We start from the raw sequence: 221,706 nt of genomic DNA, 5'->3' as shown, positions 1-221,706 counted from the left end.
GCGTCGGAGGACCATTCGGGGAGCAACGGTCTGCCGGACGGCTTCAGCTACACGATCGCGGATGCGGACGGGACGGAATCGACGGCGAGCCAGGGGATCACGGTGACGGACGGTGTTCCGGTCGCGGTGGACGACACGACGGTCACGGTCGAGGAAGGCGGCGCCGCGATCACGGGCGACGTGATGGCGAACGACGTCGAGGGTCCGGACGGGGCGACGCTGACGAGCTTCGGCTACACCGACGCGAACGGTCAGGCGCAGACGGCCAATGCCGGGTCGACGGTGACGACGGCGAACGGGTCGCTGACGGTGAATGGGGACGGGACGTGGAGCTTCACGCCGAACGCGAGCGTGGACAACACGAACGGGGCCGTTGTCGACGGCTTCAGCTACACGATCACGGACGGCGACGGGGACACGTCGACGGCGGAGCAGGCGATCGAGATCACGGACGGCGGCGATCCGGTCGCGCATGACGACGGCCCGGGGGCCGGCGACGGCGGGGCGAGCGTCGCGGAAGGCAGCAACAGCACGACCGGCAATGTCCTGACGAACGACGAGGGCGGCGCCGACGGCGGGCTGACGGTGACGGGCTTCACCTACACCGACGAGAATGGCGACGAGCAGTCGGCGTCGGCCGGGGATACGGTGAACACGCAATATGGCGAGCTGACCGTCAATGGCGACGGCACCTGGAGCTATACCTCGGACGCCAGCGAGGATCATTCGGGCGGCGATCTGCCGGACAACTTCACCTACACGGTGTCGGACGCCGACGGCTCGACGGACAGCGCGACGCAATACATCACCATCACGGACGGCGTTCCGAGCGCGGTGAACGACGATTTGGGCAGCGTGACCGAGGGCGATGGGACGCTCACCGGAAACCTGATGGCGAATGACAGCGAGGGGCCGGACGGCGCCACGGTCACGTCCTTCACGTACACGGATGCCAACGGTCAGGCTCAGACGGCCAGTGCCGGGTCGACGGTGACGACGCAGTACGGTTCGCTATCGGTCAATGCCAATGGGTCCTACAGCTTCACTGTCGACGCGGCCGTCGATCACAGCGGTGGTGACATGGTGAGCGAGAGCTTCACCTACACGCTGACCGATGCGGATGGGGACGAGAGCACGGCGTCCGCCACGATCGACATCGCCGACTCCGACGATCCGACCGCGGATGCGATCGCGGTCGACGGCACGGGTGTCGAGGATCAGTGGTTCGATGTGAGCGTCGACGCGACGCTGACGGCGGGCGATGGGGCGGCGAACGCCACCATCACGCTCTCGGGCGTGCCGTCCGGTGCGCAACTCAGCGCGGGCGTTGATCAGGGGAATGGCGTCTGGAGTCTCTCCCAGGGCGATCTGGACGGCCTGCAGATGCGGGCGCCGGAGGACTTCTCGGGCGAAATCGACCTGACGCTTTCCGTCACGGCCGAGGATGCCGACGGCGATAGCGCCACCGACAGCGAGAGCTTCACGGTGTTCGTCACGCCGGTCGTGGATCAGATCGATCTGACGACACAGGATGCGACGGCGACCTATAATGTCCCCACCATACCGCAGGGTGACGGGCTGGTCGGTGCGATCTACGACTTCAATCACGGCATCGGCAGTCTTGCCCAGGCCGACGCGGTCATGGATCAGGATCAGCCGTCGGTGTCCTTCACGTCCACGACCATCGACTATAATGGCGGCAGCACGATCCGGCAGTTCCTGGGTGACGACGGCGCGTCGGCGACCGGCAACGCGGATGCGCACGCGGACCAGTTCGTGGTGAACCTCAAGGGCTATGTCTATCTCGAGGCCGGGACGCACGACTTCACCAGCTACACGGATGACGGTTTCCGACTGCGGGTGAATGGCGAGGATGTCGTCACCCACGACATGAACAGCGCGGCGACGACCGAGACCGGCAGCCTGACCGTCTCGCAGGCCGGCTTCTACGAGATCGACGTGACCTACTGGGAGGACGGCGGCGACCAGACGCTGAAGCTGTCGATGGACGGCGAGACGATGGACAGCGACATGCTGTTCACCGAGGCGCCGGCAGGCTTCCCGGTCTTCGGTCCCGGAATCTCGGAGACCGGCACGGACGGCAATGACGTGATCGATGGCACCAGCGGCGACGATACGCTGATCGGCGGGGCCGGCGACGACACGATCGACGGGTCCGACGGTGATGATCATATCGAGGGTGATGGTGGTTCCGGCGACGGGGGCGGGGACGGTACCGTCCAGGTGGCGGAGCCGAGCACGGTCTTCCACAGCTCGTTCGAGCAACTGCCGGGCGACGTGCAGCAGTCGAACCCGTCCTATTTCGCCAATGCCATCGATGGTTGGACGACGACGTCCGATCGCGTCGAGATTTGGACCAACCAGATGGTGCGCGACCTGGGCAATCAGCCCGATGGCAAGACCAGCGCGGCCGACGGCAACAAGTTCATCGAGTTGAACGACGACTCGCAGGACAATTTCGCCGACGCCAACGGTGTCTACCGTGATGTCCAAACCGAGGCGGGACGGATCTACGAGCTGACCTTCAGCTATTCCGGGCGCCCCGGCTATGACGAGACGATCAACCAGTTCGAGGTGTCGGTCGACGGCGATGTGCTGGGTGAATACAGCCACGACATGTCGCAGGAGAACAACCATGACTGGCAGACGGTCACGGTCCGGTTCACCGGCAATGGCGAGACCATGCGGTTGATGTTCGAGGAGACCTCGGACAATGATCAGGACGGCGGTCGCGGCGTGTCGATCGACGACATCACGCTGGTCGATACCGGGCTTGAATATGATGATGGCGCGAGCGGCAGTCACGACGACTTCCTGGTCGGCGGCGCGGGCGATGACGTAATCGACGGCCAGCAGGGCGACGATGTGATCTATGGCGATCGCGCGCAGCCCGGGCAGCTCGCCGCCGGCACCTTCACGGCCGCTGTCATGATCTCGGTCGCGGACAATGATGTCGACGGCTCGGAGGTTCTGTCGGTCACGATCGGCGACGTGCCGGACGGCGCGGTGCTGACCAATTCGGCCGGCGACAGCTTCTCCGGCGCGGATTCCTTCACCCTGACCCCGGATCAGCTAGACGGGTTGCAGATCGAGGTGCCCGGCGGTACCGGAACCTTCGACCTCTCGGTGGACGTCACGTCGATCGATACCGATCCGGATCGCGGCACGACCGATACCGGCACGACATCTGGGTCGCTCACCATCGAGATCCCGGACGATGTCGGCGGCGGTGACGAAGGAAGCTATGACGACACGCTGACCGGCGGTTCCGGCGCGGATACGATCTTCGGCCAGCAGGGGGACGATATCCTCTACGGCGACGATCCGAACGCGCCCGCCGATGGTGGCGACACGGGCGGCGGCACGGGTGGCGGTACGGGTGCCGAGGCGGTCTTCCACTTCAAGATGGAGGACACGCACTGGGGCTCGAACGAGACGGTTACCGATGCGGTCAACGGCTTCACCGGCATCGCCAAGTACAATACCGGCGAGGCTTCCGGCCGGGAGGGCGAGGCCGCGCAGTTCGACGGCAATTGCGATGTCATCGAGGTACCGCACAACGCCGCGATGGAAGTCGAGCAGGGGACCTTCTCGCTCGACTTCATGGCCTGGAACAACGGTACCCTGGCCTCCAAGGACAGCTACGGCTACGACGACGGCGGTCACTTCAACATGGAGGTGAACAACAGTCGCCAGGTCGAGGTACGCATCCAGACCGAGGATGAGAGCTTTACCCTCCACGGTGGGAGCATCAATTACGAGAACTGGTACAACGCAACCGTCACCTGGGACGGCGATACGGTCACCCTCTATGTCAACGGCCAGGCGGTCGACAGCGTGGAGAGCGACTGGAATCCGTCGAACAACCAGAACCCCTGGACCTTTGGCGCCAGCCAATCCTATAGCGGCGATGATCAGGCCAATAACCTGAACAGCTATCTGCAGGGGCGGATAGACAACCCGGCGCTGTTCGACGGCGCGCTCTCGCCGAGCCAGGTGGCGGAGCTCTATCAGGAAGGGGCGAGCGAGTTCATCGACACCATGCCTGCCGGCGGCTCCGGTTCGACCGGCGGCGAGGAAGTCACCCTTCTCGAACATGACTTCGATGACGGCACGGGCGGCTTTACCTACTCGGACAACACCTTCCGGGGGACCAGCCAGGGCTATTACGCCGAGGGCGATGTGAAGAGCGACAAGATCGAGGTCACGCTCGGCGGCCAGAACAACGGTACCGTGAACAACATGTCCGGCGGGTTCTCCAAGACCTTCACGGTCGACGAGGCGACCAGCGATGGGCAGGTGACCTTCCAATACCGCATCGACATGTCGCACGAGTTCGAGCATGACGAATATTCCGAGGTGCTCATCAGCATCGACGGTCAGCTCTACGGCCTGAACGGCAACGACTATGTCGCCCGCCTGTCCGATGGCGGCGATACCGGTTGGCAGACGGTGACGATCGATATCGACGGTCTCCCGGCCGGCGATCACACGATCACGCTGGGCGGTTTCCTGAACAAGAAGACATCCTCGGACGAGAAGGTCGATATCGAGTTCAAGTCGGTCTCGGTTACCGGAACGACGGTGGTGACCGAGACGGGTCAGGATGGCGGTCAGGAGGGCGGCGAGGCCATCGCGCTCGACATCGACGGCATCAATATCGATCCGTCGAGCGTCGCCGCGAACTGGCAGCAATCCGGCGTCTCGCTTTCCGCGCATCGGGTCGATGGCTCCGGTCAATACACGGATGCGGAGTTCTCGACGAAGAACATCACCTTCTCGCTGGATGGCGACAACACGGACAACGGCGCGCTGCACGGGAACTACGCCTACTCGGGAATCTCCGTCGGCGGCGGTCTGGACAGCGGAGAGATCGACACCGGCGATGGCGACGACGATAATGGCGGCGAGGTTCTGCGCCTCGACTTCCAGACGCCGATGCAGCAGGTGACGGTCAAGCTGTCCGCGTTGTTCGACGGCGAGACCCAGCAGTCCGACGATCAATCGCCGTTCGATCATGGCTATCTTGAACAGGCGCGCTGGACCGCTTTCGGCGCGGACGGCGAGGAGTTGAGCGGCGTCATCGACGGCACGGTCAACGGCTTGGCCGAGCACACCATTCAGGCCGACTTCGATATCACGCGGGTGGAACTCTCCGCCGTGGATGATGGTGCGGGGAACTCCGGCAACAACTCCGACTTCCTGCTACAGGGCGTCAGCGGCGTGACCGCCGGGGCCGCCACCTTCGGCGCGGGGGCCAATGACGACTATCTGCATGGCGGGACCGGGAACGATCAGGTCCTCGGCATGGAAGGGAACGACGATGTGCGCGGCGGCGCGGACGACGACATCGTCGCAGGCGGCACCGGCAGCGACTGGATCATGGGCGGCAGCGACCATGGTTCGGCCGACTTCTCGGAAAGCCTGACGGTCACCTTCGACGGCACGAACGCAAGCTACTCCAACGCGGTCGGTTACTATGTGATGGACGATCAGGGGCGTCCGGAAAGCGGCGAGATCATCTGGTCGAACATCCATCAGACGGCCCAGGGCACGACCCATGAGATCGTGCTGGACGGCTTCTCCGCGGATGAGGTCGGCTTCTTCATCATCCCGGACGGCGCGAATCAGAACGGCAATCTCAGTAACGGCTTGTCGGTGACATTCGACCAGAACCAGGATGGTGATTTCGTCGCCGTCACCGATGGCGGCGTCACGTTGAACGGCCAGGACGCGCCGGCCTATTTCTCCGGCTCGGCCGACCTGAACCCGGATGGCGAGGTGCATATCCAGATCAACGAGGACGGGTCGATCGGCTTCGAGGATTTGATCGAGCAGAAGAGCGACCAGGACTTCGACGACGCGGTCTTCGATGTCGCCGGTCCGCATATGACGGTCACCGACTTCCAGGCGGGCGACCAGCTCTGGGGCGGCGAGCAGGGCGGTACCGGCGATGGCGAGCACGACGTGTTCTTCTACGCCAAGGGTGACGGGGTCGATACGATCAACGACTTCGAGATGGGCACCGATCAGCTCTTTATTTCCGGCTATGACGCGGACGATCTTTCGATCGTTCAGGATGGCGACGACACGGTCATCCGGCTGGGCGAAAGCGGCGATGCGATCAAGCTGGTCGGGGTCGACGCGGAAGCCTTCGGCGATGCCAGCAACATGGCGAGCTATGATGCGGACAAGAACACCGACGGTGTGCTCGACGCGGAGGAATTGGTCGACATGCAGCAGGATGTCATGGATGACGGTGGGTCGGCGCCGAAGCCGGACGACGCGGGGATCGTCTTCGTCGCGCCGGTGGAGCCGGGGCTCACCGACACCGGCGGTGGGGAGGAGCCGAGCGTCTAATCCGCCGGCGTTCTTTCCTCGGTGACGTTAAATCGGCGGGCGGCCGGTCCTACAGGATCGGCCGCTCTGTCGTTCGTTCATGCGGGTGCGTTCGTGCGAATGCGGGGCCGTTCGAACATGGTGACGTGAAAGCGGCCCGATGCTTGCATGGGCGTGACTGCCGGGGCATCGTTTCCTTGCGTGCCGATGCTGGCCGACCTGCCGACCCGGGTGGCATGTCTCCTGGGCGCGTCGGGTCGGCTGTGCTAGGATTCCTGCGACTCGGCGCGGTACGCCGGTTTTTCCCACCGCATTGGGCGCGTGAGCATGGCGAACGACGATAGAAACCGCCCCGGAGGGGCCGAGGACGGGGAGGAGGAAGACGACTCCCTCGAAGCGATCGCCGCGCGCGCGATGATGGAGGATTCACCCCGGCGTCCTCCGACCCGTGCGCCCGCCGCTCCCCGCGCGGGGGGCGGAGCGGGCGCGGCGCGGCGCGATGGGAGCGCCGGGCCGTCGGGGACATCCGGTTCTTCCGGTAAATCGCCTCCTTCGCGGGGGCGCCTGGTGGCGGGGGCCGAGGCGGTCGACCATATCCTGGGATCGGGGGCGAAATCGAACTCCGGCGCGCGCCCCCCGAAGCGACCGCCGGAGGAGACCCGCGACACCGGCGGGTCCCGTCAGGGGGGGACCTCACGTCCCACCCAACCGCCCAGGGCCGCGCCCGAGCGTTCCGGCACCGAGAGGCCCAGCCCCTCGGCCGCCGCGGCGGCGAAAACGGGGGCGGGGCGTCGCCCGCCGTCCATCGCCTCGAAACCGCAGGCGGCTGGCCAAGCGTCACCGGACCAGCAGCGCCCGCACCCGGAAGGCCGGTTGGCCCGGCCCGCGAAGAAGGGGGGCGCGCGTGCGGATGCGCCGCGTCCGATTTCCGCGCCGGCGCCGATGCCAAGTGCCCGCGACGCGGAGACGGAGGAGGATACATCCTTCGATTTCGAGATTCCGGCACGCCCTCGCGCGGATGCCGATCCGCGTGAGATGCTCGTCGGCGGAACCTCGGAGCCGTCGGCCGCCGCATCGGGCGCGCGCGCCGATCGGGAGGACCTCGATGGACCCGGCTGGGATACAAGCCCTTTCGAGCCGGAAACGCGTGAATCCGCCGCCACGGACAGCGTCGTTACCGATGGGGGGGAGGACGCGACCGGGGACGGGAGCACGACGCGAGCGCGTCCGGATTCCCTGGACGCGCCGGCGCGGCGCGCGGGCGTGACCCAGGGGCGGCCAACAGAGGAGCGGCCCCGGGACGGCGATCTTCTCGACCCGAGAGAGGCAGAGGGCGCGCCGGCGCGGGAGAAGACCCCGTCGCGCGATCCCGATGCGGGCAGCGGCGAGCGAGACCTCCTTTCCGAACGAAACCTGAAGGAATATCTCGAGGCACTCGGCGCCGGTGCCGCGCGGAACGAGACCCCGCCGGAGGGGCGCGGGCGCGAAGGCGAACGATCCGAAATGCCCAAGGCCGAGGATCGGGCGGTGGACGCGTATGGCGACCGGGAGGATGGCGGCGGGGAAGACGGCGGCGGGGAAGACGGCTCGGGGGATGAGGCGCGCGCCGAGAAAGCCCGGCGCAATTGGCATATCAAACCGAGCCCTGGCACCAAGGACGATCCGCTGCTGGGATCGTTGACGATCCTGTGCACCTTGCTCGACCGGAATATCTCTGCCGAGGGGCTGACCTCCGGCCTGCCGTTGGTCGACGGCATGCTGACGCCGGAATTGTTCGTGCGCGCGGCTCAGCGCGCCGGCGTTTCCGCGCGCCTGGTCCGACGGCCGCTGGACGGCATCGGCAAGCTTGCGCTGCCTTGCGTGCTGTTGCTCGACAATCAGCGCGCCTGCGTTCTGACGCATCTGAAGCGTTCGGAGGGCAAGGCCACCATCATCCTGCCGGAAATGGGCGCGGGCGCCCGCGACGTCGATTACCAGGAACTGGCGCAGGATTATGTCGGCTATGCGCTCTTCGCGCGGCCGGAATTCCAATATGACCAACGGGCGCAGGAAACCCGCATCGCCGATCCCAAGGGCTGGTTCTGGGGCACGATCTTCGGCTCCTGGAAGCTCTATGTCGAGGTGATGATCGCCGCGATCATGATCAACGCCTTCGTGATCGCGAATCCGCTCTTCGTCATGAATGTCTATGACCGCGTGGTGCCGAATTTCGCCGAGGAGACCCTGTGGGTCCTCGCGATCGGCATCCTGATCGTCTATGCCTTCGACTTCCTGTTGAAGCTGCTGCGGGCCTATCTGGTCGATGTGGCGGGGAAGACGGCGGATACGCGCATCGCCTCGCGTCTCTTCCAGCATATGCTGGGGATGAAGATGGCGAACCGGCCGCCATCGGCCGGCGGTCTCGCCAACCAGTTGCGCGAGTTCGAGCATCTGCGCGAGTTCTTCACGTCCTCGACCATGACGTCGCTGATCGATCTGCCCTTCATCTTCCTGTTTCTGGCGATCATCTCGGTGATCGGAACCTGGAAAATCGTGGTCATCCCGGCTTTTATCGTCTTTATCACGGTGATTGTCGGCATGTTGATGCAGATTCCGATGCAGCGCGTGGTGCGCGAGACGCATCGTGAAAGCCAGCAGAAGAACGCCATCCTGATCGAGGCCATCAGCGGCGTCGAGACGATCAAGGCCACGGGGTCCGAGGGGCGCATGCAGCGCGCCTGGGAGACCTTCGTCGACAAGACCGCGCGCTCGGCCATGCTGGCGCATCGATGGTCCAGTCTGGCGATGACCTTTTCCGGCTCGATGATGCAGATGGTGACGGTCGCCGTCGTCGTGGTCGGGGTCTATGAGATCCAGGAAGGCAATATGACGACGGGCGCGCTGGTCGCCTGCACGATCCTGTCGGGTCGCGCCTTGGCCCCGCTCTCCCAAATCGCGGGCATCGCCACCCGGTTTCACCAGTCGCGGCAGGCGCTGCACGCGTTGGACGGCATGATGAAGACGCCGGTGGAGCGCCCGGAAGGACGGTCCTTCGTCACCCGGCCCAGCTTCAACGGCAATATCGAGTTCAAGAACGTCTCCTTCACCTATCCGGAGGCGAAGACCCAGGCGCTGAACGACGTTACCTTCAAGATCGAGGCGGGCGAGAAGATCGGCGTGATCGGCCGCATCGGCTCCGGTAAATCCACGTTGGAGCGGCTGATCCTCGGCCTCTACGACCCGGACGAGGGGTCGGTCCTGGTGGACGGTACCGATACCCGTCAGGTCGATCCGGCGGATCTGCGGCGCGCGATCGGCGTGGTGCCCCAGGACGTCTATCTTTTCTGGGGCACGGTGCGCGAGAATATCGCGCTCGGCGCGCCCTATGCCGACGATCAGACGATTCTGCGCGCCGCGCGGATCGCCGGCGTGGACGAGTTCATCTCGCGCCATCCGCTCGGCCTCGACATGCCGGTGGGCGAGCGCGGGGCGTCGCTCTCCGGCGGTCAGCGTCAGGCGATCTCGGTGGCGCGCGCGCTGTTGCTCGACCCGCCCATGCTGGTGCTGGACGAACCGACGAGCGCGATGGACAATACCACCGAGGCCCGGTTCAAGGCGCGTCTCGGCACCATACTCGCCAACAAGACCTTGATCCTGGTGACGCACCGGGGCTCGCTTCTGAGCTTGGTGGACCGGCTGATCGTCATGGATGGCGGGCGCATCGTGGCCGACGGGCCGAAGGATATCGTGATGGAGGCGCTCAATGCGGGGCGTATCCAGACGGCGCGTACCTGACCGACCGTCGTGGGGCGGGCGGAAACGGACGCGTAACGGATCGGACGAGAGATGACCACCGGACGCTGGGAAGACGAAATCGCCGATATCGAGGAGGGCCGGGGTCCCGGCCGTGGGGCCAGCCGCGTCGCGCATGTCATGCTGTTCGCGGTGGGCGCCTTCTTCGTCACCTTCCTGCTCTGGGCGCATAATGCAACGTTGGAGGAGGTGACACGCGGCGAGGGCAAGATCGTCCCGTCCGGCCAGACCAAGACCGTCCAGCATTTCGAGGGCGGCATCATCACCGAAATCCTGGTCGAGGAAGGCGAGGTCGTGCAGGAGGGCACGGTGTTGATGCGGATCGAGAACCGTTCCGCCGAGGCGCAGCTTTCCGAAAAGCTCAAGGTCTTCCGCAATCTGCGCGCCAAGGCGGTCCGTCTCTCGGCGGAGGCGCAAGGGATGCAAAGTCTCTCCTTCCCCGAGGAATTGCGCCAGACCTCGCCCGAGGTCGTTCGGAACGAGCAATTGCTGTTCGAATCCCGCCGCCAGCAGTTCCAGCAGCAAATCAGCATCCTGGAGGATCAGCGGACCCAGAAACGTCAGGAATTGCAGGAGCTCAACGCCAAGGTCACGCAGGCGAAGGAGGCTCTGTCGCTTGCCCAGCAGGAGGAGGCGCTGACGCGCCCACTGGTGGAACAGGGGGCCTCCTCGCGCATCGAATTGCTGCGGATCGAGCAGAAGCTGCAGGAGCTTCGCAGCGAGATCCAGAGCGTCGAGCTTGCCATTCCGCGCACGCGCAGCGCGATCAGCGAGGCCGAGCGACGGATCGAGGAAAAGCGCACCACCTTCCGCACCGAGGCGCAGCAGGAGCTCAATGAAGTGCGGGTCGAGGCGACGCGCGTGCAGGAGGAGATCGAGGCCGGCGTCGACCGGGCGGAGCGAACCGAGGTGCGCTCGCCGGTGCGCGGCACGGTCAACAAGCTCGTCATCAACACGTTGGGTGGTGTGGTCCGCGCCGGCGACCCAGTGGCGGAGATCGTCCCGCTCGGTGATAATCTGGTGGTCGAGGCACGGATCAAGCCGTCGGATCGCGCGCAACTCTATCGCGGTTTGCCGGCCACGGTGAAGGTCAGCGCCTACGACTATTCCGTCTATGGCGGCCTGGATGCCGAATTGATCGATATCAGCGCCGACACGCTCGTCGACGAGGAGGGCGCCAGCTATTACCGTATCCGTCTGCGCACGACGCAGAACAGCCTGGGCGAGGACAAGCCGATCATTCCCGGCATGACGGCGACCGTCGATATCCTGACCGGGGAGAAGACCGTTCTTCAATATCTCCTGAAGCCGATCATCAAGGCGAAGCAGAACGCGTTGCGCGAAAAATAAGAAGACGCGCGCCTGCCGCGTGTCCAATCAAGGGAAGGGGCGCCGTCTTGCGCGATCCGCTCAATTGCTTCATCGATCCCGACCTCGCGATCGACGGCGCGGCCGAGGGGCCGCTTGCCGGCACGACCTTCGCGATGAAGGATCTTTTCAATATCCAGGGGCGGGTCAGCCATTGCGGTAACCCCGATTGGGGGCGCACGCATCCGCCCGCCAATCGCAATGCGCCGGTGGTCGACCGGTTGCTGTCGGCGGGCGCCGACCTGCGCGGGAAGACGCATACGGACGAGCTCGCCTATTCCATAAACGGCGAGAATCCGCATTACGGCACGCCACAGAATCCGAACGCCATCGGCCGCATTCCGGGCGGGTCGTCCAGCGGATCGGCGTCCGCCGTGGCGGGTGGGCTGGCCGATTTCTCGCTGGGGACGGATACCGGCGGCTCGGTCCGGGTGCCCGCCAGTTTCTGCGGTCTCTTCGGCATTCGGCCGACGCATGGGCGCATCGCCCTGGAAGGGGTGATGCCGCTTGCCCCCAGTTTCGACACGATCGGCTGGTTCGCGCGCGATCCGGCATTGTTCCATCGCGTCGGCAAGGTCTTGATCGAGGACTATGCGCCGGATGAGAGTCGACCGGCGCGCCTGATCGTACCAAGCGATATCTGGGCGCTATGCGATCCCGGCACGAAGGCGGCGCTGGCCCATGCCATGCGGGCCTTGGAAGGGCGTTTCGGCGCGCCGGAGGAGGTTCTTCTCGCCCCGGATGGCCTGAAGCCCTGGTTCATGCCCTTCCGGATCGCGCAAGGTTGGGAAATCCATCGCGCGCACAAGGATTGGATCGCCGAATTCAACCCGCGCTTCGGACCCGGCGTGGCGGAGCGCATGGAGTGGATCGCGACGTTGAGCGACGCCGACCGGGCGGAGGCAGAGAGGGTTCGCGCCCAGGTGCGTGCGCGCTTCGTGGAGCTTCTGACGGGCGATAGCCTGATCGTCATTCCGACCGCGCCCGGTCCCGCCCCGGAGGTGGGTCGGAGCGCGGAGGCATTGGAGAGTTTCCGCTATCGCGTGCTTCAGAACTCCGGCATGACGCCGCTTTCCGGCAATCCGCAGGTCAGCCTGCCGGTCGGCCGGTTGGAGGGCATGCCCGTCGGCCTGTCCCTGATTGCCGCACATGGGCGCGACGAATGGCTGCTGCATCTGGCGGAAAGCCTGTGCGGCGAGGCCCATTCCGGGCTGGCGGAGATCGCGTAGGGAGGGTTGGAATGGGGCGGTGAAGAGGGGGGTGCCCCTTCCCGGCCCTATTCCTCGTACTGAATCAGCGATTCGAAGGGCACGCCCAATTCGTCCCGGCCGCCCAGCCCGGTCAGTTCGATGATGCAGGCCGCGCCGGCGACCTCGCCGCCGACCTTGCGGACCAGATCGACGGAGGCCGCCATCGTCCCGCCGGTCGCCATCAGGTCGTCCAGGATGACGACACGCTCGCCCGGGGTGATCGCATCCGCCTGGATTTCCACGGTGTCGGTGCCGTATTCCAGTTCATAGACATAGCTGACGGTCTCGCCCGGCAACTTGCCGCGCTTGCGAACCATGGTGAAACCGAGCCCCAGTTCGAGCGCCAGCGGCGCGGCGGTCAGGAAGCCGCGCGATTCGATGCCGACCAGCTTCTGCGGCTTCCAGGGGCGGACCTTCTCCGCCAATTGCTCCACGCAGGCGCGCCACGCCGCATTGTGCGCGAGCAGCGTCGAGATATCGTAGAACAGGATGCCCGGCTTCGGGAAATCCGGGATCGTGCGGATATGTTGCTTGAGGTCCATGAGCGCGTCTAATCTTCCGATCGTTTCAGGGTAAAGCCGGAGCGTAGCGAGTGTCGCGGCGTGCGGCAACGGCGCTCCCTTACCATGACCCGCGCGCGACCGGCGCGCGGGTGGGTGACAGGACAGGGGCCGGATCGCCGGCCGGGCGAGGGCGCTCAGTGGCGGAGTCCGATAGCATGACCGAGGAGAGCGCGGGCTGGGTTGAGCCCGCGCCGGATGGTGCGGCGTTTCTTCGGGCGCGCGGACAGTGGACGATCGCGCGAAGCGGCGCGATCGAGCGCCATCTCGCGCGGATGGACGGGATGCCGCCCGGTGACATGAGTGTCGATCTCTCCGGCATCGCGCGGCTGGACACGGCGGGGGCGTGGCTGCTGTTCCGACTGATCGCGCGGTTGCGCGCCGAGGGTCGTCAGATCGAGGTGACGGGCGTGCGCGACGCGCATCGCCCCTTGATCGAGATTGTCGCTCGAATCCATGCCGACGGGCCGAAGGGGGGCCATACCGAAAGGGTGGGCCCGTTCGCCTGGCTCGAAGGGCTTGGTCGCGGGCTTTTCGATGCGCTCGATCACGGCAAGCAACTGTTGAATTTCCATGGCATGGTGACGATCGTCTTCCTGCGCACCTTGCTCGATCCGCGCCGGTTGCGTCCCAAGGCGTTGGTGACGCAGATCGAGATCACGGGCCTGAACGCCTTGCCGATCGTGGGGCTGCTCTCCTTCCTGATCGGGGTGGTGCTGGCCTATCTGATGTCGGATCAACTGACGCAGTTCGGGGCGGAGGTCTATACGGTCAATCTCCTCGGTCTCTCGATCACGCGGGAGATCGGGGTGCTGCTCACCGCGATCATGATCGCCGGGCGCTCCGGCTCCGCCTTCACCGCCCAGATCGGCACCATGAAAGTGACGGAGGAGATCGACGCCATGGGTACGCTCGGCCTCGACCCGATCGAGGTTCTGGTGATTCCGCGCGTGCTGGCGCTGATGCTGACCTTGCCGATCCTGACCATCTGGTCGGATGTCGCGGGCATCCTGGGCGGGGCGGTGATGACGATGGTGGCGCTCGATCTGACGCCGGCGCGTTTTCTCTCGCAATTGAAGGAGGCGATCGATCTGGGCGACGTCCTGGTCGGCCTCGTCAAGGCGCCGGTGCATGCCTATATCATCGCCATGGTCGGCTGCTACGAGGGACTGCGTGTCCGGCGCACGGCGGAAAGCGTGGGGCGGCAAACGACGCTCTCCGTCGTCGAGTCCATCTTTCTGGTGATCGTGGCGACGGCGGCCTTCGCCATTCTTTTCTCCGTCCTTGGGATCTAGGCGATGGCGGTTCACGACGCTCCGGCCGCCCCCATTCGCGCGGCGGACGGTGACGGGATGACCGATCCCGTCATCCGGATCGAGGGGCTGCGCACCCAATTCGGTGCCCAGGTCATTCATGACGACCTCGACCTGGACGTTTACCGCGGCGAGGTGTTGGGCGTCGTCGGCGGCTCCGGCAGCGGCAAGTCGGTGCTGCTGCGCGAGATTGTCGGCCTGCAGCGGCCCACCGCCGGGCGAATCGACTTGCTGGGCCAGGATGTCTGGGCCATCGGCGCGCGCGGGCGCCGCGCGCTGAATACGCGCGCGGGCGTGTTGTTCCAGGACGGCGCGCTGTTCTCCTCCCTGACGGTGGCGGAGAACATCCAGGTCGGCATGCGCGAGCATCTCGACCTCGCGCCCCGGCTGATGGATGAATTGGCGGCGCTTAAGATCGCTATGGTCGGTCTGCCGCCGGATGCGGGGGAGAAGCTGCCCTCCGAACTGTCGGGCGGCATGCGCAAGCGCGCCGGCCTGGCACGCGCCCTGGCTCTCGATCCGGAGATAGTGTTCCTGGACGAGCCGACGGCGGGACTGGACCCGATCGGCGCGGCGCGATTCGATGAATTGATCGCCTCGCTGCAGGGGTCGCTCGGCCTAACTGTCTTCATGGTGACGCATGATCTCGACAGTCTCGCCACGGTCTGCGATCGAATAGCGGCCTTGGTGGACAAACAAGTTCGCGTGGCTACCATGGCGGAACACATGAAGGATGATCATCCGTGGCTGAAGGAATATTTCCACGGGCCCCGGGCACGCGCGATCGGCGGCGCCGGCGCATGACCTCTCCTCGCATGGACGATCGGCGGCGCGGCCGCTCGGCGGGTCGCGCCGGGAAGCAAGGGTGAGGCGCGATGGAGACGCGGGCAAGCTATATCCTGGTCGGGGCGTTCGTGCTCGCATTCCTGGTGGCGGCACTGGCGGGCATCGTCTGGTTGGCGGGCGTCGATCTGGACGACGAACAGGTCGCCTACGATATTTTCTTCGAGGGGTCGGTTTCCGGTTTGAAACCGGGTAATCCGGTGCGCTATCGCGGCATTCCGGTTGGGATCGTCACCGACATGCGGATCAATCCCGACAATGTGGAGGAGGTGCGGGTCACGATCGAGGTGCCGGAGGATACGCCGATCAAGCAGGACGCGACCGCCAGCCTGGAGTTCCAGGGCATAACAGGCGTCGCCTATGTGCAGATCGCCGGCGGGTCGAACGATGCGCCCGCCCTGACCGCCGGGCCGGGTGAGCGTCATCCGACGATTCCCTCCGCCCCTTCCCAGATCCAGGAGGTGATCGACCGGGCGCCGGAACTCCTCAACCGTTTCATCGGGCTGGTCGATCAGGCGCGCGGGATCATGAATGATCGCAACCGCAGGAACCTGGAGGAGACGCTGGCCAATCTCGCGACCTTCACCGGCGCGCTTGCCGATTCGTCCGACGATATCCAAGCGACGCTGGCGGAGACCGCCGGCACCCTCGCCCAAATTCGCCGCACCACGGCGGAAGCCGAGACGCTGATCGCCAATTTCTCGAAGCGAAGCGACGGCATCGCCGACTCCCTGCAAAAGACCCTGGCCAACGCCGACCGCATGACCCGGGAGGCAGCCGATTTGATCGAGGCGGCCCGCCCGGTCGTGAATGAGACGGGGCGGACCATGGAGAGCGTCGGCCGCATCGCGCGGGATATCGAGCCGCATGCCGGTCCGATCGCCGACGAGACGGAACGCGCGGTGCGCGATGTCCGCGCCATAACGGCCGATCTCAAGGGTGCGGCCGACAATATCGCCACGGCGGCTGACCAGGCGGCCGCCTTGATCGCGGATGCGCGTGAGCCGGTGAACACCTTCACCAATACCGGCCTTTATGAATTCACCCAACTCGTGGTGGAGATGCGGGCGCTCGTCACCTCGCTCGCGCGGATATCCACGGAGATCGAACGCGATCCGGCACGCTTCCTCTTCGGTGACAAGACGCAAGGTTTCGAGGCGAAATGACAGAAACGACCGGCCCCCTCTCATCGCCTTCCCCGGCCCCGCGCCGGCCCGATCGGCGCCGGGCCGTCAAGCTCGTGGGGCTTGGCGCCCTATTCCCGCTGGCGGCGGCCTGCGCGGTGGAATTGCCGGGCAGCGGCGAGCCCCCCCGAATCTATGTACTGACGCCGAAGAATACCTTTCCCGACGACCTGCCCAACGCCGATTGGCAATTGCTGGTGGAAGCGCCCACGGCGCCGGCGGGTCTCGCGTCGAGCCGGATCGTGTTGCGCCGGAAGCTGGTCGAGATCAATTATTTCGCCCGTGCCGCCTGGACGGACAGCGCGCCGGCGATGCTCCAGACCCTGTTGATCGAAAGCTTCGAGAATAGCGGCCGGATCGTCTCCGTCGGCCGTCAGGTGATCGGCCTGCGCGCGGATTTCATCCTGAAGACCGATCTGCGCGAGTTCCAGGCGGAATACATGACGGAGGACGGAACCGCGCTGCCCGAGGGCACGCCGCCCTTCGTGCGGGTGCGGTTGAACGGTAAGCTGGTCCAGATGCCCCGGCGGGAGATTGTCGCTTCGGAGACCTGGGAATTCCGGATACAGGCGGCTTCGAGCGAGATGGAGGCGATCATCAACGCCTTCGACGAGGCCTATGGCAGCATCCTGAAGCGGATGGTCACCTGGACTCTCCGCCGCGGCGAGGAGATCATGACGGCCGGTGGCGCCGACGGTTGAGCCGAGAGTCCGGCGTCCGCGCGACGCCCTTCATCCCTCCGATGGAGCTTTCCCTGATGAGTCATGTCCTGCATCGCAATTCCAAGACCGTGCCCCCGACGGCGGCGCGCGGCGATGGCTGCTATATCGTCGACAGCGACGGCAAGCGCTATCTGGACGCGAGTGGCGGGGCGGCGGTCAGTTGCCTCGGCCATTCGCACCCGAAGGTCGTGCAGGCGATCAAGGATCAGGTCGACCGGATCGCCTTCGCGCATACCGGCTTCTTCACCAACGAGCCGCTGGAACGGTTGGCCGACCACTTGGCTGCCCGCGCGCCGGCGGGGATCGATTATGTCTATCCCGTATCCGGCGGGTCGGAGGCGGTGGAGGCCGCGCTGAAGCTCGCCCATCAATATTGGGTGGAGAAGGGCCGAACATCGAAGCGATGGTTCATCGCCCGGCGCCAGAGCTATCACGGCAACACGCTGGGCGCGCTCGCCGTTGGCGGCAATATGTGGCGGCGTGATCAATTCGCCTCGATCTTGATCGATTCGCAGCATATCGCCCCATGCTATCCCTATCGCGACAAGCGCGACGACGAGAGCCTGCATGCCTATGGTCAGCGCGCGGCGAATGAATTGGAAACCCGGATCGAGGAACTGGGCGCGGAGAACGTCATCGCCTTCGTCGCCGAGCCGGTGGTGGGGGCGACCGCCGGCGCGCTCGTCCCGCCGGATGGTTATTTCAAGCGCATCCGGGAGATTTGCGACCGGCACGGCATTTTGCTGATCCTCGACGAGGTGATGTGCGGCATGGGCCGGACGGGCACGCTCTTCGCCTGCGAGCAGGACGGTATCGCCCCCGATATCCTGGCGATCGCGAAGGGGCTGGGGGCCGGCTATCAACCGATCGGCGCGGCGCTCTGCTCCACGGAAATATATAAGGCGATTCGCGACGGTTCCGGCTTCTTCCAGCACGGCCATACCTATATCGGTCACCCCACGGCCTGCGCCGCCGCGCTCGCGGTCCAGCAGGTGATCGAGGAGGAGGATCTGCTCGCCAATGTCCGCTCCAAGGGCGAATTGTTGCGCGAACGTCTGGAGGCGCGCTTCGGGAACGACCCGCATGTCGGGGAGATCCGGGGCCGGGGGCTGTTTCTGGGCATCGAACTCGTCGCCGATCGGGGAACGAAGGAGCCGCTCGACCCGGCGCATCAGATCCACGCCCGGATCAAGCGCCAGGCCATGGCGCGGGGCCTGATGTGTTATCCGATGGGGGGCACGATCGACGGCCGGCGGGGTAATCATGTCCTGCTGGCGCCGCCCTTCATCATCGAGGACGCGCATGTCGAGGAGATTGTCGAGAAGCTGGGCGGCGCCGTCGACGCGGCCAAGGCCGAGGTTGGGCTATGAGTGGCGAGGTCGCCGCGTCCGGCGCCGACGGTGATCGGGATCCACTGATCATCGCGGTGGCGCCGAACGGCGCGCGAAGGACCAAGCGCGATCATCCCGCCCTGCCGATCACGCCGGCGGAATTGGCGGAGGAGGCGGCGCGCTGCCGGGCGGCGGGGGCGTCGATGATCCATCTGCATGTGCGCGACGCGGAAGACGGGCACAGCCTGGACCCCGGCCGCTATCGCGAGGCGACTGCGGCGATTCGCGCACGGGTCGGCGACGATATGGTGATCCAGGTGACGACGGAGGCGGCGGGCCGTTTCGCCCCGGCGGAGCAGATGGCCGCGATGCGTGATCTGCGGCCGGAGGCGATGTCGATCGCCATGCGCGAATTGCTGCCGGAGGGCGGAGATGTCGAGGCAGGCGCCGATTTCCTGGCGGAGATGCGCGCGGGCGGTACCTTGCTGCAATATATCCTTTATGACGCCGAGGATGCGCGGCGGTTCGCCTCGCTTCGGGCCTCGGGTCGCTTGCCGGGGGGGCGGGCCAGCGTGCTCTATGTCCTTGGGCGGTATCGTGCGGACAGTCGATCGGTTCCACGCGATCTGTTGTCTTTCCTGAATGCGGTGGCGGACGACCCGTCGGTCCTCTGGTCGGTTTGCGCCTTCGGGCCGTTGGAGGCCGGATGTTGCCTGACGGCGGCGGGCCTCGGGGGGCATGTTCGGGTCGGGTTCGAGAACAACCTGCTGCTGGCCGATGGCGGTCGTGCGCCCGATAATGCGGCACTCGTGACCCAGATCGCGGACGCGGCCCCCCTCATGGGGCGGCAGGTCGCGGGGGCGGCGCACGCGCGCGCGCTGATGGCGGCGTGACGTGACGGGTGGAGCGTAAGGATTCATTGTCGGGCCGGCGCGGTCCGTGAGGGGAGAATGACGGTGCGAGCTATATTTGGGGGGCGTCCGATCGTTGCGGGCGTCGCGTTCGGTGTCGCCGCCTTGGTGCTCTCGATATTGGGTGCGCCGGCACCATCTCTGGCGCAGGAGGGGGAGGAATCCAGCCTTTCCACGCCGAGCGCCGGCGTGACGGCGGCGCCGGTGATCGGTGGCGGCGTGCCCTTCGGCCTCTATTTTCCGTTGGCAGGCGCGATTTGCACCATGATCGACGCGGCCGAGCCGGCCGCCTCGGACGTGAATGACGATGGCGAGGAAGGCGCGGATTTACCCGTTGGCGCCGGTCAGTGCACCGTCGCGCCGATGGCGGACAGCGCCCGTGCGATCGAGGCTCTGCAGGCCGCGACCGTCGATCTCGCCCTGGTGCAGAGCGACTGGCTTGTTCACGCGGTGGAGGGGTCCAGCCGCTTCGGCGCGGCCGGCCCGGCGGAGGGGCTTCGCACCGTGGCGGCTCTTCATGGCGAGGGGCTCGTCCTTCTCGTGCGATCGGACGGCGAGATTCGCGCGCCGTCCGATTTGGCGGGTGCCCGGGTCAGCAGGGGGCCGGCGGATAGCTACCGCTCGCTTCTTACCTACGCGCTTTTGGAGGCGGTCGATCTCGATACGAGCGACCTCGCCCTGATCGGGGAGGAGGAGGTCCGCCCCGGCGTCGAGAAGCTCTGCCGGGGGGAAACCGACGCTGTGGCGGCGGTCACCGCCATGCCGGATAGTATCGCGGCGGCCGCGCCGCCCGGCTGCGACGTCGATTTCCTGACGATCCCCGAGGATATCGCCGAGCGCGCGAGTGATAATATGCCGGGGGTCGAGCCCCTGCCGCTGCCCCGGGAAGCCGCGGCAGGGGCCGACGTGAAGGAGCGCTTGACGAGTTTCGGTCTAACCGCGGTCTTGACGACGATGGTGGATGCCAACCCCACCACGATCGCGCGCGCGGTTCGTGCCTTGATCGCCGGGGCGCCGGCCCTGGCCGCACGGCATCCGGCCTTGGCTTCCATCGCGCCGGAACGTCTGTCAGGCGCGGATAGGTTCGGGCCGCTTCATCCCGCCGCCGCCTCGGTCTATGGCAAATAATCGTGTCGGTGCGGGTCGAGCGCCCTGCGGTTGACGGCATTGCGGCACCGGGGCATAGTTTTTACGTGGCTTTCTTTTAGGGACACGAAAAACCAACGGAAGCCATTGGATTCGTTTCAGAAAACAGGATCGCAGAGTGCGGTCCCGGACAATCTGACAGGTGAATCCGAAACAACGATAACACGTGTAAGGTTAACGCGTGTAAGAACGAAGAGCAGGGTTGGTCCGGCCTGCCGATCCACCAATGGTTGGCGGTCTGGAAATCAGGGGAATCGAGCACGACGGAACGAAAGCCGGCGGCGCGGGAACGATTGATCCCAAGCGGATAGGATCACGGGGTAATCGCTTGGCCCCGGTTCGCCGTCCGTGTCCTGGCGCCGTGCCGGACGATCGCCTCGCGAGTCTCGAAACCGCTTTCGACCAATCCGGCCGCGGGCCCACCGCGCTGTCCTCGGCACCATCATGGGGGGCATGCGATGCGGTGGAATGGAATAGGGCCGGGCTCCACCAGTTGGGCTCGCCCTGGAAACCGGCCGGGCGACCGGCCGGCAGACAAGCAAGGGAGTACAGGCATGTTGATTCGGAAACTGGGTGCCGCCGCGGCGGCCGTGGCGGGCATGGCGATGCTGTCCGCGCCGGCATCGGCGGAGACCTTCATCACCATTGGCACGGGCGGCCAGACGGGCGTCTATTATCAGGTCGGTGGCGCGGTCTGTAAGCTGGTGAACCGCGGCACGGCGGAGCACGACATCAAGTGCACGCACACCACCGGCGGCTCCGTGGACAACATCAACGGCATCCGCAACGGCGACCTCGATTTCGGTGTCGCGCAGTCGGACTGGCAGTATCATGCCTATAACGGCACCCGCGACGATGTCTTTCCGGACGGCGCGTTCGAGGAACTGCGCGCGGTTTTCTCCGTCCATCCGGAGCCGTTCACCGTCGTCGCCCGCGCCGACAGCGGCATCACGACCTTCGAGGATCTGAAGGGCAAGCGCGTCAATGTCGGCAATCCCGGCTCCGGCCAGCGCGCCACGATGGAAGTCGTGATGGACAAGATGGGTTGGACGATGGACGATTTCGCGCTCGCGTCCGAGCTGAAGTCGGCCGAGCAGTCCGCCGCGCTTTGCGACAACAAGATCGACGCGTTCGTCTTCGTCGTCGGCCATCCGGCCGGCTCGATCGAGGAGGCGGCGACCACCTGCGACGTCACCTTCGCGACCGTGAAGAACGACGCGATCGACGAACTCGTCGCGAACAATCCCTTCTATGCCTATGCCACGATCCCGGCGGGCATGTATCGCGGTCAGGACGAGGACGTGACCGTCTTCGGTGTCGGCGCGACCTTCGTATCCTCGACCAATACGTCGGACGACGTGGTCTATGAGGTCGTCAAGGCGGTCTTCGAGAACTTCGACCGGTTCCGCCGGCTGCACCCGGCCTTCGCGAACCTGCAGAAGGACAAGATGATCAAGGACAACCTGTCCGCGCCGCTGCATGAGGGCGCGAAGAAGTATTATCAGGAAGCGGGCCTGATGTAATTTCAGGGCACTGTCCGGAGCGGGCCGGCGTCTTCTCTCTTGGAGGGAGGCCGGCCCGGTTTCCGGACCTTCGGCCCCAGGTTCGGCTCCAGGCTTTGCCCTAGGTCTTGGCTGGCCCCGGCTTCCTTGGGGGAGCATTTTCGGGCTCTCCGGCCCCGGCCCGGCCGCGATGGTTTTCTTTCCATATAGGTCTCTCTTTCTTTTCGTCATTTTTTCCGGGTTGGCGGTACGGTGTCGGTGGAACGTCGGTGGGGAGGCGTCAGGGACATCGCGACCGATGGGCGGATCGGCGCCCGCGCGCACAGGGGATGGCAGCGATGAGTGATCAGACGCAGAACAGTGCCGACGGCAGCGGCGGGGATAAGCGCGACGATATCGACGATCTCGTCGCTTCCGTCGATACGGGCGGGCGCGCGCCGGACAACAGGATGATCGGACTGTTCCTGGCCGTCGTCGCCTTCGTCTGGTCCGCGTTTCAGCTATGGTACGCCTCGCCGGTTCCCTATGCGATCGGCATCGGCGTCTTCAACACGACCGAGGCGCGGGCCATCCATCTCGCCTTCGCGCTGTTCCTCGGCTATCTGTTCTATCCGGCGTTGAAGCGCAGCCCGCGCGACCGGATACCGGTTCAGGATTGGGTCCTCGCCATCGTCGCGGCGTCGACGGCGCTTTATCTCTATGTCTTCTACGAGGAACTCTCGAACCGTCCGAACAACTTGATCACCCAGGATGTGGTGATCGCCTGCATCGGCGCCGTGCTGTTGCTGGAGGCGACGCGCCGCGCGCTCGGCCCGCCGTTGATGATCGTGGCGATCGTCTTCCTGGGCTATACCTTCCTCGGTCCCTATGCGCCGGGAATCCTGGCCTGGAAGGGGACGAGCTTCCAGTCGGTCGCCTATCACCAATGGATCTCGACCGAGGGTGTGTTCGGCATCGCGCTCGGCGTGTCGACCGATATGGTGTTCCTGTTCGTTCTGTTCGGGGCGCTGCTGGAAGGGGCCGGGGCCGGAAACTACTTCATCAAGGTCGCCTTCGCGCTGATGGGGCACCTGCGCGGCGGGCCGGCCAAGGCGGCGGTGGTGGCGTCGGCCTCGACGGGGCTGATCTCGGGTTCCTCGATCGCCAATGTCGTGACCACCGGCACCTTCACCATTCCGATGATGAAACGCGTCGGCTTCACCTCCGAGAAGGCGGGCGCGGTGGAGGTGGCCTCCTCCGTCAACGGCCAACTCATGCCGCCCGTGATGGGGGCAGCCGCCTTCCTGATGGTCGAATATACCGACACGCCCTATGTGGAGGTGGTGAAGCACGCCTTCCTGCCGGCGGTCATCAGCTATATCGCGCTCGTCTACATCGTCCATCTGGAGGCGGTGAAGCAGAAGATGAAGGCGCTGCCCCGGTCGACCGATCCGAAGCCGGCGCGCTGGGCATTGCTCTCGCCGCTGCTTACGATCGGCGTGTTCGGCGGAATCGCGGGCGGGCTGTTCGCGATCTCAGAGCTTTGGCTCGCGCTGGACAGCAGCGCGGCGCGCCTTGCGGCGGTCGCGATCGCCTTCGCCGCTCAGGCCGGGGTTTATCTCGCCTTCCGGTCCGCCGCGCCGGAGGATGTCCGGAAGAATGCCATCTCGACCGGACTCGTCGTGTTGATCAATATGGTGATCGGGGCGTTTGGTCTTTTCTTCCTCCTCGACCTGATCCGGGCCGGCTTTGGCGACATGACGCCCTATGTCGTGGCGCTGTTGATCCTCGCGACCTATGTCGGGCTGGTCGCCTTCTGCGCGCGCTATCCCGACCTGGAAATGGACGACCCGAACAGTCCGGTGGTGAAGCTTCCGTTGCCGGGGCCGACGATCAAGTCGGGATTGCATTTCCTTCTGCCGGTCGTGCTGCTGATTTGGTGCCTGATGGTGGAACGGCTCTCGCCCAGCCTCTCGGCCTTTTGGGCAACCGCCTTCATGATCCTGATCCTGCTCACGCAGCGTTGGCTTTTCGCTCTTTTCCGGAAGGAGAGCCGCTCGGGGAGACTCCGCCTCGGAATATCCGAATTCGCGCAATCGATGATCGCGGGCGCGCGTAACATGATCGGTATCGGGATCGCCACCGCGACCGCCGGGATCATCGTGGGCGCGGTCTCGCAGACGGGGGTCGGGCTGGTTCTGGCGGAGCTGGTCGAAATCCTCTCGATGGGGAATATACTGCTGATCCTGCTGCTGACGGCGGTTCTCAGCCTGATCCTCGGCATGGGGTTGCCGACGACGGCGAACTATATCGTCGTTTCCTCGTTGCTGGCCCCCGTGATCGTGCAGTTGGGACAGCAGAACGGATTGATCGTGCCGTTGATCGCGGTCCATCTGTTCGTTTTCTATTTCGGCATCATGGCGGATGTGACGCCGCCGGTCGGTCTCGCCTCCTTCGCCGCGGCCGCCGTATCGGGCGGCGATCCGATCAGGACCGGCTTCGTCGCCTTCTTCTATTCGCTGCGCACGGCCTTGCTGCCGTTCCTGTTCATCTTCAACACCCAGCTTCTGTTGATGGAGGTCGGTTTCGCCGAGGCGGTGCTTGTCTTCATCGTGGCGACGGCGGCGATGTTGGTCTTCACGGCGGCGATGCAGGGGTTCTTCCTGACCCGCTCGCGCCTCTATGAGACGCTGGCCCTTCTGCTGGTCGCCTTCACTCTCTTCCGGCCGGGCTTCTGGATGGATTTGGTGGTCGCGCCTTATGATTGGCGGGAGCCCACGGCGCTTGTCGAATCCCTGGGCGAAGCCCCTGTCGGGGCGGAGATCCGCGCGCGCGTGGACGGCCTCAACGACTATGGGGAACCGATCACCTTCAGCGCCAACATTCCCGTGATGGAAGGGGCGACGGGCGAGGAACGCCTGGAGGCCTTCGGTCTGCTGCTGTTCGAGGATGGTGGCGAGATTATCGTCGATGGCACGGACTATAACTCACCCGCCGACGAGGCCGGTTTCGATTTCGATCAGGTCATCACGGAAATCGGCGTGCCGGCCGCGCAACCGCCGAAGGAGTTGATGTGGATCCCGGGCCTTCTGCTCCTGCTTGTCGTGGCCTGGGCCCAGCGCCGTCGCGGCGCGCGGGAGGCGGCGGAAAGCGGCGGCGGTCAGACGGCGTGATGAAATCGCGCCGCGCGCGACGGGCGCCATAGGGGAAGGAACAGCGGCCCATGTATAGCAATATTCTCCTCGCGATCGATTTGGGGCACGAGGATAGCTGGGCGAAGTCCCTGCCGACGGCGGTGGAATACGCGCAGAAATTCGGATCGAGCCTGCATCTGATCAGCGTCGTGCCGGATTTCGGCATGTCGATCGTCGGTGGGTATTTTCCGGAGGGCTATGAAAAGAGGGCGCTGGAGGCTGCGGGGGGAAAGCTCGCATCCTTCGTCTCGGATCATGTGCCCGAAGGTGTCGACGTGCACCCCCATATCGCGCACGGTCGCAGTTACGACGAAATCCTGTCCGCCGCGAAGAAGCTTGCCGCGGATCTGATCGTCATTGGCTCGCACCAGCCGGGGACGGAAACCTATTTTCTGGGGTCGACCGCCTCGCGCGTCGTGCGGTTCGCGACCTGCTCGGTTCTCGTCGTGCGGGACTGACCGGAAACTTCGGACGCGATATATCGGTAGGATCGGCCGCCGACCGCTTGGCCAGGCGGGGCGGGTCCGTGAATTCGGTTCAGTTCAATTCCTCGGGCGAGATCAGGAGATCCTCGCCTTCCGGTGCCTCGGGAACGGGCGGCGGCCCCGAAAGCACATCCTGTTCGCCGGCCCTGTCCTGGCTGGGGCTTTGCGTTTGGGGGGCTGTCTGCTCGTTATCGAGGACGTCGCGGCTGGTCTCGGGGGCCTGGTCCTGCGGTTGTGGCGCCAGCAGATCGGTCGATGGACGCTCTTGCGGTGCGGGCGTCTCCGGGGCGTTCCTCTCCGGCTGAAGCGTGGGGTCGGATGTGGGGCTCGGTTCTTCTTCCCTCATCCGGCCCTCGTCCAGGGTGGCCGACGGCGCGCTCTCGATCGTCGGCGCGCTTTGCAGGACGTCGCTCTCCGACGGGGCGGACGGCGCGGGCGTATCCTCCCGCGTTTCCGTTGGCTGCGTGGGGGGCATGCCCAAATCGGATGCGGGCGCCGATTCCACGGGCGGATCGCTCGGCTGTAAGGGCGAATTGGGATCCAACGGTGCTTCGGAATCGGGCGAGGCGCCGGCGTCGAGCGGTGCGCTCGAATCAAGAGCCGCATTCGGCTCAACCGGCTCCGCATCGGCGCCGGGATCGAGTGGGGCGCCGGGGTCGAGTGGGGCGCTGGGGTCGAGCGGCGCCCCGGGATCCAATGGCGCGTTTGGATCGAGCGACGCGCCCGGATCGAGGGGGGCGCTTGGGTCCAAATCCGCATTGGGATCGAGTTCCCCGGGCGCCCCTTCAGTATCCGGCCCGGCCCCGAGGGGCGATGCCGTCCCGGTGGGCTGCTCCGGCGCCTCGATCGTCTCAGGCACCGTGCCCCCGTTCAGAAGCGCGAGGAAGAAGCGATCGCTCTCCTTGGCCGCGCATCCCGAACAGACCGTCAGTTGCGCACCGCCATAGCCGTTGGTCGCCCCGGTTATCGTGCCGTCCGGCTCGATCACGGTGTAGCGGTAATTGCCGAGCGGCCCGGTGAAGGCCTGCCCCATCTTCTCGATCAGGGTGAGCGGTCCGGGCTCCAGGACCCCGTCCGGTCCGACCGTGAAGGAGGGCGCGGCCAGGATGGAGCCGACCTGCATGTCGCGGTCGAGGAAGAGGGTCATGTCGCGCCGCAGGGCCCGGTCGTTCGCATGAATTTGGACGTAACGGCCGTCCAGCAGTTCGGCCACGTAAGGGGCCTCGACGGGCATCGGAAAATCCGGATAGATCCGGGCGAGCGCATGACCGGACTGGCTGTAGGCCGCGTGCAGGCGGGGTGCCATGCAGTCATAGGCGGCCCGCGCCTCGGCCGGGGTCAGGCTGCGTTCGGCGACCGTGATCGGCTCCGACGAGGGGGGGGGCATCGGCGCCCGCGCGACTTTCTCGGCCGGGTCTTCCCCGATTGGCGGGGTGGGGGTCGACTGTTCCTCCGCGCCCATCTCGCCGAGGCGAACCGGCCCGCCGCTCGATGCCGGATCACGGTCCTCGCCCGGGTCCTTCCCATTCGCCTCCGCCTCTGCCGTCGCCGCGGCTTCCTCCTCGATCGGAAGGAGGATTTCCTCATCGAGCGCGGTGGTGGCCGGGTCCGTCGGATCCGGCAGGGGCGCGGTCACCGCGCCTTCGGCGATCTTGCGGCGAAGTTCCCGGCTTCGTTCCGCCGATTGCACCAAGCGCGAAACGACGCATTCCGGTCCGCGGCTGACGATACGCGGATCGTCGGAATCGCTCGCGCCACGGATATCGGGCGGGGCGGCTACCGTCTCGGTCCCATCGACCGTGGTCTCGGCCTCTGTCGAGAGGTTCTCGGTTGTCGGGGATGTTTCGGCGGGCGGTTCGGCGTTCGCCATGCCGCTTGCGGTATCTGAAGCGCGCGTGTCCATATGCTGACAAGCCGACAGCGCGGCCATCGCCGTGCCGGCCATCAACATCGCGAGCCAGATCCGTCCCCTCCCCATCGGTATCCTCGACCGCCGGTGCATCGCACTCTCGAGTTTCGCGCGCCAACATTTCGCGCAATTCTAAAATTGTTAGGGCGATTCGGGGGCGCGTTCCAAGTCCCTAATGAGGGAATTGATCGCCTTTACCTTTGGGCGCGGCGTGGCGCCCGCCCAATCCCGCGATGGCCAGCATCAGCCATCCGGCGATCAGGCAGAGTCCGCCAATCGGCGCGATTATGCCGAGGATGCCCGGACCACCGAACGCGAGGAGATAGAGCGCGCCCGGGAAAAGAATCGCGCCGAGCGTGAAGAGCACGCCGGCCGCGAGCGCGACCCGCCCCCGCGCGAGGCCAGGCGCGACGAAGCCGGAGACGAAGAGCGCGACCGCGTGCGGAAGTTGGTACTGCGCGCCGAGCGCGGCCCGGTGCGCGGCCTCCGGTCCGAAGGTTTCCGCCATTCCATGGGCGGCATAAGCCCCCATCGCGACGGCGACGGCCCCAAGAAGACCCGCCAGGGTTATGAGAAGGCGTGACGGTTCCATCATGACGCTTGTCTATCATGCGTCCCCGGCGGCGTCTTGCCCCAAGGGCACCGAGCATGCACGAAAAAGCCCGCGAAATTGTCGCGGGCTTCTATCCCTCCCTCTCTTTTGCGGGCAAGAGACGAGGGAGGTGTCGAAAACAAGACGTCAGGCGAATTGATCGACCAATTGACCAAGGGTTCGCGTGGTCTCCGACTGGTTGTTCTGATTGCCGTTGACCTCGGTCGTCGTGTCCTCTTGGCGGGCGACCTGATTGGTTTCGTTGGTCGCGCGCGCGCCCTCCGCGCTCAAATTGCCGGCGCCGGGTTCGACCGGCCGGTCGACGGGAGCGCCCGCGTCATTCGCCGCCAGCGCCTGTTGCGCGCCATCGCTCAGGCTGACGGTATCCTCCGCCAACTCCTGCTGACCGCCGGGAGACGTTTCCTGATCGGTATCGGCCGGGGCGGTGTCCGCCGCGGTGTCGTCGAGGGCGGGAACCTCCGTCCGGTCCTGAACGGGACGGGTCGCCTCTTCCTCGAACCGGCGGGACGCGGATGCATCGTCCGCCCGGATATCCTCCGCCGCGCTACGCGTCGGACTGTATCCGAAGGCGCCCGATCCGCCGCCAATGCCCGCGATGTCAGCCATCGTCGTTATCCTCCGTCCACGGGTAGAGCCCCGCGTCCGCTCCTCATGCTGCGGGATGCAGCCACAGTATCCCGTGGCTCTCGCGATCCCCGCATGGGAAATATAGGCGTGTCCCGGTGAAAATGCAAGAAATCCGCCCGGCCCGCCGGTCATGCCGTCGGGTTCATGCGGGGACGCTCAATCGCCCGCCTTCGGGTCGAGCGCGTCCTGCAACCCGTCGCCGAGGAAATTGAAGGCGATCACGGTCGCGAAGATCATCAGGCCGGGCCAGACCGCCAGATGCGGCTCGGACCAGACGAGATCCTGGGCGTTGGTCAGCATGTTGCCCCAACTGGCCGTCGGTGGCTGGATGCCGAGGCCGAGGAAGCTCAACACGCTTTCCAACAGGATGATGTTCCCGATGGAAAGCGTCGTCGCGACCACGACGACGGCAAGCGCGTTGGGCAGGATATGCCGTCGCATGATGCGGCCCGGCCGCGCGCCGAGCGCGCGCGCCGCCGTCACGTAATCCCGCGTCTTGAGGCTCAATGTCTCCGCGCGCACGAGGCGGGCGACGGTCGGCCAGCCGACGGCGGCGATGATGGCGATCAGCCGCGCGAGATCGGCCGTCTCGCTGCCCGCGCTCTCCGCCGTCAGGCCCAGTTTCGAGAGATCGACCGCCGCCAGCACGATCAACAGGGGCAGGATGGGCAGTGCGATCACCCCGTCGGTGACGCGCATCAGGATCGCGTCGACCCGCCCGCCGTGGAACCCGGCGAGCAATCCGATCATCGTGCCGATCGCGGCCGAGAAGACCGCCGCCGTCAATCCCACCGCGAGCGAGACCCGCCCGCCATGGAGCAGCCGGGTGAACAGATCGCGCCCCACCTCGTCCGTGCCGAGGAGGGAGGCGCCGCCCGGCGGCGCGAAACGGTTGAAGAGATCGACCGCGAAAGGATCGACCCCCAGACTGCGGGCGATCAGCGGCGCCGCCACGGCGCCGAATGTCATCAGCAGGAGAAAGATAAGACTGCCGACCGCCAGGCGGTGACGCAGGAAGCGGCGCACCACGCGCCGGTGCCGGCCCGGGCCGTATGAAGAGAGGCCGTGCCCGGTGGGGGAAGGGTGGTCGATTTGCATGTCCGTACTCATGCCGTGCTTCCGCCCCCGGTGCCGTCGCTGGCGGTCTGGAAGCTGATGCGGGGGTCGAGCCCGGCATAGAGCAGGTCGGCCAGGATATTGCCGGCGAGCGTGAAGCCCGTCGCCGTCAACAGCCCGACCAGCGCCAGATTATAGTCATTGCCCAGCGTCGCCTCGTAGATCGTGCGGCCCATGCCGGACCAGCTGAACATGGTCTCCGTGATCAGCGCGCCGGAGAACAGCGTGCCGAAACTGAGCGCCACCACCGTGATCAGCGGCAGCAGCGCGTGACGCAGCGCGTGTCCGATCAGGATGCGCGCGCGCGAAAGTCCCTTGGCCCGGGCGGTACGGATGTGATCGGCGCGCAACGCCTGTATCATCGCCCCGCGCATGAAGCGGGTGAAACCGCCGATCGAGGCCAGAGTCAGCGTCACGACGGGAAGGAACAGATGGCGCAGCCGCTCCAGCAGCCCGGCACCGGCCTCCCCCATGCCACCGGCGGGGATGGCCTGGAAGGGAACCGCGACCAGCAGGATCAGGATCAGCGCGAGCCAGAAGGGCGGCACGGAAATCCCGGCGAAGCAGATCATGTTGATCCCGTAATCGACCCTGGAATAGGGCCGCGCCGCCGCCCAGACACCCAGCGGTATGGCGATCATGACCGTGAGCGCGAGGCTCGTCCCCAGCAGAACCGTCGTCCAGCCGAGGCGCGGCAGCAGGATATCCCCCACCGGCTGTTGATAGAGCCGCGAATAGCCGAAATCGCCCTGCAGCGCCGCCCAGAGCCAGGTACCGTAGCGCTCCAGCAGGGGACGGTCGAGGCCGTAAAGCGCCTTGAGGCGCTGGGCGTCGGCGGCGGTGAAGTCCGGGTTGGCCGAGATCATCAGGTCGATCGGGTCGCCCGGCATCAGCCCGATCAGCCCATAGACCAGGAAGGACATGACGAGGAGTACCAGCAGGCATTCCAGCAGGCGGGTGGCCGTATAGCTCAACATGGCGCGCGCCCTTCAGGCCGGGAGGTGGCGGAGCGACCGCGCCGCGACGTCCCGACGCGCACCGCCGCCCTCACTCCGCGAGCCGCCATTCCTCGACCCACAGGGTGGAGGGGAACTGATGGCCGGTCGGGGTCAACCCCTCCAGGTTCTTCGGCAGAAGGTAGCTGTTGGCGCGGAAATAAAGCGGAATCGCCGGCAGGTCCGTGGCATAGAGGGTCTGAAGCTCCCGCCAGAGCCGGGCCTGCGTCTCCGGCGCGCACTCGGTCTCCAGCCCCTCCAGGATACGGTCCATCTCCGGATTGGCGTAGCCGGTATAGTTCTGGCCGATGAAGCTGTTTTCCTCGCTCGGAATTTGGTCGGAATGAAGCGTCGTGCGCGGGATCGATTCCGGCGCGGAAAGCCAGGCGAAGAGCGCCACCCCGTCGAAGCGCCGCTTGCTCACCGTCTGCTCGAAGAATACGCGGGGTGGTTCGTTTCGGATCGCGACATCCGCGCCGATGGCATCCCATTGCGCCTGCAATACCTGCTGGACCTGCTCGCGCGATTTATTGCCCGCGGTCGTCATCAGGGTGAAGGAAAGACGCTCGCCGTTTTTCGTCCGCACGCCGTCCGGGCCGATGGTCCAGCCGGCTTCCTCCAGTTTCGCGGCGGCCGCCTCCGGATCGTAGGCGTATTTCGGTAGATCCGCGTAGTACACGGAATCCAGCGGATTGACGTTGCTGTTCGCGACCGGCTGCTTGCCGCCGAACAGACGATCGCTGATCGCCTGCCGGTCGATCGCCTGGATCAGGGCTTGGCGCACCGGCCGTTCCTTCAACGCCGGGTGATCCTGGATGACGTCCAGATGCTCGTAGAACAGGCCCGGATTGTAGAGGATTTGGAAATCCTCCCCGAAGCTTTCCTCGAAGGCCAGCGCCTGATCGATCGCGATGCCGAGTTCGCCCGCGATCATGTCGATATCGCCGGAGCGCAAGTTTGCCGTCAGCGCCGCCGTGTTCTCGATCGTGCGCACGACGATCTCGTCGAAGTAAGGGGATTCGCCCCACCAATTCGGATTGCGTTCCAGCACGATCCGCTGGCCGGTGACGATGTCCTTCACCCGGTAGGGGCCGTACCACAGGGCGGGATTGGTCGGGTCCGTCTGGTAGGCCGTTCGTTGGCGGTAGTCGCCGGGCGCGCCGGATTCGAAGATCGGCCGTTCGATATGGGCGGGCAGGAGGTTCAGGTCGCTCAACCCCTGAAAGTCGCAGGTCCGCTTGTTGATGTGGAGCGTGAAGCGACGGTCGTCATGGACCTCGACCCGGTCGATGCGGCGATAGAGTTCATAGGCGTCGAAGCCCGTTTCCCGGTCATGGCCGACCCGCCAGGCGAAGGCGACGTCCGCCGTCGTGATCGGTGTGCCGTCGCCCCAGACCATGCCCGGCTTTAGGCTATAGGTGACCGCCATGCCGGGTGCGCCGTCCTCCGCCGTCTCGTCGGTGACGGTGCCGTCCTCATAGGTCGGCAGGCCGGTGCAGAGCAGGCAGGTCAGATTCCAATCCGGGTCGTAGGCCGTGATCGGCCGCCGCGCCAATCCGGCCACGTAACTCTTCGCCAGCATGGAATCGAAACTGGGATGGAGCGTCGAGGGGAATTGCGAGATGCCTATGACCAGCCGCTCCTTCGAGGCGGCGTCGGCCGGTGTCGGCAACCCGACGAGGGCGAGCATCAAGAGCGCTGCGAGCGAGGCGGGAAGCTTCATGGGCGGATCGTCTCCTTTTCCCCGACGATGGAGGCGAAGAAAGGGTAACACCCGCGCGCAAGGGGGCAAGCGCCGCGCGCGTCGGGCGCGGGCGGCGCGCCCGCTCAGCCCTCCTCGCCTCCATGCGCCCTGGACCAGCCCTTCGGGTCGTTCAGGAAGGCCTCGACCGCCAACATCGCGCCTTCGTCGAAATAGCCGGAGGCGCGCGCCGTGCCCAGCACATCCCACCAGGTGGCGAGCGCGTGGAGGGTGACGCCCTCCTTCGCGAGGTCCGAGACGCTTTCCGGAAAGATGCCGTAATGGAAAACGACGAAGCAGTGGGCGCATTCCGCGCCCGCGTCCCGGATGCCCTGGACGAAGGAGAGCTTCGAGCCGCCGTCGGTCGCCAGATCCTCCACCAGCAGCGCCCGCTGTCCCTCGCGCAGATCCCCCTCGATCCGCGCGTCGCGGCCGAACCCCTTCGGCTTCTTGCGGACATAGGCCATCGGCAGCATCAACCGTTCGGCGAGCCACGCGGCATAGGGGATGCCCGCGGTCTCGCCACCGGCGACGACGTCGAGGCTCTCGAACCCGACCGCTTCCTCGATCCGGGCGGCGGCCATATCCATCAGGCGGCGGCGCGCGCGGGGGAAGGCGATCAACCGCCGGCAATCGATATAGACCGGGCTCTTGCGGCCGCTGGTCAGCGTGAAGGGATCCTCCGGGCGGAATAGCACGGAGCGGGTTTCGATCAGGATGCCGGCCGCGATTTGGGCCGTGCTGGGGGGCGTGCTTGAGGTGGTCTGGTTCTCTGTCATGGCTGGAAAGGGTCCGGTTTCAGTCCTCGGGATCGGTCTTCGCCGCCGGCAGGCGGAACAGGCGGCCGGCCATCAACGCCTGTGCCGTCTTGGCGAAGACGATTAGCGTGACCAGCGTGGTCAGGGCCAATGCCGCGATGGCGATCGCGTCCGCCGCCCAATGCGCGTGACGGTCGCCGTGAAGCGTTGCCGCGACCGTGAAGGCGGCGAGCGGAAAGGGATAGGACCAGGCGGTCAACCCGAAGGGCAGGCGCAGGAAGGCGGGTGCCTGGACCAGCAGCAGCACCGCCACGAATAGCGCGAGACCGTAGAGCATCGTCCCGAAGCCCCCGATCGCGCCCAGTACCGCGCCGTTCGTCAGGACCTGATAGGCGACCGCGGCGAGCGCCGGCGGGGCCAGCAATATCGCCATGGTGGGACGCAGGCCATGCGCCAGCGGCGCCTCGAACATCAGGCGATAGAACAGGATGCCCTGCAACATCAGCCAGAGCACGAGGCCGACCGCGAAGATCATCCAGCCGATCTGCTCATATCCCGGCGGCACGGCGATCGCGGCCAGGAGGTTCCCGGCGATGGGCAGGAACCAGACCGGCGTGGCGTCGCGCATGTGGAACTCATGGCGCATCCAGCCGACGGTCAGCGCCATGGTGATGGCCAACGTGACCGGCGCGCCGAGGGCCCACAATATCTCGGCCACCTCAGGCCCATGCGGCCGGGCGGCGGCCGCCATCAGCAGCAACCCCATGCCGGCGGCCGCGAAATAGCTGCCCCGGATGGGGTCGATGAAATCCGCGATCACCGCGTCGGGGTGGCGCAGGGCCTTAAGGCCGTAGAGCGCCAAAACGGCGATGTAGAAGCCGGCGGCGAAACCGAGGAACAACTCCCCGACGGCGGGGGTGAAGGAGAAGCTTTCCGCCGCTTCCCGCCAGGCGATGCCGAGCCCGCCGATCCCCAGCACGCTGAGGAAGATATGCACCGGGAAATGCCGGGTGGACGGGGCGCCGGGCGCGGGCAGCTTCTTGCTCCGCGTGGTGTCGCCATTCTTCGGCTCGCCGATCGTTTCGCCGGTCGTCGCGGCAGGAGATTTCTTCTCGGCTTTCCGGGGGGAGGCTTTTCTCGGCGAGGATTTCTTGGCGGTCTTCGAGGAGGGCTTTTTGGAGGCGGCTTTCTTGCCCCCGCTCTTTTTTCCCGATGCGGTCCGGCCCGATGTGGTCCGGGTGGGAGTCTTCTTCGCCGGGGCGGCACGGACGGGCGCCCCGCGGGCTGCGTCCTCCCCGGGCGCGGCGTCGGTCTGCGCGTCTGTCGGCCGGTCGTCGCCCACTGGCGCGATCCCCTCGTTCAATTCATCGTGTGAAGCGGCGCATAGCTGCCATCGTCCCGCCGCTCGCCGAGGAGGTCATCGATCATCGGGTGATCGATCGGGGAATCGTCCGGGTCGCGCTCCAAATGCCGTTCCGCGACATAGGTCATCGCCTCCTCGGCATCGACCAGGACATGGTACCATGGACGGTCCTTGGGCGGGTGGCTGCGGGCCATCTCCGCGTACCACTCCTCCGTGCCCTGGAAGACCGGATCCACATCGACGATCACGCCACGATACTCGAAGCGGCGGTGGCGCACGATCTCGCCGGGGATATATTTGGCACTATGCAACATCGCAGGCCCGTATTCGTTCGGTCCGAGGGTGAGGATGAAATCCCGCGAGCGACGGGTCCCGAGGAAGAATGACCAAGGGCGCCCCGGGTGCGTCGGATGCGGCCCAAACCGGGCCATCATCATCGCTCCCCCCACTCATAGCGTCCGACGCCGGTTAATGCAAAAGCTGGCTGCATCGCTCGCGCGTGCCGCCAGGGCCCTCCATGGGGCTGGGAGGCCCCGGTGTCCGATACGAATTCCCTTGCCGTGCATCCCGGGACCGCCCTAGCGTTCCAAGCGGGACAGGGCCATTTCGAGGGGATGCCGGTCATGGCAAGCGGTCTTTCCAATCATTTTCTAAGGGCGTCGGTCATATATGCGATATTCGGCATGGGATTGGGCATTCACATGGCGGCCAGTCATGATCATTCACAGATGCCGACCCATGCGCATCTGATGCTGTTCGGCTGGGTCGGGATGACGCTCTACGCCGCTATCTACCGGCTTTGGCCGGCGATGGGGGCGGGGCCATTGGCGCGGATTCACGCGGCCGTCGCCCATCTTGCGCTGATCGGGCTGACGGCCGGACTTTACTTCATCTATGGCGGCAATATTCCGGTGGGAGAGCCTCTCGCGACCGTCGCCTCGTTGGCACTGCTGGCCAATATGGGGCTTTTCGCCTGGATCGTCTTTCGGGGGACGGGGCGGGCGGCGGCCGTGTCGTGAAGGCCGGTCTTTGCCGCGGCGGAACACATTCCATGCCGCGGTAGGGACTGGAATCCGGAGCGTCGAGGTCATAGCGTCCGACCATGACAGAGACCGCGCCGCCGAAACCACTTCCGCCCTCTCCGCCGGGCGACGACCCCAGGGCCACGCTCAAGGGCGTGGCCTTGATGTGCCTCGCCGTCTTCCTCTTCATCATGTTGGAGATGACCGCCAAGGCCTCGGCCGAATACATGCCCGTGGCGCAGACGGTCTGGGCGCGCTATTTCTCGCATCTCGCCCTGATGACGTTGTTCCTGGCACCGCGCTACGGCATGCGCCTGATCGCCACCCGCCGGCCGGGTTTGCAGATCGTGCGCTCGTTGCTGCTGCTCTTGATCACGGGCTGCACCTTCTTCTCGTTGCGTCACCTTCAGATGGCGGAGGTAACGACGATCGGTTTCGCCGCGCCGTTCTTCGTCGCCGCGCTTTCCGTGCCGCTCTTGGGCGAGAAGGTCGGGGTGCATCGGTGGAGCGCGATCGCGCTCGGATTCATCGGGGTCGCGATCGCCATGCGCCCGGGGCTGGGTGTCTTTCATTGGGCGGCGCTGGTGGTGCTCGGCGCGGCGCTCGCCAATGCCTTCTATCTGATCGCGACGCGCAAGGCGAAGGACGAGGATCCGGTCGTCTCGATCTATTTCACCAGTTTCGCCGGCGCGCTGGTGATGAGCGCGGTCGTTCCCTTCTTCTGGGTGACGCCGTCGGAGCCGATCGGCTGGGTCATCATGGTGGCGCTCGGCATTTTCGGCGGGCTCGGCCATTTCATGCTGATTCTCGGCCATACGATGGCGCCGGCCTCGCTGTTGGCGCCCTTCTACTACACCCAACTCGCCTTCTCCGTCGGGGTCGGCTACGCGGTGTTCGGCGACGTGCCGGACGGCTTCACGATCGCCGGGGCGCTGATCGTGCTGGCGAGCGGCCTCTATCTCATCTACCGCGAACGCAAGAAGGCGCGCGCGTAGACGGAATCTTTACCGATTCCATGCTCTAAGCTCCAGGTGCGAGGGTGCCGCCCGGCTTCGGCGCGCGCGTCCATGTTTACAGGGAGCCCGGGGCCGATGTCCGAAACGCTACTCATCCTGTTCGCCATCGGCAGCCTGGGACTGTTGGGGCTCGCCGCCTTCCTCGCCTGGGGGTATGTGCTGTGGCGCGATCTGCGGGCGGCGCGGCTCGCCCGCCTTCGGGTCAGGCCCTGATGTCGCCCCGTCCCGCCAGCATCGTGGTGTAGAGCGCCAGCGTCTCGGCCACGATCCGATCGGTGGCGAAGCGCGTCTCCGCCATGCGCCGGGCCGCGGCGCCCATGCGCGCGCGCAACGCCGGGTCGGCCGCGAGGCGTTGCAGGGCATCGGCCAGCGGCTCGACCGCGCGGGCGGGAACGCGCAGACCCGTCTCTCCCTCGACGCAGATTTCTCGGCAGCCGGGCACGTCGGTCGCGACGATCGGACGCCCGCAGGCCGCCGCTTCCAGCAGCGATTTCGGCAACCCCTCCCGATAGCTCGGCAGGACCGCGATATGGCTGGCGGCATAGGCGCCCGCGATATCCGCCGTGCGGCCCAGGCTCTCGACCAGCCCCTCGCGCGTCCAGGCTTGAAGCTGCTCCGGGTCGATCGCCGCCGGATTGGCGTCGCCGGGGCCGACGAGGCGGATCGTCAGCGGGACGCCGCGCCGGCGCAGCAGGCGGGCGGCCTCGACCAGTTCCCCGATCCCCTTATCCCACAACATCCGCGACAGGCAGAGCGCGACCGGCGGGTGCCCGTCATCGACCGCCGGTTCCGGCGCGGGGCGCAACGCGTCGACATCGACGCCGGAGCCCCGGATCGTCGCGATGCGCCTGTCCGGCACGCCCAGATGCGCGCGGAACAGGTCGCGGTCGTCGTCGTTCTGGACGATGACGCGGACCCGCCGGCCGCGATTGGCGAGGCGCATGGCCGCCCGGATCGCGGGCCGCAGCAGCCGCGCCTTGATCCCTTGCGAGATGAAGAGGAACCCCATTCCCGCCATGGCGTTGACGATATGCGGCACGCCCGCGAGATAGCCGGCGAGCGTGCCGTAGAGCGTCGGCTTCATCGCCACGTGATGGACGATATCGGGCGCATGCCGGCGATAGCAGGCATGGATCGCGCGGATCGTCGCGAGATCGCGCAGCGGGTCGAGGCCGCTTCTGTCGAAGGGGATGGGGACGACGGTGAAGCCTTCCGCCTCCAACCGCGCGCGGGCATCGTTGATCCGCGTCGCCACGACGACGCGCGCGCCCGCGTCCCGCGCCGCCCGGGCGAGCGGCAGGCGGTGGGACAGGAAATACCAATCCTCCGTCACCAGGAAGAGGATCGTGCGCCCGTCCAGCGGTTGGCTCGATGCCGTCCCCGCCGTCATCGGTCGAGCCACCGTTCCGCCCAGGATTCCAGCATCAGGATATTCCACAAGGCTTCCGCCCGTCCCTGGCCGGTGCCTTTCAGATGGTCGGCCCAGGCGGCCCGCACGGGCGCCGGGTCGACAAGGCCGCGTTGCTTCAGCCGTCGTTCGCTCAACAACTCCTCCGCCCACTCCCGCAAGGGATCGCGCAGCCATTCACCGAGCGGAATGGCGAAGCCGGCTTTCGGCCGCTCCACCAGATGCTGGGGGACATAGCGATAGAGAATCCGGCGCAACGGCCATTTCCCGATACCGCCCTTCATCCGGACGGAGGTCGGCATGCGCCAGGCGAGTTCCACGACCCGATGGTCGAGCAGCGGCACCCGCGCCTCCAGACCGACCGCCATGCTGGCGCGGTCCACCTTGGTCAGGATGTCGTCCGGCAGATAGCCGAGTGTATCATAGGCCGCCGCCCGCGCGGCCGGGTCCAGCCCCCGCGGCAGGGTCGTGGGCGGAAGCTCTCCCGGTTCGCCCTCGGGCACGAGGCCGTCCTCGGCGCGCCAATGGCTGATCAGGTCGAGATAGCGGTGATCGGTGTCGGGTTGCGCCAGCGCGCGGGCGAGCTTCAGCGCCTTGTCGGCAGCCTGACGGGGGCGCTTACTCTTGGGCAGCAGGCTGGCCAGACGCTCCACCCCGCCGGTGCCCAGCGCCTCGATCGCGCGCGCGGTCAGTCGGCGGAAGCCCGCCGGCAGATGGTCGAGCCGCGCCAGCCGGGCGAGCGCCAGATGCCGGTTATAACCAAGGAAGGCCTCGTCACCGCCATCGCCGCTGAGGGCGACCGTCACCTGTTCGCGGGCGAGCTTGCTGACGAGATAGGTGGGCAGTGCGGAGGAATCCGCGAAGGGCTCGTCATACCAGTCCGGCAGGTCGGGAATCAGATCGCGCGCGATGCGCGGGGCGAGATAAAGCTCCGTGTGGTCGGTCCGCAGATGGGCCGCCACCTGCTTGGCATGCGCCGCTTCGTCGAAGCCCTGATTGTCGAAGCCGATCGTGAAGGTCTTGATCGGTCGGCCCGACGCCTCGGCCATCAGGGCGACGACCGTCGAACTGTCGATCCCGCCGGAGAGCAGGGCCCCCAGCGGCACGTCGGCGACCATGCGGCAGGAGACGGCCTCGCGCAGACGCGCATGGAGCCGCTCCACGGCCTCCTGCGGGTCGTGGAGGTCGCGAGGCCCGTCTATCGCATCCTCCAGCCGCCAATAGCGTCCGCCGGTTCGGGTGCCGTCCCCCGCATCGATCCGCAACCAATGGCCCGCGCCCAATTTCTCCACGCCGCGATAGATCGTGCGCGGGGCGGGAACCCTGTTGAATTGGAGATAGCGTCCCACCGCCTTCCGGTCGACTTCCGGCCGCCAGTCGGGATGGGCGGCCAGCGCCTTCAACTCCGACCCCCACAGAATCAGATCGCCCTGACGGCCGTGGTAAAGCGGCTTGATCCCGAGCCGATCGCGAAACAGCCAGAGTTGACGCTCCCGGCTGTCCCAAAGGGCGATAGCGAACATGCCGACCAGCTTCTCGACCGTGGCGAGCGGGCCGTGCCGGGCGACATGCTCCAGCATCACCTCGGTATCCGAATGGCCGCGAAAGCGGACACCTGTCGATTCGAGATCGGCCCGCAGGGCTTTGTAGTTATAGATTTCGCCATTGTAGGAGACGGTCCATCGCCCGTCGGCGGAGGTCATCGGCTGGTGACCGGCTTCGCTGAGGTCGATAATCGCCAATCGGCGGAATCCCAGCGCGAGGCCCGCATCCTCGGCGATGAACCGTCCGGAATCGTCCGGTCCCCGATGGGTGAGCGCCCGCGACATCGCCTCCACCCGCGCGGCCATGGCCTCGCGGGCGGTCGATCGGGTAAGGTCGAGGAAGCCGGCCAATCCACACATGATGGCGGACATTAGCCGCGACGGGAGTGGACGTCACGCGGTTGCGGGATTGGTGATCGCCTCGGAGCTAACGTCGATAAAGAACGGCGCGACCAGCCCCACCCCAACCCTTCCCCTCCCCCTCGTTCGGAAGAGGGGACGTGCGCCTAATGCAATTGACAATCACTCTCAATTTCAGTAGCGATATCCGCCTAGGGGATTCACCGAAGGGGGAGGCCACGTGTCGGGAGCGCGTGGTTCATCACGGAAAGACGAACGAGGGAGCCAACGACCAATGAAATCGACATTCCTGAATGGCGCCGCGATCGCGGTCGCGGCCTTCTTGACGGCCGGTGCGGTCGCGCCGGCGCAGGCCGAGGGCGAGATCAATCTCTATAGCTCACGCCACTACGACACGGACGAGCGACTCTATTCCGAGTTCGAGGAAGAAACGGGGATCAAGATCAACCGCATCGAGGGTGATGCCGATCAGTTGATCGAGCGTATCCGGGCCGAGGGCGAGAACAGCCCGGCCGACGTGCTGCTGACCGTCGATGCGGGTCGTATCTGGCGCGCGGAGGAGGAAGGTCTCTTCCAGCCGGTCGAATCGGACTTCCTGCATGCGCGCATTCCCGCGCATCTGCGTCACCCGGACGACCTCTGGTTCGGCTTCTCGCAGCGCGCGCGGATCATTTTCTACGACAAGACGCGTTTGGATCATGGGCAGGTCGCGACCTATGAGTCGCTCGCCGATCCGTCGCTGGAGGGAATGGTCTGCACGCGCTCCAGCGGCAATATCTATATGTTGTCCCTGATGGCCGCGATGATCGAGCATCACGGCGCGGACGAGGCCAAGGCCTGGGCCGAGGGCATGTGGAACAACCGCGCGCGCGAACCGGAAGGCGGCGATACCGATCAGCTTCGCGGCATCGCGTCCGGCCAGTGCGGCGTGGCCGTGGCCAATACCTATTACTTCGCCCGCGCGCTCGGCGGCGGGGTGAAGGGCCTCGGCGAGGAGGAGATCGCCAAGATCGGCTGGGTCTTCCCGAACCAGAACAGCACCGGCGCGCATGTGAACATCTCCGGCGCGGGCGTCGTGAAGAGCGCGCCGAACCGCGAGAACGCGATTCGGTTCCTGGAATATCTCGCCTCCGACGAGGCGCAGGAATATTTCTCCGCCGGCAACAACGAATATCCGGCGGTACCGGGCGTCGCGCTGAGCGAGAATGTCGCGAAGCTCGGCCTGTTCCGGCAGGACACCCTCAATCTAGAAGCGCTGGGCCGCAATCAGAACGAGGCCCAGATGCTCTATGACGAGGTCGGCTACAAGTAAGCCGCGCGGACACGCGAACGCCCCGGGCGATAACGGGGCGTGGCCGCTCGGATCGACCGAAACCCTTTCAGGCTGTTGGGGTCTGAAGCAAACTGACCCGCCCGGCACCGTCGGGCGGGTCCTTTCTTTTCCGGATGATTTTTCCGCGTGCCGGCATTGCGTCGGATTCCCAGCCAAGGAAAAATGAGGGCGGGAAAGGCGCGGAGGGAATGATGGATCGGTTCAACGGGGCCAGGCTTCGATTGACGCTCGTGGAGATCGACCCGGCGCCGTGGCGGGAGATCGTGGTCCGAACGTCGATGACGCTCGCCCGGTTGCATGAGGCCATCCAGGCCGTGTTCTGTTGGTATGATTATCATCTCTGGGCGTTCGAGGTCGGGGACAAGCACTATGGTCCCGAGATGGAGGATGCCGACCCGCCGGTCCTGTCGGCCCGTAATGCACGGCTTCGGACGCTGATCGCGCGCGGTGTCGAGAATTTCCACTATGTCTACGATTTCGGGGATTACTGGCGCGTCGAGATCCAATTGCTCGACACCCTGCATGTCGAGGATGCGGAGCGCCTGCCCCGCTTCCTGGGCGGCGCGCACGCGGCGCCGCCGGAGGATATCGGGGGGCCGCCCGGCTATGCGCATTTTCTCGAGGTCCTGAACGATCCCAAGCATCCGGACCGGGAAGATTACGCGCAACTTTTCGAGATGGCCTTGGGGGGCGACTTCGATCCGCGCGATATCCAGGAGGATGTGATCGGGGGGCTGCTCTCGCGCGTCGCCCGGAAGAAGCCCGCGGCACCCAAGCGGCGGGGGGAATGGCGGTTCCGAAACGACCCCGGCGGATAGGTCGGAGGTTATTCGGCCGGGTCGGCGAGGGCGTCGGGCCGGCGAGGGGCACCGCGCTTGCGTCGATATTTCGCGGACGCGCCCGGCCGGGCGCGGGCGATGCGACGGCTCAACAGCACGATCGGCAAGAGGCCGACCAGCACGATCATCAGCGACGGTGCCGCCGATTGCGTCAGACGCTCGTCGGAGGCCAGATTGTGCGCCGTGATGGCCAGGGTGTTGAAATCAAAGGGCCGCAGGATCAGCGTTGCCGGCAATTCCTTCATGACATCGACGAAGACGATCAGCGCGGCCGTCAGCAGGCTGGTCGAGAGGATCGGGGCATGCACCTGGCGCAGCGTGCGAAGCGGACCCCGGCCCAGCGTGCGCGCGGCATCGTCCATGTTCGGCGTCACCTTGGCGAGCCCCGCCTCCACCGTCTGCAGGGCGACCGCCATGAAGCGCACGAGATAGGCATAGATCAGACCGATCAGGCCGCCGGTGAAGATCAGGCCGGTCGAGAGGCCGAATGTATCGCGCATCCACCCGTCCAGGGCATTGTCGAAGGCGCCGAGCGGAATCAGCAGACCGACCGCGATGACCGACCCGGGAATCGCGTAGCCGAGCCCCGAGAAGCGCACCGCCCCGCGCGCCAGACGCGAGCGGTCGAGGCGGTTGGCATAGGCCAGGATCACCGCCGTCAGCACGGCCGTCACCGCCGCCAGCAGGGCGAGCGAGGCACTGTTCCAGACGAGTTCCGCCGTGCGCGCCTCGAACAGATTGCCGGCCTTGATCGTCATCGCGACCATCAACCCGCCCGGTATCAGGAAGCCGAGCGCGATGGGTATCGCGCAGGCCGCCATCGCGCCGACCGCGCGCCAGCCCTTGAGCGTATAGCCGGGCAGGATCTTGTAGGCACCCGTCGATTGGAATCCGCGCTTGCCGCGGCTCAGTCGTTCCACCGTCAGCAGCAGCGCGACGAAACCCAGCAGCATGCTGGCGAGCTGCGCCGCCGCCACGGGGTCGCCATAGGAGTAGTAGGCCCGATAAATGCCGGTCGTGAAGGTCTGCACGCCGAAATGACGCACGGTGCCGAAATCGGCCAATGTCTCCATCAGCGCCAACGCGACGCCGGTGACGATCGCCGGCCGGGCGAGCGGCAGGGCGATACGCCGGAAGGCCGCGAAGGCGCTGCATCCCAATGTGCGCGCCGCCTCGAAGACGCCGACCGACTGTTCCAGGAAGGCCGCCCGGGCCAGCAGGTAGACATAAGGATAGAGCGTCAGCGTGAAGAGGATGATCGCGCCGGGAAGCGAGCGGATATTTGGGAACCACCCTTCGCGGGGGCCCCATCCCATGAATTCGCGCACCGCCGTCTGAACCGGGCCGGAATGCTGCAGGAAATCGGAATAGACATAGGCCAGGATATAGGCGGGCGCGGCCAGCGGCAGGATCAGCGCCCATTCGAGGATCAACCGTCCCGGGAACCGGCACATCGTGACCAGCCAGGCGCAACCGACACCGATCACCGCCGTGCCGGCCGGCACGCCGATCATCATCCAGACCGTGTTCGCGATGTAGCGGGGCAGCAGGCTTTCCGCCAGATGTCCCATCAGATCCGTTTCCTGGAACAGGAAGGCCGCCACCGTCAGGATCGGCAGGGAAATGATGGCCGCGATGGTCAGCGCCGCCAGCCCGATCGATCCGGGTCGCCAGCGCCGTGCGCGCCGGCCGGCCGGACGGGCACTTGGCTCTGTTCGGGAATTCACGCCCGGGTCGGCGCCTGGGGCCGCAGCGTTGCTCTCGCCCGGGGCCGCGGGCGAGGGGGCGGTCGGCACCGGACCAAAGGCCGGGTCGCTCTCGCGAGCGGGGTCGTTCATCCTGCGCGCGCTCCTGTCCGTCGCGCGATCGGGCCATCATGGCCGCGCGCGCGACGGATCAGGAGATACACCCTGTATCCACGGTTAGAAAGGCCTCCAGGACAAGCGGCGACAAGCGGCGCGTATCGCGCGTCGGCCTCCCTCAATCCACGATGGAGACGGCATCGTTCGCCGCCATGATCCCGCGTATGTCGGGGAGCGCCGTGCGGGCGTCCCGGTCGGCGGTCGCGGGCCCTTCGGTCCGCTCCGGGCCGACCGGCGCCGGTTGGGTGAGTGCCGTCTGGTCGGGGGTGGATTTATGCTCGCCCGTGCAACCGGCGAGCGCCTCGAACGACAGGCCGACGATGAGGGCGCTGCTGATCAGGGCGGCGGAAAGCAGGAGACGGATACGCAATCTGGTGATCGGAAACCGGGACATGACGTAACCCTCCAATTCATTAGGGAACCTGAAGGGTATCACGGGTGCTGTGACATGGCTGTGATGAATCGCACGCCCTCACGATTCCGTGAGACTCTATTCCGCCGCGCTGCCCAGCATGAGGGGCCGGTTTGCTCGAATTATCGCCTTTATTTCATGGATGTAGGCTTGGCCTCTGGCCGAATAATCGGCAAGACCATCGGCCATCGCGCCGTCTTTCGGCGTCATGTCGGCGGCGCGCGCGCGTTGGCGTGTCTGCCTCAGGAGGCGATAGGCACCGCCGGTGTTCAGGTTGCGCAGATAGGCCCGGACGGAGGCATTGATGCTGTCGAAGCGCGCGACCTCATGCGTGTCCTCGGCGTCGCGCGCTTCGGGGACGAGGCCGCAGCCTTCGCTAAAGCACCATTGACCGAAGAGATTTTGTCCCTCCTGGGCGAAGCGGGATCGGCCCCAGTTGGATTCATTGGCCGCCTGGGCCAGCGCCAGGGTGAGAGGCACCGTGTCGACGCGGGCGAGGAGCGACGGCCAATCGGCCGCGTCCGCGTCGTCCGCGTTCCAATCCTCGATCCCGTAGCGCGCGGCCAGTTCGGCTGCCGCCCCGCCGCTCTCTCCCGCGTCGCGCGCGGCCAGGATGGTGGCGCGCTGTTCGGCGACCCGGGCGTTCTCCGCCACGATGATGGGGCGCAGCCGGTCGAAGAATCGGCGCTTGCGCTCCTCCACCGGCAGGGCCTCGTCGGTCAGGAAAATCTCGGCCTGGAGATAGCCGACGCCTCCCGTCGCGCGCGTCTCGTGCAGCCGGTTTCCGACGAGCGCGGAGCCGACGAGGATGAGAAGCATGACGACGATCAGGGCCGGCCGGCGCCGTGCCCAAGGGACCAATGGGGCCAGGATACGTGCTCTATCGCGCCAAGGGGCTGTCATAACCGGCCACGTGGCAGGGCAGGTCGACTTGGACCTCGTAATAGTCCGACTTCTCGCCGAGGAAGATATGGCCCGCGGTCGAAAGGCCCGTCGGCGGGTCCAGCGTGCCCGCCATGATGCTGATCCGCGGGCCCGGCACGCCGCCGTCCGTCAGTCGGTAGAACAAGCTGGAGCCGCAGGTCGCGCAGAAACCGCGTTCCGCGAAATCGGTGGAGCGGTACCAGCGCAGCCCCTCGTCCGCCTCGAAATGCAGGTGATCGACCGCGCAATTGGTGGCGTTCACGAAATGGCCGCTCGTCCGCCGGCATTGCTCGCAATGGCAACCGACCGTGGGACGCAACGGCCCCTCCACCCGGAATCGCACCGCACCGCACAGACACCCACCGCTGGCGCTGGTGACGCCGCTATCGCTCAAATCCATCGCATTCGTTCCCGTGGTTCTTCCATCCGTATAACAAGGAAAAGGCCGCGCCATCGTGGGACGGCGCGGCCCGGATGAAAAGTGGCCAGTTGTCTCCGGCCCCGTCGGACCGATACCGATGGTGCGTCAGGCGCGCTTGCCGAAGCGCTCCTCGGCGAGCCGGTCGGCGGCGACATGCGTCGGAACCTTCGCCTTGGCGGCGCGGTCGTAGATCTCGGCCAGGGTGTCGGCGATTTCCCCGACATGGGCGAAGGCGCGCTGTTTATCGTAGTTCGGCCCTTCATGGTAGATGTGGATCACGCCACCGGCGTTGATGACATAATCCGGCGCATAGAGGATGCCGCGGTCGGCCAACGCCTGCCCATGACGGTCGGCGGCCAGTTGGTTGTTGGCCGAACCGGCGACGATCTTCGCCTTGAGGGCGCCAACCGTCTCGTCGTTGATCACGGCGCCGAGCGCGCAGGGCGCGAAGACATCGACATCCTCCGCATGGATGGCGTCGCGCGCGACGACCTTCGCGCCGAGTTCGTTGCGTGCCTTGGCGATGGCGTTCTCGTTGAGGTCGGCGACGACGAGGTCGGCCCCCGCCTCGCGCAATTGATGGGCGAGGTCGTAGCCGACATGGCCGAGCCCCTGCACCGCCACGCGGATACCCTCCAGATCGCTGCGGCCCAGACGTTCCTTCACCGATGCCTTGATACCGGCGAAACAGCCATAGGCCGTGGCGGGCGAGGGGTCGAACCCCTTGCCCTTGACGCCGCGCACATGGTCGGTCGCCTTGTCGATCTCGACCATGTCCTCGGGCGTCGTGCCGACATCCTCGGCGACGATATAGCGGCCGTTCAGGCGCTCCACCGCGACGCCCATCGCCTCCATCATGGCGGGGGTCTTGTCGGATACCGCGTCGGCGATGATCACCGACTTGCCGCCGCCCCAGGGCAGGTTGGCCAGCGCGTTCTTGTAGGTCATGCCGCGCGACAGGCGCAGCACATCGGCGATCGCCGCCTCCTCGCTGTCGTAAGCCCACATCCGGCACCCGCCCAAGGCCGGGCCGCGATTGGTGTTGTGGATCGCGATGATCGCCTTCAGGCCGGTCGTTGCGTCGGAGGCGAAGACCACCTGTTCGTGGTCGTCGAAATGCTCGCTGGTGAACAGGGTCATGATACTCGAAGCCTCCATGGCGGCGTGGGGCGGGGATCTCGCCAGCCCGTTCCGGGCGCGCATCGGTTTCGGTGCGCGGCATCCTCGCGTGAAAGAATATTACTCCCATATAGGGACTAGTCGGGGGAGCCGTGAAGAGGGAAAATCGCTTCGCCCCAACTTCGCAGCAAAGCGCGCGCCGCGCCCCCCGCTTCCGAAATCTTGCTGCGCCGGCAGCCGCCATCCGGTAATCGAGGAACCGTCACGAGGCGAGGCGACGGGAGGCGTGCATGGCCGCGGTGCGGCGGATTCTGATCGATTGCGATCCGGGACTGGACGATGCGGCCGCGATTTTGATGGCCCTCGGTGCGCGGGCGGTGCTGGATCTCGTCGCGCTCACGACGGTCGCCGGCAATGTCGGGTTGGCGGCGGTGACGCGCAATGCCTCGGGGCTGCTGGCGCTTGCCGGGCGCACGGACGTGCCGCTTCATGCCGGATGCCCGCGTGCCCTGGTCGGCGGGACGCTTCGGGCGCAGCATGTTCATGGCGAAGGCGGGATCGGTGGTGTCGATCTGCCGGTGGGCGTGTCGGCGCGGTCGGAACACGCGGTCGATGCCATCCGCCGCATCGCCCGGGAAAGCGGGCCCAAGGGGCTGACCCTGGTGCCGATCGGTCCGCTGACCAATATCGCCTGCGCCCTCGTGATGGCGCCGGACATCGCCGATTGCCTGTCGGAGATCGTGGTGATGGGCGGGGCCGCGCGCGTCGGCGGGAACGTGACCCCGGTGGCGGAGTTCAATTTCGCGGCCGATCCGCATGCCGCGCGCATCGTGCTGGAAAGCGGGGTGCCGGTCGTCGTGATGCCGCTCGACGTCACGCGCCAGGCGGTCGTGACGGAAGCCCGGATCGATGCCCTGCGCACGCTCGCCACGCCAGTTGGGGAGACACTCGCCGCCATGCTCGCCGCCTATCGTGGGCGCACGGGACGCGCTGTGTTGCACGACCCCTGCACCATCGCCTATCTCCTGGCGCCCGATCTGTTCCGGGGGGAGGGTGTCGCGGCCACGGTCGATACGGCTTCCGACGTTTCGATGGGGCGCCTCGTCGCGGACTGGAACGGCCAAACGGGACGCGACCCCACCGTCACGATCATGAGCGACCTCGACGCGGACGGATTCTACGATCTTCTGGTCGCGCAGATTCGGGCTTTATCCTAGGACAGGGCCGACTACACCACGCCCAGCCGTTGGGCGACGAAGTCCAGGCGGTCCTGCCCCCAGAAAGGCTCGCCCGCCACATCGTACCAGGGCACGCCGAAGCAGCCGGCGGCGAGCGCCTCCTCGCAAAGGGCGGCCAGGCGATTGTCGGCCTCCATGCTTTCGCTTTCCGTCACCAGCGCCTCGCCGTCATGGCCGAGTTCCGTCGCGATGGCGACGAGCGTCGCGCGGTCGGCGATGTTCTCCTCGCGTTGCCAGACGCCGCTCATGATCCGCTCCGAAAGCGCGCCGACATCGAGCCCATGGGCGAGCGCGACGGCGGCGAGCCGGCCGGCGGGCCGGTCGTCGGCGGGAAAGTACTTTGGCTCCACATTGAGCGAGAGGCCGAGCCGCTCCGGCCAGCGCTTCAGTTCCGCCATGCGATAGGCGCGCCGCTCCGGAGGGCGCTTGGCGAGCGGCAGGCCGCCCGTCTTCGGGAAAATTTCCGCCACCGAAACCGGTCGGAACAGCACCGTCGCGCCGGCATCCGCCGCCATCGCGATAAGGCGTCGATGGCCCAGGAAGCTCCAGGGCGAGACGTGGCTGTAATAATAGGTGACGGTTCCGCTCATGGTTCCTCGTCTCCTTCCGCTCGGGGGGTGTCTGTTTCCTCGCAAAGCGCCAGGACGGCGGCGGCGAGGCCGGTGGTCTCGGCATCGGCCCGGCCATCGATCCGGGCTGGGCGGTAGCGGCGCTGGAAGGCCTCGACCAGATGTTCCGCCTCGCGATCATATCCGATACCGGCCAGGATGTCCGGCAGGCTACCGCCGGCTTCGACCGGTCCGTCGGGCCACAGGCCGATTCCGTGCGCGGCCAGCCGGGGCCAGGGAAACAACTCCCCCGGGTCGCGCTTGCGCGCCGGGGCCACGTCGGAATGGCCGAGGATATTGCGCGGGCGTATCGGATGGCGCGTCAGCAGGTCGTGCGCCAGTGCGATAAGGCTGTCGATCTGCGCGTCCGGAAAGGGGCGGTAGCCGAGACGGTGTCCCGGGTTCTGCAATTCGATTCCGATGGAGCGGGAATTGACGTCCCGTATGCCGCGCCAATAGGCGAGACCGGCGTGCCAGGCCCGTTCGGCCTCCGCCACCAATTGATGGATCGTCCCGTCCTCGTCGATCAGGTAATGGGCGCTGACTTGAGCGCTGGGATCGCACAGCCGGTCGAGCGAGACGGTCGCGTTTTCCATGTCCGTGTAATGCAGGACCAGCATGTCGACCGCCGCCTGCCGACCGTCCGCATCGGGCCGGCGGGGGCCGAAATTCGGGCTCGGCCGCGCCTGGATGGGCGGGGCGCCGTCCGTCATGGGCATATCCCGGCGCGGTGATCGGTCACAGTCCGCGTTCCTTGCGGATGCGTTCGTAGGCGGCGTTGATCGCGGCCAGCTTCTCGTTCGCCACCGCGACGAACTCCTCCGGCATGCCCTTGGCGATCATCTTGTCGGGGTGGTTCTCCACGACGAGGCGGCGGTGGGCGCGCTTGATCTCCTCCGCGCTCGCCTCCTTCGAGACGCCGAGCGTCTGATAGGGGTCCGCCATGTCGCCGTCGAGGCGGAGTTGCGTCACCCGCTCGAACCGCGCGTCGTCGAAGCCGAAGATATCGGCAACCTGCTTCAGGAACTCAAGCTCCTGCGGATGCAGTTTCTGGTCGGCCTTGGCGATATAGGCGAGGCACCAGAGCAGTTCCTCCAGCACTTCCGGCGCGCCCTTGAACATGCCCGCGACCTGCCGGGCATAGGGCTCGAACCCGCGGGCGTCCTTGCGCGCCTGATTGAAGACGCGCGCGACATTGTCCATCTCGTCCTGCGGGACCTTGAAGACGTCCTTGAAGGCGCGGATTTCGTCCTGGGTGACATGGCCGTCGGCCTTGGCCATCTTGGCGCCGAGGACGATGACGGCGATGGTGAAGCCGATCGATTTCCGGGCCCGTTCGGGGTCGGCTTCTTGTTCGTCGCGCTCGCCATAATAGCGATCGACGAAATGACCGCCGACCGCGCCGATCAGCATCCCGATCGGCCCGCCGATGGCGAGGCCCGCGGCCCCGCCGACGATCTTGCCCCAGATGCTCATCGATTGCCCGTCGCTCGCGCCAACTCTTCCCACCCTGAATTGCCGAGATGTATCCGATCCAATGGCCGAAGGCCAGCGGCGTGGGCCGTGATCCCGTGATTACTCGGACAGGGCGCCGGCGCGCCGGTCGGGCGGTGGGCCGATCCGCCCGATGCCGGGCAGTTTCAGGTTCATATCGTCCGGGTCGACGCCGAAGGTCATGCCCGCGATATTGATCTCCAACCCCTCGCGCAGCGCCGCCGTGACGCCGAGCAAGCCGAAGAGGGAAACCTGCACGCCCGTTCCGCTTACCGATTGGCCGACGATCCCGGTCGCCGGGCGATAATCCTTGCCGATCGCGGTTGGCGGCAGGTCGAGTTCGAGCGCCGGAATACCGCGCGCGACCCAGGCCGTGAAGGTGTTGCTGTTGGGGCCGGGCCAGACGTGATAGGTGCGCGCGTGCGGATAGGCGTCGACCCTTTCCTCGATCAGGGGAATCGCCGCCTCGGCCTCCGGCCCCTCAAGATGCGCGATCAGTTGGGGCGGATTGCCGTACCATTCCCGATCCGGCGGCCCGGTGCGGGTGACGACCGAATTACCGCCATGGCGCGCCCGCCAGCCGAGCACATGATAGCTGCGGTAATCGTCCGCGCCGGCCGGTTTCACCGCGATCCAGCTATGCACGCCGAAGGCGCCGCGCCAGCCATAGGCGCGCGCGGCATAGACCTGGACAACGGCCCCGGGCGTTTCCACCGGGTCCGGGGCGAGGCCCATGATCTCGCGCGAGGCACTGCGCCAATCCGATCCTGCCGCGCCGCTGCTCGCCAACATCGTGAGCGGTCCCGCCAGCAGCAGGATCAAGAGCAGCCCCAGCGCGAGGATGCCGCGCACCATTGCATTCCAGAATTTCGTCATGCCCTGGATGATGGGGGTTGGCGGCGCGAAAGGAAAGAGTGTGACAGCAGGAAATCGACGCGATGCGGCCGGAATGTCCGTGTCGCGCCGGTTCCGCGTGCCGTCCGGCGTTCTATCCGTCCCGGTCGACCAATTGAACGGAGCGTACGACGGTTTCCGCCTGGCCGGGCGTCAGACCGTCGCCGACGGCGGCGCAGTAATAGCCGACGACACGCCGCAACACCTCCTCCGGATTGGTGCCGATCCCTTGCTGGAACAGGACGCAGAGCTGGCCGCCCGCCTCGAACCGTTGCCAGTTCACCGAGCCGAGCGCATTGCGGGACACATAGAGCTTATCGAAGGAAACGGTCTTAATGTAGAGGTCGGGCCAGAGTTCGATCGATTCCCGGATGTCCTGCGGCATGTCGATCTCGCGCCCGTTGGTGCGCGAGCGCACGATGATCGAGGCGTTGACGCCGCCTTCGTCCGCCGTGCGCCAGATGCGCCGGCGTTCGAACACCTGCTCATCCTCGTTGATGCGGGTGAAGAGGAGGCTGGACGCATCCGAAAGCGTTGGCAGGTTGTAGCGCATGACGGTGTTCGCCGGCACGCGCGGGTCGCTCTCCGGGACGGCCGTGAAGGCGTAGGGCTCCGGCGCCAGCGCGTCCAGCCCGACATCTTCCAATCCCGGGGGCTGGAGGCCGATCCGGTCGCAGGCCCCCATCACCGCCCCCATGGCGACGAGGACGCCGATCAGCGCGAACGCGGTCGTCTGCCGCTTCACCATGGCCGCCCGGTATCCCATATCGTTCTCACTGCGTTCGGTTGCGATTCATTGCGATTCATACGGTGTCCGGAGGGGTGGCGGTTGCCAGCGCCTCCCGACTCGCGCGATGACTGAATCATCAGCATCGCGCGGGCGCGCTCCAGAATAAAGGCTGGAGCCAGCGCCGGGATCAAGCCTCAATGCTGGCCGCCATGTCCGCGGCCGTGAGGCGTGCCGGGAAACCGCGGCCGAAAGGCGCGGCATGGACATGATCCGGGCGCATGCCGGGTATAATAGTGACAGGGGGACGCCGACGATCATGAGCGAGGGGGTGGCCGATCCGATGATGGGGAGCGCAGACGGCGAACGCGACGCGGGCGGGATATCCGCGCGGACGAGCGACATGGGCGGTAAGGACGACCGTGACGCGACGGAGCCGGAAGACCGGGCTCATGTGCTGGTCGTCGGCAACCAGAAGGGCGGTTCCGGCAAATCGACGACGGCGATGCATGTGGCCGCGTCCCTGATGGCCGAGGGCGCGCGGGTCGCCTGTCTCGACCTCGACGCGGAGCAGGGGACGCTGACCCGCTATATCGCGAACCGCCGCGCCTATTGCGAGGCCCGGAAACTGCGTCTTCCCATGCCCGCCTTCGAGGCGGTGAAGGCCGCCGCGTCCGACAGCCGGGGCGCGGCCGAGACCGAGGAACGGGAGACCGTCGCGGAAGTGGTGGCGCGCTTGTCGCGAAGCGCCGATTTCCTGGTGATCGACACGCCCGGCTCCGACAACAGCCTGAGCCGGATCGGGCATTCCTATGCCGATACGCTGATCACGCCGTTGAACGACAGTTTCGTCGATCTCGATGTGCTGGCGACGATCGACCCGGAAAGCTACGAGGTCCGGCACCCGAGCAAATATGCCGAAATGGTCTTCCGGGTTAAGATGGAGAAGGCCCGGCGCGAGGGCGGCAACCGGACCTTCGACTGGGTTGTCATGCGCAATCGCCTGGGGCAGCTCGACAGCAAGAACCAACGCGCCATGGATTACGCGCTGGACCGGCTGGCGGGGCGCATACGCTTTCGCACGGCGCGCGGCTTCTCGGAACGCGTGATCTTCCGTGAGTTGTTCCTGAAGGGGTTGACCCTGCTCGATCTCAAGGATCCGGGGTCGGACGTGAAGATGAACATGTCGCACCTCGCCGCCCGGCAGGAGGTGCGCGATCTGATGCGCGAGATCGGATTGGTTAATACGGCCGAGTAACGGTGGGGCGGAACGGAGCGAGGGCGACGGGGTGACGAGACCGCCCCGCCGCGCCATATTGGCCGGTATGACGAGAACGCCGGACAAGAGTCGCGGGACCCGCGTGCCGGAAAGCACGGAGGAAGCGGTCGACGCCTTCCTCGCGACCGCGCGCCGTGCCCCGCCGGCCCACACCGGCGGGGGTGGGACGCGGGGGCGGTTGATCTTCGCCCTCGACGCGACGATGAGCCGCGAACCAACCTGGGACCGTGCCTGCCAAATCCAGGGCGAGATGTTCGAGGCGACGCGGACCATCGGCGGCCTCGACGTGCAACTGGTCTTCTATCGTGGGCTGGGGGAGTGCAAGGCGGGTAAATGGCAACCCGACGCGCGGGGGCTCGCCCGGCTTATGAGCGGGGTGCGATGCCGCGGCGGCCGCACGCAGATCGGCCGGCTGATGAGTCATGCGGCGAAGGAGGCCGGGCGTTCCGCCAAGGACGGCCGCCGGGTCGGTGCCATGGTCTTCGTCGGCGACGCGTTCGAGGAGGACATCGACGCTGTTTGTGACAAGTCCGGCCACCTTGCCCTGCAAGGCGTGCCGGTTTTCCTGTTCCAGGAAGGGCGGGACCCGGTGGCGGAAAAGGCGTTTCGCGAGATCGCGCGGCTGACCGGCGGAGCGTGGTGCCCGTTCGATCTGGGCGCGCCGGACCAGTTGAAACGCCTGCTTTCCGCCGTCGCGGTCTATGCCGCCGGCGGATTGACCGCGCTTGAGGATTATTCCAGCGGGTCGGGCGGGGGCGAGGCCCGGCTGATCGCGGACCGGCTGAGCGGACGGCGATGAGCTACCTTCTCCTTGGCGCCGGTCTGCTGCTGCTCGGCTATCTGGTCTTCAATTGGGCGACCACGGCACACCCCCGCCGGATTCTTGAATCGGGAAAGTGGGTGTTCGCTGGTCTCGGACTCGCGATCCTGCTGCTCTTGCTCGTCACCGGGCGGTTCTCGCTGATTTGGGCCGCGTTGATCGGGGTGCTGCCCTGGGTCAACCGGCTTCTCATGCTGCGCAATGTCTTCGCTGGCCTGAAGGGCATGGGCGCCGGCTTCAAGGGGGGCGGGCGAAAGGGCGGGGGGCGGTCCAGCGTCTCGACCCGCTTTTTCGAGATGACCCTGGATCATGATAGCGGGGAGATGGATGGGGACGTCCGCGAGGGGCGCTTCGTCGGGCGCCGCCTGAGCGACCTGGACGAGGGGGAACGCCTCGATCTGGCGCGCGAGGTGGCGGCTGCCGACGCGCAGTCGATGCGGGTGCTGGAAACCTATCTGGACCGGACCCATGGACCCGACTGGCGTCGCCAGTTCGGGGGCGATGACGGCGACCGCGCGGGTCGCTACCAGGGTGGCTTCGGCGGGGGCGGCTTCGGTGGGGGCGAGGGACCGGGGCGCGGCCCCTCGGACGGATCGGATGCCGGAGGGTCGGGAGAAGGGGTGCCCGGGGCGATGAGCCGGGCGGAAGCCCTCGGTATCCTCGGTCTCTCCGACGGCGCGAGCGAAAGCGATATCCGCGCGGCCCATCGCCGGCTGATGAAGTTGGTTCATCCGGATGTCGGTGGGTCGGATGCCCTGGCCCGGCGGGTCAACGAGGCGAAGCGCGTTCTGCTTGGAAAATAGGCACTTGGCGGGGGGTTGGTGCGGTGCGAAGGATTCTTCCAGAAGCGGATTGCAATTGCGTCGCAATGACAATAGGTTTGCCCGATCGAATTCAAAGCGAAGAGGCACGTCGTGAAATTTGTCGCGAAGATCCTGGGCATGCTGCTTCTCACTCTTGGCGTGGCGCATGCTCAGGGAGCATCGGTCTCGGTGGATCTGAACAAACTCGAATCGCGGGAGGGGGCCTGCCGGGCCTATCTGGTGTTCGAGAACGCCACGGATGTCGCGTTCCAGAGTCTCAAGCTGGATCTGGTTCTCTTCGATACCGATGGCGTGGTCGCCAAGCGTCTGGCGGTGGAGGCCGCGCCGCTCGCCGCGGGAAAGACCAGCCTCTCCGTCTTCGACATGGCTGGCGTGGGCTGCGGGCAGGCGGGTCGGTTGCTGTTGAATGGCGTGACCGCTTGCGCCGACGCGAGCGGGGAACTGGAAGGGTGTCTCGACATGTTGGCGCCGAGCGCGCGGGGCGAGGTGTCCTTTATCAAGTAGGCGACGCGCGGGGCGTCCGGGTTTCCATGGGATGAATCCCGGGCGGCGACCCCGATTAAAGTGCTTTCAAGGAGTAGGTAGGCGTGGACGAAACGATCGAGAACGGCGCCGAGGGCGCGGCGTCTGCCGGCGACGCCGTGTCCGGGATGAACGGTGCGGCCGATGGCATGGTGGATGGTGCCGTGGCGGGCGATCCGGGCATGTTGGCGCGCGCCCAGGAGCTGCTGGCCGCTGGCGGGCCGGTGGTGGCGATTCTTCTGTTCATGTCGGTGATCGCAGTGGCGATCGCCCTGGTCAAGGTGATGCAGTTCCGCGCGGCGCGGGTCGGCGACCGACGCGCGGCGCGCGATGCGCTGGTCTTGTGGCGGCACGGGCGCCGGGGCGAGGCCTTCGCGCGGGCGGAGCATTCGCGCAATCCGGCCGCGCAGGCGGTGTGGCGCGCTATGATCGGGCTGCATCGCGGCTTGCCGGAAGCGATGGTCCGCGAGGAGGTCATGCGCTATGGCGCTTCGGCGCTCGAGGCCTTGCGCGCCTGGTTCCGCCCGCTCGAAGTGATCGCCTCGCTCGCCCCTCTGCTCGGATTGTTCGGCACGGTGTTGGGAATGATCTCGGCGTTCCAGCAGTTGGAGGCCGCGGGCAATCAGGTCAACCCGGCGATCCTGTCGGGTGGTATCTGGGAGGCCTTGCTGACGACCGCCGCGGGTCTGGCCGTCGCCATCCCGACGGTCGTGCTGCTCAATTGGCTGGAGCGCCGGGTCGATCGGCTGGCGCATGAGATGGACGATCTCGTCACCCGGGTCTTCACCGAGGATCTGACGGATTCAATCGGCGCCGTCGATTTCGGCGCGGTGGAAAAGGACGCGCGCGATGCGTCGGCAGGCTACCGTACCGCCAAGGCTGGTTGAACGGGGGCGCCCGCGGCGCGCGCTGATAAGCCTGACGCCGCTGATCGACGTCGTCTTCATCCTGCTGGTGTTCTTCATGCTCGCTTCGAGCTTCCTCGATTGGCGCTCGATCTCGCTCGAAACGCCGCGCGCGTCGAGCGGTGGGGGCGCGATGGAAGGGGCCGTTCTGCTGGAAATCCGGGCGGACGATGTGCGTCTTTCCGGCCAATCCACCACGCTGGACGGTGCGATCGCGGCCTTGCGGCAGCGACTCGCGGAGCGGCCGGACCTGCGGGCCTTCCTGCGGCCCGACGATGGGGTGTCGCTGCAACGGACGATCGAGGTCCTGGACAGGGTCGATGCGCTCGGCCTGCGGGAGATGTCGTTGGTCGGCGCGCCCGGTCGATAAGGAAGAAGGCATGCATTTCGACACGCCGAAGCCGCGCAACGACGATGAGCGGATCCTGCCGCTGATCAATGTCGTCTTTCTGCTGTTGATCTTCTTCATGCTGGCGGGCGCGCTCACCTCGACCGATCCGTTCGAGGTGGAGGCGCCGCGCTCGGCCAGCGAAAGCCGGCCGGCCGATCACGATATGCTCATCCATATAGGCTCCGACGGTGCGCTCGCGCTCGATGGAGAGCGCGTCGCGCGCGAGGCAATGCTGTCGGCGATCGGCACGCGCCTTTCCGACGCGCCTGAAACCCGCGTGAAGGTCAAGGCCGATGGCGGTCTCGCCGCCCGCGAGGCCATCGCGGTGATGCAGGATTTGCGCGGTGTCGGTGTGAAGCGGGTCGATCTGCTGACCGTGCGGGAGGGGGAGTGATGGTGCGGATCGGTCCGGCCCGTTGGGTAACCGCGCTCGTGCTCGCCCTGGTCCTGCATGTTGTCACGGTCGTGGCGATCCTGTGGGAGCCCGCCCAATCCGGCGCGCAGCATGCCGGCGTCGCCGGTGTCGAGGTTGGGCTCGGCCCCTCCGGCGGGGCGGCTGGTGGTCCGGTCGCCGCCGCCGCGCCGGCGGAAGCCCAGCCCGTGGAGGCCGAGACGGCGGAGCAGGCCGAGCCCACGCCGCCAGAGACCGAAATGGCGGAGGCCGAGCCGGTCGAGGCGGTCGAACCGCCGCCGCCCGAACAGACCGCCCCGGAGGAGCCGGAACCGGTCGAGGCCGAACCTGTCGTGCCGGAACCCGCGGAACCCGAGCCGATCGAACAGGTCGAGCCCGTCGAGCCCGTGCCGCCGGAAACCGAGGTGGTCGAGACGACCGAAGCGCCGACCCCCCGGATGAAGCCGCCCGAGCCGCAACCGGTCGAGCCGCCGACCCAGGTCGCGGAAGCCCCGGCGGCGCAGCAGGTCGAGGCCGCCGAGACCGAGACGACGGAGGCCCCGTCCGAAACCGCCTCGACCGAAGGGGCGGCGGGCAAGGCCGGGAACAAGGCGGCGCCCGATGCCGGCAGCGGCGACGGTTCCGCCAGTGGCGGCACGCCGGGCGCGGCGCGTGACTATCTCTCCGCGCTTCAGGCTTGGCTGGAGCGGCATAAGGAATATCCCCGTCGCGCCCAGCGCCGTCGCCAGGAGGGGGAGGCGTTGCTGTATTTCTCCATGGACCGTGACGGCCGTGTCCTCGATTACCGGGTGCAACGCAGTTCCGGTCACGAGGTGCTGGATCACGAGGTGGTGGCGATGATCGAACGCGCGCAGCCCCTGCCGGCCATGCCCGACGAGATGGGGCAGGATCGGCTCGAACTCGTCGTGCCGGTGCGATTCTTCCTGCCCTGACGGTTCCTTTATCCAGACCGATGGCGCGCGCGGGCTGGATCACGCCCCGCGATGCGGGGGGAGGGCGTATTCGCACGGTGGTGAATCGCGCGTCCATTCACGTGCCGTTAACGACTGGCGATGCATCTTCGCGCCGCATCCAAGGAGGATCGTGAAGATGTCCACTTTCATGCGCCGCCCGCCCTATTTCGACCGGCTGAGCGAGGCTCGGGCCGATCTTCGTGACCTGTGCCGCACATGCGATCGCACGACACCGGATCGACGTGACACGGCCTCTTGCCCGCACCATGCGTCCTGTGCCGTCTCTCGTTGCGTCGCCCGGTTGGAGGAGGCCATCGCCGGGGCGAAATCTGCGCGCCCCATCTCCGTGCCCGATATGGGCTATGCCGCTTCTTGTCCGCTGGCGACGGGGGGATCGTTCACTCCATTTGCCTTCGGCTCGATCGATCGGCGGGCCGTCGCGGGCGAGCGGGATTAGAGCCCGATGATATCATATCATCAGGCTCTAGCGCCAATAGGCGGCCGGCGTGCGGACGGCCACCGCGACCGCGCCGGCGAAGCTGGAGACACCGAACCGCTTGGCGATCTGCTTGTGGCGTTTCTCCAGCATCCGGGGCGAGATGCCGAGAGCGTTGGCCTGTTCCTCCGCCGTTAGTCCCGGGTGCTCGATCTGTATGCGCAGAACGTCGCGCATGGCATCCGAAAGTGGAATCAACTGACGGGGAATACGGACCAGAATATCCGAATCCATCAGAAACCTGTCGAGTTGGGAGGCAAGGCAACGCAGTGCCGCCGCCTGGCCCGCGATCATCGCGCGCGCCCGGCCGTCCCGCGGAAAGCCGAGCACGGTGATCGTTCGGGTCGTGGCCAAGCCCCCCGGCACCACTAAACCGTCCGCGACACCGAACGCCCGCCACACCCGTTCGGCCGCCTTCGCCCCTCCGCCCGCGCCGAGCGCGGCACGAGCCTGATCGAAGGCGAAGAGTTGCCAATTGGCGCGCACCGCCTGGGCGACGGCGCATTCCTGGTCGGCATCCGTACCGTAATAGTGGGCGAAGAAACCGGCCGGAAAGCGGTCCCAGGTCGCCACGGTGTCCGGCTCGTAGCGTTGCCAGAAGAGGAACGGAATTCCTGACGCAAGAAGCGCATGATGCAACGCCTCCACGTCGTGGGCCGCGGCGACTTCCGCCAACAGACCGCTCGCGCCCTTGCTTCCCATGCGATTCGCCGGTCCTTCGGTCGGCATTCAGGCGGCCTCCCGCTCCAGCGGCGCGGAGAGGTGGAGCGCGGCCTTCTCGCGCCAGGCGTAGAAGAAATCCGCCTCGCGCCCGCCGGCTTCGTCGGAGGTCGAGCCGAGGCGGGAGAAGCGCGCCTCGATACGTTGATAGCGCACGCCGTTATAGACCACCGGCGGCGCGTCGACGCGGCGGAACCCGAAGCGTTCCCAGAAACGGAGCAGACGGTCGTCCGCCACCTCGCCGATGACCCGCTCCACCTGCTTGAAGCGGGTGTAGTCGGCGGCGGCCTCGGCCAGTGCGCGCAGCACCTTCATGGCGAGCTTGCCGCTCGGCACGCTTGCGAAGCGCTGCCATGTGGCGACGCCGCCATCGCCGCTGGACAGGATGCGCACGCGTATCGTGCCAACCGGCACGCCTCTTTCCAGGGCCAGGAGGTGCGTGGCCCCGCTCATGTCGTTGCCGTCGAATTCCTCCGCGTAAGGTTCTCCCTCGCGGCCCAGGAACGCGGCCGACCTGACCGCGAAGCACTGCATCAACTCGTCCATCGTGGTGACGAGACGAATCTCCAGCCCGTGATATGTCGTGCCGGTGATCTTGCCGGTATGCATGGCCAATGACCCCTTTCCGTCCATCCGTTGCGGCCGTCGATCCGGGGGCGTTCCCGAACCGCGTTCCCGATCGTGTCCCCGATCGTATTCCCCCGGGGGGACGCGGCTGGCGCGCGACCGGGGGCTCGGGGCGCGCATGCCGGTCCGCGCGGAGCCGGGTCGGCCGCGACCCCAACCTATAGTTTACGCAAGCGCGCGCGAAATTCTAATTTAACGTTGCGCCATGCGGCAAAGCGGTTACACTAAATCTAATATATGCCGTGGGTTCGATGCCCGTCCGGCATGCCGCTCCGGGGATGGTCCCGGCATGGCGGTCTTCCAAGAGAAAACAGGATTGTCCCGCTTCGGTTGCGTTTTCGCGGACCGGCGGCGGCGGTCAGCTATCGAGGAATGAGCCATGCCGGATCGAATTGACGCCCATGTCGGCCGCCAGCTCCGCGCGGTGCGTGAGGCCCGCGGTTTCAGCCAAGTGCAACTCGGCCAGGCGGTCGGGCTCAGCAACCAGCAGATTCAGAAGTACGAGAACGGCGCGAACAGGATCGGTGCCAGCCGGCTGTGGCAGTTCGCGACGCTTCTGAACGTCAATATCGAAACCTTCTATGCCGGGCTGGATACCGAGGACGTCAATTCACCCGCATCGGATATCGCCCGCAGCGCGGCGCGCGAACGGCGATTGCGCGGCATAGCGCTCGACCTGGAACGGATCGAGAGCGAGGCACTGCGCGACCAGATTCACTCCCTTATCCTCGCGGCGCAGGGGCGCGGGGAGGGAGCGCCGAAGCCTTCCGATGACGACGACGGGAGCGGTGCCGTGAATAACCGCCGCGACGCGGCCTAGACCGACCGGCGTCGTGAGAAACGATATGATCGGTTTCGTCCTTGCCATGAAGGGTCGCGTGTCCCGGATACCGTCCGTGGATAATTTCCGACGAGGATAATCGTGGCGGCGCAGCGAATCGTATATCCCTTCGAGGGATAAGAGGATGGGCGCGTCGCGCGCCCGAAAGGCTGGAGTTTCGCCCACGCAATGTCGATCGTTCGCCAATTGTTGGTGATCGGTGTCCTGGCCCTTTTGGGATACGGGCTTTGGAACATCGACGACCCCGCCCTGCGTCAGATGATCGGAGTTGAACCGCCGGCCGGCAATGGCGGTTCCGCGACGCCGATCACGCCGGAGGCGGAAGGGGTCCCGGTGGTCGTCGCGCCGGTCGTGCGTGTCCGCGCGGATACGGTTATCGAGGCCGTGGGGAGTGGACGCGCGCAACAATCCGTGACGCTTTATCCGCAGGTCGGTGGCGAGGTGTCGGAGGTTCTGTTCGAGGCCGGCGACCATGTCGAGGCCGGCGCGCCGCTAATGCGGCTGGACGACCGGCGCGAGCAACTCGCGCTCGACCTCGCGCTCGTCGCCGTGCGCGATGCCCGACAGACCCTGGAACGGTTCAAGCGTGCGGTGCGCACCGGCGCCGTTTCGGAAAGCGAGGTGGACACGGCGCAAACGACGCTGGACCGCGCGGAGTTGGAGCGTGATCAGGCCGAGGTGGCTTTGGAGGATCGAACCTTGCGCGCGCCCTTCGACGGCGTGATCGGGATCGCCCAGGTCGAACCCGGCGACCGGGTGACGACCGATACCGAGATCGCGAGCTTCGACGATCGCTCCAGCCTGTTGGTGGATTTCGAGGTGCCGGAAGGGTTTTTGACCCGATTGTCGCTGGGGCAGCCGGTTCGCGCCCGAACCTGGAGCTTGGCCGACCAAGTGTTGGCCGGAAAGATCAGTGCCATCGACGCGCGCGTCGATTCGGTCTCGCGCACCGTGCGTGTGCGTGCGCGCCTCCCCAATGACGAGGACATCCTGCGCCCCGGCATGGCCTTTGCCGTTTCAATCGACATGGCGGGGGAGGAGCGGGCCGCCGTCCCCGAGGTCGCGGTCCTCTGGGGGCGCGACGGCGCCTATATCTGGCGCGTGGATGCGGAAGGCCGGGCCGAGAAACTCTTCATCACGGTGAAATCCCGCAGGCGCGGCCGCGTTCTGATCGAGGGAGGACTTCGGGCTGGCGACGAGGTTGTCTTCGAAGGGGTTCAGCGGATGCGCGAAGGGGTGAAGCTCAGCATCACCGACCGGCGTGAGCCGGCCCCGCTCGACGGAACCGCCGGGGCGGGAAGCGGGCCGAGCTGATGGCGGGCGAGGGCGAAAGCGCCGGAACGGAACCCTCCGGCGATGGAGGCGGCCAGGACAGCCCCGGCCGCTCCTTGCGCGCGGGCGTTTCCGGTCGGTTGCTCAGCGGAGTGCCGGCACTCTCGATCCGCCGTCCTGTCCTGGTCGTCGTCGCCAATCTATTGATCGTGATCGCCGGGCTGGCCGCCATATTGGGGGTCGAGGTGCGGGAGCTTCCGGATATCGACCGGCCGACCATCTCGATCCGGGCGGTGTGGGACGGCGCCGCGCCGGAGACGATGGACTCCGAAGTCACCAGCGTGATCGAGGGGGCGGCCGCCCGCGTTCCCGGCGTCCGCTCGATCGAGAGTTCGAGCGAGGAGAACAACGCGCGCATTCGCGTCGAGTTCAATCCGGGGGTCGATCTGACAGAGGCCGCGAACGACCTGCGCGAGGCGGTCGCCGGCGTGGAGCGGGAACTGCCGGACGGGGTCGAGGATCTTACCGTGGTCAAGGCGGACGCGGATGCGGAGCCGATCATCCGCCTCGCCGTCGTCAGCGACAGCCTGAGCGAGGCGGAGTTGACCGAACTGGCCGACGAGGAGATCGCGACAGACTTGTCGAGCGTGGCCGGAGTCGCGGAAGTTCGTCTTTTCGGTGATCGTGAGCAGGTTCTGCGCGTCGTCGTCGATCCCTTGAAGCTTGCCGGCTACGGGCTGACGGTCGATCAATTGGCCGCCGTCCTGGACCGCGCCAATTTCGACGTACCCGCCGGCAGCTACAAATCCGACGATCAGATGCTGATCGTGCGCGCCGACGCCTCGATCTGGCAGACCGAGAAGATCGAGAACCTGATCGTGCGCGATCACCTCCGGCTGGGGGACGTGGCGGAAATCTTCTACGGTCCAGCGGACGCGACCTCCTATGTGCAGGTGGACGGCCAGCGCGTCATCGGCCTGGGGGTGGTGCGTCAGGCGCAGTCCAACACGGTGGCCATCTCGGATGGGATCGCGCGCGCGGTGGATCGGATGAACGCCCGGCTGAAACAGGCGCGGATCGTCATGGTCTCCGACGACGCCGTCTTCATCCGCAGCGCGATCAAGGAGGTTCTCGTCACCCTCGGCCTGGCGGTGGTGATCGTGATCGCGGTGATCTATCTTTTCATGGGGTCGATCCGGCCGACCCTTATTCCGGCGGCGACGATTCCGGTCGCGCTGATCGGCACGGTGGCGGCGATCTGGCTCGTCGGCTTCTCCATCAATATCCTGACACTGCTCGCCCTGGTGTTGGCGACGGGGCTCATCGTCGATGATTCCATCGTCGTTCTGGAGAATATCCAACGTCGCCGCGCCCAGGGACTCGCTCCCTTCGCGGCCGCGGCTGCCGGCACGCGCCAAGTCTTCTTCGCCGTCCTGGCGACGACGGCCACCTTGATATCGGTTTTCGTGCCGATCTCCTTCCTGCCGGGCACGGCCGGCCGCCTCTTCACGGAGTTCGGCTTCGTTCTCGCGATCGCGGTGGTGCTTTCCTCCGTGGTGGCGCTCACGCTCTGTCCGATGCTGGCCGCGCGCCTGCCCGATACCCGCGACCGGCCGGACGATCGCCGCACGGCGCAAGGCAGCGGCTTGGGCGCGATCGGCAAGCCCGTCGCCGATCTCTTCGCGCGCATGATCGATTGGGCGCTCAAGGCACCTCTGATCGTGGTCGCCATCGCGCTGGCGGCGGCGGTCGCCTCCGCGGTCCTGATCCGGGATATCGATCAGGAACTCGTCCCGGTGGAGGATCGTGGCGTTGTCCTGGTCTGGATGAGCGGGCCGGACGGTGTCGGCCTCGAATACATGGCCCGTCAGGTCGAGAAGGTGGAGGAGGCGCTGCGGCCGCTGCGCGCCGACGGCACCGTGCAAACGATCTTCAGCATCGTCGGCCGGTACGACATGCACCGCGCCTATACCGTCGCGCCGCTGCAACCCTGGGAGATGCGTACCCGCTCGCAGCAGGAGATCGGCGACAGCCTGCGCCGGCAACTGGCCGGGATTCCGGGGGCCAATGTCCGTATCTTCTCGCCCAACAGCCTGGGGCTTGGCGGGGGGACCGGGGGCTTGGAAATCGCGCTTCTCGGCAATGACTATCAGGAACTGGCGGACGCGGGCGACGCGATGATGGCCGCCATGCAGGAGCGGTTCCCGGGCAAGATGGACGATATTCGTCTATCGTATCAGGCGACCCAGCCGGAACTCTCCCTTGAGATAGACCGGCGACGAGCATCCGATCTGGGCATCCCGATCGAGGGGATATCGACCACGCTGCGGGCCATGGTCGATGGCTACGAGGTGACGGACCTTACCGTGCGCGACGAATCCGTCCCGGTCATGCTGCAATCGATGGCCGGTACGATCGACGGGCCGGAGGATTTGCGCAATCTGTTCGTCGCCACCGAGGATGGCCGGATGATTCCGCTGGTTTCCCTGGTCTCGGTCAGCGAATCCGGCGTCGCGACGGAACTCGACCGTAATGCCCAGAAGCGCGCGGTGGAGATTGATGCCGCGCTTCTACCCGGTTACGAATTGAGCGATGCGATCCCGGATATCGAGGCGCTCGGCGACGAGGTGCTGCCGCAGGGCATAACGCTTCGATTGCTTGGCGAGGCTGAGACGCTGGAGCAGACGTCGATCGACGTCGCGGTCACCTTCGGCGTCGCGATTCTGGTGGTGCTGTTGGTTCTGGCCGCGCAGTTCGAGAGCTTCAATTCCGCGCTGGTGATCATCCTGACCGTGCCCTTCGGGGTTTCCGCGGCGATCTTCGCGCTGTTCCTGACCGGAACAAGCCTCAATATCTATAGCCAGATCGGCCTTATCATGCTGGTGGGCTTGATGGCGAAGAACGGAATCCTGGTGGTCGAGTTCGCCGACCAACTGCGCGATCAGGGCTATTCCGTGCGCGCGGCGGTGCGCAACGCGGCGATCGTGCGCTTGCGCCCGGTCATGATGACAATGCTGTCGACCGTGATCGGCGGTCTGCCCTTGATCCTGGGCGCGGGGGCGGGCGCGGAGGCGCGCGGGGCGATCGGCTGGGTGGTTTTCGGTGGGCTCGGCCTCGCCACGCTCTACACGCTCTTCCTGGCGCCGGTGATCTATCTCGGCCTCGCCCGCTTCGTGAAGCCGCGCGCCCATGGTGGAGAGCGTCTGGCGCGTGAGATAGAGGAGGCCGGCGACGCGGTCGAACGTGACAGCGACGTCTCGCAGGATAGTTCTTCGTCGGACGGTCGCGCGCCGTCGGGGGCGGCATGAGTATGAGGGCCGGGCGAGGCCTTCGCACCGGGGTTGTCTTGCCGCTGTGCTTCCTGCTCGGCGGGTGCCTGGCCTGGGTGGATAAGTTGGGCGAGACCGTCGGTCCCGATTACGTGCCGCCCGAGAATACCGACCTGCCGGCGGACTATGCCGGGCCCGCGCCCGAACCCCTGCCAGAGCAAGCCAGGTCGGAGGAAGGGCTCGTCGAGGACGAGGAGACCGCCGGGCGCGAGAATAGGGGCAGGACCATCGGGGTCTCGCGCGACTGGTGGCGGGCCTTCGGTGATCCGCTGATGACCGACCTCATCGACCGGGCGCTCGCCGACAATCCGGTGGTGCGTCAGGCGGACAGCCGCGTCATCGAAGCGCGCGCTTTCGTGCGTGCCGCGCGGGCGGGGGAGGAGCCGACACTGGACCTCGACGCCGATGCCGGGGTCGAGGGGCGGCGAACCTATGCCGATCCGGAATCCGCGGAAAGCCGGACGCTCGGCGGCGTGGCCGGCCTTTCGGCCGTTTTCGATTGGACGCTGGATTTGTTCGGCGCGGTGGAACGCGAGACCCAGGCCGCCGAGGCCGACCTGCGCCGCTTGGAGGCGGAACGCGGCGATATCGCGCTTGCCACCGCCGCGGACGTGGCGCGCCGCTATACCGATGTGCGCGCGTCCCAGATACGCCTTTCGCTCGCCGATCAGGCGATAGAGCTTCAGCAGGAATCGCTCGGCTTGGTCGAGGGGCGGGTCGATAGCGGCCTCGCCTCGCAACTGGATTTGACGCGCGCGCGCGCGGAACTCGCAGCCTTCCAGGCGGACCGCGCGCCGGTACGCGGTGAGTTGCGCGCCAACCTGGCGGCCCTGGCCGTGCTGACCGGGGCACCGCCGGGCGATCTGCCGCCGGCGGTGGAGCGCGAGGGCGCCCTGCCGATGCTGGGGGTGGGACCGGACTATGGCGTGCCGCTCGACATGGTGCGCCGGCGCCCGGACATCGCCGCGGCCGAGCAGGCGATTGTCGCCGCGACGGCGGAGATCGGCGTGGCCGAGGCCGCGCTCTACCCGGCCTTCCGCCTGCCGGGGGAAATCGGGATCGATCTGAGCGATATCGCCACCGGCGAGTTGGTGACGTCGATCGTCGGCTCGCTTTTCCTGGCGATCGACGCGCCGCTGGCCGATGGCGGATTGCGCGAGGCGGAGTTGGAGGCAGCGAGGGCACGCGCGCAGGAGGCGGTGCATGCCTATCGCGAAACCTTGTTGGCGGCCTTGGAGGAGGTGGAGACGGCGCTGGAGACCCTGGCGGCCGCGCGCCAGCAGGTAATCTCGCTCGAAGAGGCGACGGTCGCGAGCCGGCAAGCCTTCCAGCAGGCACAGGATCGTTATCGCGAGGGATTGGCCAGCTATCTGGATGTGCTGGATGCCCAGCGGGTGCTGGTCGATCGTCGGCTGGCGTTGACCGAGGCGCGCGCGGAGATGACGCGTCAAGCCATCACCCTCTATCAGGCGACGGGCCTGGGCGTGCCGAGACGCCCCGACGAGGCACGGGATGGTGAAGAGGCGGCCAACCGGATCTGAGCGACCGGTCGACGGTCAGTCCCCGGTCCGGTCGTCGGTGTTCTCGCCGTTCTCGCTTTCGTCATCCATGGAGCGGCGCGACACGCCGAGAAAACTCTCGATCTTCCGCCTGCGGTCGGGGCCGAAATAATCCCCGATGCGAACGAACGGCCGGGGATGCTCGATCACGGCATGGATACGGGAATAAAGATCGATCGGTGTCACGGGCTTGGCCAGGAACTCGCTGATGCCCGCGTCGCGCGCGGCCTCGATGCGGTGCTTCTCGGTGTGCGCGGTCAGCATGATGATCGGCAGGAAGGGATCGGGGCTTTCCGTGTCGGTGCGTAGCCGTCGCGTGAATTCCAGCCCGTCCACCGGTTGCATGACCCAATCCAGGATCACGATATCCACCGGATTGACCTTCAACGCGCCGAAGGCATCGTGGCCGTCCGTGCATTCATGCACGTCGCGGATGCCGAAGCTTTGCAGGATACCCCGGATGAGGAAGCGCATATGGTGATTATCGTCCACCACCAGGACGCTCAGTCGTCGAAGGTCCAGAGCCATGCGATCCTCCCATATCGCAGAAACGATAATGCGCGTAAGGGGCCTGCCCGCCCCTGGGACGCGCTTTGCCGTTTAGCCGATGCAGGCTGCCAGAAGGTCGCGTAGATTGTCGCGGTCGAGCGGAATAGGATTGCCGCCGCAACTTGGATCATGGCTCGCCATTTCCGCCAGCTTGTCCAGTTCGTCGGCATTGGCGCCGAGCGCGGACAGCGTGCGTGGGATCGAGAAGCTGTCGTTGAAATCCTGCACGAAGGCCTGAAAGCCCTCGAACCCGCCCGGAATGTTCAGATAGGCGGCCGCGGTATCGAAGCGCTCCCGGATCGCCGGGGCGTTGAAGGCCAGGACCGCCGGCATGCAGATGGCGTTGGTCGTGCCGTGATGGGTGTTGAAGACCGCCCCGATCGGATGGCTGATCGCGTGGATCGCGCCGAGGCCCTTGGCGAAGGCGGTGGCGCCCATGGCGGCGGCGCTCATCATATGGGCGCGCGCCTCGATATCCGCGCCGTCGGCATAGGCGCGCGGCAGGTAATCCTTCACGAGGCGCATGCCCTCCAGCGCGATTCCCTGGCTCATCGGATGATAATGCGGGCTGGAGAAGGCTTCCACGCAATGCGCGAAGGCGTCGAGGCCGGTTCCCGCCGTGATCGCCGGTGGCATGCCGACGGTCAGCTCCGGGTCGCAGATCACGACGCTGGGCATGATCCGGGGGTGGAAGATGATCTTCTTCTCATGCGTCTCGCTGTTGGTCAGGACACCGGCGCGGCCGACTTCCGATCCCGTGCCGGCCGTCGTCGGGACCGCGACGATGGGGGCGATCCGGCTGGCGTCCGCGCGGGTCCACCAGTCGCCGATATCCTCGAAATCCCAGACGGGGCGGGCTTGGCCGGCCATGAAGGCGACCAGCTTGCCGAGATCCAGGCCGGACCCGCCGCCGAAGGCGATCACCCCGTCATGCCCGCCATCCTTGTAGGTGGCGATACCGGCGGCGAGGTTCTTTTCCGTCGGGTTCGAATCGACGTCCGCGAAGAGCGCGCGGCCCAAGCCCGCGCCGTCCAGCACGTCGAGCGCCGTTGCCGTGACCGGCAGGCTGGCAAGCCCCCGGTCGGTGATGAGAAGCGGGCGCTCGATCCCGGCCTGCGCGCAGGCTTCCGGCAGTTCGGCCACCCGGCCGGCGCCGAACTTGATGGCGGTGGGGTAGGACCAATTGCCGGTAAGCGTCATGCTCTACTCTCCTCGTTCACGGCGGGTATCGTCCGGTGATGGCCGGATCGCGACGGTCTTTGATTGGCACTAACGAGGGTGATTTCCAAGCCCAAAGCACGGTGAGACCGCTTCCGCCCCGTTGATCCGCCAGGTGGGCTACACGATGATCGGGCAATGATCGCGTTCGGCCGGCGAGGAGGGAATGGGTGAGTGAGATTCTGTTGATACGCCACGGTCAGGCATCCTTCGGGACGGCGGATTACGACCGTCTGTCGCCGCTGGGGCATGAGCAGGCGGGTGCCCTCGGCGCGGCGCTCGCCCGCCACGGTCTGGTGCCGGACGCGCTGTTCATCGGGACGCAACGGCGGCATCGGGAGACGTTGGAGGGGCTGGCGCCCGCGCTCGGCCTCGATCCGGCGCGCGCGGAGAACCTTCCCGGGCTGGATGAATTCGATACGGATGGGCTGATGGCCGCGCATTTCGCGAAGACCGGGGCGCCGGAGGGGCTGAACCGTGACCGGCGCGCGCATTTCCGCGCGCTGCGCGATAGCGTCCAGGCATGGCAGCGCGACGCCATCGCCGACCCGCCGGAGCGTTGGTCGGACTTCGAGGCGCGCGTGCGCGCGGCCTTGGAACGCCTCGCGGGGTGCGGGGCGGGGCGGGTTCTCGCCGTCAGTTCGGGCGGGCCGATCGCGCGTATCGTGACGGAGGTTCTGGAGGCACCGGCCGCTCAGATGATACGCCTGCAACTGCAAACCCGGAACTGCGCCGTGACCCGTCTCGTCGTCGGACGAAGCGGTCTTTATCTCCTTGGTTTCAACGAATTGCCGCATGTGACGGCGGTGGGGGACGACCGGCTCGTCACCTATAGCTGACGACCGCGGGGGAGCGCGCTTGCTGGACAAGCGGGGCGTCGCGCTGTACCCGAGAGCGGCTTCAAATCGCATCCGGGAGGGAAGGATATGCGGAAATTCCGGCCGGAAGGCCGTTCGTCATGACGGGCCCCGTCGATCCCGATCTGGTCGAGGACCCCTATGCCTTCCAACGTCATGTTGGCTTCCACATGACCGGCTGGGAGAAGGATTTCGCGCGGTTCGAATTGCCGCTCGCCCCGCATCTGATGAACCGATACGGGATTCCCCATGGCGGGGTCTATGCCCTGTTGCTCGATACGGTCATGGGCTATGCCGGGTGCTATACGGGCGATCCTGATCGGCGGCAATTGGCCATGACCCTGTCGCTGACAACCAATTTCCTGGGGCGTCCGACCGACGATCTTTTGATTGCCGAGGGACGCCGGACCGGCGGGGGGCGTTCCACCTTCTTCTCGGAAGGCACGGTGACGGATGGTGCCGGCACGGTGGTGGCCACCGCGACCGGCACCTTCCGCTATCGCAAGGGCGCGTAGCGCGCCCTCACCCCTCGTTCATGTCGGCGAAACGGTGGCCTTCCTCCGCCATTCGGCGCAGCAGGTCGGGCACCCGCCAGAAGTGCGCGTCCTCCCCGGCATAGCTCTCGATCCGCCGGACCAACTCCGCCGCGCCGACGGTATCGGCGTGATGCATCGGCCCGCCCCGGAAGCGTGGGAAGCCGTAGCCGAACAGCAGCACCGCGTCGATATCGATCGGGCGTAGGGCGATTCCGTCCTCCAGCACACGCGTGGCCTCCGCGATCATGGCGGTGGTGAAGCGGGCGACGATCTCCTCCTCGGTGAAGGTGCGCGGGCTTATGCCTGCTTTCCCGCGCTCATCCCGGATGATTTCCGCGACATCGGTATTGGGAGTCGGCTTCCCGCCCTCGGGGTGGAGGTAATAGCCGCGCCCGGTCTTGCGCCCGAACCAGCCCTGCTCGCAGATGCGGTCGGCGATGGGGACGTAACGCTCATCCGCCGGGCGGGTCGGGGCCTGGCGCTTGCGGGCGGCCCATCCGATATCGAGCCCCGCCATGTCCGAGACCGCGAAGGGCCCCATCGCCATGCCGAAGCCGGTCAAGGCGCGGTCGACCTCCTCCGGCATGGCGCCGTCCATCACCAGATAGTCCGCCGCCTTGCGGTAATGCGCCAGGATGCGGTTGCCGATGAAACCGTCGCAGACCCCGGCGCGTACCGCGACCTTGCGCAGCTTCTTGGCCAGCGCGAAGCCGGTGGCGACGACCTCCGCCGCCGTCCGCTGCGCCACCACGACCTCCAGAAGGCGCATGATATGGGCGGGCGAGAAGAAGTGGAGCCCGATCACATCCGCCGGCCGGCCGGTCACCGCCGCGATCTCGTCGATGTCGAGATAGGAGGTATTGGTCGCCAGCATCGCGCCCGGCTTCGCGACGCGGTCGAGGGTGGTGAAGATCTCCCGCTTCACCGCCATATCCTCGAACGCGGCCTCGATCACCAGATCGGCGGTCGAGAGCGCCTCCATGTCCGTGGTCGGCGTCAGCGCGCCGGCGAGGATCGCGGCGCGCTTCTCCTCGCTCAGCTTGCCGCGCTCGACCGCGGCGGCGAGATTGCCCTCGATCGTCGCGCGGCCCCGGTCCAGCGCCTCTTGGTCGCGCTCCACCAGCGTGACCGGCAGCCCGGCCAGCAGCAGGGCCGTCGCGATGCCCGCGCCCATGGTCCCGGCGCCGATCACCCCGGTCGACGCGATGGCGCGCGGCTCCGCCCCCTTCTCCGGGATGCGGGCGACGGCGCGTTCGGCGAAGAAGGCGTGGATCAGCCCGGCGCGTTGCGGGCTTTCCATGCATTCAAGGAACAACGCGCGTTCGCGCTTCACCCCCTCGGCGAAGGGGCGGGTGCTGGCGGCGACCGCCTCGACGCATTTATGTGGGGAGAAAAGACGCGGTTGCGTACGCTTCAGCGTCTCCGCCATCTCCTCGACGGCCGCGTCGTCCGGCGTGACGGAAAGCTCGGATGTCCGGCGTGTCGGCAGGCTGCCGGCCAACGCTTTCTTCGCCATCGCGAGCGCGATGTCGCGCGGCTCTCCCTCTTCTATCCGGTCCAGGAGGCCGAGATCCTTCGCCTCCCCCGCCGGGACATGCCGGCCGCTGGTGATCATGTCGAGCGCGGCACGGATGCCGGCAAGGCGCGGTGCGCGCTGGGTGCCGCCGGCGCCGGGCAGGATTCCCAGATTGACTTCCGGCAGGCCGATTTTCGTGCCCGGCAAGGCGATGCGGGCATGCGCCGCCAGCGCGATTTCCAGCCCGCCGCCGAGCGCGGTGCCGTGCAGCACGGCGATCACCGGCTTCTCCGTCCCTTCGATCGTGGCGCAGACCTCGGGCAGGGAGGGATCGCGCGGCGGCTTGCCGAATTCCTTGATGTCCGCGCCGGCGATGAAGGTACGGCCCTTGGCGTAGAGGGCGATCGCCTTCACCGCCGGATCGGCGGCGAGGCGTTCGAAGGCGGCCTTCAACCCCTCCCGCACGGCTTGGGACGAGGCGTTGACCGGCGGATTGTCGATGGCGACGAGCGCGATGTCGTCCACCATTTCGATGGAGATCGGGGACGGGGTGTTCTGGGTGCTGTTATCGGTCATGGGAACTTTCGGTTGATCCTGGGACAGAAACGGCCCGCCAGCGAAGGCGGAACGGGCATAGACATACCCCCACGAGGCCGCGCTGGTAAGCCCCGTGCGTTCGATGGGCCGCCGCCCTACCGCGTCGGGGAAAAGCGGGGCATAGTGCATGCCGTCCCTTGCACTGTCGTCAGGTCTTGCTTCATGGTTTCCCCGGTTCCGGGTCCGATGCTCAATCTGCCGCCCTTGAAGGCGTTGCTCGCCTTTCATGCGGTGGCGACCCATGCGCGTCTGGCGGATGCGGCGCGACGGCTGGGCGTCACGGAATCGGCGGTCAGTCACCGTATCCGGCAACTGGAACGCACGCTGGGCATCAATCTGTTCGATCGCGCGTCGGGGCGGTTGGAGCTGACGCCCACCGGGCGGCGGTATCTGGAGCGGGTCGAGCCCGCGCTCCTTCAACTGCACGAGGCGACGGAGGCCCTGATGCCCCAGACCGACCGGTCGGAGGTGCGGCTGACCCTGCCGGCCTCGCTCGCCGTCGTCTGGCTGATTCCACGCCTCGCCGGATTCGAGGCGGCGCATCCCGGGATCGACGTGCAACTCGTCACCACGACGCGGGTCATGGATCTCGCGCGCGAGCAGATCGACCTCGCCATCCGCTATGGCCGGGGGAACTGGCCGCGCGTCGCCGCGCGCTTCCTGTTCGACGATCTGGCGACGCCGGTGGCGGCCCCCGGCTATCTGTCCGGGGAGTCGGCCGTCGCGGAAGCCTTCGCCACCGCCCGCCTGATCACGACCCGGAGCATTCCCGGGGAATGGGAGGAATGGGCCAAGGCGCGGGGACTGCCCCCGCCCCGGATGGAGGAGGCGCTGGCCCTCGATACCGTGGAGCAGGCGATCCAGGTGGCGGAGGCCGGGCACGGCCTCGCCATGGGGCGGGCGCCCTATATCCGCCCACGCCTCGACAGCGGTGCGCTGGTGGCGCCCTTCGGCGGGGTCGGGCCGACGGGGGCGGCCTATTATCTCTGCACGCCGGAGGCCGGCACGCCGCGCGCGCCGGCGCGCCGGCTGATGCGCTGGCTGGAAGCGGAGGCGGGGCGCTACGCGGAGGAGCACGCGGGGCCGGGCGTCGGCTTTTGACTTGAATTTTCTTCAAGTCGATTTGAAGCCTTCTCGTTGGTTATGGGGGCGGAGCCTCCCCATTCTCCTGGCCATGGCAAGGGCGCATCCGCGTCGGCCGATGAACCAGGAGATAGGCCATGACCAAGACCATCGACAGCCACGATCTGGTGAAATTCGACGGGCGCGGCGTTCGTCCGCACGGCGACGTGATCGCGCCGCTCGCCTTCATCACGCCGCAGGAAAGGAAGCCGTCCTTCCAGAGCCAGGCCTATACCGGCGGCGTGCCGCGCTATGATTTCGCGATGGAGGATCATTCGGTCCGCATCGCCGATCTTCGGCCCAACGCGGACCGCTTCTCGCTCGACCGGCAGGGCTTCGCCTTCCGCACGGCCCCGACGCGGGTCGCCGACCTCTGGGACGACGAGGCCGTCGCCGGCCCCTACACGGAGGAGACGAAGCGTCTGCTGCGCCGGGAATTGGGGGCCGAAGAGGTCTTCGTCTTCGATATCACCCGGCGGTCGGACGATGGCTCCGGCGCCACCAACCCCGACGGGCGGCGTGGCCCGGCGACGCGCATCCATGTCGATTACACGGAATCGAGCGGCCCGCGCCGGGTGCGCGACGTGGTCGGCTATGCCAATTTCGATCGCCTGATCGCCGCCGGCGCGCGGGTGGTGCAGGTCAATCTCTGGCGCCCGATCGCGGGGCCGGTGGCGCGCGCGCCGCTGGCGCTCGCCGATGCCTCGACGGTCCGGCCGGAAAGCCTGATCGCGACCGACCAGATATTCCCCGACCGGGTGGGGGAGATCTATCACCTGACCCACGATCCGGCGCAGCGCTGGTACTACGCCCCGGCCATGACGCGGGACGAGCTGTTGCTGATCAAGGGCTGGGACAGCCTGAAGGACGGCCGCGCGCGCTTCACGCCGCACAGCGCCTTCACCCTGCCGAACCAGGACCCGGCCGCGCCCGCGCGTCAAAGCATCGAGGTGCGCGCCTTCGTCGTGATCCGCTGACGGGCGGAAGAAAACGGGACGGAAATGATCGCGGTGCGGGAAGGATCGGGCGCGTCCTTGCCGCACCGCACCATTCGTGATGCCGATGAGGTCATCGAAAGAACCGATTTGATCGGACGCGCGATCATGCTGCATGAACCGGGTCAGGCCATTGCATGGGTGGCCGACGAGGACCCGGAGACGCCCAATGAACGCTCACCAAGAGAGCGAGAGCGACGAGGTCGAAGCCCTCGTCGTCGATATGTGCCGTCAACATGACAACGCGCCCGCCGCGTTGCTTGAAATTCTGCACGACATTCAGGACGCGGTCGGCCACGTGCCGCAAAGCAGTCTGGCCGCGATCGCCGACGCGCTGAACCTGTCGCGCGCGGAAGTGCACGGTGTCGTCAGCTTCTATCACGATTTTCGCGCCGCGCCCGCCGGGACGGTGACGGTGAAGGTCTGCCGGGCGGAAGCCTGTCAGTCGATGGGCGCGCTGACGCTGATCGAGGATCTGTGCCGTCGTCACGGCGTGACTCTGGGCGAGACCAGCGCCGACAAGGGCCTGACGATCGAGCCGATCTATTGTCTCGGCAATTGCGCGCTGTCGCCGGCCGCCCTGGTGAACGGCAAGCCGGTCGGCCGCGCCGACGTGGAGCGGGTCGACGGTGCGATCCGGGAGGCGCGGTCATGAGCGCTCCCCTGACGATCTATGTTCCGCGAGACTCCGCCGCGCTTTCCGTCGGCGCCGACGCCACCGCCGCCGCGATCGGGCGGGAGGCGGCCGCGCGCGGGATCGATATCAAGATCATTCGTAACGGCTCGCGCGGGATGTTCTGGCTGGAGCCGTTGGTCGAGGTCGCGCGCGACGGCGTGCGTCATGCCTTCGGACCCGTCGCCGCCGCCGATGTCGGTGCGTTGTTCGACGCCGGGTTTCCCGGGGCGGGGAATGGACACCCGCTTTCCCTCGGCCCGACGGAGGAACTCGACTATCTCGCCAATCAGGAACGTCTGACCTTCGCGCGCGTCGGCGTGATCGATCCCCTGGATCTTGCCGAGTACGAGGCGCTGGGCGGTCTCGAGGGGCTGCGGCGCGCGGCCGCGATGAAGGGAGCGGAGATCGTCGAGGCGGTGACCGCCTCCGGTCTGCGTGGACGCGGCGGCGCCGGTTTCCCGACCGGCATCAAGTGGAAGACCGTCGGGGAGCAGCCCGAGGGGCGCAAATATGTCTGCTGCAATGCCGACGAGGGCGATTCCGGAACCTTCGCCGACCGCATGCTGATGGAGGGCGATCCCTTCATGCTGCTGGAAGGCATGGCGATCGCCGGCTTCGCGGTCGGCGCGCAGGAAGGCTATGTCTATATCCGGTCCGAATATCCGCATGCTATCGCCACCATGCGCGAGGCCGTTCGCCTGTGGGAGGATGCCGGTCTTCTGGGGGACGATGCCGCCGGGTCCGGCCGGCCGTTCCGCATCTTCATCCGGCGCGGCGCCGGTGCCTATATCTGCGGCGAGGAAAGCTCGATGCTGGAAAGCCTCGAGGGGCGGCGCGGCACCGTGCGGTCCAAGCCGCCGATCCCGGCGATAGCGGGGCTGCATGGCCGGCCGACGGTGGTGAACAACGTCCTCTCGCTCGCCACCGTGCCGGTGATCCTGGCGAAGGGCGCGGATTTCTATAAGGACTACGGCCAGGGCAAGTCGCTCGGCACGCAGCCCTTCCAGCTCGCCGGCAATATCAAGCGGGGCGGCTTGGTCGAGAAGGCCTTCGGCGTCAGCCTGCGCACCCTGGTGGAGGATTTCGGCGGCGGCACCGCGACGGGCCGGCCGTTCCGCGCGGCGCAGCTCGGCGGGCCGCTCGGCGCCTATGTCGGTATCGGCCATCTCGACGTGCCGATGACCTACGAGGCGCTGGCGGAGGCCGACGCGATGCTGGGCCATGGCGGCGTCGTGCTGTTCGACGAGACCGTCGACATGGCCGGCATGGCCCGCTTCGCCTTCGAGTTCTGCCAGATCGAGAGTTGCGGCAAGTGCACCCCCTGCCGGATCGGGGCGGTGCGCGGGAAGGAGACCGTCGAGAAGATCCTGCGCGGCGAGGATGTCGCGCGGAACATCGCGCTGGTCGAGGATCTGTGCGACGTGATGACGGACGGCTCGCTCTGCGCCATGGGTGGCCTGACCCCCATGCCGGTGCTGAGCGCGATCCGTCTTTTCCCCGAGGATTTCGATAAGGGCCGCGTCGCCGCGGCCGCCGAATAGAGCGATAGGAGCGCCATCATGGCCCGCCTTCAGGAAATCGATTACGGCACGCCCAAGCGCGAGACGGACAAGACCGTCACGCTGACGATCGACGGCCAGAGCGTGGAGGTGCCGGAAGGAACCTCCATCATGCGCGCCGCCGCCGAGGTCGGCCAGCAGGTGCCGAAGCTCTGCGCCACCGACATGCTGGACTCCTGGGGGTCCTGCCGGATGTGCCTTGTGGAGGTCGAGGGCGTGCGCGGGACGCCGGCCTCCTGCACCACGCCGGCGCGCGACGGCATGGTGGTTCGCACCCAGACCCAGCGCCTGGAGAAGATCCGGCGCGGGGTGATGGAACTCTATATCTCCGACCATCCGCTCGATTGCCTGACCTGTTCGGCCAATGGCGATTGCGAGTTGCAGGACACGGCGGGAGAGGTCGGCCTGCGCGACGTGCGCTATGGCTTCGGTGGCGAGAAGCATTTCGGCGAGGCGGCGGAGGCCAAGGACACCTCCAACCCCTATTTCAGCTTCGATCCGGAGAAGTGCATCGTCTGCTCGCGCTGCGTGCGCGCATGCGAGCAGGTGCAGGGCACCTTCGCGCTGACCATCGACGGGCGGGGCTTCGATTCGAAGGTGTCCGCCGGCACGGCCGCGGATGATTTCTTCGGCTCCGAATGCGTCTCCTGCGGCGCCTGCGTGCAGGCCTGCCCGACGGCGACCCTGACGGAGAAGACGGTCGAGGCGCATGGCACGCCGAACCGCACGGTGCTGACCACCTGTGCCTATTGCGGCGTGGGCTGTTCCTTCAAGGCCGAGATGCAGGGCGACCAGGTCGTGCGCATGACCCCCTATAAGGACGGCGGCGCGAACGAGGGGCATTCCTGTGTGAAGGGCCGGTTCGCCTGGGGCTATGCCTCGCACAAGGACCGCATCACCACGCCCATGGTGCGCGACAGGATCACCGATCCCTGGCGCAAGGTCGACTGGGACGAGGCGATCCAGTTCGCCGCCGATCGCTTCAAGGCTATCCAGGAGAAGCACGGCCGTGCCTCGATCGGGGGCATCACCTCCTCGCGCTGCACGAACGAGGAGGTCTATGTCGTCCAGAAGATGATCCGGGCCGCCTTCGGCAACAACAATGTCGATACCTGCGCGCGGGTCTGCCATTCGCCCACGGGCTACGGGCTGAAGACGACGCTCGGCACGTCGGCCGGCACGCAGAATTTCAAGTCGGTCGAGAAGGCGGATGTGATCCTGGTGATCGGTGCCAATCCGACGGACGGGCACCCGGTCTTCGCCTCGCGCATGAAGAAGCGGCTGCGCCAGGGCGCGAAGCTGATCGTCGCCGATCCGCGCCGCATCGACTTGGTGCGGACCCCGCATGTGGAGGCGTCCCAGCATCTGCAACTTCGCCCGGGCACGAACGTGGCGCTGATGAACGCGCTGGCCCATGTCGTCGTGACCGAGGATCTGGTGGACGAGGCATTCGTAGCCGAGCGCTGCGATAGCGAGGAGTTCGGCCGCTGGCGCGCCTTCGTCGCCGAGGAGCGCAACGCCCCCGAGGCCCTGTCGGAGAGCATCGGCGTGGCGGCGGAGACGATCCGCGCGGCCGCGCGCCTCTATGCCACCGGCGGGAACGCGGCGATCTATTACGGCCTCGGCGTGACGGAGCACAGCCAGGGCTCCACCATGGTCATGGCGATGGCCAATCTGGCCATGGCGACCGGCAATTTCGGGCGCGAGGGCGTGGGCGTCAATCCGCTGCGCGGTCAGAACAACGTGCAGGGCTCGTGCGACATGGGCTCCTTCCCGCACGAACTGCCGGGCTATCGCCATGTCTCGGACGATGCCGTTCGCGGCGCCTTCGAGGCGGATTGGGGCGTCACGCTCTCCAACGAGCCGGGCCGGCGCATCCCCAACATGTTCGCCGACGCCATCGACGGCGGCTTCCGGGGCATGTTCGTCCAGGGCGAGGATATCGCCCAGTCCGATCCGAACACGCGGCACGTCACCGCCGCGCTGGAGGCGCTGGAATGCCTCGTCGTCCAGGACCTGTTCCTGAACGAGACGGCGGCCTTCGCCCACGTCTTCCTGCCGGGCACCTCCTTCCTGGAGAAGGATGGCACCTTCACCAACGCGGAACGCCGCATCAACCGCGTGCGGCCGGTGATGCCGCCGAAGAGCGGGCTGTCGGAATCGGAGGCGGTCTGCCGCCTTGCCCGCGCCATGGGCTATCCGATGACCTACGACCATCCGTCCCGGATCATGGATGAGATCGCGCGCCTGACCCCGACCTTCGCCGGGGTGAGCTTCGAGCGGCTGGACCGCGAGGGCTCGCTGCAATGGCCGGTCACGGAGAAGGCGCCGAACGGCACGCCGACCATGCATATCGGCGGCTTCGTGCGCGGCAAGGGCCGCTTCATGATCACCGAGTACGTGCCCACCCAGGAGCGCGCGAATCGTAGCTTCCCGCTTATCCTGACGACGGGCCGCATCCTCAGCCAGTACAATGTCGGCGCCCAGACCCGGCGCACGGAGAATTCCCGCTGGCACGAGGCCGACCGGCTGGAGATCCACCCCTTCGACGCGGAGGAGCGTGGCATCGCCGATGGCGAGATGGTCTCGATCCAGAGCCGGATGGGCGCGATCACCCTGCAGGCGGAAATCTCCGAACGCATGCCGCAGGGTGTCGTCTACACCACCTTCCACCATCCGTCCTCGGGCGCGAACGTGATCACCACGGAATATTCCGATTGGGCGACGAATTGCCCGGAATACAAGGTGACGGCGGTGCAGGTGGCGCGCTCCAATAGGCCGTCCGAATGGCAACTCGAACATGAGGAAGTGCGCCGCACCCACTATCGGCGCTCGATGGAGCCCGCGGAATGAGCGAGACGATCCAGGACCTGACCCGGATGGCGAACCAGATCGCCGACTTCTTCAGGGCTTATCCGGAAGCGGAGGCTCTCGACGGGATCGCCGGACATATCCGCGATTTCTGGACCCGGCCGATGCGGGATAGGCTGGATGCCCATATCGCGGCCGGCGGGGAGGGGCTCGACCCCTTCGTGATCAAGGCGCTGTCACCTGCCTCCCAGGACGCCTAGCACCCGGCGATCGCGCTTCATTGAGTCCAGACTCTAGAGCATGATGATATGATGAAGGCCGGTGGCGGATGCGCTTCCGGTCTTCATTATATTTGGCGGGAGCGGTTTCCGTAGGAGAAGGATGAGGTGAAAGTAAATACCATGGATAATAAAAATAAGAGAAAATTTTTATTAAAATAATATCGATTTATTGAGCTGTATCGAGTCCGATTTCTTGTAGTTATTCGCGGGATTGCTTCTTCTGGATATGTGGCTAGAAGTGAGCATCCGGATTCCTATATCGTACCAACGGCATCTATGAGGGCTTATTTCACGCGGCTCGGACTCTTGGAGAGGCCCGACCGCGATGGCGCATGCATTTAGGGGGGCATGGCGGGCGACAAGGCCTCCCGTCCGGCAAGGCTACATGACCGGAGTGTCGTTGTTGCGACTTCAGGAGAAACGGTGCCCCATCCCGAAGGGATGTCGAACCAAAACTGGAGCGCCAGTTCGACTTCAGGAGAAACGGTGCGGACAGCATGAGTCGAATGGAACATGACGCAGCCCATGGCGCGGTGAACGCTGGTGACGGAACGCGGGTTCTCGTCATCGACGACGACGCGGCGTTCACGGCCTCGGTCGCCGAATCCCTCGAGCCCAGCGGGTTCGAGTTGGACGACGTGACGAACGGCGAGGCGGGTATCGAAAAACTGCGCGCGGAGCCCTTCGATCTCATTCTCCTCGATGTGCGCACACCCGGCGTGAATGGTTTCGAGTTTCTGGATTGGTTGCGCAATACCGAAGCCGATTATCGCGACCTGCCGGTCATCATGATCTCGGATCTGGCGCAGGGGAGCTACAAGGATGCGGCAACCAAGATCGGTGCCGATCGCTATTTGGTGAAGCCGATCGACTTCGACGAGCTGCGGATCACGGCGGAATCCTTGATCGAGCACCGCCGGGAACGCGCGCGCCGGGCCGAAAGCGGGATCGGCGAAAAACTGAAACGAATTCTCTCATCCAAGACGGCCGCTTCGGCGGGGCTTATCCGGGTGGTCGACCTGCAGGAATTCAGGACCGATTTCGGGGAGGACTTCGAACGCCTCGAAAGCCGCATCGCCGCGATCGCCGAACGTGTCCTGGCCGATGCGCTGGGGGAGGGAGAGAGTTACGCCCGGCACGGAACGGACGGTTTCGTGGTGCTTTTCAAGGATCGCTCGCTTCATGCGGCCAATGACCGGACGCTCTCCATCGCGGATTCGGTGCGCGCCGCGGTTCTGGGCGAGTTGGGGATGAACGTCGCGGTGCATCGGGAAGTCCTGCGCCCGGCGGATCTGCGGAACGAGGATGGGAGTGTCAGTCTCGACCTCGTGGATCGCGCCTTCGAGATGGAGGACCGGCGGGGTAAGCGCCCCGCGCGCGGGGCGTGGTATGAGCGCCAGATCTCGCTCGTCTTCCAGCCGATCTGGCTGCCGGCGGATAAGGAAATCGCCTATCAACTCTGCGGAGCCAAGCGGGAGACAGATTACGGAACCTTCACCGGCCGTTACATCCTGCATGGACGCGCGAAGGACCCGGCCGTCGCGGATGTGGACCTATGGCGCGCGGAGATGCTCGTCGGTGCGTTGAAGAACCCCACGAACAGTCGGCGCGATTTGGCGCCCGTGATCTTCCCGGTCCATGCGAGCAGCCTCGTCGGGGAGAACGCCAGGCGCCTTCGTGACGTTCTGGATGCGATCCCGGACAGCGCGCCCGCCATTTATGCGGATATCCTGGATTTTCCGATTTCCCGAACGGCCCAGGCATCCATCGCCATTCTTCGCCGGTCGAAGGAAATCTTCGACGATGCCATCGTCCGTCTGGAGCCGACCGACCGACATGCTGCCGTGTTGCGCGGTGCCGGTCTTTCGACCCTGAGTCTCAATCTGGAGCGCGATCTGGGCGTGTCGAATTTCCTCAGCGACAGGGCGAAATTGCGCATGCTGGGGCGGATCGTGGCGGAATATCACGAGGCCGGCTTTTCCCTCATGTTGTTCGGTGTCGAGACGCTCGTCCATGTGCAGGGCGTTCTCAGGACAGGGGTAAAGGCGGTCGCGGGTGCGCCCATCGGCCCGCCGCAACGCCCACCGTTGGAACGATCCAGACTCGAAAGCCAACAGGTGCTCGGCCGGTGATGACAGCAAATGCCGGGGATACGCCCGCGCGCGGGATTGCATTGAGTTTTTCCCGACTGCATAGTGGTTGCGACTCGTTATCAAGAAACTTCGGGTGCCGGCGTCGTGTGCGTCGCATGGTTTCCGCCCACGCCCCGATCGCGCACTGCGCATAGCATAGATACAGCCTGGATCATGCCGACGAGCCGGTACGACAGTTCGGCGACGCAGCAAGGCGCCGCCCCCGATTTCGGAACGACATTCGCCGACGCGTCGGTATTGGTGGTCGATGACGAGGAGGGGATGCGGAATTTTATCGTCCGCACGCTTGCCCCGCGCTGTAAGAAGGTAGTCGAGGCATCGGACGCGGAAGAGGCATCGCGTGCCCTGGAATCCAGGCATTTCGATATTGTCGTCATCGATAATATCATGCCGAAGCAAACCGGCGTCGAATGGCTGCAGGAACAGCGCCAGGACGGGTTCTTTCCCGAGGCGATCCTGATCACCGCCTTCGCCGACTTGGAGACCGCGATCGAGGCCATCCGGGCGGGCGCGGCCGATTTCGTGCTGAAGCCGTTCCGGTCGAGTCAGTTGCTGAACGCGGTGGCCCGCTGCCTCGATAGGCTGCGGCTCAGCCGCGAAAACTTCGTCCTGAATTACCAGCTCAAATCCTCCGACAACGCCGAACGGGCGCGCGCCCGCCTGATCGGCACCTCGTCCAGAATCGGTCGCATCCGGGATACCATCGCGCGGGTCGCGCCGATGCCGACCTCGGTGCTGTTCACCGGTGAATCCGGAACCGGCAAGGAGATCGCCGCCCGTCTTATCCACGATCTGTCCGATCGGACGGAACGCCCCTTCGTGCCCGTCAACTGCGCCGCCATTCCGGCGGAGGTGATCGAGAGCGAGTTGTTCGGCCATGTCAAAGGAGCCTTCACCGGCGCGGACAGCGTGCGCCAGGGGCTTTTCTTCTATGCTCAAGGGGGCACGCTGTTCCTGGACGAGATCGGGGAGCTTCCGCTCCCGCTGCAAAGCAAGCTGCTGCGGGTGCTGGAAGACAAGCGTGTCCGGCCGCTCGGCGCGGAGCGTGAGGTGCCGGTGGACGTGCGTCTGGTCTTCGCGACCAACACCGACCTGGATACCGCCGTCAGCGAGGGGCGGTTCCGGGAGGATCTCTATTATCGCATCAATGTCGTGCAGATCGCCATGCCGCCGCTGCGTGATCGCATCGATGATGTCGAGGAACTCGCCGATCTGTTCATGCGCAAGATATCGAGCGAGATCGGCGTGCCGCCGATTTCCGTCGACGATGCCATCCGGGCCCGGTTTCGGGCCTATGATTGGCCGGGCAATGTCCGGGAGCTGCGCAATCTGATCGAACGGTCCCTGATCCAAGGCCGGTTCCCGGCGGATTGGGGCTTCGGCGACGCCGGTGAGGTGGAGGCGGAACCGACGACCCTGGAGGCGATCGAGCAGCGGCATATCCGCAAGGTCCTCGAATCCGTCGGCGGTAACCGCGCGGCGGCGGCGCGGCGCCTCGGAATCTCGCGCAAGACGATCGACCGGAAATGCGCCGCCTGGGACGCCGAATGACGGGCGCCGGGGGGGCGGGGGAACGCACGAAGCGCAAAAGGCCGGGCGCGCGCCCAAAGCTGTCGTTGCGCTATCGGTTGATCGCGCTGGCTCTCCTGCCGATGTTGGTGGTCGCGCCGATCCTGATCGGTGGGACCATGTATCGATGGTGGGGCAAGTTCGATTCCTTGCTGATCACCAAGGTCAATGGCGATCTTACGATCGCGCATCAATATCTCGCGCAGTTGGTGGAGGATACCGGGGGGCGAATTCAGGCGCTCGGCGATTCCGCGCAGTTCGCCCGACTGCTCGATCAGGGTGATCCGGCCGCTCTGGAAGCGTGGTTGGCCCGGAGTCGCGAGGCGTTGGGGCTCGATTTCCTCTATCTGCGCGCGCCGGGCGGTGGGCTTCGCGCGGCCTCACCCGCCGGCATGCGCCTCCACGGGCCGGGCGAATGGCCGATCGTAGAGGAGGCCCGGCGATCCGGGGTGGCGACCGCGATCGACTTGTTCACGGGCGAACAGCTTGCGGCCATCGATGACGGGCTCGCGCGCCGGGCGCGTGTCGAACTGGTTCCGACCAAGGCGGCGGTCCCGACCGACCGCACCGCCGAGACCCGGGGAATGGTCATTCATGCGGCGGCGGCCCCTGGAGTGGGAGAGGCCGGGGAGCTGGAGCAGCCGCCGCCCGGTACGCTGGTCGGCGGGCTCTTGCTCAACCGGAATCTCGGCTTCATCGATACGATCAATGCCCTCGTCTATCGTCAGGCGAGCCTTCCGGAGGGTAGTGAAGGTACCGCGACGCTGTTCCTGGACGATGTGCGGGTGAGCACGAATGTCCGGCTCTTCACCAAGGACAGGGCCCTGGGAACACGGGTGTCGGCGGAAGTGCGCCAGCACGTGCTGGGAAAGGGGCGGGTCTGGCTGGACCGGGCGTTCGTGGTGAATGATTGGTACATCTCCGCTTACGAGCCGATCGTGGATAGTCATGGCGACCGGATCGGCATGTTGTATGTCGGCTTCCTGGAAACACCGTTCCGCACGGCGAAGAATGGGACGGTCCTCGCGGTCGTGGTGGCCTTCCTGCTGGCCACCGCGGTCACCGTGCCGGTCTTCTTGCGCTGGGCGCGGAACATCTTCAAGCCGCTGGAACGGATGAATGCGACCATCGCCAAGGTGGATGAAGGCGATCTGGGCGCGCGAACCGGCGCCTCCAGGGGCGAGGACGAGATCGCGCGGGTGTCGGGTCATCTCGACGATCTATTGGACCGCTTGCAGGAGCGCGACCGCGAATTGCGCGATTGGGCGGAGGAACTGAACGTCCGGGTCGAGGAACGAACGCGGGAATTGCGGGAGGCGAACGCGCGGTTGGAGGCCGCGACCCAGCAGTTGGTCATGTCGGAGAAATTGGCGGCGATCGGCGAGATCACGGCCGGCGTGGCGCACGAGATCAACAATCCGATCGCGGTGATCCAGGGGAATCTGGATGTCGCGCGCGAACAGATCGGCGCCGAGGCCAATGCGACGGCCCGCAACGAATTTCGCCTGATCGATCAGCAGATCCATCGAATCCAGATCATCGTCACCAAGCTGCTGCGTTTCGCCCGGCCGGAGGAATATGCCGGCTATGCGGAAAGCCAGTCACCGGCGGAGGTGATCGACGATTGCCTGCCGCTGGTGGCCCATCTGATGGAGAAAGCGGATATCGAGGTCGTCCGTGACGACCGTGCGGCGCGGCGGGTGGTGATGAACCGTGTCGAACTGCAGCAGGTGCTGATCAATCTGATGAGTAACGCCATACAGGCCATGCCGGAAGGCGGGGCGCTGTATTTGCGCAGCTTCGACCGCGACCGCGACCGCGACCGCGACCGCGAAACGGGGGTGGTGGTTGAGGTCCGGGATACCGGCCGCGGTATCGCGCCCGACATGCTGACCCGTATATTCGATCCCTTCTTCACGACGAAGGGCCGGGATGGGACGGGCCTCGGTCTTTCGATCAGTCAGACGCTGATCGGCCGGGCGGGCGGGCGGATCGACGCCGTCAGCGCGCCGGGGGAAGGAACGACCTTCACGATCTGGCTGCCGGCCGCGTGACGGCGCGAGAGAACTGGACATTTTGTCCAATTCCGCTTCGCGCGATCTATGCAAATTGTCCATTTTTTGAAAATAGAAATTTTATAACTAGTTGATAAATATATATAATATTCCTGGCACTCCTCTTGCTGTTACCCGCTTCACAAGAAGCCATGCGACCGCCGGTCGACAAGGCTCGTGAGGGAGGAAGCAAGCACGGCCGTCCGGGAACGTCCTTAAGCCAGGGCGTCCATGGGGTGGCGGTAGCTCCGCATGGAGACCGCCGGTCATCTCGCCGAATTGGAAGGTCCGTCCGCTTGCCCACCTCCCCGCCAATGAACAGCGGCAATGCCGTGAGTGGAGGAAAGGCAAGTCATGACAACGGAATCCCGGAAGAGGGGCGGGATGTTCTCTTTCCTGATGAAGGAGAACATCGTCGCTGGGGACGGTTTTAACCGCTGGAAGGTGCCGCCCGCATCGATCGCGATCCATTTGTGCATCGGATCGGTCTATGCCTGGAGTATTTTCAATCCGGCCCTGGTGAAGGAATTCGGCGTGGTAACCAGCGCCGCGGGCGATTGGGATCTCTCCAGCGTCGTTTGGATTTTCTCGGTCTCGATCGTCTGTCTCGGTCTGGCGGCGGCCTTCGCCGGCAAGTGGCTCGAGGATGTCGGCCCGCGTTGCGTCGGCGTCACGGCGGCCCTGCTGTGGGGCGGTGGCTTCATGATCGGCGCCTTTGGGATCGTCACGCACCAACTCTGGTTGGTTTATCTGGGCTATGGCGTGCTCGGCGGGTTCGGCCTCGGGCTCGGTTACGTCTCGCCGGTATCGACCCTGATCCGTTGGTTCCCGGACCGGCGTGGCATGGCGACCGGCATGGCGATCATGGGCTTCGGCGGCGGCGCGATGATCGCCACGCCCTTGAAGACATGGCTGCTCGGTCTGTTCTCCGAGGCGCCGACCTATCTCGGCGCGGCGGGCGCCGTGGAACTCGTCACCGAGAACGGCCGGCGTTTCGCGGAAACCGCCAGCGGCAAGGTCGAGGTCGTCGTCGCAACCGCCAAGGAAGCCGCCAACCTGCCCATTCCGGGCGAGGCGGGCGTCTATGTCGTCGGCACCGGCGATACCGGCGCGGCCGGCGCGTTCCTGACGCTCGGCATCGTCTATCTGATCGTGATGATGATCGCGGCCTTCTCCTACCGCGTGCCGCAGAAGGGTTGGAAACCCGCGGGCTGGACCCCGCCGGCCGAGGATGCCTCGAAGCGCCGGATGATCACCACCAATCACGTCCATATCGACCAGGCGCTCAAGACGCCGCAGTTCTGGCAACTCTGGGTCATGCTGTGCTTCAACGTGACGGCGGGCATCGGGGTGATCGGCGTCGCCAAGACGATGATGACGGAGATTTTCGGTTCCACCCTGCCGGGGGTCGTCGATGCGACCTTCGCCGGAACCTACGTGTTGATGATCTCGGTCTTCAACATGTGCGGCCGGTTCTTCTGGGCGTCGATGTCGGACTATATCGGGCGGAAGAACACCTATCACTGCTTCTTCGTGCTGGGGACGATCCTCTATCTGTCGATTCCCTTCGCGGCCTCGCAAGTCAGCGCCAACCCGGCGGTCATGTGGCTGTTGATGTTCTATGCCGCGACGATGGTGATCTTCACCATGTATGGCGGCGGCTTCGCCACCATCCCCGCCTATCTGGCTGATGTGTTCGGCACCATGCATGTCGGCGGTATCCATGGGCGTTTGTTGACGGCCTGGTCGACGGCGGGCGTGCTTGGCCCCTTTGCCATCACCTATCTACGGGAACGGTCGATCCAGAACGCCATCGCCGATCTGGCGCCGAAGATCGATCCGGCGGCTTTTCAGGAGAAGTTCGGGGCGCCGATCGCGCAGCTGCAGGCATTGGTGGACGCCAACACCGTGACCGTCGGCCGGTTGATGGAAATCGCGCCCGAGGGCACGGTCGACCCGACGCCCAGCCTGTATAACAGCACGATGTACGCCATGGCGGCCCTGCTGGTCGTCGCGTTCTTCGCTAATCTGTTCCTGCGGCCGGTGGCGGATCGTCACCATGTCGAGAACACGCATCCCGAGGCCCAGCCGGCCGAGTGATCGCGTCTTGACGACGGGGGCGGCGTCTCGACGCGGCGCCGCCCCCGCTTTTTTCCCCGATCCGTCACGGTTTCCGAGGCGCCGCGCGCGGGCCGATGGCCGTCATCCCCCCGCGACCGACGCCGTGAGCGCGCACGGCGCATCCCACCGCCCGATTATGCTTCCTGCTGTCCCAGACGGGCCTGCGGCCCCAAATCAGGGATGAAGGGTGCGTTCCGGTCTCCGGACGCTCCCGCCATCGTTCGTCGGGCAAAGAGGTCTCGACCATGGATATAAGACAGTTGCAATATCTGGTCGCCTTGGCGCGGGAACGGCATTTCACGCGGGCGGCTCAGGCCTGCAACGTGACCCAGCCGACACTGTCCGGCCGGGTCCGCCAACTCGAACAGGATCTGGGCGTCGCCATCGTCAAGCGCGGCCAGCGCTTCGAGGGACTGACGCCGGAGGGCGAACGTATCCTGAAATGGGCGCACGCGATCCTTGAGAACCAGTCGGCCATGACCCAGGAACTGGCCGCGATGAAGGGGGCGTTGGCCGGCCGGGCGGTGTTGGGTGTTATCCCGTCGGCCTTGCCCTCGATCTCGATCCTGACGGAGGCGGTCCGCACGCGCTTTCCCGGGATCACCTTCACGATCCTTTCCCAAACCTCGCGGGAGATATTGCGCAGTATCGACGATTTCTCGATCGATGTCGGCGTCAGCTATTTGGATAACGAGCCGATCGGGCGCGTGCTGACCGCGCCGCTTTATAAGGAGCGCTTTCGGTTGTTCGTGCGCGCCGACCATCCGCTGGCCGAGCGGGAGTCGGTCACATGGACGGAAGCGGCGGCCCATCCGCTGGCCCTGTTGACGCCGGATATGCAAAACCGGCGCATCGTCGACGGCATCTTCGCGCGCTTGAATTGTCCGCCGGCCCCGGAGATAGAGTCCAATTCGGTCGTCACCCTCTATTCCCATATCCGAATCCACGGGATCGCCAGCATTCTGCCGGAACATTTCCTGCTGGTGCTCGACAAGGCGCAGAGCATCCGTACCGTGCGGCTGGTGGAGCCGACCGTCGAGCATGATATCGGGCTCGTGGCCTATGATCGCGACCCGCCGCCGCCCGTGACCGCCTCCTTGTTCGAGGTCGCGCGGACCTTCGAACTGCCGGCACCTTTCGCGGAACGCCTTACCTGATCCCGCAAGACTCTCACGATCCGAGGAACGGGGCGAGGGCCGGATCAAAGATATTCCTCCATCAACGTGCCGTGGGCCTTTAGCTTCTCGTCGATCATGAGAAGTAGGTCGCGCGCCGGCTTGCCGAGCGGCCTTTCCGCGCTGTGGAAAACGGCGATCTCATAGGTGATGGGGATTCTCAGCCGCCGGATACGCAGCCCCAGATGCTCGCAGCTTTGCGCCGACCAATAATCGACGATGGAAACACCGAGGCCGTTCGCCACAAGCGCGCAGATGGTGCTGAAATATTCCGCCTCCACGATCTTGTTGAAGGTGGCGCCGGCTTCCACGACCGCGCTTCTGATGCGGTGTCCGACGGCACGGCTCAGCGTCATGCATACGAAAGGCAACCCCGATAGCTCCCGGACATCGAGCATGTCCCGATCCTCGGCCAGGGGGTGCCCCTCCGGCAGGATGGCCACGCATTCGATGGCATAGCGGCGTTTTTGGACCCCGACGAGATCGACCGGCACCTCCGCCAGCCCGATATCGACGGAATTCGCCTCGAAGACACTGCGTACCTCCTCGGAGGTTCGGTTGATCATCCGGACGTCGATATAGGGGCGTGCCAGACAGAAACGCGCCAGGATGTCCGGCAGGATCGCCGTCGATCCGCTCGGATGGGCGGCGATGACGAGCGTGCCGGTCTCGTGCGACCTTATCCGCTCCGCCGAGATATGCAGCCGGTCGATCATGCCGAGGGCATGTTTCACCTCCTCGTAGAACGCCTTGCCTTCCGCGGAGGGTTTGAGTCGTCCGCCCTCGCGGTCGAAGAGCCGGAAGCCTACGATCGATTCAAGCCGGTTCAACTGCGCGCTGACGGCGGGTTGCGTCACGCCGAGTATCTTGGCCGCGCCCGTCACGGAGCGGTTTTCCATCACGGCGCGGAACGCCTCCAGAAGCTTCACGTCCATGGTCATAACGAATCCTTATTGACTCTCGTTGAAAACGGAACATACAGTTCTGAACGACAACAAAACACCGGAATAGTCGACTTAAAGTTCATAAAAATAATTACTGGGAGTGCGGGTTGGCATGTCGACTTCCCTTGGTTGACCGTCATTTGGCAATTGGGAGACGAAAAATGGGAGTGCGTAAGTTTGTAACGGCGATGCTGGCCACCGCAAGCATCGCGGCGGGCGGCGTCGCCCAGGCGGACGATACCGTCACACTGGGATTCACGGCCGCGCTATCCGGTGATTTCGCGGCTTTCGGCGAGAACATGCGTCGTGGCGCGGAACTCGCCATCGAGCAATTGAACGCCGACGGCACGGGCCCGACGTTCGAGCTCTTTCCGGTCGACGACCGGGGCGAGGCGCGGGAGGGCGTGTTGATCGCCCAGCGTTTCTGCTCGGACGAGGATGTCGACGTCGTGCTCGGGTATTCGTTCAGTTCGATCGCCCTGGCGGCGGTGCCGGTCTATGACCAGTGCGGCCTGCCGGTGCTGGCCTCCGCCGTCACGAGTCCCGATCTGTCGGGGGCGAGCCCTTATTTCCGACGGAATATCCTGACGGATGCCGTGCAAGGGGCGATGATGGGGACGTTCGCGGTCGAGACACTGGGCGATAAGCGGATTTATGTGATTCACCAGCAAGACGACTACGGCATAGGCGTCGCGAATGCCTTCACCGAGGCGGCCGAGGCGGCGGGTGCCGAGATTCTCGGCACCGAGAACTACCTGCTCGGCGCGAAGGACTTCAAGACGCAGATATCGCGCATCCGTTCGGCCGATCCCGATGCGCTCTTCATCGGCGGTTTCTACAGCGAGGCCGCCAAGATCGCTTCCCAGGCCCAGTCGCTGGGTGTCGATGTTCAACTTCTGGGGACCGACGGCTCCCTCAATCCCGAGTTGGTCTCGCTCGGCGGCGAGGCGGTCGAGGGCATGATCGTCTACGGCATGTTCGATCCTTCGGTCGCGACCGAGGATACGGCCGCTTTCATCGAGGGGTACGAGGCCGCGCACGGCATGGCCCCGAACGCGTTCTCGGCGCTCGGTTACGATGCGGTCATGACGGTCGCGGAGGCGGTTCGCATCGCGACGGAGGCAGGCGATCTCACGCGGGAGTCGTTGAATACGGCCTTCGGCGAGATCGACGGCTTTCCGGGCGTAACCGGGCCCACGACCTTCGACGCGCAGGGCGATCGGGCCGGGTCGCTCTATTTCCTGCAGGTTCGTGACGGCGCCTTCGCTCTCGCGGAATAGAAGCCACCGGGCCGGCGTGCCCGCCATCGTCACCCCCCGCGACCCTTTCGCGGGGCAGGCGGGCGCGCCGGCGCTCCGGTTCTTCTCCTCCCCCTCCATTCGAACCGCACGGGGCGCAGGGTCATGGATTTCTTCGGCCAGTTGCTGGTCAATGCGATCATGCTGGGCGCGATCTATTCGCTGGCCGCGATCGCCTATAGCTTGGTCTACGGCGTGGTCCAGCTGGTGAATTTCGCCTTCGGCGAACTCTTCATGTTGGGCGCCTTCATCTGCATCAGCCTCATGCTTCCTTCCGTTAGGCTTTTCGGTCTCGAGGCCCCGATGCCGGCGCTTCCGTTCCTCCTCGCGGCGCCCGTGTCGATCGCGGTCGTCGCGGCGATCGGCGTGGTCGTGGAGCGGCTGGCCTATAAACCGCTGCGCAATGCACCTCGATTGGCGCCCCTGATCGCGGCGATCGCGGTCTCCGTCCTGCTGCAATCCCTGGCGCAGAGCGTCTGGGGGGCCGAGGAGTTGAGCTTTCCCAGCTTCGCCTTGAGCGATCTGCCCCCGATCATTCTGTTCGATTCGATCTACGTGTCGGTGATGGAGATCGTGGTGCTGATCACGGCGCTGGTCTCGATGCTCGGCCTGACTCTCTTCGTGCGGCGCACCCGGATGGGGCGGGCCATGACCGCCGCGGCGGAGGATCGCGAGGCGGCCTATCTGGTCGGTATCCCGGTGAACCGGGTCATCGCGCTGGCCTTCCTGATCGGGTCCGGGTTCGCGGCGCTCGCCGGGGTACTCTATGCGCAGGCCTATGGGTTCGCGCATCCGACCATGGGCTTCCTGCCGGGACTGAAGGCGTTGACCGCCGCGGTGCTGGGCGGGATCGGCTCCATCCCGGGCGCGGCGCTGGGCGGGATGGTCTTGGCGGTGATCGAGACCTTCGGCGCGGGCTATCTGCCGAACGGCTCCGCCTATCGCGACGCCATCAGCTTCGCGATCCTGATCCTGTTGCTGATGTTCCGGCCGCAGGGGCTGCTCGGCCGCCCCGAATTGAACGACATGCCGGCCGGTAGTCTGGTCGGCATGTTGGGGCAATATGCGCGGGCCGGCGGCGTCGGGCGGCTGTTCGCGCCGATCGACCGGCTTTTCGAGCGGATGGGGGCGGGCAGTCTCGTGCTCAACGTGGCGTTGTTTTGCACCGCCCTGGCGCTCGCCTTCATCATCACCAACGATTTCTGGCTGCGCATCCTGATCTTCGTGGTGACCTACGGCTTGCTGGCAAGCGGTCTGAACATTGTTGTCGGCTTCACGGGGTTGCTCGATTTGGGGTTCGTCGCCTTTTGGGCCGTCGGGTCCTATTTCACCTCGATCCTTTTCATCCTGGTGCTGAAGAACCAGTTCGGCGTCGCGCCGACGGATATCTGGTGGCTCTTCTATGTGAATCTGATCGCGGGCGGCGTGCTCGCGGCGGGGGCGGGCATGCTCCTCGGCTATCCGACCTTGCGGCTGCGTGGCGATTATCTCGCGATCATGACGCTCGGCTTCGGAGAGATCGTTCGTATCGTCGCCACGAACTGGATCGATCTGACGCGCGGGCCGATGGGGATACGCGGTATTCCGACGCCGTCGCTCTTCGGTTACCCGTTGAACGATCCCCGGCATCTCTATCTGGTCGGGGTGCTGCTCGCCGCGGCGTTGCTGTTCCTCCTGTCCCGGGTCGTGCGCTCCTATGTCGGGCGGGCCTGGGTCGCGATCCGCGAGAATGAATCCGCCGCCGAGGCGATGGGCGTGCATACCGCGCGCTACAAGCTCTATGCCTATGCGTCGGGCGGTTTCTTCGGTGGCGTCGTTGGTGTCTTCTTCGCTCACTCCCAGCAATATATCAGTCCGCTCAGCTTTACGCTGTTCGAGAACATCCTGATTCTCATGCTGGTCGTGCTCGGCGGCCTGGGCACCTTCATCGGCCCGTTCGTGGGCGCGCTGTTCTGGATCGTGTTCCTGCAGGTCGCGCAGGGCTTCAGCTTGTTCCAGGCGATGCCGGAACTTCGCTACGCGTTGCTCGGCGCGCTGCTGGTCGCGTTGATGGTTTTCCGACCGCAGGGACTGTCGGCGCGCGCCCGTGTTCCCCTATCGATCGAGAAGTGACATGAGGCCGTTGCTTTCCATACAGGACCTGACCATCGTCTATGGCGGTCTCGTCGCTCTCGGCTCGGTCAGCTTCGACGTCGACGAGCGGGCAATCCACGGGGTGATCGGCCCGAACGGCGCGGGGAAGTCCACCCTCGTCAATGCGTTGACCGGGTTCGCGCCGATCTCCTCCGGAACCGTGACCCTGGCCGACCGCCATATCGGGGGGATCCCCGCCCATGCCGCGGCCGCGGCCGGGATCGCCCGGACCTTCCAGAATATCCGGCTGTTCGCCGGTATGACGGTGCTGGAGAACACGCTGGTCGGGGCGCACCGGCACTTCCGGGCACGTTTGCCGCATCTTCTGCTCCGGGCCGCGACGGCGCGCGGCGAGGAGAAGCGATGGCGCGAGCGGGCCATGGGCGAGCTCGACTTCGTCGGCCTGACGGGTCAGGCGCAGGCGAGCGCCGGCGCGCTTTCCTATGGACATCAGCGTCGGTTGGAAATCGCGCGCGCCCTATTGCTGGAACCGGCGCTGTTGTTGCTGGACGAGCCGATGGCCGGAATGAACGCCGCCGAGAAGGAGGAGATCGAAACCCTCATCCGGAAGGTCCGCGAACGCGGCGTGACGGTCCTGATCATCGAGCACGACATGCAGGTCATGCGCCGTCTTTGCGAGAGGGTGACCGTCCTCCATCACGGCCGGCGTCTGGCCGATGGCGCGACGGCGGAGGTTTTCGCCGAGACGGCCGTGCAGGAAGCCTATCTGGGGAGGTCATCGTGACGGCGGAAGCGGAAGCGATACTGCGGGTCGATGATCTGACGGTGGATTACGGTTTGATCCGGGCGGTCAACGGCGTGAGCTTCGAGGTCGCGCAGGGCGCGATCGTCAGCCTGGTCGGAAGCAATGGGGCGGGCAAGACGACGACGATGAAGGCCTTGTCGGGTCTGGTCCCGCGCGCGGGTGGGGCGGTCCGTTTCGCGGGCGCGCCCCTCGACGGGGTCACGCCCGACGGCCGGGTCGCGCGGGGCCTTGCCCATGTGCCGGAAGGGCGGCGCGTCTTCCCGCGCATGACCGTCCGCGAGAACCTGCTCCTCGGGGCCTATCTGCGCGGACGCGATCCGGGGGTCGTGGAGGATCTGGACAGGGTCTGCGAGATGTTCCCGATCCTGGCTGCCCGCCGCCAACAATTGGCCGGGACGCTTTCGGGGGGCGAGCAACAGATGCTGGCCATCGCGCGCGCCCTGATGAGCCGCCCCAAGCTTCTGCTGATGGACGAGCCGAGCATGGGTCTCGCCCCGCAGATGGTCGATCTGATTCTGGAGAAGATCGTCGAGATCAGGGCGTCGGGGGCGACCGTGTTGCTGGTCGAGCAGAACGCGGTCGAGGCCATTCGGCTGTCCGATGTCGTCTATGTGCTGCGTCTGGGCGCGGTGATTCACCGAAGCGCGGGGCGTGACATGGACGAGTCCCTGCTGAAGGCGCTCTACCTTGGACACGACATATAAAAGGGATGGAAACGGAAGATGACGAGTGACGACCCCGTATTGAATCCGGCGGGAACCTTCATGGGCGTTCCCGCCGCCGGGTCGGTTCGCGCCGGGCAAGCCGCGATCATCGGCATGCCCTTCGATTGCGGGACGCATCCGACCCGCATTGGTGCCCGTCAGGGGCCGGCGGCGATCCGGGCGCAGTCCGGCTTGCTGCGCCCCTTCTATCCCCCGCTGTCCGATAGCGACGTGCTGCGGGAACTATCGGTGGTCGATATCGGCGACGTACGTGTCTCCAGCGGCGATGTCGAAGGGGCCTTCCCGCAGATCGAACGCGCGATCGATGCCGTGGTCGGCGTGGGCGCCTATCCGGTGACGATGGGTGGCGACGGTGCCGTCACCCTGCCGCAACTTCGCGGCGTGCATCGTCACCATTCCGATCTGGTGGTGCTGCATATCGATGCGCACACCGATAGCTATGATACGCCGGGCTACAATACGGGCAGCACCTTCACGCGCGCGGCGGAGGAGAGGGTCGTCGACCCCACGGGGTCCTTCCACATCGGCGCGCGCGGCTCCCTGCCCGCGCCCGGCGTATACGCGTACACGCGTTCCCTCGGCTACAATCTCGTGCCTGGCGAGGAACTCCGACGCCGGGGGGAGGAAGCGGTGCTGTCGCAGGTTCGCGAAACCGTGGCCGGGCGGCCGGTCTATCTTTGTTTCGACATGGATTATATCGACCCCTCCGCCGCGCCTGGCGTCGCCACCCCGACTTGGGGCGGGCCGGACGCGGAAGCCGCCTTGCGGCTGCTGCACGGTCTGGCCGGACTGAATCTCGTCGCCGTCGACGTCAATACGGTCAGTCCCCCGCATGATGTGGGCGGCATGACCGCGTGCCTCGCCGCCCATGTCATGCTCGCCTCGCTGCATTTGGTCGCGCTCGGCCGGCATGACTCCTAAAGGGAAGATACCTGCAATGCCGAAGATACTGATCACTCATAACCGTGACCTGCTGCGTAACTTCTACAGCCATGAGGCCGTGGAGCAGCTTCGCGCCTTCGCCGACGTTCGGCTCAACGAGTCCGACGACCCGCTCGCCGGGGACCGGCTGGTGGAGGCCGCGCGCGACGTCGATATCGTGATCTCCGACCGGTTGGTGCCGGGGACGCCGGAGCTGTTCCGCGCGCTGCCCGAACTGGCGGTTTTCATGCGGTGCGCGGTGGATTGTCGGAACATCGACGTCGAGGCCGCCTCGGAGGCCGGAACTCTCGTGGTCGGGTGCAGCTCCGGCTACAACGAGGCGGTGGCGGAGGCCGCGCTCGGTCTCGTCCTGATGCTCGGCCGTCGTCTTCATATCGGTGACCGGCTTTACAAGCAGGGGCAGGCGCGCCAGCCCATGGTGCTGGGCCGGCAACTCGCCGGTGCGTCCATCGGCATCATCGGCTTCGGCAATATCGGGCGGCGGATCGGCGATCTGGCCATCGCGTTCGGCATGAAGGTTAGGGCCTTCGATCCTTATCTGCGCATCGTCAACGGCTGCGTCGAGCAGACCGGCTTCGAGGAGACCCTGCAAGCCGACTTCGTGGTGTGCGCCGCCTATGCCACACCGGAAACCGAGGGCATGATGAACCGCGAAGCCTTCGCCAAGATGCGGGCCGATGCGTATTTCGTGAACATATCGCGCGGGGTTCTGGTGGACGAGGACGCGTTGCGCGATGCGCTGGCGCGGGGTGTCATCGCTGGTGCCGGTCTCGATGTCGGGCTGGGGCATGACGAGCAGCCGAGCGCCGATATCGCGGCCATGCCGAACGTCGTGGCCGTGCCGCATGTCGCCGGTCTGACGCGCGAGGCGAGCGATTATCAGGCGTTCGAAACCGTTCGCCAGATCAAGGAGCTGATGGCGGGCAAGCTTCCCAAGCTTGCCTTCAATGCCCATCGGGCGACCCGTCTCGACCGGCTGAGGAGCGCGTGATGGGGGCCGCCTCCCTTCTGCCGGCCGATCCGCCGCGTACGCCCCTGCCGCCCGGCGCCTGCGATTGCCATATGCATGCCTATGGCGATCCCGCGCGCTATCCGGTTCCCGAGGACGCGCCCTTCCGCCCGGTCGAGGGGGGATCGATCGATGCCTATCTCGCCCTGCGCGAGCGCCTGGGGCTGACCCGGGCGGTGGTCGTTCAACCCTCGGCCTATGGGTTCGATAATCGATGCACGATGGACGCCGTCGCGCGTCTCGGGCCGGATGGGCGTGCCGTCGTGGTGGTGGATGAGTCCGCCTCCGACGCGGAGTTGGCGGCGCTGACGGCGCAAGGCGCGCGCGGGCTGCGCTTCTTCATGCTGCCGGGCGGCGCGCTGGGTTGGGAGAAGCTGGCCCCCATGGCCGCGCGCATCGCCGAGCATGGCTGGCATATCCAGATGCAAATGGATGGCCGGTTCCTCGAGGAACGGGAAGCGGACCTCGCCCATCTCCCCTGTCCGCTGGTGATCGACCATAACGGCAAGTTCCTGAAGCCCGTCGGGCTCGATCACCCGGGATTGAAGGCCCTGCGCCGGCTGCTCGACGGCGGGCGGACGTGGGTCAAGACCTCCGGCGTCTACGAAACGTCGCTGGAGGGGGCGCCGCGCTATTCCGATACGGCCGCGATCGCCCGTCATCTGATCGCCGATTATCCGGAACGTTGTGTCTGGGCGACCAACTGGCCGCACCCGTCGGTCCCGGGATCGCCGCCCGACGATGCGCTGCTGTCCGATCTCTTCGCGCAATGGTGCGGGTCGGAGGCGGTGCGTGCGCGCATCCTGGTCGAGAATCCGGCCATCCTCTACGGTTTCGAATGAGGGAAGGGAATATCCCATGACATCGCAATTACCGGAAAGTCTCGCCCTCCAAATGGGCTTGGATATCCCGGATTTCGACCGCGACGGATATTATGGCGCGGATTACGGGACCATGAAGCCCTATCACCGGGTCGGGCGGTTGCTGTTCCTCTCCGGCCATGTCGGGCAGGTCGGCACGACCGTGCTCCATCCCGGCCGGCTGGGCGAGGGGGTCACGATCGAACAGGGCTACGCGGCCGCGCGGCAAACCGGGCTCAACGTGCTGGGCGGCATTCGCCAGGCGGTCGGTTCCCTCGACCGGGTGCGGGGTATCGTCCGCAGCCTCTGCTTCGTCGTCTGTACGCCGGACTTCACGGAGGTCCATCGGGTATCGAGCGGGATGTCCGACCTTTTCGTCGAGGTCTTCGGGCGCGAGCGCGGTCTTGGCGGGCGTGCCACCATCGGCATTACCGCGCTGGCCAATGGGAATTGCTTCGAGACTTGCGTCACGGTCGAGGTCGAGGACTGACGACGCGGACCCGTTCGTGGGAGCGATCATGGGGATATCCACGATGTCGAACAGTTTCGATCCGAAGGCCGCCCTCGCCGAGGTGCGTGCCGGGCGGGCCGCGCCCGCGGCCCTCTATACCGCGCCCGAGGTCTTCGCGCGCGAACGCGATCATATCCTGCTGAAGGACTGGTTCTTCCTCTGCCGGGAGGACATGTTGGCGGCGCCGGGTGATTTCCGGACCTTCGAGACACCGGGCGGCTCGGTCGTCCTGGTGCGCGGGGCGGATGGCGTGCTGCGCGGTTTCGCGAACCATTGCCGCCATAGGGGGGCGCAACTGCTGGAAGGCGAGGGGAATTGCGGCAGCCGGATCGTCTGCCCTTATCATGCCTGGACCTATAAGGCGGACGGGGCCCTGGCGGGTGCTCCCGGTATGGCGGACGTCGCGGGCTTCGAGCGGTCCGACCATGGGCTGACACCGCTTACGACCGAGAACTGGGCGGGCTTCGTCTTCGCGACCTTCAACGCGGCGCCGCGCCCGCTTTCGGTGCAATTGGGCGATGCGCCGGCGCGCTTTGCCTCGCACAAGCCGGACCGGCTGCGCGCCACATGGCGCAAGGTGATGGAACCGCGCTGCAATTGGAAATTGCTGCTCGAGAACGCGATGGAGACGTACCATACCGGCGTCGTCCATCGGAAGACGATCGGCGCGCAGACCCAGCGCGCCATCCCCACGGTTGGGGATTGGTTGTGCATGCAGGTGTTGAGCGACCGTTCCATCGGCTCCCTGCCGGGCGACGAGCCGCCCTTTCCATCGATCCCGGATCTGGACGAGTCGGCACGGCAAGGCGCTTATTTCTCGGTGTTTCTGCCTGCGGTGCAATTCGTCTGGGCGCAGGATTGCATGTGGTGGCTCAATGTCACGCCCTTGGCCGTCGACCGGTCGCGGTTGGAGATCGGTGGATGTTTCCCGGTCGATGTGCTCGACGATCCCGATTTCGAGGAGAAGGCCAAGGTTTATTACGCGCGCTGGGAGGCCGTGGCCTGGGAGGATGTGGGTATCCTCGAACGTCAGCAACAGGCGATGACCTCCGTGCTTTATCGTCCGGGACCGCTGTCGCCGCGCGACGATATGGTCCAGGCCTTGAGCGCCTGGGCGCTCTCGCGACTCGCCTGCCGATAAGCAGCCGGGCGTTCGCGCCAATCAGGGTCCGATCCCATCCGATGAAACGATGCCCGGCCGCCGATATGCGGCCGGGATGCGTGTGCCGGCGGCTCAACCCATGATTTTCGTGACAACGAAAAAATACCATTATGCGGAACACTGTTTTATTTTCTTGATCCATCGAAAAAGATGGGCATTCTGCGCCGACAAGGTTTCCAACGATGTCGGGAAGTGTCGTGACCATCGAAAAGTTGCTCAATCCGAAGAGCATAGCGCTCGTCGGCGTGTCCACGAAGAATGCCACCTTCCAGGTTGGGGCGCGCGCGGTTTTTGATCATCTGCGCCTGCATGGCTATCAGGGGCGGCTCGATATCGTGACGCGCGAACCGGCCACCATCGACGGTATCGACAGCGTTACCGACCTCTCTCGATTGACGCATGCGCCGGACTGCGTGTTGATCTCCGTCCCGGCGGCCGATGTCCATTCGGTCGTGGAGAAGGGCTTGGCCCTCGGATCGCGCGCCTTCGTGGTGTTGACGGGCGGTTTCTCCGAATCCGGAGAGGACGGCACGCGCGAGCAGGCGCGGATCGCACGTCTGGTGCGCGCGCACGATGCCGTCATGCTGGGGCCGAACACCACGGGCTACGTCAATTTCGCGAACCGGATCGCGTTGAGTTCCACCAGCCGGGTCAGCGCGGAACTCGCGCCGGTCGGCGATGTCGGCCTGGTCGTGCAGAGCGGCGCGCTGGGCAGTGGGCTGCTGGAGGAATCGGTGCGCAATGGCATCGGTCTCAGTCATCTGATCTCGACCGGGAACGAGGCGGTGACCAGTCTGGTCGACTGCATCGATCACCTCATCGACGATCCGGCGGCCAAGGTCATCGCGCTCTATGTCGAAAGTTTCCGCGAGGCGGATCGGATGATCGCCGTGTCGCGCCGCGCGCGCGAGGCGGGGAAGCCCATCGTCGTCTACAAGGCCGGACGGTCCGATGTCGGCCGTCGCGCGGCGGCGGGCCATACCGGCGCCCTGGTCGGCACGCGCGATGCCTATGCGGCGGCCGTGCGCCAACTCGGCTGGATCGACGTCACGGCGATCGAGGATCTGTTGCCGATCGCGAATTACGCCGCGCGCTCCGGCGCGGCGCGGACCATGGCGGTGATCTCGATCTCCGGCGGCTATGGCGGATGCGTCGCCGATGCGCTGGCCGAGGGGGGGCACGTCACATTGCCCGCGCCGTCCGCGCGGACGGTGGCGCGGATGCGCGATCACGTTCCCGCTTTCCTCAGCGCCAGCAATCCGATCGATGTCGGCGGCACCCCGTTTCGGACGGCCGAGGGCTATGCGGAATGCCTCGACGCCCTGGCCGACGATCCGGCGATCGACGGGGTCGTCATCGCGAACACGCCCATCGTTCCCGCCTGGGCGGCGCGGGTATCGGACGCGGCCGCGCGAACCCGGGCGCGGACGGGCAAGCCCGTCTCGGTCATTTGGCCCTCGGAGATATTCAATGGCGAGGCTCTGGCGGCGCTGCGCGCGGACAAGGTGCCGGTGTTCGGCCGGGTGGACAGCTTCGCCACCGCCGTCGCCGGCGTCGCCACGGCGTCGGAGAGTCGTATCGCCCCCTCCCGGCTGCTGCGCGAGGGGCGGGAGGCGGGCTGGAGCACGGCCGGATCGCGCGCCGAGGAGGCCGGCCGGGCGCTCGACGAATCGCGCAGCAAGACGATGCTGAAGTCCCTGGGTGTCCGGTTCCCGACCGAGCGTTTCGTGGAAGGACGCGATGTGGAGGCTGTTCTGCGCGCGGCGGCGGATGTCGGCTATCCGGTCACGTTGAAAGGCATCGCGGCGGGCGTGGTGCATAAATCGGAATTCGGTCTCGTGGCGGTCGGTGTGCCGGATGCGGACGGCCTGAGCGCGCATATCGCCGCCATGACGGAGAGCGCGGACAAGCACGGGCTCGATTTCCAGGGTTTTCTCCTGGGGGAGACGGTCCGGCCGGGCGCCGAGGTCATCGTCGGCCTCGGCCTCGATCCGGAGTTCGGGCCGATGCTGACCTTCGGCGCCGGCGGCATCCTGACCGAGATCATGCAGGATGCCGCCGTCCGGCTCTTGCCCATGGATGCCGGGGAGTTGCGCGCGATGATCGAGGCGTGCCGCATCGGCAAGGTGTTGAACGGCGCGCGCGGCAAGGCCGCGTTGGATGTCGACGCGTTGGTCGCGTTCCTGGAGACCCTGGCCGGTCTTGCCCCTCGGCTCGGCCGGGATTTCGCCGGTGTCGAGATCAATCCCGTCGGTGTCGGCGCGGCGGGCGAGGGCGTGTGGGCGTTGGACGCGACGGTGTTCGCCTATGGGGAGGGGACGTGATGTCGTCCGGTCGAAAGGAAAAGCTGGTCGCGCCCGGAATGTTGCGGGACCTGATCACGGCGTGGCTGGGCGACGGCGATCTGCTGGCGTTGGGCGGCCTTTTCAAGCAGGGGCGGCCTTGCGCCCTGGTGCGCGAGGTGATCCGTGGCGGCCGGCGTGATTTGAAGCTCGTCTCCTCGCCGGGGTCCGGTTTCGACGTGGATGTCATGATCGCGGCCGGTTGCGTGGCGGAGACCTTCCTGCCGGCGGTCACGCTGGAAACCAGGATGTGCCCCGCCTTTCGCGGTGCGGTGGAGGCGGGCACCGTACGCGCCCATTGCGTCGACGCGCTGTCCGTGGTGGGCGGGCTGATGGCCGCCGCCCATGGCGTGCCCTTCCAGCCGGTGGTCGCCTGGAAGGGGTCCGACGTGCCCCGCAACAATCCGCTGGCGGCCGAGATCACATGCCCCTTCACCGGCGAGGCCCTGTTCGCGACCCGCGCGATCCGCCCGAAGCTCGCCCTGCTGCATGCCCAGGAAGGCGACCGCTACGGCAATATCCGCCATCTTTCGACGATGACCTATGCCGATCAGATGATGGCGCGGGCGTCGGAACGCGTGATCGTCAGTGTCGACCGCTTGGTTTCGACGGAGGATATCGTCGCCCGCCCACGGGAAACGACGATCCCCTGCACCTATGTCGATGCGGTGGTCGAGATACCCCATGGCGCGCATCCGACCGGAAGTTTCCCACTCTACAGTATCGACGAAGCGCATATCGAGGGCTACGCCGACGTGGCCGAGGCCGCGCGCCGTGCCGGGCGGGACGGCGGCGGGGATGCGGGCGACGGCCTCGCCGACTATCTGACGCGCGTCGTCCGCGCGCCCGCGACGCAAGCCGACTATCTCGAGGCGATCGGTGGCAAGGCGCGTCTCACGGCGCTGGAGCAGGAGGCCGCGAGCCTATGACCGATACACGCTGTACCCCGGCGGAACTTCAGGCCTTCGTTCTCTCCCGCGAGCTCAAGGACGGGGAGATGGGGGCTGCCGGCGCGTCGGCCGCGATTCCGATGGCGGCCATCATGTTGGCCCGGCACATGCACGCGCCGGACATCCAGATCGCGGGCGAGATGTTCGTCAATCCGCGGCCGAGGCAGCTTTGGGACTCGATGCTCGACGACCGCGCGCTCGGCGCCTGCGAGGCGGCGGAAACCTTCCTGGAACTGTTCGGCCATTCGCATCGCGGATTGGATTTCTTCTTTCATAACGGAATGCAGATCGACCGTTTCGGCAATATCAACCTGCACTTCATCGGCGGGTCGATCGACCGCCCGCGCATGCGCGGGCCCGGGGCGGCGAACATCTCCTATGCCGGAACGTCGCGGCGGTTCTATATCTGCACGCACGCGCATTCGCCGCGAACCTTCGTGCCGCGTGTCGATTTCATCACCTCGCCCGGTTATCTCGACGGCCCCGAAAGCTTCCACGCGGCGGGGCTGAAGGGCGGGCCGGCCCTGTGCGTGACGCCCCTGGCGGTCATGGATTTCGATCCGGATAGTCTGACCATGCGGTTGAAGTCGGTCCATCCGTGGAGTTCGGTGGAGGAAGTCGTCGCCAAGACCGGCTTTGAACTCGGCCTGCCCGACCGCGTGCCCGTGACCGACCTGCCGGATGCCGGGACGCTCGACCTACTCCGCGGGAAGGTGGATACGGCCGGTCTATTGCGCCGCTGACCGGACGCGGCGGGGCTGGGCCTGGGGAAGGCCGGACGAATGCGGGTTCAGGGCGTGTGCGTGTCGTCGCGGAAGTCGCCATCCTGGAGATGTCGCTCGATCTCCCGCGTCATCTCGACCAGCCGCTGGCCGATCTCCCGTTGCCGGGCGGCGTTCAGGTGCCGGGCCGGCGCCCCGCAGGCGAGCGCGTAGACCGGCGACCCCCCCGGAAAGACCAGCGGTGCCGCGACGCCGTTGATATCGGTGAACCAGCTTGCCTGGGCGGAGGTATAGCCTTGCGCCGCGACCTCCCGGCGGCCGGTCTCGATATTGGCCTTGATCTCCTCCCAATGCTTGGCATGGCGTTCGCGCAGCAGGGTGTAGAGGTAGGTCAACTCGGCTTCCGGCAGGGGGGCGATCAAGGCGTGGCCGGTCGCCGTCCCGGCGAGCGGAATGCGCGAGCCGACCTCGAGGCGGAGGGTCATCAGCGTCTTCGTGCTGTGCGAGACCTCCAGTTCGATGACGTCGAGCCGGTCGCGCGCGGCGAGTGAGGCATGCACGTTGAAGCTGTCCGCCAGTTCCGCCAGATAGGGCCGGACCAGGTCGCCCAGGCTGAAGGGTTCGCGCGCGGCGAAACCAAGGCCGAGGATCGAGGTGCCGAGGCGATATTGCCGTCGCCGCGTCGAGTAATGCAGATAGCCGAGCGACTTCAGGGTCTGCAGCAGGCGCGACGTGGTCGGCTTCGGCAGATCGACCCGCTCGGCCACCTCCATCCCGTTCATCCAGACCTGTTCGGAGGCGCCGAACGCCTCCAGCACCAGGAGGCCCCGGCCCAGCGCGTTCACGAAGTCGCGGTCCTTGGCGACGATTCCGCTTTGCCGGCGGCGGCGTACGCGCGTGCGCGGCGGCTCGTCCTCGCCGCCGGCCTCGCTCGGGTGCCCCTTGTTCGATTGGTTGGTCCTGTCCCCCTTCATCGTCATTCGTTCCAGAAGGTGGCGCCGACTTGATCCATGCGTCGGCTGATCTCGCTCGACACTGTCAGCAACTCCGGTCCCAGGGTCTCGTGGAACTTCGTGCGATCCATGCCCAGGCGCCGCGCGCCGCAATTCAGCGCCAGGATCGTGTCGCCCTGGTCGAGCCAGACGGGCGCGCCGACGGCGAATATCTCCCGCCGCCACGAGCCGAAGGAGACGGAAAAGCCGCGTTCCTCCACGGCCGCGAGTTCCGTGCGAAGCTCGTCCTCGACGCTGTCCGCGTCCTCGCCGGCCTCGGCCCTTATCGCCGCGATGCACTCGCGGCGGCGTTCGTCATCGAGCGCCCAGAGATAGGCCCGCCCCATCGCGGTCCTGGCCATCGGCACGAGATAGCCGACGCGCAATCGCATCGTCACCGTCTCCGGCCCGGAGCAATAGTGGAGATAGATCATGCGGGTACCGTCGCCGATGCCGAGCGCGACCGACATCTCATGCTTGTCGGCGAGCGCCTGCATCAGCGGCTCGGCCACCCGACGCACCGGCAGGCTGCGCAACAGCGCATGGCCCAGATGGGTGACCTTGTCGCCCAGATGGTACTGGCCGTGCGGGCCGACCTGCCGCAAGTACCCCATCTGCGCCAGCGTGTAGGACAGCCGCGCGACGGTCGCCTTGGCGAGACCCGTTCGGGTGGCGATCTCCTTATTGCCGAGCGGCGCGTCGATCGCATGGAAGGCACGCAGGACCGCCAGGCCGCGCGTTAGCGAAACCACCTCGGTCGATTCCGACGTCTCCTTGCTATCCTTTGGGCGATCCTTCGCGGGATTCGCCGGGGTATTCGCTGCTGGCATGCGGGGGAATCCTCGATGAACAATCCGGCGGGTGGTCCGGTCCCGTCGGTTGTTATCGGCCTTTCCAGACCGGTTGGCGTTTCTCGGCGAAGGCGCGGGGCCCCTCCTGCGCATCCTCGCTCGCATAGACAGGTTCGTATATCTGTTGTGCGTGCTCAAGACCGGCCGCGCAACCGACATCCATCGTCTTCAGGATCGATTGCTTGCCGGCCATGACGGAAAGGGGCGCGTTGTCACGGATGGTTTCCGCAAGGACGCGTGCGCGTGCGCGAACCGCCTCCAGGTCCGGCTCGACATGGTTGACGAAGCCCAGCGCGTGAAGCCGCTCGATCGGTTGAAGGTCGCCGGTCAGGACCATTTCCATCAGCATCGGCTGGGGCAATTGCCACAATAGCGGCATGGCCCAGGGCGAACCCCGCCCCCGTTTCGTCTCCGTGATGCCGCCCCGGGTCCCGGACAGCCCGACCCGAATGTCGGCGTTGAGGGAAAGCATGAAGCCGCCGGCCGCGAAATGTCCGGTCATGGCGGCGATGATCGGCACGCGAACCGCGCGCATGCGTTGGTGGAAAGGGTCGCGCAGGAGGGTGAGGACGTCCACGCCGCGCGATTGTCGCAACTCGCTCGCCTCCTTCAGGTCCATGCCCGCGCAGAAGGTGCCGCAGGCGGCCGCCGTCAGGATCACCACGCGGATATCGTCGCGCGCGTCGACCGTTTCCCACAGATCGTGGAGTCGCTCGGCCGCGGCGACGGACAGGGCGTTGCGCCGTTCCGGCCGGTTCAGGGTTATCTCCGCGATGCCGTCCGCCACGTCGAACAGGACGATATCGTTCGCTTCCATGCGATCCACTCCCTATCGGAAATCCGGGTCTCCTTAACGATACGGACAGTAGCAGGCTTCGAGGAAAAATCACAATGCGGAATTCTATTCCAAAAAATGCTTGAGTCCTTCCGTGACCTCATGCAATGGTTCCGGCGCTGGAAAACGAAAACACTGTCGTCGCGTTCGCGTGCCGTCCGTTGCGGATGATCTGGGCGGATGATCGGGGTGGCGGACGTGAATACGGGTGGCGGGTGTCTCGCGGCGCCCGATACGAATAAGACAGCCAAGCAACCGATTGCGATCAGCTACGGGAGGAAACAGGTGCTCAAGAAACTAGGCTATACGATCTCCGGGGCGGCGCTTTTGCTCGCGGCCGGCACGTTCAACGCGGCCAACGCGGATTCGAAGACGCTGGCGCTCGGCTCCACGAACGCGACGTCCAGTCACTATCAGATCGCCGTCGGCATGGCGCAGGCGATCGAGGCCAATAACGACGACATGACCGTTTCGGTGATCGAGACGGGGGCCAGCGTCGACAATGTGCGCCGTTTGACCCGTGGCGAAATCGATCTCGGCCTGGTCGCGGGCGACGTTTTCGTTCAGGCGCGCAACGGGCTCGGCCAGTTCGAGGGCAAGGCGGTCGACGATCTCGTCGCGCTCTACCCTTATTCCGACTCGGTCATCAACGTCGCGGTGCGCGAGGATTCGGGCATCACCACGCTGTCCGAACTCGACGGCAAGGCGTTCGCGCCGGGCATTCGCGGCAGCGGCGGCGAATTGCTGATGACGCAGAGTCTCGCCCTCTTCGGGGTGGAGCCCGACTATATCTACGGCACGATCACCGATGCGATCGAGGCGGTCCGGAACGAGCAGATCGTCGGCTACAGCAAGTACGCGGCCGCCAACCGGGTGGACGCGACGCTTCAGGAACTGCTGACCTCGGTGGATATGCGTATCCTCGGCTTCTCCCCGGAGGAGCAGAAGATGGTGAAGGAAAACATCCCCGGCGTCGGCTTCACCACCCTGCCGGCGGACTTCATCGAAGGAAATCCGGAGGTCGTTACCCCGTCCGTGCCGATCGTCTACGCGACCCGTCTCTCCCTGATGGACGAGGACACCGCGCGTAAGATCGCCCAGGCGATCGATCAGAAGAAGCAAATCCTGATCGACGTGTGGCCGCAGCTCAAGGACTACGATTTCCGCCAGTCGATCCTGTCGACCCGCGATATCGGCATTGCCGTCCATCCGGGGGCGATGTCCTATTGGGAAGCGGCGCAGTAAGCGCGCCCAAGCGTCGATGAACCGACCGCCCGGCCTTTGCAACGGGCCGGGCGGTCGGCCATCGCATCCTACCCGCGTTGTCCCGCGAACAAGCATAGTGCCAGGGTATCGATATGGCGGAGAACCTGCCTGAGCGCCGTCTCCATTCCGGCATCGACCGCGTGCTTCGGCTGATCCTGGTCGCATACGCCGTCTTCCAGACCTATACCGCCTTCTTCGGCTCCCTGGAGCCTTTGATTCAGCGCGGCATCTTCCTGGGGCTTGGCCTCGGGTCGATCTTCCTGATCATCCGGTTGCGCGCCGGGGACGGGAAACACCCGCTGCTCGCGGATCTGGCCAGCATCATGCTGGCGCTGGCCGGCTATTACGTATGTTTCCACGTCGCGCTCGGCGCCACGCGGCTTTCGGACTTCATGGTCGACTTGACCTGGTGGGACCGGCTTCTCGGCATGGCGGCCGTCGTGATCGTGCTGGAGGCCGCGCGCCGGACGATCGGCTGGTTCCTGCCGCTGCTGGCCCTGCTCGGCATCATCTATTACCTGTTCGGTCATCAGGTGATCGACGGGACGTGGCAGCCGCCGCCGGTCTCGCTGTTGACCTTCATCGAGACCTATTACGCCTCGACCGAGACCATCTTCGGCTACATGGTCGATATGGGCACGCGGGTGATCGCGATCTTCATCATCCTCGGCGCGCTGCTGCTCAGCACCGGCGCGACGGAAATCTTCATCAAGCTCGCCACCATCATCGCCGGGCGCAGCTATGGCGGCCAGGCCAAGGTCTGCACCGTGTCCTCGGCGCTGTTCGGCACGGTCACGGGCTCGGCCGTCGCCAATGTCATGGCCATGGGGCCGGTCACTATTCCGACCATGCGCCGCGCGGGCTATCGCGGCAGTTTCGCCGCCGCGATCGAGGCCGTCTCCTCCGCCGGGGGGCAGATCATGCCGCCGGTCATGGGCGCGGGCGCCTTCATCATGGCCGAAATCCTGAATATCCCGTATTCCCAGGTCATGACGGCCGCCATTATTCCGGCGCTGCTCTATTTCACCGTGCTGTGGTTCAGCGTCGGGATGAGCGCGCGGCGCCTCGACATCCGTCCCCTGGCGGCGAGCGAGATGCCCCATTGGCGCGAACTGGTCGATCCCTATACCGCGCTGCCGATGTATCTGCCGGTGGTCAGCCTGATCGCCCTGCTGGCGATGGATTACACGCCGACGCTCGCCGGGTCGGTCGCCGTTTTCGTGCTGCTGGGGACGCTGCTGGTCGTCCGGACCGTGCGATGCCTGCTTCAGGAAGGGCCGCGCGGCTTGATCGGGACCTACCGCACGCTTCTCGGTGAAATCCTGGAAGGGCTTTACGACGGCGGCAAGGCGATCGCCATGGTGGCCGTCCTTCTGGCCTGCGCCGCGATCGTGGTGAAGGTGCTGACGGCGACCGGCGCGGGCGTGAAGATATCCGGCTTCATCCTCTCTCTGTCGGGCGAGAATCTGGTGTTGGTGCTGATCCTGACGGCGGTTCTGGCGATCCTGCTGGGCATGGACGTGCCGACCACGGCCTCCTATATCCTCGCCTCCGCGGTCGCGGGACCGATCCTGATCAATCTGGGGATAGAGCCGCTGAACGCCCATCTCTTCATCTTCTATTTCGCGATCATGTCGGCGATAACGCCACCGGTCTGCGCCAGCGTCTACGCGGCGGCGACGATCGCGGGGGAGAATTTCTGGAAGGTCGCGGGGCACGCGGTCGTGATGGCGATCGCGCTCTATCTGATTCCCTTCCTCTTCATCTTCCGCACGGGCGTCCTGATGGAGGGGACGGCGTTCGACGTGATTTACGATACGGCCGCGACCTGTCTGGCCGTGGTGTCGATCACCTGCGCCTCGGCCGGTTATCTGCTCGGCCGGGCGACATGGCCGATGCGCATCATGCTCTATGTCGGGGGCGGGATGCTGTTCTATCCGGCGATCTGGACGGATGCGGCCGGCGTCATCGTCTTCGCGGCCGTCGCCGCGATGAGTTGGCTGCGTGGATCGACGGCGCGGCACGCCGAAGTCGCCACCAATGAGGACGCCGAGGGGAATGCCAGGGGGGACGCGCGATAGCGCGACGGGTTCGGTCCGAACTCGTGAAACCCTGAGAGCGAACCCGGATAGGATCGGAAAGAGTCAGCCCCGGATATGCGCGGCGCGTTCCCGCCGGGCAAGCCACCAGCCGAAGGGCCTCGGCCAGAGCGCATAGCCCTTCGTCCCCATCAGCGCCGTGGCGGCATCATTCGCCCAATTCGGGTTCACCAGCATCTGCCGGCCGATCGCGACCAGATCGGCGCGGCCGTCGCGGACGATGTCCTCGGCCTGACGCGGGGCGGTGATCAGACCGACCGTCATGGTGGGTACCGCCACCGTCTTGCGCAGTCTCTCGGCGAAGGGCACCTGGAAACCCGGCACGCGCGGCAGCAGCATCTCCTTCCGGGGTAAAGTCATTCCGCCGGAGGAGCAGTCGATCAGATCGACGCCCGCCGCCTTCAAACGGCGTGCGAGATATTCCGACTCCTCGATCGTCCAGCCGATATCGACCCCGTCGACGGCCGATATCCGGCAGGCGAGCGGCTTATGCTCCGGCCAGGCGGCCCGCACGGCCTCGACCACGGCCAAGGGAAAACGAAGACGGTTGTCGAGGGGGCCGCCATGCTCGTCCGTTCGGCCGTTGGAGAGTGGGGACAGGAAGCTGTGCAGCAGATAGCCGTGCGCCATATGAATCTCGACCATGTCGACCCCGGCGCGGTCGGCGCGGCGCGCCGCGTCCCGGTAGGCGTCGATCAGGCGCGCCATGTCCGTCTCGTCCAGCGGTGCCGGCGCATGCCCGCCCGCGCTGGCCGGGCGGTCGTCGGGGCCGTGCACGATCTGCCCGGGCGCGAGCGGGACGGGCGCGAACCCGTCCCAAGGCGGGGCGGTGCCGGCCTTTCGCCCCGCATGCTGAAGCTGCAGGCCGACCGCCGCGCCGCCGGCATGGATGGTCTCCACCAGGGCGGCGAGGGCCGCTTCCTGATCGTCGCTCCATAGGCCCAGGTCGAAGGCGGTGGAACGCCCGTCGGGCGTGACGGCCGTCGCCTCCACCATCACCAACCCCGCCCCGCCGAGCGCGAAGCGGCCCAGATGGACCCGGTGCCAGGCACCGGCCAGCGCGTCCGGCGCGGAATATGTCTGCATCGGCGAAACGGCGACGCGGTTGCGCAGCGTCAGGTCGCGCAGCCGGAACGGCTCGAACAGGGCGGGCGTCATCAAATACGCATCGCCTTGCTGATAATCGCGCGCTGGATCTGCGAGGTGCCGCCGCCGATGGTGCATTGCATGCCTTCGCGGAAATAGCGTTCCATATCCGCCTCCGGCAGCATCGAATGCCCGCCGAGGATCTGCATGCCGTTGCGCGAGACGGTCTGCAGCGTTTCCGAGGCGAACAGCTTCGCCATCGCGACCTCCTTGGTGCAGGGATCGTGGCGCGCGGCCATCTCCGCGGCGCGATAGACCATCAGCCGGGCGGCATCGACCTGGGTCTGCATGTCCGCCAGCATGTGCCGGATGACCTGGAAGTCGAAGATGGGGCGGTCGAACTGGCTGCGCTCATGGGCATAACGCAGCGCGTCGTCGACGGCCGTCTGCGCGTTGCCGACATAGGCGGCGGCGACCGCGATGCGTTCCAGTTCCAGATGGTCGGTGATGATCTCCCAGCCCTGACCCTCGGCGCCCAGCAGGTTCGCGGCCGGCACCCGGGCATCGTCGACGAAGATTTCCGTCGTGCCGGTGGATCGCCGCGCGAGGGTCGGCAGCTTGCGGATATCCAGCCCCTCGGTGTCGTTGGGCACCAGCAGGACGGACAGGCCCTTGTGCTTCGGCGCGTCGGGATCGGTGCGTACCAGCATCGCGATCTTCACGTCGCGCGCCGCCGCGCCGCTGCACCACAGCTTCTGACCCTTGATGACGTATGAATCGCCGTCGCGGCGCGCGCGGGTACGGGTGGCGGCCGCGTCGGAGCCCGCGCTCGGCTCCGAGATCGAGATCGAGAAACGGATCGCGCCGCTCATGAAGGGTTCCAGATAGGCTTCCTTCTGCGCGTCCGTGCCGAACTTGACGATATTCATCGCCGTGAAGGTCGGCACCAGGACGGAGGTCGCGAAGTCGAAGCCGAACTTGCCCAGCCCCTCGCACATCAGCGCGTAATCGAAGATGTCGCCGCCGAAACCGCCATGATCCTCCGGGATGAGAAGGCGCAGCCAGCCCTCGGCCGCGATCCGCTCATAGGCCTCGTAGGGATAGGCGCGCTCCATGTCGTGCTCGCGAATATATTCGCGCGTGATCTCGTTCTCCATGAAGCGGTCGACGGTCTCGCGCCAGGTTTTCTGTTCGCTGGTGAGGAAGTTCATGATTCCGGGAACTCCATGCTTGAGAAGGGATCGGACCCCGTCGGGGCCAGCCGTTGGCCGCGGATCAGAAGGCTGAATTCGCAGCGCAGGATCGTTTCGTGCCGTTGATTGACGCCCAGCAACTCGCTGACCGCGACGCCGGCTCCGTCCTTCTTCGCCCGAAGATCGATGATCTTCGTGCGCGCCCAAACCGTGTCGCCGATGAAGCTCGGTTTCAGGAAGCGCAGACGGTCGACGCCGTAGAAGGCCTCGACCACGGTCGAATCGAACGGGATCAATGCATTGACGATGGCGAAGACAAGCGAACCCTGGACCAGGCGCTGGCCATAGAGCGCCGATTTCGCGAATTCCGTATTGGCGTGGATCTCCAGCCAGTTGCCGGTGAGCATGCAGAAATTCACGACATCGGTTTCCGTCAGGGTCCGGCCGCGGGAGGTCTTGACCTGGCCGACCTCCAGCTCCGGGAAGGGGTGATCGATCATGAGGGCTCCGTCATTCGATACGGGGTTCGAGGGGTTATCGGCCGGTCCAGCGTGGTGCGCGCTTTTCCGCGAAGGCGCGCGCGCCTTCGCTGGCATCCGCGCTGGCATAGACGGGCCGGTGGATTTCGGCCGCGCGCGCCAGACCGGCGGCGCATCCGAGATCCATGCCGGCGGCGAGGCTGGCCTTGGCCGCGCGCACGGACAGCGGCGCATTGGCGGCGATCCGTTCCGCGATTGCCCGGGCGCGGGCTCGGACGGCATCGGCATCCGGCTCCAGATGATTGATGAAGCCATGGCGTGCCAACCGCTCCATCGAAACGGGGTTCCCGGTCATCGTCATCTCCGCCAGGATCGGTTGAGGCACCATCCAGAGAAGCGGGACGGCCCAGCCGGTGCCGCGCCCGAACCGCGCTTCCGAGATCGCCATCCGCGCGCCGGCCACGCCGACGCGAATATCCGCGCCCATGGCCAGCAGGACGCCGGCGCCGTGGCAGTCGCCCGATAGGGCGCAGACGATGGGTTTCGCGACCGCGCGCATGCGGTTCTGGAATGGATCGGTCATCCGGGCCAACGGATCGTCGCCGGCGGCGCGCAGCGCATGCATTTCCTTCAAATCCATGCCCGCGCAGAAGGCGTCGCATTCGGCCGCGTCGAGTAGAATGACCCGCACCGCCTCATCGGCATCGAGGTCTTCCCAGAGCGCGGTCAGCCGATTGGCCATGTCGATGGAAATGGCGTTCAGACGGTGGGGCCGGTCCAGGGTGACCCGCGCGAGCCCTTCCGCGATCTGGACGCGCACGGGCGGTGCGTCGTCCTTATCCCCTTCGGGCTGCATGGCTTGGCGGTCCTCCTGCCTTCGGCGGCGCCGGTTTCGCATGCGTGCGCGGTCCGGTGTCCGATGCGCTGAAGAGTATGGAAGGGCCGCCGAAGCGTCAAACAAATTTCCATCTTGCGGAACATGGTTCCGAAATAGTAATCATGCCGACGGTGGACGCGCGGGCCGGCGCGACGCTCGATGGAACAGGAAAGGCATGGTGCAGGATATGGGTGGACAGGTACGGATCGGGGCCGGCTCCGGCTTCTGGGGCGACGCGCTCGACCCCGCGGTCGAATTGCTGGAGCGTGGCAATCTCGACTACATGTCGATGGATTATCTGGCGGAACTGACGATGGCGCTCCTCCAGCGCCAGAAGCTGAAGGACCCGCAAAAGGGCTATATCCCCGATCTGCCCACCCATATGCGCGCGCTGTTGCCGTTGGCGAATGCCTCGGGAACGCGGCTCGTCTGCAACGGGGGCGGGGCCAATCCGCGCGCGGCGGCGGAGCGTATCCGCGAACTTGCCCGCGAACTCGGCCTCGGCGGCATGCGCATCGCGGTGGTGGAAGGCGATGATCTTCTCGGCGCGCTCGACGATATGCTCGGCTCCGGCGCGGCGTTCGAGAACATGGATACCGGCGAAACCAATCTGGCCGGCATCCGTAACCGCATCGTCGCGGCCAATGCCTACACCGACAGTTCGGCCATCCAGGCGGCGCTCGCCGAGGGGGCGGACGTCGTGATCGCGGGCCGCGTATCGGACAACGCCCTCTATGTCGGCCCGCTCATGCATGAGTTCGGCTGGCGCTACGAGGATGCCTATACCGACCGGATCGCCGCCGCGATCACCATCGGCCATGTGGTCGAATGCGCGGCCGCGACGACGGGAGGCATGTCCTCGCGGTTCGACGAGATGCCGGATATGGGCCGGGTCGGTTTCCCGATCGTGGAGTTCGACGCGGACGGCACGGCCGTCGTGACCAAGCTGGAGGGCACCGGCGGGCGCGTCGACGCCTTCACGGTCAAGGAGCATCTGACGTATGAGATCGGCGACCCGAAACAATATCTGATGCCCGACGGTATCGCCGACTTCACGACCGTTCGGATCGAGGAGGTGGGCAAGGACCGCGTGCGACTGTCCAACATGACCGGCCATCCGCGTCCCGAACGTCTGAAGCTCGTCATCGGCTACGAGGACGGATGGGTCGGGGAAGGCATGCTGTTCTTCCCCTGGCCCTATGCCTTGGAGCGCGCGGAAAAGGCGCGGGAAACCCTGCTTCAGCGCTTCGAGCGGCTGGGCCTCAAGGCCGATCAGATGCATTTCGATCTGGTCGGCGTCGATATGCTGCACGGCCCGGCCTCGCCCCGGCCGGACTACGACCCATCGGAGGTCGGTCTGCGCGTGGCGGTCCATACCGAGGATCGCGCCGAGGCGGAGAAGGTGCGCCGCGCCTGTTCGCAACTCTGGATCATGGGGCCGGGCGGCACCTCCTTCGGGGCGCCTCAGAAGGCCCGGCCCGTCTTCGGCCTGTGGCCCACCCTGGTGTCCCGCGACCTCGTGCGTCAAACGACCGATATTCTGGAGGCTTGACCCGTGCCGTTACTTCGCGACATCGCTTATGTTCGTTCCGGTGACAAGGGCGACGTGATTTCCGTCGGCGTCATCGCCAAATCTCCCGAGGACTATCCCACCCTGCTGCGCAGCGTCACCCCGGCGGCCGTCAAGGCGTTGATGGGCGATTGGGTGAAGGGCGAGGTCGAGGTCCATCCGATGGATAATATCGAGGCGGTCGTCGTCCTCATGCGCAACGCGCTGGGCGGCGGGGCGACCCGGACCTTGCGTCTCGACCAGACCGGCAAGGCGCTCGGCAACGGGCTGCTGCGTCTTACCGTCGTCGAGGAGGGGGCGGGAGCCTAGCGATGGCCACCCACCCCTCGCACGCGCCGGACGGCACGGCACCGACGGAAGCGACGGACACGCCGCCCGGGGGCTATGAACGTCACCGCGCACCCGTTCGCGCGGCCCGCGCCGTGGCGCTTGCCGGCGGGTCGGAAAAGGCGCTGGCGCGTCACCGCGCGCGGGGCAAGCTGACCGCGCGGGAGCGTATCTCCCACCTGCTGGACCCCGGCACGCCTTTCCTGGAGGTCGGGCAACTCGCTGCCCACGACATCTATGAGGAACCTGTTCCTTCCGCCGGGATCGTGACCGGGATCGGCATGGTCGAGAGGCGGCTGGTCATGGTCGTCGCCAATGACGCCACCGTGAAGGGCGGCACCTACTATCCCCTCACCGTGGCGAAGCAGGTCCGCGCGCAGCAGATCGCGCGGGAGAACGGTCTGCCCACCCTCTATCTGGTGGATTCCGGTGGCGCCTTCCTGCCGATGCAGCAGGATCTTTTCCCCGGCGAGCATCATTTCGGCCGCATCTTCCGGAATATCGCGGAGATGTCGGCCCTGGGCCTGCCGCAGATCGCGGCGGTCATGGGAGCCTGTACCGCCGGCGGTGCCTATGTGCCCGCCATGGCGGACGAGACCGTCATCGTCGAGGGAAACGGCACGATCTATCTCGGCGGGCCGCAATTGGTCCGCGCCGCCACGGGGGAGGTCGTGGACGCCCAGGAATTGGGCGGGGCGGCGGTCCATACCGGCCAATCGGCCGTGGCCGATCATCTGGCGCGCGACGATTTGCATGCGCTGTCCCTGGTGCGGGCGATCGTGGCGCGCGGGCCGGCGCGCCCCTTGCCGCCGCCGCCCCTGGCCCCTCTGGCGCCGCTTCGCGCGGCTTCCGAAATCGCCGATCTGATCCCGGTGGATAGCCGCCAGCGCATGCCCGCGCGCGCTATCCTGGAACGCCTGATCGACGCCGGCCGGTTGGACGAGTACCGGGCCCGCTACGGCACGACGGTGATCTGCGGCACGGCGGCCGTCGGCGGCTATCCGGTGGGACTCGTGATGAATGACGGCGTGCTCTTCTCGGAGAGCGCGCAGAAGGCCGCGAACTTCATCGAACTCTGCTGCCAGCGCGAGATTCCCCTGCTTTTCCTGCATGATATCAGCGGCTTCATGGTCGGACGGGATTACGAGGCCGGGGGCATCGCGCGCCACGGGGCGAAGATGGTGAACGCCGTCGCCACCGCCCGCGTTCCCAAATTCAGCCTGTTGATCGGGGGCAGTTACGGGGCCGGAAATTACGCCATGTGTGGCCGCGCCTTCGGGCCGCGCCTGATGGCGATGTGGCCGAACGCGCGGACGTCCGTCATGGGCGGCGCGCAGGCGGCGACCGTCCTGGGCCTGGTGCGCGAGGAACAGATGCGCAAGGCGGGTCAGGATTTCACCGACGCCGACCGCCGCGCGATGGAGGCGCCCGTCCTGGCCGCCTATGAGCGCGAGAGCCATCCGGTCAACGCCGCCGCGCGGCTGTGGGTCGACGCGGTCGTCGATCCGGCGGACACGCGCGATTGGCTGACCCTGTCGCTCGCCATGGCGGCGGGCTCGCCGAAGGAGGAGACGCGCTTCGGCGTGTTCCGGATGTAGGCCATGTTTCGACGTATCCTGATCGCCAATCGGGGCGAGATCGCCCGCCGCGTCGCACGTACCTGCCGGCGTCTCGGCATCGACTATGTCGCCGTTTATTCGGAAGCGGATCGTGACGCCCCGCATCTGGACGGTGCAATCGCCAGCATTCCGATCGGACCGGCGGCGGCCGCGCAGTCCTATCTCGACGCGGAGAAGCTGATCACCGTCGCCCGCGATACCGGCTGCGAGGCGGTGCATCCCGGCTATGGGTTCCTGTCGGAGAACGCCGCCTTCGCGGCGGCGGTGGAGGCAGCCGGGCTTACCTTCATCGGCCCGACGCCCAAGACCATCGCCGACATGGGAGACAAGGCGACCGCCAAGCGCCTGATGGCGGCGGCCGGGGTTCCCACGGTCCCCGGATCGGAAGGCGCGAGCGACGATCCCGTGGAGATCGAGGCGGCGCTGGCCGAGGTCGGCTTTCCCGCGCTGCTCAAGCCGGTCGCCGGTGGCGGGGGCAAGGGCATGGCCGTCATCCGCTCCGGCGACGGACGCGCGGCCATCGATTCCGCCATCCGAACCGCGCGGTCCGGTTTCGGCGATGGGCGCCTTCTGGTCGAACGCTATGTGACGGCGCCCCGCCATGTGGAGGTGCAGGTCTTCGGCGATGGGACGGGGGAGGTCGTCCATCTTCACGAGCGCGAGTGCTCCCTCCAGCGACGGCACCAGAAGGTGGTGGAGGAGGCGCCGGCCGCCTTCCTGTCGGACGATCTGCGGGCCCGCCTGCTGGATGCGGCGACGCGGGGCGCCCGCGCCATCGCCTATCGCAATGCGGGGACGTTCGAATTCATCGTCGGCGCGGATGGCGCCTTCTTCTTCCTGGAGGTGAATACCCGCCTTCAGGTCGAACACCCGGTGACGGAGGAAATCACCGGACTTGATCTGGTCGAGTGGCAATTGCGCATCGCGGCGGGAGAGGGGCTGCCGCGCACGCAGGCGGCCATCCAGGCAAGCGGTCATGCCATCGAATGCCGCCTTTATGCCGAGGACCCGGCGGCGGCGTTCCGCCCGGCCCCGGGGACCGTCGCCGCGCTGCGCTGGCCGGAGGGCGTTCGGGTGGAAAGCGCGATACGCGCCGGCGGCAGCGTGCCGCCGGACTACGACCCGATGATCGCGAAGCTGATCGTCCATGGCGCGGATCGCGACGCGGCGCTCGCGCGGATGCGCGCGGCCTTGGCGGAAACCGCGATCCTGGGATTGACGACCAATCACGGTTTCCTCGCCCGTCTGCTCGCCGATCCGGTGGTTCAGGCGGATGGCGCGGACACCGGTTTCGTGGATGAGGCGCTGCCGCGCCTCGTCGAGATGCCGGACGCGCATGACATTCTGGCCGTCGCGGCGGCGGCGCTCGCCTGTCCGGTCGTGGGGGAGGGGCCCAACTCGCCCTGGCATGGTCCCGGCCTTGGGGATATCGGGGGGGATCTCGGGGGGGGGCGCGGGGCGCTGGACCCGGTGGCGCCCATGGGGCGGGTCGGGTTCGTCATGGACGGAAAATGGCGGATCGCGCGGTTTCGCGCGATCGATGCCGGATATGCCGTCATCGATGTTGGTGGCGAGGATGGCGGGGCCGGGGCCGGGGCCGTGCGGCTGCGAAGCGTGACGATGCATCGGGACGGCGATCTGGTGCGGGGCATGCTCGCCGGTCGTTCCTGGGTCGCGGCCGTCGGGGCCGAGGCGATCGAGATCGCCATCGCCGGCACGCGCGCCCGGGTGGAGCGCGCGCTGGAAGCGCTCGACGGGGCGGCGGGCGGTGATGGGGCCGTTGCCTCGGAGATGCCGGGCGTCGTCGTGGCGCTGCGGGTGGCGGTCGGCGATATCGTGGCGCGCGGCGATACGCTCGCCATCGTCGAGGCGATGAAGTTCGAGACCCCGATCGCCGCGCCGCGCGATGGCATTGTCGCGGAAATCGACTGCGCGGTCGGCACCTCGGTGCGCGCCGGGCAGATCCTCATCCAAATCGGGGAGGCGGGTGAGGCGGCCGGCGCCTGACGCGCGGGTCCTCGCGGAAGCAAGGAAAGGCAGAGGCTTGGCACTGGATACGGAAACCCTGACCCATCTGATCGATACGGTTCGCCGGTTCGTCGATGAACGCTTGATTCCCATCGAACCCCGGGTCGAGGAGGAGAACGCGATCCCGCCGGAGATCGTGCGGGAGATGCGCGATCTGGGGCTTTTCGGCCTGTCGATCCCGGAGGCGCATGGCGGCCTCGGCCTATCGATGGCGGAGGAGGTGGAGATTGCCTTCGCCCTTGGCCGGGCCTCGCCCTGTTTCCGATCGTTGATCGGAACCAATAACGGCATCGGCTCCCAAGGCATCATCATCGATGGGACGTCGGAGCAGAAGACGGAGTGGCTGCCGCGCCTCGCCTCGGGCGAGGTGATCGGCTCCTTCGCCCTGACCGAACCGGATGTCGGCTCCGACGCCGCCGCCGTCGCGCTCTCCGCCAGGCCGGAGGGGGACTCCTATGTGCTGAACGGGACCAAGCGCTATATCACGAACGCGCCGATCGCCGGTCTCTTCACGGTGATGGCGCGGACCGATCCGTCGGTTCGCGGGGCGAAGGGGGTGTCGGCCTTCCTCGTCCCGGCGGGAACGCCCGGCCTGACCGTCGGCAAGCCCGACCGGAAGATGGGGCAGCGCGGTACCTTGACCGCCGACGTGATGTTCGATGATTGCCGCGTGCCGGCCTCCGCCGTCATCGGCGGCGTCGCGGGGCGGGGCTTCGCGACGGCGATGAAGGTGCTGGATCGCGGGCGCCTTCATATCGCGGCGATCTGTTGCGCGGCCGCCTCGCGGTTGCTCGACGAATCGCTCGCCTATGCCCGGGAGCGTAAGCAGTTCGGCCAGCCGATCGCGGAATTCCAGTTGATCCAGGCCATGCTGGCGGAAAGCCGGACCGAACTTTATGCCGGGACGTCCATGGTGCGGGACGCGGCGCGCAAGCGCGACGCGGGCCAGGCCGTCACGCTGGAATCGAGTTGCTGCAAGCTGTTCTGCTCGGAAATGGTGGGCCGCGTGGCGGACCGTGCCGTCCAGATACACGGCGGCGCCGGCTATATGGCCGACTATCCGGTCGAGCGCTTCTATCGCGATGTGCGGCTGTTCCGGCTCTATGAGGGGACCTCGCAGATCCAGCAGTTGATCATCGCCCGCGAGATGTTGAAGGAGACCTGATACCATGGCCGAAGCCTATCTCTGCGACGCGATCCGCACGCCCATCGGTCGCTATGGCGGGGCGCTTGCCCCGGTGCGGGCGGACGACCTGTGCGCCGTCCCGATCAAGGCGCTGATGGCGCGCAACCCATCCGTCGATTGGCGGGCGGTGGACGACGCGATCTTTGGCTGCGCCAATCAGGCGGGGGAGGACAACCGCAATGTCGCGCGCATGGCGAGCCTGCTGGCGGGCCTGCCGACGGAGGTGCCGGGGGCGACGCTGAACCGTCTGTGCGGCTCCGGCATGGATGCGATCGGCATGGCGGCGCGCGCGATCCGCGCGGGCGACGGCGATCTGTACCTCGCCGGCGGGGTGGAAAGCATGAGCCGTGCCCCCTTCGTCATGGGCAAGGCGGACCAGCCCTTCTCCCGCAAGGCGGAGATATTCGACACCACGATCGGCTGGCGCTTCGTCAATAAATTGATGAAGGACCAGTACGGCATCGATTCCATGCCGGAGACGGCGGAGAATGTCGCCATGGACTATGGGATCGACCGCGCGGATCAGGATGCCTTCGCGCTGCGCAGCCAGCAGCGCACCGCCCGCGCCATGGAATCGGGGCGTCTGGCGGAGGAGATCGTCCCCGTCGAGATTCCCCGGCGCAAGGGCGACCCCGTGACCGTCGACACCGACGAGCACCCTCGGCCCGAAACCACGCTTGAGGCGCTGGCCAAATTGCCGACGCCCTTCCGGCGGGACGGCAGCGTGACGGCGGGCAATGCCTCCGGCGTCAATGACGGGGCGGCCGCCGTCCTGATCGCCTCGGAGGCGGCGGCGAAGGCCCATGGCCTCACCCCCCGCGCGCGTATCCTGGGCATGGCGACGGCCGGCGTTCCGCCGCGCATCATGGGAATCGGCCCGGCGCCGGCCAGCGCGAAGCTGCTTGCCCGTCTCGGCATGACGATCGACCGGATGGACGTGATCGAGCTCAACGAGGCCTTCGCCGCCCAGGGTCTGGCCGTGCTGCGCGAACTGGGCGTGCCGGACGATGCCGATCACGTGAATCCGAATGGCGGGGCGATCGCGCTCGGCCATCCGTTGGGGATGTCGGGTGCGCGATTGCTGACCACGGCCCTGATCGAGTTGGAGAAGCGCGCGGCGCGCCATGCCCTGTGCACCATGTGCATCGGTGTCGGCCAGGGCATCGCCATGGTGATTGAACGGGTTTGAGGCGGGTTCACGCCGGAATTGCCCTTAATCCCATGAAGGGTAATTGATTTTGGGTCTGAGCGTCGTTTTCCTTCGTTTGTTTTAACCATAGCACATGTCGATAGTCTTCGCGCGCCCGTATCCCGGGCGTTGGTTGCGGAGACAGTCGAGATGGAAGCTGATTATATTATCGTGGGGGCGGGGTCCGCGGGCAGCGTTCTGGCGAACCGGCTGAGCGAGACGCCGGGGACCCGCGTCCTGGTGGTCGAGGCGGGCGGACAGGACCGGTCGTTTTGGATTTCCATGCCCATCGGCTATGGCCGCCTGTTCCACGACCCGGTGGTGAACTGGCGCTACGAGGCGGAGCCGGATCCCGGGCTCGGCGGGCGGCGGGCTTATTGGCCGCGCGGGCGGGTCCTGGGCGGCTCCAGCTCCATCAACGCCATGGTGTGCATTCGCGGCCGGGCGGAGGATTTCGCGGACTGGGTGTCCGCGACCGGCGAGGCGGGCTGGGGCGCCGGGCCGATGGCGGAGGCCTTTCGGGCGCTGACGCGCCCGGGACACGGATCGGACGGTCTGCCGCTTACCCGGATCGACGATATGGCGCATCCCCTGACGGGTACGTTCGTCGAGGCTTGCCGGGAAATCGGTCTGCCCCCCAATCCGGATTTCAACGGCGAGACCCAGGAAGGGGTCGGCTTCTACCGGATCAATACCCGCCACGGGAAGCGGGTATCGGCCTCCGAAGCCTTCCTCCGCCCCGTGATGCATCGGCCGAACCTGGAGGTCATGCTGCATGCCCGCGTGCGGGCCTTGCGGTTCGACGGCGCGCGCTGCATCGGCCTGGAGGTCGAACGCGACGGCGAGCGCATCCCGCTGACCGCCCGGCGGGAGGTCATCGTCGCGGCCGGGGCGATCGAATCCCCGAAGCTTTTGCAATTGTCCGGTATCGGGAACGGCGAGGATCTCGCCGCTCTGGATATTCCCGTACGCGTACATAACCCGCATGTCGGCGCCAACCTTCAGGACCATGTCGGCCTGAACTACTATTACCGGTCGACGGTGCCGACATTGAACCAGGAACTGGCGCCGCTCCTTCGGCGTCTTTGGAACGGCGCGCGCTATCTGCTGCGGCATAGAGGGCCGCTGGCGATGTCGGTCAATCAGGGGGGCGCGTTCTTCCGGACATCCCCGGACCGTGCGCTTCCGAACATGCAACTCTATCTGCAACTGATCACGACGCTGAAGGCCCGGGATCTGAACCGGCCGTTGCTGACACCGGACCCCTATCCCGCCTTCGCCCTGGGGCTGTCGAACACCCGGCCGAGAAGCCGGGGCATGATCGGGCTTGCGAGCGCCGATCCGATGGCGCCGCCCCTGATCCGGCCGAACGTCTATGCGGCCGAGGAGGATTTGGTGGAGATGTTGGAGGCCGTCCGCTTCATCCGCCGCCTGGCCGGCACCAAGGCCTTCTCCGGTGTCATCGCGGAGGAACTTCTGCCCGGGCCGGGCGTCGTCACGGAAGGGGAGTTGATCGAGGATATCCGGCGCCGTACGGGCACCGTGTTCCACCCGTGCGGGACCTGCGCGATGGGACGCGACCCGGACGGCAGCGTCCTGGCGCCGGACTTGCGCGTGCGGGGCGTGGAGGGGCTACGGGTCGCCGATGCCGCCGCCTTTCCCAATATCGTCAGCGGCAATCTGAACCTGCCCGTGATGATGCTGGCGGCGCGGGCGGCGGAGATCATTCGGCGGGGGTGACCCGGGGGCACCCGATGTCCTCAATCCGTCTCGCGCGCGGCCTTGATCTGGGTGGTTAACCAGGATTTGAAGACGACCGCCTCGGGCTTCGTCTCCTTCTGGCTTTCCGGCGTCAGCAGGTAATGCGCCTCCTTCAAGGGCAGCGCGAAGTCGAAGGGGGCGGCGACCGGCAATGTCTTCGCCGCCTCCACGACATGGGAGCGCAGGACGATCGCCGCCCCCGCCCCGTTGGCCACCAGTGTCAAGGCGGTCAGCGAATTATCGACGCGCATGGAACGCCCGATCGTCGGCGCCGCGAGGCCCAGGGTCTCGAACGCCTTCTTCCAGTGATCCTCATAGCCGATGACGTGGATCAGCGGGCTGTTCGCGACGGCGTCGCGAAGCCGGTCCGGATCGTAGCCGCAGGATTCGGCGATCGAGCGCTGCACGACGACGACGGAATGGTCGTACATGATCCGCTCCGCCGCATAGCCGGGCCAGTTCCCGGAGCCGAACCGGATATCGAAATCGGTGGAATCGTTCAGCGCGGCATCCAGCCAGACCAGCGAATAAAGCTGTACCGGCACATTCGGGTACTGGTTCCTGAAATCAGCCAGACGCGGCGCCAGGAACAGCGTGACGAACGACAAGGGCGCGCTGACCGTAAGGGCCGATCCGGCCCCCAGGCCGAAGAGCTTCATCGTCGTCGCCGACAATTGCTCCAAGGAATCGCGTACGCCCGGCAGATAGGCCGCCCCCATGCCGGTGAGGCGTACGCCCCGGGCCCGCCGCTCGAACAGCGGATGGCCAACCTGTTGTTCCAGCGAGCGGATCTGGTGACTGATCGCGGTGGAGGTCAGGTTCAACTCACGCGCGGCGGCCGCGAAGCTATTATGCCGGGCGCTGGCCTCGAAGGCCCTGATCCAATTCAGGGGGGGGAGTCGGAAGCTCATTTTAGGCCCAATTTTTCTTTGGTCTTAGTGCCATAAAACTTCACTTGTTTTGGCCATTCAAGTGGCAAATCCTTATCGTCATGAAAAATCGAACAATGGCCGGTTCCGATGGCCGGCTTCCGCGCCATTGGCGCGGACCTGGGAGGCGCGTTCATGAAGGTCAGGTCGCTGGAGAGTTTCTGTACCCAATTTATCGGCTTCCTGCGGGTGACCGACGAGGCCGGCAATCAGGGCTGGGGTCAGTTCTCCACCTATAATTCGGATATCACCGCGGCCGTTTTCCATCGTCAGGTCGCCCCCTATGTCCTGGGCCGGGACACGGACGATCTGGAGGATCTGATCGCGACGATCCCGGAGCGCGAGCACAAATTTCCAGGCTCCTATCTGAAGCGCGCGCTGGGCGGTCTCGACACGGCGGTCTGGGATCTGCGCGGGAAGGTCGCGGGCCTGCCCGTGGCGACCCTGCTGGGCGGCGCGCCGGGGCGGGTTCGGGCCTATGCGTCCTCCATGCGCCGCGACATCACGCCGGAGGAGGAGGGCGCGCGCTTCGCCCGCCTGCGCGACGATTTCGGGTTCGACGCCTTCAAGTTCCGTGTCGCGAAGGAATGCGGGCGCGATACCGATGTCTATCCCGGGCGCAGCGAGGCGATGGCCCCCGCGATTCGCCGGGTGCTCGGCGACGATGCCGCGCTTCTGGCCGACGGCAATAGCGGCCTCTCCCCGACGCGGGCGATCGAGCTGGGGAAGGTGCTTCAGGACAATGGCGTCCAGCATTTCGAGGAACCCTGCCCCTATTGGGAATTGGACCAGACCTGGCAGGTCACGGAGGCCCTCGATCTCGACGTGACGGGAGGCGAGCAGGATTGCGAGTTCCTCGTCTGGAAGGAGATCGTCGGGCGCGGGACCGTCGACGTGGCCCAGCCCGATATCCTCTATCTGGGCGGCATGTGCCGGACCCTGGAGGTCTGCCGGATGGCGGCGGCGGCCGATATGCCGGTCACCCCGCACGCCGCGAACCTGGGGCTGGTGACGCTGTTCACCATGCATCTGCTGCGGGCGATCCCGAATGCGGGGAAATATCTGGAATTCTCGATCGAGGGGCCGGACTTCTATCCCTGGCAATATGGCGTGCTGCGCAACGACCCCTACCGGATCGTGGACGGCCATGCGGAGGTGACGGACGCACCCGGGTGGGGCGTCGAGGTGGAGCCGGAATGGCTGGCCCGGTCCGCCTATCAAATCAGTGAGTTGCCGAAATGACCGCGACGACCGACGCCTACGCCGCCCGCTATTTCGAGACCGGCACGTTGGAGGATATTCCGTCCGGCCACTTCATCGACGGGGCGGAGTACCCGTCCGTGGAGGGCGGCATGATGGAGATCGCCGATCCCGGCCTGGGGCGGGTCTTCACCGCCGTATCGGCCGGCGACGCGGCGGATGTCGATCGCGCGGTGCGCTCCGCCGCATGGGCCTTCGACGAATGGCGGCGCATGCCGGCCTTCCAGCGGGGACGCATCCTGGGCGCGATGGCGACCAAGATCCGCGAGAACAGGGATCTGCTGGCGGTGCTGGAGGTTCTGAATGTCGGCAAGACCCTGGCCGAGGCGACCGCCAAGGTGGAGACGGCCGCGCGGACCTTCGAATATTATGCCGGCGTGTGCGACAAGCTGCAGGGCGACAGCCTGCCCATCGGCTTCGAGCAGATCGGCTTCAGCATGCTGGAGCCGGTCGGTGTCGTCGCGCAGATCATTCCCTGGAACTATCCGATGTCGACCTTCGCCCGGGGCGTCGCGCCGGCACTGGCAGCGGGGTGCTGCGTCGTGGCGAAGCCGGCGGAGACGACGCCGCACACGGCCCTGATCTTCGCGCGGCTGTTGGTGGAGGCCGGTCTGCCGCCGGGCGTCTGCAATGTCGTGCTGGGGGAAGGGGCGTCGGTCGGCGCCGCGCTGTCCGCCCATCCCGATGTGGCGCATGTGACCTTCACGGGCTCCCCGGTCACGGGAACGCGCGTCATGCAGGCGGCGGCGGATCACTTCGCCAGTGTCACGATGGAACTGGGTGGCAAGTCCCCGGTCATCGCGCTGGCTGACTGCGATATCGCGAAGACGGCGGACGGCGTGATCGGGGCGATCTTCGAGAATGCCGGACAGATATGTTCCGCCGGGTCGCGCCTCGTCGTGGAGCGCGCCATCCATGCCGACCTCGTCGCGGCGGTGGTCGATCGCGCGCGCGCGATTACCGTGGGCCACGGCCTGCGTGGCAACAGGATGGGCGCGATCAATTCCCGGCGCCAGATGGACCGCATCCTGGAATTCATCGATACCGCGCGGGCGGGCGGTGACAGAATCCTGTGCGGCGGGGAAGCCGTCGCCGACCCGAAAGGCGGCGATGGCTGGTTCGTCGCGCCGACGGTGATCGACGACCTGCCGCCGGACTCGCCATGCGTTCAGGAGGAGATATTCGGCCCCGTCCTGTCCGTCCAGGTGGTCGACGGGCCGGCGGACGCGCTGCGGGCGGCCAATGGAACGCGCTATGGCCTGATGGCGGGCATCTATACCCGGGATGTCTCCGCCGCCTTGGCGATCGCGCGCGATCTGAAATGCGGTCAGGTGACCATCAACGACTATTGGGGCGGCGGGGTCGAGGTTCCGTTCGGCGGTGTGGGCCATTCCGGCTTCGGACGGGAAAAGGGGCTCGTCGCGCTGCTATCCTATTTGCGGACCAAGAGCATCGTTGCTCGGGTTCCGGCGTCCCTCTCCTGAAAAGCGCGGAAATCATTCAATGGCCTCCATAGAAATTCGTAATGTCACCAAGAAGTTCGGCGATCTGACGGTCGTCGACGATGTCAGCATGTCGATCGACGACGGCGAGCTCATGGTGTTCGTCGGCCCGTCCGGTTGCGGCAAGTCGACCACCCTGCGCATGGTCGCGGGTCTGGAGACCACGACCGCCGGAACGATCATGATCGGCGATCGCGATGTGACGCGCCTTGATCCCAAGGACCGCAATATCGCGATGGTGTTCCAGAACTACGCGCTCTACGCCCATAAAAGCGTCTACGGGAATCTGGCCTTCGGCCTGCGCATGCGGGGCGCGTCGAAGGCGGAGATCGACAAGCGCGTCCGCGAGGCGGCCGCGACGCTCGGCATCGACGACCTTCTGGAGCGTCGGCCGAAGCAGCTTTCCGGCGGGCAGCGTCAGCGCGTCGCCCTCGGCCGCGCCCTGGTCCGCGACCCGGACGCCTTTCTGCTGGACGAGCCGCTGAGCAACCTGGACGCCAAGCTGCGGGTGCGGATGCGCGAGGAGATCGGCAGTCTCCACTCCCGCATCGGGACCAGCATGATCTATGTGACGCATGATCAGGTCGAGGCGATGACGCTCGGCAACCGGATCGCGGTCATGAAGGATGGCCGGTTGCAGCAGGTCGGCGCGCCCCTCGAAGTCTATGACAATCCCGCGAACCAGTTCGTGGCGAGCTTCATCGGATCGCCCGAGATGAATCAGGTCGACGCCCGGCTGGAGGCGGCGGGAAGCGGACTGCGCCTCATGGGCGACGGTTTCGCGATCGACCTTTCGACGGCCCGGAGCGCGGGGTTGAGCGCGGGCGCCGATGTCGTCCTGGGCCTTCGCCCGGAGCATCTGGAGGTGCTGCCGGACGGGGCGGAAGATGGGGTGGAGTTCCGCATGCGGGTCGACCTCGTCGAGCCGATGGGTGCGCAGACCCTGTTGCTTTGCCGCGAGGGCGGGACATCCCTGCGCGTGCTGATTTCCCGGAACGACGGAATATCGCGCGGAGACCGCGTCGCGATGCGACTCGGCGACGGGCGCTATCACCTGTTCGACGCCGCGTCGGGAACGACGCTGAAGTCGATCGGGACCAAGGTGATCTGAACAACAAACTTGGGTAACAGCAGGAGGAGGAAATCATGGTGAAGAAGAGTCCGTTGGATCCGACCGGGCAAGGTTTCCGCGTGAACGGAAGCCCCTCCAGACGATCCGTCATCAAGGGGGTGGGGGCCGCGGCCGCCGTCGCGCCCTTCGCGCTTTCCGCGCCGGCCGTGCTGGCGGCGGACAAGACGGTCCGTTTCCTGAACGCGGAGCCGAGCGTCGACAGCGTGCGCGCGATGCGCTTCGCCGCCGCCCAGTACGAGAAGGAAACCGGGATCAAGGTCCAGATGGACAGCGTTCCCGGCGGCAAGGCCTTCGAGAAGCTGCAGGCCTCGATCCAATCCGGGCGCCCCTACGATATCGCGACCCTGAGCTTCGTCGGCGACGTGCTGCTGCTCGCCAACGAGAAGAAGATCGTCCCGCTGAACTCGATCATCTCGAAATATGATTGGGGGCCGCGCATCCTGTTTCCGATGCAGGGCGACAATTACTGGTACCCGTACGACTACAATCTGTGCTGGATCAACTACCGCAAGGATCTGTACGCGGCCAAGTCGCTGCGGGAGCCCGGCAACTGGGACGGCATGATGGGCAATCTGGCCGCCCTGACCGGCGATGGCGAGAACCAGCTACGCCACGGCATCGTCCATCCGATCGGCAGCAACGGCGCGGCCAACTACACCGCCTTCGGCTATATGTGGGCGAATGGGGTGAAGCTGTTCGACGATGATTGGAACGTCGTGCTCGATTCCCCCGATATCCTGCCGAAGGCGGCGGAATATCTCGATTTCATGGCGGACCTTACCCAGTACATGCCGCCCTCGCCGATGCAGTCCGACTGGGCCAATCTGGTGGGCGACTTCCAGGGGGGAATCATCTCCCACACGCCCGGAACCGGCCGGTTGATCGATCAGATGGGACTGACCATGCCGGAGAAGGCGAAGCAGGTTTCGTCCTTCCTCTTCCCGTCGAAGGATGGGAAGAAATTCGCGGTGAACCATGGTTATGACGGCTGGGTCGTCCTGGATACCGCGATGACGGACGAGGCGCTGAAGTTCCTCGAATGGTTCTCCGACGAGCATCTGATCAACTTCCTACACTCCTCGCCGGTGCATTATCAGCCGACGCGCCTGGATATCTACGAGGACCCGCGCTGGACGTCGCATCCGGCGTTCGAGACCTTCGCGGACATCCTCGCGATGCAGAAGCGGGTGCTCAACGACCCGGATGTCATCATCCGGTCGATCGATACCGAGGGGCCGGAACCCGATGTACGTGCCGGCAAGGTGTTCCGTTCCTATGCGTTGCCGGAGATGATTCAGGATCGCGTCCTGAACGGTACGTCCGCCACCGACAGCGTACGTACGGCCGCCGAGAAGATCAGGAAAATCATCGCGGCCTGATGCGGGAATAGAGGCGGCCGAAGGGGGGTGAAATCCCTTCGGCCGTCCTCTCCCAAATGCGGTTCCCGCGCCGGCCGGGTCGGAAGTGGAAGTCAAGCGGATGCCCAGCGATCGCATCATCTATATCATCTTCTTTCTCGCCTTGGGCCTCACCGCCCTGTTGGTCCTCTATCCCGCCTATTACGCGCTGGAGCTGAGTTTCCAGCACCGGGAATCGCTGATCTCCGAACCCGAATGGGTCTGGTTCCAGAACTATGCCCGCGTGCTGGCCATGCCGGATTTCTGGGCGGCGCTCGGCCGGGGGGTGATCTTCGCCGGGTTGACGATCCTGCTTCAGATCGTGCTCGGGATCGGATTCGCCCTGCTGCTGGCGCGGGAGTTCCCGGGCATGCCGGTGATCCGTGGGATCGCGGTCCTGCCCTATCTATTGCCGACCGTCGTCGTGGCGCTGACCTTCCGATGGATGCTGGACGGGTCCGTCGGGATATTCAGCAAGGCGGCGCAGCTTCTGGGCTACGACTATCTGCCCTGGGGCGACGACCCCTATATGGCGATGATCACGGTGATCCTGATCAGTGTCTGGATTTGGACACCCTTCGTCACCCTGACCTGCCTGGCGGGGCTGCAATCCATCCCGGAGGACATCTACGAGGCGGCGCGCATCGACGGCGCCGGACCCTGGCAGCGCTTCTGGCACATCACCTTGCCGCAGTTGCGCTCCGTGCTGCTGGTCGTGTTGCTGCTGCGCGCGATCTGGATGTTCAACAAGTTCGATATCGTCTGGCTGATGACACGCGGCGGCCCGCAGCAGGCGACCGAGCAATTGCCGATCTTCTCCTACAGACAGGCGTTCGAGATGTACGACGTCGGCGCCGGGGCGGCCGTATCGGCGATCTCCTTCGTGATCCTGTCCGTGCTGATCCTGATCTATTTCCGCCTGTTTCCCCTGGACCGGAAGGATTGAGCGTCCATGCGCGCGAATTTCCCCAAACTGGGCTCGAAGCTGGGCTATGGCGCGCTGCTGGCGCTGACGGTCATCTATTCGGTCTTTCCGATCTATTGGATGATTAACACCAGTTTCCGTGAGCCCTCGACCATCTATACCGCGATCGAGTTCTTTCCGTCGGCCTTCACGTGGGAGAACTTCTCGACCCTGCTCGAACTGACCGACTATCCGACCTGGTTCGCGAATTCGGTGATCGTCGCGCTGGGGACCGTCGCGGTGACGATCGTGCTCTCGGTTCTGATCGCCTATGCGGTGACGCGACTTCAGTTCCGCGGCAAGACCCTCGTGATCGGGACGATGCTCTACGCCTATATGTTCCCGCCGCTGTTGCTGGCGATTCCGCTGGCGACCCTTTTCGTGCGGATCGGCCTGTCCGATACGCTGCTGTCGCTGGTGATATCGCACACGACATTGGCGCTTCCGCTCGGCGTCTGGCTGCTCTGGGGCTTTTTCAAGCAGATACCCCACGATGTGGAGGAGGCGGCGATGGTGGATGGTTGCTCGCGTCTTCGCGCCTTCGTCCTGGTCGTCCTGCCGCTGACCCTGCCGGGGATCGTCACGGTGGCGATCTTCGCCTTCCTGCTGTCCTGGACCGACTATGTCTTCGCCCTGGTCATGGTCAGTAGCGACGTCAACAAGACCCTGCCGGTCGGCCTGGATACGATGGTCGGCCTCTATGAACTGCGTTGGGGCGAGTTGATGGCCGGATCGACCCTGATCGCGCTGCCGCTCTTCGTCATGTTCACGTTCCTGAGCCGGTTCTTCATACGCGGGCTCGCAGCGGGTGCCGTCAAGGGATGATCCCGATCATAGGCTATGCGGACGAACTCGGCGCGCGCCCGGGCGAGGTCCTGGGATTCAAGGTCAGTTCCACGGCGGCGGAGCCCTATGAGGTTCAGCTTGTCCGGATCATCTGCGCCGATCCCAATCCGGACGGGCCCGGTATCCGGCATGAGGAGGTCGCGGCGTCGTGCAACGGGCGCTACCCGTCGCGCTTCCAGAGCTTCGTTCCGGGCTCCCATGCCGAGGCGCCGCTACCGGCCGGTACGCGGCTGGAGCGGCTCACCCTGGAAGCGACCGTCATGCCGGGCCTGGTCGATCGGGACCGGCAAACGATAATCGCGATCGGCGATCCGGCGACCGGGTTTTCCCTGGACCTGTCGGTGGACCGGGCGGGGCCGGCTCTCTCCGTCGCCACCGCCGGCGGCGATGGGGGGCTGACGCTGGGGATGCCGCTGCGGCCGATGCGTTGGTACCGGATCGCGGGCTTCGTCGATTTCGTCTCCGGGCGCGCGGAACTGGTGGCCGAATGCCTGGGGCGGGACACGGGCGGTGGAGGGGCCGCCGGGGCGGTTCCGGGCGGCGCGGTGCCGTGCCTTTCGGACGGGGCCCGCGCGCGGATCGCGGCGGGCAATGTCGGCGGCCCACCCGCCCGGCATTTCAATGGTCGGATCGAGGCGCCGTCGCTCACCCTCGGCGGGGAGGGGGCCGGAGCGGTGGGCGCGGAGAGGGTTGGCGAGTGTCTCGCCGCCTGGGACTTCTCGCGCGGGATCGATACGGACCGCATCCGGGATACCGGCCCCCATGGGCTGCATGGTCGGCTCGTCAATATGCCGACGCGGGGCGTGCGCGGCTCCCGCTGGACCGGGCGCGAGATGGCCTGGCCCCACGCGCCGGAGGATTATGCCGCGATCCATTTCCACGAGGATGATTGCCACGATTGCGGCTGGGCGGACGATTTCACCTTCGCGATCCCCGAGGATTTTCGAAGCGGCGTCTACGCCATGCGGCTTCGATGCGCCGGGGCGGAGGATTTCATTCCCTTCTTCGTGGCCGCGCCGAAGGGGCGCCCGCGCTCCGACCTCTGCGTCGTCATCCCCACCTTCACCTATGTCATGTACGGGAATAACGGCCGCTATGACTACGGGCCCGCGATCGAGAAGCGCATGGCGGACTGGGGCGCCTATCCCTACAACCCCGACCGGTATCGGCAGTTCGGCCAGTCGAGCTATAATCTGCACCCGGACGGCACCGGCATATCGCTCTGTTCCTGGCGCCGGCCGCTCCTGAATCTGCGATCGGGCTACCTTACGCTTCTGGCGCCGAATTGCGGCTCAGGCCTGCGCCATTATCAGGCGGACAGCCATCTTTGGGCATGGCTGGAGGCCAAGGGGCTGGATTTCGACGTGGTGACGGACCACCAGCTTCATGCCGACGGGGCGGCGGCGCTTCGTCCCTATCGCGCGGTGCTGACCTGCACGCACCCGGAGTATCACACGGAAGGCAGCCTCGACGCCTTCCAGGGCTATGTCGAATCCGGCGGGCGGCTCTGCTATCTGGGCGGCAATGGGTTCTATTGGCGCATCGCGGTTTCCGACACGATCCCCGGCATCGCGGAGGTCCGTCGGGCGGAAGGCGGCATCCGAACCTGGGCGGCGGAGCCGGGGGAGTATTATCAGGCGCTGGATGGGGGCTATGGCGGGCTTTGGCGCCGCAACGGACGCCCGCCGCAGGCGCTCGCGGGGGTGGGGTTCTCGGCCCAGGGAACCTTCCTCGGTTCCTATTACCGCCGTCTGGCGGAGTCCTACCGGCCCGACCTTTCCTGGATATTCGACGGCATCGATGGGGATATCCTGGGCGACGCCGGGCTGTCCGGGTCGGGCGCGGCCGGGTACGAGCTGGATCGCCTCGACCCGCATCTCGGCTCGCCCGACAATGCCGTGGTCCTGGCCCGCTCGGAAGCGCACGCGCCGACCTATGTCGTGGCGCCGGAGGAGATCCTGACCCATGTCAGCACGACTACCGGCGAGCCGCCGGATCGGCTGATCCATGCCGACATGGTCTATTTCGACACGCCGTCGGGCGGGGCCGTCTTCTCGGTCGGCTCGATCACCTTCTGCGGCAGCCTGCCGGTCGACGACTTCGGCAATCCGGTCTCCCGCTTGCTGGAGAATGTGGTGACCGGGTTCCTGGCCGGGAAGGGGGGTGAGCCTCCCCGCTCATAACCGGTGCGCCGGGCGCTGTCGGGCCCGGATTCGGCTTATTGATAATGTTGTTGGATGGGGAAGCCACGCAGGAACCGGGCGAGGTTCTGGACGCGCTGGTACGAGATCAGCGGAAGATTGCCCTGGATGGCCGCCACGATATCGCCGAGTTCAAGCTGATAGGCGTCGTCGCGGAAGATATCGATCGCCGCGGGCGCCCCGTGATACGTCCCCGTTCCGAAGGTGATGCCGATATAGACGAACCGGTTCCACCGCGTCGGACCGTCGGTCACGGCATGGATATGTGGATATTCCAGGGGGCCGCGTCTGCTGTCGGTGTCGATATCGTCCAGATCGTCGTCGCACCGGATATAGAAATTCGTATCGTTTCCACGCAGCATGCTCTCTCCGAGCGCGCCAATTCTTGGTCCCGGCATGGGCACCCCCCATGGAAGCCAGCGAAATCGCCGTTTGAATAAGCCTCATGGTGTCATGATTGCGCGGGTTTCGTCCACAACCATGGCATTACCGGGATCATGTTCTAAAGGAGCGCGGAACCGTGTCAGGCCGGCACCATGTTCTCTCGCTTGAGGCCAAGAGACGGCAACGGGCGAGGCCTTATTCCCCCATGTTTTCGGTCTGTCGTTCGCCGTCGCGACTGATCAATCCCATGCCGGGGATCGACGAGACACGCCGCCCGTGACGCATCCCTTCGAAGCTCGCGCGCTTGTTGTTGCAGGCCTGATAGGCGTATCCGACCATCAGGGCGGCGGCCCGGCCGCTTTGCCCCGCGATCAATGCCTCGACAAGCTGTTCGCGCGTTTCGAAGGTGCTTCGGATGCGCGCGTAGCTGTAGTCTTCCGAAGAAAGATCGAAGACGACGCTATAGGGCGCCACCAGCGGTATCCGGGAGAGCTGCTCGATCGTCGCGCGAATAGCGAAGCTACCCGACGCGGTGACGAGGAGCCCGTGAAAGGACGCGACCAGATCCATCCAGGCGAGCCGGGATTCGACCTCCGCGAAGCCGCTGGCGAGGACGCGCTCCATCTGACGAAGGAGATCCTCGAACGTCGCCCGATCGGAATCGGAAAGACCGTTCTCGCAGATGTAGCGCGCCGCGATCGCCTCCAACTCCCCCCGCACGATGAGTGCGTCCGAGACTTCCTCCAATGTGAAGGCGCGTGTCCGGAACCCCCGGTTCGGGGTGTGCACGACAAGCCCCTCGAGCTCCAGCGCGCTTAGCGCCAGGCGCACGACGGTGCGTGATACGCCGAGCGTATCGGCCAGCGGAACCTCGCGCATTTTCTCGTCGCCGCCATAGGCCCCGCTCAGGATCGCCTCGCGCAGGGCCTGGGTCGCCTTTTCGACCTGGGTCGCCTTTTCGACGGTGCCTGCCATTATCGGGCCTCCAATTACCTGAAGTATCTACGCGCGCGCCGTTCCCTTACCCGAACCAGCGCAACAGCAGGAGCGAGATGTCGGGGAACATGACAAGCGTCAGGAGAACGAGAATGTTGCACAGGATGAACGGGGTGACCCCGGAATAGATCTGGCGCAAGGATATCGCGGGGTTCATCGACTGCAGCAGCATGACGTTCATGCCGATCGGTGGAGTGATCATGCCGAGTTCGATGATCGCGACATTGATGATGCCCCACCAGATCGGATTGTAGCCGAGTTCGATGATCAGAGGCAGCACGAAAGGAAGCGTGATGAGCATCGCCGAAACGGTCTCGAATATGCTTCCCAGGACCAGATATCCGAGGAGCAGCAGGAGCACGATCGCCACCGGCGCCAGATCCGTCGCCTTGAGGGCGTCGACAAAGGCTTCCGAGACGCCGGAAAGGGTCACGAAATAGGAGAAGACCGACGCGCCTATGACGATGAGGTAGATCGAGGCGGTCGATTGCGCGGCCTCAAGGATCGCTTGCCAGAAATCGGACATGCTCATCCGGCGTCGCACGATGGCGATCAGCAGGGCCGCTACCGCGCCAACGGCGGCGCCCTCGTTCACGGTGAAGACCCCGCCGTAGATGCCGCCGAGAACGATCAGCACCAATAACGCAGCCGCCCAGGCGCGACGCAGGGCGTGAAGACGCTGTCCCCAGGTTGCGCGCTCGGAACTTGGGCCCCAATCGGGCTTCAGGCGCACGACGATCGCGATCGTCGCCAGCATCGCCGTCACCGTGAGCAATATCGGCAGGATCGACGCGACGAAGACGTCGAGGATGAACTGCTTCGCTAGAACCGCGTAGATCACCATGATGATCGACGGCGGCACGATCGCGCCGAGATTGCCGCCGGCGGCGATGACGCCGCTCGAGAATGAGGCGCGGTAACCGTGGGAGAGCATCTCGGGCAGGGCGGTTCGCCCGAAGGTGGCCGTCGTCGCGAGCGACGAGCCGCACACCGCGCCGAAGCCGGCGCAGCCGGCGATCGTGGCGTAGGCGAGCCCGCCGCGCCGATGGCCGAGAGTGGCCTGGGCTAGATTGTATATCTCGGTCGACATCTTTCCTCCCGCGGCGAAACTGCCCATCAGAAGAAAAAGCGGTACGACGGCCAAATCCGTGCTGGAAAGATTGGCGACGGCTTCCGTCGCCAGCAGCGAGACAGCCGGCCCCCAACCGATCAGGGCCGTGACGCCGACGACGCCGGCGATGGCCATCGCGATGCCGATTTGCACGTGGAGTAGGATCAGGACGAACATGCCCGCGATCCCGAGCGCGGCAACGATTGTCGCATCCATAACGAGGAGTCCCCTCGACTGTGGTCAGAATTCCGTCGCGGAATCCGCGCCGGCTGAATCTCGACCGTCTTTCGCCGTCCGGAGCGTTTCCGAGACGACCAGAAGCTCGACCAGGACGGCAAGCGCTAGAATCACGGCGACGACCCACCAGAATGGCGCCGTCGGCCAATGAGACAGCCAAGTCGCGCTGTTCATCTCGGCCTGTTGCCGTGCGTAGCGCACGAGTTGCCAGACGATGCCGGAGAGCACGGCCAAAGTCGCGACGTGTGAGAACAGCTCCAGCGCGAGCCGCCCTTTATGCCGGAACGCCTTGCCCAGAACCCGAACCGCCACGCCCCGCTTGCCCCAAAGCGCCATCGGCACGGTGGCGGAAACGGAGACGGCCGTGATCAATCCGCCGAATTCGGAAACAGCATCGATCGGCGCATTGAACAGCCACCGCATGAGGACGTCGAGTACGGTCATGCCGGCGAGCGACAGGAAACATAACAGGCCCGCGAAGGCGCACCCCTTGGCGATCAGTTCGGCGGCGCGGTCAGCTTTCATGGTCTCTACGCGGCTCCTCGGAATGGCTGAGACGAGCCGCGTGGAAGCGACGGGATGGGCTAATGCACCGTTCCCGCCGCGTCCACGCGCCATTGCAGGTTAGCGTCCGGCCCGGATGTCGACCAGGATACGCTCCAGAGCGGAACGGAGCTCGGCGCCCTTATCATGCCGCTCGACCCAGGCATCGCTCACATTGCCGAGTTCGGCCCGCCAAGCGTCGAGCGCTTCCCCGTCCGGCTCCGTGACGACATGTTCGTCGCTTTCCGCGGTCTCGGCGTAGATCCGCTCGGATTCCGTATCGAAGACTTTGCCGAATGCGCGGGAGAAACTCTCCCCGCTAACCTCCAGGATCGCCTGCTGGGCCGCCTCGGGCAGTGCCTCGAAGCGTTCCTTGGACATGGCGACCATGATCGGAACGGCGCCCATCGGGACCAGCAGGTGGTGATCGGTCACGTCGATGATTCGGAAATCATTCAGCCCGATCCATTCGGCGAGCGTGCCGTCGATCACGCCGCGGCTGATCGATTCCGCGGCCTGGGTGACCGGCAACCCGACCGGTGTCGCATTGAGTTGCTCAAGAATGGCGTTGTCGACCTGGCCCGCCGAACGGATCTTCAAGCCCTTCACATCCTCCAGCGTCACCATCTCGGTCGAGGTGTGGAGATTGTAGGGGCCGGTCGTGAAAAGGCCGAGCGGCTGAAGATCCTCATAGCCGCGCAGGAGGCCTTCCTCGTAGAGCCGCCAATAGGACACGCTTCCTTCCAACGAGCTCTCGACCTGAAAGGGAAGGTTCAGCACTTCGTTGTCGGGGTATTTCCCCTGGGTGTAGGCCGGGATCATCCACGCGATGTCCGCCACGCCGTTGCGCAAGAGATCCAGCTGGACGGCCGGGCTCTTGCCCAAGGCGCCGCCCGGAAAGAGCTTGACGTCGATGGCGCCGTCCGACGCTTCCTCGACACGCTCGGCCCACGGGGCGAGCACATCTTTGTAGCTGATCGCCTGCGGTGGCAGAAAGATCGAGAATTTCAGCTCGACCGGATCCTCGGCCCGCGCGGCCGGAGCATGAAAAATCGCCGCGCAAACGCACAGCGCCGCCAATCCTCGCAGTTTTCCCAACATTGTCTTCCTCCCTTGGTGGTCATTTTCGTTTGGCGCGCCGGCCCGTCCTCCAGGCGACATCGCCGCCGGCGGAGGCCATGACGCTCTTTGGCGCCCATCACCGCATTTCTTTATAATGCATACAATATTGAGCATCATCAACGGAAAACTTCGACATATGGGCTTGTGGAACTGAATTAATGTATGCATTATGCTGACAACAAGACAAAGTGGTCGCTCCAAGTGGGGCGGGATGGGAGATGTGCGCATGAATGTGCTCGTGACCGGGGGCACCGGAATCATTGGCGTCAACGTGGTCCGGCAGCTCATCGAGCGCGGGGATCTCGTGACGGTTTTCGACCGCAAGACGGATTCCGGCTTCTTGCGCGATCTGGTGAATGACTACGCGCATGTCCCGGGCGATTTGCTCGACCTTCCCTGGCTGATCGAAACCATCCAGGAGCACCGGATCGATCGGATCGTCCATCTGGGCGCCGTGATGGCGCCACATCACGCGACCCATCCCCACATGATGTCGAAAATCAATTTGGAAGGGACGCTTAACGTCTTCGAGGCCGCGAAGCTGTGCGGAGTGCCGAGGGTTATCTTTGGAAGTACCCGCGGTGTGATCGCCAGAACCGACGGCACCGAATACGGCCATCCGAGTTACAAACCCGTGCCGGCGAGTTTCTCCGGCCCGCGCCTGCCGCTCACCATTCTGAAGCACGCCGCGGAAGAACTCGGCTTATGCTACGCGCGCAACGGCTTTTTCGAGTTCTGCGCCATCCGCTTCGCGGACTTCTACGGCGCGGAACGCGTGATCAAGCCGGAACGTAGCCAAGCGAACGTCTTCAATGATGTCATTCTGGCGGCCTGCCGCGGGCAATCGATGTCGCTCGCTGGGGGGGATCAGATGTTCGATCCGATCTATATTCGCGATTGCGGCGCCGGCGTGGTGGCTGCCTGCACGGTGGAAACGTTGCCGGCCAAGGTCTACCAACTTGGCGGGGGGCGGGGCGTTCGCTTCGCCGACGCGGTCGAGACCGTGCGAGGCATTTTCCCGAAGGCGCGGATCGAACTGGAAGGCGGGTTCAACTTCGCGCGCGCCGAGAAGGATCCGAACTATTGCGTCCTCGATATCGAGGATGCGCGCCGGGATCTGGGCTTCGAGCCCACCTTCGACCTGGCTGCGGGGCTGAAGGATTTCGTGGCCGTTCTGCAGCGTTTCGAGACGACGGGCGCGCAGCCCGGAAAATCCGCGATCGCGTGACCCGCTGAGACGAGGACCTTTACCCATGTCCGACTACATTATTTCCGCCGATGCCGGGGGAACCTTCCTAGACCTCGTCCTGGTCGACCGGAAGGGGGGGATAGCCGTCGGGAAATCCCTGCATACGCCGGAGATGCCGGAAGTCGGCATCATGCGCGCCGTCTCGATAGCGGCCGAATCCATGAATCTCGCGGCCGAGGATGTGCTTAGGAATTGCCGGCTCGTCTTTCACGGCACGACTGTCACGACCAACGGCATGATCGAACGCACCGGCGTCCGCACCGGCCTGATTTGTACCCGTGGGTTCGAGGACACGTTGCGGATCGGGCGGGTGAAGGCCCGGACCGAAGGTTTGGATCAGTACCAGATTACTCGATATACGGAGAATGAGCCGCCTGTCCCGATCGTCGCCGGCACCGACATCGTCGGTGTTGCCGAGCGCATGGATGCAAGCGGCCGGGTCGTGCTGCCCCTGGATGTCGATGCGTTGATCGAGGCCGTCGCCACCCTTCGCGAGCGGGGCGTCGGCGCGGTCGTCGTTTCCTTCCTGCACGCCTATGCCAACCGGGCTCACGAATACGAGGCGCGCGACGCGATCGCCGCGGCGTTCCCGGACCTGCACGTGGTCGCCGCGGCCGATGTCGCCTCGGTCCTGGGTGAGTACGAGCGGACCAATACCGCCGTCGTCAACGCGCACCTCAATCCCCTGCTGGCACGCCATCTTTCCAATCTGGACGGGGCGCTCGAGGCGAATGGCTACAGCGGGCCGGTATTGATCATGCAGTCGATCGGCGGGGTGGGGCCGTCGACCAAGATCCGGGAACAGTCGGTGACGACACTGCTCTCGGGGCCGGTCGGCGGGATCGTGGGGGCTCAGCAGATCGGCACGCTGATCGGCGAGCGCAACATCATCACCACCGACATGGGCGGGACCAGCTTCGACGTCGGCGTGGTCGTCGACGGCGAGCCGATGCGCTCGGCTCAGACGGTCATCCACCGTCAGATTCTTACCGTGCCGGCGGTCGATATCGAGACAATCGGCGCCGGCGGCGGCAGCGCCGTCTGGCTGGATCAGAACCGTAACATCAAGGTCGGCCCGCGCAGCGTCGGCTCGAATCCCGGGCCTGCCTGCTACGGGCTGGGTGGACGGGAGCCGACGGTCACCGACGCGGATGTCGTCCTCGGCTTCATCGACCCGGACTCGTTCGGCTTCACGCATGCCGGCGCCGGACGTGCGCACGCGGAACGCGCGATGGCGGAGACGATCGGCGATCCGCTCGGTCTCGCGCCCGAGGAAGCCGCCGACGCGGTGCTGCAGATCGTCAACAACCACATGGCCGATTTGATCCGCAAGGTGACCGTGGAAAAGGGACACGATCCCAGGGATTTCGTTATCCTTGCCTATGGTGGCAGCGGTCCGGCGCATTGTACCGCCTACGGCGCGGAGATCGGGGCGAAGAAGATCGTGATCCCGCCTTACGCGTCCGTGTTTTCCGCGTACGGCATCGCGCAGGCCGACATCAAATTCTCGGTCGCGGGTTCGGTTCTGCAGACGGTGATGCAGGAGCAGCCCGTTCCGGCGGAGACGATCGAGGCGATCAACGCCACGCTCGCCCGGCTTGCCGCGGAGGCCCGCGCGCAGATCGACGCGGCCTTCTCCGGCGACGGACAGGACCCTCGGCTCATGCTGTCGCTCGACACACACTATGTTGGGCAGATGACCGATATCGCCGTCCCGGTCGAGGCGCCGCTGCCGCTCGGCGAAGCCGACATCCGCAAGCTGATCGAGGCCTTCCGCGCGATGTACGACATGAACTACGGCGCCGGCGCCAGTTCGCCGGGCTCTCCGGTCGAGTTCGTCAGCGCGCGGGCCGATTTGCTGGTGCCGCTCGACGCCAAGTTCACGCCGCCGCGCGCCGAGAAGGCGGGGGCGGACCCCGGCGCGGCGCGCACCGGCAGCCGACGGGTCTATTGGGGCCGCGGCGAAGGCTGGCGGGAGACCGACATATTCGCCGCGCGCGACATGATGGCGGGCAATGTCGTGCCTGGTCCGGCGCTCATCGAGCTGTTCCATTCGACCGTGCCTATCTATCGCGGTCAGTCCGCTTCCAAGGATGCGTTCGGCAATTTGATCGTCGAAATCGAGCCGGTCCGGCAGACGGGAGAGAACTAATGCAAGCGCAGCCCTCGCATATCGAAGACGCGGGTGAGGCGGTGTTCGAGCCGCGCGCCGATCGCGTCACCTACGAAATTCTCAAGCACCGGCTCTGGCAAATCAACGAGGAGCAGGCGACCACGATCCGCCGGGTCTCGGGGTCGCCGATCGCCTCCGAGGTGCAGGACTATAATGTCGGCATCGCCACCGCAGACGGCCAACTCGTCGCCTGCGGCATGTCGGTTCTCGCCCATGTCACGGCGCTTTCACATGTGATCCGCAATTGCCTCAAGGTGGTGGGGGCGCCGCGTATCAGGCCTGGTGACATGTACATCACCAACGATCCCTGGATGGGGGCCGTGCATCAGAATGACGTGGCCCTTGTCGCGCCGATCCATCGTGACGGAACCCTGGTCGCCTGGGCCAGTTCGGTCATTCATCACGCCGATGTCGGCGGACCGGCCCCGGGGAGCTGGAATCTCGACGCCTACGACGCGTTCCAGGAAGCGCCGCGCTACCGCTTCCTGCGCATCGTCGAGAATGGCGAGATCGCGAACGAGATCATGGCGACGATGATGACCAATTCGCGCACGCCCAGTCTCGCGGAGCTGGATCTCCGTGCCCAGGTGGCGGCGGCGGGTGTCGTCCTCAGGCGCATGGACGAACTCTATGACAAATACGGCGCCGAGACCGTGTCGAGCGTGATGGAGGATTGCCTGAGCGACACGGAAATCCTGCTCCGCCGACGCGTACGGGAAATCCCCGACGGGGTCTGGCGCGCGGAGGAACATGTCGACCATGACGGGCACGAGGATACGCTCTCGACCGTTCGGCTGACCTTGCGCAAGCAGGGCGATCGGCTCGCCTTCGATTTCACCGAGAGCGACCCGCAGGCGCGCGGCCTGATCAATTGCACGCGCTCCACGCTCGAATCGGCACCGCTCAGCGCCGTTCTCACTCATCTTTGCGATGGCATGGCGTGGAACGAGGGGGCGCTTCGGTTGCTCGATATCGAGAGCAAGAGCGGCACGGTCGTCGATTGCGCCTATCCCGCTCCGGTCGCGTCCGGTGTCATCAACGCCGGCTGGGCGGCTTTGAACGCCTCCGCGGCCGCGGTGGCGCGGATGATGCTGCGGGCCGAAAACTGCCGCGACAAGGCGATGGCCGGCTGGGCGGGCGCGCCTTACGGCGTCAATGTATTCGGCATGCGCGAGGACGGCCGGTCGTTCGGCACCATGCTTGGCCTCTCCGGCTTGCAGGGTGGCGGGGCCAGAAGCTTCGGCGACGGCTACGACACGGCCGGCTATCTGCATTCGCCGCGATGCGGCGCGATGAATGTCGAAACCGCGGAGGCGCGCTATCCGATCCTGCATCTTTTCCGGCGCCTGGCACGGGATTCCGGAGGGCCGGGCCGCCATCGCGGCGGCCGGGGTGTCGAGATGGCCTTCGCCACACACGGTGCTTCCGCGGCCGAAATCATCGTGACGAGCTTTGGAAATGATCACTCCGGATCGCCCGGGATCGCCGGCGGCCTGCCCGGTGCCGGTGCCGCCGGCGCGGTGATCCGCACGGAAGGCACGATCGCGGAGCTGTGCGCGCGCTGCACGGACCGCGATGCGCTGCTTCATGCGGGGGAGGCCGAAACGTTGCCGGCGAAGGCGCGGGTCGATCTCAAGCCCGGCGAGGTGTTCGTCGCCGTGACCCACGGCGGCGGCGGGTTCGGGGACCCCTTCGACCGCGCGCCCGAGGCCGTCGCCCACGATGTCGAGGTGGGTGCCGTCGACCGGCTTTGGGCGGAACGGCTATATGGTGTCCGGCTGGCGGGCGACGGTACCGTCGATCGCGGGGCCACCGATGCCCTACGGGCGCAAACGCGGTGGAGCGAGCAGGACGGTATCGAAGCCGCGACCCTCGACCGGACGGCCTTGGTCGAGGCGCCGACCTGTCCGGACTGCGCCACCACGCTGTCGCCGGAGGAAACCGGAGCCGGGCCGAAGTTTTCCGTCGCGCCGCTAGGCGCCGCGGGCCCGCTCGTATCCGCGCGATGGGGCGGAGAGTGCCCGCGTTTCCGGCTGGTGACGGCCTATTGTCCGAATTGCTCGCATAGCATCGAGTCCCTTCAAGTCAGGGTGGAGGGATAGTGGCCATGCGCGTTCTCGTTACCGGCGGTCTTGGCGTCAATGGGGCATGGGTCTCGCGGGAGCTGGTGGACCAGGGTCACGATGTGATCGTCGCCGACAACCGGTTGGACCTGTCACTGCTCGGCGAGCGGTATGCCGCGCAGCTACGGCTGGAAGAGGTCGATATTTGCTCGCAAGAAGATGTCGAGCGGCTTTTCGCGGAACCTGGAATCGATTGCGTCGTCCACATGGCCGCCGCCGTCGGTCATGAGGATAAGGACCCCGCGCCCGCGCGTACCTTCCGGATCAATGCGGAAGCGAGCGTGACCTTGATGGAGAAGGCGGCCGCGGCCGGGGTGAAGCGCTTCGTCTTCGCCTCATCCCGCGCTGTCTATGGCGGTCTCGACGGGGATCATGCGCATCCGACCTATAGGCCCGTCAAGGAGACGACCCAGACCCGCCCGGAATCGACCTACGACCTGTGCAAAGTGGTTAGCGAGGAGTTCGGCAAAGCCTTCGCCGCGGCAACGCCCATGGAATTCGCCGCGCTGCGCTTCGCCACGATTTTCGGGCCGGGTAAGCTCATGCGCCACGGACGCTTCGGTGCCCTAAGCCGGCTTATCGAGGCGCCCTATCGGGGTGAACCCGTCGAAATCGCCCACGGTGGCGACCAGTCGGACGATCTTATCTATGCCGAGGAGGCGGCTCGCGGCGTGGTGGCCGCGGTCGTCGCTCCGACACTCGCGCATGACGTCTACAACATCGCGACGGGCCGATCCTATACGTTGGGGGACATGGCCGACGCCGTGCGGCGCTTCTTTCCGGATGCGCGCATCTCGATCGGCGATGGTCTGAACTACCTCGGCACGTCCACGAACTATTCCGGGGTTCTGGATGCCAGTCGCGCCCGTCGGGATCTGGGCTTCGAGGCGGATGCGGATCTCGTGTCCGTCGTCGGCCGTTATTACCAGCGGCTCAGGGAGCTGGACTCCCTGAAGAAAGGGGGGCAAGCCCCTCCCTACCTTTCCGCCTGACACGGCTCTCCAATCTTCCCGCTCTTCGCCAGATCCTCATATCGATCTTGGGCTGGATCGTGCCTGAAACGCCTATTGTCGGCGGCGCGTTCTGGGGGCATCCCGTCGGGTGGGGTGGAAAGGCGGCGCCGGGCGCTGCTGTGGCTTTCGTCCTCCGACCCGCTGGCCAGACGCATCGCGCGCCGAGTGTGGGGATCCCTCGGCCCCGGGGCCTCCTTGAAGCCCTGGCAGCTTGTCCTCGGTGAAGGAGGTCGGGGTTTTTAAGCGGCTGCCCGTGACGGTGCGCGCCCATGGTCTCCCCCACCATGCCGCCGGTCGGCGCATGGTGCGGGCACGCGGTCGTCGCGATAGCGGGACCGCGCCTCAGACGATGTCCATGCTATGGGAGATGTTCTTGACGATCATGTAATTCTCCAATCCCTCCGTGCCGCCTTCGCGGCCGTACCCGCTGGACTTCACGCCACCGAAAGGCGTTTCGGGAAGCGATGCCTCCAGGGTGTTGATCGACAGATTGCCGGCCTCGACCTCGTCGGTCATCCGGTCGGCATAGTCGGCACGGTTGGTGAAGCCGTATGCGGCGAGGCCGAAGGGAACCGCGTTGGCTCTCTCGATGGCTTCGTCCAGCGAGGCGACGGGATTGATCACGGCCAGTGGGCCGAAGGGCTCCTCCCGCATCACCCGGGCATCATCGGGCACATTGGCCAGAACGGTCGGCTCGAAGAAATATCCCACATTGCCGATACGGCTTCCCCCGGTGCGAAGGTCCGCGCCCTTGGCGCGGGCGTCCTCGACCAGTTCCGCAAGCGCGGGAACCCGGCGCTCGTTGGCGAGCGGCCCCATCTCGACGCCCGGTTCGGCGCCATTGCCGACAGTGGTCGCGGCCGCGCGCTTCACGAAGGTTTCCAGGAACGGTTCGAACAGGCTTTCGTGAACGAAGAAGCGGGTGGGGGAGGTGCATACCTGTCCGGCATTCCGGTACTTTCGCACGGCTCCGCTGACCGCCGCCCTTTTCGCGTCCGTGTCCTCGCACACGATGACCGGCGCGTGGCCACCAAGTTCCATCAGGACCCGGGTCATATGGTTGGACGCCAACGTCGTCAGATGACGGCCGACGGCGGTCGATCCGGTGAAGGCCACCAGACGCACCGGTTCCTGACGGATCAGATGGTCGGATATATCGGCGGGGGTTCCGAAGACCAGGTTCAGGACCCCGGCCGGAAGGCCCGCGTCGTGAAAGGCCTTGGCGATGTGCAAGGCGCCGGCGGGGGTCTCCTCGGCGGCCTTCAGGATGATCGAGCAGCCCGAGGCCAGCGCGCCCGCGATCTTGCGCGCCGGCTGGCTCATCGGGAAGTTCCAGGGCGACAGGCCGAGCACCACGCCGATCGGCTGATGATGAACGATATAGCGTATGCCCCGGGCCGACGGGATCACGCGGCCATAGGTCCGGACCGCTTCGCCCGCGTCCCATTCGAAGAACTCGCAGCCGCGGATGACTTCGAGCCGCGCCTGCGCCAACGGCTTGCCGTGCTCGGCGGTGATGGCCCGCGCAATATCCTCCTGGCGCTCACGCATCAGCGCCGACGCTTTCAGGATGATGTCGGCGCGGTCGCGCGGCGCGGTGCGGCTCCAGATCCGGAAACCGTCCTGCGCGGCCGTCAGCGCATCGTCGAGATCGGATGTCTCCGCATGCGGCAATCGGCCGATCTCTTCCTCCGTCGCGGGGTTCAGCACCGGCAGATCGGTCGCGGTCTTCCGCCATTCTCCGCCGATGTAGAGATGCAAGTCCGGATAGCTGCTCATTCAGCCCTCGCTCGGTCAACTGTGTCGGGCGAAGGGTCCCCCGACCCCGGCATCCCTTCAAGGGAATTGAGGAAATGCTGCTATCCGATTGCCTGATATCAGGCCGGGACGGTACTTGATTGGATATCCTGCACCGCTTGCTTCAAGGCGTCGCGGAAAGCCGCCCCGGCGGGAGAGAGGCTTTGCTCGCCGCGATGGGAAACCCCCACCGGCCCGGCGCCGAAGGGGACCTCCCAGTCGATCCGCGCGAGAAGGCCCTTTTCGATGTCCAGGGAGGCGACATGCGCCGGCATGAGCCCGACGAAGTCATGCATGCGCATCAAGGATCGGTTGGCGAGATAGGAGACGGACTCGATCGCGACCGTCGGCACGTACTGTCCTTGAAGGACGAAGAACTGATCGGTTTGCCGGCGCAGCGTCGTTTCGACGGGCGGCAGAATCCATCCGTGCGATGTAAGTTCCTCGAACGTCACCCCGGCGCGTTCGGCGAGCGGATGTTGAGGGCCCGCCACGGCCAGTATCCGTTCGTCGAAGAACTTTTCCTGGACGATCTTCGCGCGGTGCCTATGGCTCGGCAGGCGCCCGACGATCATGTCGATTTCGCCCGACAGAAGCGCGGGCATTAGCACCTCGTTGGTTCCCTCGACGATCTTGATGGCAACCTTCGGGCGGTCCTTCAGGACCTGTTCGATAGCGACGGGAAGAAGGGTCGGGGATGCAGCCAGGAGCGTGCCGACGACGACCCGGCCGCTATTGCCCTCGCTCAGATCGTCGAGTTCCTGCGCCGCGTTCGAGACCTGCGTGAAGATCAGTTTTCCGTGCCGAATCAGCGTATCGCCGAATACGGTCGGCACCACGCCGCGATTCGTGCGCTCGAACAGCTTCACCTCGAAATCGAATTCGAGGTCCTGGATCATCTTGGTCGCGGCGGGTTGGGATACGCCAAGGTCGCGGGCGGCGTTTTGAATGCTGCCATGTTTCCCCACGGCCACCAGAAGCCGAAGTTGGCGCAGCTTCAGGCGGGTCAGGGCGCGTTCGACGATCCGCGTGTGACAGGTTGCCATGGCTCCGCCTCAGATCGTTATCGGCGCCCGCTCCCGCTCGACCGCCGCGATCACGCTCATGGCGGCCAGGGCGGAACTGCGCGGGTTGTCGGGAAGCGCCCGGCCCTCGATCCGAAAGGAGAAGGTCCCGAAGCGCCCTTCGGCATGAATTTCATGGATATTGGCCGTCGATGCCGGATCGGCGATCAGTTCCGTCCGCGTGTCGTCGAAACCGGCGCCGGCCAATGCGACCGCGGCCGCGACATTGGCGTTCTTGGGGTAGCGCAATGCCGCTTCACGCGCCGACCCCGCGAAATGCGTGGTGGCCTCGTTCAACGCATCGAGGTCCAGGTGCTCCTCGGCCGGAGAGCCCTTCCACCCGGAAGGCGGCTTGCGGCCGATATAGGTGACACGATCCAGCCCGCCGACGCGTGCCGCTTGCAGGGAGTCCAAGGCCCCTATGGCGCCGCTTGCCAGGCGAAGCCGCGCCTGGCCCGCCTCGGCGGCGGCCCGAAGCCTGTCGTGAAGCGCCTGATCCGCCAGGGCGCCGAGCGATACCGTGACGAGATCGATGCCCCTTTCCAGGATGGCCGGGCCATGCTCCGAAAGCGCGGCATGGCCCGCGCAATCGATCATCAGGGTCGTATCGTCCGGCAAGTCCGCGACGGTGTCGACATGGAGGGGGCCGTCCCGGGGCGGCTCGCCCATGCGGTTCGCCCGCACGAGAACCGTTCGAGGCCCGATACCCCGCGCCGTGAGAGTGTCCGAGACATAGCGCCCGATAGCGCCTCGACCGATGATACCGATAACCACTTTCCACCTCCGCTTAACCCTAACGTATCTGAAACTCAGGGAGGCTCGATATAGAAAACTTCGATATCCATTTCTTCCCAAAAGGATTGGTTCGTGGGGGGCGCCCGGCCCTTATTCACGGTAAGGGCGGGTTCGGTACCCGCGCATGGTCGGTTCCAGATCAGGGAGGCGAGGAATGAAATACGCCAAGCACGAAGCCAAAGCCCATGCCCGGGAGACGATGCGCGGCATTTGGGCCGCCGCCCTGAACCCGTTCGACGAAAGCCTGGTCCTAGACGAGGCGGGACTGCGCCGGAATATTCGGCACTGGATCGACGACCTGGAGATTCGGGGTCTGTTCATCGCGGGGAAGCAGGGCGAGTTCTGGTCCATGTCCCTCGAGGAGCGCAAGCGCAACATGACCGTCGCGGTCGAGGAGTGCGGCGACAAGGCCGGCACGATCATGTCGATCTCGGACCAGAATGTGGACACCGTTCTGGACCTTGGGCTGCATGCGCAGGAATGCGGCGCCGATTACGTGGTCGTCCATGCGCCGATGTTGAGCTTCTGCCACGATCGGGACGAGGTGCTCTATAATTATTACAAATATCTCTGCGACCGGCTGGATATCGGCATCGCCATGTGGAGCCACCCGGACAGCGGCTATTTGATGGAGCCGGAGACCTGCGCCCGGATCGCGGAGTTGCCGAACATCATGGCGATCAAATACTCCGTCCCCCGGGAGATGTATGCGCGGCTGACGAAGCTCGTCGGCGACAAGATCCTGGTCTCGACCTCCAGGGAGGACGATTGGCTCGACAATATCGAGGAGTTGGGCTGGCAACTCTATCTTTGCTCGTCACCGCCTTATCAGCTTCAGACCCGCAATGACCGGCGGATGCATGAATATACCGAACTGGCCTTTGCCGGGCGGTTCGATCAGGCGCGCCGGGTGCGCGACAGTCTCGATCCCGTGCGTCAGGCGATCAGCACGACGAAACCGGGGGGCAAGCCCACCGCGCACGGTAAGTACTGGCAGGAATTGCTGGGGCAAGTCGGCGGCCGCGTAAGGCATCCGATGCTGGAGTTGACCGATGCCGAGAAGGCCGCGACGAAGGCGGCGTTCGAAGGGTGCGGCCTGAAGATCTGACCGCGGGCGGCCCCTGGCAGAAGGAAGGCCGTGCATCGTTGCGCGGGCGCAACTTGGCGTTCTGCCCGGTGGCGGCGCCCGCTATCAGAATTCGGGATATCGGAATTCCCAGAATCAAATACTTCTTTCTGTCAATTTCGCCTAGCCTCGGTTGAGATGTGCGAGGTTTCGGCGCGCGGGAGGCCGTCGACCGATCGGGAGGGAGCCATGGCCGGTCATCCGACTTTGAAGCCGTTCAATTTCAAGAAGTGGGTCGAGGAGAATGCCGACCAGCTTCGCCCGCCGGTGGGAAATAAGCTGCTGCACAAGGAAGGCGACATGATCGTCATGGTCGTCGGCGGCCCCAACACGCGCGTCGATTTTCACGACGATCCGGTCGAGGAGTGGTTCTTCCAACAGAAGGGCGACATGATGCTCAAGATCGCGGACGGCGGGAAGGTCTACGACGTCCCGGTCCGCGAGGGCGAGGTCTTCATGCTGCCGCCTCATGTGCGCCATGCGCCGCAGCGGCCGCAGGAAGGATCGGTCGGGATCGTCGTCGAGGCCCCGCGCCAGCCGGGAATGGTGGAGGGGTTCGAATGGTATTGCTTCGAGTGCGAGGCGCGCGTCCACCGCGCGGAGGTCGCGCTCGACGGTCCCGATGGGATCGTGACCGAATTGCCCAAGGTTTTCGACGCCTTCCACAACAGCACCGAGGCGCGCACGTGCCCGAATTGCGGCGCGCTACATCCGGGCAAGGGCAAGCCGCCGGACGGTTGGGTGCGGCTTTGATACGGTTATGGAGAACAGGGAGAACGGCATGAAACGTATCGGGAAGCTTCTGGGGGGCATGGCGGTCGCGTCGATGGCCGTGTTGTCCGTCACGTCGGCCGCGTCGGCGAAGGATTTCCGGCTGGGGTTGATTACCCCGCCCCCGCATATTTGGACCAAGGCCGCGGAGGCCTTCGGCGCGGAGTTGAGCGAAGCCAGCGGCGGCGAGCATTCGGTGACCGTTTTTCCGGCGCGCCAGCTCGGCAACGAGGCGCAAATGCTGCAGCAATTGCAGAGCGGCGCCCTCGACATGGCTTTCATGACGGTGGCGGAAGTGTCGAACCGCGCGAAGGACTTCGGGGCCTTCTACGCGCCGTTCCTCGCGGACGACGTCGCGCATGCGGGCCGTATCCTGCGCAGTGAAACGGCGACGGGCCTGCTGGACCAGCTTCCCGCCAAGGTCGGCGTGGTCGGCACGGGTTTCGGCATGGCCGGCCTGCGTCAGATCGTCAGCCGCGTGGCGATCGACTCGGCCGACGATCTGTCCGGGCTGAAGCTTCGGATCACGCCGTTCGAGCCGATCCTCGACTTCTATAACGCGTTGGGCGCGGCGCCGACCCCCATGCCGCTTCCGGACGTCTATGACGCCCTGGCCAACGGTCAGGTGGACGCGATCGACATGGACGCGGAATTGATCTGGGTGCTCAAATACTACGAGCACGCGGATACGATCGTCCAATCCGATCATATGATGTTCCCGATGGTCGGGCTGGTCTCGGCCAAGGTTTGGGCGGGACTGTCGGAGGAGGATCGCGCGCGGATCGGCACGTTGATGGCCAAGCATGTCGACGGCACCATCGACAGCTATATCGCCAAGGAACAGGGTTGGCTCGACCAGATCAAGGAAACCGGCAAGACCTATAAGGAGGTCGATCGCACCTTCTTCGGCGACGCGGTCGCTGAATGGGACGGTATCTGGTCGGAGAAATCCTCGGTACTGGACGCGCTGCGCGAGGTCGCCGAGGATACGGCGAACCAGTAATGCCATCGGCGGCGCCGGGCGCGTGACGGACGCGCGCCCGGCGCGTTCTCGGAAGGTCGGGTATGGTCGGGCGCATTTCCGCGGCATGGGCACGGATCGAACTGGCCCTGGCGGCCCTCCTCGCCGTTTCCATTACCGTGCTCATCCTGCTCAATGTGGTCACCCGGGCGGTCGGTTCGGCGCTATATTGGGTGGATGAACTGGCGATCTACGCCATGGCGTGGATGACCTTTCTCGGCGCGTCGGCGGGATTGCATTACGGGCATGCGGTCGCGGTGACGGTGGTGACGGACGCGCTTCCCACCCCCTTCGCGAAGCTCGCGGCCAAGCTGGTCGATCTTCTCGTGCTGATCTTCGCGCTGTTCATGCTGTGGTTCTGCTGGCGGTGGTTCTCGCCGTTGGAACTGGCCCGGCACGGGTTCGATACCGGGGCGTTCCAGGGCGCGACCTTCAACTTCATCTATGCCGAGCCGACGACGACGCTGGGTATCCGGAAAATCTGGGTTTGGGGCGTCATGTGGGTGTTCGCGTTCGGCGTCACGCTGCACGGCCTCGCCAATCTGCTTGGCGGGCGGGGAACCGATCCCGAGGTAAGCGCATGACGCCGCTGATTTTCGCCTTCAAGCTTCTGATCGGGGTTCCGGTCGCGCTGGTCCTGGCGCTTTCCGCGATCTGGTACATCTGGGAAAGCGATAACGCGGTCCTCTATGACAGCTTCGCCCAGAAGATGTTCTCCGGGTTGGAAAATTACGGCCTGCTCGCCATTCCCCTCTTCATGTTGACCGGGGAAATGATGAACGAAGGCGGCATGACGAGGCGCCTCATCAATGCCGCGCGGGTCTTTGTCGGTGGGTTCAGGGGGGGACTCGCCTATATCAACCTTCTGGCCAACATGTTCATGGCGGCGATCATCGGGTCCGCCAACGCGCAGATTTCCGTCATGGCGCGCGCGATGACGCCCGAGATGGAGAAGGAAGGCTATGACAAGGGCTTCGCCGCCGCGATCACGGCGGCGGGCGGGTTGCTCGCGCCGGTCATTCCGCCGTCCATGCTGTTCGTCATCTTCGGCGTCCTGGCCCAGGTTCCGATCGGCGAGATGTTCCTGGCCGGCATTCTGCCCGGCTTGCTGCTGGTGGCCGCCTTCGCGGTGGTGATCTTCTCGATCGGCGTTTTCCAGGGCTTTCCCCAAGGGCGCTGGTTCACGCGGGCGGAGGCCTTGTCCGCCCTTTTATATTGCTTGCCGGCGATGCTTATCCCGACCGCGATCATCGGCGGCATCCTGTTCGGTATCGCCACGCCGACGGAATCCGCGGCCATCGCTTCCCTGATCGCGTTCCTTGTCGGATGGCTGGTCTATGGCGAGCTCGACCCGCGTGCGTTGTTCGGCTTGTTCAAGCGAACCGCCGTCAATGCATCGACGATCATCTTCATGATCGCCGCCGCAAATGTCTTCGGTTGGGTGATCATCTACGAGGCCGTGCCGCAGAAGTTGGCCGCGCTGCTCTCGACGATCACCAGCGATCCGTTCCTGTTCCTGCTGATCGTCAATCTCGTGCTGCTTGTCGTTGGAATGCTGATCGACGGTATCGCTGCGGTCATCCTGTTCACGCCGATCCTGCTTCCCATCGCGATGAACGATTTCGGCATCAGCCCCTATCAGTTCGGCGTGGTGATTTGCCTGAACCTCGTCTTGGGCCTGCTGACGCCGCCGGTCGGCGTGGGGCTCTATATCGCCTCGTCGATGAGCGGGGCGAAGCCCGGCACGATCCTGCGCTCTCTCTGGCCGTTCCTGATCGCGGTGGCGGTCGTGCTCGTCCTGTTGAGCCGCTATCCCGCCATCACGACGTCCTTGATCTGAAATCCGGGCGGCATTGGAAAAGACGTTGGGCGTCCCCTTGGTTATCAGCTATCTGGATATCGAAATTCCCAGAAACAAATATTTCTTGTATTCAATTTCCCCTAGCCTTCTCCGATGGGCGCGGTTCCCGGAGGGCGTGCCGGACCGCCCAACGGCTTGGAGGAAGAATGGCCGGGCATCCGACTTTCGACGTCTGGGAACTCGTTGAAAGCAGCACCGGCCGGGCGCGTCCGCCATCCGGTATCCGGGCGGGCTCCCATTCGAACGGGCCTCGGCCGTCTTTAGCGGGCTCGTCGGGCGGGTCCGTAAAGGAAACAAATACACTCAAAGGAACAGGAGGGTTCGATCATGAAATCCAGGATTGGGATAAAGTGGGCAGGCGGCGCGGCGCGCGGCCTCGCGAAAGGCGCGGCCTTCGGGGCGTTCGCCTTGGCGGCCGTCGTCGGCGTGCGGCCGGCGCAGGCCGCGGAGCTGCCGGATACCGTCTATATCGCGGCCGGTCAGTCGGGATCGCTGCAGCATACGATCGCCTCGGCGGTTGCGAAGGTGCTTACTGACAATCTCGAGGCCGATTTCGTCGTGCGTCCCTATTCGGGGACGACCGCGTTCTTCCCCGTCCTGGATAGCGGCGAGGTCGAATTCGGGCTCGCGCCCAGTGTCGACTTCGCGCTCAGCTATCGGGGCCCCGATCGTCTGAAGATTGGCGACCGGAATCCCTATCCGCAGACGCCGGGCCTGCGTCTTGTCGCATCCGGCGCCAATTTGATCGCCGGGATGTTGGTCCGCAAGGACAGTGAAATGAAGACGGTGGCGGACTTGGCCGACGCGCAGCTTGGCGGGTCCTACCCGGCGCATTTGGGCGCGTACATCAATTCATACGCCCATCTTCTGAATGCGGGTTTGACCTGGGACGACGTCAAGGTGACGCCGGTCGCCGGGTTGAACCAGGGCTTGGACGCGTTGGCCAACGGCCGCGTCGACGGTGCCGTCTATGGCGTGGGCGCCCCGCGCGTGCGTGAGGTCGATGCCGCCGTCGGCGTGCGCTTCCTGCCCGACGATTGCAGCGCCGAGGCGAAGAAGCGGGTGACCGATGCCATCCCGGGATACGGTTTCATCACCCTTCCCGAGGGGCGGCTTCCCGGTATCGTCGAGGACACCTGCATCACGGCCTATCCGCTTTATCTCGTCGCCGCATCCTCCATGTCCGACGACATGGTGGAGATCGTGGCCAAGACGCTTTACGAGAATGCCGATAAGCTGGCCGAGTTCCATCCGGTTCTGCGTGGCTGGAAGCAGGCGACCACGGTTCGTTCCGATGCCACGCTTCCCTATCATGAGGGCGCGAAGAACGCCTATATCGCGCTGGATGCCTGGAACGACGAGATGGATGCGGTACAGGCCGAGCTGAGCGAATAATCCGTTTGGATTTGTGGGTGCCGACCATCGGCCGCGGCGCATGCGAGGCGGCGCCGCGGCCGATGCGTTTCGTGATACGGAGCAGGGTGAACGATGCAGCAGCAGTCACAGACGCAACAGCCGGAGAGCGGACTGGACAGGCGGTTCCGTTCCTTGCGCGGCGCCGAAGGCGCGGTGGCGAGCGGGTTGCTAATTCTGCTGGTCGCCATGGGCGTGGCCTGGGCGGCGGAGCTTCAATACTATCTTCCCTTTCCCGTGTTTCGTGAGCAGTTCCTGGGCGCGTTCCTCGGCGCGACCTTCGCCGTTACCTTCCTGACGTGCCGGCGCACGAAGACCGAGACCGCCGACAAGGTTCCGTTCGTGGATTGGCTGCTGTCGCTCGGCGGTGTCGCGGTCGGCGGATATATCGCGCTGTGGTATCCCGATGTCGCCTATTCCCTCTCGTCGCTTTCCCCCGAAAGATATTTGCTGGGCTTCCTCGCGATCCTCCTGACGCTTGAGGCGACGCGGCGGCTGTTGGGCTGGACGTTGATCTGGCTCGCGCTCGCCGTGTGCGTCTATGCATTCGCCGCCAGTTACCTCCCCGGCTTCCTGAACGGCCGGGGCAGCAGCCCGGAACGGATCGCGACCTATGTCTTCCTGGATTCGAACGGTATCCTGGGCGTGACGCTATCGGTGACGGCGACTGTCGTCGTCTCCTTCATCCTGTTCGGGCAGGTGTTGTTCGGGATCAAGGGCGACCGGTTCTTCACCGATATCGCCTTGTCGCTTCTGGGGCGCTATCGGGGCGGTACGGCCAAGGTCGCCGTCCTGTCGTCCAGCCTGTTCGGGACCGTATCCGGCAGCGCGGTTTCCAACGTCGTCGTCAGCGGCAGCCTGACCATCCCGATGATGAAGCGCAGCGGGTATCGCGGTGAATCCGCCGCCGCGATCGAGGCGGTCACCTCCACCGGCGGTCAGATCATGCCGCCCGTCATGGGGGTCGCGGCCTTTATCATTGCCGAGTATCTGGGCGTCCCATATCTCGATATCGTCGTGGCGGCCGCTCTCCCCGCGTTGCTGTATTATCTTTCCCTTCTGCTTCAGGTCGACCTGGAGGCCGCGCGCGATAATCTGACCGGCTTCTCCAAGGACGCGCTGCCGAAGCTGCGCGGCGTCATGAATCGGGGGTGGATCTATCTCCTGCCGATCGTCGTGTTGATCTATACGCTGCTGATCGCGCGTTGGCCGGCGGGCAAGGCCGGGGTGGCGGCGGCCGGCGTGGCGCTGCTCGCCGGATTCATCTTCCGGGATACGCGCATGACGCCCGGCGCGATCCTGACATGTCTCAGAACCTCCGGCCGTATCATGCTATCACTCGTGATCATGAGCATCCTGGCCGGTATCGTGATTGGCGGCCTGCAGCTCTCCGGCCTCACATTCAAGTTCTCCTTGATGTTGAGCGAGGCCGGAGGCGGCCAGCTTCTGCTCATGCTGATCCTGACGGCGGGGGCATGCATCGTGCTGGGCTTGGGGATGCCCACGACGGTTATCTACGTCATGCTCGCGGTTCTGATCGCGCCGGCGTTGGTTCAGCTCGGCGTCGAGCCCATGGCGGCGCATTTCTTCATCTTCTATTTCGGCATGTTGTCGATGATCACGCCGCCCGTATGCATCGCGACCTATACCGCGGCCTCCATCGCGGACGCGGATTTCTGGAAATCCGGCCTGTTGGGAATGCGCTTCGGGATCGTCGCGTACATCGTTCCGTTCATCTTCGTCTATCACCCGGAATTGCTGATGCAGGGGGCGCCGGCGGATATCGTGCTGGCGGCCGTCACGACGATGATCGCGGTCGGGCTCCTGGCGGTCGGATGCGTCGGGTATCTGTTCCGCCGGACCGGACTCGCCGAACGGCTCGGTTTCCTCCTATCCAGCCTTCTCCTGCTGTTGCCGCCGGACGGTCAGACCTTGATCCTGACCAATGTGGCGGGGCTTTGCCTCGGCGCGGCGTTGAGCGTGATGAACTATCTCGGCGCGCGCCGCGCCGGAGTGGGGGACCGGCCGTGATCGACGGGCACGTCATCCTGCATGGCGGGGTGATCCGGACCTTGGACGAGAGCGGACCGGATGTCGTCTCGGCCATGGAGGTTCGCGATGGGCGTATCCTTTCGCTTGGCCCTCTCGATTCCCTTCCGGGCGCTTATGATCCGCGGGTCGCGCGGGTGGACCTGCAAGGCCGGTGCGTGACGCCGGGCCTTACCGACGGGCACGCGCATATGGACCGCGAAGGGTTGAAGGCGGCCATGCCGTCCCTGCATGGAGCCACCTCCATCGTGGAGGTTCAGCATCGCGTCGCCGCCGCCGCGCGCGGGGCGGCGCCCGGCGCGTGGGTGGTGATGGGGCCGTTGGGTGCTGGTCCGGCCTATGCCGGTGACCCGGCCAAGGGCTTGGCCGAAGGCCGGTTGCCGACGCGCGACGATCTGGATGCGGCCTGTCCCGACACCGCCGTCTATATCCGTGCGCCGTGGGGGTATTGGCGTCCGGCCGGTGATGGCACCCCCCTGATATCGATCGCCAACAGCGCGGCGTTGCGGGCCATGGGGCTGGCGGATTCGGTGCGCGACCTTCCGGCCGGCGTGGCGTTGGAATGCGATGCGCGCGGCCGACCGACCGGCGTATTCAAGGAACCGGGGCCGGTGTCCGCCGTTGAAATGACGCTGTTGCCGGGGGCGAGCCGCTTCACGGCCGGTCAGCGCGCGGATGCCCTGGGCCCTTCGATGCGGGCCTATCTGCGGGGCGGGGCCACCGCGGTGTTCGAGGGGCACGGCGCCTCACCGGAATTGCTCGCGCTTTATCGCGACGCGCGGGAGGCGGAACGTCTCGACCTGCGGGTTCGATTGGCCGTCGGGCCGGCCTGGGGCGATACCCCGCCGGGGGATATCGGGGCGGCGATGGACGCGTGGTATTCCTGGGCCCGGGGACGGGGGCTCGGCGACGATATGATGCGCGCGGCGGGCTTCTACGCCCAGGCGGGAAAGCCGTCGCCCGATCTTTGCCGACAGTGCGGTTATACCGGATGGGCGGGATATACCTTCGAATCCACGATGCCACGCTCGCTGTTCCGTGAATTCGTTCTGGAGGGCGCCAGGCAGGGCTTCCGGCTCTGCACCCTGTTCGCGGAGGATCTGGACCTGTTCCGCGAGGCCGACCATATCCGCCCCATCGGCGATCTGCGTTGGGTGGTGGGGCATGTCGGTATCCTGGATCGGGAAAAGATCGCCAAGATGCGCGATCTGGGGATCGTCGCGACATTGCACACGAACCGCTCCATCGCCGATATCGGCCCGCGCGAGGCGGCGCGGTTGGGCGTGGATGAGGCGTGGCGCATCGCGCCCGCGCGCGCGCTGATGGAAGCGGGCGTGCCGTTCGCGCTGTCCAGCGACAATCACCCCGTCGGCCTGTTCGGACCATTCGCCCATTGCGTGACCCGAAAGGCGCACCCGGAGGCGGAGACGATCGCCGCCGATCAGGCCCTGAGCCGCGAGGAGGCCCTGCGCGCCGCCGCCGTGGGGGGGGCCTTCCTGACATTCGACGAAGCGCGGCGCGGGCGGCTGAAGCCTGGCGCCTGGGCGGATATGGTCGTGCTGTCCGACGATCCCATACGGTGCGAGGAGGCGGCGCTCTGGGATATTCGCGCGGAGGCCGCGCTCGTCGGGGGCAGGGTGGTTCTGGACGAGGGGGGATTGTTCTCGCCCACGCTTACCGGTTCCGACGCGCGGAGCGAAGGGGCGCCGGCATCGAACCACCCCTCGGAGGCGGTTTTCCTGCACTATGATCAAGCGGGGCTGGACCGGGCCTACGATCAGATGGCCTGGGCCGGGAACGCCAAGGACATCATCCGCTGGTATGACGAGGCGACACGGGCCGCCCGTGAAAGCGAACGGGTCACCCTGGACCTCGCCTATGGGGGCGATCCGTTGGAGCGGCTTGATGTCTATTCCGGCCGGGGCGACGCCCCGTTGAAACCGGCGGTGATCTATATCCATGGCGGCGCCTGGAAGCTATTGAGCAAGGACGAGTCCGGGTGGATGGCACCGGCGTTCGCCGATCTGGGTATATCGACGGTGGCGGTGAATTTCGGGCGGCGACCGGATAGCACGTTGCCCCGAATGATCGAACGTGTCCGGGAAGCGTGCCTTTGGGTAAGGGATAACGCGGCCGAACTCGGCCTCGATCCGGACCGGCTGATGCTGGTCGGGCATTCCTCCGGCGCCCATGTCGCCGGCGCGGCACTGACGGCGGACTGGCGGGCGACCTATGGCCGGGATGCTCCGGTGGCGGGGGCCTTGCTGGCGAGCGGCGGTTACGACCTTACCCCCGTGATGTTAAGCGCGCGGGGTCGCTATCTGGACCTGGGGCCGGCCGATATCGATGCCTGCGGTGCGGCGACCGGCGCCGAGCGTATCCGTTGCCCTGTCCGCCTCGCCGTCGGCACGGAGGAATCGCCCGAGTTCCTGCGCCAGACCCAGGCCTATCACGCGGCCCTGCGGGCCCGTGGCGTCGCCGCGAGTCTGGTCCACGGCGCCGGTCTCAACCATTTCGAGATCAGCCAGACACTCGCCGAGCCCGGCGGTCTGCTCTTGGAAGAAATACGCCTACTATTCGAGGGTTCGTCATTAGGAAAATAATTATTCTATATATGCTTAATTATTATGGAGAAATTTTTACTTTATATTCCGTCAATAAGAAGATCGACCCATGAATAATTATAGAAAATTATCGACACTTTCCCGGTTATGCCGCCATGCACAGGATGAATGCTCTGGAAACGGATCAAGCCGCGAGAGGGCGGGAGAACAAAGTGGATTGGTTTCCGCCACGGTTTCGCGCGAATATGATGCCCATATATAGTATAAATAAGGATGGGAGGTCAGCAGGTGCGGATCATCGCCGCCAGTCAATTTCTAATATTTTCCCTCACCCTGATGATGACCCTGGTCAGCAAAAATGGTTCTGCCGGGAGTCAGTCCAATTTGGAGTTTTACGATTGGGTTCGGCATAACGTCGAGACGAACCAATACTTCAATACCAATCGTCTTATATGGTCGGACGAGATTGACGTTTTCCTGGATCGGAATATTACACACCATGATCCGCTATATCTTGGAATGACGGGAGAAAATGATGCCCAGAATTTTGAGTATCATTTGCGATCCGTACTCGGTGGGGCGCCCGACGATATCGATATAACCGACCAATCGACGATTTTTTTTAGCGCCTGCCGGTCTCATAGTTGCGATGAAAAAGGATTCGTCTGGATCGACAGCGCGCGAGATCGTCAAATTTTCGGGATCGTTTCGTTCTTCTTTAACTCTGATTTCTTTAATCGAGAAGGCTATCTAGTCATTCACACTGATGACTATTCTTCATTTGAAGAAACCCCTGGCTCATTCAAAAATAGGTTAAATGATTGGCGGAAGGAGAAGAAACTTGAGCCAATGAGTATTGTATTCTTGAAGTGATACCAACGCTACAAGGCCGGCCCGACATCTCTCATGCACGCGAAAGCGCGCACCATGTCGATGGCGGTCTTTATTCCGGAATCATTATAATAACTCTGCGATAACGGTATTATATTAAATATAGTAAATAATATTATTTATTTAACTAAAAATAAATAATCAAAAATATTGTTAGTATTTATAATATAATATTTTTGTGATTATTGCCTAAGATATTATGAAGTTTTGTGAGAATGCTATCCTACGCATTAGGCCAAGTCGCGTTGACGCTGATCCACGAAGGATTCCCATGGGGGTGCAAATCTGATTCACCATGACAAACGATGGAGGTTTGTCATGGCGCCGCCGATTGCGGTTCATAAATCCGTCTCCTCTCGGGTGACGGACTCTATCTCAAAATGGAGGAGAAAAGGGGGCGCAGGTCACCATATTCGACAACGCCGTGCTCAAGGATGTCGCCGCTCGTGACGGATCGTTTGGAGCAGCAGCGGGAATCCTCTCATCATGCTCTAGCCGCCACGAAATCTCAGGCGCCCAAGGCTTCTATCTTGGAGAGCAACTCCCTGGCCGCGGCGAGGGAACGCATGCTGACTTCGGCCATTTGCGGCAGCACCATCCATTCGAGCACCCATGCCGCCCCAGAGCGCTCCTGCTCGTGAACCAAGGCTTGGTGCATCGCCCCAACCTGCGTCGCGTTGAACCGTGCCAACGTGACGAGGAGTTCCGCTAGAATGGGGTTGTTCTTGTGGGGCATGGCGGAGGACCGCCCGCCTGCCGAAAGCTTCAGTTCATCGCCCCGCGCCTGGGCCATCAAGCACAGATCCTGCCCCATTTTTCCCGAGGCGCCCGATATAGCGGATAGAAGGTCCGCGAACTCAACGACTCCTGCTCGATCGGCATGCCATGCACGACCAGGATCAGGGAGACCGAGGCGCCGGGACATCGCCGCCGCCACGGCGCTCGCCTTGCCGTCCAAGACATTTCGATCGCCGACCGCTCCGCCGAACTGGAGACGAACGGCGCGCGTGCGTACGCCGTCGATCCGATCCGCGCACGCCGCGAACGACCCGCGCCAGACGGACACCCGATCGGCGACGGTTATTGGCTTCGCCGCTTGCATACGTGTCTTGGCCATCAAGTGCCGGCCGCCAAATCGCGCGATGACGCCATCAAGGTCCCGATCAAGCGCACTTGTACGAGTTTGGAGGCGATCAAGCGTTGCGCCGATGGTGAGAGCAAGCGCGGTGTCGATTACGTCCTGCGAGGTAGCTCCTCGGTGAACGCAGCCCTCCAGCGGGCCAACGTGCATTCTTAACTGCCGCACCAACTCAGGAACGGGAAGGCCGTCGCGGGCTGTCTCGCGCGCAATGGCCTCGACATCCGGCTCGAAGGTCTCAATCGCCATCGCGGCCTTTTCGGCGTCGTCGTCGGAGATCACGCCCGCGTCCCCCAGAGAACGCGACCACGCGGCCTCAAAGAGCAGCATTAATTTGATCTGACGCTCAGCCGACCAAATCTCCGACGCTTCAGAATCGTCAAAGAGATCGCCGAGATAGGAATGTCCGAAGACTGACGGCATCAGATTTTCCCATATGCATCCATGACGATGCGGGCCACTGTCCTCGGCGCCTCGATGGACGGGATGTGTCCAACGCCCTCAATGCATCGATAGTCTGAACCAGGGATAAGCTCGGATAGCTCTTTCAGAAGGTCGGGCGGCGTCGCGAGGTCCTCGCTTCCAGAGATACAAATGGATGGCGCGTTGATTGCTCCGACAGCGCTCCGAAGATCGGTGTCCCTGATGGCGGCGCAGACATCCACGTAACCCTCCACCGTCGTTCGGCACAGCATATTTCGGTAACCAGCGACCTGTAGACGCGAATTCTGAAGGAAAGAGCGAGAAAACCAACGCTCTAGCACGGCGTCAGCGATCGGCCCGATTCCCTTGGCGCGGGCAGCTTCAATACGAGAGTTCCACACTTCGTCAGAGCCGATTTTCGCACCGGTGTTGCTCAGCACAAGTCCACGTATGAGATCGGGGTTAGATAGAGCGAATTGCTGGGCTATGAGGCCGCCTACTGAGACGCCGCAGATGAGCGAGGGGCCGAACCCAACCACCTCCATGACCGACGACACGTCGTCCGCGAGGATCGGGATGCTGCAGGGACCGATATCCGAGAGCCCATGCCCGCGCTTATCCAACCGGAGCACGGGAATGTCATCAGGGAGATAATCAAGGACGTCGTCCCAGATCCTCAGATCTGTTCCCAGCGAATTGAGAAAGACGATTGGACAACGGTTCGTATCTCCGTCCCGCGTCGAGTAGTGAAGGGTGGTGCCGTTAGCATTACAGAACTGCATATCTCTTATCCCCGGTAGGACTTGCCGAGAGTGGCATAAGGGGCAGCGCCCGGCCGCCAAGTGGATGACCGGTTGAGGTGCCGCCGGCTCCTCAACAGGCCTCAAGCGCGACTGAGATTCCCTGGCCAACGCCGATGCACATCGTGCAAAGGGCCCGCTTTCCCTTGCCTTCGGAAAGCATGCGCGCGGCGGTTCCCACGAGCCGCGCACCGGAGGCGCCGAGCGGATGCCCGAGAGCGATGGCGCCGCCGTTCGGATTCACGACGTCGCTGAAGTCCGGAAGGCCCAGGTCGCGGGTCACCGCCAAGGCCTGGGCGGCGAACGCTTCATTGAGTTCGATGATATCAAAGCTTCCGATGGTCAACCCCAACCGTTCCATAAGCTTCCGACTAGCGGGAGCTGGGCCGAAGCCCATGATCCGAGGCGGCACACCAGCGGTCGCCATGCCGACCAGCTTCGCCATCGGCTTCAGATTTTGCTCCTCGACTGCACTCGGTCTGGCGAGCAGAAGCGCCGCGGCGCCATCGTTCACGCCAGAGGCGTTACCCGCGGTGACGGATCCGTTCTCCCGGAAAGGGGCCGGCAACTTGGCGAGCGCTTCGACGGTCGTCCCAGGGCGCGGATGCTCATCTCCGGAAACGACGATAGGGTCGCCGCGACGTTTGGGAATCGTGACCGAAGTGATTTCACCGCTCCGCCATTCCTTCGCCTTCTCCGCGCGCTCCTGCGAGGTTGCCGCGAATAGGTCCTGATCCTCACGGGAGATATTGAAATCCTCGGCGACATTCTCCGCCGTCTCCGGCATACTGTCCGTACCGCATTGCGCCTTCATCAGCGGGTTCACGAAGCGCCAACCGATGGTCGTGTCCTCGATGGACGCTTTCCGTGAGAACGGCGTATCCGCTTTCGGCATGACGAACGGCGCGCGGCTCATCGACTCCACTCCACCGGCGATCGCCAGGTCGCCTTGACCGGTCGCAATCATTCGAGCGGCGGAGCCAACGGCGTCCATTCCGGAACCGCAAAGTCGATTGATCGTGGCGCCTGGGACAGAGTCGGGAAGACCGGCGAGAAGCGAGGACATCCGAGCGACGTTGCGATTGTCCTCACCCGCCTGATTGGCGCATCCGAAGAGTACCTCGTCGATACGCTCAGGGTCGAGCGAGCCATTACGTTCCAGCAGAACCCGGATCGGGACCGCACCGAGATCGTCGGCCCGCACAGGAGAAAGCGCGCCGCCGTAACGGCCGAAGGGCGTGCGCACGTAGTCGCAAATGTAGACGTCAAGCATGGTCGAGCACCGGGGCGTTCAGGCCAGCGACATCACCGTCGATATGCAACTTCGCGCCGGTCATCGCCTGAAGGTCATCGAGGGATATGTCGGGTAGCTTCTCCCGGAGCAGGAAGCGGCCATCCTCGATATCGACGAGGGCGTGGCTGGTGTAGACGCGCGTCACACACCCCAGCCCGGTGAGCGGGAAGGTGCATTCCTCGACCAGCTTCGGCTTTCCATCCTTCGTGCAATGCGTCGTGATTACGGCGAGGCGCTTCGCGCCATGAACGAGGTCCATCGCGCCGCCCACCGCCGGTACGGCCCTCGAGCCAGCGCGCCAGTTGGCGAGATCGCCATTCTGCGCCACCTGATAGGCGCCGAGAATTGCGACATCCAGGTGACCGCCACGAACCATCGCGAAGCTGTCCGCATGATGGAAGAAGCTGGCGCCCGGCTTCAGCGTGATCGCTTTTTTCCCGGCGTTGATCATATCCCAGTCCTCCTCCCCAGGTTCGGGCGCCGGTCCGAAGCCGAGAACGCCGTTCTCCGTGTGGTAGGTGACGTGACGCCCCTCCACTTCATAGGAAGCGACCATCTCCGGAAATCCGATACCGAGATTGACGTATGCGCCATCTTCGATGTCTTGCGCTGCGCGCCAGGCGATCTGCGCGTTATTCAATCCATCAGTCATACGTAGCTCTCTCCAGCTCGGATAAGGACCTCTTCCTGCTGAGGCTTTTGCACTTCGACCAGGGCGTCGACAAAGATACCGGGCGTCACCACCGTCTCGGGATCAATCCCACCCGGCTCGACGAAGGAGCTGACCTGAACGATCGTCCGGTCGGCCGCCATGCACATCAACGGGCTAAAGTTACGGGCGGCGAGGCGGTACGTCAGATTGCCGTAGCTGTCGCCAACTTCGGCCTTGATGAGGGCGAAGTCGGCTTTCAGCCACCGCTCCTGGACATAGTTTTTACCGTCGAAGGTAGCCGTCGGCTTACCCTCGGCCAGCTCGGTGCCGTAGGATGTCGGCGTGTAGAAAGCCGGAATGCCCGCGCCGCCGGCTCGAATTCGCTCCGCCAACGTGCCTTGCGGGACGAGTTCAAGTTCGATCTCTCCCGCCTGATACTTTTCCGTGAAGGCGCGCGGATCCGATGAGCGCGGGAAGGAGCAGATGATTTTCCGCGCCATCCCGATGTCGATCATCGCCGCGATACCGATGCGACCGTTACCCGCGTTGTTATTGATGAGGGTAAGATCCTTCGGACTGCCCGTCTCGCGGAAGCGATCGATCATCGCGTGTATCAACTCGATAGGGTTACCCGAGCCGCCAAAGCCCCCAATCATGATCGTCGCGCCGTCGGGGATGTCCGCGACAGCATCGGCGATGCTGGCAATTTTCTTGTTCATGCGATTGTCCAACTCATTCAGGAGGAGAAGAAGCGACGGCTGTAGGGCCATGCCCTACATGTCGAAGAAGACGGTCTCGCCTTCGCCCTGGAGCCGAATATCGAACTCGTAGCGACCCTCGGCCTGCTTCTGGGCCAACAAGGTTTCAACGCGGTGCTTGTGCTCGATTCGACCAAGGACGGGGTCGGCCGAGTTGTCCTCGTCGTTGAAGTAAATACGGGTCTGCAGCCCGGTGTTAATCCCGCGTGCAACGATCCAGATCGCGATATGCGGAGCCTGGATCCGGCCGTCCCGCATGGAGACGCGCCCCGGCTTGACGGTCTTCAGCGTCCATTTGCCGTCTTCGGGGTCGGCGCACACCCGCGCCCAGCCCGTGACGTTCGGATCCGCACCATCCTGACCCGCATAGAGCCCCTGCGAGTCCGCCTGCCAGACCTCGAAGAGAGCGTCCCGCATCACACCGCCGGCGCCGTCGATAATGCGGCCGGAAATTTCGATGATCTGGCCTTTGGCGCCGTCGGAGACCGTGGACTGTCCCAGTTCGGTGGCATAGACCCCTTCGAGACCGGCATAGGTCGGGACCGTCCCGATATGAACGAACGGACCCGCGGTCTGAGACGGAGACTCTTGCAGCGTATTGAGTTTTTGGACCATCTCACATGCCCTCGGGTTTATTCTCAAAGAACGTCTGACGCCGACCGCGCAGCACGATGTCGAACTTGTAGGCCAAGAAGTCATGAGGCTTCGAATGGCTGAAGTCCAAGGGGGCGACAAGACGGTCGATATGCGAGCGATCCTTGACAGTCGCGACGATCGGACAATGGCGAATCAAGGGATCCCCCTCGAAGTACATTTGCGTGATCAAGCGCTGACCGAACCCACTCCCGAAGACCGAGAAATGAATATGCATCGGCCGCCAGTCGTTCCCGCGGTTCGGCCAGGGATAGGCGCCGGGCCGAATGGTGAGGAACTGGTACCGCCCCTCCTCGTCCGTGATCGTCCGTCCGCAGCCGCCGAAGTTAGGATCAAGCGGCGCGAAATAGGTATCCTTGATATGTCGATAGCGGCCGCCCGCATTCGCTTGCCAAATTTCGACAAGCGTGTTGCGAACCGGCCGGGCGTTCTCGTCGAGGACGTGACCGTGAACGAGGATGCGCTCGCCCACGGCAGGGCTTTCCCCCCGGGTGAAATTGAGGATCAGATTGCTGTCTAGAGGACCGAGCAGATCGTGACCGAAGACGGGTCCGGTCTCCTCGGTCGGCGTGCTCTCCATCGCAAGGAGCGCGTACTTTGGCGAGCGGGTCACACTGGTCTTGTAGTCAGGGTCGAACGGAACCGGGTGAACCGTTCTGTCGCGCGGGATCAGCGGGGCGCTCCCACCTTTAGGCAGTGCGGCGGTCATTGCTGTTCGTTCTCCATTTCCGCATAGGTTTCCTTGGCAAGCTTCAAAGCGTGGTTAGCCCGAGGAACCCCAGCGTAGATCGCAACGTGCTGGAAGGCTTCCTGTACATCTTTCTTCGTCGCCCCGGTCCTAGCGGTTGCTCGAATGTGCATCGGGATCTCATCGAAGTTTCCAAGCGCGGCCAGCAAGGCGAGGGTCAGCATCGAGCGCTCTCGAGGTGTTATCCCGTCGGACGCCCAAACTGTTCCCCAGGCCCCCTCGGTGATGAGTGTTTGGAAGGGCTCATCAAACTCGGTCTTCTTCGCTTCGGCGCGATCGACGTGCGCATCTCCCAGAACGGATCTGCGCACGTCCATCCCTGCGCTGAAGCGTGTGTTCGAATTAGGCGCTTTACTCATGCCACCGTCTCATTCGTTGAGCGACGCTTCGCCTCCTCCGCGAAGCGTCTGGAGTACATGTACGTGCCAATCAGGAGAACCGCCGAGACCGCCATTCCGATGAGCGCGACGACGGTGAACGGGGTGACCGCCATAACTCCACATGCCACCAAGGCGAGCTTGATAGGCCATGCGACGGCGCTTCCGCCTGGGAATTTTGCCCACTCAAAGGTAACGGCGATACCGCAGACCGCTGATATGCTGCCGAGAATCGCCATGACGACTTCGTACGCGTCGCCCTGGCCAAGGATGGCCGGATTCCAGATGAACACGAACGGGATCAGGAAGCCGATAACAGCCAATCGAACGGCGCTGAGCGCGATGACGATTGGGTCTTCGTCCGCTATTGCCGCCGCTGCCAGTGCCGCCACGGCGATTGGCGGCGTGAGTGCGGACAGGATCGCGTAGTACAGCAAGAACATGTGGCTCTCGAGGATCGGGTAGCCAAGCTTGGCTAGAGCCGGACCGACGAGCACCGCGGCGAGGATGTAGGCCGACGGCGTCGGCATTCCGAGGCCCAGGATGATCGTGACCACCGCAGCAATGATAAGGGTCAGAACGACGGCGCCTCCGGACAGTTCCAGGATGACGTTCGCGGCCTTCATGCCCAAGCCGGTCATCGACAGGCCGCCAATGACAAGGCCCGCAGCCGCGCAGGCGCCCGCGACCGGCAGGATGCGAAGGGTCGTCTCCGCCAAGCCTTCGAGAATATCGCGCGGCGACATCCTCGTGCGGGCCGTAAGCATGCTCGAAACCACGACCGCCAAGGCGCCGACGCCGGCGGTGATGACCGGCGAGAAGCCAGCGACCAGAACGCCGATGATCAGCGCGATCGGGATAAGATACGGCCACCCTTCCTTGAGGGTTTGAGATAAAGGCTGAACCTCATCCTCGTAAGGCCGCAGGTCGTAGCGAACGGACCGGAGGTGTACCTGAAGGAAGACGCCCAGGTAGTAGAGAAGGGCCGGTATCACTGCCGCCAATACGATGTCTCGATATGGGGTCCCTGTATACTCCGCCAGGATGAACGCTGCGGACCCCATGATGGGGGGCATCATGCTCCCGCCTGTGGAGGCCGCGACTTCGACGGCGCCGGAAAAGCGCTTCGTGTATCCCAGGCGCTGCATGATGGGGATTGTGATCGAGCCGGTGGCGACGACGTCGGAGGTCGGGCTTCCGGACATCGTACCGTACAGACCCGAGGAAATGATGGCGACCTTTGCAGGTCCGCCTGGGCTTCTCCCGGTTAGCGAGGCAGCGAGATTGAAAAAGAAGTCGCCGCCTCCAGCCTTGGCCAGGAGGGTTCCGAAGAGGACGAACAGGAAGACATAGCTCGCGACCACTTGGATCGGCACGCCGAAGACGCCGTCCGTGGTGAATACAAGGATGTCCAACAGGTAATTGAAGTCGGAAATGCCGTGCCCGAACGGAGGGGGCAGGAGATAACCGAACTGATTATAAAGCAAAAACGCGCCGACAACGCCCGTCAGGCCGAGACCGGTCGTCCGTCGGGTAGCTTCCAGAGTGAGCAACAACAACGAGGTGCCGAAAAAGAACTGCGGAGGTGTAAACGGATCCAAAAGAGTGATCCGGTCTGAGATTGCCTGGGCGTTAATGAAGAAGTAAACGCCAGCCGCCAGGCTGAGCCCGGACAGAGCCCAATCCACGATCGTCGGTTTGTTGGACGCCCTCGGAGAGTGCCCGATCACGATGAACATGATCGTGTAGATGCTCGAGACGAAAAGAATGCCGAGCACCAGGGGGTCAGAGATGACGAAAATATTCGCGTAAATGACCCAACATGCGAAGGCCGCGGCCACCACGTTAAGGAGGGTTTGCGGCGCACCCCGAAAGGTGCGCCGCCGACCCGTTGCTAGGAGGTTAATCCTCATTTAAGCAACCCTGCTTCCTTGTACGCGCGCTCAGCGCCCGGATGGAACGGCAGAACCGTCTGGCTCACCATCAGATCCGGATCCAGCTGCTGCATCGCCTTGTGGACGCTGCGGATTTCGTTGATGTTTTCGACGAACGCCTTGCCCAGCGTGTAGGCGGTCTCGTCAGCCATGCTTTCGGTCGTGACGACCATCGCGCCAAGAGCCATCGTCTGCACGGCCTCGGGCTGCTTGGAGTAGCTGTTTGCCGGGATGGTGTAGGCCGAGGTGCCGAACGCCTCGTTCGTCGCCTCGATGACGTTCTGCGGAATCTGCAGCAGGACGACATCGACGTTCTCATCGATCGCACGGAAGGACGAGTGGCCGATGAAGATGCCGTTTGTCGCCATATCGATGCGACGATCCTGCATCAGATCACCCTGCTCGTTAGCGCCCGCGCGAACGAAACTGCCGTCGTTACCGGTCAGCGTCGCTTCGTCGAGCCCCGCCTCGGCGAGCATGAACAGCGCGACGTTGCCAGTAATGTTGCCCGAGCGGTTGATGCCGATCGAGATCGGCGCGCCCGAGGTCGCGATGTCATCCAGGCTGTCGATGTTGTACTCCTCGGCGATGTCGCGCCGCAGGAAGAAGTGCATCGGGGCCCAGTTATACATGTAGCCGATGGCCATCATGTTCGTGATCGGGGTCTGGAACGGCTCCTCTCCGTTGAGCGCCAGCTTGACCTCGGCATCGTGAACCATGCCGAGATCCGTGCGGTTGGCGCCAAGCAGACCGATATTGGCGAAGCCGCCGCCGGTGGCCTGGTACGTAATGACCGAGTCCGAGTCCGCAGCCTTCACAGCCCGGTCCATGCCCGCGCCTAGAAGAGACCACAGGCCGCCCGGGTTACCTCCGGACAGCGTCAGGTTGACGGGCTCGGCGTTGGCTGCGCCAACCGAGATGCCGATGCTGGCCGCAGCCGCAAGGGCGATTGCCTTGAGTTTCATGAAACGGTTTCCTTCCTCACTGTTTATTGGGGTCATGTTGTTTCGGAACGATCGTGACCGTTTTCTGCTCGGTGTACGCGAGCAACTCCTCTAGGCATTCTTCGCGGCCTATTCCGGAGTTCTTCACGCCGCCGAACGGTGCGCCGAGATAGTGGTCACTCGAATCATTCACCCAGACATACCCAGCCTGGATCAGATCCGTCAGGCGCATTGCCGTGTTGAGGTCTTCGGTCCAAACGGACGCGGTAAGTCCCACGTCTAATCCATTGACGACGTCGAGCATTTCGCTCTCATCGCGCCAGGAAAGGACCGAGAGCACCGGCCCAAAGACTTCTTCACGCGCAATCTTCATGTACGGCTTCACGCCACTGAAGAGCGTCGGCCGCACGAAAAACCCATCCGAAGGGACGCCTTGCGGGTCCCCACCGGCTGCGAGCACGGCACCTTCAGAAAGCGCCTGCTCAATGTACTTAGTGACCTTCTGGTACTGGGCCTTCGTCGAGAGACAGCCCATTTCGGTGTTCTCGTCAGTCGGGTCGCCCAATTGGATATCGGAGAACGCTTTCGCGATTCCCTCGACGACACGGTCGTGGAGGCTTTCGTGAACGAGAATTCGGCTCGTAGACCCGCACGACTGGCCCGCGGTCCAGCCAAGGTTCATTCCCTTCACAGCTCCAGCGATCGCTGCATCGACATCCGCGTCTTCGCAGATAACGAGCGCGTTCTTTCCGCCGAGCTCAAGCTGCGTGCGCTTGAGCGTATCGGCGCCTCCGCGCAGGACGGCCTTGCCGGTGTTGACGCTTCCGATCAAACCAACGGCCGAAATCCCTTCATGACCGCAAATGGCAGCGCCCAGTTCAGCGCCGCCGGTCAGGACCGACAGCAAGCCTTTCGGGAACAGATCTTCGATGAGAGCCGCCATCCGCAGAGCGGATAGAGGCGTTTCGTCGGACGGCTTCACAATGACCGCATTACCCGCGGCCAAGGGGGCGGCCATCTTCGCGGCGGCGAACATGAGCGGATGATTGAAGGCGACCAAGCGTGCGACGACGCCTACGGGGTCGCGCCGGACATATGTGATTTTTCCGTCGCGCTGGGGGATCGTTTCCCCCTTCGCTTCCGCAGCCACACCGGCAAAATAGTCGATAAGCGTCGCGCCCAGCGCGACATCGAACTTCATGCCTTTTAGAGGGTTGCCGCAATCAAGGGCGTCGATGAGCGCCAGTTCATCGGCGTTTTCTCGAAGCCGGTTAGCCGCCTGACGAAGCGTAGCTCCACGAGCGCCCGGCCCTGCACGCCACCAAGCGCGGTGAGCGTCTCGCCCCGCCTTGACCGCGTCGCCCAGTTCCTGTCTGCCCGCATCCTTGATTGTCGCGAGTAGGGAGCCGTCGTAAGGCGCTTTGATCTGACGCTCCGGCCCGGAGCCTTCGCGCCAAATACCCGCGACGAATTGTTCGGTTTTCAAGTTTGGCAGACGTGTAGCGTCTGCGCGCTCGGCGCTCTCGGGCATCTCCCTCTCCCATAACGATCGCCCAGTGGGCGCGCGCCTTTTCGGCGCTTCTTATTCGTAGTGGAATCTTATGCGGCGTCGACGGCCGCCCCTCCCAAGGGGCGGCCGTCGAACCGGTCTATTCGGCGGCTTCAGCGGTCTTTTCGTCGTCAAGCGTCCGCCAATCCACTTCCTTCGGATACACACCCTCCTTGGAAGAGATCGAGGTGTGCGGCACACGCGGTTCGGTCGTCCCGATAGCGGGGTCGCCGTCCGCCACCTTCTGAGCGGCTTCGCTCATCAGCTTGCGGAACTCGACGATCGCCAGATCGGACGATCCGAGGAAATCGGTGGAGCGATCGACGCGGGCGCCCATCGAGACCCACATCACCAGATCTTGATTGGGAATGCCCTCGACGCCGGTGAAGTCGCCAAGCTTCATCGCCTGACGGTCCTGGAGGAAGTTGTTCTCCAGACAACGCACCGGCACCCAGCGGTCATCGACGTCGATGCCTTTCTGGGTATGGGTGAATTTCCGCCACTGCTCCGTCGCGGGGCACTTCTCGCCGCCCCACGCAATGAAGTGGAAATGGCTGGTCTCGTTATCGATCGGGACGATGACCGTCGCGACGTTGTAGTTGTTGTTCGGTGGGATCAGCGCGGTAAACGGCGCGATATACTCCGTAATCCGAAGATAATTCTGCCGCGCAGCCTGCTTGATCGGCTTACGGATCGCGGCGTAGTGGAAGCCGTAGGACGTCCGTTCGGTTTGCATTCGAGGCGACTTGTCGGTGGACGGGCGGTACCAGGAATTATCATCCGCCCCGGCGCCCGGAACCTTGGCCGGAACCATGTCCGACGAATGCAGCGACGAGGAATGAGCGCTATCGATCTGGCCTTCCATGATCTGCGCCCAGTTCGCCGGAATCCGCATCTTCAGAATCGAAACGGGGGTATCGTCGTCGGGAGAAAAGGCAGGGCGGTGGAACTCCGGAGCCTCGCTTTCAGTATCCAGCCAGGCCCAAACGAAGCCGCCGCATTCGCGCACCGGATAGGACTGGTTCTTAACCTTGCCCATCATCTTCTCGGCTTCCGGCTCGGACGCCATGCCGACGCAGTTGCCCTCAACGTCGAACTTCCAGCCATGGTACAGGCAACGAAGACCACAATCTTCATTGCGCCCGAACACCAGTGACGCTTTCCGATGCGGGCAAAGCTCGTTCAGGAGGCCCAGGCGACCTTCGGTGTCACGGAAGCAGACATAGCGCCGGCCGAGAGCCTCGACCAAAAGCGGCGTACCATCGGGCTCAGTGACTTCCTCCGACAGGCAGACCGGAACCCAGTGCTGGCGCATCAGCTTGGCCATGGGCGCATCATCTTCGACGAGCGTGAGAAGATCGTTTTCTTCCCTGGAAAGCATCGTTCTCTCCCGCAGCTTTTTTATCGCTAGGATTTGGGCCTCTTGACGAAAGCTTAGAGGTCTAATAGATCACCCATCTAGTTCAGTTGTCAACACGGCGCAAGGGGAAGCTCGTGGAAACGCTCAACACGCGCATTGAAATGACGGTGGCAGAGCGCAAGCAGCTCACGCCGGAGATCGTTGAATTCACTCTGAAACCGACGTCCGGCGACGAGCTTCCTCCCTTCACCCCGGGCGCTCACATCACGGTCGAAACGCCGGGCGGCGCCATGCGGCGATACTCGCTGATGAATGACGGAACGGCCCCGGAGGAGTACGTCATCGCGGTCAAGCGTGAGCCGCATTCGCGTGGCGGCTCCGTTTCGATGCATGATGACCTGAGCGAAGGCAGCACACTCAACGTCGAGGTTCCGGAAAACGACTTCGAGCTCGTTGACACGCCCAAGTACATCCTGATCGCAGGCGGGATCGGCATTACCCCGATCCTGGGCATGGCCCGTCACCTCAATTCAGTGGGCAAACCCTTCCAGCTCGTCTACTGCACCCGCTCCGCCGAAGAGACGGCCTATTTGGACGAGGTTTCCTCGTTCAAGAATGCGGTCGTCCATCACGACAACGGGGACATCGACGAGGCCTATGATTTCTGGGACATGATGGAGAAGCCGGGGACCGAACATATTTACTGCTGCGGCCCCGCCGGTCTCATGGAAGAGATCAAGGCGCTGACCGGGCATTGGTCTGAAGGGCGTGTTCACTTCGAGGAGTTCAACGCCGTCGACGTCGTCCGGGACGACGATGTGAGCTTCAACGTGACCCTGAAATCAAGCGGCCAAACGATCAAGGTGCCAGAAGATCGCTCGATCCTTGAGGCCCTGCGCGATGCTGGCGTGGCAACCGTTAGCTCCTGTGAGAGCGGCACCTGCGGCACCTGCAAGTGTGTTCTGGTCGAGGGCGAAGTCGATCATCGCGACCATGTCCTCATGGACGAAGAGAAAGCCGGTCACATCATGATCTGCGTCTCGCGCGCCAAGAGCGGGGATCTTACCATTGATCTCTGACCCGATCCGGCTCGGAGTCGCCGGGCTCGGGCGGGGTTTCATGCTGACCCTGCCGAGCATCCTGGCGGACAGTCATGCAAGGTTGGTCGCGTGCTCCGCGCCGCGAGAGGAATCGCGCGCCGCCTTCCGGGAGCAATTCGGCGGCAACGCCTACAGCTCAATTGAAGATCTGGCGTCAGACCTTGACGTGGAAGCCGTCTACATCGCGACGCCGCATCAAATGCATCGCGAGCACGCGGAGATCCTGGCCGCAGGCGGCAAGCACATCCTCGTGGAGAAACCGCTGGCGATTTCGATGGCGGATGCGGACGCGATCGTCGCGGCAACCGAACGGGCGGGCGTCACCCTGATCACCGGGCCGAGCCACAGCTTCGACCAGCCGATCGTCGCCGCGCGTAGGCTGATCGACGAAGGAAAGTTCGGTCGGGTTCGCATGGTGCATGCGTTCAACTACACGGATTTTCTCTACCGTCCCCGTCGCCCTGAGGAACTGGTCACCGAGCAAGGAGGCGGCGTCGTCTTCAGCCAAGCCGTCCATCAAGTCGACGTGGTGCGCCTTCTCATGGGTGGCAAAGCTATTTCAGTCACCGCGGCGACCGGCGGTTGGGACGAGAAGCGACCTACCGAGGGCGCGTATGCGGCCCTCATCACCTTCGATGGCGGCCGCTTCGCCAATCTCGTCTACTCCGGGTACGCGCACTACGACAGCGATGTTCTCCAGGACAATGTCGGCGAGTTGGGTACGGAGAAAGATCCCAAGAACTATGGGGCGGCCAGGCGTGCGCTGGCGACGGTTTCATCTCCTGAAGAGGAAGCCGCGCTGAAGTCAAGGCGCACCTTCGGCGCCGTTGAGACTCCTCCGGCGGCTCCTTACCCGGAGCACTTCGGACCGGTCATCGTGAGCTGCGATCGCGCTGACCTTCGGATCACCGCGAAGGCCGTCGAGATCTGGGGCGACATCGACCGCGAGACGATCAAGATAAATGCGGACCCGGCTCCGAGAGCGGAGGTTCTTGAGGCGCTTTACCACTCGATCCGAAACAAGAAGCATCCTCCGCAGACGGGCGCGTGGGGTGCGGTCAGCCTGGAAATCTGTCACGCGATCCTGGAGAGCGCGCGAACCCAAACGCACGTCATGCTTCGGCAGTAATAATAAAACTCGGGAGGAATATGAGATGGGAAAACTTCAGCTTTCGATCGCCATGGGCGACTACGATCGCACACGGCCGATCCATGACGGACGGGTTCAGATCGACGGCGTCGACCCGGTCACCATGCTGCTCACGCCCGAGGAGATGTTCTTTCGCGCGTTTCGGCATGAGGCCTTCGACGTCAGTGAGATTTCGTTTTCGTCGTACTGCGTGAAGCACTCGAAGGGGGAGAGCCCCTACGTGGCTATTCCGGTTTTCCTGTCTCGAGCCTTCCGACATTCGTCCGTCTACATCCGCACGGACAAAGGCATCAATTCGCCCGAGGATCTTAAGGGACGACGCATCGGTATCGCCGAATGGCAACTGACTGCGAACGTCTGGGTACGCGGCATCCTTCAAGGCTATGGCGTTAAGCAGTCCGAGATCAACTGGGTTCGGGGCGGTATGCACACGTCCGGCCGTCCGGAGAAAATTCCGGTGAAAGTGCCGGATGATGTGACGATCGAACCGGCGCCGGAAGGTGCCACTCTCGACCAGATGCTTCGAGATGGCGAGATCGACGGGTTCATCGGGCCACGGTCGCTGCGGTGCTTCGACGAGGGGTATCCGAACGTGGGACGCCTATTCGCCGATGGCATGACTGCAGCCTCTGAGCACTACGAGCGCACCGGAATTTTCCCGATCATGCATCTCTTGGGTATCAAGCGGGAAATCGCCGATGCAAACCCTTGGTTGCCTGGCGCGCTGCTGAAGGCTTTCACCAAGTCCAAGGCAATGGCGCAGGAAGCCCTGCAAGACACCTCGGCCACGAAGGTGACGATGCCGTTCGTCGAGGACACTCTGACGATGGCGCGGCGGCTAATCGGGCCGGAGATTTGGACCTATGGCGTGCCGGGGAACGAGAAGGTTTTGGAGACCTTCCTGGATCTGCACCATCGGCAGGGCCTGTCCGAGCGTAAGCTGAGCGTCGACGAGATATTCCACCCGGCGACGTACGAGGCCTACAGCCTGTGAATCAGGAATCGCCGAAGTTGGAGCGAGTGGCTGGCACCTTCAGGCCTCGCGCTTCGGCTTCGGCCTCATCCTTCTCTAGGTTCTCCAAGATGGTAATGAGGTTGGTGCGAAGCACTTCTCTCTGCTCTTCGGGGATTCCAGCGAGCGCCGCTTCGTTGGCATCCACCGCCAGCGGCTCCAACTCTTTTTGGAGCTTGCGGCCCTTGTCGGTCATGAAGGTGAACTGGCGGCGGCCGTCATTTTGGACTTTGCGGCGCCGGATCAAGTCGAGCTTCTCCATCTTGGTCAGCGCGGTATGGGTCGTCGGCGCAGTAAGATTAGCCGCTTCGCTCAACTGGCTTAACGTCAATCCCTCCCGCTTCCAAAGAATGCGGAGGAATACCCACTGTCCGAAGGTGATCTTGTGCTGCGCCAAGCGGCGCGCGAGCGATCGATTGAACCCGCGTGCGCACAGTCTCACGAGGTGGGCGATACGTTCATCCTGGTACGATAACACGTCGCTCACCTCTTTTTGCGCCTGAGGTTCAGGTCGCCCCTTGGTCGTCGTATCGATGGAGCTTGAATAGACTGAGTTCATCCTTCTTGCCCACGGTCTATGCGCGATCACCACAACAAATGGTGTCTGGAAGGTACCGACACACAATAGCGGAGGACGCTGGCATTGGGAAACCCAAGCAAACACGATCACGCTGAAAAACCAATCCCGAGCGCCGACGATGGCGTGTGGGGCAGCGACGCTATGGCCGAAATGCTTCGGCGGCTCGATGTCGACTATGTGGCGCTAAACCCTGGCTCCAGCTTCCGCGGCTTGCACGACAGCCTCGTCAACCAATTGGGCAATGAGAAGCCCAAAATGCTGCTGTGCCTGCACGAGGAGCACGCGGTGTCCATCGCACATGGATGGGCAAAGGTTACAGGCCAACCGATGGGCGTCATCCTGCATGCGAATGTGGGGCTTATGCACGGCGCCATGGCGATCTATAATGCGTGGTGTGATCGGGTTCCAATGGTGATCCTGGGCGCCACCGGCCCTGTCGCGGCGAATAAGCGGCGGCCCTGGATCGACTGGATTCATACTTCCCGTGACCAAGCTTCGATTATTCGACCATACGTCAAATGGGACGACCAACCGGCCACGATTACGGCCTCCCTGGAGTCCATGGCGCGCGCCGCGTCCGTGACGAGGACGGCCCCGCATGCGCCGACATATGTTTGTTTCGACGTCAGCGTTCAGGAAGAGCAACTTGCCGGAATGCCGGAGCTGCCAGACCCGCGGCTCTATCCGGCCCCCGAGGCGCCAACGCCGTCGACTGGACAAACGCAGCAACTGATAGAGCGCCTGAAGGTCGCGGAGCGACCCGTCTTCATGTACGGCCGCATGGGGCGCTCGACGGAAGGCTGGGATGCGCAGGTCGCGTTGGCCGAGCACTTCGGGGCGCGTGTCGTCACGGACATAAAGACCGGCGCCGTCTTCCCGACGCAGCACCCGCTTCATGTCGGCCCCCCATCCTTCTTCCTCACCGCCCCTCAGATGAAAGCTCTCAAGGACGCAGATCTGATTGTCGCCTTCGATTGGGTGGACGGCGCGGGGGCACTTCGACAGTGCGAGACCGACGCCAGCGTCGTGAACGTCTCAATCGATCATCACTTGGCGAACGCGTGGTCCTTCGACCATACGGGTCCGGTTCGCGCCGACATTCATATCGCGACGACCGCCGATGCTTGCGTCAGAGCGCTTGCAGATGAACTCAGCTTGGACATCGACGAAAAGGTTAAGGCCGCGCCCATCGAGGCGGATGGGCCGCTCGATACAAGCGCGGTGTCGATTTCCATGAGTGGGTTCGTATCGGCACTCAAGACGGGTCTCTCCGGCGAGTTGGTCACGTTGGTGCGCCTACCGCTTGGTTGGGACGCCAGTTCTTGGCACTTCAATCATCCGATGGATTACCTCGGCTATGACGGGGGCGCAGGAATCGGGTCCGGTCCGGGCATGCTCGTCGGCGCGGCGCTCGCCCTTCAGGGGTCGGAACGCATTCCAGTGGCCGTGCTTGGAGACGGCGACACGATGATGGGCGTCTCCGCACTATGGACCGCCGCCCGATACCGCGTCCCGATACTGGTGATCGTCTGCAACAACCGCTCGTTCTATAACGACGAGATACATCAGGAGAAAGTCGCGATCGCGCGCAATCGGCCTGTCGAGAACAAATGGATCGGTCAGGCGATAACCGGACCCGATCTGGACTTCGCTCAGATGGCGGAAGCTCAGGGCCTGACCGGAATAGGTCCCGTCACCTCTGTTGGAGAGCTCGCGGAAACGGTTCGTGACGGTGTTCAGAAAGTCAAAGACGGCGCGTGCGTGGTGATCGATGCGCGGGTCGAGGCGGAATACGCGTCCTCGATGTCCAAGGGCATGACCGAGGAAGGTTAATTGCCGCGCTAAGCGGGCGGATGCCCGCTTTAACAAGCTGCTCCACACGCATTGCTCCAATGATGCAAAGGCAGCCAATGGGAGACGAATGAATGAGCACGCCTATCGGAATGTTGATCGCCGCTTTCTGCGGCATGTGCTTGGCGTTGCAGGCGCCAGTGAACGCATCGATGTCCAAGACGCTGGGAAGCCCCGTCCTCGCCGCGACGATATCGATCGGCATCAGCTTCCTTCTAATGGCGGCGGTCTGGCTCACCTGGGATCGCGGCGGAAGTGTCGCGCAAATCAAGGCGCTTCCATGGTGGGCTTTCCTGGGCGCCGTTTTCGGCGCGATCTTCGTTGTTGGCAGCATCATGGTGGCCCCTGTGACCGGGATCGCGCTGCTGTTCGTCTGCGTAATCGCCGGTCAGTTGATCGGGGCCAGCGTCGCCGACCACTTCGGCGCGTTCGGACTGCCGGTCGAGCAAATCAGCCTGACTAAAGCTCTCGGCCTGCTGATGGTGCTCGGCGGCGCGTATTTGGTTCAACGCGTTTAGACGAAGCCATTTCTGCGGAATCGCTGTTCAACATTGGCCTGCCGGTCTTCGCGACCGTCGCGACAGGCTATCTCTGCGGCAAACGAAATATCCGCGGTGAAGAGAGCCGCGCGCTCCTAACGGCGTTCGTCTATTGGGTCGCGCGCCCGCGACCGATGGAGGGCTTCCCTGGCACCACCGCGCGGTGGCTTGTCGGTATCGGCGGGTGTGGGGCTGCATCCGGATGCCGCCGTCGCGTCCGTCATTCCTCGAAATATTTCCGTCTGTGGCGCAGGTCTTCGTCGGCGCTCAGGGTGCGATCGCCGGTTACCGGGCGATAGCGTGAAATCGACAGGTTCGTGTTGATGCGGCCCGCGTCCGCCGGCAAGGGACGGCTGCGCGGCGCCTGCAGTCGGGTGCCGGGAAGCACCGCCTCCGTGGCGGTCGTGGCGCGGCCGATGGTGGCGTGGGCGCCGATCGACGCGTTCGGCGCCACTGTCGCACCGGTCTCCACGCGCGCGCCGGCGGCGATCGACGCGCCGTGGCCGATCGTCGCCGACGGCCCGATCCAGGCCCCCGCCGCCAGGTCGGCGCCGTGGGCGACGGCGCATAGGGCGTCGATCATGACACCGGGGCCCACGGAGACGCGGGATTGGATCTTCGCGCGCTCCATAACGACGGCTGTTTCGGACAGGGTGACGCCGGCCGATATCCAGGCGCTGGGATCGACATAGCCGACGCGCGCGATCTCCCGAGCCCGCAGGCGGTTCGCGAGATCCGACGCCACATCGTGACCCAAGAGGATGATTGCCCGATCGGCACCGGCGCCGACGGCGGCGTCGACCGCGTCTTGCAACGCCCCCGGTCGCGGGCTATCGCCGTCACGATGGAGGCGATGGCGGGCCTCCTCGGGAAGGGAAAGGACGTCCACGATGCGCGAAGCCACGCCGTCGGTGTCCGGACAGAATATGAGGAAGGGACGGGACCGGGCCATCGGGTTCCTTCTCATCCAAGTCACGCGGCGAAGGCGAATGCCATGATCGGCTCGAGTATCGCGCCCTCGGATGGCAAGTCAACGGCGCCGGGCAGGGCCGTGATCGTCGGAACCGGGTACCTCGCCCGGGTCATCGCCGACTCCTTCGCGGACGATCACGGGGATGACGGCGTCCTCGGTTTCGTGGCGTTACCGTCGCCGCTCGATTGGGCCGCGCCGGGCACGACACCGTCCGGGGAGCCGTCCTTGCACGGGCGTCCCGTCTTCGGCGTGGCGGAGGCGCTCGCGCGTTGGGGCGGCGGCGGCGCGCGCATCCTGATCGGATCGGACGATCGTGCCGGGGTGCCGATCCCCACCTGGCGGCGCACCGTCTTCCATGCGCTGCGCGCGCGCGGGCTGAGGGCGGGCGGGTTCGTCCACAGCGCGGCCTGGGTTCTTGGCGGCACGACGATCGATCCGAGCGCGATTATTCTTGCCGATGCCTATGTCGAGCCGCTCGTGACGGTCGGTCGAAACGCCGTTCTCGAAGGCAATGCCTTCGTCAGTCAGCATTCGAGCGTCGGTGCCCACTGCCACCTGGAAACATCGGCGTTGGTCGCCGGGCAGGTGACCATCCACGCCGAGGTGACGGTCGGCACCAACGCGACCCTGCGCAGCGGCGTGACCCTGTGTCGCGGATCCCATGTGGGGTGCGGCGCGATCGTCCAGCGGGACCTTCATCCCTTCGAGACGGTCGCGGTGCGGCCCCCGTCCCGACCATTCGGGCCATCCGCGCCGTAGAGCGCGGCGGCCGGGCCGTAAACCGACGCGTCCCTGCAGTCCCGCGCGATCAGGGCACCGCTTCCGATCAGGCAGTGGGCGCCGACCGACCGCGCGGTGGCGACCACGCCCTTAGGGCCGATGAAACTATTGCGTCCGACGCGGGCGGATCGCTCCACGACGGATCCGCCGGCCAGGAAGCAGTGGGCCCCGACCTCGGCGCCTTCATCGACGAGAACGCGGTTCCACAGAAACGCGTTGTCGTCCAGCACCGCGCCGGCGCGAACGATATTATCCTCGAACAGGATCACGTTCCGGCCCAACCGCGCGCGGTCGGAGACCCGTGACGAAGGGTGAACGTATCCCGGCATCTCGTATCCGGCCTCGATGACGCGCTCGAAAATCCGTTGGCGCTCCCGGTTCATGGCGGCGTAGCGCAAGGGCGCGACGATATCGAACGCGCCCGGCGGAAACCGGCCTAGAATGTCCTCGAACGCGTACACCGGATAGCCACGGAATTCACGAGCGATCATGTAGGCGCGGTCCACGGTGAAGCCCACGAGCAGCGCCCGGTCCCGAGGGTCGGCCAGCTCCAGCAACAACCGGCTGAGCGCGCTTGTCCCGAAGACGAGGAAGGGTCGTTTCATGCCGCGTCGGCTCGGTTCGCGGCGCCGGCCTTGGCGAGCAGATCCAGGAAACCCCGGCCGGTCCGCGCCAGTTTCCGGGGCTCGTCGATCGTCGCGTCGGCCCGCGCCTCGTCCAGTCGGACCCGCTGGCGGGCGAGGAGATCATCGCGCGCATGCCGGTCCGCCATCAGGGCCAGAAGGCCCTGCCGGTAGGCCTCCGCGCCGTCGAACGCCGTATCGGCGAGAAACAGTCGGACGCCGTCGCTCAACGGGGTGGCCCGCGCGACCACCGGGCATCCGTGCGTGATGGCCCGCATCTGGCCCCCGGCCCCACCCGTCAACGCATCCGGCACGACCAGCGCGTACAGTCCGGAGAGTGCCCGGTTGAGCCGCTCGATGGGGGGGACATGATAGACTGGGTGGCCCGCGTCCCGGAGAGATATCGCGGCCGGCGGCATGCTGCGCGTGACGACGCACCAGACGAAGTCCGGATGGGCGTCGAGAACCCGGCGCATCATCGCGGCGAACGCATGATCGATCGCATGGGCGGCGTTCCAGCCGACCGTTCCCAGGATCCGCTTGCCCTCAGGAACGCCCGCCCGGAGAAACGGCTCCATGATCGGGCTCTCGGCCGGGGAAAGGCGCGGCTTCGGCATGAAATGATGGTGCTCGACAAGCCGCTTCGCCAAGGCGTCCAGGCCGTCGAAGCCGGCGCGAGCCTGCTCGGCCCCTTTGATCAGGATGGTACGCGACCCCATCTCGCCGGGCCAGTAGGAGGATGTGGCGACGGCATGGACCGGCACGGGCCACTGTTTCTGCGATGCCGCGAACGACCGTGGCGCGCCGATCTTGAGGATCACGTCCGGCGCGAAGGCCCCGATCGCCTCCACCGTGTCCCGCAGCACGTCCAGTCGCGGCTTTTCGAGGCTGGGGCGCCACGTGCGGACATGGGGAAGGAACGCCGCGTCGAAGGGACCGGAACGCACCGGATCGGGGTTGAAACGGCCCTGGTCGGCCGCGAGGTTTCGATCCGCGGTTTCGAAGACCTGGACGGTCGCGCCGGCGGCGCGAAGGAGAGCGGCGTAGTTCAGCGCCATGCGCGTCGGACCGTGGCCGCGCGCGTCGGACACCGCGTCGGTGATGATGGCGCACCGTTCGATTTCACCGCCGGTGCGGACCTCGGCGTCGCGCCGCGCCAAGGGTTTCGGCGCCCCTTCCGCCCATGCTTTCGCCAACAGGGCATCGTAGCAGTCGTGCACGGACGCGAAGATCCACGCCTTTTCACCGACCATGCGCTGCTCGACCGTCATGAGGGTCCGCTGGAAGAGCGCATGACCTTCCGCGAAGGTCTCGGCGCGCGCGATCCGCGCGAACAGATCGGCTGCGGCTTCCGGCTTTTCGCGCAAGGTCGTCGCGCAGAAGACGTCCAGATAAAGATGCAACGGCAATGCCGGCGACATCGCCACCGGCTCCAAGTTCGCGACCAGCTTTCGACGCATCGCATCGGGTAACTCCGGCAAGAGGTCCCAAAGCCACTGCCACAGACCCTCGAGCCGGTCCGGCGTCAGGTTGTCGAGCCCGAAGATATGCTCGATCGTCAGCGTCTCGGGCGACAACGAGACGCCCCTGGCCTTCGCCACGGTCAACACGAACTGCCCCAGTACCGCCTGCGCCCGTGTCACCTGCCCGGTCGAGCAAAGGTTAAGAATAGTATTTCGGCATCGGCTGGCCTCCGCCGCTTCCATTGCAACCGAACTCCCGTTGGCCCATTGATTTTCAAAATTGCAGCCGGCAGTCTCGAACACAAGAAGATCGACGCCTTGAGTTCTCCGCGCGCCCCAGAATAATACGCTTCGCAGTCCGAGGAGAAGCCACGTGACGGACAGCCGGCGGCCCGATCAGACCTTGGCGGCGACCGGGCAGGAGCGGACCGGGGAGAGGCGGGCGGTGCAGGGGGGGACGGTCGAAGCACATCGTTCGACCCTGATCGCGTCGGTATTCGACGGTGACTTCGACGGGGCGTCCGCGGCACTGGACGCGCTGGCGGCGGTCGCGCGGGCGTCCGGTACGGCGGCGGACGGTCGACAGCTCGAAGCCTGCACCTTGTTCCTGCGGGACCAGCGGCGGGCGGCGGCGCGCAAGGAGGCCTACGGCGAGTTCTTCATCGACAGCCGGCGCGGCGGCCGCTGGAGCCCGGGGCGGCGCAGCAACCTGGAATATTTCGCGCGCGAGGATCGGTGCAAGGACCTTTTTTCCGAGGCGTACGAGCTGGCGCGGACCATCGAACGCTACAGCTTCAATCCCGGCGCGGCGCAAGCCCTCCTGGCGACCCTGTCGCGCCATGTGGACCGGATATCGACGGCCGCCCACGCGCAAACGCCGCCCCTTCTGATCCTGTCCGATTCGCACTCCCGCTACTTCGAATGGTTGGTCTACGACGCGCTCGTTCCGCAAACGGTCGCCGGCGTGTGCTCCGTCTCCCAAGCGAATCTCTACGGCCTGTTCGCGCCCTCGCGCACGGTTCCCACGCGGGCCCGCTTCCATGAGGCTCTCGACGCGTTTCCGGCGTCCACGACCGTGGTGCTCCACATCGGCGAGGTCGATTGCCGCGCCATCTTCTGGAACCTGAAGCACCGAGTTCGAATCGGTCGCGAACATTTTCTCGACACCCTGACGCGGAACCTGGACCGCTTGTTGGACGAGATCCAGGCGAAGGCGCCGCGGGTCGTCCTGACCTGCCCAATCCATCCGCACTACAGGACCAGACCCGACGATCCCGACAACCCGGCGGACGCGTTGGCCTCGGTCGACGGCGCGGACGTCCTCGCGCTCACCGTGGCGCTCGGCGAGCGCATGGCGGCGGTGGCGGAGGCCCGTGGTCTACCCTTCGTGTCGATCAACGAGACGGTGGCCGATTTCGGCGGGGGGCTCGACAATCCCTTCTATCGCGTCGTCCCGACCAGCACCAAGCGCACGCATCACTTCCATCCCCCCAAGGTGGCGGGTTTCTGGAGCCGTGCCTTGGCGCCCCATCTCGGGTGAGCGACTTGGTCCTTGATGGGCATCCGCGTCGCCCCCTATAGTTCGCGCCCTCCATTAAGCGCGCATAGCCCCACAAATCGGTCGTGAGCATCGTGATGCAGGCAGAATTCGAGGCCCATGTTTTCCCGCATTTCCCGAAGCTGCGCGGTGCCGATTGGGACGCGAACCTCTTCGAGGCGGACCTCCTGACTTCCATCCAGTTCATCAGTCTCGTCACCTGCATCGAAGAGGCGTGGGGGATCGAGATCGACGACGACGAGATCACGGCCGAGAATTTTTCGTCCCTTTCCCGGATCGCGGCTTTTCTCGAGTCGCGGCGCCCCGGGTAGTCGTCGGTTCCATGGCACGCTCCCTCCTGCGGACCCACGACGGTGTCGAAGAATTCGACGAACATCTGCTGCACGGAACCTTCCGCGCGATCATCGAGTCCCACCTCGACAGCGAAGCGCCCTATCTGCGCTACTACGAACAGGCCGACCTCAAGCGCGACCTGACCTTCGGTGCGTTCAGCCGTGCCGTGCGGCATGTGGCGAAACGGCTGGCCGACCGATACGGCGTCGCCGCGGGCTCCACGGTTCCGGTCATCGGCGGGAACCGCCCGGAGACGCTTCTGGTCTATGCCGCCACGCTCTATCTCGACGCCGCGATCGTGCCGATCAATCCGGCCGAGAACGCGGAGTTCATCCGCTTCGTGATCGACGACGTCGCGCCCACCGTGATTCTTCACGACCCCGGCTTTTCGCTGCCTTCCGAGGCCGCCTCGTTGGCCTGCGAGGCGCTCGGCCCGTCATTGTGGGCGTCGGATGACAGCCGGGAGAGCATCGAGGCCTGGGCCGCCGACCTGCCGGCGGCGGACCGACGCGGCCTGGCGACGATCATCTACACGTCCGGGACGACCGGCCGTTCCAAGGGCGTGCGGCAAACCCAAGGCAACTGGCTGATCAACGCCGAGGCCTCTCGTCGCCTCCACGCGATGGACGATGGCCACGTCCAGATGTGCGTGCTGCCCGTGTTCCACGTAAACGGCTTCGGATACTCCTTCATCGGTTGCTTGTACGCGGGTGCCAGGCTGGTTCTCAATCGCACGCTCTACCCGTTGGGTTACTGGCGGATCGTGCGTGACGAGCAGGTGACCCATCTGAGCTGCGTGCCGAGCGTGCTCGAAGTGCTGACCCGGTCCCTCCGACGCCCGCTGAAGGATCCGCCGCCATCGGTCAGATACGCGACCAGCGGGGCGGCTCCGTTGTCGCAGCGGCTCGTGCGACGCTTCATCGAACAGACGGGCTATCGGGTCGTCCAGGTCTACGGCATGTCGGAGGCAACGAACTTCGATCTTACGCAAGAGACCGACCTGAGCGACGCGGACTACGATCAGGTCATGTTCGGGCGTGAGCGAACGAGCGCCGGCACGCCGGTATTCGGCATGGATCTGGCCATCCTGCGGGCCGACGGCACCCTTGCCGAGGAAGGCGAGACCGGCGAAGTCGTCATGCGCGGCTGGGCGGTCGCAGAAGGTTATCACAACTTTCCCGAAGGGACGGCCGAGGTGTTTCGCGCCGATTGGCTGCACTCGGGCGACTTGGGATATTATCAGTGGCTCCGGGACAGGAAGTATTTCTATCTGGTCGGCCGGTTGAAGGAGATGGCGAAACGCTACGGGGAATCGATCTCGCTGATCGATATCGATCAACGCCTCGCGGATGAGCCGGGGTTCGAGGACGCGGTCGCCGTCGCGTTCCCGAACGATGCGGCGGGCGAGGAGATCGGCCTCTATCTGGTGCCCAACGAGCGCACGCCGGACGACGCGGAGGCCATGCACCGGCTTCGCGCCGTGTTCCCCGCGCATCGTCGCCCGAAGATCATCATGCGCGGCGAGGTGGTCCCGAAGACCTCCACCGGCAAGATCAAGCGCCGTTCCCTGAGCGGTCTGTTCGACGCCCATCGGACCACGGTGTTCACCGAATGACGGCGCGCGCGGTCATCCTGCTCGGCGCCGGGAATCAGGGCCGCGTTGCCCTGGATTTGCTGCGCGATGCCGACGTCGCCGTCCTCGGGTTCCTGGACGACACGAAGGCGGAAGGCGCCCGGATCGACGGCGTGCCCGTTCTCGGGCCCTTCGCGCAGGCATTGGCGTCGGATTGGCGCGCGCGGGCGCGTTTTCTGCTGGCATTCGGCAGTCCGTCGGAGCGCGAGTCCTGGGGCGAGGCGCTGCGCCGAAGCGGCGCCACGCTCTTCAGCCTCGTTCACCCCACGGCGCGCGTGGCGCGGACGGCGACGCTGGGCGAAGGGGTCTTTCTCAGCGCCTACAGCGTCGTGTTCCCGAATGCGACGGTCGGCGACTTCACCATGATCAACAATCACTGCAGCATCGGCCACGACTGCCGGATCGGCGTGGCCAACCTGTTCGGCCCGGGCGTGCATCTGGCGGGCAACGTCACCACGGGCGCCCGCTGCGCATTCGGTGCCGGCAGCGTGGTCCAGCCGTGCCGGACGCTGGGTCGGGACGTCCGGGTAGCGGGCGGAGCCCTGGTGCACGAGTCCGTTGGGGATCGCGTGACCCTGGTCGGCAATCCGGCGCGCCGGGTTCTCGAAGCCGGGTCGCCGGGGGATGCCGCGGCCGACCGGGCCCCTTGAGACGGGTGCCCCCGTCCTTCCTCGTTTACGCGGTCGTCCAATCCGCTAGAGTGGGACGCGGGGCATCGGTCTCGCGGGCGCGGCGGCGCCGTCGAGGTTTTAGAGTTTGGCTGGAACACCGGAAGCGATGCGTACCAACCTAATGGTGACCGGGGTCGCGGGGTTCGTCGGCTGCCACCTTGCTCACGCCGCGATCGACCAGGGGTTCCGGGTCGTGGGCATCGATTCCTTCGCCTATTCGGGGCTGCGCGAGAATCTGGTGGACCTGGCCGGGCGCGAGCGCTTCGATTTCGAAGAGGCCGACATCCGCGACGGGGCGGCGATGCGCCGGATCCTCGATCGCCGCCGGCCGGACATCGTGCTGAACCTGGCGGCTCAGACCCATGTCGATCACTCGAACCGGGACGGTACGCCTTTCTTCGACGTCAATGTCACGGGTTGCGCCACGTTGCTTGAAGCCTTCCGGTCCCATCTGGCGGCGGCGGGCGGGCCGACGCGCGCATCGCTCTTCATCCAGGTGTCCACGGACGAGGTGTTCGGCCCCCGATCGCCGGAAGAGCCGGCGGACACGGAGGCGGCCTATCGTCCGACCTCGCCCTATGCGGCATCGAAGGCCGGGGCGGATCTGGCCGTCCTGTCGATGCACCGCACCCATGGGCTGCCGGTCGCGATCACCTACTGCACGAACAATTTCGGACCGCGCCAGTTCCCCGAGAAGCTGATTCCGCTCGTCGTCGCCCGCGCGCTGGACGGAGAGCGCATCCCGATCTATGGCGACGGCGGCCAGCGCCGCGATTGGCTGCATGTCGCCGATCACTGCGCCGGGCTCCTGGCGGTGGCGGGGCGCGGCCGGCCGGGCGACCGGTATCTGTTCGCCGGCGGCAATACGCTCGACAATCTGAGCGTCGTCCGCATGATTTGCGACCATCTCGACGCGACGTCCCCGCGCCCGGACGGCCGACCCTATCGCGATCAAATCCGGCACGTCGCGGACAGGGCCGGCCACGATCCGTGCTATGCGCTGGACGACTCCGATACGCGTCGGCGGCTCGGGTGGTCGGCGCGGGCGGACTTCGCGGCCGCGCTGGCGGAGACCGTCGACTGGTACGTCGCCAATCCGGATTGGCGGCGCATCGCGGCGGCCCGGCAGGTCGGCCCGGCCGCGCGCGATGCGCGCCGCCTTCGCGGGACCGCGCCATGAGGCGCGGCGTCCTTCTCGCCGGTGGTCTCGGCACGCGTCTTCTTCCCGCGACCGCCGTCGTCAACAAACACCTGCTGCCGGTTCACAATAAGCCGATGATCTATTACCCGCTTTCCGTTCTGATGCTGGCCGGCATTCGGGAAATCCTGATCATCTCGACCCCGCGGGCACTGCCTCTCTTTCGGGACCTCTTGGGCGACGGAGGATCGTTGGGCGTCCGCATCGCGTACAAGGCCCAGCCGGAGCCGCGCGGAATCGCGGAGGCGATGATCCTGGCCGAAGACTTCCTCGATGGGGCGCCGAGCATGCTGATGCTGGGCGACAACCTTCTCTATGCGGAGGGGCTGCCCCGTGTTCTGCGCACGCGTTCGGCCGCGTGCGAGGGCGCGTGCCTCTTCGCCTATCCGGTCCGCGATCCCGAACGGTTCGGCGTTGTCTCGCTGGACGGCGCCGGTCGGGTTCGCGCGTTCGAGGAGAAGCCGGCGGCGCCGCGTTCCAACCTGGCCGCGATCGGCCTTTATCTCTTCGATCCGGATGCCCCGGCGCGCGCGGCGGCGTTGACCCCATCCGCGCGCGGCGAACTGGAGATCACCGATCTGGCGCGCGGCTACCTCGACGAGGGGCGGTTGGACGTCGAATGCTTCGGACGCGGCGTGGCGTGGCTGGATATGGGGACGCCGGCGTCGATCTCGGAGGCGTCCGAGTTCGTGCGCACGATCGAGGATCGGCAGGGCCTGCTGATCTGCGCGCCCGAAGAGATCGCCTGGCGGAACGGCTGGATCGACGATGCGGCCTTCGCCGAGCTCGCCGATCGCTTGGCGGCCTCGCCCTATGGGGCCTATCTGCGCAAGCTGCTGCGTGCCGATCCGATGGACCGTGGATCGTGACCGACCCGCTGGCATTGGCGCGAGCGCGCGGCGATGGGCCGGCCCTGACGGTCGGCGCGCCGGTCATCCCCGATCGGCGGGGCCTCGCGGCCTATCTCGACCGCGCCCTCGATAGCGGGCGCCTCAGCAATTTCGGACCGCTGGCCTCCCGGTTGGAGGAACGCCTGGCCGAGCGGCTCGACGTCCCCTACGTGTTGTCCTGCGCCAGCGGCACGACGGCGTTGATGATCGCGCTCCGCGTGTTCGGCGTGTCCGGTCCGACCGTCGTGCCATCCTTTACTTTCGCGGCGACCGCGGGCGCGCTGGACTGGGCCGGCGCATCGGCGCGGTTCTGCGATGTCGAGCCGGCGTGCTTGACCTTGTGCCCGATCGCATCCGAGGCGGCCCTCGCGGACGGCGCCCGCGCGCTCGTCCCCGTGCACACCTATGGCGGCGCCTGCGATGTCGCGGCGCTGCGGGACCTCGCCGCGCGCTATCGCAAGCCGCTCATCTACGATGCCGCCCATGCATTCGGCGCCCGGTTTCAGGGGAAGGCCGTCGCCGCCTACGGCGACGCGGCCGCGATCAGCCTGCATGCGACGAAGCCATTTCATACCGTGGAAGGCGGAGCCTTGCTGGTGCACGACCAGGGCGCGCTCGAGGAGGCGCGCCGGTTGGCGAATTTCGGGCTCGACCCCAGGCGCGGAGGGACGGCGCGCCGGCCTTTGGGACTGAACGGGAAGATGAGCGAAATCCATGCCGCCTTCGGCCTCGCCCTGCTGGACGAATACGACACGCTCCACGAGCGGCGCCGGGCCGTGATGGCGCGCTATCGCGCGCGGCTTCCGGCCTGCTGGTTTCTGCCGGCGTCCGCGCGGGGCAGCGGGTCCGATGCCTATGTCGCCATCGCGGTGCCCGACGGCGTGGCCCGGGATGATGTCGTCGAAAGCGCCCGGCGCGAGGGGATCGGGCTGCGCGCTTATTTCGCGCCGCCCCTGCACGAGATAGACCCGGATGCCGACCAAGCCGCTTTTCCGGTGAGCCGGGGCGCGGCCGATCGAGTGATTTGCCTGCCCATTCACCCGGACTTCACGACCGCCCAGATAGACCGGGTCGCGGACGTGGTGCTGCGCGTCTGCGACGCGCCGCGCGCCAACTGAAACGGAGGCGGTTTCCGGCGCCACCTCGGATCTCTATCATCCGGCGGTGATGGGCGCGCCATAGGATCGTTTCGCCGTGGACCAGGGAGTCGGATGAAGAGCCGTGGAGATCGTAGCGGAAACCTCGGGCCCGATCGCGGGAAAGCTTCCGATCTATTTCGGGCCGCCGGATCAAACGGCCATCGTCGCCTATTCGGACCGGGGCAGCGAAACCTACGACGATCCGGATAATCTGTCGTCGCTTTACGGCGAGGCGTCCAGGCGGTTTCTGGAGACCCTGACCTTCCGGCAGGAGGATCGTTTCGTGCTGGATCTGGGCTGCGGCACCGGATTCGGGTTCGACGTGATCGGCGCGCGGTTCGAACCGGAAGACATGGTGGGGATCGGTGTCGATCCGGCGGCGGGGATGCTTGCCCGGGCGCGGACCAAGTACAAGGGCATGTCGCGCTTCCGGTTCGTTTCCGGCGAAGCGGAAGCCATTCCGTTGCCTGAACGCTCGGTGGACCGCGTCATCTCGACGCTGGCGATGCATTGGGTTCAGGATATGCCCGCGGCCGCTGCCGAGGTTCGGCGGGTCATGCGTCCGGACGGCATGGCGGATCTGTTCCTGATCGCCAATGAAGACGGGTTCGTGTTCAAGCGCGCGGTCCTCGCCGCGATGCGCAAGCATGTGGGATTCGCGCAGATCATCCGGGCCGCCGGCGTCGTCCAGAGACTGAGGGCCGAGCAGTTGAAGACGATCTTCGAGACGGCCTTCGACGGTTTTTACGTGACGGTCGAGGAGCAGCGGGAGGAGATTTCCGCCCCGATCGATGAGCATATGAGCTGGTGGCGCGCACGCTCTATGCCGGTGGTCGCCACGGTGCCCGACCTCGACGCCTTCGAGGCAAGCTTGCGCGCCGAATTGGAGGCGCTCGCCGTCGATGGCCACGTCACCTTCGACGCGGCCTTCCTGCGCGTGCGGATCGTGCCATCCACCCAACCTTCGACGATGTAGAGACGGTCATGGTCGATAGCCGCTCCGACGCCCTCCCCACCATTGACCGCCGAACTGCGATGGCGCGCGTGAAGGCGCTTATCGAGGATCAGAATCGCATCGTGATCGACGCGCCCGAGGATTCCCTCGAAATCGACAGTTTCACGATTATCCTGATCATCACTTATGCGGAGGAAAGCCTCGGTATTCGACTGGATATCGACAGGCTGGATTTCGAAAATTTTGAAAGTCTCGAGCGGATCGAGGACGCTCTTTTCTCTGGAGATTATTCCGTTGCGGAAAAGGGGTGTAACGATTGAACCTCGACATCGAGCCGTCGGGATCGATGCTGGCTGATCTGCTCCCAAAACCGTCCGGAAGTGACTGAGCGCTTCATGGTCGAAGGCCGCGGCGGCCTCCACGCCCGCTCCTCCCTGCCTAACAGGCTTCACAGAGCAGACATCGCATCGCGTTGCGCAGGCTTAGGTTCCCCCAGGTCGCCGGCAAAAAGAAAGAGAGGGCTCGGCCGAACCGGAAGCCCTCTCCACATCTTGCAGGATCTTACGATCCTTTACCGTAGCTGTTCTCCAAAGCAGCTGGTTGCAGCATACGCCCGGCACAACGCAAAATGCAACCAAACAATGCATGGAGGATGTCATGGGCGATATCGGGTGGGGTATAGACGTCGGCGTCGGCAGTCTATCGCTGGCGGTGGTCGAGTTGGATGCGCGGGGGGCCCCGATCGGCCTGCTGGATGGGGCGGCGGAGATCTTCCCCGCCTCGGCCGGCGCGGCGGAGCGGCGCGGGCATCAATCCATGCGCACGCAGACCCAGCGACGCAGCGCGCGATTGCGTATGCTCAAGGGGCGGCTCGCGGCGTTGCTCGATTTGCCGGAAGGCTTCGACGCTCCAACTCCCAAAGTGCCTGGGGAGGAGCGCGGCGCGGAGACGAGCCGCGTCGTGCTCAGAGCGCGCGGACTGCGCGAGCCGCTGGCGCCCGTCGATCTCGCCCGCGCGATCCTGCATATCGCCAAGAACCGCGGCCAGCGCCTGACCCGCGCGATGGGCGGTAAGGATAGCGCTTCGGCCGAGGACAAGGCCGCCCGGAAGGAAGCGGCGGAAGCCCAAGGCCGCGCGCAACGGACGACCGATCTATTGCGGGCATTGGGGGATGAGCACGGCATGAGCCGCCCCGCCCATCCGGCGGAGCTGCTCCAGCGCGACGCGGAGGCCGGCAAGCCGACGCGACTGCGCAAGGACCGTCCCGACGCCCCCGTCTTCACCCGCCAAATGGTGGAAGCGGAGTTCGACGCCCTTCTCGCGACGCAGGTCGCAGCGCCGGCTCGCCGCGCGATCCTGACGCCGGATGTCGTCGAGGATCTACGAGCGGCGGTCTTCCATGAAGCGAAGGGGAAGCGGCCGGCGGTCGGCAAGTGCCGGTTTCGTAAGCCGGGGCCCGACGGCGCGATCGAGGATCGCCTGCCCATAGGCTCCGACCTATTCCAAACCAAGCGGATCTACGAGGAGGTGAACAATCTGCGTCTGATCGATCCACTCACCGGCGCGGCCCGGCCGCTTAATTTGGCGGAGCGGGACACTGTCGTCGCAGCCGCCCTGGCGGGCCGCGACATCTCGGGCGGAACCGTCCGCACACTCTTGGGTTTGGGCCGCGGTCGCGATGCTTGGCAGACCAGCCTGGACGTCGCCGAGACGGGCCGGAAAGCCGCCGCCAAGATCAAAGGTCACCAGATCGCCGCCGCCTTCAAGAAAGCCGACGCGCTCAATCTGTGGGAGACCATGGCGGAGGAGGAGCGCGGTGCCGTCGCCGATCTGCTGCGTGAGGAGGAGGATTTCGAGCGCGTGCTCGCCGGTCTCATCGCGCGCGACCTCGCCTCGGAGGCGGCGCGCTCAGTCGCCAATGCGCCGATCGCGGCTGGACGCAGCGCCGCCGGCCCGACGGCGACGCGCCTGATCCTCGAACAGCTCAAGGCCGACGTCATCAGCGCCTACGAGGCGACCCGGCGCGCGAATCTGAAGGACCCGAGCCTCGACATCCCTCGCTTCGACCGACTGCCCTACTACGGGACTGTCCTGACGGACTCATGCGTCGGCGCGACGTACAAGGGCCACGATCCGCTGGAGATGCAATTCGGGCGCATCCCGAACCCTGTCGTCCATCAGGCGCTGAACCGGCTGCGCCGGATGGGCAACGCTTTCCTGAAGCGTTACGGCAAGCCAACGCGTATCTGCATCGAACTGGCGCGCGATCTGAACAAGAGTGCCGACGAGCGCGAGGAGGACGAGCGCCGCGCCGCCGCCAACGCGCGCAAGAACGACGCCTATATCCTTCGCCTTTTGGAGGGCGCGGCCCAGCCCAAGCGCCGGCTCAGCCGCGACGACCGGCTAAAGATCAAGCTGCATCGGCTGCAGAACGGACGCTGCCTTTACACCGGACAGGAGTTGTCGGTCGCCCAACTGTTCGACGGCACGACCGCGATCGACCACATCCTGCCGCGGGCCGACACGCTCGACGACGGGCTCGCCAACCTCGCGCTTTCCACCAGACGGGCGAACGACCACAAGGGAAAGCGCACGCCGTACAGCGCCTTCTCCGGCGGGTATCTGGGACATGACTACGCGCAAATCCTGGAGCAGGCGAAAGCCCGCGGTCCAGGCGTCTTCTGGCGCTTCCAGCCCGACGCGATGGATCGCTTCAAGGATCGCGCCGACTTCCGAGAACGCTTCCTGGTCGACACCCGTTATATCGGCAAGGTGGCACGCCGCTACCTGACGACGGTCTGCGCCGACCCCAACGGCGTCGTCTGCGTCAACGGCCGGCTGACCGCGCTGTTGCGCCGCCATTGGGGCCTGGACGGACTGATTCGGGAGGTCATGACGGAGGACGGCGCCTTACCTGCGGATCCCGCGCCGGGCGCCCCCGTCGAAGAAGCCGCGCCAACGGTCGCCGATCAGATCGCGCATCGGCGCGAGCGCGAGAAGAAGCTGCGCTTCGACCATCGCCACCATCTGCTGGACGCCGTCGTCGCCGGCTGTACCACGCGCTGGGACGTCCAGCGCATCCACACGATCGCGGGCCGCTTCGACCGTGCACCCGACCACGCTGAATTGAAGGAGGTGATCGAGGCCTACTTGGATGAGTTCCAAGGCGCGGGCCTGCCCTGGCACTCGGACTTCCGCGCGGCGGTGAAAGCGCTGCTGACGAATGATCCGGCGCGCTATGGCGGCGACGCACGCCCCGCCTCCCGCGTGCTGCGAAAGCCGGACCATAATCCCCGCGGCAAGTTGCACGCGGCCTCCAACTACGGGGCGATCTGCCGCGATCCCGGCGATCCGAACATTTTCGTCGTCACCCAGCACAAGAGCATAAGCGACCTGGCCGCCGCGACCGACCCGGCCAAGGCCTTGGCTGGGCTCGACGACATGGGGCGGGCCAAGGCGATCCTGCGCGCCGCCGTCGAGATCGGCGCACCGCGCTGGTGGGGCGGCGATGATCCGCTGGCGAGCCTCGCCAATCTGCACCGCGACCTCGCGGGGTTACGCGAGGCCATCCTTGCACGCGCCGAGAGCGTGCCGGAGAGCGTCGGCAAATCAGAACGCGAGCGGCTGAAATGGGCAATCGAGGAAGAGGCCGAAAAGAGCCGCCGGCGCCGCTACACCAAAGTCTCCGTGATGGCGGCCCGCATCCTGAAGCCCGGCCCAACGCCCGACGCTCGCCCGCTGCTGCTGGCTCCGACCAAGACGGACGGCAGCAACCACTGTCTCGACATTGTACGGGACACGGATGGCGCGGTCGCCATGCGGGTGCTCGCGCGCCTCGACGCCAACCAGCCGGGCGGCCTGGAGCCGAGGCCGGGGGAGACGCCGCTGATGCGCCTTCATGCCGACGATCTGGTCGAGATGCTGGACGGCGACGGGACCGAGGCCCGCCGTCGTCTCTACCGGCTTGTCTCGCTCTCCGACGGGGATCTGGAATTCCTGCCGGTCGAGGAAGCGCGGCCGGTGAAGCAGACACCGCCGGGCGTGCGGACCCGGATCGCCAGCCTGAAGGCCCTGCGCGCGCGCAAGCCGGCGCAGGTGGTTCTCGACACCACCGGACGGGTGCGCTGGCGCTCGCCCGCGTTGAACTGAGCCGCAGCGGAGAAACCCGATGTGGCGCATCCTCGATATCGCGCAGCCGGGCCGCACCCTTTCGCTGGAGCGTGAGGCCGTGAAAGTCTCCACCGACGGGGCGGAGATCGCGCGCATCCCAATCCGCGATGTGGCGGCCTTGCTGGTCCATGGGCGTGGGACCATGCTGACGCTCAACCTCGCCGACGCGCTGGCCACGGCCGGGGCCCCGGTGGTGCTGTGCGGGGCCAATCACGCCGCCTCGTCGGTCCTATTGCCGGTGGCGGGACATTTCGAGCATGCCGGGCGCCTGCACGCCCAGGCGGCGGCCAGCCTACCGATGCGCAAGCGCCTGTGGGCGGAGTTGGTCCGCGAGAAAGTCCGCGCCCAGGCGGGGGCGTTGGGTGGGGGTGTCGGAGCGGACGCAGCGCGCCTCGCCAAGCTCGCCCAGAGCGTACGCAGCGGCGACCCGCAGAATATCGAGGCACAGGCCGCGCGGCTTTATTGGCCACGGCTGATGGGGGCCGACTTCCGCCGTGACCGCGAGGCGGAGGGGCCGAACGCCGCCCTCAACTACGGCTATGCGGTGCTCCGCGCGGCGATGAGCCGTCAGGTCGTTGCCTCCGGCCTGTCGCCGGCGCTTGGCCTGCATCATCGTTCGCGGCTCAATCCCTTCCAACTTGTGGACGACCTGATGGAACCGTTCCGGCCGTTGGTCGACCGCACCGTCGCCGACGCGCCGGAACGCTTCGGCGAGGCGCTGACGCCGGAGGCGAAGGCGACGCTTGCCAGCGTCGTAGACCTGCCGCTCGAGGCGGATGAGGGTCTCATTCCCGCGACCCGCGCGATGGAACGTCTGTGCGCGTCGCTCTGCGCCGTCTTTCAGGGCGAAGGGAAACGGCTGTGGCGTCCCCGCAGTTGGCGCGCGGCGCGCCATGGCGCCTTTGATTTCAGCGGCGACGCGCCCGGCGGAGGCGGGGCGGATGCGTGAGGACCTGCGCCGCGTGATCCGCAAGCAGTTCGGTGGCGGAACCGTCGCGGCGGACCTACTGACCTCGGGGTATCGGGCCATGTGGACGATCGTCTGTTTCGACCTGCCGGTGGGCAGCAAGGCGGAGCGGCGCAACGCGACGCGCTTTCGCAAATTCCTGCTCGACCAGGGCTTCACCATGAAGCAGTGGTCGGTCTATCATCGCTATCATCCGACCCGCGATCAGGCCGAGGCCGCGGCCGAGCGCGTGGGCACCGCCGTCCCCAGCCTGGGATCGGTGTCTATCTATTTCATCACGGATAAACAGTATGGGCAGACCCGCAATTATGAAGGCGCTTACCGGGCCGAAACGGAAGAAAAACCGGACCAGCTCACGCTTTTGTAGCGCCGCCGACCCGGCTATTCATCAACGACCCGGGCAGAAAACAACGCCCGATCAACGCCTTGCCAGAAACCTACCGTAGCACAGGCTGCTTTGGAGAACAGCTACGGCACTCGTCGGAAAGCCCGCGCATCGGAACCGACCGTAGCACAGGCTGCTTTGGAGAACAGCTACGGCGCGAACGACAAGGAAGTGCGCGCCTACGCGACCGTAGCACAGGCTGCTTTGGAGAACAGCTACGGCGCAGAGCGGGGGACGATTGATAGGTCATTCACCGTAGCACAGGCTGCTTTGGAGAACAGCTACGGCACGAAGGTCTCGCTGTCGAAGTCCAGCCTGACCGTAGCACAGGCTGCTTTGGAGAACAGCTACGGCCTCCCGGGGAGCACCCCATCCACGGACGTTACCGTAGCACAGGCTGCTTTGGAGAACAGCTACGGCAGCCGCGACGCGCGGCTGCGCGCGGGCGACACCGTAGCACAGGCTGCTTTGGAGAACAGCTACGGCGGTCGACCGGCTGGAACTGATCCGCTTCGGACCGTAGCACAGGCTGCTTTGGAGAACAGCTACGGCTTCTGCCGCGCGCGGATGTATATGTGCCGCACCGTAGCACAGGCTGCTTTGGAGAACAGCTACGGCTAAGATGTCTCCGTCTGTTTGTGTATCACTACCGTAGCACAGGCTGCTTTGGAGAACAGCTACGGCTTGTCGCAGGCGTTGACATCGCGGGCGAACACCGTAGCACAGGCTGCTTTGGAGAACAGCTACGGCGAGCGGCGCGGCCGCGACGCGGGCCGGCTGACCGTAGCACAGGCTGCTTTGGAGAACAGCTACGGCATCCGACCGGCGTCCATTTCCAGTCGCTTACCGTAGCACAGGCTGCTTTGGAGAACAGCTACGGCTGCTTTGGAGAACAGCTACGGCGTTCGATGGTCATGATTGCCGACGACCAGCACCGTAGCACAGGCTGCTTTGGAGAACAGCTACGGCAGAGTCACCGCTGCTACACAGCCGATCCGAAGCTCGTGCCGCAATTGAAAGTACGTGTCCCCATTCGTCGCTGGACGCCGTTCCGCAGATCTTCGTTGCTTACCTTATGCTTACTTAAAAACAAAAAACGGCTTAGCATGTTATGGCCTAAGCCGTTGATTTAATGGTTGCGGGGGTAGGATTTGAACCTACGACCTTCAGGTTATGAGCCTTATGAAAATCAAAGCGTGCTAAGTTATGCGTTCTTTTTTGCCACGTTATGAGTTTTCCTGGACCTAGAACCGCCCCGAAGGGAATGGTGGGCATCAGTGAACCCGCATCGAACCTCCCACCGGGCGAACAGGACGATCTGAGCGCTCTCTTTGAAACGCTGGCGGATTGGGAACATCAGCTTCAAAAGCTTGCGCCGGAAGACCGGGCCTTCATTGAAAACGAAATGGAGGAGCCGACACCATGAGCTCCTCCCCTTCGAAAACATTCCACGCCGCCGCCCGCAGCAAGGCGGATCGGCCCGCGCCGTTCTCCATCCGCCTGAGCGCCGATGAACGCGCCTATCTGGAGCGCAAGGCCGGGAACCGTCCGCTGGGTCGCTATATCCGCGCCAAGCTGCTGGGTGACGCGGAAACGCGCCGGAAGGCCGCCCGCGTTCCTGCCATCGACTACGCCATGCTCGGCCAGGTCTTGGGGGTTCTCGGTAAATCGGAGCTGGCCACGCATTTGTGCCTGCTGGCCGCCGCTGCTGAGGCCGGGCGGCTGGAGCTGGCGGAACAGGATCGCGCCGCCCTCAAGGATGCCTGCGAAGACGTCCGCGAAGTGCGGGCGCTGCTGGTGGCGGCCCTCGGCCTCAAGTCAGGCGGTGGCTCATGATCCTTGTCGGCAATCCCAGAGGCGGTGCGCGCAATCTCGCCCGGCACCTGATGAAGACCGAAAACGAGCGTGTCGAGGTGGCGGAGCTGCGCGGCTTCGTGGCGGGTGATCTCGATGGCGCTTTTCAGGAAAGCTATGCGATCAGCCGGGGCACCAAGTGTAGGCAGTTTCTTTTTTCGCTGAGCCTCAATCCGCCCAAAGAGGCACAGGTAAGCGAGGAGGACTTCTCGCAGGCGATTGACCGGGTGGAAACCAAGCTCGGCCTCACGGGCCAGCCCCGCGCTATCGTCTACCATGAAAAGCGCGGCGATGACGGGGAAGTGCGCCGCCATGCGCACGCGGTGTGGAGCCGTATCGATGTACAGGAGATGAAGGTGATCCCGCTGCCGCACTCCAAGCGCAAGATGCAGGATATCTCCCGCGATCTCTATCTGGAGCATGGCTGGACAATGCCGCGCGGTCTGGCTGTGAGCGGTCAGCGCGATCCGCGCAACTTTACCCTCGCGGAATGGCAGCAGGCCCGGCGCATCAAGGAAGATCCGCGCGAAATCAAAGCGGCGTTTCAAGATGCGTGGGCGATCTCTGATTCCAAGGCCGCTTTTACTCATGCGCTGCAAGAGCGCGGCTACTGGCTGGCGCAAGGGGATCGGCGCAGCCATGTGGCCGTGGATCGGCACGGGGAAGTCCACAACATCGCAAAACGCGTTGGCGTGAAAACCAAGGAAGTACGCCAACGCCTCGGCGATGAAACCGCGCTCCCTACCGTTGCGGACACCAAACGCGAAATTGCCTCAGCCATGCAGGCCAAGATGGAAGAGTTTCAGCGCGAGGTTGCCGATAAGGAAGAGCGTGAGCGTAAAGAGGCCGAAGCCAAACGGAAGGCTCTCAAAGAGCGCCAAGACAAACAGCGCCGCGCACACCGGGAAACGGAACAGCGCCGTCAGCAGGCTGAAGAGAAAGAGCGGCAGGCCCGCCTGCGCGGTGGTCTGCTCGGCCTATGGGACAGGATCAGGGGTGAGCGCAAACGCACACTGGAGCGCAACGCACAGGAAGCGGAGACCGCCCGTCAGCGGGACAAAGCCCAGCGGGATAGCATAACGGCTACGCAGCTCGCCCAGCGCCGTGAGGTGGTGAAGGAACGAACGCAGCAGCGGGAAGAGAACAAAGCCGTGACGCGCGATCTCACCGAAGACGCCAAGGTTTTCCGGAAGATGGAAACGGAGACCGATCAGGAACGCGAAGCCCGCCGCGAAGCCTTCAAGGAAAAGCGGCGAAGCCAACAGCGTCCACGGCGTCGCCGACAACAAAATGAACCGGGTCTTGATAGATAGGACTGCATGGAAAACAGCCCGAAATGTCTCTATAGTGACAATTTATTCGAGTGCTGATATGAAGAGATTACATATGCAAAGAAAACCAAAAAGCAAACAGAAGCTCGTTGTCCAAAGTGCTACGGCTCTTGCTATTGCGACGTTGGCAATTCCAAGCCTTCAATTTCTGGTGGGGGACAACGTGCTCTTTCGAATCACGGAGCAATGGGTCAGAGAATCTCCGCCAATCAGTCAGGCTTCTCCCGAAAATGTCACTGTTATTGAGTACCGTCGGGGTAACGGTGGTTACAGGACGCTTGGCAATGTCGCAGAGAAGGCTTCGGCATTAGGTTTTCGGACGATTCGATGGGCCAGCAAGGGCATGCTTGGCAATATAGAGAAAGGTTGGGGCGTATCGCCTTCAACCTACAACACTACGGCTGGAGCTATTTACTATCCACGCGCATTGAAAGCTGAAGCGCAATTGGTTCAGCGAACGCTCACACGTGGTAACCACGCTCTCGCACAAACCATCCCCCTTGTGGAAGCGCGAATGCCCGAAGCCGCAGTGTTCCTAGGCCCTGAAACGGTGGCTCACGCCGCAATACTAGTCTATGCGCCAGATTAATTGGACCGCTTATACAAGCAGAGAGACCACGCCCACTCCCAATATCTCCAGCGCAGCAACCGCTGCGAACAGATACGGCAATAGGTAACCAGAGAAGTTCGATGTTCGCAGCGTGACGTGAGCTATCGCGAGCCCGAAATAGTACCAGTAGCGTTGCCGGAATCGGACGCGCGATTCTTGATCACCGTCTCTTTGGGGAACCAAGCGGAACTCGACCTCAGGGCCACGTGCGCCCATGCAGCGAGCCTCTTTGTAACGAGGATCGTTATCAACATGTACCTTTCTTGTGTACACCTCGCACTTTTGCTCGGCCCACTCCCGACAAGCCCAAATGAAGGTTTGAATACCATTCACCTCTCTGCATGCGGTGTAGTACCGCCATACGAAGTATATGAAGGCCAGTGTAAGGGCGAATGAGATAACCTCTGGACGACCGATTTCGGTTTGGTTGCCGAGAATGTTGATGCGTTCAATCTCTAGGCTTGCCGCTTCATAGAAGGTCACAAAAAGAGAAACGACGATTAGATTTCGGCGCTGCTTATAGAAAAATGCATGCCGATCATATCCCTCGTTTATCTGCAATTTCGGCTGACCGCATGTTCTGATGGTAGCTCTGCGAGCCTATCGCGAGCGCTCGCCACGGCCCATATTCCTAGGCCGATTCTCTCGCTCTTCCTTAAATTTTCTGGCCCTTTCCCGATGGTCGTCCGGCACATGGCGCGCGAGGTCACGCGCATCGTGCAGAATGCGGCTAACGGCTACCTCGTTCTCCTGCGGGACGAAGTAGAGCACGAAATGGCGCGGTGACTTCACATCGGAAGGCGCACGCTTACGGCTCAACGACGTGTGAAAGCTTCGGATGCTCTCACCGATTTCCGGGCGCTCTATGCTGCCGGGGCGGTATGGATCTTCGCGGATGTCTTTGAGGGCTTGGCGAAGGACAGCATCATAGGCATCAGCCGCGTCGCGGCCATGCGTCTCGATGGTGTAGTCTCTGATTTCTGAAAGGTCGCGACGGGCGGGTGTGGTAAGTTTGAGGGAGTATGACTCGTCCATCCTATCGTGCCCGGTCTACCTCTTCGGCGATCTCCTCAAACACCCGGTCAATCTCCGCATCGCTTTCGAGTGCTGTAAAATCACCGCGCAGGTAAGCATCTTCGCCTTCCTTGAAGGCTGCCCGCAGCGCCTCAATCTTCGCGGCGTCCTCGGATTCCTGCCGCTCCAAAAGCCGGAGCGCCGCGCGCACCACCTCACTGGCGTTCTTGTAACGCCCGGAGGCCAGCGCATTCTCAACGTACTGGGCGTAGTGGTCGGTCAAATTGATGTTACGGGTCGGCATGACAAAACTCCTCGAATCTACTTCTCCATGATGACACGATCTGCTTAAATTGTCAAAAATTGCCAATATCGTTCAATTGCCTACAAAGTCAAAAAGAAGGGTGTAGGACTACACCCCTGACCCTCTGGCGAAGAGTGGGGGTAGCAAGGGCAAGGAGGCTCCGAACGAGGCTCCGCGCCGTAAGGCGTGGATACGTTGGGATGCCTTGCCCGCGCGAGGGGCGAGGCCCCTTAGGAATTGGCGCGAGGGATCGAAGCCGAATGGCCAAGACCGCCGCGCGGGCTTGGTTCACGAGAGCCCGGCCCGAAGGCGCACCAAGAAGGCAGCGATAAAATTTGACAAAACGTAAAGTGTCACATTACACTTTACGCGCTGAGTGATGCTCCTCACAGGGCCAATATATTGAAAGGAACAGGGTATGAGCGATTCGAGCCCGCCGATTCATCCCGGCCCCTACATTAAAAAAAGTGTTATTCCTCAGAATGTTAATATTAGCGAGGCGGCAAAGATTTTAGGGGTCTCTCGGCCAGCGCTATCAAATTTTTTAAATGGAAAGACATCACTGTCGTCTCGGATGGCAATGCGCATCGAAAAAGCTTTTGGAGCTAAAAAGGACAGCCTGCTGGCGATGCAGCAGGCATATGACGCTCACGAGAATGGTCAGAAGGAGAGGCAAATTGTCGTAAGGAGCTATGCCCCCTCGTTCCTCGACATTAGAGCGATGAACCTTGCGACATGGCCGGAGAGAATTGATGCACGACCTCTGCTTCCAGCCTTCTTGCGGCGATTGGTGCATACGACTGGCGCGACGATCACGGAAGCTGACTTTCCCGCGTATGACCTCTCTCAGCGCCATGGTTGGGATGGTCACGTAGTATGCCAATCGCCGAATCCGTGGGTGCCTGGCGGCGTCTCTGGATGGGAGTTTGGTTGTGATGCAAACCCCAAAAAAAAGGCGGAAGAGGACTACAAAGCGCGTGGCAAACTTCCCGAAAAGGAACGTCTAGAAACCACATTCGTCTTTGTGACGCCACGGCACTGGCCAAAGAAAGCCGAATGGGTGGCTGAGAAGCGCTCCGAAAGGAAGTGGAAAGACGTTCGCGCCTACGACGCCAACGATTTGGAGCAATGGCTAGAGAATTCGCCTCCGGCCCAAGCGTGGATGGCTGATATTCTTGGTGTCCCGAGGGAAGGGTGCCAAACGCTTGCCGAGTATTGGCGTTGTTGGTCTAGGGTTGCGGATCCCGCTATTAGTCCTGCCATCTTCAGGAGCGCTATTGAAGCGAGTGCTGATCGAATTGAACAGTGGCTTCAGAATCCACACTCAAAGCCTCTGATAGTATCAGCAGCGTCAAAGGAAGAAGGGGTTGCCTTCCTAGCGGCGGCGACGCGGTTGTCCGAAAAGCTAGAAGTGTTTGGTCAGCAAGCAGTCTTCTTCGACTCAGCGCAAACGATGAAGAAGCTTTCAGGCATCACAACCGAGATGATTCCGGTGATTTTCTCCGGCGAACTGGAACGAAACGCTCTCGATGCGTTTCCGGAGCGAAAAATTGTCGTCGTCTCTGATCGAAATTTGGGTGTCGTCAGGGAAAGCATTGAAGTGAGCCCGCCAAGCCACGAGTCGTTTCAAGAAGCCATCAAAGATATGAATCTGGACGAAGGAAAATATGCATCGGTAATCCGAGGCAGTAGCCGCTCGCCGACGATATTGCGGCGATTGCTGGCAAGCACTCCAGGTTTGATGAAGCCTTCTTGGGCACAAGATCAAGAGCATGCGAGATGGATGATCCCGTTCGTGCTTTTGGGCCGTTGGCGGTGGGACAGCGTTTCCGACCGCGAGATTATCAGCCTAGTCGCTGATGTGCCGGTAGCTGTTGTCGAGCAACGTCTTGCCAAACTGAGCGCGCTAGAAGACGCACCAATTCTTCAGGAGGGCGACGTTGGTGGCGTCGCCTCACGGTTGGAAAGCCTGAACGCAGTCGCTCCCTATATTTCTGAAGAGGACTTGGAACGATTTATTTTTGTGGCTGAATGCGTCCTCGAAGAGGACGATCCGTCACTGGATTTGGAAAAGTCAGAACGCTGGACCGCCGCTATTTACGGTAAGGTGCGCGAATACTCCGGTACGGTGCGCCGAAGTATCGCGGATTCACTCATTCTGTTAGCGGTCCATGGGCCGAACGCGCTCGGCAATGAACGAGGCTCGAAAGCTGAATGGCTGGTGGCCTCTTTGGTCAGCCGTTTGCTTAAAGATCGGAATTCGCGCGTTTGGCTGTCACAGCAACGCGATTTGCCGTGTTACGCGGAAGCTGCGCCTAACACCTTTCTAGGAATTCTCGAAGACGAGTTGAGAAAGCCAAACCCGGCAATTGACTGCCTTTTTGAACCCGCCGAGAGTGGTCCGTTCTCAGGTTGTGATCGCACAGGAATGCTGTGGGCACTGGAGGTATTGGCTTGGAACCCGGCTCGGCTGAGTCGAGTTATTCTCATTTTGGCCGACCTATGCCGGTATCGGATTGACGACAACTGGGTCAATAAGCCCGCGGGGTCTATCCGAGATATCTTGCTGTCGTGGCGGCCACACACAATGGCAACACTGAATCAACGGATCGAGGTTCTCGAGAACCTATGTTCCAGACATCCTGAAGTCGGCTGGTCGTTCTGTATGAGCCAGCTCGATTCCATGCCAAGCATGACTTCTGGAACTTATGAGCCAAGGTGGCGCGACGAGACTAGCGAGCATGACCGTTCGCTATCCCATAAGGACGTGTTTGATTTCCGTAGGAAATGTCTCGACTTGGTGTTGGCATGGCCTGAGTTCGATTGTGAGAAACTGAAAGAGCTTGTCAGCCTGCTCGGCGATGTGCCGAAGGGCGATCGAGATCGAATTCACGCCCATATCGAAAACTGGATCGCTACCGATCCACCTCAGTCTGAAATCGCCAGTTTGAGGGAGCACGTCCGTTTGCGAACGATGACGCGGCGAGCACGACATAGCAAAAAACGGTCTGAGGGTATCGCGGATGGACGAAAGCTATACGCACGATTGGAGCCCTCCGATTTGTTGCAGCGTCATCGATGGCTCTTTGCGAAACAATGGGTCGAATACTCTGGCGATGAACTCGATAATGACAATTTCGACCACGATGCGCGGGAACGATGGATTTCTGAGGAACGCGCAAAGGCGTTGCGAGAGGTTCAGGCCGCGCTCGGCCATGACGGAATTTTCGAACTCTGCGCTCTAGGTGATGCTGCAAGTATGGTCGGATGGACGTTGGGCCGCCATGTGTTATCGCGCGATGAGTTGTTGGCATTTCTGGTGGCCGCGATTAGTGGCGGTTCTAAATTCGATCAATCGAAAGTGGATCAATGCGTTTCCGGCGCCCTTCATCAATTGGCCGATGCAGAACTAGAGGACTTCCTTGCGGACGCCTCACAGGCGCTGGCCGAGAAAGGTGGGCCTAATGCAAGAATGCGGCTCCACCTGCTTGCGCCGTTTGGCAAAAAAAATTGGGACATGGTGGCCAAGTTCGGCCAAGACACGGAGAAACAATATTGGTGCAAGGTCAATGTTGGCTGGGGGCGTTTTGATGACGCTGAATTGAACTTCTGCGTCGAGAAGTTGTTGGCTGCGGATCGTCCGCGTGCTGGATTTTTCGTGGCGCATTTTGAATGTGAGAAGCTAAAAACCGAGATCTTGATGAGCCTCTTGCATGATATGGGGACCAAGGACAGCGAACCGGCTGAGAACTACAGATGGCAGTCGCACGACATCATCAGTGCATTCGAGGCACTGGAGAATCGCGACGATGTAGACCCGGCAAAATTGGTCCAGCTTGAGTTCATGTATGTGCGCGCCATCGGGTCACATTCCGGGTTCAAGTTCGCAAATTTGTCTCGTGAACTGGCAAATTCGCCCCAAAGTTTTTTCCATTTGGTGGCCTTGTGTTTTCGCCGAAATGACGACCGTGAGGACGATCCCGCGTTGGGAGTGCCAACGGATGCCGACGAGCGCGGCAAAGCCGCTAAAATGGCGTACACTACATTAGATAATGTGACCCAGATACCCGGCACGCAGGACGATGGAACTTTAAACATCGATCACCTAAGGGAATGGGTTAAGGCTGTCCGAGAGCTAGCAAAGAAACACGACCGGGAAGACATTACGGATCAACAGATCGGCGGCTTGCTGCAACGCTGTGGCGTTGGTGAGGACGGTATTTGGCCTCGCGCCGAGGTTCGTCAAGTTATGGAGGAAACTGCTTCCGAGGAGATTGCCATCGGCATGAGCATCGAGGAGCGCAACTCTCGTGGAGCCCAATGGAGACCCTCGCCAGACAATGGAGATCAGGAGAGGGAGTTGGCCGCAAAGTATCGCGGATACGGCGAGGCGATTATGAATCGTACGCCGTTTGTCGCTCGGATGCTCTTCAACATTGCAGAGTCATACGAGCGGGACGCCCAACGTCACGACGTTGCGGGGCGCCGGCGCGAGCGTTTTCCGGATTGACCGGAGGCACCTTCTTACTGGTTCCTACAGATTTGGTAGGCAGGGGATTGCACAAGGGGCGGCACGCCCCTTTGCCGGAGGGCGCGGATGCGGCCGGAGTAGATGGCGCGGTATTACCGCGCACATCTTGCGCGAAGCGCGCGTAGCGGCTTTTTGCACGTAGCGTTTTTCCCTCAGCCAGTTTTGTTTTTGCTACCTGCTCTATCGTCAGTTGACAGATGCGCTGTATGACCTAACCTATTCAAGGTTAAGTTGAGCAGAGACCGAAACAGGATCGCATGTTATGTCAGGTTCGGACTCAGGCTCAGGAGCACTGTTCACTGCTAACATAAACCCAGCAATTATTCCTGAAACACCACCGAGCACGAGAGCCCTTGATCTCTCTTTTTCCAAGAGATGAACGAAGAAAGGCTCAAAATCTCTGTTACGAAGATACGGCGACATGAAAAATACTCCATTAACACAAATAAAAAATAAAAGAATTTATATGACAATAGTGTTTCTTGCATCTTTGTCAAGTATTTTTGCTGCTCCTAAGATTGTTTCCGAAATTTCGGATTTGGGTATATTAGCAAAAAGCATTGGAATAGAAGATTATATTGAAATTATTGTTGGTGTATTTATTCTACTCATTGTAAATGCAGTATCTGGGTTTGTTTTTAATAAGATTATTTATAGCAGTGATGACGAATTAATTGCTTTAGCCATAGAATATAATAACGAAAAGATGCTTCACGAAATTAGAGACATCCTATCTCAAGGAAGTTTTATGAAGGTAGGAGACTCATTGTCCGTAATAGAAGATATTATCTCTGAAGTAGGGGATGCAAGGTGTGTAAAAAATACTTTTGTTACGTTCAGTGATGATGAAAACTATGAAAATGAAGTTGTTAAGATTTATGATCATTGCTTCAATAACCCAGAATTTACAGTTTGGAAAGATCTTATCAGTTACCCGGAGGTGTTTAGCAGTCGTTTTGAGATGCCATTAAGCGTGGGAAAAGTTTCGGATCGGCATCATGTAAGAATTTTACGTCACAATGTTCCACTTATCAATTTCATGATTATTTTTAAACAATCAGGTGAGAATATTGCCTACGTAGGTTGGGTTCATCAACAGTCTGTCAAATCTCCAATATTTGCTACAAGAAACAAAGCGTTCATTGATTACCTCAACAGGCACTATGATAGCTTATGGAGAAGAAAGGTTTTTGATCAGCTTTTCCAATCTAATAGAAATCAAACAATAGTCGTGGATTATTCTAAGAACCCTGGGGAGAGACTCAGCGGTACAAATCTTGTTAAGAAATTTGGCTTGTGGGTAATAATGTCTTACTATTTTGACGATGATGAAAACTTCTTAGTTAAGAAATTTGACCTGATTCAAATTTTTCTAAATGATGGCCAATTAAAAATTGAAGGAGTTTCAGACAGAATTCCTAAAAGTGTAAGCAGTGAAGACGGCACTAAAGAGCTCCTTGGAATCGAAATACGGAACCTTTTTCAAACAGCGAACCGACTTTATTTTGAGTATCATTCCGGCCGGTTGCTTGAAATTGAAAAAGGCTACTGCTTGTATCGGTTCGAAAGATATGAACGTATCGATGCAATTCTTGGATATGTAACGAATGACCATACTGGCACCCAGCATAGAGTTGTAGGTGTTCGCGCTGATCAAAGCATTCTGGACGGGAAGTCAAGCATAGTTGCTGATGCAGACAAAAAAAGATGCCAAGCCCTTGCGGAACGCCGTTATAATCGTGCATTGGGTTCCGTGGTTCAGTGATGAACGGTTTGTGGCGATATTTGCTAAGAAGCCGAGAGTAAGTCTGTTTAGTGCCGCTCTTCATTCCTCATCCGGAACAGCGTCAGCGATGCGGTATTCGATCCGCTCCAGTGCGACGGTCAGGATACGGAGCCCATCCTGCAATTTCCAAAGCAATAGAATGATCGGCGTTACGAGTTTCCCGGTCATGGTTCCTCCATTTCGTTATGGGTGGCCGGGCGGTAGCCCGGCACGGGTTTCAAGGCTGGTGAGGAAAGCCAGACGCGGCGCTTCCTCGGCAATGGCGCTGTAGGCGCTGAGCAGACGGATCAACTCCGTGTTGGATAGCGTGTGATCCGGGCGGCGGATCGGAGGTACGCTTTCTATTCCGGCCCCGTCCTCCCGCCACAACCGCCGCGCCATCTCGCGGTCTTCCAGCGCGGCCATCTCCAGATAGATCGCCGTCGTCGCGAGGCTGGCATGCCCCAGCCATCTGCGGATGCGCGTTTCCGGCACGCCCTTGAGCGCGGCATGCACCCCGAAGCTATGACGCAGCCCCCGGGCACAGGCCCGCGTGCCCGTGATCTTCGCCGCCGTCATCACGGCACCCATGCGTTTCCAGCCCGTGGTGCGCCCGAAGCGCCATAGGCGGCGATCCTTCGGCGCTCCGGCCCCGTCATCTCCTTCCCCTAAGCAATGCACTTGGCTCAACCGCGTAATGAACGCGCGCGGCAAGGGGACAACCCGGTAATGCCGCCCCTTCTGCGCTCCGCGCTTCTTGAGAGAGCGGATCGTCACCGTCCCGGCCTCGGTATCGAGGCTGGCCGTGCTCATCGCCAGCGCCTCGCCGGGGCGGCACCCCGTCCAGTAGATCATTTCGCAGAAGGTGCGGCTTTTGGGTTCAAGACATTCCAGCGCCGCGTAGAACCGCGCCCGCTCGGCCGCCGAGAGATATTTGCGCGCCCCGCCGCGCGTGAAGAGCGAGAGAGACGGTTCCGATTTCGGGCGGCGTGGCATCGCGGGCTTCCTTCCAGGCAGAGAATTCCGGGTGAACACTTCATACAAGAGCGTTCACCCCATGCATTCTCCGCCGGACTTCAGCGCCTTACGGCTCCAAGAGCCGCCCAGCCCGCGCTTTTCATCCGCCCTCAGGATACCCATTTACCAAACGCGATCAACACCTAAAACAGAATTGTATGTTTTGTTCACAACCTTGTGGTGTCGCATCCCTCTCCGGCCGCCCGCGCATCAGCAGTATCAAAGGCAGCATAAGGGGCCGGTGCGATGGGCAAAGACTCTTCTTCCAAAGGCAATGATACCGTGGGCGGCCTTGCCGTGATCGCCGGGATCATCTGCGCGATTGCGGGCTATGGCAAAGGCGGCTGGGGCGGCGCGCTGGTCGCGGGCGCCATGGGTTCCGGCGCGGTCTATCTGGTGTTCAAATTCATCGGCCTGCTGTGGACATGGCTGGTAGTGAGCGCCGTGCTGCTTCTCATGCTCGCCATTCTGGTGAGCCGCTGGGAAGCGCTCTCCGGCCTGTTCCAATAGGGAGGGCGGAATGATGGATACACACGCCACAAATAAAACCCTCCAAAACACGGAATGCGATACTATCCCGCATTACAGAAAATCGCCTATTTTCTTGCATTATTCGCACAGAAGTTGTATAAAAGTGCCATATTATGAGTCTTTTTGTAATTTTATTTTTAGGCGCGATATTATGAGTGCGTTACAAGATACATTCGAAGCCGAACACAAGAAGGGCATCAGCCGCAGAGCCATGTTGAGCGGCCTTAGTGCCGTGGCCGGTGCCGCCATGCTGGCCTCCCTGCCGGGCGGCAATGATGCGCAAGCCGGGGAAGCAAAGGCTGCGACGTTAGAATCGTCAAACGGGGAAGTCGAAAACACCTTCGATACGCGGCGCGAATTGCGTCACTATTCCGAAGACTCGGAGACGCGTGGGGTTGGAGTTTTTATCAACCTGCAAGAAAACGCCCCATGGACGGGGGATGAGATCGGCAAATGGATTAAAAACCAGTTTGCAGGCGTCGGCGTTCCCGTCGAGTATCGCGTCAACCAATCGCAAGGCACGGCAACCGATATCACGCTTTATGCTGGTGGATACGATTTCACGATCAACATCGCTGAGCTTAAGCACGAACTCCCCAGAGTATATGCTCATCATCAGGATATATGGAACGCACCGGATCAGGTGTCCCTGAACAACCAACAGCCTCAGTAATTACCCCATAGTATTGGGTGGTGGTGGGACGTCTGCATCATGCTCCCGCGCCAGATTGATCTGCGCATCGGGTTTCACATCGCCGGTTTGTCGCGCGGCAGGCTCAAAGTGCGCCCGCATGGGCGGAGCAGCCTCCCGTAATGATGTCTCTGACTCGGTAGCATTGGCGAAGGATGTCCCAGCGCCTTTCAAAACGTTGCCGCCAAGCACATTGCCAGTCGAGGACACTTCAAAATCAGACGCATTATTCTGTTGAGCGGCATTTCCGCTTTCGTCGTGGTTATGAACCTCGTCTCGCATGATATCCTGCAACTCTGCCGATTGACCTTCTATGCCTGCCTCTCCAGTAGCTGCATCGTATTTTTCGAGATATTGCCGTGCCTCATCCTGTGTCTTTATCTGCGCCCCTTCGGCTCTGGCTTGCCGTATGCGCTGCCGCTCATTCCAACGATCTTGGACGCGCGCGAACTCTTCTGGGGGCATGGTTCCATTCTCGTATTTCTCGCGGGCAATGCGCATCTGTTCACGCGCTTTCTCTTCCGGATCATCGATACCGTCCAGATACTCCCGTTCCGCATCGGTCAAATATGGATCGAGGATATTACCAATCTCAGAATCGAGCGCAGCGATATCAGCGCCCCATTGATCAAGCTGCGCCTGAAGGGCGGCCAGATAGTTGGTTTCGTGCCGGGCCTTGGCTTTGTCTTTCCCGGCCTGCTCGATACGCCTGTCTTCTGCGGCCCCAACACCGGCCAAGTCCATGCGGCTCGCGCCGAGCACCCCGGATGCCTTCGCGATCAGGGCATCGTCCTGTTCGTCATGCTTGGCCCGCAGGGCGGCATTCCGCTCCTGCTGGTCGGCCCCCGGTTCATCGCCGGGAAAAGGGAAAGACGCCCCTGCTTTTTCCTCGAAAATCTCCGTAATTCTCATTCGCCTTATGCACCCGCGTTTATTTCAATAAATTTGACTTTCCCGTGTAGTGTATTCTACAAAGGTAAATAATTAGTTATTATGGAAAATACAATTTTATTATTATTGCCTTAATTAATAATGTTTTGTTAATATTTACTAATCTTATTGGATATACTCATGCCGACCGATACATACGTTAAGATTTCACAGGAAACACGCGACGAGTTGAAAACGCTCCGGCAGCTTACCGGAACCGGCGCCGTAAAACTGTTAAACGGGGCCGCTCCGGTGCCGGCGGGCCTGAACGCCGGTATCGTGAGCAATTGGCTCTGCGGTGCGGCCGGGAAAGCCAGGAAAACCCATCTCGATTTCGTCCTAAATGCCTGGCGCGCCTTGCCGCGAATGCACGTCGTTGAAATCGATGAGACAATGCGCGCGCGCCTCGCGACCTTGCGCGCGCAAACGGGCGCGGGGCCGACGAAACTTCTCAAAGCCATGCAACAAGTGCCGGACGGGCTTACGGCCCCGGCGGTTTCTCGCTGGCTTTCGGGGGCAAGCAAAACCGCACCGAAAGATCACTTGCGCGCCGTGATTGCCGCTTGGGAAGCGCTGCCGCGTTATGAGTTTTTCGCGATCACCGCCAAGCAGCAACGCGCGTTGCGCGCTCTGATCGAAGAAACCGGCGCCGGGCCTTCGGCTCTTTTGCGCGGGCAACGCGGTCTCTGCCCCGAGGGGCTGAATTCTTCGACTATCGGAAACTGGTTGCGCAAGCCGGGACACCGCGTGCGCAAGGATCATCTCGATTATGTGATGGGTAGGCTGGAATCCCTGCGTGAGCAGGCAGCCGGATATTTTACCTTGACCCCCACGGACAGGGCGGCACTTCGCGACGAGATTACGCGTACCGGCGTGAGTGCCTTTAAGCTGCTCAAGCATGCGGATGATGCGCCCCGGGGGCTTTCATCCGCCGCGCTGCGGCGATGGATCGACGGGCAGACAAAGACGGTTCGGCGCGATCATTACGATTACGCGCTCTCGCGTTGGCGCGACCTGCCCGATTTGCAGGGGCCGCATCTCGCTAAACTCGGTCTTGGCGACTGCGAGACCCGCCACGGCAGAATTGTTTTCAATGACGAGATTACTTCGCGCCTGCACTCTCTTCAGGAGCGCACCGGCATGGGTGGAACAGCCCTTATTAGCTGGGCGAGCCGCGCTGGGTTGGACATCCCGGCGGGACTTACGGATACCATGATCGCACAGTGGATCAACGGCGTTACCCGGAGCGCCAAGCCCCGCCATCTCGCATTCGCGATTACGGCATGGCAACGCGCCATGGAGGAGAGCGGTGCACGGTGTCTCATAACTGGAGACATGCGCGAGAGACTTCTTAGCTTCCAGGACGCCTACTTGCTGCCAAGCGGGGTCTTCGCGATGGTCGATCATGCGCCAAAGGGCTTGGGGCCAGATACTGTTCGCCGCTGGCTTGAATCCGGCCCGCGATATGCCGACCCGGATCACGTGAACTGGGTGCTGGAAACCTGCGATGGGCTTCTGGAGGCCGAAAGATTCCGCGTTCCCGTGACGCCGGACATACAGGCACGACTCATGGCAGCGCGGGAGAAATGCGAAATCGGGGCAACGGACTTGTTGCGCCATGCGCCGGACCCGCCGGACGGCCTTACCGCGAATATGATATCCGCCTGGATCAACGGCAGTGTGAACACCGCCCGCAAGGATCACCTCGATTGGGTACTGGCGCGGTGGACGGAGCATGTAGAAGCCTGATCGCTGGGCCGGACGGCCCCACAGATAACCGGGACACGATTTTTCCTGTTTTGGCTTTATCAGCGCTTTCAAGCGCTTAGCGAACATCGCCCGCCGCTCTCCTTCCAATTCTGCGTAGTTTGGCGCGGCGCGCGTTGATACGCGCCGCGTTTCTGCGCATCTCTTTCAAAGCACCGCGTTTTATGCCGCCGCCCCGGCCACGCTTCTGCCGGGGCAACGGCAAGAGAATATATTCCTATTTATGATTGCAATTTATTTCTCGTTCCCGTATAAGTGTTCGCTTAATGTTCTTGTCGCGGTGCAGGGAAAGGAGGCGCGAAGAGACGAAAGAAATTTGAGAGAAGGAGGACGCCATGCGCGACAAACACGATACGGATCATTTCAACGCCAAGGCCACCGACGGGGCCGCCGATCCGCCCGCATCCTCCGCCTATCCCGCGCTCGAATTCGACGCCTCCGAGTTCATGCACTTCCTCGACGATGCCGATTGGAGCGAGGAGGAGAAGGCGGAATACATCACCCTCGTCTGGAACATCGTGTGCGAGTTCGTCGCGCTCGGCTTCAACATGCACCCGCTCCAGCAGACCCAAAATTCTTGTGGAAAACCCGGCGATCAGGGCTTGAGGCCGCCCCCTGATTCTGAATCCGGAGTAGAATCGCTCAGGGCCTATTTGCAGGAAAACCATCCAGAACCGCGCGCCGCCACCGAGGATAGCCGCGCAGAAAGAGAGGAGACATGAACCATCTGATTATGAACCCCGAGCCGCCGCGCAAGGCGGTCATCTATTGCCGCGTCTCGGACAGGAAACAGGATACGAATGGCAACGGGCTGGATAGTCAGGAATACCGCTGCCGCCAATATGCCGAGGCCAAGGGCTACGAGGTGGAAGCGATCTTTCCCGATGATATCACCGGCAAAGGCGATTTCATCAACCGCCCCGGCATGGTGGCCTTGCTCGCCTATCTCGATGCCCGCCCCGATGAGCGTTTCGTGGTGATCTTCGATGATCTCAAGCGCTATGCCCGCGATACCGAGTTCCATCTGCGCCTGCGACGCATCATGTATGAGCGCGGCGCGGTGCGCGAGTGCCTCAATTACAATTTCGAGGATAGCCCCGAGGGCCTGTTTTTCGAGACCATCGCCGCCGCGCAAGGCCAGCTTGAGCGCGAGCAGAATGGACGGCAGGTGACGCAGAAAATGCGCGTCCGTGTGGAGCGCGGTTATTACTGTTTCGGCACCATTCTGGGCTATCGCTATGCCAAGGCGAAGGATGGCGGCAAGATGCTGGTGCCTCATGAAGCCATCGCGCCGGTGATGAAAGAGGCACTTGAGGGCTTCGCCGCCGGGAGGTTCCAGACCACCTCGGAAGTGGCGCGCTTCATCAACGGCTTTCCCGAGACCAGGCGGCGCGGGCGCTATGGCCTATCGCGCCAGATGGCGAAGAATGCGCTGCTCAATCCGATCTATGCGGGCTACATGAATGTGCCCAAGTGGGGCATCTCCATGCATCCGGGCAAGCATGAGCCGTTGATCAGCCTCAAGACATGGCGGAAGATTCAAGACCGCCTCGCGGGCAACGCTCATGCGCCCGCGCGCCAAGACCTGAACCATGATTTTCCGCTGCGCGGCTTCATCGCCTGCGCCTGCTGCGGCAATAACCTCACGGCGGCATGGAGCAAGGGGCGCAACACCCATTACCCGTATTATACCTGCCAGAACCGTCATTGTGAGATGAAGGGCAAGTCGGTGCGCCGGGAAAAAATCGAAGGGGAGTTCGAAACCCTTCTGAAATCCATCACGCCCGCGCCGCGCGTCTTCGCCATGGTGAAGAGCATGTTCATTCAGCGCTGGGGCCAGATGACAACCCTGTCACGGCAAACGGCCGATGAGGCCCGCGCGGAAATTCCGGCGCTTGAGGCCAAGACCGGGAAGCTGGTCGAGCGCATCATGGAGGCCACCAACCCGGCGGTGATCAGCGCCTATGAAAAGCAGATCGCGGCGTTGGATCGGCGGCGGCTGTTCTTGGAAGACACGGCGAAGAATGCCAGCCCGGTGCAAGGCAAGTTCGACGATCTGTATCGAACCGCCTGCACCGTCTTGGCAAACCCGCACAAACTGTGGGCTTCGGGCCGGTACGAGCTGCAAAGAATCGTGCTTCGCATGCTCTTCACAGAGCGCATCGCCTACTGCCGAAACGAGGGGTATCGAACCGCCCCAATCTCAGAGCCTCTGCGGCTTCTAACGTCTTACTGTACCGCCCCGAAGGGAATGGTGGGCCCGGCAGGACTCGAACCTGCAACCAAACCGTTATGAGCGGTTCGCTCTGACCAATTGAGCTACGGGCCCCGCGCGTCGCTACCCGTGGCGGGAGCCGAGGCGATAGGCGGTGGATTTATCAGCTTTCCCCGGCGTATGAAAGATCGCGTGGCGCAATGCGGAGAGCGCGGCGCGGGTCAATCGCGATAGACCAGAAGCACGGTGCAGCCACCCTTGGAGCCGGCGGTATGCGAGGCGCCGATGGCGCGCTGGCAATAGTGGCCGGGGCCGTAGGTCCGTTCCTCGTCATGGAAATCGCCGTCGAGGACGAATATCTCCTCCAGCCGGTCATGCGCATGCGCGGGCGTGAAGGCGCCGGGCTCGATCCGCATGAGCAGCGTGCTCTCGCCGGTGCGGCTATCCTCGAAGATCGGCTTTATCAGGAAGCCGGGAGCGTCGGTTTCCCGCCACGCTTGCTCCCCCGGGTCCACGAAGCGGCTGCCCGTTCGTTGCCGGTCGATCGCCTTCGTCGTCATATCGTCTTTCCTTCCATCGCCTAGGGGCGGGAGTCCGTCAACAGACCGTACAGATGCTCCAACGGTTCCGGTGCGCTCGGCAGGCCGAGAGCGAGGGCGAAGTGCCCTTGGTCGCGCAGATAGCGGTTGGCCCGGGGGATCGCCCAGCGCTCGCACCGGCCGAGTCCGGTTCCATATGGCACCACCCGGTCCCGCCTGCCTAGCGCCACCAGGATGCGTGACGGCGCGAGGGCGGGAGGGCTTTGCGCCGGTGGCTCGAAAAGCGGGCGCAGCGCCGCGATCCGTGCCGCCGTCCAGCCATGGGCGACCAGTTCGTCCGTGGCGCCGATCCCACGGGTCAGGGCACCGTCGAAGACGGTCGCCTCCACATCGTCGCTGGGCGCGACCAGCAGCGCGGCGTCCGCGCGCGCCGGTGCCGGCCAGCCCCCCGCGTGGGAGAGCGCCATTTGCCCCGTCAACGCGCCGAGCGATATGCCGAGAAGCCCCACCGGGGCCCCCCATCGTCCGCGTGCCCATAAGGTCACCCGCCCCAGTTCCGGCACATGGGTCGCGAAATAGTCGATCAGGCCGGCGGGGCCGCGCGCCACCACCGTTTCCCCGCCATAGCGCCCGCCATGGCGCCCATGCGCGCGCCGCCGCCCATGCCATGGCCCCTCCGGCAGCAGGACGGCGATGTTCCTGGCCAGCAGCCAATGGGTCAGCATCGAATAGCCTCCCCAGTAATCTTCCTCCATCGCGATGCCGTGGGCGATGATCACGGCGGCGTCGGGCGCGCCGCCGGGCGGCTCCAGCACCGTCGCGCGCAAGGGTCCGGGCGCGCGGTCGCTTGCCTCCGCCGGGCCGTCCTCGCGCAGATAGCGCCGGGAAAAGCTCTCCCCCATGACCGGGCGCGAGAGCTGTAGAGCCGGCGGCGTGTCGGACAGCCGGAAGGCATCGTCCGGCCGCGCCAGACGGAGGCCGTGGGTATCCGCCACCGCGTCCGGTCCTTCGATCGCGAAGCGCACCGCCGGCAGGCGATGGCGCAGATGCTGGAGCGCGAAGAGCGTGCGCTGTCCCATGAAGCGCACGGCCGCGCGATCGCGCGTGTCGGCCAGGTCCGTGAAGCCGCTATCGGGGCCGTCCCGCCGGAAGAGGGCGGTTTCCAGCGCGGCTTCCGCCTCGACATAGCCTTGCCGGGCGCGGGCGAAGAGGGCGAGGGTGGCGCGGCTGGGCACCGCGCCGGCGGGCCGATCCGCGCCACCGCCGATGGCGCGGAGAAAAGCGGCCTGTGGGTCGGCGCCCGTTTCCTCGGCCGCCGTGGCGGCATCGGCGGCCGCCCAGGCCCGGCTCAGCGGAAAAACCAGGGAGGTGACCAGCGGCAGCGTCACCCGGTCGTACCAGGGACGCCAGAGATATTGGCCGAGCGGTCCCTGATATACCAGTTCGGCCAGTTTCTCGCGCATCGTCGCGCATCCTCCCGGGACTGCTGGGGGGTTCCCTCTAGAACCGTGTCATGACCGCGATTCCATGCGGCTCGGCCCCACCGCGCAAGGGTAAGGCCATCTACGCCGCCGAATATGGGCATGGGAAGAGCGGCACGTCGAGTGTCGTGAAGTCGCGCGCCCCTTGCCGCCGGTCGAGATCAGGATTGGAAGACGGGGAGGGGCGGGCCGGGGAAGTCGATTTCCGATATCGCGCCACGGCGAGACATAAAGACGGGCGATGTGGTCGACCGGAATCACGAGTTGTTTCTGCTCGACCCAGAGCCTTTGATCCTCCAAGGCGACAAGGATTCCGGACAGCGCGACGGATCGTAATCCCGCCACTGGTTGGTCGGATGGTGAATATAGAAGGCGGCGATCGATAATACCAAATCTTGTTGATCACGACCCATGGGGACGTCCCTCCCTGGTTCCCGGCCAGGAGCGCGTGCCGTGGCGATGCCCCGCATCGCCCGCGCCACCTTCCTACCCGACCAAGGCCGAACGCGATCCGCATGGGGCGTGATCAGCAAGATTTGGTATAAGAGAACCATTATCGAGGCCGGCCAATCCGCAGTCGACACCGTGCCCTCGATCATAATCTTCGGCAGGGCGGTCCAGCCGACGCCTGCGAGGAGGACGATTAGGGCGACCGCTCCCGAGATCCCTGCCAACATCATTGAACAACGCGTCGCGGGAAAGCCGTGAACGCGCCGTGCTGGATCGGCCGGATAAGGAGGGGGCGAAGCGTCCCCGCCCTCAATAGTCGAGGAAGCTGCGAAGTTTCCGCGAACGGCTGGGATGCTTCAGCTTGCGCAGCGCCTTCGCCTCGATCTGGCGGATACGTTCGCGCGTGACGGAGAACTGCTGGCCGACCTCCTCCAGCGTGTGGTCGGTGTTCATGCCGATGCCGAAGCGCATGCGCAGCACCCGCTCCTCGCGCGGGGTCAGCGAGGCGAGGACCCGCGTCGTGGTCTCCCGAAGGTTCGACTGGATCGCCGCGTCGGACGGCAGCAGGGCCTGCTTATCCTCGATGAAATCGCCGAGATGGCTGTCTTCCTCGTCGCCGATCGGCGTTTCCAGGCTGATCGGCTCCTTGGCGATCTTCAGGACCTTGCGCACCTTCTCCAGCGGCATGTGGAGCTTTTCGGCCAATTCCTCCGGCGCGGGCTCCCGGCCGATCTCGTGCAGCATCTGGCGGCTGGTGCGAACCAGCTTGTTGATCGTCTCGATCATGTGCACGGGGATGCGGATGGTGCGCGCCTGATCGGCGATCGAGCGCGTGATCGCCTGCCGGATCCACCAAGTGGCGTAGGTCGAGAACTTGTAGCCGCGGCGGTACTCGAACTTATCAACGGCCTTCATCAGGCCGATATTGCCCTCCTGGATCAGATCCAGGAACTGCAGGCCACGGTTCGTGTATTTCTTCGCGATCGAGATCACGAGGCGCAGGTTCGCCTCGACCATTTCCTTCTTGGCGCGGCTCGCCTCGCGTTCGCCCTGCTGCACGGTGGAGCAGATGCGGCGGAATTCGGCCAGCGGCATGCCGGTCTGGGCGACGACCTCGCCGACGCCGGCGCGCAGTTCCTCGACCTTCGGCGCGTGCTTGGCGGCGAACTTAGCCCAGGCATTGGACTTGTCGGCCAGATCCTCGAGCCAGGCGGGATCGAGTTCACGGCCGTAATAGCTGTCCAGGAAATCCTGCCGGTCCACCTTGCAGTCGATGGCGAGGCGCAGAATCTGCCCCTCCAACTGCACGAGCTGTCGATTGACGGTGTAGAGTTCCTCGACGAGTTGTTCGATGCGGATATTGTTGAGCCGCACCTCGTCCATCAGCGTGATCAGCGCCTTGCGGTGCTGTTCGTAGGTGCGCTCGGTCGAGCGGCTGGCCTCCTCGCCCTTCTGCAGGGCGGCGAGGCGTTTGTCCTGCGCGCGCTGAAGCTTGGAATAGGTGGAGGCGATCTGCTCGAACGTCTCCAGCACCTGCGGCTTCAACTGCTGTTCCATCGCGGCGAGCGAGAGGTTCTGCGCGTCGTCCTCCTCGTCCTCGCCATCGCCTTCGCTACCGCCTTCGCCGTCCTCGCCCGAATCGGACGGTTTCGCGTCGTCGGTGCTTTTCTCCTGGGGGTCCGGGGCGGCCTTCTTCGCCTCCGCCTTCTTGGCGTTGGCCTCTTCCTTCTTGGCCTTCTCGACCTTTTCCACGGCCTCGGGTTCCGCGACCTCGGGCTCGACCTCGGCCAATTCCTCCTCGGCATCCTCCATGTCGTCGGCATCCGGGCCGGAGGACATGGTGGCATCCAGGTCGATCACGTCGCGCAGCAGGATCTGGCCCTCGACCAGCATGTCGTGCCACTGGCTGATGGCGCGCATGGTCAGCGGGCTTTCGCACAGCGCGCCGATCATCTTTTCGCGGCCGGCCTCGATGCGCTTGGCGATCGCGATCTCGCCCTCGCGCGAGAGCAGTTCGACGGAGCCCATCTCGCGCAGATACATGCGCACCGGGTCGTCGGTACGGCCGACATCGTCGTCGGCGATGTTGCCGGCGGCGGAGGAAGAGGAGGATTCGGTCGTCTCCTCGTCGCTCTCCTGCTTGTCCTGTTCGGCCTCCTCCTCGTTCTCGATGACGTTGATACCCATGTCGTTCAGCATGGTCATCACGTCCTCGATCTGCTCGGAGGACACTTGGTCCTGAGGCAGCGCGGCATTCAACTCGTCGATCGTGATGAAGCTGCGCTCCTTCCCCTTCTGGAGCAGCTTCTTGACGGCCGAGTTCGAGTCGTCGAGCAGCGGGCTGTCACCCTGCTCCTCGGGCTGCTCGGTATTTTCCTTGGTCTCGGACTTGCTCGCCATCTCGTCTTTTCCGCTTCCTAACGCTTCCAGGGTGCCCGCTGCCCGTGCCGAAGGTCCCCGGTGTCGCCCGTCGCCGCCTGCGCGATGCCGGGCGGGTCAATCATCCTCGTCGATCACGCCGCGGCCCAGCGCCGCCTCGCCCGCGTCAACGTCGCGCCACATGGCCAACCGTCTCGCCTCGGCGGCCGCTTCGTCGCCGCCGTCCCCCCTCGCACGCCCCCCGGCGCGGCCCATTTCCGCGCGCACCATGCCCTGAGTACGGATCAGGAGCATGTGGTCGAGCGCGGCGCGCGCCTCATCCATGAGGGCGTCGGGCCGTGCCTGGCGGGCCAGTTGATAGAGGTTGGCGTCGTCGACCAGCCGCAGGGCCGTTCGGTCCCCACGCTGAGAGAAGTGGTCGCGCACGGTCCGTGAATCAAGCGGCTCCCCCGAGGCTGCGAGTTTTTGTAAGGCGCGCCTCACTTTGTCAAGATCGGCGTCCAGGTCATAGGCGGCGAGCGGCTCATCGAATTCCTCAATCAACCCCGGATGGTTGGCGAGGATGAGCAGCACCAATTGCTGTTGACGCCGGCTGAGCCCGCCCGCCTGACCGCTCAACGCGCGACCCAGCGGCTCGGCCGCATGCGGGGCCCGGGAGACATCGCGCCAGGGCGCGCGGCCCCCGCCCGGCCCGCGACCGGAAAGGCCGCCCGCCTTGCGCGGGGGCCGGTTCCGCCGCCGGGCGAGTTCCCAGAGCTTGTCGTTGATCGCGCGGAAATATTGCTTCTTGACCGTTTCGTCCTCGATTTGTCCGGCAAGTTGCTTGAGTCGGTTTTCCAGATCCGCGCGGCGCTCGGGCGTGTCGAAGGGCGCGCGGTCGCGCTCCGCCTCCCAGACCACCTGGAAGAGGGGGCGGGCCGCTTCCACCACGCCCGCCATGGCCGGCGCGCCGCTATTGGCGATCAGGCTGTCCGGGTCTTCCCCCTGGGGCAGGAAGGCAAAGCCGAGACTTTTGCCCGGTTTCAGTTGCGGCATCGCGCGTTCGGCCGCCCGCAGCGCCGCGCGCCCACCGGCTGCGTCGCCGTCGAGGCACAGCACCGGTTCGTCCGCCACGCGCCAGAGGAGCGCGATCTGCTCCTCCGTGATCGCGGTGCCGAGCGGCGCCACCGCTCCCTGGAAGCCGGCCTGAGCCAGCGCGATCACGTCCATGTAGCCTTCCGCCACCAGCAGGCGCGCGCCGTCCCGGCGTGCCGCGTCGCGCGCCTCGCCCAGGTGATAGAGCGTTCGGCTCTTGTCGAATAGGGGGGTGTCGGGGCTGTTGATGTATTTGCCGATTCCCCGTGCCTTGGCGTCGCCCATGAAACGCCCGCCGAAGGCGATCCAGCGCCCGCGCGTGTCCGCGATCGGGAACATTACCCGCTCGCGGAAAAGGGGATAGGGCGGGCGTCCGCTCTCCGCCTTGCGGTAGAGACCGACCTCGATCAACGCCTCCATCTCGATGCCTTCGGCCTTGGCGGCGCCGGCCAGCCCCTCCCGGTCGTCCGGCGCGAAGCCTAGGGAGAAGCGCGCGATCGTCGCCTCGCTCAACCCCCGCCCCTTGAGATAGTCATGGGCGTCCCGACCGGCGGGCTTGCGCAATTGCCGCTCGTACCAGGCGACCGCGAAGGTCATGACGTCGTGCAGGCTCTTGCGCCGCTCCGCCTGTTTGCGGTCCTCCGGCGTGCGGCGGGGCATCTCCAGGCCGGCCTCCCCGGCGAGGCGTTCGACCGCCTCCGGAAACTCCAGCCCCTCGGTCTTCATCAGCCAGGAAAAATGATCGCCATGCTCGCCGGTGGAGAAGCAGTGGAAGAAGCCCTTGTCCTCGACGACATGGAAACTCGGCGTCTTCTCGTTGGTGAAGGGGGATATGCCCCACCAGTCGCCGCGCCCCTTCTGCTTCAGTTGGACACGCCGCCCCACCAGCCCGACCAGGGAGATGCGGGCGCGGATATCGTCCAGGAATCCGGGCGGGAAGGCCATTCTGTCCCCTTAACGCACTAAAGGCTGGCGCGCGTCGTGAATCCGTATCATATCAGAATCGTCCGCGCGCGATGCTGTCGTTGAAAGGTGACCGCCATGGCCGATGCACGCGAACGCTTCCCTTCGCTCGATCCCGAGACATTGACGCCCCGCCAGGGGACCACGGCCTATCCACCGGCCTTTCGCGCCGTCTGCGACGGACGGGCGAAGCGCGCGCTGGGCACTGTTTTCGCGCTTACCCAGTTCGGCGTCAACCTGACCGAGCTCGCGCCCGGCGCGGCCACGGCCCAGCGCCATTGGCACGAGGCGGAGGACGAATTCGTCTATGTCCTCTCCGGCACGGCGACGCTGGTGAACGATGCCGGGGAGACCGATCTGCCTGCCGGTCATTGCGCCGGG

General features: G+C 64.7%; 186 protein-coding genes, 1 tRNA gene and 1 CRISPR repeat array (1 of these 188 running past the window's edge). Of the genes, 116 read left to right on the top strand and 71 right to left on the bottom strand.

The genetic code is table 11. The features are described 5' to 3' along the window. From KAJ83_RS11255 to KAJ83_RS11240, 4 genes are all read left to right on the top strand, one after another. On the top strand, nucleotides 1-6,381 hold a 6,381-nt coding region (locus KAJ83_RS11255), incomplete at its 5' end, for an Ig-like domain-containing protein (RefSeq protein WP_210682162.1). A 921-nt stretch (nucleotides 6,382-7,302) separates the two neighbouring features. After that, entirely contained in the window at nucleotides 7,303-10,134 is a 2,832-nt protein-coding gene (locus KAJ83_RS11250; protein ID WP_210682161.1) for a type I secretion system permease/ATPase, read from the top strand. A gap of 51 nt (nucleotides 10,135-10,185) precedes the next feature. Beyond that, nucleotides 10,186-11,502, top strand: a complete 1,317-nt coding sequence (locus KAJ83_RS11245) for an HlyD family type I secretion periplasmic adaptor subunit (protein WP_210682160.1) — start codon at nucleotides 10,186-10,188, stop codon at nucleotides 11,500-11,502. A gap of 47 nt (nucleotides 11,503-11,549) precedes the next feature. Beyond that, nucleotides 11,550-12,749 carry an amidase gene (locus KAJ83_RS11240; RefSeq protein ID WP_210682159.1) on the top strand — a complete coding sequence of 400 codons (1,200 nt, stop codon included), beginning with the start codon at nucleotides 11,550-11,552 and terminating at the stop codon, nucleotides 12,747-12,749. 47 nt (nucleotides 12,750-12,796) lie between these two features. Here the strand turns inward: KAJ83_RS11240 and KAJ83_RS11235 are convergent, their stop codons facing one another. Next, a complete protein-coding gene (locus KAJ83_RS11235) occupies nucleotides 12,797-13,312 on the bottom strand; it encodes an adenine phosphoribosyltransferase (RefSeq protein ID WP_210682158.1) in 516 nt (171 codons plus the stop codon). A gap of 176 nt (nucleotides 13,313-13,488) precedes the next feature. Here KAJ83_RS11235 and KAJ83_RS11230 point away from each other — a divergent pair, with 176 nt between their 5' ends. The 10 genes from KAJ83_RS11230 to KAJ83_RS11185 all read left to right on the top strand — a co-directional run bounded on the left by KAJ83_RS11230 (nucleotide 13,489) and on the right by KAJ83_RS11185 (nucleotide 25,913). Beyond that, nucleotides 13,489-14,625, top strand: a complete 1,137-nt coding sequence (locus KAJ83_RS11230; protein ID WP_210682157.1) for an ABC transporter permease — start codon at nucleotides 13,489-13,491, stop codon at nucleotides 14,623-14,625. Between the two features lie 3 nt (nucleotides 14,626-14,628). Further along, nucleotides 14,629-15,447: an ABC transporter ATP-binding protein gene (locus tag KAJ83_RS11225; protein WP_425515466.1), complete on the top strand. Its 819-nt coding sequence runs from the start codon at nucleotides 14,629-14,631 to the stop codon at nucleotides 15,445-15,447. Between the two features lie 71 nt (nucleotides 15,448-15,518). Further along, nucleotides 15,519-16,652, top strand: a complete 1,134-nt coding sequence (locus tag KAJ83_RS11220) for an MlaD family protein (protein ID WP_210682156.1) — start codon at nucleotides 15,519-15,521, stop codon at nucleotides 16,650-16,652. Next, nucleotides 16,649-17,371 carry an ABC-type transport auxiliary lipoprotein family protein gene (locus KAJ83_RS11215; protein WP_210682155.1) on the top strand — a complete coding sequence of 241 codons (723 nt, stop codon included), beginning with the start codon at nucleotides 16,649-16,651 and terminating at the stop codon, nucleotides 17,369-17,371. Before KAJ83_RS11220 ends, KAJ83_RS11215 begins: the two co-directional genes overlap by 4 nt. A 56-nt stretch (nucleotides 17,372-17,427) precedes the next feature. Next, nucleotides 17,428-18,762 carry an aspartate aminotransferase family protein gene (locus KAJ83_RS11210; RefSeq protein ID WP_210682154.1) on the top strand — a complete coding sequence of 445 codons (1,335 nt, stop codon included), beginning with the start codon at nucleotides 17,428-17,430 and terminating at the stop codon, nucleotides 18,760-18,762. Next, nucleotides 18,759-19,616 (top strand): beta-keto acid cleavage family enzyme, encoded by an 858-nt coding sequence (locus KAJ83_RS11205; RefSeq protein WP_210682153.1) that lies wholly within the window; start codon nucleotides 18,759-18,761, stop codon nucleotides 19,614-19,616. Before KAJ83_RS11210 ends, KAJ83_RS11205 begins: the two co-directional genes overlap by 4 nt. A gap of 57 nt (nucleotides 19,617-19,673) precedes the next feature. Beyond that, entirely contained in the window at nucleotides 19,674-20,762 is a 1,089-nt protein-coding gene (locus KAJ83_RS11200) for a TAXI family TRAP transporter solute-binding subunit (protein ID WP_210682152.1), read from the top strand. 572 nt (nucleotides 20,763-21,334) lie between these two features. Further along, complete coding sequence (locus KAJ83_RS11195; RefSeq protein ID WP_246484442.1) at nucleotides 21,335-22,303, top strand: TAXI family TRAP transporter solute-binding subunit; 969 nt, start codon at nucleotides 21,335-21,337, stop codon at nucleotides 22,301-22,303. A 317-nt stretch (nucleotides 22,304-22,620) separates the two neighbouring features. Beyond that, nucleotides 22,621-25,434 carry a TRAP transporter permease gene (locus tag KAJ83_RS11190; protein ID WP_210682151.1) on the top strand — a complete coding sequence of 938 codons (2,814 nt, stop codon included), beginning with the start codon at nucleotides 22,621-22,623 and terminating at the stop codon, nucleotides 25,432-25,434. Between the two features lie 50 nt (nucleotides 25,435-25,484). Next, on the top strand, nucleotides 25,485-25,913 hold the full coding sequence (locus tag KAJ83_RS11185; RefSeq protein WP_210682150.1) for a universal stress protein: 429 nt from the start codon (nucleotides 25,485-25,487) through the stop codon (nucleotides 25,911-25,913). 79 nt (nucleotides 25,914-25,992) lie between these two features. Here KAJ83_RS11185 and KAJ83_RS11180 read toward each other — a convergent pair whose 3' ends face one another. The 9 genes from KAJ83_RS11180 to hspQ form a co-directional block, all read right to left on the bottom strand. After that, entirely contained in the window at nucleotides 25,993-27,891 is a 1,899-nt protein-coding gene (locus tag KAJ83_RS11180) for a hypothetical protein (RefSeq protein WP_210682149.1), read from the bottom strand. 130 nt (nucleotides 27,892-28,021) lie between these two features. Next, on the bottom strand, nucleotides 28,022-28,444 hold the full coding sequence (locus KAJ83_RS11175) for a DUF423 domain-containing protein (RefSeq protein WP_210682148.1): 423 nt from the start codon (nucleotides 28,442-28,444) through the stop codon (nucleotides 28,022-28,024). A gap of 144 nt (nucleotides 28,445-28,588) precedes the next feature. Then, complete coding sequence (locus KAJ83_RS11170; protein ID WP_210682147.1) at nucleotides 28,589-29,068, bottom strand: hypothetical protein; 480 nt, start codon at nucleotides 29,066-29,068, stop codon at nucleotides 28,589-28,591. A gap of 177 nt (nucleotides 29,069-29,245) precedes the next feature. Further along, complete coding sequence (locus tag KAJ83_RS11165; protein WP_246484441.1) at nucleotides 29,246-30,199, bottom strand: ABC transporter permease; 954 nt, start codon at nucleotides 30,197-30,199, stop codon at nucleotides 29,246-29,248. Then, nucleotides 30,196-31,182 (bottom strand): ABC transporter permease, encoded by a 987-nt coding sequence (locus KAJ83_RS11160; RefSeq protein ID WP_210682146.1) that lies wholly within the window; start codon nucleotides 31,180-31,182, stop codon nucleotides 30,196-30,198. The genes KAJ83_RS11165 and KAJ83_RS11160 overlap by 4 nt, the downstream gene beginning before the upstream one ends. A gap of 70 nt (nucleotides 31,183-31,252) precedes the next feature. Beyond that, nucleotides 31,253-32,923 carry a peptide ABC transporter substrate-binding protein gene (locus KAJ83_RS11155; protein WP_210682145.1) on the bottom strand — a complete coding sequence of 557 codons (1,671 nt, stop codon included), beginning with the start codon at nucleotides 32,921-32,923 and terminating at the stop codon, nucleotides 31,253-31,255. A 104-nt stretch (nucleotides 32,924-33,027) separates the two neighbouring features. Continuing rightward, entirely contained in the window at nucleotides 33,028-33,720 is a 693-nt protein-coding gene (locus KAJ83_RS11150) for an orotate phosphoribosyltransferase (RefSeq protein WP_210682144.1), read from the bottom strand. A 19-nt stretch (nucleotides 33,721-33,739) separates the two neighbouring features. Beyond that, on the bottom strand, nucleotides 33,740-34,696 hold the full coding sequence (locus KAJ83_RS11145; RefSeq protein ID WP_210682143.1) for an SLAC1 family transporter: 957 nt from the start codon (nucleotides 34,694-34,696) through the stop codon (nucleotides 33,740-33,742). Nucleotides 34,697-35,058: 362 nt separating this feature from the next. Continuing rightward, nucleotides 35,059-35,376: a heat shock protein HspQ gene (gene hspQ, locus KAJ83_RS11140; RefSeq protein WP_210682142.1), complete on the bottom strand. Its 318-nt coding sequence runs from the start codon at nucleotides 35,374-35,376 to the stop codon at nucleotides 35,059-35,061. 387 nt (nucleotides 35,377-35,763) lie between these two features. On the opposite strand from hspQ, the gene KAJ83_RS11135 reads away from it, so the two are divergent. The 3 genes from KAJ83_RS11135 to KAJ83_RS11125 all read left to right on the top strand — a co-directional run bounded on the left by KAJ83_RS11135 (nucleotide 35,764) and on the right by KAJ83_RS11125 (nucleotide 37,313). Then, the gene (locus tag KAJ83_RS11135; protein WP_210682141.1) at nucleotides 35,764-36,081 is read left to right on the top strand and encodes a hypothetical protein; all 318 of its coding nucleotides are present in this window, start codon (nucleotides 35,764-35,766) and stop codon (nucleotides 36,079-36,081) included. An 83-nt stretch (nucleotides 36,082-36,164) separates the two neighbouring features. Continuing rightward, a complete protein-coding gene (locus KAJ83_RS11130; RefSeq protein ID WP_210682140.1) occupies nucleotides 36,165-37,079 on the top strand; it encodes a DMT family transporter in 915 nt (304 codons plus the stop codon). A gap of 96 nt (nucleotides 37,080-37,175) precedes the next feature. Continuing rightward, nucleotides 37,176-37,313: a hypothetical protein gene (locus KAJ83_RS11125; RefSeq protein ID WP_210682139.1), complete on the top strand. Its 138-nt coding sequence runs from the start codon at nucleotides 37,176-37,178 to the stop codon at nucleotides 37,311-37,313. Here the strand turns inward: KAJ83_RS11125 and KAJ83_RS11120 are convergent. Together KAJ83_RS11120 and asnB are read right to left on the bottom strand one after the other, a co-directional pair. Beyond that, the gene (locus KAJ83_RS11120) at nucleotides 37,303-38,490 is read right to left on the bottom strand and encodes a glycosyltransferase family 4 protein (RefSeq protein WP_246484439.1); all 1,188 of its coding nucleotides are present in this window, start codon (nucleotides 38,488-38,490) and stop codon (nucleotides 37,303-37,305) included. The two genes, KAJ83_RS11125 and KAJ83_RS11120, sit on opposite strands and share 11 nt — an antisense overlap. Then, nucleotides 38,487-40,412 carry an asparagine synthase (glutamine-hydrolyzing) gene (gene asnB, locus KAJ83_RS11115; protein WP_210682138.1) on the bottom strand — a complete coding sequence of 642 codons (1,926 nt, stop codon included), beginning with the start codon at nucleotides 40,410-40,412 and terminating at the stop codon, nucleotides 38,487-38,489. The genes KAJ83_RS11120 and asnB overlap by 4 nt, the downstream gene beginning before the upstream one ends. Before the next feature lie 274 nt (nucleotides 40,413-40,686). On the opposite strand from asnB, the gene KAJ83_RS11110 reads away from it, so the two are divergent. Together KAJ83_RS11110 and KAJ83_RS11105 are read left to right on the top strand one after the other, a co-directional pair. After that, complete coding sequence (locus KAJ83_RS11110) at nucleotides 40,687-41,724, top strand: Fe(3+) ABC transporter substrate-binding protein (protein WP_210682137.1); 1,038 nt, start codon at nucleotides 40,687-40,689, stop codon at nucleotides 41,722-41,724. A 209-nt stretch (nucleotides 41,725-41,933) separates the two neighbouring features. After that, on the top strand, nucleotides 41,934-42,563 hold the full coding sequence (locus tag KAJ83_RS11105) for a plasmid pRiA4b ORF-3 family protein (protein ID WP_210682136.1): 630 nt from the start codon (nucleotides 41,934-41,936) through the stop codon (nucleotides 42,561-42,563). A gap of 8 nt (nucleotides 42,564-42,571) precedes the next feature. On the opposite strand, the gene KAJ83_RS11100 is transcribed toward KAJ83_RS11105, so the two are convergent. From KAJ83_RS11100 to KAJ83_RS11080, 5 genes are all read right to left on the bottom strand, one after another. After that, complete coding sequence (locus KAJ83_RS11100) at nucleotides 42,572-44,422, bottom strand: ABC transporter permease (RefSeq protein WP_210682135.1); 1,851 nt, start codon at nucleotides 44,420-44,422, stop codon at nucleotides 42,572-42,574. Between the two features lie 142 nt (nucleotides 44,423-44,564). Further along, a complete protein-coding gene (locus tag KAJ83_RS11095; protein ID WP_210682134.1) occupies nucleotides 44,565-44,840 on the bottom strand; it encodes a hypothetical protein in 276 nt (91 codons plus the stop codon). A gap of 96 nt (nucleotides 44,841-44,936) precedes the next feature. Next, a complete protein-coding gene (locus tag KAJ83_RS11090; RefSeq protein ID WP_210682133.1) occupies nucleotides 44,937-45,677 on the bottom strand; it encodes a glucosaminidase domain-containing protein in 741 nt (246 codons plus the stop codon). A 61-nt stretch (nucleotides 45,678-45,738) separates the two neighbouring features. Next, on the bottom strand, nucleotides 45,739-46,182 hold the full coding sequence (locus KAJ83_RS11085; RefSeq protein ID WP_210682132.1) for a GFA family protein: 444 nt from the start codon (nucleotides 46,180-46,182) through the stop codon (nucleotides 45,739-45,741). Between the two features lie 126 nt (nucleotides 46,183-46,308). Then, nucleotides 46,309-47,343, bottom strand: a complete 1,035-nt coding sequence (locus KAJ83_RS11080) for a Leu/Phe/Val dehydrogenase (protein ID WP_210682131.1) — start codon at nucleotides 47,341-47,343, stop codon at nucleotides 46,309-46,311. Between the two features lie 269 nt (nucleotides 47,344-47,612). Between KAJ83_RS11080 and KAJ83_RS11075 the strand changes: the two genes are divergently transcribed. Then, nucleotides 47,613-48,539, top strand: a complete 927-nt coding sequence (locus KAJ83_RS11075; protein ID WP_210682130.1) for a nucleoside hydrolase — start codon at nucleotides 47,613-47,615, stop codon at nucleotides 48,537-48,539. Between the two features lie 11 nt (nucleotides 48,540-48,550). On the opposite strand, the gene KAJ83_RS11070 is transcribed toward KAJ83_RS11075, so the two are convergent. The 5 genes from KAJ83_RS11070 to KAJ83_RS11050 form a co-directional block, all read right to left on the bottom strand. After that, nucleotides 48,551-49,150, bottom strand: a complete 600-nt coding sequence (locus tag KAJ83_RS11070; RefSeq protein WP_210682129.1) for a 2-hydroxychromene-2-carboxylate isomerase — start codon at nucleotides 49,148-49,150, stop codon at nucleotides 48,551-48,553. After that, nucleotides 49,147-49,881, bottom strand: a complete 735-nt coding sequence (locus KAJ83_RS11065) for an N-acetylmuramoyl-L-alanine amidase (protein WP_210682128.1) — start codon at nucleotides 49,879-49,881, stop codon at nucleotides 49,147-49,149. The genes KAJ83_RS11070 and KAJ83_RS11065 overlap by 4 nt, the downstream gene beginning before the upstream one ends. A 25-nt stretch (nucleotides 49,882-49,906) precedes the next feature. Continuing rightward, complete coding sequence (locus KAJ83_RS11060) at nucleotides 49,907-50,644, bottom strand: TerB family tellurite resistance protein (RefSeq protein ID WP_210682127.1); 738 nt, start codon at nucleotides 50,642-50,644, stop codon at nucleotides 49,907-49,909. Between the two features lie 99 nt (nucleotides 50,645-50,743). Further along, the gene (locus KAJ83_RS11055) at nucleotides 50,744-51,517 is read right to left on the bottom strand and encodes a DUF3750 domain-containing protein (RefSeq protein WP_210682126.1); all 774 of its coding nucleotides are present in this window, start codon (nucleotides 51,515-51,517) and stop codon (nucleotides 50,744-50,746) included. Nucleotides 51,518-51,650: 133 nt separating this feature from the next. Beyond that, a complete protein-coding gene (locus KAJ83_RS11050; RefSeq protein ID WP_210682125.1) occupies nucleotides 51,651-52,304 on the bottom strand; it encodes a hypothetical protein in 654 nt (217 codons plus the stop codon). Nucleotides 52,305-52,602: 298 nt separating this feature from the next. On the opposite strand from KAJ83_RS11050, the gene KAJ83_RS11045 reads away from it, so the two are divergent. The 8 genes from KAJ83_RS11045 to KAJ83_RS11010 all read left to right on the top strand — a co-directional run bounded on the left by KAJ83_RS11045 (nucleotide 52,603) and on the right by KAJ83_RS11010 (nucleotide 58,368). Then, nucleotides 52,603-53,541 (top strand): division plane positioning ATPase MipZ, encoded by a 939-nt coding sequence (locus KAJ83_RS11045; RefSeq protein WP_281413126.1) that lies wholly within the window; start codon nucleotides 52,603-52,605, stop codon nucleotides 53,539-53,541. Between the two features lie 67 nt (nucleotides 53,542-53,608). After that, on the top strand, nucleotides 53,609-54,361 hold the full coding sequence (locus KAJ83_RS11040; RefSeq protein ID WP_210682124.1) for a vWA domain-containing protein: 753 nt from the start codon (nucleotides 53,609-53,611) through the stop codon (nucleotides 54,359-54,361). Then, the gene (locus KAJ83_RS11035) at nucleotides 54,358-55,185 is read left to right on the top strand and encodes a J domain-containing protein (protein ID WP_210682123.1); all 828 of its coding nucleotides are present in this window, start codon (nucleotides 54,358-54,360) and stop codon (nucleotides 55,183-55,185) included. Before KAJ83_RS11040 ends, KAJ83_RS11035 begins: the two co-directional genes overlap by 4 nt. Before the next feature lie 111 nt (nucleotides 55,186-55,296). Next, nucleotides 55,297-55,710, top strand: a complete 414-nt coding sequence (locus tag KAJ83_RS11030) for a Tat pathway signal sequence domain protein (protein ID WP_210682122.1) — start codon at nucleotides 55,297-55,299, stop codon at nucleotides 55,708-55,710. A gap of 83 nt (nucleotides 55,711-55,793) precedes the next feature. Then, nucleotides 55,794-56,615 carry a MotA/TolQ/ExbB proton channel family protein gene (locus tag KAJ83_RS19640; protein ID WP_210682121.1) on the top strand — a complete coding sequence of 274 codons (822 nt, stop codon included), beginning with the start codon at nucleotides 55,794-55,796 and terminating at the stop codon, nucleotides 56,613-56,615. Continuing rightward, complete coding sequence (locus tag KAJ83_RS11020) at nucleotides 56,578-57,003, top strand: ExbD/TolR family protein (RefSeq protein ID WP_210682120.1); 426 nt, start codon at nucleotides 56,578-56,580, stop codon at nucleotides 57,001-57,003. The genes KAJ83_RS19640 and KAJ83_RS11020 overlap by 38 nt, the downstream gene beginning before the upstream one ends. A 10-nt stretch (nucleotides 57,004-57,013) precedes the next feature. Then, entirely contained in the window at nucleotides 57,014-57,418 is a 405-nt protein-coding gene (locus KAJ83_RS11015; RefSeq protein WP_210682119.1) for an ExbD/TolR family protein, read from the top strand. Next, nucleotides 57,418-58,368 (top strand): energy transducer TonB family protein, encoded by a 951-nt coding sequence (locus KAJ83_RS11010; RefSeq protein WP_210682118.1) that lies wholly within the window; start codon nucleotides 57,418-57,420, stop codon nucleotides 58,366-58,368. Before KAJ83_RS11015 ends, KAJ83_RS11010 begins: the two co-directional genes overlap by 1 nt. A 505-nt stretch (nucleotides 58,369-58,873) precedes the next feature. Here KAJ83_RS11010 and KAJ83_RS11005 read toward each other — a convergent pair. Beyond that, on the bottom strand, nucleotides 58,874-59,587 hold the full coding sequence (locus tag KAJ83_RS11005) for a helix-turn-helix domain-containing protein (RefSeq protein WP_210682117.1): 714 nt from the start codon (nucleotides 59,585-59,587) through the stop codon (nucleotides 58,874-58,876). Nucleotides 59,588-59,614: 27 nt separating this feature from the next. Continuing rightward, entirely contained in the window at nucleotides 59,615-60,214 is a 600-nt protein-coding gene (locus KAJ83_RS11000; RefSeq protein WP_210682116.1) for a GNAT family N-acetyltransferase, read from the bottom strand. Between the two features lie 397 nt (nucleotides 60,215-60,611). Between KAJ83_RS11000 and KAJ83_RS10995 the strand changes: the two genes are divergently transcribed. The 4 genes from KAJ83_RS10995 to KAJ83_RS10980 all read left to right on the top strand — a co-directional run bounded on the left by KAJ83_RS10995 (nucleotide 60,612) and on the right by KAJ83_RS10980 (nucleotide 67,215). Then, nucleotides 60,612-61,052 carry a helix-turn-helix domain-containing protein gene (locus tag KAJ83_RS10995; RefSeq protein ID WP_210682115.1) on the top strand — a complete coding sequence of 147 codons (441 nt, stop codon included), beginning with the start codon at nucleotides 60,612-60,614 and terminating at the stop codon, nucleotides 61,050-61,052. A gap of 189 nt (nucleotides 61,053-61,241) precedes the next feature. Continuing rightward, entirely contained in the window at nucleotides 61,242-62,387 is a 1,146-nt protein-coding gene (locus KAJ83_RS10990; protein WP_210682114.1) for an efflux RND transporter periplasmic adaptor subunit, read from the top strand. Next, the gene (locus KAJ83_RS10985; RefSeq protein WP_210682113.1) at nucleotides 62,387-65,653 is read left to right on the top strand and encodes an efflux RND transporter permease subunit; all 3,267 of its coding nucleotides are present in this window, start codon (nucleotides 62,387-62,389) and stop codon (nucleotides 65,651-65,653) included. The genes KAJ83_RS10990 and KAJ83_RS10985 overlap by 1 nt, the downstream gene beginning before the upstream one ends. Continuing rightward, nucleotides 65,650-67,215, top strand: coding sequence for an efflux transporter outer membrane subunit (locus KAJ83_RS10980; protein ID WP_210682112.1), 1,566 nt, complete (start codon nucleotides 65,650-65,652; stop codon nucleotides 67,213-67,215). The genes KAJ83_RS10985 and KAJ83_RS10980 overlap by 4 nt, the downstream gene beginning before the upstream one ends. 15 nt (nucleotides 67,216-67,230) lie before the next feature. Here KAJ83_RS10980 and KAJ83_RS10975 read toward each other — a convergent pair whose 3' ends face one another. Together KAJ83_RS10975 and KAJ83_RS10970 are read right to left on the bottom strand one after the other, a co-directional pair. Then, entirely contained in the window at nucleotides 67,231-67,761 is a 531-nt protein-coding gene (locus KAJ83_RS10975; RefSeq protein ID WP_246484437.1) for a response regulator, read from the bottom strand. 72 nt (nucleotides 67,762-67,833) lie between these two features. Next, nucleotides 67,834-68,982 (bottom strand): iron-containing alcohol dehydrogenase, encoded by a 1,149-nt coding sequence (locus tag KAJ83_RS10970; protein ID WP_210682111.1) that lies wholly within the window; start codon nucleotides 68,980-68,982, stop codon nucleotides 67,834-67,836. Between the two features lie 188 nt (nucleotides 68,983-69,170). Here KAJ83_RS10970 and KAJ83_RS10965 point away from each other — a divergent pair, with 188 nt between their 5' ends. Both KAJ83_RS10965 and KAJ83_RS10960 read left to right on the top strand, forming a co-directional pair. After that, nucleotides 69,171-69,839 carry a histidine phosphatase family protein gene (locus tag KAJ83_RS10965; RefSeq protein WP_210682110.1) on the top strand — a complete coding sequence of 223 codons (669 nt, stop codon included), beginning with the start codon at nucleotides 69,171-69,173 and terminating at the stop codon, nucleotides 69,837-69,839. Between the two features lie 119 nt (nucleotides 69,840-69,958). Beyond that, nucleotides 69,959-70,372: a PaaI family thioesterase gene (locus KAJ83_RS10960; protein ID WP_210682109.1), complete on the top strand. Its 414-nt coding sequence runs from the start codon at nucleotides 69,959-69,961 to the stop codon at nucleotides 70,370-70,372. Nucleotides 70,373-70,379: 7 nt separating this feature from the next. Here KAJ83_RS10960 and KAJ83_RS10955 read toward each other — a convergent pair whose 3' ends face one another. Continuing rightward, nucleotides 70,380-72,485: a 3-hydroxyacyl-CoA dehydrogenase NAD-binding domain-containing protein gene (locus KAJ83_RS10955; protein ID WP_210682108.1), complete on the bottom strand. Its 2,106-nt coding sequence runs from the start codon at nucleotides 72,483-72,485 to the stop codon at nucleotides 70,380-70,382. 183 nt (nucleotides 72,486-72,668) lie between these two features. Here KAJ83_RS10955 and KAJ83_RS10950 point away from each other — a divergent pair, with 183 nt between their 5' ends. From KAJ83_RS10950 to KAJ83_RS10900, 11 genes are all read left to right on the top strand, one after another. After that, nucleotides 72,669-73,607, top strand: coding sequence for a LysR substrate-binding domain-containing protein (locus KAJ83_RS10950; protein ID WP_210682107.1), 939 nt, complete (start codon nucleotides 72,669-72,671; stop codon nucleotides 73,605-73,607). A gap of 119 nt (nucleotides 73,608-73,726) precedes the next feature. Then, nucleotides 73,727-74,605, top strand: coding sequence for a CmcJ/NvfI family oxidoreductase (locus KAJ83_RS10945; RefSeq protein ID WP_210682106.1), 879 nt, complete (start codon nucleotides 73,727-73,729; stop codon nucleotides 74,603-74,605). 187 nt (nucleotides 74,606-74,792) lie between these two features. Further along, nucleotides 74,793-75,278: an NAD(P)H-dependent oxidoreductase subunit E gene (locus tag KAJ83_RS10940; protein WP_210682105.1), complete on the top strand. Its 486-nt coding sequence runs from the start codon at nucleotides 74,793-74,795 to the stop codon at nucleotides 75,276-75,278. Continuing rightward, nucleotides 75,275-76,840: a formate dehydrogenase beta subunit gene (locus tag KAJ83_RS10935; protein ID WP_210682104.1), complete on the top strand. Its 1,566-nt coding sequence runs from the start codon at nucleotides 75,275-75,277 to the stop codon at nucleotides 76,838-76,840. The genes KAJ83_RS10940 and KAJ83_RS10935 overlap by 4 nt, the downstream gene beginning before the upstream one ends. Nucleotides 76,841-76,858: 18 nt before the next feature. Beyond that, on the top strand, nucleotides 76,859-79,711 hold the full coding sequence (fdhF, locus tag KAJ83_RS10930; RefSeq protein ID WP_210682103.1) for a formate dehydrogenase subunit alpha: 2,853 nt from the start codon (nucleotides 76,859-76,861) through the stop codon (nucleotides 79,709-79,711). Next, a complete protein-coding gene (locus KAJ83_RS10925; RefSeq protein ID WP_210682102.1) occupies nucleotides 79,708-79,929 on the top strand; it encodes a formate dehydrogenase subunit delta in 222 nt (73 codons plus the stop codon). Before fdhF ends, KAJ83_RS10925 begins: the two co-directional genes overlap by 4 nt. A 518-nt stretch (nucleotides 79,930-80,447) precedes the next feature. After that, entirely contained in the window at nucleotides 80,448-82,082 is a 1,635-nt protein-coding gene (locus KAJ83_RS10920) for a response regulator transcription factor (protein ID WP_210682101.1), read from the top strand. A gap of 174 nt (nucleotides 82,083-82,256) precedes the next feature. Then, the gene (locus KAJ83_RS10915; protein WP_210682100.1) at nucleotides 82,257-83,654 is read left to right on the top strand and encodes a sigma-54-dependent transcriptional regulator; all 1,398 of its coding nucleotides are present in this window, start codon (nucleotides 82,257-82,259) and stop codon (nucleotides 83,652-83,654) included. Further along, the gene (locus KAJ83_RS10910; RefSeq protein WP_210682099.1) at nucleotides 83,651-85,726 is read left to right on the top strand and encodes a sensor histidine kinase; all 2,076 of its coding nucleotides are present in this window, start codon (nucleotides 83,651-83,653) and stop codon (nucleotides 85,724-85,726) included. The genes KAJ83_RS10915 and KAJ83_RS10910 overlap by 4 nt, the downstream gene beginning before the upstream one ends. 354 nt (nucleotides 85,727-86,080) lie before the next feature. Continuing rightward, entirely contained in the window at nucleotides 86,081-87,826 is a 1,746-nt protein-coding gene (locus KAJ83_RS10905; RefSeq protein WP_246484436.1) for an OFA family MFS transporter, read from the top strand. A gap of 266 nt (nucleotides 87,827-88,092) precedes the next feature. Further along, entirely contained in the window at nucleotides 88,093-89,004 is a 912-nt protein-coding gene (locus KAJ83_RS10900; protein ID WP_210682098.1) for a LysR family transcriptional regulator, read from the top strand. A 44-nt stretch (nucleotides 89,005-89,048) separates the two neighbouring features. Here KAJ83_RS10900 and KAJ83_RS10895 read toward each other — a convergent pair whose 3' ends face one another. Beyond that, nucleotides 89,049-89,963, bottom strand: a complete 915-nt coding sequence (locus tag KAJ83_RS10895; protein WP_210682097.1) for a LysR family transcriptional regulator — start codon at nucleotides 89,961-89,963, stop codon at nucleotides 89,049-89,051. Nucleotides 89,964-90,133: 170 nt separating this feature from the next. On the opposite strand from KAJ83_RS10895, the gene KAJ83_RS10890 reads away from it, so the two are divergent. The 12 genes from KAJ83_RS10890 to KAJ83_RS10835 all read left to right on the top strand — a co-directional run bounded on the left by KAJ83_RS10890 (nucleotide 90,134) and on the right by KAJ83_RS10835 (nucleotide 103,407). Beyond that, the gene (locus KAJ83_RS10890; protein ID WP_210682096.1) at nucleotides 90,134-91,246 is read left to right on the top strand and encodes an ABC transporter substrate-binding protein; all 1,113 of its coding nucleotides are present in this window, start codon (nucleotides 90,134-90,136) and stop codon (nucleotides 91,244-91,246) included. Between the two features lie 123 nt (nucleotides 91,247-91,369). Then, on the top strand, nucleotides 91,370-93,376 hold the full coding sequence (locus tag KAJ83_RS10885) for an ABC transporter permease (protein ID WP_210682095.1): 2,007 nt from the start codon (nucleotides 91,370-91,372) through the stop codon (nucleotides 93,374-93,376). 1 nt (nucleotide 93,377) lies between these two features. Next, nucleotides 93,378-94,142: an ABC transporter ATP-binding protein gene (locus KAJ83_RS10880; protein ID WP_210682094.1), complete on the top strand. Its 765-nt coding sequence runs from the start codon at nucleotides 93,378-93,380 to the stop codon at nucleotides 94,140-94,142. Further along, nucleotides 94,139-94,867 carry an ABC transporter ATP-binding protein gene (locus KAJ83_RS10875; RefSeq protein ID WP_343221985.1) on the top strand — a complete coding sequence of 243 codons (729 nt, stop codon included), beginning with the start codon at nucleotides 94,139-94,141 and terminating at the stop codon, nucleotides 94,865-94,867. The genes KAJ83_RS10880 and KAJ83_RS10875 overlap by 4 nt, the downstream gene beginning before the upstream one ends. Before the next feature lie 18 nt (nucleotides 94,868-94,885). After that, nucleotides 94,886-95,809 (top strand): arginase family protein, encoded by a 924-nt coding sequence (locus KAJ83_RS10870; protein WP_210682093.1) that lies wholly within the window; start codon nucleotides 94,886-94,888, stop codon nucleotides 95,807-95,809. A 16-nt stretch (nucleotides 95,810-95,825) separates the two neighbouring features. After that, nucleotides 95,826-96,821 (top strand): NAD(P)-dependent oxidoreductase, encoded by a 996-nt coding sequence (locus tag KAJ83_RS10865; protein ID WP_246484435.1) that lies wholly within the window; start codon nucleotides 95,826-95,828, stop codon nucleotides 96,819-96,821. Next, a complete protein-coding gene (locus tag KAJ83_RS10860) occupies nucleotides 96,821-97,681 on the top strand; it encodes an amidohydrolase family protein (protein WP_210682091.1) in 861 nt (286 codons plus the stop codon). Before KAJ83_RS10865 ends, KAJ83_RS10860 begins: the two co-directional genes overlap by 1 nt. A 16-nt stretch (nucleotides 97,682-97,697) precedes the next feature. Next, a complete protein-coding gene (locus KAJ83_RS10855; RefSeq protein ID WP_210682090.1) occupies nucleotides 97,698-98,189 on the top strand; it encodes a RidA family protein in 492 nt (163 codons plus the stop codon). 43 nt (nucleotides 98,190-98,232) lie between these two features. Then, nucleotides 98,233-99,351: an aromatic ring-hydroxylating oxygenase subunit alpha gene (locus tag KAJ83_RS10850; RefSeq protein WP_210682089.1), complete on the top strand. Its 1,119-nt coding sequence runs from the start codon at nucleotides 98,233-98,235 to the stop codon at nucleotides 99,349-99,351. A gap of 218 nt (nucleotides 99,352-99,569) precedes the next feature. Then, entirely contained in the window at nucleotides 99,570-101,696 is a 2,127-nt protein-coding gene (locus KAJ83_RS10845; protein WP_210682088.1) for an acetate--CoA ligase family protein, read from the top strand. Continuing rightward, nucleotides 101,696-102,643 (top strand): CoA transferase subunit A, encoded by a 948-nt coding sequence (locus tag KAJ83_RS10840; RefSeq protein ID WP_210682087.1) that lies wholly within the window; start codon nucleotides 101,696-101,698, stop codon nucleotides 102,641-102,643. Before KAJ83_RS10845 ends, KAJ83_RS10840 begins: the two co-directional genes overlap by 1 nt. Continuing rightward, complete coding sequence (locus KAJ83_RS10835) at nucleotides 102,640-103,407, top strand: CoA-transferase subunit beta (RefSeq protein ID WP_210682086.1); 768 nt, start codon at nucleotides 102,640-102,642, stop codon at nucleotides 103,405-103,407. The genes KAJ83_RS10840 and KAJ83_RS10835 overlap by 4 nt, the downstream gene beginning before the upstream one ends. A 47-nt stretch (nucleotides 103,408-103,454) precedes the next feature. On the opposite strand, the gene KAJ83_RS10830 is transcribed toward KAJ83_RS10835, so the two are convergent. Genes KAJ83_RS10830 through KAJ83_RS10820 form a run of 3 tightly spaced genes read right to left on the bottom strand, consistent with a single transcriptional unit; the run spans nucleotide 103,455 to nucleotide 106,046 of the window. Continuing rightward, entirely contained in the window at nucleotides 103,455-104,366 is a 912-nt protein-coding gene (locus tag KAJ83_RS10830; RefSeq protein ID WP_210682085.1) for an IclR family transcriptional regulator, read from the bottom strand. Then, on the bottom strand, nucleotides 104,363-105,208 hold the full coding sequence (locus tag KAJ83_RS10825) for an IclR family transcriptional regulator (protein ID WP_210682084.1): 846 nt from the start codon (nucleotides 105,206-105,208) through the stop codon (nucleotides 104,363-104,365). Before KAJ83_RS10825 ends, KAJ83_RS10830 begins: the two co-directional genes overlap by 4 nt. 52 nt (nucleotides 105,209-105,260) lie before the next feature. Next, nucleotides 105,261-106,046, bottom strand: coding sequence for an enoyl-CoA hydratase-related protein (locus tag KAJ83_RS10820; RefSeq protein ID WP_210682083.1), 786 nt, complete (start codon nucleotides 106,044-106,046; stop codon nucleotides 105,261-105,263). Between the two features lie 303 nt (nucleotides 106,047-106,349). Here KAJ83_RS10820 and KAJ83_RS10815 point away from each other — a divergent pair, with 303 nt between their 5' ends. Both KAJ83_RS10815 and KAJ83_RS10810 read left to right on the top strand, forming a co-directional pair. Then, on the top strand, nucleotides 106,350-107,309 hold the full coding sequence (locus KAJ83_RS10815) for a TAXI family TRAP transporter solute-binding subunit (RefSeq protein ID WP_210682082.1): 960 nt from the start codon (nucleotides 106,350-106,352) through the stop codon (nucleotides 107,307-107,309). A gap of 113 nt (nucleotides 107,310-107,422) precedes the next feature. Next, nucleotides 107,423-109,411, top strand: a complete 1,989-nt coding sequence (locus tag KAJ83_RS10810) for a TRAP transporter permease (RefSeq protein ID WP_210682081.1) — start codon at nucleotides 107,423-107,425, stop codon at nucleotides 109,409-109,411. 63 nt (nucleotides 109,412-109,474) lie between these two features. Here KAJ83_RS10810 and KAJ83_RS10805 read toward each other — a convergent pair whose 3' ends face one another. The 4 genes from KAJ83_RS10805 to KAJ83_RS10790 are packed head-to-tail and all read right to left on the bottom strand — an operon-like array spanning nucleotide 109,475 to nucleotide 113,043. After that, on the bottom strand, nucleotides 109,475-110,587 hold the full coding sequence (locus tag KAJ83_RS10805) for an NADH:flavin oxidoreductase/NADH oxidase (protein ID WP_210682080.1): 1,113 nt from the start codon (nucleotides 110,585-110,587) through the stop codon (nucleotides 109,475-109,477). Beyond that, nucleotides 110,587-111,726 (bottom strand): acyl-CoA dehydrogenase family protein, encoded by a 1,140-nt coding sequence (locus KAJ83_RS10800; RefSeq protein ID WP_210682079.1) that lies wholly within the window; start codon nucleotides 111,724-111,726, stop codon nucleotides 110,587-110,589. The genes KAJ83_RS10805 and KAJ83_RS10800 overlap by 1 nt, the downstream gene beginning before the upstream one ends. Further along, on the bottom strand, nucleotides 111,723-112,208 hold the full coding sequence (locus tag KAJ83_RS10795) for a MaoC/PaaZ C-terminal domain-containing protein (protein WP_210682078.1): 486 nt from the start codon (nucleotides 112,206-112,208) through the stop codon (nucleotides 111,723-111,725). The genes KAJ83_RS10800 and KAJ83_RS10795 overlap by 4 nt, the downstream gene beginning before the upstream one ends. Nucleotides 112,209-112,242: 34 nt before the next feature. Next, nucleotides 112,243-113,043 carry an enoyl-CoA hydratase/isomerase family protein gene (locus KAJ83_RS10790; protein ID WP_210682077.1) on the bottom strand — a complete coding sequence of 267 codons (801 nt, stop codon included), beginning with the start codon at nucleotides 113,041-113,043 and terminating at the stop codon, nucleotides 112,243-112,245. A gap of 196 nt (nucleotides 113,044-113,239) precedes the next feature. On the opposite strand from KAJ83_RS10790, the gene KAJ83_RS10785 reads away from it, so the two are divergent. From KAJ83_RS10785 to KAJ83_RS10755, 7 genes are all read left to right on the top strand, one after another. Continuing rightward, the gene (locus KAJ83_RS10785; RefSeq protein WP_210682076.1) at nucleotides 113,240-114,616 is read left to right on the top strand and encodes an acyclic terpene utilization AtuA family protein; all 1,377 of its coding nucleotides are present in this window, start codon (nucleotides 113,240-113,242) and stop codon (nucleotides 114,614-114,616) included. Between the two features lie 3 nt (nucleotides 114,617-114,619). Beyond that, nucleotides 114,620-114,943 carry an AtuA-related protein gene (locus KAJ83_RS10780; protein WP_210682075.1) on the top strand — a complete coding sequence of 108 codons (324 nt, stop codon included), beginning with the start codon at nucleotides 114,620-114,622 and terminating at the stop codon, nucleotides 114,941-114,943. 2 nt (nucleotides 114,944-114,945) lie between these two features. After that, nucleotides 114,946-116,559, top strand: a complete 1,614-nt coding sequence (locus KAJ83_RS10775; protein ID WP_210682074.1) for a carboxyl transferase domain-containing protein — start codon at nucleotides 114,946-114,948, stop codon at nucleotides 116,557-116,559. 3 nt (nucleotides 116,560-116,562) lie between these two features. Then, on the top strand, nucleotides 116,563-118,587 hold the full coding sequence (locus KAJ83_RS10770) for an acetyl/propionyl/methylcrotonyl-CoA carboxylase subunit alpha (protein ID WP_210682073.1): 2,025 nt from the start codon (nucleotides 116,563-116,565) through the stop codon (nucleotides 118,585-118,587). A gap of 37 nt (nucleotides 118,588-118,624) precedes the next feature. Beyond that, a complete protein-coding gene (locus KAJ83_RS10765; RefSeq protein ID WP_210682072.1) occupies nucleotides 118,625-119,773 on the top strand; it encodes an acyl-CoA dehydrogenase family protein in 1,149 nt (382 codons plus the stop codon). Nucleotides 119,774-119,777: 4 nt separating this feature from the next. Then, on the top strand, nucleotides 119,778-120,983 hold the full coding sequence (gene pcaF / locus KAJ83_RS10760) for a 3-oxoadipyl-CoA thiolase (protein WP_210682071.1): 1,206 nt from the start codon (nucleotides 119,778-119,780) through the stop codon (nucleotides 120,981-120,983). 150 nt (nucleotides 120,984-121,133) lie between these two features. Further along, complete coding sequence (locus KAJ83_RS10755) at nucleotides 121,134-122,723, top strand: GMC family oxidoreductase (protein WP_210682070.1); 1,590 nt, start codon at nucleotides 121,134-121,136, stop codon at nucleotides 122,721-122,723. Between the two features lie 20 nt (nucleotides 122,724-122,743). Here the strand turns inward: KAJ83_RS10755 and KAJ83_RS10750 are convergent, their stop codons facing one another. Beyond that, a complete protein-coding gene (locus KAJ83_RS10750; protein ID WP_210682069.1) occupies nucleotides 122,744-123,655 on the bottom strand; it encodes a LysR substrate-binding domain-containing protein in 912 nt (303 codons plus the stop codon). Nucleotides 123,656-123,808: 153 nt separating this feature from the next. On the opposite strand from KAJ83_RS10750, the gene KAJ83_RS10745 reads away from it, so the two are divergent. From KAJ83_RS10745 to KAJ83_RS10715, 7 genes are all read left to right on the top strand, one after another. Further along, nucleotides 123,809-124,915 (top strand): mandelate racemase/muconate lactonizing enzyme family protein, encoded by a 1,107-nt coding sequence (locus tag KAJ83_RS10745; protein ID WP_210682068.1) that lies wholly within the window; start codon nucleotides 123,809-123,811, stop codon nucleotides 124,913-124,915. Next, the gene (locus KAJ83_RS10740; RefSeq protein ID WP_210682067.1) at nucleotides 124,912-126,417 is read left to right on the top strand and encodes an aldehyde dehydrogenase family protein; all 1,506 of its coding nucleotides are present in this window, start codon (nucleotides 124,912-124,914) and stop codon (nucleotides 126,415-126,417) included. Before KAJ83_RS10745 ends, KAJ83_RS10740 begins: the two co-directional genes overlap by 4 nt. A gap of 19 nt (nucleotides 126,418-126,436) precedes the next feature. Next, nucleotides 126,437-127,546, top strand: a complete 1,110-nt coding sequence (locus tag KAJ83_RS10735; RefSeq protein ID WP_210682066.1) for an ABC transporter ATP-binding protein — start codon at nucleotides 126,437-126,439, stop codon at nucleotides 127,544-127,546. Between the two features lie 35 nt (nucleotides 127,547-127,581). Beyond that, entirely contained in the window at nucleotides 127,582-128,946 is a 1,365-nt protein-coding gene (locus KAJ83_RS10730) for an ABC transporter substrate-binding protein (RefSeq protein WP_210682065.1), read from the top strand. 100 nt (nucleotides 128,947-129,046) lie between these two features. Beyond that, nucleotides 129,047-129,910: a carbohydrate ABC transporter permease gene (locus KAJ83_RS10725; protein WP_210682064.1), complete on the top strand. Its 864-nt coding sequence runs from the start codon at nucleotides 129,047-129,049 to the stop codon at nucleotides 129,908-129,910. A 6-nt stretch (nucleotides 129,911-129,916) separates the two neighbouring features. Continuing rightward, on the top strand, nucleotides 129,917-130,753 hold the full coding sequence (locus KAJ83_RS10720) for a carbohydrate ABC transporter permease (protein WP_210682063.1): 837 nt from the start codon (nucleotides 129,917-129,919) through the stop codon (nucleotides 130,751-130,753). Further along, nucleotides 130,750-132,957 carry a N,N-dimethylformamidase beta subunit family domain-containing protein gene (locus KAJ83_RS10715; protein ID WP_210682062.1) on the top strand — a complete coding sequence of 736 codons (2,208 nt, stop codon included), beginning with the start codon at nucleotides 130,750-130,752 and terminating at the stop codon, nucleotides 132,955-132,957. The genes KAJ83_RS10720 and KAJ83_RS10715 overlap by 4 nt, the downstream gene beginning before the upstream one ends. A 35-nt stretch (nucleotides 132,958-132,992) precedes the next feature. On the opposite strand, the gene KAJ83_RS10710 is transcribed toward KAJ83_RS10715, so the two are convergent. From KAJ83_RS10710 to KAJ83_RS10690, 5 genes are all read right to left on the bottom strand, one after another. Further along, nucleotides 132,993-133,337 carry a hypothetical protein gene (locus tag KAJ83_RS10710; RefSeq protein WP_210682061.1) on the bottom strand — a complete coding sequence of 115 codons (345 nt, stop codon included), beginning with the start codon at nucleotides 133,335-133,337 and terminating at the stop codon, nucleotides 132,993-132,995. Between the two features lie 217 nt (nucleotides 133,338-133,554). Continuing rightward, nucleotides 133,555-134,334 (bottom strand): GntR family transcriptional regulator, encoded by a 780-nt coding sequence (locus KAJ83_RS10705; RefSeq protein ID WP_210682060.1) that lies wholly within the window; start codon nucleotides 134,332-134,334, stop codon nucleotides 133,555-133,557. Between the two features lie 46 nt (nucleotides 134,335-134,380). After that, nucleotides 134,381-135,682, bottom strand: a complete 1,302-nt coding sequence (locus KAJ83_RS10700) for a TRAP transporter large permease (protein ID WP_210682059.1) — start codon at nucleotides 135,680-135,682, stop codon at nucleotides 134,381-134,383. A 24-nt stretch (nucleotides 135,683-135,706) separates the two neighbouring features. After that, nucleotides 135,707-136,228, bottom strand: coding sequence for a TRAP transporter small permease (locus KAJ83_RS10695; protein ID WP_210682058.1), 522 nt, complete (start codon nucleotides 136,226-136,228; stop codon nucleotides 135,707-135,709). 99 nt (nucleotides 136,229-136,327) lie between these two features. Next, nucleotides 136,328-137,347 (bottom strand): TRAP transporter substrate-binding protein, encoded by a 1,020-nt coding sequence (locus KAJ83_RS10690; protein ID WP_210682057.1) that lies wholly within the window; start codon nucleotides 137,345-137,347, stop codon nucleotides 136,328-136,330. Between the two features lie 247 nt (nucleotides 137,348-137,594). Here KAJ83_RS10690 and KAJ83_RS10685 point away from each other — a divergent pair, with 247 nt between their 5' ends. Genes KAJ83_RS10685 through KAJ83_RS10670 form a run of 4 tightly spaced genes read left to right on the top strand, consistent with a single transcriptional unit; the run spans nucleotide 137,595 to nucleotide 143,905 of the window. Next, complete coding sequence (locus KAJ83_RS10685) at nucleotides 137,595-138,596, top strand: NAD-dependent epimerase/dehydratase family protein (RefSeq protein WP_210682056.1); 1,002 nt, start codon at nucleotides 137,595-137,597, stop codon at nucleotides 138,594-138,596. A gap of 25 nt (nucleotides 138,597-138,621) precedes the next feature. After that, entirely contained in the window at nucleotides 138,622-140,769 is a 2,148-nt protein-coding gene (locus KAJ83_RS10680) for a hydantoinase/oxoprolinase family protein (RefSeq protein ID WP_210682055.1), read from the top strand. After that, nucleotides 140,769-142,892, top strand: coding sequence for a hydantoinase B/oxoprolinase family protein (locus tag KAJ83_RS10675; protein ID WP_210682054.1), 2,124 nt, complete (start codon nucleotides 140,769-140,771; stop codon nucleotides 142,890-142,892). The genes KAJ83_RS10680 and KAJ83_RS10675 overlap by 1 nt, the downstream gene beginning before the upstream one ends. 5 nt (nucleotides 142,893-142,897) lie before the next feature. Beyond that, nucleotides 142,898-143,905, top strand: coding sequence for an NAD-dependent epimerase/dehydratase family protein (locus KAJ83_RS10670; RefSeq protein ID WP_210682053.1), 1,008 nt, complete (start codon nucleotides 142,898-142,900; stop codon nucleotides 143,903-143,905). A 363-nt stretch (nucleotides 143,906-144,268) separates the two neighbouring features. Here the strand turns inward: KAJ83_RS10670 and KAJ83_RS10665 are convergent, their stop codons facing one another. From KAJ83_RS10665 to KAJ83_RS10655, 3 genes are all read right to left on the bottom strand, one after another. Further along, nucleotides 144,269-145,705 (bottom strand): NAD-dependent succinate-semialdehyde dehydrogenase, encoded by a 1,437-nt coding sequence (locus KAJ83_RS10665; RefSeq protein WP_210682052.1) that lies wholly within the window; start codon nucleotides 145,703-145,705, stop codon nucleotides 144,269-144,271. A 98-nt stretch (nucleotides 145,706-145,803) separates the two neighbouring features. Next, complete coding sequence (locus KAJ83_RS10660) at nucleotides 145,804-146,769, bottom strand: LysR substrate-binding domain-containing protein (RefSeq protein ID WP_210682051.1); 966 nt, start codon at nucleotides 146,767-146,769, stop codon at nucleotides 145,804-145,806. A 9-nt stretch (nucleotides 146,770-146,778) separates the two neighbouring features. After that, nucleotides 146,779-147,561: an aspartate dehydrogenase gene (locus KAJ83_RS10655; protein WP_210682050.1), complete on the bottom strand. Its 783-nt coding sequence runs from the start codon at nucleotides 147,559-147,561 to the stop codon at nucleotides 146,779-146,781. Nucleotides 147,562-147,736: 175 nt separating this feature from the next. On the opposite strand from KAJ83_RS10655, the gene KAJ83_RS10650 reads away from it, so the two are divergent. The 9 genes from KAJ83_RS10650 (at nucleotide 147,737) to KAJ83_RS10610 (ending at nucleotide 159,260) form a co-directional block, all read left to right on the top strand. Then, entirely contained in the window at nucleotides 147,737-148,690 is a 954-nt protein-coding gene (locus KAJ83_RS10650) for a dihydrodipicolinate synthase family protein (RefSeq protein ID WP_210682049.1), read from the top strand. Between the two features lie 207 nt (nucleotides 148,691-148,897). Then, nucleotides 148,898-149,461: a 3-hydroxyanthranilate 3,4-dioxygenase gene (locus KAJ83_RS10645; protein ID WP_210682048.1), complete on the top strand. Its 564-nt coding sequence runs from the start codon at nucleotides 148,898-148,900 to the stop codon at nucleotides 149,459-149,461. A 28-nt stretch (nucleotides 149,462-149,489) separates the two neighbouring features. Further along, entirely contained in the window at nucleotides 149,490-150,482 is a 993-nt protein-coding gene (locus KAJ83_RS10640) for a TRAP transporter substrate-binding protein (RefSeq protein WP_210682047.1), read from the top strand. Nucleotides 150,483-150,544: 62 nt separating this feature from the next. Next, the gene (locus KAJ83_RS10635; RefSeq protein ID WP_210682046.1) at nucleotides 150,545-151,084 is read left to right on the top strand and encodes a TRAP transporter small permease; all 540 of its coding nucleotides are present in this window, start codon (nucleotides 150,545-150,547) and stop codon (nucleotides 151,082-151,084) included. After that, nucleotides 151,081-152,340 carry a TRAP transporter large permease gene (locus tag KAJ83_RS10630; RefSeq protein ID WP_210682045.1) on the top strand — a complete coding sequence of 420 codons (1,260 nt, stop codon included), beginning with the start codon at nucleotides 151,081-151,083 and terminating at the stop codon, nucleotides 152,338-152,340. The genes KAJ83_RS10635 and KAJ83_RS10630 overlap by 4 nt, the downstream gene beginning before the upstream one ends. Before the next feature lie 348 nt (nucleotides 152,341-152,688). Then, nucleotides 152,689-153,756: a TAXI family TRAP transporter solute-binding subunit gene (locus KAJ83_RS10625; RefSeq protein WP_210682044.1), complete on the top strand. Its 1,068-nt coding sequence runs from the start codon at nucleotides 152,689-152,691 to the stop codon at nucleotides 153,754-153,756. Nucleotides 153,757-153,849: 93 nt separating this feature from the next. Then, entirely contained in the window at nucleotides 153,850-155,805 is a 1,956-nt protein-coding gene (locus tag KAJ83_RS10620; protein ID WP_210682043.1) for a TRAP transporter permease, read from the top strand. After that, complete coding sequence (locus tag KAJ83_RS10615) at nucleotides 155,802-158,426, top strand: amidohydrolase family protein (RefSeq protein WP_210682042.1); 2,625 nt, start codon at nucleotides 155,802-155,804, stop codon at nucleotides 158,424-158,426. The genes KAJ83_RS10620 and KAJ83_RS10615 overlap by 4 nt, the downstream gene beginning before the upstream one ends. Nucleotides 158,427-158,660: 234 nt before the next feature. Further along, nucleotides 158,661-159,260, top strand: a complete 600-nt coding sequence (locus KAJ83_RS10610; protein WP_210682041.1) for a hypothetical protein — start codon at nucleotides 158,661-158,663, stop codon at nucleotides 159,258-159,260. A gap of 526 nt (nucleotides 159,261-159,786) precedes the next feature. Here KAJ83_RS10610 and KAJ83_RS10605 read toward each other — a convergent pair. The 12 genes from KAJ83_RS10605 to KAJ83_RS10550 form a co-directional block, all read right to left on the bottom strand. After that, nucleotides 159,787-160,839 (bottom strand): 3-carboxy-cis,cis-muconate cycloisomerase, encoded by a 1,053-nt coding sequence (locus KAJ83_RS10605; RefSeq protein WP_210682040.1) that lies wholly within the window; start codon nucleotides 160,837-160,839, stop codon nucleotides 159,787-159,789. After that, nucleotides 160,839-161,621, bottom strand: a complete 783-nt coding sequence (pcaD, locus tag KAJ83_RS10600) for a 3-oxoadipate enol-lactonase (protein ID WP_210682039.1) — start codon at nucleotides 161,619-161,621, stop codon at nucleotides 160,839-160,841. Before pcaD ends, KAJ83_RS10605 begins: the two co-directional genes overlap by 1 nt. 91 nt (nucleotides 161,622-161,712) lie before the next feature. Continuing rightward, nucleotides 161,713-162,912 carry a 3-oxoadipyl-CoA thiolase gene (gene pcaF, locus KAJ83_RS10595; RefSeq protein ID WP_210682038.1) on the bottom strand — a complete coding sequence of 400 codons (1,200 nt, stop codon included), beginning with the start codon at nucleotides 162,910-162,912 and terminating at the stop codon, nucleotides 161,713-161,715. After that, nucleotides 162,905-163,585: a 3-oxoacid CoA-transferase subunit B gene (locus KAJ83_RS10590; protein ID WP_210682037.1), complete on the bottom strand. Its 681-nt coding sequence runs from the start codon at nucleotides 163,583-163,585 to the stop codon at nucleotides 162,905-162,907. The genes pcaF (KAJ83_RS10595) and KAJ83_RS10590 overlap by 8 nt, the downstream gene beginning before the upstream one ends. Continuing rightward, on the bottom strand, nucleotides 163,582-164,304 hold the full coding sequence (locus tag KAJ83_RS10585) for a 3-oxoacid CoA-transferase subunit A (protein ID WP_210682036.1): 723 nt from the start codon (nucleotides 164,302-164,304) through the stop codon (nucleotides 163,582-163,584). Before KAJ83_RS10585 ends, KAJ83_RS10590 begins: the two co-directional genes overlap by 4 nt. A gap of 54 nt (nucleotides 164,305-164,358) precedes the next feature. Then, entirely contained in the window at nucleotides 164,359-164,958 is a 600-nt protein-coding gene (pcaG, locus tag KAJ83_RS10580; RefSeq protein ID WP_210682035.1) for a protocatechuate 3,4-dioxygenase subunit alpha, read from the bottom strand. A 1-nt stretch (nucleotide 164,959) separates the two neighbouring features. After that, entirely contained in the window at nucleotides 164,960-165,706 is a 747-nt protein-coding gene (gene pcaH / locus KAJ83_RS10575) for a protocatechuate 3,4-dioxygenase subunit beta (protein ID WP_210682034.1), read from the bottom strand. Continuing rightward, nucleotides 165,703-166,104 carry a 4-carboxymuconolactone decarboxylase gene (gene pcaC, locus KAJ83_RS10570; RefSeq protein WP_210682033.1) on the bottom strand — a complete coding sequence of 134 codons (402 nt, stop codon included), beginning with the start codon at nucleotides 166,102-166,104 and terminating at the stop codon, nucleotides 165,703-165,705. Before pcaC ends, pcaH begins: the two co-directional genes overlap by 4 nt. Beyond that, nucleotides 166,101-168,035 carry a TRAP transporter permease gene (locus tag KAJ83_RS10565; RefSeq protein ID WP_210682032.1) on the bottom strand — a complete coding sequence of 645 codons (1,935 nt, stop codon included), beginning with the start codon at nucleotides 168,033-168,035 and terminating at the stop codon, nucleotides 166,101-166,103. Before KAJ83_RS10565 ends, pcaC begins: the two co-directional genes overlap by 4 nt. Continuing rightward, nucleotides 168,032-169,021: a TAXI family TRAP transporter solute-binding subunit gene (locus KAJ83_RS10560; protein ID WP_210682031.1), complete on the bottom strand. Its 990-nt coding sequence runs from the start codon at nucleotides 169,019-169,021 to the stop codon at nucleotides 168,032-168,034. The genes KAJ83_RS10565 and KAJ83_RS10560 overlap by 4 nt, the downstream gene beginning before the upstream one ends. Before the next feature lie 16 nt (nucleotides 169,022-169,037). Then, nucleotides 169,038-170,531, bottom strand: a complete 1,494-nt coding sequence (locus KAJ83_RS10555) for an aldehyde dehydrogenase family protein (RefSeq protein WP_210682030.1) — start codon at nucleotides 170,529-170,531, stop codon at nucleotides 169,038-169,040. 118 nt (nucleotides 170,532-170,649) lie between these two features. Continuing rightward, nucleotides 170,650-171,930: a Rieske 2Fe-2S domain-containing protein gene (locus tag KAJ83_RS10550; RefSeq protein WP_210682029.1), complete on the bottom strand. Its 1,281-nt coding sequence runs from the start codon at nucleotides 171,928-171,930 to the stop codon at nucleotides 170,650-170,652. Nucleotides 171,931-172,043: 113 nt separating this feature from the next. Here KAJ83_RS10550 and KAJ83_RS10545 point away from each other — a divergent pair, with 113 nt between their 5' ends. Genes KAJ83_RS10545 through KAJ83_RS10535 form a run of 3 tightly spaced genes read left to right on the top strand, consistent with a single transcriptional unit; the run spans nucleotide 172,044 to nucleotide 175,153 of the window. After that, nucleotides 172,044-172,988, top strand: a complete 945-nt coding sequence (locus KAJ83_RS10545) for a PDR/VanB family oxidoreductase (RefSeq protein WP_343221984.1) — start codon at nucleotides 172,044-172,046, stop codon at nucleotides 172,986-172,988. Then, complete coding sequence (locus tag KAJ83_RS10540; protein WP_281413125.1) at nucleotides 172,978-174,138, top strand: Gfo/Idh/MocA family protein; 1,161 nt, start codon at nucleotides 172,978-172,980, stop codon at nucleotides 174,136-174,138. Before KAJ83_RS10545 ends, KAJ83_RS10540 begins: the two co-directional genes overlap by 11 nt. A gap of 25 nt (nucleotides 174,139-174,163) precedes the next feature. Beyond that, a complete protein-coding gene (locus tag KAJ83_RS10535) occupies nucleotides 174,164-175,153 on the top strand; it encodes an ABC transporter substrate-binding protein (protein ID WP_210682027.1) in 990 nt (329 codons plus the stop codon). Nucleotide 175,154: 1 nt separating this feature from the next. Here the strand turns inward: KAJ83_RS10535 and KAJ83_RS10530 are convergent, their stop codons facing one another. After that, a complete protein-coding gene (locus KAJ83_RS10530) occupies nucleotides 175,155-175,730 on the bottom strand; it encodes a MarR family winged helix-turn-helix transcriptional regulator (RefSeq protein ID WP_210682026.1) in 576 nt (191 codons plus the stop codon). Nucleotides 175,731-175,892: 162 nt separating this feature from the next. Between KAJ83_RS10530 and KAJ83_RS10525 the strand changes: the two genes are divergently transcribed. Beyond that, a complete protein-coding gene (locus KAJ83_RS10525) occupies nucleotides 175,893-177,584 on the top strand; it encodes a thiamine pyrophosphate-binding protein (protein ID WP_210682025.1) in 1,692 nt (563 codons plus the stop codon). A 92-nt stretch (nucleotides 177,585-177,676) separates the two neighbouring features. Beyond that, nucleotides 177,677-178,120, top strand: coding sequence for a DMT family transporter (locus tag KAJ83_RS10520; RefSeq protein WP_210682024.1), 444 nt, complete (start codon nucleotides 177,677-177,679; stop codon nucleotides 178,118-178,120). 241 nt (nucleotides 178,121-178,361) lie between these two features. On the opposite strand, the gene KAJ83_RS10515 is transcribed toward KAJ83_RS10520, so the two are convergent. After that, nucleotides 178,362-179,093, bottom strand: coding sequence for an LbetaH domain-containing protein (locus KAJ83_RS10515; protein WP_210682023.1), 732 nt, complete (start codon nucleotides 179,091-179,093; stop codon nucleotides 178,362-178,364). Nucleotides 179,094-179,135: 42 nt separating this feature from the next. Between KAJ83_RS10515 and KAJ83_RS10510 the strand changes: the two genes are divergently transcribed. After that, entirely contained in the window at nucleotides 179,136-179,873 is a 738-nt protein-coding gene (locus KAJ83_RS10510) for an LbetaH domain-containing protein (RefSeq protein ID WP_210682022.1), read from the top strand. On the opposite strand, the gene KAJ83_RS10505 is transcribed toward KAJ83_RS10510, so the two are convergent. Next, nucleotides 179,810-180,499 (bottom strand): LbetaH domain-containing protein, encoded by a 690-nt coding sequence (locus tag KAJ83_RS10505; RefSeq protein ID WP_210682021.1) that lies wholly within the window; start codon nucleotides 180,497-180,499, stop codon nucleotides 179,810-179,812. The two genes, KAJ83_RS10510 and KAJ83_RS10505, sit on opposite strands and share 64 nt — an antisense overlap. Next, nucleotides 180,496-182,160, bottom strand: coding sequence for a glycosyltransferase family protein (locus KAJ83_RS10500; RefSeq protein ID WP_210682020.1), 1,665 nt, complete (start codon nucleotides 182,158-182,160; stop codon nucleotides 180,496-180,498). The genes KAJ83_RS10505 and KAJ83_RS10500 overlap by 4 nt, the downstream gene beginning before the upstream one ends. A 193-nt stretch (nucleotides 182,161-182,353) precedes the next feature. Here KAJ83_RS10500 and KAJ83_RS10495 point away from each other — a divergent pair, with 193 nt between their 5' ends. From KAJ83_RS10495 to KAJ83_RS10420, 16 genes are all read left to right on the top strand, one after another. Next, nucleotides 182,354-183,520, top strand: coding sequence for an SGNH/GDSL hydrolase family protein (locus KAJ83_RS10495; protein WP_210682019.1), 1,167 nt, complete (start codon nucleotides 182,354-182,356; stop codon nucleotides 183,518-183,520). 95 nt (nucleotides 183,521-183,615) lie between these two features. Next, nucleotides 183,616-183,849 (top strand): acyl carrier protein, encoded by a 234-nt coding sequence (locus tag KAJ83_RS10490; protein WP_210682018.1) that lies wholly within the window; start codon nucleotides 183,616-183,618, stop codon nucleotides 183,847-183,849. 11 nt (nucleotides 183,850-183,860) lie between these two features. Continuing rightward, the gene (locus KAJ83_RS10485) at nucleotides 183,861-185,486 is read left to right on the top strand and encodes a class I adenylate-forming enzyme family protein (RefSeq protein WP_210682017.1); all 1,626 of its coding nucleotides are present in this window, start codon (nucleotides 183,861-183,863) and stop codon (nucleotides 185,484-185,486) included. Next, nucleotides 185,483-186,154 carry a NeuD/PglB/VioB family sugar acetyltransferase gene (locus KAJ83_RS10480; RefSeq protein WP_210682016.1) on the top strand — a complete coding sequence of 224 codons (672 nt, stop codon included), beginning with the start codon at nucleotides 185,483-185,485 and terminating at the stop codon, nucleotides 186,152-186,154. Before KAJ83_RS10485 ends, KAJ83_RS10480 begins: the two co-directional genes overlap by 4 nt. A gap of 127 nt (nucleotides 186,155-186,281) precedes the next feature. Continuing rightward, the gene (locus tag KAJ83_RS10475; RefSeq protein WP_210682015.1) at nucleotides 186,282-187,355 is read left to right on the top strand and encodes a dTDP-glucose 4,6-dehydratase; all 1,074 of its coding nucleotides are present in this window, start codon (nucleotides 186,282-186,284) and stop codon (nucleotides 187,353-187,355) included. Further along, nucleotides 187,352-188,242: a glucose-1-phosphate thymidylyltransferase RfbA gene (rfbA, locus tag KAJ83_RS10470; protein ID WP_210682014.1), complete on the top strand. Its 891-nt coding sequence runs from the start codon at nucleotides 187,352-187,354 to the stop codon at nucleotides 188,240-188,242. Before KAJ83_RS10475 ends, rfbA begins: the two co-directional genes overlap by 4 nt. Further along, nucleotides 188,239-189,381: a DegT/DnrJ/EryC1/StrS aminotransferase family protein gene (locus KAJ83_RS10465; protein ID WP_210682013.1), complete on the top strand. Its 1,143-nt coding sequence runs from the start codon at nucleotides 188,239-188,241 to the stop codon at nucleotides 189,379-189,381. The genes rfbA and KAJ83_RS10465 overlap by 4 nt, the downstream gene beginning before the upstream one ends. Nucleotides 189,382-189,484: 103 nt before the next feature. Further along, nucleotides 189,485-190,378, top strand: coding sequence for a class I SAM-dependent methyltransferase (locus tag KAJ83_RS10460; RefSeq protein WP_210682012.1), 894 nt, complete (start codon nucleotides 189,485-189,487; stop codon nucleotides 190,376-190,378). Between the two features lie 8 nt (nucleotides 190,379-190,386). Beyond that, on the top strand, nucleotides 190,387-190,677 hold the full coding sequence (locus KAJ83_RS10455) for a hypothetical protein (RefSeq protein WP_210682011.1): 291 nt from the start codon (nucleotides 190,387-190,389) through the stop codon (nucleotides 190,675-190,677). Between the two features lie 337 nt (nucleotides 190,678-191,014). Beyond that, nucleotides 191,015-194,506 carry a type II CRISPR RNA-guided endonuclease Cas9 gene (gene cas9, locus KAJ83_RS10450; RefSeq protein ID WP_210682010.1) on the top strand — a complete coding sequence of 1,164 codons (3,492 nt, stop codon included), beginning with the start codon at nucleotides 191,015-191,017 and terminating at the stop codon, nucleotides 194,504-194,506. A 19-nt stretch (nucleotides 194,507-194,525) separates the two neighbouring features. Further along, nucleotides 194,526-195,476: a type II CRISPR-associated endonuclease Cas1 gene (gene cas1 / locus KAJ83_RS10445; RefSeq protein ID WP_210682009.1), complete on the top strand. Its 951-nt coding sequence runs from the start codon at nucleotides 194,526-194,528 to the stop codon at nucleotides 195,474-195,476. Continuing rightward, the gene (gene cas2 / locus KAJ83_RS10440; RefSeq protein ID WP_210682008.1) at nucleotides 195,469-195,861 is read left to right on the top strand and encodes a CRISPR-associated endonuclease Cas2; all 393 of its coding nucleotides are present in this window, start codon (nucleotides 195,469-195,471) and stop codon (nucleotides 195,859-195,861) included. Before cas1 ends, cas2 begins: the two co-directional genes overlap by 8 nt. Before the next feature lie 72 nt (nucleotides 195,862-195,933). Continuing rightward, nucleotides 195,934-196,848: a CRISPR direct-repeat array (repeat unit 36 nt; unit sequence ACCGTAGCACAGGCTGCTTTGGAGAACAGCTACGGC). 295 nt (nucleotides 196,849-197,143) lie between these two features. Then, the gene (locus KAJ83_RS10435; protein WP_210682007.1) at nucleotides 197,144-197,305 is read left to right on the top strand and encodes a hypothetical protein; all 162 of its coding nucleotides are present in this window, start codon (nucleotides 197,144-197,146) and stop codon (nucleotides 197,303-197,305) included. After that, complete coding sequence (locus tag KAJ83_RS10430) at nucleotides 197,302-197,715, top strand: hypothetical protein (RefSeq protein ID WP_210682006.1); 414 nt, start codon at nucleotides 197,302-197,304, stop codon at nucleotides 197,713-197,715. The genes KAJ83_RS10435 and KAJ83_RS10430 overlap by 4 nt, the downstream gene beginning before the upstream one ends. Beyond that, nucleotides 197,712-199,046 carry a relaxase/mobilization nuclease domain-containing protein gene (locus KAJ83_RS10425; RefSeq protein ID WP_210682005.1) on the top strand — a complete coding sequence of 445 codons (1,335 nt, stop codon included), beginning with the start codon at nucleotides 197,712-197,714 and terminating at the stop codon, nucleotides 199,044-199,046. Before KAJ83_RS10430 ends, KAJ83_RS10425 begins: the two co-directional genes overlap by 4 nt. 73 nt (nucleotides 199,047-199,119) lie before the next feature. After that, nucleotides 199,120-199,653, top strand: a complete 534-nt coding sequence (locus KAJ83_RS10420) for a hypothetical protein (protein WP_210682004.1) — start codon at nucleotides 199,120-199,122, stop codon at nucleotides 199,651-199,653. 9 nt (nucleotides 199,654-199,662) lie between these two features. Here the strand turns inward: KAJ83_RS10420 and KAJ83_RS10415 are convergent, their stop codons facing one another. From KAJ83_RS10415 to KAJ83_RS10405, 3 genes are read right to left on the bottom strand one after another with little or no spacing between them, the layout of a single operon-like run. Next, nucleotides 199,663-200,235 (bottom strand): hypothetical protein, encoded by a 573-nt coding sequence (locus KAJ83_RS10415; protein WP_210682003.1) that lies wholly within the window; start codon nucleotides 200,233-200,235, stop codon nucleotides 199,663-199,665. A 39-nt stretch (nucleotides 200,236-200,274) separates the two neighbouring features. After that, complete coding sequence (locus tag KAJ83_RS10410) at nucleotides 200,275-200,709, bottom strand: type II toxin-antitoxin system RelE/ParE family toxin (RefSeq protein WP_210682002.1); 435 nt, start codon at nucleotides 200,707-200,709, stop codon at nucleotides 200,275-200,277. 1 nt (nucleotide 200,710) lies between these two features. Next, nucleotides 200,711-200,992 (bottom strand): type II toxin-antitoxin system ParD family antitoxin, encoded by a 282-nt coding sequence (locus tag KAJ83_RS10405; protein WP_210682001.1) that lies wholly within the window; start codon nucleotides 200,990-200,992, stop codon nucleotides 200,711-200,713. Nucleotides 200,993-201,410: 418 nt separating this feature from the next. Here KAJ83_RS10405 and KAJ83_RS10400 point away from each other — a divergent pair, with 418 nt between their 5' ends. Both KAJ83_RS10400 and KAJ83_RS10395 read left to right on the top strand, forming a co-directional pair. Next, nucleotides 201,411-205,502 carry a HigA family addiction module antitoxin gene (locus tag KAJ83_RS10400; RefSeq protein WP_210682000.1) on the top strand — a complete coding sequence of 1,364 codons (4,092 nt, stop codon included), beginning with the start codon at nucleotides 201,411-201,413 and terminating at the stop codon, nucleotides 205,500-205,502. A gap of 442 nt (nucleotides 205,503-205,944) precedes the next feature. Beyond that, the gene (locus tag KAJ83_RS10395) at nucleotides 205,945-207,288 is read left to right on the top strand and encodes a hypothetical protein (RefSeq protein WP_210681999.1); all 1,344 of its coding nucleotides are present in this window, start codon (nucleotides 205,945-205,947) and stop codon (nucleotides 207,286-207,288) included. Between the two features lie 60 nt (nucleotides 207,289-207,348). On the opposite strand, the gene KAJ83_RS19530 is transcribed toward KAJ83_RS10395, so the two are convergent. Then, entirely contained in the window at nucleotides 207,349-207,477 is a 129-nt protein-coding gene (locus KAJ83_RS19530; RefSeq protein ID WP_281413124.1) for a hypothetical protein, read from the bottom strand. A gap of 15 nt (nucleotides 207,478-207,492) precedes the next feature. After that, nucleotides 207,493-208,284, bottom strand: a complete 792-nt coding sequence (locus KAJ83_RS10390) for a tyrosine-type recombinase/integrase (RefSeq protein WP_210681998.1) — start codon at nucleotides 208,282-208,284, stop codon at nucleotides 207,493-207,495. Nucleotides 208,285-208,551: 267 nt separating this feature from the next. On the opposite strand from KAJ83_RS10390, the gene KAJ83_RS10385 reads away from it, so the two are divergent. Together KAJ83_RS10385 and KAJ83_RS10380 are read left to right on the top strand one after the other, a co-directional pair. Then, nucleotides 208,552-208,815 (top strand): hypothetical protein, encoded by a 264-nt coding sequence (locus KAJ83_RS10385; protein WP_210681997.1) that lies wholly within the window; start codon nucleotides 208,552-208,554, stop codon nucleotides 208,813-208,815. Nucleotides 208,816-208,825: 10 nt separating this feature from the next. Then, nucleotides 208,826-209,509 carry a hypothetical protein gene (locus KAJ83_RS10380; protein ID WP_210681996.1) on the top strand — a complete coding sequence of 228 codons (684 nt, stop codon included), beginning with the start codon at nucleotides 208,826-208,828 and terminating at the stop codon, nucleotides 209,507-209,509. On the opposite strand, the gene KAJ83_RS10375 is transcribed toward KAJ83_RS10380, so the two are convergent. Then, nucleotides 209,510-210,439: a hypothetical protein gene (locus KAJ83_RS10375; protein ID WP_210681995.1), complete on the bottom strand. Its 930-nt coding sequence runs from the start codon at nucleotides 210,437-210,439 to the stop codon at nucleotides 209,510-209,512. A 159-nt stretch (nucleotides 210,440-210,598) separates the two neighbouring features. On the opposite strand from KAJ83_RS10375, the gene KAJ83_RS10370 reads away from it, so the two are divergent. From KAJ83_RS10370 to KAJ83_RS19745, 3 genes are all read left to right on the top strand, one after another. Next, nucleotides 210,599-212,206: a hypothetical protein gene (locus KAJ83_RS10370; RefSeq protein WP_210681994.1), complete on the top strand. Its 1,608-nt coding sequence runs from the start codon at nucleotides 210,599-210,601 to the stop codon at nucleotides 212,204-212,206. Nucleotides 212,207-212,559: 353 nt separating this feature from the next. Continuing rightward, nucleotides 212,560-212,946 carry a hypothetical protein gene (locus KAJ83_RS10365; RefSeq protein WP_210681993.1) on the top strand — a complete coding sequence of 129 codons (387 nt, stop codon included), beginning with the start codon at nucleotides 212,560-212,562 and terminating at the stop codon, nucleotides 212,944-212,946. Next, nucleotides 212,943-214,520: a recombinase family protein gene (locus KAJ83_RS19745; protein WP_425515467.1), complete on the top strand. Its 1,578-nt coding sequence runs from the start codon at nucleotides 212,943-212,945 to the stop codon at nucleotides 214,518-214,520. Before KAJ83_RS10365 ends, KAJ83_RS19745 begins: the two co-directional genes overlap by 4 nt. Here the strand turns inward: KAJ83_RS19745 and KAJ83_RS10350 are convergent. The 5 genes from KAJ83_RS10350 to dnaG all read right to left on the bottom strand — a co-directional run bounded on the left by KAJ83_RS10350 (nucleotide 214,477) and on the right by dnaG (nucleotide 221,307). Continuing rightward, nucleotides 214,477-214,553: transfer RNA gene (locus tag KAJ83_RS10350), tRNA-Ile, on the bottom strand. The genes KAJ83_RS19745 and KAJ83_RS10350 overlap by 44 nt on opposite strands. A 107-nt stretch (nucleotides 214,554-214,660) precedes the next feature. After that, complete coding sequence (locus KAJ83_RS10345; protein WP_210681992.1) at nucleotides 214,661-214,999, bottom strand: cupin domain-containing protein; 339 nt, start codon at nucleotides 214,997-214,999, stop codon at nucleotides 214,661-214,663. A 20-nt stretch (nucleotides 215,000-215,019) separates the two neighbouring features. Then, entirely contained in the window at nucleotides 215,020-216,441 is a 1,422-nt protein-coding gene (locus tag KAJ83_RS10340; RefSeq protein WP_210681991.1) for an alpha/beta hydrolase, read from the bottom strand. Between the two features lie 777 nt (nucleotides 216,442-217,218). Next, nucleotides 217,219-219,309 carry an RNA polymerase sigma factor RpoD gene (rpoD, locus tag KAJ83_RS10335; RefSeq protein WP_210681990.1) on the bottom strand — a complete coding sequence of 697 codons (2,091 nt, stop codon included), beginning with the start codon at nucleotides 219,307-219,309 and terminating at the stop codon, nucleotides 217,219-217,221. Between the two features lie 96 nt (nucleotides 219,310-219,405). Then, a complete protein-coding gene (gene dnaG / locus KAJ83_RS10330; protein ID WP_210681989.1) occupies nucleotides 219,406-221,307 on the bottom strand; it encodes a DNA primase in 1,902 nt (633 codons plus the stop codon). 96 nt (nucleotides 221,308-221,403) lie between these two features. Between dnaG and KAJ83_RS10325 the strand changes: the two genes are divergently transcribed. Beyond that, on the top strand, nucleotides 221,404-221,706 hold the 5' portion of the coding sequence (locus tag KAJ83_RS10325; RefSeq protein WP_210681988.1) for a cupin domain-containing protein. 180 nt of this gene lie beyond the right edge of the window; 303 of the gene's 483 nt are visible here — the first part of the coding sequence; the start codon lies at nucleotides 221,404-221,406; the stop codon falls past the right edge of the window.

Origin of the sequence: Marivibrio halodurans, from assembly GCF_017963645.1 — a bacterium.
GTDB classification, from domain to species: Bacteria; Pseudomonadota; Alphaproteobacteria; order UBA8366; family Aestuariispiraceae; genus Marivibrio; species Marivibrio halodurans.
Note: the sequence above shows the minus strand (reverse complement) of the source record. Positions and strands in the feature narration are given on the sequence as shown.

What these genes read in the sequence shown, in the direction of transcription:
- KAJ83_RS11250 (WP_210682161.1), top strand. Translation starts at nt 7,303, where the DNA reads ATGCCAAGTGCCCGCGACGCGGAGACGGAGGAGGATACATCCTTCGAT.
- KAJ83_RS11245 (WP_210682160.1), top strand. Translation starts at nt 10,186, where the DNA reads ATGACCACCGGACGCTGGGAAGACGAAATCGCCGATATCGAGGAGGGC.
- KAJ83_RS11235 (WP_210682158.1), bottom strand. Translation starts at nt 13,312, where the DNA reads ATGGACCTCAAGCAACATATCCGCACGATCCCGGATTTCCCGAAGCCG.
- KAJ83_RS11230 (WP_210682157.1), top strand. Translation starts at nt 13,489, where the DNA reads ATGACCGAGGAGAGCGCGGGCTGGGTTGAGCCCGCGCCGGATGGTGCG.
- KAJ83_RS11225 (WP_425515466.1), top strand. Translation starts at nt 14,629, where the DNA reads ATGGCGGTTCACGACGCTCCGGCCGCCCCCATTCGCGCGGCGGACGGT.
- KAJ83_RS11220 (WP_210682156.1), top strand. Translation starts at nt 15,519, where the DNA reads ATGGAGACGCGGGCAAGCTATATCCTGGTCGGGGCGTTCGTGCTCGCA.
- KAJ83_RS11215 (WP_210682155.1), top strand. Translation starts at nt 16,649, where the DNA reads ATGACAGAAACGACCGGCCCCCTCTCATCGCCTTCCCCGGCCCCGCGC.
- KAJ83_RS11210 (WP_210682154.1), top strand. Translation starts at nt 17,428, where the DNA reads ATGAGTCATGTCCTGCATCGCAATTCCAAGACCGTGCCCCCGACGGCG.
- KAJ83_RS11205 (WP_210682153.1), top strand. Translation starts at nt 18,759, where the DNA reads ATGAGTGGCGAGGTCGCCGCGTCCGGCGCCGACGGTGATCGGGATCCA.
- KAJ83_RS11200 (WP_210682152.1), top strand. Translation starts at nt 19,674, where the DNA reads ATGACGGTGCGAGCTATATTTGGGGGGCGTCCGATCGTTGCGGGCGTC.
- KAJ83_RS11195 (WP_246484442.1), top strand. Translation starts at nt 21,335, where the DNA reads ATGTTGATTCGGAAACTGGGTGCCGCCGCGGCGGCCGTGGCGGGCATG.
- KAJ83_RS11190 (WP_210682151.1), top strand. Translation starts at nt 22,621, where the DNA reads ATGAGTGATCAGACGCAGAACAGTGCCGACGGCAGCGGCGGGGATAAG.
- KAJ83_RS11185 (WP_210682150.1), top strand. Translation starts at nt 25,485, where the DNA reads ATGTATAGCAATATTCTCCTCGCGATCGATTTGGGGCACGAGGATAGC.
- KAJ83_RS11180 (WP_210682149.1), bottom strand. Translation starts at nt 27,891, where the DNA reads ATGTTGATGGCCGGCACGGCGATGGCCGCGCTGTCGGCTTGTCAGCAT.
- KAJ83_RS11175 (WP_210682148.1), bottom strand. Translation starts at nt 28,444, where the DNA reads ATGATGGAACCGTCACGCCTTCTCATAACCCTGGCGGGTCTTCTTGGG.
- KAJ83_RS11170 (WP_210682147.1), bottom strand. Translation starts at nt 29,068, where the DNA reads ATGGCTGACATCGCGGGCATTGGCGGCGGATCGGGCGCCTTCGGATAC.
- KAJ83_RS11165 (WP_246484441.1), bottom strand. Translation starts at nt 30,199, where the DNA reads ATGAGTACGGACATGCAAATCGACCACCCTTCCCCCACCGGGCACGGC.
- KAJ83_RS11160 (WP_210682146.1), bottom strand. Translation starts at nt 31,182, where the DNA reads ATGTTGAGCTATACGGCCACCCGCCTGCTGGAATGCCTGCTGGTACTC.
- KAJ83_RS11155 (WP_210682145.1), bottom strand. Translation starts at nt 32,923, where the DNA reads ATGAAGCTTCCCGCCTCGCTCGCAGCGCTCTTGATGCTCGCCCTCGTC.
- KAJ83_RS11150 (WP_210682144.1), bottom strand. Translation starts at nt 33,720, where the DNA reads ATGACAGAGAACCAGACCACCTCAAGCACGCCCCCCAGCACGGCCCAA.
- hspQ (WP_210682142.1), bottom strand. Translation starts at nt 35,376, where the DNA reads ATGTTGCATAGTGCCAAATATATCCCCGGCGAGATCGTGCGCCACCGC.
- KAJ83_RS11135 (WP_210682141.1), top strand. Translation starts at nt 35,764, where the DNA reads ATGGCGGCCAGTCATGATCATTCACAGATGCCGACCCATGCGCATCTG.
- KAJ83_RS11130 (WP_210682140.1), top strand. Translation starts at nt 36,165, where the DNA reads ATGACAGAGACCGCGCCGCCGAAACCACTTCCGCCCTCTCCGCCGGGC.
- KAJ83_RS11125 (WP_210682139.1), top strand. Translation starts at nt 37,176, where the DNA reads ATGTCCGAAACGCTACTCATCCTGTTCGCCATCGGCAGCCTGGGACTG.
- KAJ83_RS11120 (WP_246484439.1), bottom strand. Translation starts at nt 38,490, where the DNA reads ATGACGGCGGGGACGGCATCGAGCCAACCGCTGGACGGGCGCACGATC.
- asnB (WP_210682138.1), bottom strand. Translation starts at nt 40,412, where the DNA reads ATGTGTGGATTGGCCGGCTTCCTCGACCTTACCCGATCGACCGCCCGC.
- KAJ83_RS11110 (WP_210682137.1), top strand. Translation starts at nt 40,687, where the DNA reads ATGAAATCGACATTCCTGAATGGCGCCGCGATCGCGGTCGCGGCCTTC.
- KAJ83_RS11105 (WP_210682136.1), top strand. Translation starts at nt 41,934, where the DNA reads ATGATGGATCGGTTCAACGGGGCCAGGCTTCGATTGACGCTCGTGGAG.
- KAJ83_RS11100 (WP_210682135.1), bottom strand. Translation starts at nt 44,422, where the DNA reads ATGAACGACCCCGCTCGCGAGAGCGACCCGGCCTTTGGTCCGGTGCCG.
- KAJ83_RS11095 (WP_210682134.1), bottom strand. Translation starts at nt 44,840, where the DNA reads ATGTCCCGGTTTCCGATCACCAGATTGCGTATCCGTCTCCTGCTTTCC.
- KAJ83_RS11090 (WP_210682133.1), bottom strand. Translation starts at nt 45,677, where the DNA reads ATGCTTCTCATCCTCGTCGGCTCCGCGCTCGTCGGAAACCGGCTGCAC.
- KAJ83_RS11085 (WP_210682132.1), bottom strand. Translation starts at nt 46,182, where the DNA reads ATGGATTTGAGCGATAGCGGCGTCACCAGCGCCAGCGGTGGGTGTCTG.
- KAJ83_RS11080 (WP_210682131.1), bottom strand. Translation starts at nt 47,343, where the DNA reads ATGACCCTGTTCACCAGCGAGCATTTCGACGACCACGAACAGGTGGTC.
- KAJ83_RS11075 (WP_210682130.1), top strand. Translation starts at nt 47,613, where the DNA reads ATGGCCGCGGTGCGGCGGATTCTGATCGATTGCGATCCGGGACTGGAC.
- KAJ83_RS11070 (WP_210682129.1), bottom strand. Translation starts at nt 49,150, where the DNA reads ATGAGCGGAACCGTCACCTATTATTACAGCCACGTCTCGCCCTGGAGC.
- KAJ83_RS11065 (WP_210682128.1), bottom strand. Translation starts at nt 49,881, where the DNA reads ATGACGGACGGCGCCCCGCCCATCCAGGCGCGGCCGAGCCCGAATTTC.
- KAJ83_RS11060 (WP_210682127.1), bottom strand. Translation starts at nt 50,644, where the DNA reads ATGAGCATCTGGGGCAAGATCGTCGGCGGGGCCGCGGGCCTCGCCATC.
- KAJ83_RS11055 (WP_210682126.1), bottom strand. Translation starts at nt 51,517, where the DNA reads ATGGTGCGCGGCATCCTCGCGCTGGGGCTGCTCTTGATCCTGCTGCTG.
- KAJ83_RS11050 (WP_210682125.1), bottom strand. Translation starts at nt 52,304, where the DNA reads ATGGTGAAGCGGCAGACGACCGCGTTCGCGCTGATCGGCGTCCTCGTC.
- KAJ83_RS11045 (WP_281413126.1), top strand. Translation starts at nt 52,603, where the DNA reads ATGAGCGAGGGGGTGGCCGATCCGATGATGGGGAGCGCAGACGGCGAA.
- KAJ83_RS11040 (WP_210682124.1), top strand. Translation starts at nt 53,609, where the DNA reads ATGACGAGAACGCCGGACAAGAGTCGCGGGACCCGCGTGCCGGAAAGC.
- KAJ83_RS11035 (WP_210682123.1), top strand. Translation starts at nt 54,358, where the DNA reads ATGAGCTACCTTCTCCTTGGCGCCGGTCTGCTGCTGCTCGGCTATCTG.
- KAJ83_RS11020 (WP_210682120.1), top strand. Translation starts at nt 56,578, where the DNA reads ATGCGTCGGCAGGCTACCGTACCGCCAAGGCTGGTTGAACGGGGGCGC.
- KAJ83_RS11015 (WP_210682119.1), top strand. Translation starts at nt 57,014, where the DNA reads ATGCATTTCGACACGCCGAAGCCGCGCAACGACGATGAGCGGATCCTG.
- KAJ83_RS11010 (WP_210682118.1), top strand. Translation starts at nt 57,418, where the DNA reads ATGGTGCGGATCGGTCCGGCCCGTTGGGTAACCGCGCTCGTGCTCGCC.
- KAJ83_RS11005 (WP_210682117.1), bottom strand. Translation starts at nt 59,587, where the DNA reads ATGGGAAGCAAGGGCGCGAGCGGTCTGTTGGCGGAAGTCGCCGCGGCC.
- KAJ83_RS11000 (WP_210682116.1), bottom strand. Translation starts at nt 60,214, where the DNA reads ATGCATACCGGCAAGATCACCGGCACGACATATCACGGGCTGGAGATT.
- KAJ83_RS10995 (WP_210682115.1), top strand. Translation starts at nt 60,612, where the DNA reads ATGCCGGATCGAATTGACGCCCATGTCGGCCGCCAGCTCCGCGCGGTG.
- KAJ83_RS10990 (WP_210682114.1), top strand. Translation starts at nt 61,242, where the DNA reads ATGTCGATCGTTCGCCAATTGTTGGTGATCGGTGTCCTGGCCCTTTTG.
- KAJ83_RS10985 (WP_210682113.1), top strand. Translation starts at nt 62,387, where the DNA reads ATGGCGGGCGAGGGCGAAAGCGCCGGAACGGAACCCTCCGGCGATGGA.
- KAJ83_RS10980 (WP_210682112.1), top strand. Translation starts at nt 65,650, where the DNA reads ATGAGTATGAGGGCCGGGCGAGGCCTTCGCACCGGGGTTGTCTTGCCG.
- KAJ83_RS10975 (WP_246484437.1), bottom strand. Translation starts at nt 67,761, where the DNA reads ATGGCTCTGGACCTTCGACGACTGAGCGTCCTGGTGGTGGACGATAAT.
- KAJ83_RS10970 (WP_210682111.1), bottom strand. Translation starts at nt 68,982, where the DNA reads ATGACGCTTACCGGCAATTGGTCCTACCCCACCGCCATCAAGTTCGGC.
- KAJ83_RS10960 (WP_210682109.1), top strand. Translation starts at nt 69,959, where the DNA reads ATGACGGGCCCCGTCGATCCCGATCTGGTCGAGGACCCCTATGCCTTC.
- KAJ83_RS10955 (WP_210682108.1), bottom strand. Translation starts at nt 72,485, where the DNA reads ATGACCGATAACAGCACCCAGAACACCCCGTCCCCGATCTCCATCGAA.
- KAJ83_RS10950 (WP_210682107.1), top strand. Translation starts at nt 72,669, where the DNA reads ATGGTTTCCCCGGTTCCGGGTCCGATGCTCAATCTGCCGCCCTTGAAG.
- KAJ83_RS10945 (WP_210682106.1), top strand. Translation starts at nt 73,727, where the DNA reads ATGACCAAGACCATCGACAGCCACGATCTGGTGAAATTCGACGGGCGC.
- KAJ83_RS10940 (WP_210682105.1), top strand. Translation starts at nt 74,793, where the DNA reads ATGAACGCTCACCAAGAGAGCGAGAGCGACGAGGTCGAAGCCCTCGTC.
- KAJ83_RS10935 (WP_210682104.1), top strand. Translation starts at nt 75,275, where the DNA reads ATGAGCGCTCCCCTGACGATCTATGTTCCGCGAGACTCCGCCGCGCTT.
- fdhF (WP_210682103.1), top strand. Translation starts at nt 76,859, where the DNA reads ATGGCCCGCCTTCAGGAAATCGATTACGGCACGCCCAAGCGCGAGACG.
- KAJ83_RS10925 (WP_210682102.1), top strand. Translation starts at nt 79,708, where the DNA reads ATGAGCGAGACGATCCAGGACCTGACCCGGATGGCGAACCAGATCGCC.
- KAJ83_RS10920 (WP_210682101.1), top strand. Translation starts at nt 80,448, where the DNA reads ATGAGTCGAATGGAACATGACGCAGCCCATGGCGCGGTGAACGCTGGT.
- KAJ83_RS10915 (WP_210682100.1), top strand. Translation starts at nt 82,257, where the DNA reads ATGCCGACGAGCCGGTACGACAGTTCGGCGACGCAGCAAGGCGCCGCC.
- KAJ83_RS10910 (WP_210682099.1), top strand. Translation starts at nt 83,651, where the DNA reads ATGACGGGCGCCGGGGGGGCGGGGGAACGCACGAAGCGCAAAAGGCCG.
- KAJ83_RS10905 (WP_246484436.1), top strand. Translation starts at nt 86,081, where the DNA reads ATGACAACGGAATCCCGGAAGAGGGGCGGGATGTTCTCTTTCCTGATG.
- KAJ83_RS10900 (WP_210682098.1), top strand. Translation starts at nt 88,093, where the DNA reads ATGGATATAAGACAGTTGCAATATCTGGTCGCCTTGGCGCGGGAACGG.
- KAJ83_RS10895 (WP_210682097.1), bottom strand. Translation starts at nt 89,963, where the DNA reads ATGACCATGGACGTGAAGCTTCTGGAGGCGTTCCGCGCCGTGATGGAA.
- KAJ83_RS10885 (WP_210682095.1), top strand. Translation starts at nt 91,370, where the DNA reads ATGGATTTCTTCGGCCAGTTGCTGGTCAATGCGATCATGCTGGGCGCG.
- KAJ83_RS10880 (WP_210682094.1), top strand. Translation starts at nt 93,378, where the DNA reads ATGAGGCCGTTGCTTTCCATACAGGACCTGACCATCGTCTATGGCGGT.
- KAJ83_RS10870 (WP_210682093.1), top strand. Translation starts at nt 94,886, where the DNA reads ATGACGAGTGACGACCCCGTATTGAATCCGGCGGGAACCTTCATGGGC.
- KAJ83_RS10865 (WP_246484435.1), top strand. Translation starts at nt 95,826, where the DNA reads ATGCCGAAGATACTGATCACTCATAACCGTGACCTGCTGCGTAACTTC.
- KAJ83_RS10860 (WP_210682091.1), top strand. Translation starts at nt 96,821, where the DNA reads ATGGGGGCCGCCTCCCTTCTGCCGGCCGATCCGCCGCGTACGCCCCTG.
- KAJ83_RS10855 (WP_210682090.1), top strand. Translation starts at nt 97,698, where the DNA reads ATGACATCGCAATTACCGGAAAGTCTCGCCCTCCAAATGGGCTTGGAT.
- KAJ83_RS10850 (WP_210682089.1), top strand. Translation starts at nt 98,233, where the DNA reads ATGTCGAACAGTTTCGATCCGAAGGCCGCCCTCGCCGAGGTGCGTGCC.
- KAJ83_RS10840 (WP_210682087.1), top strand. Translation starts at nt 101,696, where the DNA reads ATGTCGTCCGGTCGAAAGGAAAAGCTGGTCGCGCCCGGAATGTTGCGG.
- KAJ83_RS10835 (WP_210682086.1), top strand. Translation starts at nt 102,640, where the DNA reads ATGACCGATACACGCTGTACCCCGGCGGAACTTCAGGCCTTCGTTCTC.
- KAJ83_RS10830 (WP_210682085.1), bottom strand. Translation starts at nt 104,366, where the DNA reads ATGACGATGAAGGGGGACAGGACCAACCAATCGAACAAGGGGCACCCG.
- KAJ83_RS10825 (WP_210682084.1), bottom strand. Translation starts at nt 105,208, where the DNA reads ATGCCAGCAGCGAATACCCCGGCGAATCCCGCGAAGGATCGCCCAAAG.
- KAJ83_RS10820 (WP_210682083.1), bottom strand. Translation starts at nt 106,046, where the DNA reads ATGGAAGCGAACGATATCGTCCTGTTCGACGTGGCGGACGGCATCGCG.
- KAJ83_RS10810 (WP_210682081.1), top strand. Translation starts at nt 107,423, where the DNA reads ATGGCGGAGAACCTGCCTGAGCGCCGTCTCCATTCCGGCATCGACCGC.
- KAJ83_RS10805 (WP_210682080.1), bottom strand. Translation starts at nt 110,587, where the DNA reads ATGACGCCCGCCCTGTTCGAGCCGTTCCGGCTGCGCGACCTGACGCTG.
- KAJ83_RS10800 (WP_210682079.1), bottom strand. Translation starts at nt 111,726, where the DNA reads ATGAACTTCCTCACCAGCGAACAGAAAACCTGGCGCGAGACCGTCGAC.
- KAJ83_RS10795 (WP_210682078.1), bottom strand. Translation starts at nt 112,208, where the DNA reads ATGATCGATCACCCCTTCCCGGAGCTGGAGGTCGGCCAGGTCAAGACC.
- KAJ83_RS10790 (WP_210682077.1), bottom strand. Translation starts at nt 113,043, where the DNA reads ATGCAGCCCGAAGGGGATAAGGACGACGCACCGCCCGTGCGCGTCCAG.
- KAJ83_RS10785 (WP_210682076.1), top strand. Translation starts at nt 113,240, where the DNA reads ATGGTGCAGGATATGGGTGGACAGGTACGGATCGGGGCCGGCTCCGGC.
- KAJ83_RS10775 (WP_210682074.1), top strand. Translation starts at nt 114,946, where the DNA reads ATGGCCACCCACCCCTCGCACGCGCCGGACGGCACGGCACCGACGGAA.
- KAJ83_RS10770 (WP_210682073.1), top strand. Translation starts at nt 116,563, where the DNA reads ATGTTTCGACGTATCCTGATCGCCAATCGGGGCGAGATCGCCCGCCGC.
- pcaF (WP_210682071.1), top strand. Translation starts at nt 119,778, where the DNA reads ATGGCCGAAGCCTATCTCTGCGACGCGATCCGCACGCCCATCGGTCGC.
- KAJ83_RS10755 (WP_210682070.1), top strand. Translation starts at nt 121,134, where the DNA reads ATGGAAGCTGATTATATTATCGTGGGGGCGGGGTCCGCGGGCAGCGTT.
- KAJ83_RS10750 (WP_210682069.1), bottom strand. Translation starts at nt 123,655, where the DNA reads ATGAGCTTCCGACTCCCCCCCCTGAATTGGATCAGGGCCTTCGAGGCC.
- KAJ83_RS10745 (WP_210682068.1), top strand. Translation starts at nt 123,809, where the DNA reads ATGAAGGTCAGGTCGCTGGAGAGTTTCTGTACCCAATTTATCGGCTTC.
- KAJ83_RS10740 (WP_210682067.1), top strand. Translation starts at nt 124,912, where the DNA reads ATGACCGCGACGACCGACGCCTACGCCGCCCGCTATTTCGAGACCGGC.
- KAJ83_RS10735 (WP_210682066.1), top strand. Translation starts at nt 126,437, where the DNA reads ATGGCCTCCATAGAAATTCGTAATGTCACCAAGAAGTTCGGCGATCTG.
- KAJ83_RS10730 (WP_210682065.1), top strand. Translation starts at nt 127,582, where the DNA reads ATGGTGAAGAAGAGTCCGTTGGATCCGACCGGGCAAGGTTTCCGCGTG.
- KAJ83_RS10725 (WP_210682064.1), top strand. Translation starts at nt 129,047, where the DNA reads ATGCCCAGCGATCGCATCATCTATATCATCTTCTTTCTCGCCTTGGGC.
- KAJ83_RS10720 (WP_210682063.1), top strand. Translation starts at nt 129,917, where the DNA reads ATGCGCGCGAATTTCCCCAAACTGGGCTCGAAGCTGGGCTATGGCGCG.
- KAJ83_RS10715 (WP_210682062.1), top strand. Translation starts at nt 130,750, where the DNA reads ATGATCCCGATCATAGGCTATGCGGACGAACTCGGCGCGCGCCCGGGC.
- KAJ83_RS10710 (WP_210682061.1), bottom strand. Translation starts at nt 133,337, where the DNA reads ATGCTGCGTGGAAACGATACGAATTTCTATATCCGGTGCGACGACGAT.
- KAJ83_RS10705 (WP_210682060.1), bottom strand. Translation starts at nt 134,334, where the DNA reads ATGGCAGGCACCGTCGAAAAGGCGACCCAGGTCGAAAAGGCGACCCAG.
- KAJ83_RS10700 (WP_210682059.1), bottom strand. Translation starts at nt 135,682, where the DNA reads ATGGATGCGACAATCGTTGCCGCGCTCGGGATCGCGGGCATGTTCGTC.
- KAJ83_RS10695 (WP_210682058.1), bottom strand. Translation starts at nt 136,228, where the DNA reads ATGAAAGCTGACCGCGCCGCCGAACTGATCGCCAAGGGGTGCGCCTTC.
- KAJ83_RS10690 (WP_210682057.1), bottom strand. Translation starts at nt 137,347, where the DNA reads ATGTTGGGAAAACTGCGAGGATTGGCGGCGCTGTGCGTTTGCGCGGCG.
- KAJ83_RS10685 (WP_210682056.1), top strand. Translation starts at nt 137,595, where the DNA reads ATGAATGTGCTCGTGACCGGGGGCACCGGAATCATTGGCGTCAACGTG.
- KAJ83_RS10680 (WP_210682055.1), top strand. Translation starts at nt 138,622, where the DNA reads ATGTCCGACTACATTATTTCCGCCGATGCCGGGGGAACCTTCCTAGAC.
- KAJ83_RS10675 (WP_210682054.1), top strand. Translation starts at nt 140,769, where the DNA reads ATGCAAGCGCAGCCCTCGCATATCGAAGACGCGGGTGAGGCGGTGTTC.
- KAJ83_RS10670 (WP_210682053.1), top strand. Translation starts at nt 142,898, where the DNA reads ATGCGCGTTCTCGTTACCGGCGGTCTTGGCGTCAATGGGGCATGGGTC.
- KAJ83_RS10665 (WP_210682052.1), bottom strand. Translation starts at nt 145,705, where the DNA reads ATGAGCAGCTATCCGGACTTGCATCTCTACATCGGCGGAGAATGGCGG.
- KAJ83_RS10660 (WP_210682051.1), bottom strand. Translation starts at nt 146,769, where the DNA reads ATGGCAACCTGTCACACGCGGATCGTCGAACGCGCCCTGACCCGCCTG.
- KAJ83_RS10650 (WP_210682049.1), top strand. Translation starts at nt 147,737, where the DNA reads ATGAAATACGCCAAGCACGAAGCCAAAGCCCATGCCCGGGAGACGATG.
- KAJ83_RS10645 (WP_210682048.1), top strand. Translation starts at nt 148,898, where the DNA reads ATGGCCGGTCATCCGACTTTGAAGCCGTTCAATTTCAAGAAGTGGGTC.
- KAJ83_RS10640 (WP_210682047.1), top strand. Translation starts at nt 149,490, where the DNA reads ATGAAACGTATCGGGAAGCTTCTGGGGGGCATGGCGGTCGCGTCGATG.
- KAJ83_RS10635 (WP_210682046.1), top strand. Translation starts at nt 150,545, where the DNA reads ATGGTCGGGCGCATTTCCGCGGCATGGGCACGGATCGAACTGGCCCTG.
- KAJ83_RS10630 (WP_210682045.1), top strand. Translation starts at nt 151,081, where the DNA reads ATGACGCCGCTGATTTTCGCCTTCAAGCTTCTGATCGGGGTTCCGGTC.
- KAJ83_RS10625 (WP_210682044.1), top strand. Translation starts at nt 152,689, where the DNA reads ATGAAATCCAGGATTGGGATAAAGTGGGCAGGCGGCGCGGCGCGCGGC.
- KAJ83_RS10620 (WP_210682043.1), top strand. Translation starts at nt 153,850, where the DNA reads ATGCAGCAGCAGTCACAGACGCAACAGCCGGAGAGCGGACTGGACAGG.
- KAJ83_RS10610 (WP_210682041.1), top strand. Translation starts at nt 158,661, where the DNA reads ATGGGAGGTCAGCAGGTGCGGATCATCGCCGCCAGTCAATTTCTAATA.
- KAJ83_RS10605 (WP_210682040.1), bottom strand. Translation starts at nt 160,839, where the DNA reads ATGCCGTCAGTCTTCGGACATTCCTATCTCGGCGATCTCTTTGACGAT.
- pcaD (WP_210682039.1), bottom strand. Translation starts at nt 161,621, where the DNA reads ATGCAGTTCTGTAATGCTAACGGCACCACCCTTCACTACTCGACGCGG.
- pcaF (WP_210682038.1), bottom strand. Translation starts at nt 162,912, where the DNA reads ATGCTTGACGTCTACATTTGCGACTACGTGCGCACGCCCTTCGGCCGT.
- KAJ83_RS10590 (WP_210682037.1), bottom strand. Translation starts at nt 163,585, where the DNA reads ATGACTGATGGATTGAATAACGCGCAGATCGCCTGGCGCGCAGCGCAA.
- KAJ83_RS10585 (WP_210682036.1), bottom strand. Translation starts at nt 164,304, where the DNA reads ATGAACAAGAAAATTGCCAGCATCGCCGATGCTGTCGCGGACATCCCC.
- pcaG (WP_210682035.1), bottom strand. Translation starts at nt 164,958, where the DNA reads ATGGTCCAAAAACTCAATACGCTGCAAGAGTCTCCGTCTCAGACCGCG.
- pcaH (WP_210682034.1), bottom strand. Translation starts at nt 165,706, where the DNA reads ATGACCGCCGCACTGCCTAAAGGTGGGAGCGCCCCGCTGATCCCGCGC.
- pcaC (WP_210682033.1), bottom strand. Translation starts at nt 166,104, where the DNA reads ATGAGTAAAGCGCCTAATTCGAACACACGCTTCAGCGCAGGGATGGAC.
- KAJ83_RS10565 (WP_210682032.1), bottom strand. Translation starts at nt 168,035, where the DNA reads ATGAGGATTAACCTCCTAGCAACGGGTCGGCGGCGCACCTTTCGGGGT.
- KAJ83_RS10560 (WP_210682031.1), bottom strand. Translation starts at nt 169,021, where the DNA reads ATGAAACTCAAGGCAATCGCCCTTGCGGCTGCGGCCAGCATCGGCATC.
- KAJ83_RS10555 (WP_210682030.1), bottom strand. Translation starts at nt 170,531, where the DNA reads ATGCCCGAGAGCGCCGAGCGCGCAGACGCTACACGTCTGCCAAACTTG.
- KAJ83_RS10550 (WP_210682029.1), bottom strand. Translation starts at nt 171,930, where the DNA reads ATGCTTTCCAGGGAAGAAAACGATCTTCTCACGCTCGTCGAAGATGAT.
- KAJ83_RS10535 (WP_210682027.1), top strand. Translation starts at nt 174,164, where the DNA reads ATGGGAAAACTTCAGCTTTCGATCGCCATGGGCGACTACGATCGCACA.
- KAJ83_RS10530 (WP_210682026.1), bottom strand. Translation starts at nt 175,730, where the DNA reads ATGAACTCAGTCTATTCAAGCTCCATCGATACGACGACCAAGGGGCGA.
- KAJ83_RS10525 (WP_210682025.1), top strand. Translation starts at nt 175,893, where the DNA reads ATGGCCGAAATGCTTCGGCGGCTCGATGTCGACTATGTGGCGCTAAAC.
- KAJ83_RS10520 (WP_210682024.1), top strand. Translation starts at nt 177,677, where the DNA reads ATGAGCACGCCTATCGGAATGTTGATCGCCGCTTTCTGCGGCATGTGC.
- KAJ83_RS10515 (WP_210682023.1), bottom strand. Translation starts at nt 179,093, where the DNA reads ATGGCCCGGTCCCGTCCCTTCCTCATATTCTGTCCGGACACCGACGGC.
- KAJ83_RS10510 (WP_210682022.1), top strand. Translation starts at nt 179,136, where the DNA reads ATGATCGGCTCGAGTATCGCGCCCTCGGATGGCAAGTCAACGGCGCCG.
- KAJ83_RS10505 (WP_210682021.1), bottom strand. Translation starts at nt 180,499, where the DNA reads ATGAAACGACCCTTCCTCGTCTTCGGGACAAGCGCGCTCAGCCGGTTG.
- KAJ83_RS10490 (WP_210682018.1), top strand. Translation starts at nt 183,616, where the DNA reads ATGCAGGCAGAATTCGAGGCCCATGTTTTCCCGCATTTCCCGAAGCTG.
- KAJ83_RS10485 (WP_210682017.1), top strand. Translation starts at nt 183,861, where the DNA reads ATGGCACGCTCCCTCCTGCGGACCCACGACGGTGTCGAAGAATTCGAC.
- KAJ83_RS10480 (WP_210682016.1), top strand. Translation starts at nt 185,483, where the DNA reads ATGACGGCGCGCGCGGTCATCCTGCTCGGCGCCGGGAATCAGGGCCGC.
- KAJ83_RS10475 (WP_210682015.1), top strand. Translation starts at nt 186,282, where the DNA reads ATGCGTACCAACCTAATGGTGACCGGGGTCGCGGGGTTCGTCGGCTGC.
- rfbA (WP_210682014.1), top strand. Translation starts at nt 187,352, where the DNA reads ATGAGGCGCGGCGTCCTTCTCGCCGGTGGTCTCGGCACGCGTCTTCTT.
- KAJ83_RS10455 (WP_210682011.1), top strand. Translation starts at nt 190,387, where the DNA reads ATGGTCGATAGCCGCTCCGACGCCCTCCCCACCATTGACCGCCGAACT.
- cas9 (WP_210682010.1), top strand. Translation starts at nt 191,015, where the DNA reads ATGGGCGATATCGGGTGGGGTATAGACGTCGGCGTCGGCAGTCTATCG.
- cas1 (WP_210682009.1), top strand. Translation starts at nt 194,526, where the DNA reads ATGTGGCGCATCCTCGATATCGCGCAGCCGGGCCGCACCCTTTCGCTG.
- cas2 (WP_210682008.1), top strand. Translation starts at nt 195,469, where the DNA reads ATGCGTGAGGACCTGCGCCGCGTGATCCGCAAGCAGTTCGGTGGCGGA.
- KAJ83_RS10435 (WP_210682007.1), top strand. Translation starts at nt 197,144, where the DNA reads ATGGTGGGCATCAGTGAACCCGCATCGAACCTCCCACCGGGCGAACAG.
- KAJ83_RS10430 (WP_210682006.1), top strand. Translation starts at nt 197,302, where the DNA reads ATGAGCTCCTCCCCTTCGAAAACATTCCACGCCGCCGCCCGCAGCAAG.
- KAJ83_RS10425 (WP_210682005.1), top strand. Translation starts at nt 197,712, where the DNA reads ATGATCCTTGTCGGCAATCCCAGAGGCGGTGCGCGCAATCTCGCCCGG.
- KAJ83_RS10420 (WP_210682004.1), top strand. Translation starts at nt 199,120, where the DNA reads ATGCAAAGAAAACCAAAAAGCAAACAGAAGCTCGTTGTCCAAAGTGCT.
- KAJ83_RS10410 (WP_210682002.1), bottom strand. Translation starts at nt 200,709, where the DNA reads ATGGACGAGTCATACTCCCTCAAACTTACCACACCCGCCCGTCGCGAC.
- KAJ83_RS10405 (WP_210682001.1), bottom strand. Translation starts at nt 200,992, where the DNA reads ATGCCGACCCGTAACATCAATTTGACCGACCACTACGCCCAGTACGTT.
- KAJ83_RS10400 (WP_210682000.1), top strand. Translation starts at nt 201,411, where the DNA reads ATGAGCGATTCGAGCCCGCCGATTCATCCCGGCCCCTACATTAAAAAA.
- KAJ83_RS10395 (WP_210681999.1), top strand. Translation starts at nt 205,945, where the DNA reads ATGAAAAATACTCCATTAACACAAATAAAAAATAAAAGAATTTATATG.
- KAJ83_RS19530 (WP_281413124.1), bottom strand. Translation starts at nt 207,477, where the DNA reads ATGACCGGGAAACTCGTAACGCCGATCATTCTATTGCTTTGGAAATTG.
- KAJ83_RS10390 (WP_210681998.1), bottom strand. Translation starts at nt 208,284, where the DNA reads ATGCCACGCCGCCCGAAATCGGAACCGTCTCTCTCGCTCTTCACGCGC.
- KAJ83_RS10385 (WP_210681997.1), top strand. Translation starts at nt 208,552, where the DNA reads ATGGGCAAAGACTCTTCTTCCAAAGGCAATGATACCGTGGGCGGCCTT.
- KAJ83_RS10380 (WP_210681996.1), top strand. Translation starts at nt 208,826, where the DNA reads ATGATGGATACACACGCCACAAATAAAACCCTCCAAAACACGGAATGC.
- KAJ83_RS10375 (WP_210681995.1), bottom strand. Translation starts at nt 210,439, where the DNA reads ATGAGAATTACGGAGATTTTCGAGGAAAAAGCAGGGGCGTCTTTCCCT.
- KAJ83_RS10370 (WP_210681994.1), top strand. Translation starts at nt 210,599, where the DNA reads ATGCCGACCGATACATACGTTAAGATTTCACAGGAAACACGCGACGAG.
- KAJ83_RS10365 (WP_210681993.1), top strand. Translation starts at nt 212,560, where the DNA reads ATGCGCGACAAACACGATACGGATCATTTCAACGCCAAGGCCACCGAC.
- KAJ83_RS19745 (WP_425515467.1), top strand. Translation starts at nt 212,943, where the DNA reads ATGAACCATCTGATTATGAACCCCGAGCCGCCGCGCAAGGCGGTCATC.
- KAJ83_RS10345 (WP_210681992.1), bottom strand. Translation starts at nt 214,999, where the DNA reads ATGACGACGAAGGCGATCGACCGGCAACGAACGGGCAGCCGCTTCGTG.
- KAJ83_RS10340 (WP_210681991.1), bottom strand. Translation starts at nt 216,441, where the DNA reads ATGCGCGAGAAACTGGCCGAACTGGTATATCAGGGACCGCTCGGCCAA.
- rpoD (WP_210681990.1), bottom strand. Translation starts at nt 219,309, where the DNA reads ATGGCGAGCAAGTCCGAGACCAAGGAAAATACCGAGCAGCCCGAGGAG.
- dnaG (WP_210681989.1), bottom strand. Translation starts at nt 221,307, where the DNA reads ATGGCCTTCCCGCCCGGATTCCTGGACGATATCCGCGCCCGCATCTCC.